This window comes from Neoaquamicrobium sediminum (assembly GCF_013240295.1).
GTDB classification, from domain to species: domain Bacteria; phylum Pseudomonadota; class Alphaproteobacteria; order Rhizobiales; family Rhizobiaceae; genus Aerobium; species Aerobium sediminum.
Map to the genome: position 1 here is coordinate 1,600,357 of NZ_JABETK010000001.1, position 227,977 is coordinate 1,828,333.

205 protein-coding genes, 2 tRNA genes and 29 pseudogenes (2 of these 236 running past the window's edge) are annotated in these 227,977 nt (G+C 63.7%); 112 read left to right on the forward strand and 124 right to left on the reverse strand.

The annotated features are described in order from the left end of the window. The 7 genes and pseudogenes from pheT to infC all read right to left on the reverse strand — a co-directional run. Positions 1–756, reverse strand: the beginning of a protein-coding gene (gene pheT, locus HK436_RS07760) for a phenylalanine--tRNA ligase subunit beta (RefSeq protein WP_173188593.1). The gene continues 1,725 nt to the left of window position 1, outside the view; only the first 756 of its 2,481 coding nucleotides appear in the window; the start codon lies at positions 754–756; the stop codon falls past the left edge of the window. Between the two features lie 3 nt (positions 757–759). Then, on the reverse strand, positions 760–1,179 hold the full coding sequence (locus HK436_RS07765) for a GFA family protein (RefSeq protein WP_312860521.1): 420 nt from the start codon (positions 1,177–1,179) through the stop codon (positions 760–762). Next, positions 1,176–2,273: a phenylalanine--tRNA ligase subunit alpha gene (gene pheS / locus HK436_RS07770; RefSeq protein WP_173188595.1), complete on the reverse strand. Its 1,098-nt coding sequence runs from the start codon at positions 2,271–2,273 to the stop codon at positions 1,176–1,178. The genes HK436_RS07765 and pheS overlap by 4 nt, the downstream gene beginning before the upstream one ends. A 127-nt stretch (positions 2,274–2,400) precedes the next feature. Continuing rightward, on the reverse strand, positions 2,401–2,802 hold the full coding sequence (gene rplT / locus HK436_RS07775) for a 50S ribosomal protein L20 (RefSeq protein ID WP_173188597.1): 402 nt from the start codon (positions 2,800–2,802) through the stop codon (positions 2,401–2,403). Between the two features lie 34 nt (positions 2,803–2,836). Next, the gene (rpmI, locus tag HK436_RS07780; protein WP_173188599.1) at positions 2,837–3,046 is read right to left on the reverse strand and encodes a 50S ribosomal protein L35; all 210 of its coding nucleotides are present in this window, start codon (positions 3,044–3,046) and stop codon (positions 2,837–2,839) included. Between the two features lie 175 nt (positions 3,047–3,221). Then, the gene (locus HK436_RS07785; protein ID WP_173188601.1) at positions 3,222–3,875 is read right to left on the reverse strand and encodes a methyltransferase family protein; all 654 of its coding nucleotides are present in this window, start codon (positions 3,873–3,875) and stop codon (positions 3,222–3,224) included. Between the two features lie 121 nt (positions 3,876–3,996). Beyond that, positions 3,997–4,532, reverse strand: a pseudogene (gene infC, locus HK436_RS07790) (translation initiation factor IF-3). Positions 4,533–4,747: 215 nt separating this feature from the next. Between infC and HK436_RS07795 the strand changes: the two are divergent. The 4 genes and pseudogenes from HK436_RS07795 to HK436_RS07810 all read left to right on the forward strand — a co-directional run bounded on the left by HK436_RS07795 (position 4,748) and on the right by HK436_RS07810 (position 8,111). After that, entirely contained in the window at positions 4,748–5,530 is a 783-nt protein-coding gene (locus tag HK436_RS07795; protein ID WP_376769136.1) for an alpha/beta hydrolase, read from the forward strand. Beyond that, the gene (locus tag HK436_RS07800; RefSeq protein ID WP_173188603.1) at positions 5,530–6,684 is read left to right on the forward strand and encodes a benzoate/H(+) symporter BenE family transporter; all 1,155 of its coding nucleotides are present in this window, start codon (positions 5,530–5,532) and stop codon (positions 6,682–6,684) included. Before HK436_RS07795 ends, HK436_RS07800 begins: the two co-directional genes overlap by 1 nt. Before the next feature lie 106 nt (positions 6,685–6,790). Continuing rightward, positions 6,791–7,234 (forward strand): annotated as a pseudogene (locus HK436_RS07805) (DUF2852 domain-containing protein); the annotation flags it as partial. Positions 7,235–7,346: 112 nt separating this feature from the next. After that, positions 7,347–8,111: a M48 family metallopeptidase gene (locus tag HK436_RS07810; protein ID WP_173188605.1), complete on the forward strand. Its 765-nt coding sequence runs from the start codon at positions 7,347–7,349 to the stop codon at positions 8,109–8,111. On the opposite strand, the gene HK436_RS07815 is transcribed toward HK436_RS07810, so the two are convergent. Then, on the reverse strand, positions 8,112–8,330 hold the full coding sequence (locus HK436_RS07815) for a hypothetical protein (RefSeq protein WP_173188607.1): 219 nt from the start codon (positions 8,328–8,330) through the stop codon (positions 8,112–8,114). A 134-nt stretch (positions 8,331–8,464) separates the two neighbouring features. Between HK436_RS07815 and HK436_RS07820 the strand changes: the two genes are divergently transcribed. From HK436_RS07820 to HK436_RS07850, 7 genes are read left to right on the forward strand one after another with little or no spacing between them, the layout of a single operon-like run. Continuing rightward, the gene (locus HK436_RS07820) at positions 8,465–9,124 is read left to right on the forward strand and encodes a hypothetical protein (RefSeq protein ID WP_173188609.1); all 660 of its coding nucleotides are present in this window, start codon (positions 8,465–8,467) and stop codon (positions 9,122–9,124) included. Between the two features lie 32 nt (positions 9,125–9,156). Continuing rightward, positions 9,157–9,816, forward strand: coding sequence for a phosphoribosylanthranilate isomerase (locus tag HK436_RS07825; RefSeq protein ID WP_173188611.1), 660 nt, complete (start codon positions 9,157–9,159; stop codon positions 9,814–9,816). A gap of 26 nt (positions 9,817–9,842) precedes the next feature. Then, positions 9,843–11,063 carry a tryptophan synthase subunit beta gene (gene trpB, locus HK436_RS07830; protein WP_173188613.1) on the forward strand — a complete coding sequence of 407 codons (1,221 nt, stop codon included), beginning with the start codon at positions 9,843–9,845 and terminating at the stop codon, positions 11,061–11,063. Between the two features lies 1 nt (position 11,064). Next, positions 11,065–11,394 carry a divalent-cation tolerance protein CutA gene (gene cutA / locus HK436_RS07835; RefSeq protein WP_173188615.1) on the forward strand — a complete coding sequence of 110 codons (330 nt, stop codon included), beginning with the start codon at positions 11,065–11,067 and terminating at the stop codon, positions 11,392–11,394. 3 nt (positions 11,395–11,397) lie between these two features. Beyond that, entirely contained in the window at positions 11,398–12,237 is an 840-nt protein-coding gene (trpA, locus tag HK436_RS07840) for a tryptophan synthase subunit alpha (protein WP_173188617.1), read from the forward strand. Positions 12,238–12,282: 45 nt separating this feature from the next. Continuing rightward, positions 12,283–13,206: an acetyl-CoA carboxylase, carboxyltransferase subunit beta gene (accD, locus tag HK436_RS07845; protein WP_173188619.1), complete on the forward strand. Its 924-nt coding sequence runs from the start codon at positions 12,283–12,285 to the stop codon at positions 13,204–13,206. A 43-nt stretch (positions 13,207–13,249) separates the two neighbouring features. After that, a complete protein-coding gene (locus HK436_RS07850) occupies positions 13,250–14,587 on the forward strand; it encodes a bifunctional folylpolyglutamate synthase/dihydrofolate synthase (RefSeq protein ID WP_173188621.1) in 1,338 nt (445 codons plus the stop codon). Positions 14,588–14,642: 55 nt separating this feature from the next. Here HK436_RS07850 and trxA (HK436_RS07855) read toward each other — a convergent pair whose 3' ends face one another. The 14 genes and pseudogenes from trxA (HK436_RS07855) to HK436_RS07910 form a co-directional block, all read right to left on the reverse strand. Beyond that, positions 14,643–14,966 (reverse strand): thioredoxin, encoded by a 324-nt coding sequence (gene trxA / locus HK436_RS07855; RefSeq protein WP_173188623.1) that lies wholly within the window; start codon positions 14,964–14,966, stop codon positions 14,643–14,645. Positions 14,967–15,038: 72 nt separating this feature from the next. Beyond that, positions 15,039–18,564: pseudogene (gene addA, locus HK436_RS33985) on the reverse strand (double-strand break repair helicase AddA). After that, positions 18,561–19,763 (reverse strand): annotated as a pseudogene (gene addB, locus HK436_RS31230) (double-strand break repair protein AddB); the annotation flags it as partial. The pseudogenes addA and addB (HK436_RS31230), both read right to left, overlap by 4 nt. A 16-nt stretch (positions 19,764–19,779) precedes the next feature. Then, positions 19,780–20,106 (reverse strand): hypothetical protein, encoded by a 327-nt coding sequence (locus HK436_RS31235; protein WP_244648602.1) that lies wholly within the window; start codon positions 20,104–20,106, stop codon positions 19,780–19,782. Between the two features lie 38 nt (positions 20,107–20,144). Further along, a complete protein-coding gene (gene addB / locus HK436_RS31240) occupies positions 20,145–21,674 on the reverse strand; it encodes a double-strand break repair protein AddB (RefSeq protein ID WP_244648603.1) in 1,530 nt (509 codons plus the stop codon). Next, a complete protein-coding gene (locus tag HK436_RS07870) occupies positions 21,671–22,381 on the reverse strand; it encodes a nucleotidyltransferase family protein (RefSeq protein ID WP_244648604.1) in 711 nt (236 codons plus the stop codon). The genes addB (HK436_RS31240) and HK436_RS07870 overlap by 4 nt, the downstream gene beginning before the upstream one ends. Beyond that, entirely contained in the window at positions 22,378–23,874 is a 1,497-nt protein-coding gene (gene tsaE, locus HK436_RS07875) for a tRNA (adenosine(37)-N6)-threonylcarbamoyltransferase complex ATPase subunit type 1 TsaE (RefSeq protein WP_173188625.1), read from the reverse strand. Before tsaE ends, HK436_RS07870 begins: the two co-directional genes overlap by 4 nt. Before the next feature lie 5 nt (positions 23,875–23,879). Then, complete coding sequence (locus HK436_RS07880; protein ID WP_173190031.1) at positions 23,880–26,420, reverse strand: sensor histidine kinase; 2,541 nt, start codon at positions 26,418–26,420, stop codon at positions 23,880–23,882. Positions 26,421–26,629: 209 nt separating this feature from the next. Beyond that, positions 26,630–28,027, reverse strand: coding sequence for an adenosylhomocysteinase (gene ahcY, locus HK436_RS07885; protein ID WP_173188627.1), 1,398 nt, complete (start codon positions 28,025–28,027; stop codon positions 26,630–26,632). 143 nt (positions 28,028–28,170) lie between these two features. Then, positions 28,171–28,449: an HPr family phosphocarrier protein gene (locus tag HK436_RS07890; RefSeq protein ID WP_173188629.1), complete on the reverse strand. Its 279-nt coding sequence runs from the start codon at positions 28,447–28,449 to the stop codon at positions 28,171–28,173. Further along, the gene (locus HK436_RS07895; protein WP_173188631.1) at positions 28,446–28,847 is read right to left on the reverse strand and encodes a PTS sugar transporter subunit IIA; all 402 of its coding nucleotides are present in this window, start codon (positions 28,845–28,847) and stop codon (positions 28,446–28,448) included. Before HK436_RS07895 ends, HK436_RS07890 begins: the two co-directional genes overlap by 4 nt. Positions 28,848–29,167: 320 nt before the next feature. Then, the gene (locus HK436_RS07900; protein ID WP_173188633.1) at positions 29,168–29,611 is read right to left on the reverse strand and encodes an HPr kinase/phosphorylase; all 444 of its coding nucleotides are present in this window, start codon (positions 29,609–29,611) and stop codon (positions 29,168–29,170) included. Continuing rightward, positions 29,611–31,391 (reverse strand): annotated as a pseudogene (locus HK436_RS07905) (sensor histidine kinase). Before HK436_RS07905 ends, HK436_RS07900 begins: the two are co-directional and overlap by 1 nt. Before the next feature lie 29 nt (positions 31,392–31,420). Beyond that, positions 31,421–32,121, reverse strand: a pseudogene (locus HK436_RS07910) (response regulator transcription factor). 357 nt (positions 32,122–32,478) lie between these two features. Here HK436_RS07910 and HK436_RS07915 point away from each other — a divergent pair. The 8 genes from HK436_RS07915 (at position 32,479) to HK436_RS07950 (ending at position 40,273) form a co-directional block, all read left to right on the forward strand. Then, a complete protein-coding gene (locus tag HK436_RS07915; RefSeq protein ID WP_173188635.1) occupies positions 32,479–34,089 on the forward strand; it encodes a phosphoenolpyruvate carboxykinase in 1,611 nt (536 codons plus the stop codon). Between the two features lie 100 nt (positions 34,090–34,189). Further along, positions 34,190–34,855 (forward strand): nitroreductase family protein, encoded by a 666-nt coding sequence (locus HK436_RS07920; RefSeq protein WP_173188637.1) that lies wholly within the window; start codon positions 34,190–34,192, stop codon positions 34,853–34,855. 165 nt (positions 34,856–35,020) lie between these two features. Beyond that, on the forward strand, positions 35,021–37,306 hold the full coding sequence (locus HK436_RS32315; RefSeq protein WP_280515585.1) for a methyl-accepting chemotaxis protein: 2,286 nt from the start codon (positions 35,021–35,023) through the stop codon (positions 37,304–37,306). A 75-nt stretch (positions 37,307–37,381) separates the two neighbouring features. Next, a complete protein-coding gene (gene arfB / locus HK436_RS07930; RefSeq protein WP_173188639.1) occupies positions 37,382–37,819 on the forward strand; it encodes an alternative ribosome rescue aminoacyl-tRNA hydrolase ArfB in 438 nt (145 codons plus the stop codon). Positions 37,820–37,929: 110 nt separating this feature from the next. Then, positions 37,930–38,388 carry a peptidoglycan-binding protein LysM gene (gene lysM / locus HK436_RS07935; RefSeq protein WP_173188641.1) on the forward strand — a complete coding sequence of 153 codons (459 nt, stop codon included), beginning with the start codon at positions 37,930–37,932 and terminating at the stop codon, positions 38,386–38,388. Positions 38,389–38,465: 77 nt separating this feature from the next. Continuing rightward, positions 38,466–39,086, forward strand: coding sequence for an alpha-ketoglutarate-dependent dioxygenase AlkB family protein (locus HK436_RS07940; RefSeq protein ID WP_173188643.1), 621 nt, complete (start codon positions 38,466–38,468; stop codon positions 39,084–39,086). Between the two features lie 60 nt (positions 39,087–39,146). After that, positions 39,147–40,016 (forward strand): phosphatase PAP2 family protein, encoded by an 870-nt coding sequence (locus HK436_RS07945; RefSeq protein ID WP_173188645.1) that lies wholly within the window; start codon positions 39,147–39,149, stop codon positions 40,014–40,016. Further along, positions 39,974–40,273 carry a phosphatase PAP2 family protein gene (locus HK436_RS07950; protein WP_312860576.1) on the forward strand — a complete coding sequence of 100 codons (300 nt, stop codon included), beginning with the start codon at positions 39,974–39,976 and terminating at the stop codon, positions 40,271–40,273. The genes HK436_RS07945 and HK436_RS07950 overlap by 43 nt, the downstream gene beginning before the upstream one ends. Here HK436_RS07950 and coaA read toward each other — a convergent pair. The 8 genes from coaA to hisB form a co-directional block, all read right to left on the reverse strand. Continuing rightward, positions 40,260–41,219, reverse strand: a complete 960-nt coding sequence (coaA, locus tag HK436_RS07955) for a type I pantothenate kinase (protein WP_173188647.1) — start codon at positions 41,217–41,219, stop codon at positions 40,260–40,262. The two genes, HK436_RS07950 and coaA, sit on opposite strands and share 14 nt — an antisense overlap. Positions 41,220–41,245: 26 nt before the next feature. Further along, a complete protein-coding gene (locus HK436_RS07960; protein ID WP_173188649.1) occupies positions 41,246–41,569 on the reverse strand; it encodes a phosphoribosyl-ATP diphosphatase in 324 nt (107 codons plus the stop codon). Positions 41,570–41,590: 21 nt separating this feature from the next. After that, positions 41,591–42,373, reverse strand: a complete 783-nt coding sequence (hisF, locus tag HK436_RS07965) for an imidazole glycerol phosphate synthase subunit HisF (RefSeq protein ID WP_173188651.1) — start codon at positions 42,371–42,373, stop codon at positions 41,591–41,593. Positions 42,374–42,476: 103 nt separating this feature from the next. Next, entirely contained in the window at positions 42,477–43,220 is a 744-nt protein-coding gene (hisA, locus tag HK436_RS07970) for a 1-(5-phosphoribosyl)-5-[(5-phosphoribosylamino)methylideneamino]imidazole-4-carboxamide isomerase (protein WP_173188653.1), read from the reverse strand. 4 nt (positions 43,221–43,224) lie between these two features. Continuing rightward, complete coding sequence (locus HK436_RS07975; protein ID WP_173188656.1) at positions 43,225–43,515, reverse strand: DUF1330 domain-containing protein; 291 nt, start codon at positions 43,513–43,515, stop codon at positions 43,225–43,227. Positions 43,516–43,525: 10 nt separating this feature from the next. After that, a complete protein-coding gene (gene hisH, locus HK436_RS07980) occupies positions 43,526–44,176 on the reverse strand; it encodes an imidazole glycerol phosphate synthase subunit HisH (protein ID WP_173188658.1) in 651 nt (216 codons plus the stop codon). Position 44,177: 1 nt separating this feature from the next. Further along, complete coding sequence (locus HK436_RS07985; RefSeq protein ID WP_173188660.1) at positions 44,178–44,663, reverse strand: DUF2628 domain-containing protein; 486 nt, start codon at positions 44,661–44,663, stop codon at positions 44,178–44,180. A gap of 9 nt (positions 44,664–44,672) precedes the next feature. Then, on the reverse strand, positions 44,673–45,278 hold the full coding sequence (hisB, locus tag HK436_RS07990; RefSeq protein ID WP_173188662.1) for an imidazoleglycerol-phosphate dehydratase HisB: 606 nt from the start codon (positions 45,276–45,278) through the stop codon (positions 44,673–44,675). Between the two features lie 164 nt (positions 45,279–45,442). Between hisB and hslV the strand changes: the two are divergent. The 5 genes and pseudogenes from hslV (at position 45,443) to HK436_RS08015 (ending at position 50,125) form a co-directional block, all read left to right on the forward strand. Beyond that, positions 45,443–45,990: pseudogene (gene hslV / locus HK436_RS07995) on the forward strand (ATP-dependent protease subunit HslV). After that, entirely contained in the window at positions 45,980–46,513 is a 534-nt protein-coding gene (locus HK436_RS08000; protein WP_173188664.1) for a GNAT family N-acetyltransferase, read from the forward strand. Before hslV ends, HK436_RS08000 begins: the two are co-directional and overlap by 11 nt. Positions 46,514–46,586: 73 nt before the next feature. Continuing rightward, entirely contained in the window at positions 46,587–47,738 is a 1,152-nt protein-coding gene (locus HK436_RS08005; RefSeq protein ID WP_173188666.1) for a hypothetical protein, read from the forward strand. After that, positions 47,739–49,049 (forward strand): ATP-dependent protease ATPase subunit HslU, encoded by a 1,311-nt coding sequence (hslU, locus tag HK436_RS08010; RefSeq protein ID WP_173188669.1) that lies wholly within the window; start codon positions 47,739–47,741, stop codon positions 49,047–49,049. It begins immediately after the preceding gene. Positions 49,050–49,165: 116 nt separating this feature from the next. Then, a complete protein-coding gene (locus HK436_RS08015; RefSeq protein ID WP_173188671.1) occupies positions 49,166–50,125 on the forward strand; it encodes a DUF1402 family protein in 960 nt (319 codons plus the stop codon). Positions 50,126–50,128: 3 nt separating this feature from the next. Here the strand turns inward: HK436_RS08015 and HK436_RS08020 are convergent, their stop codons facing one another. From HK436_RS08020 to HK436_RS08035, 4 genes are read right to left on the reverse strand one after another with little or no spacing between them, the layout of a single operon-like run. Next, positions 50,129–50,503, reverse strand: coding sequence for a helix-turn-helix domain-containing protein (locus tag HK436_RS08020; protein WP_173188673.1), 375 nt, complete (start codon positions 50,501–50,503; stop codon positions 50,129–50,131). Beyond that, a complete protein-coding gene (locus HK436_RS08025; RefSeq protein WP_173188675.1) occupies positions 50,500–51,054 on the reverse strand; it encodes a Smr/MutS family protein in 555 nt (184 codons plus the stop codon). Before HK436_RS08025 ends, HK436_RS08020 begins: the two co-directional genes overlap by 4 nt. Continuing rightward, on the reverse strand, positions 51,051–52,157 hold the full coding sequence (gene mltA, locus HK436_RS08030) for a murein transglycosylase A (protein WP_173188677.1): 1,107 nt from the start codon (positions 52,155–52,157) through the stop codon (positions 51,051–51,053). The genes HK436_RS08025 and mltA overlap by 4 nt, the downstream gene beginning before the upstream one ends. A gap of 35 nt (positions 52,158–52,192) precedes the next feature. Beyond that, entirely contained in the window at positions 52,193–52,897 is a 705-nt protein-coding gene (locus tag HK436_RS08035; RefSeq protein WP_173188679.1) for a Tim44/TimA family putative adaptor protein, read from the reverse strand. A gap of 151 nt (positions 52,898–53,048) precedes the next feature. On the opposite strand from HK436_RS08035, the gene HK436_RS08040 reads away from it, so the two are divergent. Then, positions 53,049–53,537: an FxsA family protein gene (locus HK436_RS08040; protein ID WP_173188681.1), complete on the forward strand. Its 489-nt coding sequence runs from the start codon at positions 53,049–53,051 to the stop codon at positions 53,535–53,537. 111 nt (positions 53,538–53,648) lie between these two features. Continuing rightward, positions 53,649–54,170, forward strand: coding sequence for a protein-export chaperone SecB (gene secB, locus HK436_RS08045; RefSeq protein WP_173188683.1), 522 nt, complete (start codon positions 53,649–53,651; stop codon positions 54,168–54,170). Positions 54,171–54,269: 99 nt separating this feature from the next. Here the strand turns inward: secB and dnaQ are convergent, their stop codons facing one another. Genes dnaQ through HK436_RS08070 form a run of 5 tightly spaced genes read right to left on the reverse strand, consistent with a single transcriptional unit; the run spans position 54,270 to position 57,931 of the window. Then, positions 54,270–54,995 (reverse strand): DNA polymerase III subunit epsilon, encoded by a 726-nt coding sequence (gene dnaQ / locus HK436_RS08050; RefSeq protein WP_173188685.1) that lies wholly within the window; start codon positions 54,993–54,995, stop codon positions 54,270–54,272. A gap of 52 nt (positions 54,996–55,047) precedes the next feature. Then, complete coding sequence (coaE, locus tag HK436_RS08055) at positions 55,048–55,653, reverse strand: dephospho-CoA kinase (protein WP_173188687.1); 606 nt, start codon at positions 55,651–55,653, stop codon at positions 55,048–55,050. Then, positions 55,650–56,492 carry a shikimate dehydrogenase gene (locus HK436_RS08060; protein WP_173188689.1) on the reverse strand — a complete coding sequence of 281 codons (843 nt, stop codon included), beginning with the start codon at positions 56,490–56,492 and terminating at the stop codon, positions 55,650–55,652. Before HK436_RS08060 ends, coaE begins: the two co-directional genes overlap by 4 nt. Further along, the gene (locus HK436_RS08065) at positions 56,485–57,084 is read right to left on the reverse strand and encodes a Maf-like protein (protein ID WP_173188691.1); all 600 of its coding nucleotides are present in this window, start codon (positions 57,082–57,084) and stop codon (positions 56,485–56,487) included. Before HK436_RS08065 ends, HK436_RS08060 begins: the two co-directional genes overlap by 8 nt. A gap of 25 nt (positions 57,085–57,109) precedes the next feature. Next, positions 57,110–57,931, reverse strand: coding sequence for a pyruvate, water dikinase regulatory protein (locus HK436_RS08070; RefSeq protein ID WP_173188692.1), 822 nt, complete (start codon positions 57,929–57,931; stop codon positions 57,110–57,112). Positions 57,932–58,331: 400 nt separating this feature from the next. On the opposite strand from HK436_RS08070, the gene hemE reads away from it, so the two are divergent. From hemE to rho, 3 genes are all read left to right on the forward strand, one after another. Beyond that, complete coding sequence (gene hemE, locus HK436_RS08075; RefSeq protein ID WP_173188693.1) at positions 58,332–59,360, forward strand: uroporphyrinogen decarboxylase; 1,029 nt, start codon at positions 58,332–58,334, stop codon at positions 59,358–59,360. Positions 59,361–59,374: 14 nt separating this feature from the next. Continuing rightward, a complete protein-coding gene (hemJ, locus tag HK436_RS08080; RefSeq protein ID WP_376769154.1) occupies positions 59,375–59,893 on the forward strand; it encodes a protoporphyrinogen oxidase HemJ in 519 nt (172 codons plus the stop codon). Between the two features lie 158 nt (positions 59,894–60,051). Then, positions 60,052–61,317 (forward strand): transcription termination factor Rho, encoded by a 1,266-nt coding sequence (rho, locus tag HK436_RS08085; protein WP_173188697.1) that lies wholly within the window; start codon positions 60,052–60,054, stop codon positions 61,315–61,317. Positions 61,318–61,319: 2 nt separating this feature from the next. Here rho and HK436_RS08090 read toward each other — a convergent pair whose 3' ends face one another. Both HK436_RS08090 and HK436_RS32940 read right to left on the reverse strand, forming a co-directional pair. After that, entirely contained in the window at positions 61,320–62,810 is a 1,491-nt protein-coding gene (locus HK436_RS08090) for a thioredoxin domain-containing protein (protein ID WP_312860586.1), read from the reverse strand. A 99-nt stretch (positions 62,811–62,909) separates the two neighbouring features. Then, a pseudogene (locus HK436_RS32940) lies at positions 62,910–63,347 on the reverse strand (thioredoxin domain-containing protein); the annotation flags it as partial. A 38-nt stretch (positions 63,348–63,385) separates the two neighbouring features. On the opposite strand from HK436_RS32940, the pseudogene mnmE reads away from it, so the two are divergent. The 5 genes and pseudogenes from mnmE (at position 63,386) to HK436_RS08115 (ending at position 69,134) form a co-directional block, all read left to right on the forward strand. After that, positions 63,386–64,719: pseudogene (gene mnmE / locus HK436_RS08095) on the forward strand (tRNA uridine-5-carboxymethylaminomethyl(34) synthesis GTPase MnmE). Between the two features lie 154 nt (positions 64,720–64,873). Then, a complete protein-coding gene (mnmG, locus tag HK436_RS08100; RefSeq protein ID WP_173188701.1) occupies positions 64,874–66,745 on the forward strand; it encodes a tRNA uridine-5-carboxymethylaminomethyl(34) synthesis enzyme MnmG in 1,872 nt (623 codons plus the stop codon). Further along, positions 66,742–67,411: pseudogene (rsmG, locus tag HK436_RS08105) on the forward strand (16S rRNA (guanine(527)-N(7))-methyltransferase RsmG). Before mnmG ends, rsmG begins: the two are co-directional and overlap by 4 nt. Positions 67,412–67,420: 9 nt before the next feature. Continuing rightward, on the forward strand, positions 67,421–68,218 hold the full coding sequence (locus tag HK436_RS08110) for a ParA family protein (RefSeq protein WP_173188703.1): 798 nt from the start codon (positions 67,421–67,423) through the stop codon (positions 68,216–68,218). 41 nt (positions 68,219–68,259) lie between these two features. After that, a pseudogene (locus HK436_RS08115) lies at positions 68,260–69,134 on the forward strand (ParB/RepB/Spo0J family partition protein). A 4-nt stretch (positions 69,135–69,138) separates the two neighbouring features. On the opposite strand, the pseudogene holA reads toward HK436_RS08115, so the two are convergent. After that, positions 69,139–70,181, reverse strand: a pseudogene (gene holA / locus HK436_RS08120) (DNA polymerase III subunit delta). A gap of 108 nt (positions 70,182–70,289) precedes the next feature. Between holA and HK436_RS30410 the strand changes: the two are divergent. Then, positions 70,290–70,679 (forward strand): hypothetical protein, encoded by a 390-nt coding sequence (locus tag HK436_RS30410; RefSeq protein WP_194248448.1) that lies wholly within the window; start codon positions 70,290–70,292, stop codon positions 70,677–70,679. Positions 70,680–70,760: 81 nt separating this feature from the next. Here the strand turns inward: HK436_RS30410 and lpdA are convergent, their stop codons facing one another. From lpdA to mdh, 7 genes are all read right to left on the reverse strand, one after another. Further along, the gene (gene lpdA / locus HK436_RS08130; RefSeq protein ID WP_173188705.1) at positions 70,761–72,167 is read right to left on the reverse strand and encodes a dihydrolipoyl dehydrogenase; all 1,407 of its coding nucleotides are present in this window, start codon (positions 72,165–72,167) and stop codon (positions 70,761–70,763) included. Positions 72,168–72,197: 30 nt separating this feature from the next. Continuing rightward, positions 72,198–72,947 carry an SDR family oxidoreductase gene (locus HK436_RS08135; RefSeq protein ID WP_173188707.1) on the reverse strand — a complete coding sequence of 250 codons (750 nt, stop codon included), beginning with the start codon at positions 72,945–72,947 and terminating at the stop codon, positions 72,198–72,200. 35 nt (positions 72,948–72,982) lie between these two features. Then, on the reverse strand, positions 72,983–74,218 hold the full coding sequence (odhB, locus tag HK436_RS08140) for a 2-oxoglutarate dehydrogenase complex dihydrolipoyllysine-residue succinyltransferase (protein WP_173188709.1): 1,236 nt from the start codon (positions 74,216–74,218) through the stop codon (positions 72,983–72,985). 50 nt (positions 74,219–74,268) lie between these two features. Continuing rightward, on the reverse strand, positions 74,269–77,256 hold the full coding sequence (locus tag HK436_RS08145; RefSeq protein WP_173188711.1) for a 2-oxoglutarate dehydrogenase E1 component: 2,988 nt from the start codon (positions 77,254–77,256) through the stop codon (positions 74,269–74,271). 108 nt (positions 77,257–77,364) lie between these two features. Next, positions 77,365–78,267, reverse strand: a complete 903-nt coding sequence (gene sucD / locus HK436_RS08150; RefSeq protein ID WP_173188713.1) for a succinate--CoA ligase subunit alpha — start codon at positions 78,265–78,267, stop codon at positions 77,365–77,367. Between the two features lie 6 nt (positions 78,268–78,273). Next, positions 78,274–79,470, reverse strand: a complete 1,197-nt coding sequence (gene sucC / locus HK436_RS08155; protein ID WP_173188715.1) for an ADP-forming succinate--CoA ligase subunit beta — start codon at positions 79,468–79,470, stop codon at positions 78,274–78,276. A 12-nt stretch (positions 79,471–79,482) separates the two neighbouring features. Further along, positions 79,483–80,448: a malate dehydrogenase gene (gene mdh, locus HK436_RS08160; protein ID WP_173188717.1), complete on the reverse strand. Its 966-nt coding sequence runs from the start codon at positions 80,446–80,448 to the stop codon at positions 79,483–79,485. A gap of 359 nt (positions 80,449–80,807) precedes the next feature. Here mdh and HK436_RS08165 point away from each other — a divergent pair, with 359 nt between their 5' ends. Further along, the gene (locus HK436_RS08165) at positions 80,808–81,251 is read left to right on the forward strand and encodes a YqfO family protein (protein ID WP_173188719.1); all 444 of its coding nucleotides are present in this window, start codon (positions 80,808–80,810) and stop codon (positions 81,249–81,251) included. Here HK436_RS08165 and zapE read toward each other — a convergent pair. Both zapE and HK436_RS08175 read right to left on the reverse strand, forming a co-directional pair. Continuing rightward, positions 81,248–82,417, reverse strand: a complete 1,170-nt coding sequence (gene zapE / locus HK436_RS08170; protein ID WP_173188720.1) for a cell division protein ZapE — start codon at positions 82,415–82,417, stop codon at positions 81,248–81,250. The genes HK436_RS08165 and zapE overlap by 4 nt on opposite strands. 38 nt (positions 82,418–82,455) lie before the next feature. After that, positions 82,456–83,016, reverse strand: coding sequence for an AprI/Inh family metalloprotease inhibitor (locus HK436_RS08175; protein WP_173188722.1), 561 nt, complete (start codon positions 83,014–83,016; stop codon positions 82,456–82,458). A 207-nt stretch (positions 83,017–83,223) separates the two neighbouring features. On the opposite strand from HK436_RS08175, the gene HK436_RS08180 reads away from it, so the two are divergent. From HK436_RS08180 to HK436_RS08240, 13 genes and pseudogenes are all read left to right on the forward strand, one after another. Then, a complete protein-coding gene (locus HK436_RS08180; protein WP_244648606.1) occupies positions 83,224–84,285 on the forward strand; it encodes an MBL fold metallo-hydrolase in 1,062 nt (353 codons plus the stop codon). Between the two features lie 68 nt (positions 84,286–84,353). Further along, positions 84,354–84,515: a DUF1328 domain-containing protein gene (locus HK436_RS08185; RefSeq protein ID WP_173188724.1), complete on the forward strand. Its 162-nt coding sequence runs from the start codon at positions 84,354–84,356 to the stop codon at positions 84,513–84,515. A 54-nt stretch (positions 84,516–84,569) separates the two neighbouring features. Further along, a complete protein-coding gene (dapF, locus tag HK436_RS08190) occupies positions 84,570–85,454 on the forward strand; it encodes a diaminopimelate epimerase (RefSeq protein ID WP_173188726.1) in 885 nt (294 codons plus the stop codon). Then, positions 85,451–86,758: a tRNA (N(6)-L-threonylcarbamoyladenosine(37)-C(2))-methylthiotransferase MtaB gene (gene mtaB, locus HK436_RS08195; RefSeq protein WP_194248449.1), complete on the forward strand. Its 1,308-nt coding sequence runs from the start codon at positions 85,451–85,453 to the stop codon at positions 86,756–86,758. Before dapF ends, mtaB begins: the two co-directional genes overlap by 4 nt. A 16-nt stretch (positions 86,759–86,774) precedes the next feature. Beyond that, positions 86,775–88,526, forward strand: a complete 1,752-nt coding sequence (gene ftsY, locus HK436_RS08200) for a signal recognition particle-docking protein FtsY (RefSeq protein WP_173188729.1) — start codon at positions 86,775–86,777, stop codon at positions 88,524–88,526. Next, the gene (locus HK436_RS08205; protein ID WP_173188731.1) at positions 88,526–89,173 is read left to right on the forward strand and encodes a septation protein A; all 648 of its coding nucleotides are present in this window, start codon (positions 88,526–88,528) and stop codon (positions 89,171–89,173) included. The genes ftsY and HK436_RS08205 overlap by 1 nt, the downstream gene beginning before the upstream one ends. An 11-nt stretch (positions 89,174–89,184) precedes the next feature. After that, a pseudogene (locus HK436_RS33465) lies at positions 89,185–89,803 on the forward strand (pyridoxamine 5'-phosphate oxidase family protein). Between the two features lie 201 nt (positions 89,804–90,004). Next, positions 90,005–90,244 (forward strand): hypothetical protein, encoded by a 240-nt coding sequence (locus HK436_RS08215; protein WP_173188733.1) that lies wholly within the window; start codon positions 90,005–90,007, stop codon positions 90,242–90,244. A 207-nt stretch (positions 90,245–90,451) separates the two neighbouring features. Continuing rightward, complete coding sequence (gene sdhC / locus HK436_RS08220) at positions 90,452–90,856, forward strand: succinate dehydrogenase, cytochrome b556 subunit (protein WP_173188735.1); 405 nt, start codon at positions 90,452–90,454, stop codon at positions 90,854–90,856. A 1-nt stretch (position 90,857) separates the two neighbouring features. After that, complete coding sequence (gene sdhD / locus HK436_RS08225) at positions 90,858–91,241, forward strand: succinate dehydrogenase, hydrophobic membrane anchor protein (RefSeq protein ID WP_173188737.1); 384 nt, start codon at positions 90,858–90,860, stop codon at positions 91,239–91,241. Positions 91,242–91,280: 39 nt separating this feature from the next. Continuing rightward, a pseudogene (gene sdhA / locus HK436_RS08230) lies at positions 91,281–93,091 on the forward strand (succinate dehydrogenase flavoprotein subunit). A 15-nt stretch (positions 93,092–93,106) separates the two neighbouring features. Then, positions 93,107–93,886 (forward strand): succinate dehydrogenase iron-sulfur subunit, encoded by a 780-nt coding sequence (locus HK436_RS08235; protein ID WP_173188739.1) that lies wholly within the window; start codon positions 93,107–93,109, stop codon positions 93,884–93,886. A gap of 10 nt (positions 93,887–93,896) precedes the next feature. Further along, positions 93,897–94,940 carry a DUF2332 domain-containing protein gene (locus tag HK436_RS08240; RefSeq protein WP_173188741.1) on the forward strand — a complete coding sequence of 348 codons (1,044 nt, stop codon included), beginning with the start codon at positions 93,897–93,899 and terminating at the stop codon, positions 94,938–94,940. Between the two features lie 12 nt (positions 94,941–94,952). On the opposite strand, the gene HK436_RS08245 is transcribed toward HK436_RS08240, so the two are convergent. Further along, entirely contained in the window at positions 94,953–95,414 is a 462-nt protein-coding gene (locus HK436_RS08245; protein ID WP_173188743.1) for a GNAT family N-acetyltransferase, read from the reverse strand. A gap of 222 nt (positions 95,415–95,636) precedes the next feature. On the opposite strand from HK436_RS08245, the gene HK436_RS08250 reads away from it, so the two are divergent. From HK436_RS08250 to HK436_RS08260, 3 genes are all read left to right on the forward strand, one after another. Further along, entirely contained in the window at positions 95,637–95,993 is a 357-nt protein-coding gene (locus HK436_RS08250; protein WP_173188745.1) for a hypothetical protein, read from the forward strand. A gap of 66 nt (positions 95,994–96,059) precedes the next feature. After that, entirely contained in the window at positions 96,060–97,547 is a 1,488-nt protein-coding gene (locus HK436_RS08255) for a hypothetical protein (protein ID WP_244648608.1), read from the forward strand. Then, entirely contained in the window at positions 97,438–98,217 is a 780-nt protein-coding gene (locus tag HK436_RS08260) for a COG3904 family protein (RefSeq protein WP_244648610.1), read from the forward strand. The genes HK436_RS08255 and HK436_RS08260 overlap by 110 nt, the downstream gene beginning before the upstream one ends. Here the strand turns inward: HK436_RS08260 and HK436_RS08265 are convergent, their stop codons facing one another. The 12 genes and pseudogenes from HK436_RS08265 to rimM all read right to left on the reverse strand — a co-directional run bounded on the left by HK436_RS08265 (position 98,218) and on the right by rimM (position 109,235). Next, positions 98,218–99,411, reverse strand: a complete 1,194-nt coding sequence (locus HK436_RS08265; RefSeq protein WP_173188749.1) for a GGDEF domain-containing protein — start codon at positions 99,409–99,411, stop codon at positions 98,218–98,220. A 60-nt stretch (positions 99,412–99,471) separates the two neighbouring features. Continuing rightward, positions 99,472–100,410, reverse strand: a complete 939-nt coding sequence (locus HK436_RS08270) for a GGDEF domain-containing protein (protein WP_173188751.1) — start codon at positions 100,408–100,410, stop codon at positions 99,472–99,474. 349 nt (positions 100,411–100,759) lie between these two features. Beyond that, on the reverse strand, positions 100,760–102,169 hold the full coding sequence (gene leuC, locus HK436_RS08275; protein WP_173188753.1) for a 3-isopropylmalate dehydratase large subunit: 1,410 nt from the start codon (positions 102,167–102,169) through the stop codon (positions 100,760–100,762). Positions 102,170–102,405: 236 nt separating this feature from the next. Continuing rightward, positions 102,406–102,918, reverse strand: coding sequence for an MgtC/SapB family protein (locus tag HK436_RS08280; RefSeq protein WP_173188755.1), 513 nt, complete (start codon positions 102,916–102,918; stop codon positions 102,406–102,408). 68 nt (positions 102,919–102,986) lie between these two features. Beyond that, a pseudogene (locus HK436_RS08285) lies at positions 102,987–103,614 on the reverse strand (class I SAM-dependent DNA methyltransferase). After that, on the reverse strand, positions 103,611–104,426 hold the full coding sequence (locus HK436_RS08290) for an amino acid ABC transporter permease (protein ID WP_173188757.1): 816 nt from the start codon (positions 104,424–104,426) through the stop codon (positions 103,611–103,613). The pseudogene HK436_RS08285 and the gene HK436_RS08290 overlap by 4 nt, the downstream one beginning before the upstream one ends. Further along, positions 104,423–105,220, reverse strand: coding sequence for a transporter substrate-binding domain-containing protein (locus tag HK436_RS08295; RefSeq protein ID WP_173188759.1), 798 nt, complete (start codon positions 105,218–105,220; stop codon positions 104,423–104,425). Before HK436_RS08295 ends, HK436_RS08290 begins: the two co-directional genes overlap by 4 nt. A 113-nt stretch (positions 105,221–105,333) precedes the next feature. Further along, positions 105,334–106,698 carry a dicarboxylate/amino acid:cation symporter gene (locus tag HK436_RS08300; RefSeq protein ID WP_173188761.1) on the reverse strand — a complete coding sequence of 455 codons (1,365 nt, stop codon included), beginning with the start codon at positions 106,696–106,698 and terminating at the stop codon, positions 105,334–105,336. A 217-nt stretch (positions 106,699–106,915) separates the two neighbouring features. Then, positions 106,916–107,449: a 50S ribosomal protein L19 gene (gene rplS, locus HK436_RS08305; protein WP_173188763.1), complete on the reverse strand. Its 534-nt coding sequence runs from the start codon at positions 107,447–107,449 to the stop codon at positions 106,916–106,918. A 176-nt stretch (positions 107,450–107,625) separates the two neighbouring features. Further along, positions 107,626–108,000 (reverse strand): DUF4260 family protein, encoded by a 375-nt coding sequence (locus tag HK436_RS08310; RefSeq protein ID WP_173188766.1) that lies wholly within the window; start codon positions 107,998–108,000, stop codon positions 107,626–107,628. Then, positions 107,997–108,706: pseudogene (trmD, locus tag HK436_RS08315) on the reverse strand (tRNA (guanosine(37)-N1)-methyltransferase TrmD). Before trmD ends, HK436_RS08310 begins: the two are co-directional and overlap by 4 nt. Continuing rightward, a pseudogene (gene rimM / locus HK436_RS08320) lies at positions 108,703–109,235 on the reverse strand (ribosome maturation factor RimM). The pseudogenes trmD and rimM overlap by 4 nt, the downstream one beginning before the upstream one ends. A gap of 133 nt (positions 109,236–109,368) precedes the next feature. Between rimM and HK436_RS08325 the strand changes: the two are divergent. The 3 genes from HK436_RS08325 (at position 109,369) to HK436_RS08335 (ending at position 111,744) form a co-directional block, all read left to right on the forward strand. Then, on the forward strand, positions 109,369–110,307 hold the full coding sequence (locus HK436_RS08325) for a tyrosine recombinase XerC (RefSeq protein ID WP_173188768.1): 939 nt from the start codon (positions 109,369–109,371) through the stop codon (positions 110,305–110,307). A gap of 110 nt (positions 110,308–110,417) precedes the next feature. Further along, the gene (locus HK436_RS08330; protein WP_173188770.1) at positions 110,418–111,491 is read left to right on the forward strand and encodes a TraB/GumN family protein; all 1,074 of its coding nucleotides are present in this window, start codon (positions 110,418–110,420) and stop codon (positions 111,489–111,491) included. Between the two features lie 76 nt (positions 111,492–111,567). Continuing rightward, entirely contained in the window at positions 111,568–111,744 is a 177-nt protein-coding gene (locus tag HK436_RS08335; RefSeq protein WP_173188772.1) for a hypothetical protein, read from the forward strand. A gap of 79 nt (positions 111,745–111,823) precedes the next feature. Here HK436_RS08335 and HK436_RS08340 read toward each other — a convergent pair whose 3' ends face one another. From HK436_RS08340 to HK436_RS32320, 3 genes are all read right to left on the reverse strand, one after another. Continuing rightward, entirely contained in the window at positions 111,824–112,186 is a 363-nt protein-coding gene (locus tag HK436_RS08340) for a GNAT family N-acetyltransferase (RefSeq protein WP_244648612.1), read from the reverse strand. A 93-nt stretch (positions 112,187–112,279) separates the two neighbouring features. Beyond that, a complete protein-coding gene (locus tag HK436_RS08345) occupies positions 112,280–113,314 on the reverse strand; it encodes an aspartate-semialdehyde dehydrogenase (protein ID WP_173188774.1) in 1,035 nt (344 codons plus the stop codon). 157 nt (positions 113,315–113,471) lie between these two features. Beyond that, entirely contained in the window at positions 113,472–113,603 is a 132-nt protein-coding gene (locus HK436_RS32320; RefSeq protein ID WP_280515586.1) for a hypothetical protein, read from the reverse strand. 147 nt (positions 113,604–113,750) lie between these two features. On the opposite strand from HK436_RS32320, the gene HK436_RS08350 reads away from it, so the two are divergent. Continuing rightward, the gene (locus tag HK436_RS08350) at positions 113,751–113,915 is read left to right on the forward strand and encodes a peptide ABC transporter permease (protein WP_173188776.1); all 165 of its coding nucleotides are present in this window, start codon (positions 113,751–113,753) and stop codon (positions 113,913–113,915) included. Positions 113,916–113,955: 40 nt separating this feature from the next. Here the strand turns inward: HK436_RS08350 and leuB are convergent, their stop codons facing one another. The 11 genes from leuB to HK436_RS08405 all read right to left on the reverse strand — a co-directional run bounded on the left by leuB (position 113,956) and on the right by HK436_RS08405 (position 120,825). Continuing rightward, entirely contained in the window at positions 113,956–115,062 is a 1,107-nt protein-coding gene (gene leuB, locus HK436_RS08355; RefSeq protein ID WP_173188778.1) for a 3-isopropylmalate dehydrogenase, read from the reverse strand. 73 nt (positions 115,063–115,135) lie between these two features. Further along, complete coding sequence (locus tag HK436_RS08360) at positions 115,136–116,437, reverse strand: NAD(P)H-dependent oxidoreductase (protein ID WP_173188780.1); 1,302 nt, start codon at positions 116,435–116,437, stop codon at positions 115,136–115,138. A 19-nt stretch (positions 116,438–116,456) separates the two neighbouring features. Next, a complete protein-coding gene (locus tag HK436_RS08365; RefSeq protein ID WP_173188782.1) occupies positions 116,457–116,846 on the reverse strand; it encodes a RidA family protein in 390 nt (129 codons plus the stop codon). 7 nt (positions 116,847–116,853) lie between these two features. Beyond that, positions 116,854–117,669 carry an Ivy family c-type lysozyme inhibitor gene (locus tag HK436_RS08370; RefSeq protein ID WP_173188784.1) on the reverse strand — a complete coding sequence of 272 codons (816 nt, stop codon included), beginning with the start codon at positions 117,667–117,669 and terminating at the stop codon, positions 116,854–116,856. 70 nt (positions 117,670–117,739) lie between these two features. Next, on the reverse strand, positions 117,740–117,976 hold the full coding sequence (locus HK436_RS08375) for a DUF2798 domain-containing protein (RefSeq protein ID WP_173188786.1): 237 nt from the start codon (positions 117,974–117,976) through the stop codon (positions 117,740–117,742). An 8-nt stretch (positions 117,977–117,984) separates the two neighbouring features. Continuing rightward, positions 117,985–118,590: a 3-isopropylmalate dehydratase small subunit gene (leuD, locus tag HK436_RS08380; protein WP_173188788.1), complete on the reverse strand. Its 606-nt coding sequence runs from the start codon at positions 118,588–118,590 to the stop codon at positions 117,985–117,987. 318 nt (positions 118,591–118,908) lie between these two features. Beyond that, entirely contained in the window at positions 118,909–119,139 is a 231-nt protein-coding gene (locus tag HK436_RS08385; protein WP_173188790.1) for a hypothetical protein, read from the reverse strand. Between the two features lie 11 nt (positions 119,140–119,150). Beyond that, positions 119,151–119,564 (reverse strand): DUF1801 domain-containing protein, encoded by a 414-nt coding sequence (locus HK436_RS08390; protein WP_173188792.1) that lies wholly within the window; start codon positions 119,562–119,564, stop codon positions 119,151–119,153. Positions 119,565–119,601: 37 nt separating this feature from the next. After that, the gene (locus HK436_RS08395; protein ID WP_173188793.1) at positions 119,602–120,066 is read right to left on the reverse strand and encodes a DUF1801 domain-containing protein; all 465 of its coding nucleotides are present in this window, start codon (positions 120,064–120,066) and stop codon (positions 119,602–119,604) included. Positions 120,067–120,091: 25 nt separating this feature from the next. After that, the gene (locus HK436_RS08400) at positions 120,092–120,502 is read right to left on the reverse strand and encodes an SRPBCC family protein (protein ID WP_173188794.1); all 411 of its coding nucleotides are present in this window, start codon (positions 120,500–120,502) and stop codon (positions 120,092–120,094) included. Next, positions 120,499–120,825 carry an ArsR/SmtB family transcription factor gene (locus HK436_RS08405; protein WP_173188795.1) on the reverse strand — a complete coding sequence of 109 codons (327 nt, stop codon included), beginning with the start codon at positions 120,823–120,825 and terminating at the stop codon, positions 120,499–120,501. Before HK436_RS08405 ends, HK436_RS08400 begins: the two co-directional genes overlap by 4 nt. 163 nt (positions 120,826–120,988) lie before the next feature. Between HK436_RS08405 and HK436_RS08410 the strand changes: the two genes are divergently transcribed. Next, positions 120,989–122,125 (forward strand): aminotransferase, encoded by a 1,137-nt coding sequence (locus HK436_RS08410; RefSeq protein ID WP_173188796.1) that lies wholly within the window; start codon positions 120,989–120,991, stop codon positions 122,123–122,125. A gap of 21 nt (positions 122,126–122,146) precedes the next feature. On the opposite strand, the gene HK436_RS08415 is transcribed toward HK436_RS08410, so the two are convergent. Next, the gene (locus tag HK436_RS08415; protein WP_173188797.1) at positions 122,147–122,584 is read right to left on the reverse strand and encodes a glyoxalase superfamily protein; all 438 of its coding nucleotides are present in this window, start codon (positions 122,582–122,584) and stop codon (positions 122,147–122,149) included. A 235-nt stretch (positions 122,585–122,819) separates the two neighbouring features. Further along, a pseudogene (locus tag HK436_RS08420) lies at positions 122,820–123,988 on the reverse strand (NAD(P)/FAD-dependent oxidoreductase). A gap of 121 nt (positions 123,989–124,109) precedes the next feature. Here HK436_RS08420 and HK436_RS08425 point away from each other — a divergent pair. Together HK436_RS08425 and HK436_RS08430 are read left to right on the forward strand one after the other, a co-directional pair. Beyond that, a complete protein-coding gene (locus HK436_RS08425) occupies positions 124,110–125,000 on the forward strand; it encodes an HpcH/HpaI aldolase/citrate lyase family protein (RefSeq protein WP_173188798.1) in 891 nt (296 codons plus the stop codon). Then, positions 124,997–125,203 carry a DUF1737 domain-containing protein gene (locus HK436_RS08430; protein ID WP_173188799.1) on the forward strand — a complete coding sequence of 69 codons (207 nt, stop codon included), beginning with the start codon at positions 124,997–124,999 and terminating at the stop codon, positions 125,201–125,203. The genes HK436_RS08425 and HK436_RS08430 overlap by 4 nt, the downstream gene beginning before the upstream one ends. 30 nt (positions 125,204–125,233) lie before the next feature. Here the strand turns inward: HK436_RS08430 and HK436_RS08435 are convergent, their stop codons facing one another. Both HK436_RS08435 and HK436_RS08440 read right to left on the reverse strand, forming a co-directional pair. Next, positions 125,234–125,938 carry a VIT1/CCC1 transporter family protein gene (locus HK436_RS08435; protein ID WP_173188800.1) on the reverse strand — a complete coding sequence of 235 codons (705 nt, stop codon included), beginning with the start codon at positions 125,936–125,938 and terminating at the stop codon, positions 125,234–125,236. Between the two features lie 91 nt (positions 125,939–126,029). Then, the gene (locus HK436_RS08440) at positions 126,030–126,461 is read right to left on the reverse strand and encodes a metallopeptidase family protein (protein WP_173188802.1); all 432 of its coding nucleotides are present in this window, start codon (positions 126,459–126,461) and stop codon (positions 126,030–126,032) included. Between the two features lie 205 nt (positions 126,462–126,666). On the opposite strand from HK436_RS08440, the gene HK436_RS08445 reads away from it, so the two are divergent. The 3 genes and pseudogenes from HK436_RS08445 to HK436_RS08455 all read left to right on the forward strand — a co-directional run bounded on the left by HK436_RS08445 (position 126,667) and on the right by HK436_RS08455 (position 132,446). Further along, entirely contained in the window at positions 126,667–127,605 is a 939-nt protein-coding gene (locus HK436_RS08445) for a hypothetical protein (RefSeq protein ID WP_244648614.1), read from the forward strand. After that, a complete protein-coding gene (locus tag HK436_RS08450) occupies positions 127,520–129,070 on the forward strand; it encodes a DUF6504 family protein (protein WP_244648616.1) in 1,551 nt (516 codons plus the stop codon). Before HK436_RS08445 ends, HK436_RS08450 begins: the two co-directional genes overlap by 86 nt. Continuing rightward, positions 129,067–132,446 (forward strand): annotated as a pseudogene (locus HK436_RS08455) (error-prone DNA polymerase). The gene HK436_RS08450 and the pseudogene HK436_RS08455 overlap by 4 nt, the downstream one beginning before the upstream one ends. A gap of 460 nt (positions 132,447–132,906) precedes the next feature. Here HK436_RS08455 and HK436_RS08460 read toward each other — a convergent pair. The 5 genes from HK436_RS08460 to HK436_RS08480 form a co-directional block, all read right to left on the reverse strand. Next, positions 132,907–133,536, reverse strand: a complete 630-nt coding sequence (locus tag HK436_RS08460; protein WP_173188807.1) for a TetR/AcrR family transcriptional regulator — start codon at positions 133,534–133,536, stop codon at positions 132,907–132,909. Beyond that, positions 133,533–133,772, reverse strand: coding sequence for a Trm112 family protein (locus HK436_RS08465; protein ID WP_244648618.1), 240 nt, complete (start codon positions 133,770–133,772; stop codon positions 133,533–133,535). The genes HK436_RS08460 and HK436_RS08465 overlap by 4 nt, the downstream gene beginning before the upstream one ends. Next, a complete protein-coding gene (locus HK436_RS08470; protein ID WP_173188809.1) occupies positions 133,769–134,440 on the reverse strand; it encodes an LON peptidase substrate-binding domain-containing protein in 672 nt (223 codons plus the stop codon). Before HK436_RS08470 ends, HK436_RS08465 begins: the two co-directional genes overlap by 4 nt. Before the next feature lie 54 nt (positions 134,441–134,494). After that, entirely contained in the window at positions 134,495–135,454 is a 960-nt protein-coding gene (trxA, locus tag HK436_RS08475; protein WP_173188811.1) for a thioredoxin, read from the reverse strand. 87 nt (positions 135,455–135,541) lie between these two features. Next, positions 135,542–136,039 carry a prolyl-tRNA synthetase associated domain-containing protein gene (locus HK436_RS08480; protein WP_173188813.1) on the reverse strand — a complete coding sequence of 166 codons (498 nt, stop codon included), beginning with the start codon at positions 136,037–136,039 and terminating at the stop codon, positions 135,542–135,544. A 184-nt stretch (positions 136,040–136,223) separates the two neighbouring features. On the opposite strand from HK436_RS08480, the gene HK436_RS08485 reads away from it, so the two are divergent. The 4 genes from HK436_RS08485 (at position 136,224) to HK436_RS08500 (ending at position 138,899) form a co-directional block, all read left to right on the forward strand. Beyond that, positions 136,224–136,298, forward strand: a tRNA-Gly gene (locus tag HK436_RS08485). 204 nt (positions 136,299–136,502) lie between these two features. After that, positions 136,503–138,113, forward strand: coding sequence for a GMC family oxidoreductase (locus tag HK436_RS08490; RefSeq protein WP_173188815.1), 1,611 nt, complete (start codon positions 136,503–136,505; stop codon positions 138,111–138,113). Between the two features lie 249 nt (positions 138,114–138,362). Further along, on the forward strand, positions 138,363–138,572 hold the full coding sequence (locus tag HK436_RS08495) for a cold-shock protein (protein ID WP_173188817.1): 210 nt from the start codon (positions 138,363–138,365) through the stop codon (positions 138,570–138,572). Between the two features lie 108 nt (positions 138,573–138,680). Continuing rightward, positions 138,681–138,899 carry a hypothetical protein gene (locus HK436_RS08500; RefSeq protein ID WP_173188819.1) on the forward strand — a complete coding sequence of 73 codons (219 nt, stop codon included), beginning with the start codon at positions 138,681–138,683 and terminating at the stop codon, positions 138,897–138,899. A gap of 101 nt (positions 138,900–139,000) precedes the next feature. Here HK436_RS08500 and HK436_RS08505 read toward each other — a convergent pair whose 3' ends face one another. From HK436_RS08505 to HK436_RS08580, 16 genes and pseudogenes are all read right to left on the reverse strand, one after another. Continuing rightward, a complete protein-coding gene (locus tag HK436_RS08505; RefSeq protein WP_173188821.1) occupies positions 139,001–139,687 on the reverse strand; it encodes a class II aldolase/adducin family protein in 687 nt (228 codons plus the stop codon). A gap of 11 nt (positions 139,688–139,698) precedes the next feature. Continuing rightward, entirely contained in the window at positions 139,699–140,016 is a 318-nt protein-coding gene (gene rhaM / locus HK436_RS08510) for an L-rhamnose mutarotase (RefSeq protein ID WP_173188823.1), read from the reverse strand. 12 nt (positions 140,017–140,028) lie between these two features. After that, positions 140,029–141,317, reverse strand: a pseudogene (rhaI, locus tag HK436_RS08515) (L-rhamnose catabolism isomerase). A gap of 19 nt (positions 141,318–141,336) precedes the next feature. Beyond that, positions 141,337–142,182, reverse strand: coding sequence for a TIGR01459 family HAD-type hydrolase (locus HK436_RS08520; protein WP_173188825.1), 846 nt, complete (start codon positions 142,180–142,182; stop codon positions 141,337–141,339). Continuing rightward, on the reverse strand, positions 142,179–143,456 hold the full coding sequence (locus HK436_RS08525) for an FGGY-family carbohydrate kinase (protein ID WP_173188827.1): 1,278 nt from the start codon (positions 143,454–143,456) through the stop codon (positions 142,179–142,181). Before HK436_RS08525 ends, HK436_RS08520 begins: the two co-directional genes overlap by 4 nt. A 64-nt stretch (positions 143,457–143,520) precedes the next feature. Further along, entirely contained in the window at positions 143,521–144,588 is a 1,068-nt protein-coding gene (locus tag HK436_RS08530) for a class II aldolase/adducin family protein (protein ID WP_173188829.1), read from the reverse strand. Positions 144,589–144,769: 181 nt separating this feature from the next. Then, positions 144,770–145,876, reverse strand: coding sequence for an autoinducer 2 ABC transporter substrate-binding protein (locus HK436_RS08535; protein ID WP_173188831.1), 1,107 nt, complete (start codon positions 145,874–145,876; stop codon positions 144,770–144,772). 61 nt (positions 145,877–145,937) lie between these two features. Next, positions 145,938–146,882, reverse strand: coding sequence for an ABC transporter permease (locus HK436_RS08540; RefSeq protein ID WP_173188833.1), 945 nt, complete (start codon positions 146,880–146,882; stop codon positions 145,938–145,940). Between the two features lie 10 nt (positions 146,883–146,892). Next, the gene (locus tag HK436_RS08545; protein WP_173190057.1) at positions 146,893–147,888 is read right to left on the reverse strand and encodes an ABC transporter permease; all 996 of its coding nucleotides are present in this window, start codon (positions 147,886–147,888) and stop codon (positions 146,893–146,895) included. Positions 147,889–147,893: 5 nt separating this feature from the next. After that, positions 147,894–149,408: a sugar ABC transporter ATP-binding protein gene (locus HK436_RS08550; RefSeq protein ID WP_173188835.1), complete on the reverse strand. Its 1,515-nt coding sequence runs from the start codon at positions 149,406–149,408 to the stop codon at positions 147,894–147,896. Beyond that, positions 149,405–150,832 (reverse strand): FGGY-family carbohydrate kinase, encoded by a 1,428-nt coding sequence (locus HK436_RS08555; RefSeq protein WP_173188837.1) that lies wholly within the window; start codon positions 150,830–150,832, stop codon positions 149,405–149,407. Before HK436_RS08555 ends, HK436_RS08550 begins: the two co-directional genes overlap by 4 nt. Then, entirely contained in the window at positions 150,829–151,722 is an 894-nt protein-coding gene (locus HK436_RS08560; RefSeq protein ID WP_173188839.1) for a sugar phosphate isomerase/epimerase family protein, read from the reverse strand. The genes HK436_RS08555 and HK436_RS08560 overlap by 4 nt, the downstream gene beginning before the upstream one ends. Positions 151,723–151,789: 67 nt before the next feature. Further along, positions 151,790–152,728: an ABC transporter substrate-binding protein gene (locus tag HK436_RS08565; protein WP_173188841.1), complete on the reverse strand. Its 939-nt coding sequence runs from the start codon at positions 152,726–152,728 to the stop codon at positions 151,790–151,792. 78 nt (positions 152,729–152,806) lie between these two features. Further along, positions 152,807–153,796, reverse strand: coding sequence for an ABC transporter permease subunit (locus HK436_RS08570; RefSeq protein WP_173188843.1), 990 nt, complete (start codon positions 153,794–153,796; stop codon positions 152,807–152,809). Beyond that, positions 153,793–155,316: a sugar ABC transporter ATP-binding protein gene (locus HK436_RS08575; RefSeq protein ID WP_173188845.1), complete on the reverse strand. Its 1,524-nt coding sequence runs from the start codon at positions 155,314–155,316 to the stop codon at positions 153,793–153,795. The genes HK436_RS08570 and HK436_RS08575 overlap by 4 nt, the downstream gene beginning before the upstream one ends. Position 155,317: 1 nt before the next feature. Continuing rightward, positions 155,318–156,097: a DeoR/GlpR family DNA-binding transcription regulator gene (locus HK436_RS08580; RefSeq protein WP_173188847.1), complete on the reverse strand. Its 780-nt coding sequence runs from the start codon at positions 156,095–156,097 to the stop codon at positions 155,318–155,320. Between the two features lie 351 nt (positions 156,098–156,448). Between HK436_RS08580 and HK436_RS08585 the strand changes: the two are divergent. From HK436_RS08585 to iolG, 13 genes and pseudogenes are all read left to right on the forward strand, one after another. Further along, a pseudogene (locus tag HK436_RS08585) lies at positions 156,449–158,435 on the forward strand (bifunctional rhamnulose-1-phosphate aldolase/short-chain dehydrogenase). A gap of 198 nt (positions 158,436–158,633) precedes the next feature. After that, a complete protein-coding gene (glpD, locus tag HK436_RS08590; RefSeq protein WP_173188849.1) occupies positions 158,634–160,157 on the forward strand; it encodes a glycerol-3-phosphate dehydrogenase in 1,524 nt (507 codons plus the stop codon). Between the two features lie 35 nt (positions 160,158–160,192). Beyond that, positions 160,193–161,259: pseudogene (locus tag HK436_RS08595) on the forward strand (ABC transporter ATP-binding protein). A 9-nt stretch (positions 161,260–161,268) separates the two neighbouring features. Further along, positions 161,269–162,339, forward strand: coding sequence for an ABC transporter ATP-binding protein (locus HK436_RS08600; RefSeq protein ID WP_173188851.1), 1,071 nt, complete (start codon positions 161,269–161,271; stop codon positions 162,337–162,339). Between the two features lie 2 nt (positions 162,340–162,341). Next, entirely contained in the window at positions 162,342–163,211 is an 870-nt protein-coding gene (locus tag HK436_RS08605) for a carbohydrate ABC transporter permease (protein ID WP_173188853.1), read from the forward strand. Positions 163,212–163,315: 104 nt separating this feature from the next. Continuing rightward, positions 163,316–164,134: a carbohydrate ABC transporter permease gene (locus HK436_RS08610; protein ID WP_173190059.1), complete on the forward strand. Its 819-nt coding sequence runs from the start codon at positions 163,316–163,318 to the stop codon at positions 164,132–164,134. A 74-nt stretch (positions 164,135–164,208) separates the two neighbouring features. Beyond that, a pseudogene (locus HK436_RS08615) lies at positions 164,209–164,540 on the forward strand (DUF2160 domain-containing protein). A 70-nt stretch (positions 164,541–164,610) separates the two neighbouring features. Next, positions 164,611–166,332 (forward strand): ABC transporter substrate-binding protein, encoded by a 1,722-nt coding sequence (locus tag HK436_RS08620; protein ID WP_173188855.1) that lies wholly within the window; start codon positions 164,611–164,613, stop codon positions 166,330–166,332. Between the two features lie 169 nt (positions 166,333–166,501). Beyond that, entirely contained in the window at positions 166,502–167,962 is a 1,461-nt protein-coding gene (locus tag HK436_RS08625) for a cryptochrome/photolyase family protein (protein ID WP_173188857.1), read from the forward strand. Positions 167,963–168,280: 318 nt separating this feature from the next. Beyond that, positions 168,281–169,222, forward strand: a complete 942-nt coding sequence (locus HK436_RS08630; protein WP_173188859.1) for a sugar ABC transporter substrate-binding protein — start codon at positions 168,281–168,283, stop codon at positions 169,220–169,222. 130 nt (positions 169,223–169,352) lie between these two features. Beyond that, complete coding sequence (locus HK436_RS08635; protein ID WP_173188860.1) at positions 169,353–170,501, forward strand: ABC transporter permease; 1,149 nt, start codon at positions 169,353–169,355, stop codon at positions 170,499–170,501. 1 nt (position 170,502) lies between these two features. Beyond that, a complete protein-coding gene (locus HK436_RS08640) occupies positions 170,503–171,285 on the forward strand; it encodes an ATP-binding cassette domain-containing protein (RefSeq protein WP_173188862.1) in 783 nt (260 codons plus the stop codon). Between the two features lie 79 nt (positions 171,286–171,364). Then, on the forward strand, positions 171,365–172,354 hold the full coding sequence (gene iolG, locus HK436_RS08645; protein WP_173188864.1) for an inositol 2-dehydrogenase: 990 nt from the start codon (positions 171,365–171,367) through the stop codon (positions 172,352–172,354). 18 nt (positions 172,355–172,372) lie between these two features. Here iolG and HK436_RS08650 read toward each other — a convergent pair whose 3' ends face one another. Continuing rightward, a complete protein-coding gene (locus HK436_RS08650) occupies positions 172,373–173,503 on the reverse strand; it encodes a Gfo/Idh/MocA family protein (RefSeq protein WP_173188866.1) in 1,131 nt (376 codons plus the stop codon). Positions 173,504–173,630: 127 nt separating this feature from the next. Here HK436_RS08650 and HK436_RS08655 point away from each other — a divergent pair, with 127 nt between their 5' ends. The 7 genes and pseudogenes from HK436_RS08655 to iolB all read left to right on the forward strand — a co-directional run bounded on the left by HK436_RS08655 (position 173,631) and on the right by iolB (position 180,328). After that, a complete protein-coding gene (locus tag HK436_RS08655; protein WP_173188868.1) occupies positions 173,631–174,485 on the forward strand; it encodes a MurR/RpiR family transcriptional regulator in 855 nt (284 codons plus the stop codon). A 126-nt stretch (positions 174,486–174,611) separates the two neighbouring features. Beyond that, a complete protein-coding gene (locus HK436_RS08660) occupies positions 174,612–176,546 on the forward strand; it encodes a bifunctional 5-dehydro-2-deoxygluconokinase/5-dehydro-2-deoxyphosphogluconate aldolase (RefSeq protein ID WP_173188870.1) in 1,935 nt (644 codons plus the stop codon). 19 nt (positions 176,547–176,565) lie between these two features. Continuing rightward, positions 176,566–178,416 carry a 3D-(3,5/4)-trihydroxycyclohexane-1,2-dione acylhydrolase (decyclizing) gene (gene iolD, locus HK436_RS08665; protein WP_173188872.1) on the forward strand — a complete coding sequence of 617 codons (1,851 nt, stop codon included), beginning with the start codon at positions 176,566–176,568 and terminating at the stop codon, positions 178,414–178,416. A 36-nt stretch (positions 178,417–178,452) separates the two neighbouring features. Beyond that, complete coding sequence (locus HK436_RS32945) at positions 178,453–178,647, forward strand: hypothetical protein (protein ID WP_312860524.1); 195 nt, start codon at positions 178,453–178,455, stop codon at positions 178,645–178,647. After that, complete coding sequence (locus HK436_RS08670; protein WP_312860525.1) at positions 178,644–179,336, forward strand: TIM barrel protein; 693 nt, start codon at positions 178,644–178,646, stop codon at positions 179,334–179,336. Before HK436_RS32945 ends, HK436_RS08670 begins: the two co-directional genes overlap by 4 nt. After that, on the forward strand, positions 179,333–179,515 hold the full coding sequence (locus HK436_RS08675; RefSeq protein ID WP_173188874.1) for a DUF3329 domain-containing protein: 183 nt from the start codon (positions 179,333–179,335) through the stop codon (positions 179,513–179,515). The genes HK436_RS08670 and HK436_RS08675 overlap by 4 nt, the downstream gene beginning before the upstream one ends. A 4-nt stretch (positions 179,516–179,519) precedes the next feature. Then, positions 179,520–180,328: pseudogene (gene iolB / locus HK436_RS08680) on the forward strand (5-deoxy-glucuronate isomerase). Positions 180,329–180,385: 57 nt separating this feature from the next. Here iolB and HK436_RS08685 read toward each other — a convergent pair. The 4 genes from HK436_RS08685 to HK436_RS08700 form a co-directional block, all read right to left on the reverse strand. Next, complete coding sequence (locus HK436_RS08685; protein ID WP_173188876.1) at positions 180,386–181,450, reverse strand: TRAP transporter substrate-binding protein; 1,065 nt, start codon at positions 181,448–181,450, stop codon at positions 180,386–180,388. Positions 181,451–181,476: 26 nt separating this feature from the next. Beyond that, positions 181,477–183,021, reverse strand: coding sequence for a TRAP transporter large permease (locus HK436_RS08690; protein WP_173188878.1), 1,545 nt, complete (start codon positions 183,019–183,021; stop codon positions 181,477–181,479). Then, complete coding sequence (locus HK436_RS08695) at positions 183,018–183,521, reverse strand: TRAP transporter small permease subunit (protein WP_173188880.1); 504 nt, start codon at positions 183,519–183,521, stop codon at positions 183,018–183,020. Before HK436_RS08695 ends, HK436_RS08690 begins: the two co-directional genes overlap by 4 nt. 84 nt (positions 183,522–183,605) lie before the next feature. After that, a complete protein-coding gene (locus tag HK436_RS08700) occupies positions 183,606–184,421 on the reverse strand; it encodes an IclR family transcriptional regulator (RefSeq protein WP_173188882.1) in 816 nt (271 codons plus the stop codon). A gap of 127 nt (positions 184,422–184,548) precedes the next feature. On the opposite strand from HK436_RS08700, the gene HK436_RS08705 reads away from it, so the two are divergent. The 7 genes and pseudogenes from HK436_RS08705 (at position 184,549) to HK436_RS08735 (ending at position 193,744) form a co-directional block, all read left to right on the forward strand. Further along, a complete protein-coding gene (locus tag HK436_RS08705; RefSeq protein WP_173188884.1) occupies positions 184,549–186,075 on the forward strand; it encodes a M81 family metallopeptidase in 1,527 nt (508 codons plus the stop codon). A 143-nt stretch (positions 186,076–186,218) separates the two neighbouring features. Beyond that, positions 186,219–187,774: pseudogene (locus tag HK436_RS08710) on the forward strand (ABC transporter substrate-binding protein). A 71-nt stretch (positions 187,775–187,845) separates the two neighbouring features. Continuing rightward, positions 187,846–188,787: an ABC transporter permease gene (locus HK436_RS08715; protein ID WP_173188886.1), complete on the forward strand. Its 942-nt coding sequence runs from the start codon at positions 187,846–187,848 to the stop codon at positions 188,785–188,787. 29 nt (positions 188,788–188,816) lie between these two features. Next, positions 188,817–189,671 (forward strand): ABC transporter permease, encoded by an 855-nt coding sequence (locus HK436_RS08720; RefSeq protein WP_244648832.1) that lies wholly within the window; start codon positions 188,817–188,819, stop codon positions 189,669–189,671. A gap of 3 nt (positions 189,672–189,674) precedes the next feature. Continuing rightward, a complete protein-coding gene (locus HK436_RS08725; RefSeq protein WP_173188890.1) occupies positions 189,675–191,336 on the forward strand; it encodes an ABC transporter ATP-binding protein in 1,662 nt (553 codons plus the stop codon). A gap of 26 nt (positions 191,337–191,362) precedes the next feature. After that, entirely contained in the window at positions 191,363–192,526 is a 1,164-nt protein-coding gene (locus tag HK436_RS08730; RefSeq protein ID WP_173188892.1) for a M20 aminoacylase family protein, read from the forward strand. An 87-nt stretch (positions 192,527–192,613) separates the two neighbouring features. After that, positions 192,614–193,744, forward strand: a complete 1,131-nt coding sequence (locus tag HK436_RS08735) for a M20/M25/M40 family metallo-hydrolase (protein ID WP_173188894.1) — start codon at positions 192,614–192,616, stop codon at positions 193,742–193,744. Between the two features lie 58 nt (positions 193,745–193,802). Here the strand turns inward: HK436_RS08735 and HK436_RS08740 are convergent, their stop codons facing one another. The 9 genes and pseudogenes from HK436_RS08740 to HK436_RS08780 all read right to left on the reverse strand — a co-directional run bounded on the left by HK436_RS08740 (position 193,803) and on the right by HK436_RS08780 (position 202,582). Next, entirely contained in the window at positions 193,803–195,275 is a 1,473-nt protein-coding gene (locus tag HK436_RS08740; RefSeq protein WP_173188896.1) for a xylulokinase, read from the reverse strand. Next, the gene (locus HK436_RS32325; protein ID WP_376769137.1) at positions 195,268–195,744 is read right to left on the reverse strand and encodes an ABC transporter permease subunit; all 477 of its coding nucleotides are present in this window, start codon (positions 195,742–195,744) and stop codon (positions 195,268–195,270) included. The genes HK436_RS08740 and HK436_RS32325 overlap by 8 nt, the downstream gene beginning before the upstream one ends. Next, a pseudogene (locus HK436_RS33470) lies at positions 195,677–196,186 on the reverse strand (ABC transporter permease); the annotation flags it as partial. The gene HK436_RS32325 and the pseudogene HK436_RS33470, both read right to left, overlap by 68 nt. Before the next feature lie 5 nt (positions 196,187–196,191). Then, entirely contained in the window at positions 196,192–197,169 is a 978-nt protein-coding gene (locus HK436_RS08755; RefSeq protein ID WP_173188900.1) for an ABC transporter permease, read from the reverse strand. Beyond that, positions 197,166–198,668 (reverse strand): sugar ABC transporter ATP-binding protein, encoded by a 1,503-nt coding sequence (locus HK436_RS08760; protein ID WP_173188902.1) that lies wholly within the window; start codon positions 198,666–198,668, stop codon positions 197,166–197,168. The genes HK436_RS08755 and HK436_RS08760 overlap by 4 nt, the downstream gene beginning before the upstream one ends. 86 nt (positions 198,669–198,754) lie before the next feature. Beyond that, a complete protein-coding gene (locus HK436_RS08765; RefSeq protein WP_173188904.1) occupies positions 198,755–199,831 on the reverse strand; it encodes an ABC transporter substrate-binding protein in 1,077 nt (358 codons plus the stop codon). A gap of 167 nt (positions 199,832–199,998) precedes the next feature. Then, positions 199,999–200,859: a MurR/RpiR family transcriptional regulator gene (locus tag HK436_RS08770; RefSeq protein WP_173188906.1), complete on the reverse strand. Its 861-nt coding sequence runs from the start codon at positions 200,857–200,859 to the stop codon at positions 199,999–200,001. 45 nt (positions 200,860–200,904) lie between these two features. Further along, entirely contained in the window at positions 200,905–201,633 is a 729-nt protein-coding gene (locus HK436_RS08775; RefSeq protein WP_173188908.1) for a creatininase family protein, read from the reverse strand. A gap of 34 nt (positions 201,634–201,667) precedes the next feature. Further along, positions 201,668–202,582 (reverse strand): phosphotriesterase family protein, encoded by a 915-nt coding sequence (locus HK436_RS08780; RefSeq protein ID WP_173188910.1) that lies wholly within the window; start codon positions 202,580–202,582, stop codon positions 201,668–201,670. A gap of 158 nt (positions 202,583–202,740) precedes the next feature. On the opposite strand from HK436_RS08780, the gene HK436_RS08785 reads away from it, so the two are divergent. Next, a complete protein-coding gene (locus HK436_RS08785; RefSeq protein WP_173188912.1) occupies positions 202,741–203,715 on the forward strand; it encodes a phosphotriesterase family protein in 975 nt (324 codons plus the stop codon). Positions 203,716–203,731: 16 nt separating this feature from the next. Here HK436_RS08785 and HK436_RS08790 read toward each other — a convergent pair whose 3' ends face one another. Further along, the gene (locus HK436_RS08790; RefSeq protein ID WP_173188915.1) at positions 203,732–205,201 is read right to left on the reverse strand and encodes a M81 family metallopeptidase; all 1,470 of its coding nucleotides are present in this window, start codon (positions 205,199–205,201) and stop codon (positions 203,732–203,734) included. 222 nt (positions 205,202–205,423) lie between these two features. Here HK436_RS08790 and HK436_RS08795 point away from each other — a divergent pair. Then, positions 205,424–206,456, forward strand: a pseudogene (locus HK436_RS08795) (DmpA family aminopeptidase). Beyond that, positions 206,453–207,250, forward strand: coding sequence for a M55 family metallopeptidase (locus HK436_RS08800; protein WP_173188916.1), 798 nt, complete (start codon positions 206,453–206,455; stop codon positions 207,248–207,250). The pseudogene HK436_RS08795 and the gene HK436_RS08800 overlap by 4 nt, the downstream one beginning before the upstream one ends. Here the strand turns inward: HK436_RS08800 and HK436_RS08805 are convergent. Continuing rightward, positions 207,240–208,178 (reverse strand): LysR family transcriptional regulator, encoded by a 939-nt coding sequence (locus HK436_RS08805; protein ID WP_173188918.1) that lies wholly within the window; start codon positions 208,176–208,178, stop codon positions 207,240–207,242. The two genes, HK436_RS08800 and HK436_RS08805, sit on opposite strands and share 11 nt — an antisense overlap. 352 nt (positions 208,179–208,530) lie before the next feature. Between HK436_RS08805 and HK436_RS08810 the strand changes: the two genes are divergently transcribed. The 6 genes and pseudogenes from HK436_RS08810 (at position 208,531) to HK436_RS32335 (ending at position 215,586) form a co-directional block, all read left to right on the forward strand. Next, positions 208,531–210,156 carry an amidohydrolase gene (locus tag HK436_RS08810; protein WP_173188920.1) on the forward strand — a complete coding sequence of 542 codons (1,626 nt, stop codon included), beginning with the start codon at positions 208,531–208,533 and terminating at the stop codon, positions 210,154–210,156. 110 nt (positions 210,157–210,266) lie between these two features. Further along, on the forward strand, positions 210,267–211,862 hold the full coding sequence (locus tag HK436_RS08815) for an ABC transporter substrate-binding protein (protein WP_173188922.1): 1,596 nt from the start codon (positions 210,267–210,269) through the stop codon (positions 211,860–211,862). Positions 211,863–211,963: 101 nt separating this feature from the next. After that, positions 211,964–212,899 (forward strand): ABC transporter permease, encoded by a 936-nt coding sequence (locus HK436_RS08820; protein ID WP_173188924.1) that lies wholly within the window; start codon positions 211,964–211,966, stop codon positions 212,897–212,899. A 6-nt stretch (positions 212,900–212,905) separates the two neighbouring features. Next, the gene (locus HK436_RS08825; protein ID WP_173188926.1) at positions 212,906–213,727 is read left to right on the forward strand and encodes an ABC transporter permease; all 822 of its coding nucleotides are present in this window, start codon (positions 212,906–212,908) and stop codon (positions 213,725–213,727) included. Then, positions 213,724–214,632, forward strand: coding sequence for an ABC transporter ATP-binding protein (locus tag HK436_RS08830; RefSeq protein ID WP_173188927.1), 909 nt, complete (start codon positions 213,724–213,726; stop codon positions 214,630–214,632). Before HK436_RS08825 ends, HK436_RS08830 begins: the two co-directional genes overlap by 4 nt. Beyond that, positions 214,629–215,586, forward strand: a pseudogene (locus HK436_RS32335) (ABC transporter ATP-binding protein). The gene HK436_RS08830 and the pseudogene HK436_RS32335 overlap by 4 nt, the downstream one beginning before the upstream one ends. A 121-nt stretch (positions 215,587–215,707) precedes the next feature. Here the strand turns inward: HK436_RS32335 and HK436_RS08840 are convergent. Further along, positions 215,708–216,193, reverse strand: a complete 486-nt coding sequence (locus HK436_RS08840) for an Lrp/AsnC family transcriptional regulator (RefSeq protein WP_173188929.1) — start codon at positions 216,191–216,193, stop codon at positions 215,708–215,710. 150 nt (positions 216,194–216,343) lie between these two features. Between HK436_RS08840 and HK436_RS08845 the strand changes: the two genes are divergently transcribed. Next, positions 216,344–217,303: a Glu/Leu/Phe/Val dehydrogenase family protein gene (locus HK436_RS08845; protein WP_173188931.1), complete on the forward strand. Its 960-nt coding sequence runs from the start codon at positions 216,344–216,346 to the stop codon at positions 217,301–217,303. Next, the gene (locus HK436_RS08850; RefSeq protein ID WP_173188933.1) at positions 217,300–217,563 is read left to right on the forward strand and encodes an ACT-like domain-containing protein; all 264 of its coding nucleotides are present in this window, start codon (positions 217,300–217,302) and stop codon (positions 217,561–217,563) included. Before HK436_RS08845 ends, HK436_RS08850 begins: the two co-directional genes overlap by 4 nt. 13 nt (positions 217,564–217,576) lie before the next feature. On the opposite strand, the gene HK436_RS08855 is transcribed toward HK436_RS08850, so the two are convergent. Next, a complete protein-coding gene (locus tag HK436_RS08855; RefSeq protein WP_173188935.1) occupies positions 217,577–218,473 on the reverse strand; it encodes a LysR substrate-binding domain-containing protein in 897 nt (298 codons plus the stop codon). A 103-nt stretch (positions 218,474–218,576) separates the two neighbouring features. Between HK436_RS08855 and HK436_RS08860 the strand changes: the two genes are divergently transcribed. The 5 genes from HK436_RS08860 (at position 218,577) to HK436_RS08880 (ending at position 225,136) form a co-directional block, all read left to right on the forward strand. Continuing rightward, positions 218,577–219,989, forward strand: a complete 1,413-nt coding sequence (locus HK436_RS08860; RefSeq protein WP_173188937.1) for a M20 family metallopeptidase — start codon at positions 218,577–218,579, stop codon at positions 219,987–219,989. A 153-nt stretch (positions 219,990–220,142) separates the two neighbouring features. Beyond that, positions 220,143–221,681, forward strand: coding sequence for an ABC transporter substrate-binding protein (locus tag HK436_RS08865; protein ID WP_173188939.1), 1,539 nt, complete (start codon positions 220,143–220,145; stop codon positions 221,679–221,681). Positions 221,682–221,706: 25 nt separating this feature from the next. Continuing rightward, positions 221,707–222,651, forward strand: a complete 945-nt coding sequence (locus tag HK436_RS08870) for an ABC transporter permease (protein ID WP_173188941.1) — start codon at positions 221,707–221,709, stop codon at positions 222,649–222,651. Continuing rightward, positions 222,648–223,460: an ABC transporter permease gene (locus HK436_RS08875; RefSeq protein WP_173188943.1), complete on the forward strand. Its 813-nt coding sequence runs from the start codon at positions 222,648–222,650 to the stop codon at positions 223,458–223,460. The genes HK436_RS08870 and HK436_RS08875 overlap by 4 nt, the downstream gene beginning before the upstream one ends. A 2-nt stretch (positions 223,461–223,462) precedes the next feature. After that, positions 223,463–225,136 carry an ABC transporter ATP-binding protein gene (locus HK436_RS08880; RefSeq protein WP_244648625.1) on the forward strand — a complete coding sequence of 558 codons (1,674 nt, stop codon included), beginning with the start codon at positions 223,463–223,465 and terminating at the stop codon, positions 225,134–225,136. Positions 225,137–225,348: 212 nt separating this feature from the next. On the opposite strand, the gene HK436_RS08885 is transcribed toward HK436_RS08880, so the two are convergent. Further along, a tRNA-Ala gene (locus HK436_RS08885) sits at positions 225,349–225,424 on the reverse strand. A gap of 194 nt (positions 225,425–225,618) precedes the next feature. Between HK436_RS08885 and HK436_RS08890 the strand changes: the two genes are divergently transcribed. The 3 genes from HK436_RS08890 to HK436_RS08900 all read left to right on the forward strand — a co-directional run bounded on the left by HK436_RS08890 (position 225,619) and on the right by HK436_RS08900 (position 226,809). Further along, positions 225,619–225,915 (forward strand): YggT family protein, encoded by a 297-nt coding sequence (locus tag HK436_RS08890; protein WP_173188947.1) that lies wholly within the window; start codon positions 225,619–225,621, stop codon positions 225,913–225,915. Between the two features lie 5 nt (positions 225,916–225,920). Beyond that, positions 225,921–226,241 (forward strand): DUF167 family protein, encoded by a 321-nt coding sequence (locus tag HK436_RS08895; protein WP_173188949.1) that lies wholly within the window; start codon positions 225,921–225,923, stop codon positions 226,239–226,241. A 64-nt stretch (positions 226,242–226,305) separates the two neighbouring features. Next, positions 226,306–226,809, forward strand: a complete 504-nt coding sequence (locus tag HK436_RS08900; protein WP_312860526.1) for a hypothetical protein — start codon at positions 226,306–226,308, stop codon at positions 226,807–226,809. 125 nt (positions 226,810–226,934) lie between these two features. On the opposite strand, the gene ppa is transcribed toward HK436_RS08900, so the two are convergent. Both ppa and HK436_RS08910 read right to left on the reverse strand, forming a co-directional pair. Further along, positions 226,935–227,462 (reverse strand): inorganic diphosphatase, encoded by a 528-nt coding sequence (gene ppa / locus HK436_RS08905; RefSeq protein ID WP_173188951.1) that lies wholly within the window; start codon positions 227,460–227,462, stop codon positions 226,935–226,937. Positions 227,463–227,602: 140 nt separating this feature from the next. Further along, positions 227,603–227,977 (reverse strand): annotated as a pseudogene (locus tag HK436_RS08910) (GNAT family N-acetyltransferase); its annotated part runs 126 nt beyond the window's last position; the annotation flags it as partial.

Genomic DNA, 227,977 nt, shown 5'->3' on the forward strand with positions numbered 1-227,977 from the left:
GGTGATGTCGACCAGCGCGTTGATCGGACGCAGGCCGATGGCGATCAACCGCTGCTGCATCCATTTCGGCGACGGGCCGTTTTTCACGCCCCTGACCAGCCGCAGCGCGAAACCGGGGCAGAGCTCCGGCGCTTCGATCGTCACCTTGACAGGACAGACGCCTTCGCCAGCCACCGGTGCGACCGCACCGTTCTTAAGCGTGCCGAGTCCGGCGGCCGCAAGATCGCGCGCGATACCGTAGACGCTGGTGGCGTCCGGCCGGTTGGGCGTCAGGTTGATCTCGATCACCGGGTCGTCGAGCTTCGCCCAGGTCGCGAAAGGCATGCCGACGGGGGCGTCTTCCGGCAGATCGATGATGCCGTCATGCTCGTCGGAAAGCTGCAGCTCACGCTCGGAGCACATCATGCCGCGGCTTTCGACGCCTCGGATGTTGCCCACCGACAGGGTCACGTCGATGCCCGGAACATAGGTCCCGGGGGCCGCGAACGCACCGACGAGGCCGGCGCGCGCATTCGGCGCGCCGCAGACGACCTGCACGGGATCGCCCGAGCCGGTGTCCACGGACAGAACCCGCAGCTTGTCGGCGTCCGGGTGCTTTTCGGCCGTAAGCACCCTGGCGATGACGAACGGCTTCAGCGCAGCCTTGTCGTCGACGCTCTCGACCTCAAGACCGATCATGGTGAGCCTGTCGACGATCTCCGCCAGCGAGGCGTCGGTGTCGAGGTGATCTTTCAGCCAGGAAAGGGTGAATTTCATGGTTCAGTTCCGTTGCTCGGGCTGGCGTTCGATGGAGAAGCCGTCGAGGCGCGGCAGGCCGTCATCCATATGCACGAATGGCAACCGCCGCTTCTCGAAAGCATGCAGTGTCGGCGGATAGCGCTCCGGCTCATCCATGAAGCCGAGCGCGAAATAGAGATCGCCCGGCAACAGGTCGTCGCGATAGCCGATCTGGCTGCCGCAATGCTCGCAGAACGAGCGCTCCACGCCGCCGGAACGAAACGTCTTCGGCGTGCCGAACCAGGCAATCTCGGTCTCGCGCCAGGCGACAAAAGCCATCAACGGCGCGCCTGTCTGCTTGCGACAGTCGCGGCAATGGCAATAGGAGCGCAGAAAGGGCTCCGTCCTCATCTCCGCCGAGATGAGCCCGCAGCGGCAGGAGCCGGTGTGGACCTTGCTCACGAGCTCAGTCCCCCGAACAGCGTCGGCAGGTCGAGCGGTCGGAAGCCGTAATGCGACAGCCAGCGCACGTCGGCGTCGAAGAACGCGCGCAGGTCCGGCATGCCGTATTTCAGCATCGCGATGCGGTCGATACCCATGCCCCAGGCGAAGCCTTGATATTCGTCCGGATCGAGCCCGCCGAAACGCAGTACGTTCGGATGCACCATGCCGCAGCCGAGGATTTCCATCCAGTCATTGCCCTCGCCGAAGCGCACTTCGCCCGGCCGCGAGCGATCGCACTGGATGTCCACCTCCAGCGACGGTTCCGTGAACGGGAAGAAGGACGGCCTGAACCGCATGTTGAGCGACGGCACCTCGAAGAAGGCCTTGCAGAACTCCTCCAGCACCCACTTCATGTTGGCGACATTGGCGGTCTTGTCGATCACCAGCCCTTCGAGCTGATGGAACATCGGCGAATGGGTGGCGTCCGAATCCTGCCGGTAGGTCTTGCCCGGAATGACGATGCGGATCGGCGGCTTCTGCGTTTCCATGGTGCGGATCTGCACCGGCGAGGTGTGGGTACGCAGAAGCATGCGCTCGCCCGCCTCGTTCGGACTGAAGAAGAACGTATCGTGCATCTCGCGCGCCGGGTGGCCTTCCGGGAAATTCAGCGCGGTGAAGTTGTAGTAGTCGGTCTCGATATCCGGCCCCTCGGCGATCGCGAAACCCATGTCGCCGAAGATCGCGGCGATCTCGTCGACGATTTGACTGATCGGGTGGATGCGACCGCGCTCGGCGGGCGACTGGCGCACCGGCAGGGTCACGTCGACCTTCTCGGCGGCGAGACGGGCGTCGATCGCCGCATCGCGCAGCTCGTTCCTGCGCGCCGAAAGCGCCTCAGCCACGCGGTTTTTCAGACCGTTGATCGCCGGCCCCATCACCTGACGCTCTTCCGCGCTCATCGCGCCCAGCGTTTTCAGCTTCTCGGAAACGCTGCCCTTCTTGCCGAGGGCCGAGACGCGCACCGCCTCGATCGCCTGCTCGTCGGCCGCGCCGGCGATGTCGGAAAGCAGCGCGGCTTCAAGTTGTTCCAGTTCGGCTTGCTGTGCGCTCATGTCTTCGGGTCACTTCCTGCGGTCAGATTCACGTGAAACGCGCTCGGCGGATACGAAAAAACCCGCGCCAGCCCTGCCAGCGCGGGTTTCCCAATATCAGTTTTCGAATGCTTGGGAAGCGCTGGTCTTAAGCGACAGCGCTTTCAAAAGCGTTCGGCGTGGTGTCCTTGAGGTATTCGAGCGCGGTCTTCGACTTGGCGACCAGCGTAGCGAATGCCTGCGGCTCATGGATAGCCATGTCGGACAGAACCTTGCGGTCGATCTCGATGCCGGCCTTGTTGAGGCCGTCGATGAAGCGGCCATAGGTCAGGCCGTGCTCGCGGACGGCCGCGTTGATGCGCTGGATCCACAGGGCGCGGAAATTGCGCTTGCGGTTCTTGCGGTCGCGGTAGGCGTACTGCAGCGACTTCTCGACCGCCTGCTTGGCGATGCGGATGGTGTTCTTGCGGCGGCCGTAGAAACCCTTGGCCTGGGAAAGAACCTTTTTGTGCTTGGCGTGGGCGGTAACGCCCCTCTTCACGCGTGCCATGTCATGATCTCCTTAAATCTCGTATCCAGCCGGCTCAGAGGCCGCCGCCGTTGGGCAGGAAGTTCTTGATGACCTTCTTGGCATCCGGTTCTGCGAGAACCATCGTGCCGCGGGCATCGCGGATGAACTTGTTGGTACGCTTGATCATGCCGTGGCGCTTGCCCGCGGCAGCGGACTTCACCTTGCCGGTGGCCGTGATCTTGAACCGCTTCTTGGCGGCCGACTTGGTCTTCATCTTGGGCATTTTGCTTCCTTTCTGGAGACGCAGTGAAGCGCCGTTGTCTTGCTTCGGACCGACCAAAGTCCGAAAAGCATAAAAGACCGCCACGGCATGCCCTGCCGGGCGGCTTTCTGTTTTGAACGCGGCCTTATAGCGGCGAGCCCGAAAAAGCGCAACAGCCGATTAGAAGACTGCCCGCTCACCAGACATGCAGGATCACTGGCAGAACTCCAGCCTCCTGAAGCCCTTCCACCAACTCGAAGAACGGAAAGGCGAGCACAAAAAAGAGGCCGTCGGTGAAGGTACGGTAAAGCAGCTTGGGCTTCACGGCGAGCATTTCACTTTCCCTGAAAAGCCAGGGCTTGGGAAAGAAGCGGGGAACCTGCTCCATATAGCGCAGGTAGGGATCACCGAAATTCTGCTCCAGGAAACGCTCCTCGACCTGGATCACAGCCAGAAAAGCCAGCCATGTGAGCACAGCGAAGGCCAGCGCGATGATGATGCTGCCGGTCATGGCGCCAATACCTGCTGCGCCTATCGAGGAAAACACATAGAGAGGGTTGCGGGTCACCGAGTACGGGCCCTCGGTGACAATCTCCGCGCTTTTGCGTCCGCCAATATAAAGCGTGCACCACGTGCGACCGAGGATGGCCACCAGGATCAGCACACCGCCGATCCATTCCATGTATTCGTGCATCGCCTGCCCGGGAGCCGCCTCGGAGCGGACAAATAAAAGCGCCAGGAAAATCAGACCGATCAGCAAGGCGAGTACGTAGCGCCGGCGGCGTTGATAGCGACGCAGTTCGTCGTAAGACTTGGCCTGCCTTGTGGCGTGGCGACTGGTGTCGGTCATCAAAACCGCCTCCCCGCGAAGTTTACCTGCCCGTCACCGCGCATTGAAACGCAATCGTGGCAAAAAAGCAGAAGGCCGCCGAAGCGGCCTTCCATATTTCCGTTTTAGGAGGTCTGCGCCGTCATTTAGGCGCCAGGACCATCATCATCTGACGACCTTCGAGCTTCGGCTCGGCCTCGACCTTGGCGATTTCGCCGACCTCTTCCTTGACCCGGTTGAGGAGCTGCATGCCAAGCTCCAGATGCGCCATCTCGCGGCCGCGAAACGAAGCGTCAGCTTGACCTTGTCGCCTTCGTCGAAGAAGCGGCGAACGGCCTTCATCTTCGTCTCGTAGTCGTGGTCGTCGATGTTCGGACGCATCTTGATCTCCTTGATCTCGATGGTCTTCTGGCGCTTGCGAGCCTCAGCGGCCTTCTTCTGGCTCTGATATTTCATCTTGCCGAGGTCGGCGATCTTGCACACCGGAGGCTGGGCGTGGGGCACGATCTCGACAAGATCCATGCCGGCGTCTTCCGCGGCAAGCAGCGCATCATTGATTGAAACGACGCCGCGGTTCACACCTTCGGCATCGATAAGCTGCACCTGCGGAACGCGAATCTCGAGATTTGCGCGCGGCCCTTCCTTGACCGGGGCTGCGGCTCTGTGTGGTCTGCGAATGGTCGTAGTCTCCTCGAATCGTTGACGAGATTGGTTGTAGAATATGCCTGCGCATGCCTTGCAGCGCGCTCGGCGCGACCGTCATTAGCACATGAGCGGAAGAATCACGAGCCCCCTGAACGCTTTGCCTCGAGGGAACGAGCGTCATCGGTGATCGTCACGGGGGTAGGCGTGCCGGCAAGCTCGTCATATAGGAAGGCCCGGAGGTTTCGTCCATGCCAAACAGCACTCCCGAATACCTGTCGGTCGATGGTGACCGCATCGCCGTGCGCCACCGCAACGGCAAGACGCCAGGCATCGTGTGGCTCGGCGGCTATCGCTCCGACATGCTGGGCACGAAGGCCGAGACGCTGGATCAATGGGCGGCGGAGCATGGCCATGCGTTCACCCGCCACGACTATTCGGGTCACGGTGAATCGGGTGGCGCATTTGCGGACGGGACGATCTCCCGCTGGCTCGCGCAGAGCCTCACCGTTTTCCGCCAGCGCACGGTCGGACCGCAGATTCTCGTCGGGTCGTCGATGGGCGCCTGGATCGCGCTGCGCATTGTACAGGAGTTGCACAAGGCCGGAGAAGGGGGAGCGCGTCGCCGGCATGCTGCTTCTGGCGCCGGCGCCCGATTTCACGGTCGAGCTGATGGAGCCGCAGCTGGCCGACAGCCAGCGCCGCGATCTCGAGGAACAAGGTTTTTCGCCGAGCAGTCGGACTATTCGCCGGAGCCCAACATCTACACGCGCGCGCTTTTCGAGGACGGGCGCGCGAACCGGGTCATGGTCGGGCTCATCGATACGCACTGCCCGGTGCATATCCTGCAGGGCATGGCCGATCCCGACGTACCCTACGAGCATGCGCTGAAGCTTGTCGAGCACCTGCCGGCCGACGACGTGACACTTTCGCTGGTTCGCGACGGCGACCATCGCCTGTCGCGGCCGCAGGACCTGTCGATGATGGTCGCCGCCCTTGAAGGCCTGGTCGAACGCGCGGCGGAACGCTCCTGATGCGCACATCCGTTCCGGCTTCGGCGTTCGTCGCGGCAATCGTCGGCTTCGGCGGAACGCTCGCCCTGATCATCGCGGCGGCCAGCGCGGTCGGCGCAACCCGCGAGCAGACGACGAGCTGGGTCGCGGCGGTCTGCCTCGCAATGGCCTTCGAAACGGCCTGGCTTTCATGGCGCTACCGCATGCCGGTGGTGACGGCATGGTCGACGCCGGGCGCCGCACTGGTCGCGGCGAGTTCGGGTTTCACCATAGAGCAGGCCGTTGGCGCCTTCATCGTCGCCGCCCTGCTGCTGGTCGCAACAGGTCTGTTCAAGCCGCTGACCCGCCTGATCTCGCGGATACCGGCTTCGATCGCCTCGGGCATGCTTGCCGGCATCGTCGTCAGCTTCGTGATGGCGGCGGCAAGAACGGCGCAGGCGGATGCCAGCCTCGTGTTGCCGCTTTTGGCGGCATTCTTTCTGATCCGGCTGGTCAGCCCCGCCATGTCGGTGCTTTTCGTGCTCGTCGGAGGTGTTGTCCTGGCATGGCTGACGGGCCGGGTGCCGACATTGCCGCCCGTCGAAATCTCGACCCTGACCTGGATCACGCCAGAATTCTCGCCAACCGCGGTCATCGGGCTGGCGATCCCGCTCTATCTGGTAACGATGGCGTCGCAGAACCTGTCCGGTCTCGCCGTGCTCAGGGCGTCGGGCTACGAGCCGCCCGCCGGCCCGCTGATTGCGGTAACCGGTTTCTTCTCGCTGGTTTCCGCACCATTCGGCGCAATCACTACCAATCTGGCAGCGATCTCGGCCGCGATCTGCACCGGGCCGGATGCGCATCCCGACCGGGAGAAGCGCTGGCTGACAGGCCCATTCTACGCGCTGACCTATCTGGTCTTCGCCTTGTTCGGCGCATCGCTCGTGTCACTTTTTGCCGTGCTGCCGCCGAGCCTCATCGTGCTCGTCGCCGGACTCGGCCTCCTGGCGCCACTTGCTAACGCGCTGTCGATCGCCATCGCCGAACCGGGCGATCGCATCGCCGCGACGGTCGCGTTCGCGGTCACCGCGTCCGGCCTCACAGCGGCCGGGATCGGCTCCGCCTTCTGGGGCCTGGTCGCCGGCATAGTCGTTCTGGCGCTGGACGCAGCGAAAATCCGCTTTTCCAAACAGTAGCTTATCCGGTTTTCCACTGCCCAGTCTTGAATGGCGATTTGGCCGTTCCCATTTCGAAATCATGCAGCCGATCGGGGCTGCGCCCAACCAAAGGGAACGGATGATCATGACCAAGACCGCTCTGATCCGTCCTGCGTGGACGCCTGCCACCATCGCGCTGATGGTCGTTGGTTTCATGGTGTTCTGGCCGCTCGGCCTTGCCATGCTCGCCTACATTCTGTGGGGCGATCGCCTTGAAGATTTCAAGGGTGACTGGAGCAGGACCCGCGAAAGCTTTTTCGGCTCTTGCCGGAAAGGAGCACACATGCACGCACGGACAGGAAACGTCGCTTTCGACGACTGGCGCGCCAAGGAACTCGAGCGCCTCGCTGAAGAGCGTCGCAAGCTCGACGAAATGCGCGAGGAATTCGACGACTATGCCCGCGAACTTCGCCGGGCGAAGGACCAGCAGGAGTTTGACCGCTTCATGGCCGAACGCTCGAAGTCTACCCCTGCCCCCGCAAGGGCAAGAAGGGTGGCGAAGGCCTGCTCGACGAAGTCTGATACTGGTTTGCACGCAAGTGCATCCTCCCGGAAACGGCGCTGGAAATCTCCAGCGCCGTTTTCGTTTGAGCGTATTTGCTGTCACTCCACCACCACGGCGAATCGGATAGATTATCGACATGGTCCTTGGCTTTCTCAGACAATCCCGCACGACGAAGGCAACGCGCAGCGTTGCGCAGGAGCGCCTTCACGTGGTCGGAAGCCGCGAATTGCCGCTGCGGATCGTCGAGAACGACCGTGCCAAGCGTTTGACGCTGCGCATCGATGCGGGCGGTCGGGGGCTGCGGATCACGGTGCCGCCCGGTCTGGCGCGCGGCGAGGTCGAGCGCTTTCTCGACCGACACCAGGGCTGGCTGGAGACGAAACTCGCCAAGGTGCCGGATCAGCCGCAGGTGCGGACGGGTATCAAGATCCCGCTACGAGGCGTGCCTCATCTCATCGTCCACGAACCGGGCAAGCGCGGAACCGTCACCGTGGGCCGGCAAGACGATGTGCCTGCGCTTTTCGTGCACGGAGAGCGGCGGCATCTGCCCCGGCGTCTAGCAGACTTCCTCAAGCGCGAGGCCAGGCGCGACATCGAGGCGCTGGTGGCCAAGCACACCGCAGCCGTCGGCAGGGCGGCGAAAGCTGTGCGCTTCAAGGATACCTCTTCACGCTGGGGGTCCTGCACGGCCGATGGCAGCCTGTCCTTCTCGTGGCGCATCATGATGGCGCCCCCGACGGTGATCGACTATCTCGTTGCCCACGAGGTCGCGCATCTGCGTGAAATGAACCACGGGCCGAAGTTCTGGGCACTGTGTCGCGAACTCTGCCCACGAACGGACGAGGCCCGCGCATGGCTCAAACGCAATGGCGGCTCCTTGCAGGCGATACAGTTCGCTTAGTCAATCATCGTTCGCGGCGTTGAGGTCTTCGGGGCGGGTGCCTTCGGAGGCGGTTCGAGGCCACGGTAGGAAATCGGGCTCGAACCGATCGCTTGCGAAATAGTCGAGCGCGCGCTGGCCTTCGGAACCGGCTGCCAGACCATCGCCGAGCAGCGATGCGATTACGGAGCGGGCCTGCTCCAGCTTTGCGCGCACCTTCATCGTTTCGTTATCGCTCATCGCCACCTTCTCCCGCCTCGCTGGATCAGGTCTAAACCTAGACCATGACGCCATCGGATTGAACCGCCGGGTTTCTCGACTTGGTCGGCATTTCATGGCAAGCGTTGCCACGTTGCGCGTCCCCGGAGGCCGGATTGGACTTCTTCAATTTCGCCAAGGCAGTCGAGCAGGGCATCTACGATGTGATGATGTGGATACTTTTCTATCCACTGACACTGCTGCGCATGATCGTGCGCCCGGCTTCAACACTGCAATATGTCTACGCCGAATCGCGAGGCGATCCAGACGTGGCCTTTTCGGAGGCCATGCGCCCGGCGCTCATGATCTTCATCTCGATCACCATCGGTACGCTCCTCACTCCCTTCACCGACGAACAGCGCGCCCTGTTGCTTGGGACAACCATCGGCAGCCTGCTTACGAGCTCATGGTTCTTCCTGATCTTCTACAGGATGGTGGTGTTTTCGTTTTTTCCGCTCTGCGGCGCGCTGCTGCTCGACCTGCTGACGCCGGGCTCTATCTCTCGCGAAACGCTGCGAACGCCATTTTATCTGCAGTGCTATATCTGCGCCCCTTTCGCGCTGATCGCATCGCCGACGCTGGTCAACATCCAGCACGATTCCATGCCCGTCTATGCCGCGTTCGCGGCGGTGACCCTCTGGTTTCTGGCCGTGCAGTATATCTTCTTTCGCGACTACGCACGTCAGACCGTTGTGCGTTCGCTGCTTCTGGCTCCCGCCGTGCTGCTGCTCGGCATCATTGGCGGCATCGTGCTCGGTCTCGTGGCAGCTTCTTGAAATCTGCCGTTTTTCGTGCCGATAAGAAACGTATGACCTTCGACATCAAGATATGCGGACTGAAGACGCCGGAGACGCTGGATGCTGCCGTTGCGGGCGGCGCCTCGCATGTCGGCTTCATCTTCTTCGCCAAGAGCCCTCGCAACGTGGCACCGGAGCAGGCGGGTGCTCTACGGCTGGCCGCGAGAGGCAAGGCGCAGGCGGTGGCCGTTACCGTCGACGCGGACGACGCGTTTCTCGACGCGATCGTCCAGGCAATGGCGCCGGACATGCTGCAGCTTCATGGCAAGGAAAGCCCCGAACGCGTGGCCGAGGTCAAGGCGCGCTACGGCCTGCCGGTGATGAAGGCCTTTTCGGTCAGCGCGGCGGCTGATTTCGACCGGATCGCCCCCTGGCGTGGGGTCGCGGACCGGTTCCTGTTCGACGCCAAGCCTCCCAGGGGGTCAGAACTTCCCGGCGGCAACGGCGTTTCGTTCGACTGGCGTCTGCTGGCAGGCCTTGACCCGAGCATCGATTACATGCTTTCGGGAGGATTGAACGCCGCCAATATCGGCGACGCGCTGAGGTTAGCGAACCCGCCCGGCATAGACATCTCGTCGGGCGTGGAAAGTGCACCGGGCGTCAAGGACACGGCGTTGATCGAAGATTTCTTCAAATCCGTCAGGATTGCACGGGGCAGAAGCGCCGCCTGACGGGACCGTTCCCGAGGAGACCGGCCGTGAACCAGCCTGTGACCCCCAATTCGTTCCGTACCGGCCCCGACGAGCAGGGCATGTTCGGTATGTTCGGCGGTCGTTTCGTTGCCGAAACGCTGATGCCACTGATCCTCGATCTCGAGTCCCACTGGAACGAAGCCAAGAACGATCCTGAATTCAAGGCCGAGCTGCAGGCACTGTCGACGCATTACGCCGGCAGACCTTCGAAGCTCTATTTCGCGGAAGGGCTGAGCCGGCATCTCGGCGGCGCGAAGATCTACTTCAAGCGCGAGGACCTCAACCACACCGGCTCGCACAAGATCAACAACTGCCTCGGGCAGATCCTTCTGGCCAAGCGGATGGGCCGTAAGCGCATCATCGCGGAAACCGGCGCCGGCCAGCACGGCGTGGCCTCGGCCACCGTCGCGGCGCGGTTCGGCTTTCCTTGCGTTGTCTATATGGGCGCCACCGATGTCGAGCGTCAGAAGCCCAACGTCTTCCGCATGAAGCTGCTCGGTGCGGAGGTGAAGCCGGTTTCGGCCGGCCACGGCACGCTCAAGGACGCCATGAACGAGGCGTTGCGCGACTGGGTCACCAATGTCGAGGACACCTATTACCTGATCGGCACCGCGGCCGGCCCGCACCCCTATCCGGAACTCGTGCGCGAATTCCAGTCGGTGATCGGGACCGAGGCGCGCGGCCAGATCCTGGAGCAGGAAGGCCGGTTGCCCGATGTGGTGATCGCCGCCGTCGGCGGCGGATCCAACGCGATCGGCATCTTTCACCCCTTCCTCGACGACAAGGACGTCAAGATCATCGGCATCGAGGCCGGTGGGCACGGGCTCGACGGCGACGAACATTGCGCCTCGATGAATGCCGGAAGACCCGGCGTGCTGCACGGCAACCGAACCTATCTGCTGCAAAACGATGACGGGCAGATACTGGACGGCCATTCGATCTCGGCCGGTCTCGATTATCCGGGTGTAGGCCCTGAGCATTCGTGGCTGCGCGACAGCGGCCGTGTCGATTATGTGCCGATCATGGACGACGAGGCGATGGAGGCTTTCCAACTTACCACGCGGACCGAGGGCATCATCCCGGCACTCGAATCGTCCCACGCCATCGCGCACGCGATGAAGATCGCTCCGAAAATGGGCAAGGACGAGATCATCGTCGTCAACCTCTCCGGTCGGGGCGACAAGGACGTGCACACCGTAGCCAAGATGATGGGCATGGAGATCTGAGTTGGCCGGCGCGCAATTCGTCGACATCTGGATCAACTGTCCCGATCGCGCCATTGCCGAACGCATAGCGGAAGCGGCGGTCGGCGACAGGCTCGCCGCGTGCGCCAATGTCTTTCCGCAGATTTCCAGCGTCTATCGATGGAAGGGCGCGGTGGCGCGGGCCGACGAGATCCCACTGCTGCTGAAAGCGCGCTCCGCTCATTTCGAAGCGATTGTCGAGCTCGCAAAGTCCATCCATCCTTACGAGACGCCGTCGATCGGCGCGACCGAACTGGTTGCCATCGACGCGGGCTATGCCGACTGGCTGGCCGCCGAAACCAGGGAACCCTGATCCATGACCGATACCCGCATCGACCGCCGCATGGCGAAACTGAAGGCCGAGGGCCGGCCGGCGCTCGTGACCTATTTCATGGGCGGCGACCCCGACTATGACACCTCCCTGGCGATCATGAAGGCGCTGCCCAAGGCGGGCTCCGACGTGATCGAGCTTGGCATGCCGTTTTCCGACCCGATGGCGGACGGTCCCGCAATTCAGGCGGCAGGTCTGCGCGCACTCAAGAGCGGTCAGACGCTGGCCAAGACGCTGCGCATGGCGAGCGAGTTCCGCGAAGGGGACGACGAGACTCCGATCGTGATGATGGGCTACTATAATCCGATCTTCATCTACGGTGTGGATCGCTTCCTCAAAGACGCGAAAGAGGCGGGCATTGACGGGCTCATCATCGTCGACCTGCCGCCGGAAATGGACAACGAGCTGTGCATTCCGGCGGTGAAGGCCGGCATCAACTTCATCCGTCTCGCCACGCCCACGACGGATGACAAGCGCCTACCCAAGGTGCTCGAAAACACCTCGGGCTTCGTCTATTACGTGTCGATGACGGGCATCACCGGCTCAGCCCTGCCCGACACGAGCAAGGTCGGCTCGGCCGTCGCGCGCATCAAGGCGCATACCGAGCTGCCGGTTTGTGTGGGCTTCGGCGTCAAGACGGCGGAGCAGGCGCGCGCGATCGGGGCTTCCGCGGATGGCGTGGTGGTCGGCACCGCGATCGTCAACGCCGTCGCAAATGTCATCGGGGCGGACGGAAAGTTGGTCGCCGACCCCGCCGAGGCGGTTGCGACCCTGGTCGACGGGCTGGCGCACGGTGTTCGGCGTGCCCGCCTTGCTCCGGCCTGATAGACGCTCCATCTAGAGCCTGTACGCAGTATCGAGGACATCGCCATGAACTGGATCACCAATTTCGTCCGCCCGAAGATCAATTCCTTCCTCGGCCGCCGCGAGATGCCGGAAAATCTCTGGATCAAGGATCCGGAGACCGGCGAAATGGTGTTCCACACCGAGCTGGAGGGGAACCAGTGGGTTATCCCGTCTTCCGGCTACCACATGAAGATTTCGGCGAAGGAACGCCTCAAGGCGTTTCTCGACAACGGCGCCTACGAGCTGATCGAGAACCCCAAGGTCGCGGCCGATCCGCTGAAGTTCCGGGACGAGAAGCGCTACACCGACCGCCTCCGGGACTACCGGACCAAGACCGGCCTGGAAGACGCGGTGCTTTCGGCCACCGGCGCCATCGAGGGCCTGCCGATCGTCGTCACCGTGCAGGATTTCGCCTTCATGGGCGGTTCGCTCGGCATGGCGGCCGGCGAGGCGATTGTGAAGGCGTTCGAGACCGCCGTCGAACTGAAGCGCCCGATGGTGCTGTTCTCGGCCTCGGGCGGCGCGCGCATGCAGGAGGGTATCCTCTCGCTGATGCAGCTCGCGCGCACGACCGTTGCCGTGGATCGTCTGAAGGAAGCCGGCCTGCCCTATATCGTGGTGCTGACCAACCCCACTACGGGCGGTGTCACTGCTTCGTACGCCATGCTGGGCGACATCCATATCGCCGAGCCGGGCGCGGTGATCGGCTTTGCCGGCGCCCGCGTGATCGAGCAGACTATCCGCGAGAAGCTTCCCGAAGGCTTCCAGCGCTCCGAATATCTGATGGAGCACGGCATGGTCGACATGGTCGTGTCGCGGCTGGAGATGAAGGAAACCGTGGCGCGGCTTCTGAAGATACTGGTCAAGGAAAAGGTGGTGGCAGACCCCGAGATGGAAGTCCTGCCCCCGCCTGCCGAACCGGCCGTAGAGAACCGCCCGGAAGCATGATCTTGGGGTCGAAAGCCCTGCAACGACGCCGGGATTGGTCACGATGACCACGCAAGCACACGCCGCAGAGCGCGAGATCGAGCGCCTGATGACCCTTCATCCGAAGGGTTTCGACCTTTCGCTGGACCGCATTTCGCGACTGCTGGAGCGGTTGGGCAACCCCCAGGATCGCATGCCGCCGGTGATCCATATCGCCGGCACCAACGGCAAGGGCTCGGCCGCCGCATTTTCGCGCGCTCTGATCGAGGCATCGGGTCTGAGCTGCCACGTCCATACCTCGCCGCACCTGGTCAACTGGCACGAGCGCTATCGCATCGGCGCGCCCGGCGGCAGCCGGCTGGTCGAGGATTCGGTGCTGGCTGACGCGGTTGCCCGCGTTGCCGAGGCCAATCAGGGCGAGACGATCACCGTCTTCGAAATCCTCACCGCGACGATGTTCCTGCTGTTCTCCGAACATCCGGCAGACGTGGCAATCGTCGAGGTGGGACTGGGCGGACGCTTCGACGCCACCAACGTGATCGCCCGGCCGGCGGTCAGCCTCATCATGCCGATCTCGCTCGACCACGAAGCCTATCTCGGCGACCGGGTGGAATTGATCGCTGCCGAAAAGGCCGGGATCATGAAGCCCTCATGCCCGGTGGTCATCGGCGCGCAGGAATACGAGGACGCGCGCGATGTCCTGATCGAAACCGCCGACCGCCTCGACTGCCCGCTTTTCGTTTACGGGCAGGATTTTCTGGCCTTCGAGGAAAACGGCCGGTTGATCTATCAGGACGATGATGGGCTGTTCGACGTAACGCCGCCACGCCTGCCCGGCAGACATCAATATGCCAACGCTGCCGCAGCCATTGCCGCCGTCAAGGCGGCCGGCTTCGAGATCGGCCACCGCGTTGCCGAAGCGGCGATGGCGCGCGTCTACTGGCCGGGGCGCATGCAGAAGCTGACCGAGGGGCGGCTGGTGGATCTCGCACCACGCGGCGCCGAAATCTGGATCGATGGTGGACACAATCCCGGTGCAGGCGCGGCCGTGGCCGAGGCACTGGCCGACCAGGAGGAAAAGCGGCCCCTGCCGCTGGTGCTGATCGCCGGCATGATCAATACCAAGGACCAGACCGGCTATTTTCACAACTTCGTCGGCATGGTGCGGCACGTCTTCACGGTGCCGGTCAATGAGAGCGATGCAGGCATACCCAACGATGAGCTGGCCGCCCGTGCCATTGCGGCGGGGCTTGCTGCCGAACCGGTTGCATCAGTCGAGAACGCTCTGATGCTGCTGCGGGACGCCTGGGACGATCCGGAGCATCCCCCGCGCATCCTGATCTCGGGATCGCTCTACCTTGTCGGCGAAGTGCTGGCGAAAAACGGTACTCCGCCTGTGTGATCAAAGAAAAAGCCCGACGCAAAGGCCGGGCTTTTTGTCGGTACCTGCCTGACCGTCAGGCGACGGCGCCACCGATCCATGCCGAGAGCGCGGTCTTGGGAGCGGCGCCAACCTTCATGTCGGCGACTTCGCCGTCCTTGAAGAGCATCAGCGTCGGAATAGAGCGCACACCGTACTGTGCGGCGAGTTCCGGGTTCTCGTCGATGTTCAGCTTGGCGATCTTCACCTTGCCGCCGAGTTCCGTGGAAATTTCCTCGAGCGCGGGCGCAATCATCTTGCAGGGGCCGCACCATTCTGCCCAGAAATCGACCACCACAGGCTCGGAAGCCTGGAGCACTTCGGCCTGGAAGGTGTTCTTGTCTGTGGTGACGGTGGCCATGTGGGTCTCCTTGATAGGATTGTGTCGCCAGATATGTGGGACTCTCGGAAGCCCCATTCAAGCATTGTTCTGTCACGCATGGGTGAGTCGGGCAAGCGCGTCGTCCATCGTCTTCGCCGACACGGCAATCAACACCGGCGCCTCGGTGTAGACAAGGGCAGCCCGGATTTCACGACCCGGATAGAGCGGTGCTAGAAGCGCTCTATATAGCGCCATCTGAGCTATATGCGTTTCCGGCACTTCGCGCAGGCTGCCGGGCGGCGGACGATTGGTCTTGTAGTCGACGATCAGCACTGCATCTTCGGTGATGACAAGCCTGTCGATGCGTCCTGAGACGGCGCGTTCTCCGCTTCCGAGCGCCACGCGGCCCATGATTTCCACTTCGGCGCGCGACCCGTCATCGAAAATCGCGGCGAAACCGGGATCGTGCAGCACGGTATCGACGGAGTCCCATAATCGTTCAGCCTCACCATCCGGCCAGGCATTTCCGATGCGCGCAAGATAGCGGCTCCCGGCGGCGGCGCGTTCGGCGAAGGGTACCGCCGGCAGAACCTGCAGCAGCCTGTGCACCGCCAGCCCGCGCTCGAGCGCATAGGACTGCGCGGCGGGCGCGTCGAGTACCGGCGAGCGGGACCCGGGCACGACGTCCGCATCGCGTTCGACCGTCACACCGGCACCCGACGGCGACAGCGGGCGGGGCAACAAAGGGGCGGGCGGTAACGGTTGGTACAGGGCGGTCGGCGGCGGATTTGCCGAACCCGGCTTCTCGACGATCCCCTGCGCCGCGACGACCGCACCTGTTTTCGTCACTTGGTAACGCAGGACGGTTTCGCCTGTGGCAGGATTCCGCACTTCGCTCGTATGCGGGGACGCCATGAGCGCATCGCGCGCCATCGCGTGCCAGCTCCCTTCCGCCTGGCCGCGCTTTCCATGGTAGCCACAGATAACCAACCGGTCCTCGGCACGTGTCATGCCCACATAAAGGAGACGCCGATATTCCTGCTCGGCCTTGCGACGGGCGGATGCCGACAAGCCGAGAGCGAAGCTGTTGTTCATGTCGGCGGTGGCGCGCCACAGAAACCCGTTGCCGACCCAACCGCCGGATGGCGCGGCAAAGGGCACGAGGCGCGGAAGGTGACTGTCGGAAAAGGCCGCCGAGCCGCTGTCGACGAGAAACACGACGGGTGCCTCCAGCCCCTTAGCGGCATGAGCCGTCATGATACGCACCTCGCCGCGGGTCTGATCCATCTCGCGCTTGATTTCCGGGCCGCCGCCGTCGAGCAAAGCAATCAGCGCCTCAAGGCTGTTCACGCCGGTCCTTTCGGCGGCAAGACAGAAATTGAGGAACTCGTCGACCACGTCGCCCGCCTCCGGCCCCAGCCGGGCTATGAACTTTCGGCGCAAGCCATCTCGGGCAAGCAGGTTGGCGAAGAACTCGAATGGCGGCCTGTAGCCGGCTTCATTTCTCCAGCGAGTCAGCGTTTGCCAGGCCTGGGCTATTGCGTCGTCACTCTCGCCGGCGGCCCGCATCGCTGAAAGCAAGGAGCGGCCCTCCGGCCGCCTCGCAGCCAGCTCGAACAGCATCTCTTCGCTGAACCCGAACGCCGGGCTCTTGAGCAATGCCGCAAGCGAGAGATCGTCCTCCGGCTGCAGGGCGACACGTGCAACCGCCATCAGATCCTGCACGGCTATATGGCCGGTCAGCATCAGCCGGTCGGCGCCTGCCACGGGAATGCCGCGCGTCTTCAGTTCGCGGCCGAGCGCGTGGATGAAGCGATCGCGCTTCCTGACCAGCACCATCACGTCGCCGGGCGTCAGACGTCTGCCACGACCCGGGATCATTTCATCCGACGACAACCAGTGTGCCACGGTGTCGGCGATCTGGCGCGCGAGCCGCACGGCGGGCGCGGACGCATGATCGATCGCCTCGGTCCAGTCGTCGGGCTCCTCGACCACCATGGGGCTGAGCGATGCCCATAGTTCGACATGGCCCGGCGCGTTCTCGCGAATGGCCAGATGCTCGACCGGCTCGGGGTCGCGGGTGAGGCCGTCGCGGGCCACCTCGGAAGCAAAGACGAGATCGACCGCCGAAAGCACATCCTCCGTCGAGCGGAAAGAACGGGTGAGCTTGACCTGCTCGAACGCCCCGCGAGCCGCCAGAACGCGATCACGGAAGGTCCGCCCACTGAGCGCAAAGGATCGGGCTCCGCACCCTGAAAGGAATAGATCGACTGCTTTTCGTCGCCCACCGCAAATACGGTTCGGCTCTCGTTCTCGCGCGCGCCTTGCCCGGAAAAGAACTCGGCTGCGAGCGCGTTGACCACCGCCCACTGGTCCGGGCTCGTATCCTGCGCCTCGTCGAGCAGGATGTGGTCTATGCCCTTGTCGAGCTTGTACTGCACCCAGGCGCCGGCATCCTCGCGGGATAGCAGCGCCGCGTGCGCGCGATGAGGTCGTTGAAGTCGAGGAAGCCGCGCGCACTCTTGAGGCGTTCGTAACGTGCTATCAGCCAGTCTGCGAGAACCAGCGCCGCACGGGTAGCCTCAAGCATGGACAGGAGCGCGACGCGGTCGCAGGCCGTCTCGATCACTGAGGCAAATCGTTGGAACTCCTGCGCGAACTCCGGAAAATACTCGCCGACACCCTTGGCCATGATCCGTGTCGCGGATTTCGGCGACCAGACACCGGCCTTCCTGGTCAGGAAGATCGTTCGCAAGGTCTTCAGCCGCTCGACAGGATCGGCGAGCGCGCAGGCGCCTGAAAGATCGGTCGAGAATGTCTCCGCAATCGCCTTGCCGGCCGCCGTCGCCCGGCTGCCGATCGCGTTGGCCAGGGACGGATTGAAATAGGGGTCGGGCCAGATGGTTTCGGCCAAGGTGGCCGGCGTTTCCCCGTCGGCAAATCCAAATTCGGCAAAGAGCGGGCGAAAGCGCGTGTCGGCCTCACCCGCCTGCGCGATGAAGCGGCCTAAGGCGCCACGCTGCGCGATGATGGCACCGAGCAGGGATTCGAGCCCGCTTTCACCGCCATAGGCCAACACGCTTGCAAACGCTTCGGCAAGTTCCGGCTGGCCATCGCCGGCAGCCAGCGCGACCATTTCGCGGCGCGCCTCGGCCACCAGTGCCGCCTCCATCTGGCTGCTGTCCAGCAACTGGAAATGGCCGGCAATGTTCGCTTCCAGCGGGAACTGATGCAGCACCGCCTCGCAGAAGGCGTGGATGGTCTGGATTTTCAGTCCGCCGGGCGTCTCCAGCGCGCGCGCAAAAAGCTGGCGGGCAAAGCGCAGGCGCTTCTGATCCGGGCTTCTTCCGTCAAGTTCCGCCAGTTCTGTCGCAAGCTTGTCTTCGTCCAGGGTTGTCCAGCGCGCGAGGCTAGCAAAGACCCGGTTCGCCATATTCGCCGCAGCGGCCCGCGTATAGGTGAGGCAGAGAACGCGCGACGGCTCCGCACCGCCCAGCAACAGTCGGATGACCCGCTGCGAGAGCACGTGCGTCTTTCCCGAGCCGGCATTGGCCGATACCCAGGCAGAGACGCCTGGCATCGAGGCCGTAGCCTGCGCCGTACGCGTATCCTCCGGGACCGTGAGCCGCGCGCTCATTCGCCCTCGCTCCCATCACCCGGGCCGTCCCCACCGGCCGACCATTCCAGCACGCGTGCGAGATGGTCGTAATACCCGCTCGTATCGCCCTCGCGGAAAGGCAATGCCCGCGACAGATAGCCGGTCTTTTCGCTGCCGTAATGGGCCAGAAGAAGTTCCAGCCGCTCCCACGCCTCGGTCGATAGCTGATCGGCGGATTTGACCTGCCGGTTGTATTCGAGGATCGATTCCTCGACGACCTCGCCATTGGCCTTCATGCGCACATGGGCAAGTTCCGCGGGCGTGGCCGCGCCCGCATCGGCAAAGGCGCCGCGCATCAGGAGCGCGCCTTCCAGCGCCAGTTGGGGCGACAGGAGCGTATGCGCCTGCGCCTTGGACGGGGACGATCCGGTCTTGAAGTCGAGGATGTCGGCCATGCCGGCTGCCCTCAGATCGATGCGGTCAGCGCGGCCGGAAAGCGAGACGCCGGTCGCGCCGACGGGCGTGGCGTCTGCCTTCACTTCGGCGAGCCTGCCCTTTATGCCCGGAGGCCGGCCCCGCTCCCACACGATGAAGTGGCTCGCCATGCGCACGAAGCGCGGCCACCAGACTGCGTCGATGTCGGCCGGAAGTGCTGCGCGATCGAACAGGTCGCGGCCGATCTCGATCAGACGCGCTTCCGCCTCGGGCGCAAACGGATCGGTGCCGGACATTGCGAATGCGTGCACAATGTCGTGGAACAGCGTGCCGCGTTCCGCCGCTCCTGGATCGCGCAACAGGGGCTCCAGCGGCTCCAGCTTCAGGATGCGCCGTGCATAGACCGCATAGGCGTCCCGGCGCAGGGTCTCGATCTCGGTGACGGAGAAACGTTGGGGCCTCAGCGCAAGCGGCGGCTTGGGTGAAGGCCGCGGCGCAAAGGGGACGGGCTCGGCCTTGTCCAGCTCGCGCGCCCATTCGAGCAGGGTACGACCGCGCGCAGCCATGGATTCGACGGCTTCTTCGCCGGCAAAAGTCTTCAGCCTCTGCAGCCAGCGCGACGCGAGCGCGGGTGCGTCGCCGGCGCGCGCCGCCCGGCTCAGGACGATTTCGGGCGCACCCATTGCCATGACGAAATCATGCGCGGCCTGACCGATACGCCGTTCCGGCGGCTCCAGCTCCATGCCGGCCTTCATGAACCGCGACATGAACGGATCGGGCTCCGCCTTGCGCGGCCACGAGCCTTCATTGAGCCCCCGATCACAAGCGTATCGACCGACTGAAGCCGCGCCTCAAGCGCCCCCAGATCGCGACGCGGCTGTCGCCGGTCACCGAGGGCTTGACCGTGGCGCCGGCGATCAGTGCCTCGAACACGTCCGGCCACTGCCCTGCCTCGACATCGAGCGAGACGCCGGTGCCGGCCAGCGAGCGCAGGAAGGAAGCGAAGGCCTCGCCCGCATCGCCGCGATAAAGTTCTGTCAGCGATCCATCGGCGTCGCGGCCAAGCGCTTCGAAGCACTCGACCGACATCCGGACGAGCGCGGCAATCGGCACGCCATTGCCGCGCAAGGCAGACAGCGCCTTCATGGCCTCGGCGACCTTGACGAGCAGGAGCTGCGCCGCGTCTACCTGATCCCCTCTAAGGCGTGAGAGCCAAGGCGGCTTTCTCGGGTTCGCGCGACGTTCCTCGAACCGGCGTTCGAAATCCGCGCCCAGACTGGCGATGTCCGGCCGTCCGGTCCCCCGCGCAACGCGATCAGATCTATCGTTTCCGAGCCGTCCCGGACCCGCTCGCGACCCAGACCCGCCTGCAGCAGCGGATGCTTGAGAAGCGCCATGATCGAAACCGGATCGCCCGGCGCGAAAGCGGTCTGAAGCATCAGCCGGAACAATGATGCGGGCGGCGTCAGGACCAGCGGGGTGCCACCGGAATCGTCCGCCTCGATCCCGAAACGGCGCAGTTCGCCAGCCACCCGCCGCGCTAGTTCGCGATCGCCGGTTACCAGGGCCGCCGATCTGTTTCCGTCAGCGATGGCCAGCCGCAACGCCACCGCTATCGCCGACGCCTCTTCGCGTTCGTTGGCGGCTTCGACGAGACTGACGCCTTCGAATGCTTCCGGCCTTGCGGCATCGCGGTTGCGGATCCAGGCGTCTGTCGTCTCGGCGGGACGAAGCGCCTCGTTGACAGCCGCGATGCGGGCGGCAACGGACGGAAGCGACGTGGCGACCTCGACCACGTGATCGCGGCCGAGACCCAACACGCCGAGCAGCTTTTTCAGGCCGGCCTGTGGGTGTCCGAAGCTGGCGGGCGGGCTATCGGGCCGGCCAATCTCGCGCCAGCTTGCCTCGTCGAGCGCCAGGTCCAGCCCAGGCAGCACGACCGCGCCCTCGGGAAGCCGCGAGATCGCTGCCAGCAATTGCGCTGTCGCGGGTATCGAGCCCGTGGAGCCGGCAGCGATCACCGGGCCAACCGGCGGATTGCCGGCAAGACGCTCCGCCTCGGCGAGTATCATCCTATTGCGATGCGCTGCGGGGTTGGAGCGGTCGCGTTCTCTCAGAAGGTCGGGCCAGGCGCCCGTGACGATCTGCAGGAATTCGAGCGTCACCTGCCACCAGTTGGCGAGGTCTTCCGGCACGAGCTGCGTGAGGCGATTCCATTCCGCACCGCCGGTCTCGATCTCGTCCATCAGCGCGGCAAGATCGCGCGCCAGCCAGATCGCATCGGCCAACGAGGCCGGCACCACCACCTCTTCGTCGAACAGCGCCGCCACATGGGCAGGCAGGCGGCGCTTCCAGGCCTGAACCAGTGGGCTCAGGAGCAGAATGCGGTCCAGCGACTCGATCGGCGGCGCCAGCGTCAGTTCGTCGGCTTGTCCGCCCTCGAATATCGCAGCGTCCTCATCGAACTCGCCCAGCGGCCGGATCGTCGGCAGGATGGCGGACACGCCGCCAAGCCGGTCGACGAACGCGCTGCGAAGCGCGCGGGCGGCACGGCGTGTTGGCAGGTAGATGGTGGCTGAAGCCAGTTTGAGCGGATCGCCGTCAACGGCGAAGCCCGGCACGAGGCGACCCGACAGAAGAGCGTCAGCCAGTGTCGGCAGGAACGGCTGGCCGGGTGGAATGGTGAAAACGCGCGGCGCAGGGCGGCCGGTCATGACCCGCCCTGGCGCGCTATCGCGGCTTCCGCCGCTGCGACCGCATCCGGCGTGCCGACGGTGATCCAGTGGCCGCGCATGGACATGCCAAACAGCCGGCCAGCCGCAATGGCGCGGTCGAAATAGATGTTGAGCGAATGCGGCTCCGCAACCGCACCCTCAAAAATGCGGGGATGCACGATTGCCGCCCCGGCATAGATCAGGCCCTCCGGCGCGCCGCGGGCGCGCGCAAGCCTGCCTTCGGCGTCGAGCAGAAAATCTGTCGAGCCGCTATGTCCGGTGGCATCGTGGGGTCGGGCAAGCATGAGAAGAATATCCATGCGCGCGCCGTCCCACGCAAGGGCAAGCCGCTCGAGATCCCGGCCGTCACGGTCGATCCAGAACGTATCGGCGTTGAGAATGTAGAAGGGCTCGGTGCCCAGTTCGGGCAACGCCTTGACGATGCCGCCTGCGGAATCGAGCAGCAATCCGCTCTCGTCGGACACGACGATATGCGGTCGGCTGCGCTGGGCGACATGATCGATGATCTGTTGCGGCAGGTAGTGGACATTGACCACCGCCTTCTCGACACCCGCTCCAGCCAAGGCGTCGAGGCCTCGGTCGAGCAGGGTTTTGCCGGCTATGCTTATCATAGGCTTCGGCATAGTGTCGGTCAGCGGGCGCATCCGCTTGCCGAGCCCGGCAGCCAGAACCATCGCCGTCTTCATAGGATACCGAGCTCCGCATAGAGGTCGCGCACCGGCCGCAGCGCAGGATGCTCGATGGCGCGGGCGACATAAGAGCGGATTCGCGGCAGATGCCTCAGATAGCCGGGCTTGCCATCGCGGACATCGAGACGCACGAAAATGCCAAGGATCTTCGTGTTGCGCTGCGCGGCCGTGATGGCATAGGCCGCCTCGAAAGCCTGTCGGTCGAAGCCGCCCTGCGCCTGGCGCGCGGCGACATATGCCTCGACAATTGCGTTTTCCAGTTTCGCCGGGATCGTGACGCGTGCGTCCATGGCGAGCGATGCGACATCGTAGGCGGATGGGCCGATCATGGCATCCTGGAAGTCGATGAGCCCGATGCGATCGGACCCCGAACGATTCTCCCGCCAGATGATGTTGGGCGAATGGACATCGCGGAGAAGGATGCTTTTCTCGCAGTGTTCGAGCGTGTCGAACACTGCGCCCCACGCCTGCGAGAAGGCCGCGCGTTCCGCATCCGTTGCCGGGCGGCCGGCAATATGGGGCAGATACCAGTCGACAAGCAGTTCGCTCTCGATCGAAAGGGCGTCGCGATCGAAGGGCGGGATCGTGTGGACTGTGCCTGGCGCAGCCTCGATCTGCGGCTGCCATTCGTGGCGATGTATGCCTGCCAGAAGTTCAGCCGAAGCAAGATAGCGCTCGCCTATCGGCTCGCCGTCGGCATCGAGAACACTCTCGCTGCCGAGATTCTCGATCAGCAACAGCCCCCGCTCGAAATCCGATACGTAGACCTCCGGAGCGCAGAAGCCCTTGTCGCGCAGCGCCCGTGCGATGGCGACGAACGGGACCACCGATTCCGATATATGTGCGATCTGCGCATAGGGCTTGCCATCGCGGACGGCTGGACCCGACGGCGGACGCGGCGCGTTCATCAGGATGACCGGCGCGGCTTGCTTGAGAGATATGGTTTCGTATGCGCGCGCAGAAGCATCTCCAACCAGATAGGCACGGGCCGCACCCGCATATCCGGATCGATCGAGGAATGCGCGGATGGCCAGGGACCGGTCGAGCCGCGCCATGAAATCGGCCGGACCGGTTATATGTGCGTGTCGACCGGATCCATGTTCGGACAGGGCCACCGTTACGGCGTCGCCGGGCAATCTTTCTTCCGCGCGTTCCGGCCATTCGATCAACGCCACGCCATCGCGGACCGCCTCGTCGAAACCCAGCTCCTCGAATTCATCCGCGGCGGCCAGGCGATAGAGGTCGAAGTGATGGATCGGAAAACGCGCCTCATAGGCCTGCACGAGCGTGAAGGTCGGGCTAGGAACCTCCAGATCCGGCTCCCCGTGAAGGCCGCGGATGATTGCGCGTGCGAGCGTCGTCTTGCCCATCCCCAGATCGCCGTGAAGCGCCAGCACGTCGCCGGGGCGCAGCACCGCAGCCAGGTCTTCGCCAAGGATGGACGAGGCGGTCTCGTCTGGCAGATCCAGTTCGATCGAGCGCTCGACCATGAACGCTATTCCGCCGCCTCCCGGAATCCTTCCGGCGCCATGGGGAAGCGGCAGATGACCGTTGTGCCGCGGCCTTCACCGGTATCGATCTCGATCGAACCATCGTGCAGCTCGACAAAGCTCTTGACGATCGACAGGCCGAGTCCGGCGCCGCGCTCGCGACCGCCATTGGCATGCGGCTCGAACCGACGGAAGATTCCGTCGAGCACATCGGGCGGGATGCCCGGCCCGTCGTCATGAACCCTGAAAGCGACGCCCGCCGGATCGCGCATGCAGGTCAGCTGTATCGTCGATCCTTCCGGCGCATAATTGGCAGCGTTGCTGAGCAGATTGAACAGAATTTGCCGGAGGCGGTTTTCATCTGCGTGAAATGAGGCCGGGGCCTGCTCCAGCTCGATGTCCAGTGCAATGGAATGTTCGCGCAGCCGCTCGGCCACGAGATCTGCTGCGGAGCGCACCGTACGCTCGATGACAACCTCGCTGATCTCCAGCTCCATGATGCCGGCATCGATGGTGGCCAGGTCGAGGATATCGTCCACGATTGTCTCCAGTTCGAAAGACGAGGAGGCAATGTGGTCGACATAGTCGCGCTGGCGCGGATTGAGCGGCCCGGCCGTCTCCTGAGCCAGCAATTCGGTGAACCCGCTGATGCTCGTCAGCGGCGAACGCAACTCGTAGGAGACGTGGCGGACGAAATCGTTCTTGAGCTGGTCGGCCCGCTCGAGCGCCTCGTTCTTGTCCTTGAGCATGCGCTCGACGTTCACACTGTCTGTCACATCGATGAACGTCGTCATCACCTGCCCGTTCGGCAGGTGGATAACCGCAAAGCGGAGTACGTTGCCATCATTGAGCTCGACCTGGCCGTGGCGGTCCTGACGGTCCTCGTCGAAGCCGGTCACTGCGGCGGCGAGTTCGCTCCAGGGGCTCGCCTTGGCGAGCGTCTGGCAAGCAGCGCGGATCACGGAGATATGCGTGCCGGCCTTCACCAGCCCCTCGGGCATGCCCCAAAGGTTCGCGAAAGCCGGATTGGAGAGCCGCACGCGCCCATCCGGGCCGAACACGGCGACGCCCTCCGCGAGATTGTCGAGCGTGACGCCCTGGACCCGCACGATCGTGTTGTAGCGGCTTTCCAGATTGATCTTCTCGGTGAGGTTCTCGAACACCCAGGTCACGCCGCCATTGGGCTGCGGGTTGGCGACGACACGCAGGGTACGGCCATCGGGCAGGTGCCACAGATGCTCCTGCGGCTCCACGGCGCGATAGGCCCCCAGCAGGTTCTCCTTCCAGCGGCGCCATTCGGGCTGTTCGGCAAGCTTGCCGTCGCTGCGCAACCTGTCGAGCAGCAACGTGTTGTCGGGCCGGCTTTCCAGGAAGGACAGATCGAGCTCCCAGAGCTTCTGGAAGGCCTGGTTGAAGAAGCGCAGCTTCTGGTCCGTATCGAATATCGCGACCGCCGTGTTGAGCTGGTCAAGCGTATCGGCATGGCTGCGGACCGTACGCTCGTGCTCCTCGCGGATCGTTTCGACATCGCTGACATCGCAAGCCAGCCCTGCGGAACCCTCGCCGTCGACCACGTCCGTAACCGTGAAGATGCGCCGATCGCCGCCGATCACGGTCGACAGGCGTTGCGCGAAGACGGGCGACGAAAGGTGATCGCGCGCGATCTGCTCGCGTGCGCTGGTTCCAAGGAATTCGCGGCTTTCGTTTATGGCTGCCGCAGCGTTTGCTGCTTCCACCGCCTGCGCATAGGCCGCATTCACCCATTGCAGCCTGCCGTCGCCACCGCGTAGCCAGGCGGGCATCGCGAGCGCATCCAGAAGCTTCAGGACCGTTTCGTGCTCGCCGCGCAGTTGCTGATGCTCGATACGCAATTCCGCATGTTCGCGCCGTGCATCGGAAAGTGTGAGAAAACGCACCGCGACATGGTTGGCGGCGATGCGTCCCTGTACCTCGAGGAAAGCCCTCTTGTTGGTCTCGACGACGAGATCGAAGGTCTGCTTTTCTTCCCGCAAGGAGGAAATTGCGCGCTCAAGACGGGCGGCGCTGCGCGGGGCAAGCCATTTGCCAAACGCCAGAAACGTGGCCCGATCCTCCGGCGCATCAGCGCGGGAGAGTGAGCCAACGAGCTCCGGTTTCCGTTCGTCGCCGAACCAGACGAGGATGCGCTGATCCTTCAGGTTCAGCAAGGCCTCTGCGCGCTGGAGCGCATTGCCGGTCTCGGCCACACGTTCGCGAAGGCTCACATTCTCGCTGGCCGTGCGGGCCCGTTCGCGTATCAGCAGGATCGCCGACAGGATGGCCGCTCCGGTAATACCCGCGAACAGCGCAAGCTGGACGACGTCCATGGTGCTGACTGGTATCTTGGTTGCGAGCTGGATCGCGTTTTCCTGCGCGAGCGCCGAGGACGACCAAACAGTGCCCAGAAGCGCCGACAGGCGAACGGCAACCAGCTTCCGTCGTTTCACACGCAATCCCGGACCGACGCTGGAATCGCTCCGGTCGCCGGTGCCGGATTTCTCCGCATCCAGTCGCTGCCCGCCTGGCATCTTCAAATGTCCTCTCCGCCGCACGAGCGCCAGATTCGCCAAGAATGGACGCACCCTTTTCGGTTTCCCCTCACCATAAACGGACGCGTCACGAATCACATCACTGTACCGTGTGACCGAATCGCCGTGAAGGCGAACGGCGCGCAAAAAAGACCGAGCGACAAAGTCAATCGCCCGGCCTCAATATATTGTGGTGAATGGTTAATAAATCAGTAGCGGTAGTGTTCGGGCTTGTACGGGCCCTGCTGCGTCACACCGATATAAGCGGCCTGTTCGCTGGACAGCTCGGTGAGCTTTGCACCGACCTTGTCCAGATGCAGCCGGGCGACCTTCTCGTCGAGGTGCTTTGGCAGCACATAGACCTCGTTCTTGTACTGCTCGCCCTTGGTCCAGAGTTCGATCTGCGCCAACACCTGGTTGGTGAAGGACGCCGACATCACGAAGCTCGGATGGCCGGTGGCGTTGCCGAGATTGAGCAGTCGGCCTTCCGACAGCAGGATGATGCGGTTGCCGCCCGGAAACTCGACCAGGTCGACCTGCGGCTTGACGTTGGTCCACTTGAGATTACGCAGCGCCTCGACCTGAATCTCGTTGTCGAAGTGGCCGATGTTGCCGACGATCGCCATGTCCTTCATCTTGCGCATATGGTCGATGGTGATGACGTCCTTGTTGCCGGTCGTCGTGATCACGATGTCGGCGCTCGCGGCGGCGTCGTCCAGCGTGACGACCTCGTAGCCGTCCATCGCAGCCTGCAGGGCGCAGATCGGATCGACCTCGGTGACCTTGACGCGTGCGCCTGCGCCGCGCAGCGAGGCGGATGAGCCCTTGCCGACATCACCGTACCCACAGACGACCGCGACCTTGCCGGCCATCATCGTGTCGGTCGCGCGGCGAATGCCGTCGACCAGCGATTCCTTGCAGCCGTACTTGTTGTCGAACTTGGACTTCGTGACCGAGTCGTTGACGTTGATGGCCGGGAACGGAAGCAGCCCCTTCTTCTGGAGCTGATAAAGGCGGTTGACGCCGGTGGTCGTCTCTTCGGTGACGCCCTTGATCGCCTGACGCTGCTTGGTGAAGAAGCCGGGCGTCGCTTCCATGCGCTTCCTGATCTGCGCGAAGAGGATTTCCTCCTCCTCGTTGCCCGGCTTGGAAAGCACATCCTCGCCTGCTTCCGCGCGGGCGCCGATCAGGATGTACATGGTGGCATCGCCGCCATCGTCGAGGATCATGTTGGAGAGGCCGCCATCGGCCCACTGGAAGATGCGGTCGGTATATTCCCAATACTGGGTCAGGGTCTCACCCTTGACCGCGAAGACCGGGGTGCCGGCGGCGGCAATGGCGGCGGCGGCGTGGTCCTGCGTCGAGAAGATGTTGCACGAGGCCCAGCGCACTTCGGCGCCGAGCGCCTGCAGCGTCTCGATCAGCACGGCGGTCTGGATGGTCATGTGGAGGGAGCCGGTGATGCGCGCGCCCTTGAGCGGCTGGCTTTCGCCGAACTCCTCCCGGCTGGCCATCAGGCCGGGCATTTCCGTTTCAGCGATCTCGATCTCCTTGCGGCCCCAGTCCGCAAGTGAAATGTCGGCGACGATATAATCCTGCGCGCTCATGGCGTTCACTCCAAATCCGGTGAAATCAGCGCGCTCGGGCGTGTATACAGGGCGCGCAAGTCTGGCCCGCCGAGTAGCAGAAAACCGCATTTGCGGCAATAGGACATAAAGAAATCTTTATCCGTGCATGTGAAGCGCTGGCGTCAGCACTCCTCGCCGAAACGGGAGGCGACCAGATCGGCAAGCGCGTCCATCAGCTCCGCGGCCTGGGGCCCGCTTGCACTGACGCTGATGGTGCAACCAGGGCTTGCGGCCAGCATCATCAACCCCATGATGGACGTGCCGCCCACCTTCACGCCATCCTTTTCGACCGCCACTGCCGCGTCGTAGCCGCTGACAAGCTGGACGAAACGGGCGGAGGCGCGCGCATGCAGCCCGCGCTTGTTGACGATCGTGAGGTCCCTGCTGATTACGCCGGTCATTTACCGCTCAAGAGCTGGCTCGCGACATTGATGTATTTACGGCCTGCCATCTGGCCTTCCTGAAGAGCTGTCGCCATATCGTCACCGGCCCGCACGCTGGTCAGCTTGATCAGCATCGGCAGGTTCACGCCGGCGATCACCTCGACCTTGCCGGAGCTCATCACGGATATGGCGAGATTGGAGGGCGTGCCGCCGAACATATCGGTCAATATGATCACACCTGTCCCGGTGTCCGCGCGCGCGACGGCATCTACAATGTCGGTGCGACGCTGCTCCATATCATCGTCAGCGCCGATCGAGACGGTCTCGAAGTTTTTCTGCGGGCCCACCACGTGTTCGACCGCGTGACGAAATTCCTCGGCCAGGCGGCCATGCGTGACGAGTACGAGACCGATCATGCCGGCAACCAGCCCCGGCAGATGCGGGAACGTTGAACAGGCGATGATCGTTTCGAGGAGTCCTCGCCGGGCCTACAATAGCCACCGGCATCGTCAGAATTGATCAACAATCACTCCCGTCACACGCGCTTGCGCTGCCATTCGTGACCCGCGCAATCCGACTTTGCCCCAAACCCCTGCTTCCGGATAACGCGGCGCGCGGAGCCAGACGGCAAGGTGCGCTATCTTGTCAGCGGTTTAACCTTTGACAAGCCCAAATTTGCACCAAACAAGGCCAAATTGCCGCAGTTTTGCGCAAAGTCTGGCAACAAACGGACCAGCTACCCCGGCTCGCCGGCTAACCAGGCGAGAATGGCCGGGACGTTCGCCTCGACATTACGTTCCGGCAGCGCGAGGCACGGCAGACAAACGCCGAGCACCGTTTCGGACATCGCTTCGCGATGGCGCGGCGCGGCGGCGGGTTCGACAAGTGCCACCATTCGGTCCATCACCGCCCGCTTCTCGGACGCAGCCCGCGCCGGCCCATACCCGCGCAACTCGATCAGGCCGGCGATCATATCGGGCGCTTCGGCAACAAGACGTACCCCCAACCTCTCCACCCAGATCTGATCGTCCGAAACCAGCACCGCGAAGTCTCCGCGGGCGTGCAGGGTCTCAACAAGACGGGCAGCCAGTAGCGATTTCCCGGCGCCCGAGCGCCCGGTAATCAGGAGTCCGCTTTCGCCGGCCACGAGTGCGGTCGCGTGAAGATTGGTCCGGCCCATCAGGCTTCGGCGGGCAAGGTGACGATGAAGCGCGCACCCTGGTACTGACCTGGCTTGGCGCCTGGAATATTCTCGGCGGTGAGGCGGCCGCCGTGCGCTTCGACGATCTGACGGCTGATTGACAGGCCCAGTCCCGAATTCTGGCCGAACGCCTCGCTCGAGGGACGATCGGTGTAGAACCTCTCGAAGATCCGCTCGATATCGTCGACGGTAATACCGGGGCCGTTGTCCTCGACAGTGACGACCACGTGCCGCGTCGTGCGCGACAGCGTGATGATGATGCGTCCATCGTCTTCCGGCACGAAGGAGCGCGCGTTTTCGATCAGGTTCGTGAGCACCTGGCCAAGCCGCAGATCGTGACCTGCGACAAAGAAATCGCGCGCCGGCTGATCCTTCTTGGCGGTGCGAACCTCGATCGCCACGTTCTTCTTCTCACGGCGTGCCTCGCGAGAGGCCTCAGCGATTTCGGTAATCAGTTTCAGCAGGTCGACACGACGACCATCCTCGCGGGCGAGCTCAGCATCGAGACGCGATGCATCCGAGATGTCGGTGATGAGCCTGTCGAGGCGGCGAACATCGTGCTGGATCACCTCAAGAAGGCGCGCCCGCGACTCCTCCGTCTTGGCCAGTGGCAGGGTTTCGACCGCGCTGCGCAGCGATGTAAGCGGGTTCTTCAGCTCATGGCTGACATCGGCGGCAAAACTCTCGATCGCCTCGATGCGCGCATAGAGCGCGTTCGTCATGTCCCTCAGCGCCACGGACAGATTGCCGATTTCATCCTGCCTGTCGGAAAAGTCGGGTATCTCCTCACGGTTCTTCACGCCGCGCCTCACCCTGACGGCGGCTGCCGCCAGGCGGCGCAGCGGATTTGCGATCGTGGAAGCCAGCAACATGGAAAGGATGGCGTTGACCAGCGCAGCCACGCCGAAAACCCTGAGGATGGCGCGCTGCTCGGCGGCCACGATCTTGTCGATGTCCCCACCCTGGGTCGACAGCATCAACACGCCGAGCACGGCCCGGAAGCGCTGGACCGGCACGGCGACGGAAACGATCTGCTCCCCTGATCGCTGCGGCGCACGATGAAGGACGGACTGCCCTGTAGGGCCTGCATGACTTCGGGATAGGCTGTGCCGCTGCCGCCAGGCTGTTCGTGGTAAAGTGGCAGGTCGGAGCGCCGGAAGAGGCTGAGCAGAAGCTTTTCGGCCCGCTCCAGCAGGCCCGGCTTTTCTTCCTCAACGGGCGGAAGGCCGTAACGCAGGATCTGGCCGCGTGAATAGAGCGCGCGGGAATCGAGCAGCAGATTGGCGTCGCGGTCGAAAATGCGCGCCCGCGTCAGCGTCGGCGAAATCAGGCGACGCAGGACCGGCGCGACCCGTTCCGGGTTGATGGGGAAGTGCAGGCTGTCCAGTTGCCCCGATCCCGGCGGCAGGCTTTCTCCCGCTTGAAGCTCTAGGAGTTTCTCGGGATCGATGGTGATCGAATCGGTCTCGACCGTCGCCGACGCGGCAATCGCGCTGGCGATGATCTCGCCCTGGATCATCAGGCTTTCGATCCGCGCCTGAACGAGCCCGTCGCGAAACTGGTTGATGTAGAGAATGCCGACAACCATGACCCCGAGCGCGGCCAGGTTCAGAACGAGGATACGGCGCGTCAGGCTCGAGAAGACATAATGGCCCAGCACCCGCCTGACCGGCACCAGAACGTGCCGGCTCAAGGGCCTGGACCCGCGCTTCACCTCGGACTTTGTCCCGGTGACGCCTTTTTCGATGTCTGCCGCCATTCAGCCCTGCAGTAGTCGCCTCGCGGGCGTCATGCCTCGCGGAAGCGGTAGCCTACCCCATAAAGCGTCTCGATCATGTCGAAATCGTCGTCGACGGCCTTGAACTTCTTGCGCAGCCGCTTGATGTGGCTGTCGATGGTGCGGTCGTCGACATAGACCTGCTCGTCGTAAGCAGAATCCATAAGCGCATCGCGGCTCTTGACCACGCCGGGGCGCTGCGCCAGCGAATGCAGGATAAGGAATTCTGTGACCGTCAGCGTAACCGGTTCGCCCCGCCACGTGCAGGTGTGACGCTCCTGGTCCATGACAAGCTGGCCGCGCTCCAGCGAGCGCGCCTGCTGGCCGGGGTCTTGACGCCTGCCTCGCGAGCGTTGGCACGGCGCAGCACGGCACGGACACGCTCGACGAGCAGCCTTTGCGAGAACGGTTTGCGGATAAAATCGTCGGCGCCCATCTTCAGCCCGAAGAGCTCGTCGATCTCGTCATCCTTGGAAGTGAGAAAGATGACCGGCATGTCGCTCTTCTGGCGCAAGCGCCGCAGCAACTCCATGCCGTCCATGCGGGGCATCTTGATATCGAAGATGGCGAGATTGGGCGGGCGCGCGGAAAGACCCTCAAGCGCGGAGGCGCCGTCGGTATAGGTCTCGACGCGATAGCCTTCGGACTCCAACGCGATCGAAACTGACGTCAGGATGTTCCGGTCGTCATCGACAAGCGCGATAGTTGCCATTTCAAGTGGCTCCCTCATGAGCGGGTGTCCCTTCCTGCATCGAGAAGGGGCTGTAGACGGACAAATTGGGTACAAATTGTGGCATGCCTTTTCCCCGCATGCACGTCCGGCGCGATAAAGGCAAGCGGCCCTTCCGCTTCGCCGGCCTGTCAGTCTTCGGCCAATATGTATCGGCCGCTGGAAGATTTAAACCGTTACAACCGATTTAAACAGAATTGAAAATCTTTAAATCGATTAATGATTTGAAATCAATGAGCTTTTCTGTTTCTGAACCTTTCACCTCCAGATCGGGCGCGTTTTTGCAGCAGCGTCGGGAGGGAAAGTATCTCGGTTCGGCTCCGGTCCTTGGTGGTAGAGATGACAGAAATCGGCCTGCGCAATCCCGACAATGGGATCGACACCTGCGGTTTGAAGACCTCGGGCACCGTTCACTACAATCTTGGTCCCGCCGAGCTGGTCGAGCACGCGCTTCGCCGTGACGAAGCGAGACTGACGGCCCACGGTGCACTTGTCGCCACAACGGGACAGCACACGGGGCGTTCCCCGAAAGACAAGTTCGTCGTGCGGGATGCGAACACCGACGCGCAGGTCTGGTGGGACAACAACAAGCCAATGTCGCCGGAGCAGTTTGCGCTCCTGCACGACGACTTCCTCGCTCATGCAGCGAAGCTCGATCTCTACGTCCAGGATCTCGTTGGCGGCGCGGACGAGGCGAACAGTCTGCCGACACGTGTCGTCACGGAATATGCCTGGCATTCGCATTTCATCCGCAATCTGCTGATCCGCCCCGCGCGCGAGGCCCTTTCCAGCTTCGCGCCCAAGATGACGATCATCGACCTGCCGTCGTTCAGGGCCGATCCTGCCCGACATGGCTGCAGGACCGAAACGGTCATCGCGATCGACTTCGCACGCATGGTGGTGCTGATCGGCGGCACGTCTTACGCCGGCGAGATGAAGAAGTCGGTCTTCACCGCGCTGAACTACCTGCTGCCGGCGCGCGGTGTGATGCCCATGCACTGCTCGGCCAATGAAGGGCCGCAAGGCGACGCGGCCGTGTTCTTCGGCCTGTCCGGCACCGGCAAGACCACGCTTTCGGCCGATCCGCGACGCACGCTCATCGGCGACGACGAACATGGCTGGGGCGAAGACGGCATCTTCAATTTCGAAGGCGGCTGCTACGCCAAGACCATCAAGCTTTCGGCCGAAGCAGAGCCCGAGATTTTCGCGACGACGCGGCGCTTTGGCACCGTACTCGAGAACGTGGTGCTGGATGACAACCGCGTGCCGGACTTCGACGACGGCTCGCTCACCGAGAACACGCGCTGCGCCTATCCGCTCGACTTCATCCCCAATGCCAGCGCCACGGGGCGGGCTGGTCATCCGAAGAACATCATCATGCTGACCGCCGACGCATTCGGCGTGATGCCGCCCATCGCCAGGCTGACGCCGGCTCAGGCGATGTATCACTTCCTTTCAGGCTACACCGCCAAGGTCGCCGGGACGGAAAAGGGCGTCACCGAGCCCGAGGCGACCTTCTCCACCTGCTTCGGCGCACCGTTCATGCCGCGTCATCCTTCCGAATATGGCAACCTGCTGCGCGATCTCATTGCGCGCCACCGCGTCGACTGCTGGCTCGTTAATACCGGCTGGACAGGCGGCGCCTACGGTATCGGCAGCCGCATGCCGATCAAGGCGACCAGGGCGCTGCTTTCGGCCGCGCTTGACGGCTCCCTGAACGAGGCGGAATTCCGCACCGACGCCAATTTCGGCTTCGAGGTGCCGGTTTCGGTACCGGGCGTGGATGCATCGATCCTCGATCCGCGCTCGACCTGGGCGGACAAGGAAGCCTACGACCGGCAGGCCAAACGGCTGGTTGGAATGTTCATCGACAATTTCGGCAAGTTCGAAGCCCATGTCGACGCAAGCACGCTGAGCGCCGCGCCCCGGCTGCAAGAAGCGGCTGAATAGAGACAATCCACTGCAACTTTCATGAAGGCCCGGTTCAAAGCCGGGCCTTTTCTTTGTGTTGCGGTCATGATTGCATGCGGAAAACGGGAGGAAACCGTCGATGCTCGCTATGCACAAACCCTTGGCCTTCGCCGGCTACTCGCCGGAAGAAATGTCGACGCGCGCAGCCGATTTTCGCGCGTTGATGGACAGGCGACGCACGGTGCGCGATTTCTCCTCGCGGCCCGTGCCCAAGAAACTGATCGAGGATTGCGTGATGACGGCTGCCACAGCCCCATCGGGCGCAAATCAGCAGCCGTGGACGTTCGTGTGCATCAATGAGCCCGGACTCAAGAGCCAGATCAGGGTGGCGGCCGAGAAGGAGGAGCGCGACTTCTATAGCGGCCGCGCATCGACCGAATGGCTGGATGCGCTCGCACCGCTTGGCACCGATGCAGACAAGCCGTTCCTCGAGACCGCGCCCTGGCTGATTGCCATCTTCGCGCAGCGCTACGGGCTGGGTCCGGATGGCAAACGCGCCAAGCACTATTACGTCCCGGAATCGGTCGGCATCGCTACCGGCCTGCTGATCGCCAGCCTGCACAATGCTGGTCTTGCGACGCTGACCCATACACCGTCGCCGATGGGCTTTCTGAACGATATTTGCGGCAGACCGGAGCATGAAAAGGCGCTGATCCTGCTCGTGGCCGGCTATCCCGCCGACGAGGCCAAGGTGCCCGATATCAAGCGCAAGCCGGTCGAGGACGTCATCGTCTGGAAAGACTAGCCTCGTAGCGGCAAAGGCCAATCTGGCGACATCTCGGCGGTTCACCGAGATTTAATCTATTGCGCGTCTTCTGGCGGCGAGGGTCCGGGCACGCATCGCCCGGCCAGACATGATGTCGAACCTCCGCCGGCGCCGGCATTCCAGACCTTATCTCACCAGATTTCCATGCCCGGGACCGCTTCGGTCGCCGGATGCCGCTCCGAAGGCTCGACCATGAACCTGTTCGCGTTTCGCATTTCCCATCGCATCGCGCTGATTGCCTTGGTGGGCGTAGTCGGCGTGCTCGCCGTTGCCGGGCTTCTTGTCTACGAGCGCAGTCTCATCAGTCAGATCGATGCGACGGCTTCTCAGGCGAACCAGGCCGCAGCGGTGACCAGCGAGCTTCAGATCGGTCTCCTCGAACTGCGTCGGAACGAAAAGGACTTCTTCCTGAGCCGCGACGAGAAATACGTCGAAATGCATGCGGCGCGCAGTGAAGAGGTCGCCAGGTCGCTCGAAACGATCGAGGCGATCATCGCTCGCAACCAGCAGCGCGACGTGCCCGGCGAAGGCGTTCTGACACAGGGTTACCAGCGCTATCTCCAGGCGTTTGGCGAAGCCGTGGAAGTGACCCGACGGCTCGGCGTGAGCGCCGAAAAGGGCCTGCAAAGCGAGCTCCGCGCGGCAACCGGCTTTCTCTCCGAGCAGCTCGCGCGCATTCCCTATCCCGCGCTGAAAGTCGATGTGGCGCAAATCTTCAACCGTGAAAAGGATTTCGTGGTCACGCCAAGCGAGCAGAACCGCGCCCGCGTGACCGAGGCAATCGAGACCCTGCGCTCCCGCCCCGGCGGTGTTTTCGGCTCCTCGAGTGGCCATACGGCGGTTATGGCGACGCTGGATGCCTATGAGGCGACCTTCAAGGATTTTGCCGACGCGTCAGCGCGCAGCCAGGAGCTTGATGCCGAGGTGTCGGAGAGCTTTTCGGCGATCGAGCCGGTCTTTGACCGCATCCGCGCGGAGATCGAGAACGTGCGCGGTGAGGTGAGTACTGCGCGCATCAACGCCACGACCTCGATCGAACGCATGGTCATGGTGGCGGTCGGCGGGGTCCTGCTTGCCGTTCTGGCGTCCGGCTTCCTCGTCTGGCGTTCCGTCGCTCTTCCCATCTCCCGCACGGCGCGTTCGATGCGCGCACTCGCCTCCGGCGAACTGGACGTGGAGATACCGGGGCTCGGCCGCCGCGACGAAATCGGCGAGATCGCCGATGCCTTTCAGCTCTTCCGCGAAAACACCATCCGCAAGGTCAACGAAGAACGCGACGCCGCGGAAGCACGCCAGCGCGAAGCGCGCGAGCGCGATGAACTCGAGCGCGATGAGAAGGAACGCCATGCGCGCGCGCTGCAGCATGCGGTGGACGTGCTTGCAGATGGCCTGAGCCGGCTGGCAGACGGCGACGTTGCCCAGCGGATCGATGAACCGTTCACGGCATCGATGGAAAGGCTGCGGGCCGACTTCAACAACTCGGTCGCAAGATTGCAGGCCGCGTTGCAGACGGTTGGCGAAAACGCCAATGCGATCCACGCCGGCTCGGACGAAATACGGAACGCTTCCGACGATCTTTCGAAGCGTACTGAACAACAGGCGGCATCCGTCGAACAGACTGCGGCTGCGCTGGAGCAGCTCGTCACGACGGTCCGCGATTCCAGCCGACGCGCCGAGGAAGCAGGCGCACTGGTTGCCCGCACGCGGACCGGGGCAGAGCGTTCAGGCGCCATCGTGCAGGACGCGGTCGCGGCGATGGATCGCATCGAGGTCTCGTCGACGCAGATCAGCACCATCAACGGCGTCATCGACGAGATCGCCTTCCAGATCAGCCTGCTCGCGCTCAATGCCGGGATCGAGGCGGCACGTGCCGGCGAGGCCGGCCGCGGCTTTGCGGTGGTTGCACAGGAAGTGCGCGACCTCGCCCAGCGGGCCGCCAATGCAGCCAAGGAAATCAATACGCTCATCACCACGTCGGGCGAACATGTCCGCGCCGGTGTCGAGCTGGTGGGCGAGGCGGGCGAGGCACTGCGCACCATCGTCTCGGAGGTGCAGGAGATCAGCACCAATGTCGTGGCGATCGTCGAGGCGTCCCGCGAACAGGCAACCGGCCTCAACGAGATCAACATTGCCGTCAACCGGATCGACCATGGCACGCAGCAGAATGCCGCGATGGTCGAGCAGTCGACGGCTGCGAGCCACAAGCTCGCTAGCGAAGCCTCGGCGCTCAACGCTTTGCTGGCACAGTTCAAACTGGGCCGCGAAGCACCCGCCAGTAGCCTGCGCGAGCCGAGATCCGTGCCGAAGAATCCGACATCGGGAATCCGCGCCGTCGGTCAGCGCCTCGCCGTTGCATTCCGGGGTGGTTCCGGCGCCGCAACAGCGCAGGCCGTCACGCCTGCGGACGAGGCTGGTTGGGAAGAATTCTGACCGGGGTTTCCGCGCCAGCAGCGCCGTTCTATGTAGTGTTTGCCCGCTTTGCGGGTTCGGACACGGAACAACGGCATGAACGCGGACAGGGGATTGCATATCGCGCCGGGCGTCGAGGTCGGCGCAGACGAGCTCGAGGAGCAGTTCATCCGTTCCTCCGGGCCCGGCGGCCAGAACGTCAACAAGGTCGCCACCGCCGTGCAGCTTCGGTTCGACGCAGCCAATGCGCCCGGCCTGCCGGAAAGGGTGCGCGAACGCGCGCTCAAGCTCGCCGGGCAGCGCGCGACCAAGGATGGCGTCATCGTCATCGAGGCTGGACGCTTCCGCACACAGGAGCAGAACCGGGCGGATGCGCGGGCGCGGCTTGCAGCACTGCTGGCGAAGGCCGCGGAGCCGCCGCCCAAACCGCGCAAAAAGACCAAACCATCAAAAGGCGCGGTCGAGCGACGGCTGAAGGAAAAGGCCGGCCGCTCCGGCATCAAGAAAATGCGCGGCAAGGTTGCTCCCGACTGACCCTGGGCGGCGGTCGCCGAAGCGAAATCCTTGCTTTTCTTTTCGGTTTCGCTGGGCCAATGTCGCCTCAGGGGCGATCATTTCTTTGCAGACAACAAGGAGACTGCGGCATGGGCCTGTTCAGTTTTGCGAAATCCATCGGAAAAAAGCTCGGCTTCGGCGACGATGAGGAACCCAAGGTTGAGGAACTCAAGAAGGAACTCGACTCACACGGGCTCGGCACCGACAAGGTGCAGGTCGAAGTTGTCGGCGGAAAGGCCGTTCTGAAGGGCTCCGTTGCCGACCAGGCGACGCTGGAAAAGGCCGTCATCGCGATCGGCAACACCGCCGGCGTCGAGGCGGTCGAAACCGAACTGGTCGTCGAGGACGCGCCCGACAAGGCCGAGAAGGAGCCAACGCTCTACACCGTGGTGAAGGGCGACAACCTCTGGAAGATCGCCGAGCGCCACTACGGCAAGGGCAAGGGCACCAAGCACACGCTCATCTTCGAGGCCAACAAGCCGATGCTCAGCGACCCGGACAAGATCTATCCTGGACAGGTGCTGCGGATCCCGCCGCTGGAAGGCTGACAGCCAGTATCATCTCTTGAAAATATTCCTATCCGGCGGCTATCATGCCGCCGGATTTGTTTTATCATGGTAATCTGATGGCTCTGGCTTTACCGCAAGGTGTGAGGCACATACCTGACTTTCTCGACCGTACCGCCCAGGAAGCGCTGCTGGAGGATATCCGCGCGGTGGTGCAGGCAGCGCCACTTTATGTGCCCACCATGCCGCGCACCGGAAAGCCGATGAGCGTTCGCATGACCAATTGCGGCTCACTCGGCTGGGTGACCGACAAGGACCAAGGCTATCGCTATCAGCCGACCCACCCGCTGACAGGCGAACCATGGCCGCCGATCCCCGAACGGCTGATGGCGCTCTGGCGAGAGGTCGCGCGGTACGAAGCACCGCCGGAGGCCTGTCTCGTCAATTTCTACGAGGCCGACGCGAAGATGGGACTGCACCAGGATCGAGACGAGCAGGATTTCGCCGCACCCGTGCTTTCGGTATCGCTGGGCGACACCTGCCGGTTCCGGGTGGGAGAAACGACACGCGGTGGCAGCACGTTATCCTTCAAACTCGCCAGCGGCGATCTGGTGGTGCTGGGCGGAGAGGGACGCCTCGCCTTCCACGGCGTCGACCGGATCTATCCGGCCACCTCGACGCTCCTGAAAAATGGCGGCCGCATCAACCTGACGCTGCGGCGGGTCACCAACCCGCGCTAGGAGAATGTTGAGGTTTGTTAGCTAGGGTCCGCCCGTCAAAGATTGGCAGGAGCCTTGGCCATGACCGGATTTCTGCGCTGGTGCAGGAACACGATTTCGGAAACTGCGCGGATGGTGCGCGCCGACGCAGCGCTCTATCTGTTCGTTCTGGCCTATACCGTGGCAGGGCTTTTCCTGCTTCAGCTCACGGACACTGAAGACAGCGCCACCTACTGGGTCTATGTCCGGCGCTGGGCGATCCTCTTCATTCTGTTCTTCCCGATGGTCGCCATCATTATCGATGCCGCGCGGGTCGTGCATCGGCTGAACGCCCGCCGCGGTCTTGCCATGCGCCGGGCATTTTCACCCGCGCGCATGGCCACGCTCGCCTCAGGCGTCGCGCTCCTGATGGTGATGGTGCTGTTCCAGGGAACCTTCACGTCGCTGAAGAACGCAATGACGTACTGGCGCGACGGCTTCCAATACGACAGAATTCAAGCGGATATCGACCGCCTGCTGCATTTCGGGGTCGACCCGTGGCGACTGCTTTACAGCTTCGGCGAGCACGATGTCATACGCACGATGGTTGAGTGGAACTACAACGTGCTGTGGTTCGTGCTCTGCTTCGGCCTGCTATTTTTCGTTGCGACCTCGCCTCGAGCCGCCGCGATCAGGGGGCGCTACATTACCTGCTTCATGCTGACATGGATCGTGTGCGGCAATGTGTTTGCCACGCTGTTCCTCTCGGCGGGGCCTGCCTTCTATGGTGAAGTGACGGGCGACGCGGCGCGTTTTGCCGAGCAGCTTGCCTTTCTCGCTCGCGGCGCGGAAAGCCCCAATTCGCGGTTGCCTACCAGGCTTATCTCTGGTCGCTGCATGAGTCCGGCGCCACGAGCTTCGGCTCCGGCATATCCGCGTTTCCGAGCGTCCATGTCGCGCTCGTCGCCATGAACGCGTTCTTCATCGCCGAATATTCGCGGCGGCTGGGCATCGCGGCTTTTGCGTATGTCGCGTTCATCATCGCCAGCTCGGTCTATCTGGCCTGGCATTATGCGATCGACGGCTATGTCTCCATAGCGATCGTCGCTGTCATCCACGTCTTGGTAAAGCGCTACGCACGGACAGGCATGGCAGACAGGCGAAGGCACATTTCCGCCCCCGAGCCTTCGGCACATCCCGAGACGGAGGCAGCCGCTACAGCTTCCTGAGGGCCACTTCCTCGATAAGGTGGTTGGCACCCTTGCGCAGGACGAGGTCGGCGCGCGGCCGCGTCGGCAGGATGTTCTCCCTGAGGTTCTTCAGGTTGATGTTGGCCCACAGCCCCTCGGCGATGGCGCGCGCGGCTTCTTCGGAGAGCTGCGAATAGCGATGGAAGAAGGATTCGGGGTTCTTGAATGCCGTTTCGCGCAATCGCATGAAACGGTCGATATACCAGTGGTGCACCATGTTCTCGTCCGCGTCGATGTAGATCGAGAAATCGAAGAAGTCGGAAACGAACGGCACGAACTTGCCGTCCTGCGGCAGGTCGCGGGTCTGGAGAACGTTGATGCCTTCGAAGATCAGGATGTCGGGCCGGTCGATGGTCACGTAGGCGCCGGGCAGCACGTCGTAGGTCATGTGCGAATAGAGCGGCGCCTGCACGTCCGGCTGGCCGGACTTGATGGCCGACAGGAACCGCAGCAGCGCGCCGACATCGTAGCTTTCCGGAAAACCCTTGCGCTCCATCAGGTTTTCGCGCCGCAGGACCTCGTTGGGCAGCAGGAAACCGTCAGTCGTCACCAGGTCGACCTTCGGGCTCGACGGCCAGCGCTGCAGCAACTCCTTCAGCACGCGCGCCGTGGTCGACTTGCCTACGGCCACGGACCCGGCGATGCCGATGATGAACGGCGTCTTGACCGCATTGTCGGAATTGAAGAACACGCGGCGCTGCCGGAAAAGAAGTTGGCTCGCCTCCACATGGGCGGAAAGCAGGCGCGACAAGGTGAGGTAAATGCGCCTGATCTCGTCGAGATCGACCGGGTCGTTCAGCGAACGCAACCGGCGCACTTCGTCTTCCGCCAGCGTCAGCGGCGTGTCGGCGCGAAACTCTGCCCAGCGTTCGGCGGAGAAGATGCGATACGGTGAGTATTTCTCGCCGGGCGTCAGTTGGTCCATCGGCATTCGTCCCTGCCCCGGCTCCCTCAGCCAGAATTGCGCGCGGCCTTTTCGGCAACGCCCGAGCGGTTCGTGCGCGCCTCGAGCTCGGCCAGCACTTCATCGAGACTCACGCCGGACAGCGCGAGCACCACGAGCCAATGATAGAGCAGATCGGCGCTTTCGGAGATCACCGCGTCGCGCTCGCCCTTGACGGCGGCAATGACGGTTTCGACCGCTTCCTCGCCCATCTTCTGGGCGGCCTTGTCGATGCCCTTGGCAAACAGCCGGGCCGTCCAGGAATCGTCTGCGCCCGAGCTGCCACGCTCGGCCACGATCGTCTCCAGATCTTTCAGCGAGAACCCTGACAAGGGTGTCTTTCCTCCCGACATTCAGGCGGCGTCGAGCCGCATCGGCAGGCCTGCTTTTGCCATGTGCGCCTTGGCCTGCGCAATGGTGAAGGTGCCGAAATGGAAGATCGAGGCCGCCAGAACGGCGGTCGCGTGGCCGTCGCGGATGCCCTCGACCAGATGGTCCAGCGTGCCGACGCCGCCGGAGGCGATGACCGGCGCGCGCACCGCATCGGCGACTGCGCGGGTCAGGGCCAGATCATAGCCCGCCTTGGTGCCGTCGCGATCCATGGAGGTCAGCAGGATCTCGCCCGCGCCGAGGTCAACGACCTTGCGGGCGAACTCGACCGCATCGATGCCGGTGGCCTGCCGCCCGCCATGGGTGAAGATCTCCCAGCGATCCGTCTCGTCGGCCTGTGAGACCTTCTTTGCATCGATGGCCACGACGATGCACTGGTTGCCGAACTTGTCGGCCGCTTCGGCGACGAAGTCGGGGTTCTTCACCGCCGCGGTGTTGATCGACACCTTGTCGGCCCCCGCCAGCAGCAGCTTGCGGATGTCGGCCACCGCGCGCACGCCGCCGCCGACGGTGAGCGGCATGAAGCAGTGATCGGCTGTGCGGGCGATCACGTCGAAGATGGTTTCGCGATTGTCCGACGACGCGGTGATGTCGAGGAAGCACAGCTCATCGGCGCCGGCTTCGTCATAGGCCCTGGCCGATTCCACCGGGTCGCCGGCATCGATCAGGTCGACAAAGCTGATGCCCTTGACGACGCGGCCGTCCTTGACGTCCAGACAGGGAATGACGCGCGCCTTAAGGGTCAAAGGACGGCCTCCATTTTCGTTTGCGCGTCCTCGCCGCTACGCCGCTGCGGGCGACGCGGGCCGTCCTTGACGTTGAGGCAGGGGATGACACGGGCCTTAAGAGTCATGCCGCTCGCTCCCGCGCTTCACGCAGGATCGCCAGCGCTTCTTCCGGGTCGATGCGGCCGTCATAGAGGGCGCGGCCGGAGATGGCGCCTGCGAGCCGGCGCGCGTCGGGCATGGTCATGCGCACGATATCGGCGATGGACGCGAGCCCGCCGGATGCGATGACGGGAATGGAGACGGCTTCGGCAAGGTCGATCGTCGCGTCCCAGTTGATGCCGGCCAACACGCCGTCGCGGTCGATGTCCGTGTAGATGATGGCGGCGACACCGGCGCCCTCGAACTTCTTCGCGAGTTCGATCGCGCCCAGCGAGGAGGCTTCGGCCCAGCCCTCGACGGCAACCTTGCCGCCGCGCGCATCGATACCGACAGCCACCTTGCCCGGAAACGCCCTGCAGGCTTCCTTGACCAGATCGGGATCACGCACCGCGACCGTGCCGAGGATCACCCGCGCCAGCCCCTTTGCCAGCCAGGCATCGATATGGGCCATCGAACGGATACCGCCGCCAAGCTGCACCGGGTTCTTCGTCGCCTTCAGGATCGCCTCGACCGCCTCGCCGTTGCGGCTTTCGCCGGCGAAGGCGCCATCGAGATCGACCACATGCAGCCACTCGAAACCCTGCTCCTCGAAGGCGCGCGCCTGAGCGGCGGGATCGGTGTTGTAGACCGTGGCGCTGTCCATCTCGCCCAGCTTGAGACGGACGCACTGGCCTTGCTTCAGATCGATGGCAGGAAAAAGTATCAACGGATCATACGCCTTCGACGATGGCAAAGTGAGCGTTCGAGAATTGCTGACGCAGCTTCAATGCGGCTTGGTATTCCGGCGAATGGTAGCAGTCGAGCGCAGTCTGATAGTCCTTGAACTCTATGACCACCAGCCGCGATGCCGCCGGGCCTTCGAAGACTTCGCACTGTCCGCCGCGCACAAGGAACTTCGCGCCGTATTTCTCGAAGGCGGCAGCGTTTGCCGCCACGTATTGCGGATAGCCATCGGGGTCGGTCACGTCGACCATGCCCATCCAGTAACCCTTCTTGCTCATGGCGTCCTCCTCACGGGTTCCAGCGCAGGAAATTGGCGATCAGAGCCAGGCCGAGCGCCTGGCTCTTTTCGGGATGGAACTGGGTTCCGGCCATGTTGCCGCGCGCGACCAAGGCCGTTACGGGACCGCCATAGTCCGTGACCGCAACGACATCCTCCGCCCGCGCCGCGTCGAGATGGTAGGAGTGGACGAAATAGGCATGCAGCCCGTCCTCGCCGGTGCGGATGCCGGCCAGAAGCGGATGGTCGTGTTTCACGTGAATCGTGTTCCAGCCGATCTGGGGGATTTTCAGCGACGGATCGGAAGGCTCGATCTCCTTGACGTCGCCAGCAATCCAGCCGAAGCCGCTGGTGATGGTCTTTTCCAGCCCGCGCGACGACATCAACTGCATGCCGACACAGATGCCGAGGAACGGCCGGCCGCGATCGGTCACGACTTCCTCGATCGCCGCCACCATGCCCGGCACGGCATCGAGCCCGGCACGGCAATCGGCATAGGCGCCGACGCCCGGCAGCACGATGCGGTCAGCACTCCTCACCCGCCCGGCGTCCGCTGTCAGATCAATCTCGGCAGCGATGCCCGCCTCGCGCGCGGCTCGCTCGAAAGCCTTGGTCGCCGAGCGCAGATTACCGGATCCGTAGTCGATGATTGCAACGCGCATCTCAGTTTCGCCCCGGATAGCCGAGCATGCCGAGCGCAGGGCCGGAACGGGTCGGGGTCGCGCGCTGGGCAGTCATGACGGGAGGCTGCGGAACAGCATCGGAGACAGTGTCCCGCGCGACGTGGCCGGGGCCAATATCTACGAGATAGCGAATCTCGGCGTCGCGCGCATCGCCAGCCTCGACCACGCCCCATTCGCGCCAGCCGCGCCGGCGCAGGGCTGCCAGCCTCAGAGCCGATCCCTCAAGGCCGACGAAAAGCGCAAGCATAAGCGATGCGAGCGAAGCCGTGCCGCTGCCCCACCAGGCACCCAACAGCCCGATCACAAAGCCCGCGAGCAAAACGGCCAGCGTCTCCAGCCACAGCCGGTGAACGAGCAGCCAGATCGCCGGCAGCAGGAAGGCGAGGATATGAAACCCGTCGCGCACGATGACGGCCCTCTCCTCGGCGGCGCGGCCGGGCGGCTCCATTACGACGAAACTAGCCATGGCGAACGCTCATCCGTTCAGGGTGCCCTTGGTGGAAGGGATCGCTCCCTCCTGGCGCGGGTCCGGTTCTATTGCGGCGCGCAGCGCGCGGGCCACCGCCTTGAAGCAGGTCTCCGCGATATGGTGATTGTTGGCGCCATAATGGTTCATCACATGCAGCGTGATGCCGGCGTTCTGCGCAAGCGCCTGGAAGAACTCGCGCACCAGCTCGGTGTCGAAGGTGCCGATCTTCGGCGCACTAAACGCCACGTTCCACACCAGGAACGGGCGGCCGGAAACGTCGACGGCAGCCTTGGTCAAGGTCTCGTCCATGGCAAGGTCTATCGATGCGTAGCGGGTGATGCCGCGACGCTCGCCCAGTGCGCGCGCCAAAGCCTGACCGATCGCGATGCCGGTATCCTCGACCGTGTGGTGGTCGTCGATATGCAGGTCGCCCTTCGCCTCGATCTTCATGTCGATCAGCGAGTGGCGGGCAAGCTGGTCGAGCATATGGTCGAAGAAGCCGACGCCGGTCGAGATTTCCGACGCGCCCTTGCCATCGAGATCGACCGAAACGGCGATCTCGGTTTCCTTGGTCTTGCGCGCGACACTCGCTTTGCGCTCGGGGCTGGCCATGCTGGGCGACCTTTCCTGCTTCTGGGCGAAAGCCTCTTATCAGCATGCCCCGCCGATTGCCAGCGGCGGCGATTTGCATTCGCGGCCCGGGCGCATACATAAGCCTTCACGCGGCCGGCGCTGCACTGACCCGAAGGCCGGCTGAAGGCAGTATCGGAGTTGATATGTCGAATGAACCGACCATGCACGCGACGACGATCGTCACCGTGCGCAAGAACGACAAGGTTGTGATCGCCGGCGACGGGCAGGTAAGCCTCGGCCAGACGGTCATGAAGGGCAACGCGCGCAAGGTGCGCCGGCTCGGCAAGGGTAACGTCATCGCCGGCTTTGCCGGTGCAACCGCCGACGCATTCACCCTGCTCGAGAGGCTCGAAGCCAAGCTCGAACAATATCCCGACCAGCTCACCCGCGCCTGCGTCGAGCTCGCGAAGGACTGGCGCACCGATCGCTACCTGCGCCGGCTGGAGGCGATGATGCTGGTGGCCGACAAGAATGTGACGCTTGCGCTCACCGGCACCGGCGACGTTCTGGAGCCGGAGCACGGCGTGATGGCCATCGGCTCGGGCGGCAACTATGCGCTGGCGGCGCGCGCGCGCTTATCGATACCGACAAGAACGCGGAAGAGATCGCCCGCAAGGCGATGGAGATCGCGGCCGACATCTGCGTTTACACCAACGGCAATGTCGTGATGGAAACGCTTGATGCAGAATAGCCAACCCGAGATCGCGTTCCGTCCCGTGGAGCGCGAAGACTACGAAACGCTGCGCGGCTGGCTCAACCAGCCGCACATGCGCGAATGGTGGGGCGACCCGGAGGAGGAGCTTGGGTTCATCCGCGACATGGTCGAAGGGCGCGACACCACGCGGCCGTTTCTCTTCATGCTCGACGGGAGGCCCATCGGCTATATCCAGTACTGGTTCATCGGCCACCACCAGAACGAGGAATGGATCAAGGACAACCCGTGGCTGACGGAGCTGCCCTCCGATGCAGTCGGCGTGGACCTGTCCATAGGCGATCCGGCCCTGCTGTCTAAGGGTTATGGATCGGCAGCGGTGACGGCTTTTGTCGCCCGGCTGATCGGAGAGGGCCACAGAACCATCATCATCGATCCTGAACCCACCAACCATCGTGCAATCCGCGCCTATGAAAAGGCCGGGTTCCGCACCATCCCGCATCTCGAGGGACGCACCGGCGATACACTCCTCATGGAGTATGTGCCGGATTTCGCAGCCTGAGTGCAGACATGCGTGACGGACCTGCTGCGCGCCTCCATAATAGCGGAACACCCGATCGCGAGGACAGCCATCATTGATCAGCACTGAAACGCTCGAAAGCGCTGTCGCAAACGGCGTGATCACTGCCGATCAGCGCGACCGGCTCCTTGCCATCGAACGCGGCTCGGCGGAGACCGACGAAGGCACCGAAGAGAACCTGCGCCTGATTGGCGGCGGCAACGACCTTTTCGTCACCGTCGGCATCGTTCTTCTCACCGCGGGGTTCTATTTTGTCCTGAATACGACGATCACAGGACAACCAATTTTGATCGCCGGGCTTCTGGCTGCGTTTTCATGGATCGTCGCGGAATTCGTCACGCGGCAGCGGCGTATGAAGCTGTCTTCAACCGTGCTGAGCCTCGCCTTCACCGTGGCTGCGGTTGTTGGATTATCGCTGCTTGCCAATGGCAGCTATCCGATCCGGCGGCCCGATTCGTTATGGCAGCTGCTGGCTTTGCGGCAGATGGTAGCCCCGGCCGGCTACATCGTGTTCGGCGGAACGATAGCGGCGGCGATCCTCTATTTCTGGCGTTTTCGCGTTCCGGTTCTCGCCGGCGTGATCGCTATCGCCGCGACGCTGCTCGCGTTCCTGCAGACCGCCTTGCTGCTTTACGACGGCGTTGCGGCTGGCACAGTCGCTGCTCCGCAAATCGAGGATATGCCGGAACTGCTGCGCGCGGCACTCTATATGCCGCTGGTCTGCGGCCTCGTCGTCTTTGGTGCAGCCGTCATGCTCGATCTGCACGATCGCGAACGGCGAACGGTCTGGTCCGACTGCGCGTTCTGGCTGCATGTCGTATCGGCGCCGATGCTCGTGCATCCGTTGTTCATCATGGCCACCGGGCAGGACGTGGTTCTGGGCAATATCGAGCCGGACGGAAACGCATCCATCATGCTGGGCGTGCTCATCCTCGGTTTCGTCTATGTGGCGCTGGCGATCGACCGTCGCTCGCTGCTGGTGCCGACGCTTGCCTATTTCGGCTCTCTCGGGATTTACTACCTGATCAATTCCACCGCCAACACCACCGGAATCCCGCCCTTCGCGCTGATTCTGCTTGTCGTTGGAACATTGATCATCATCTTTGGCGCCGGCTGGCAGCACATCCGAAACTTGATCGTGCGCCCGACTCTCCCCACATCCCTGCTCAACAAGCTCCCTCCCATTAAGGTTCAAGCGTACAAGTAGATGACCACTTTTTCTCCCCGCGAGATCGTTTCCGAACTCGACCGCTACATCATCGGCCAGAAGGACGCCAAGCGCGCCGTGGCCATTGCGCTGCGCAACCGCTGGCGCCGCCAGCAGCTCGAAGGCCAGTTGCGCGAAGAGGTGATGCCCAAGAACATCCTGATGATCGGGCCGACGGGTGTCGGCAAGACAGAAATCTCCCGCAGGCTAGCGAAGCTAGCGGGCGCGCCCTTCATCAAGGTCGAGGCGACCAAGTTCACCGAGGTCGGCTATGTCGGCCGCGACGTAGAGCAGATCATTCGCGATCTCGTCGAAGCGGCTATCGGCCTGACGCGCGAGAAGATGCGCGAAGATGTCAAGGCAAGGGCGCATCTCAACGCCGAGGAACGCGTGCTGGAGGCGCTGGTGGGCAAGAATGCCAGCCCGGCCACGCGCGACTCCTTCCGCCGCAAGCTGCGCGACAACGAGCTCGACGACAAGGAAATCGAGGTCGAGGTTGCCGACACCGGCACCGGCGGCATGCCGGGCTTCGAAGTTCCGGGAATGCCCGGCGCGAATATCGGCGTACTCAACATCAACGACATGCTGCAAAAGGCCATGGGTGGCCAGCGTACCAAGATGCGCAAGACCACCGTCAAGGAATCCTACGACCTGTTGATCAATGACGAGTCCGACAAGCTGCTCGACCAGGACGAGGTGGTGCGCCGGGCGCTCGAATCGACGGAGAACGACGGCATCGTCTTCCTCGACGAGATCGACAAGGTGGCCGCGCGTAGCGATATTTCCGGCGGTCCCTCGAGGGAAGGCGTTCAGCGCGACCTGCTGCCGCTGGTCGAAGGCACAACGGTTGCGACCAAGTACGGACCGGTGAAGACCGACCATATCCTATTCATCGCATCCGGCGCATTCCACGTCGCCAAGCCGTCGGACCTGCTGCCCGAATTGCAGGGCCGACTGCCGATCCGCGTCGAGCTGCGCGCGCTGGAGAAAGACGACTTCCGCCGCATCCTGACGGAAACCGAGGCGAGCCTCATCAAGCAATACGTAGCGCTGATGGAGACCGAGGGCGTAGCCCTCAACTTCACCGACGATGCGATTGATCGCCTAGCAGGCATCGCCGTCGACCTCAATGCGAGCGTCGAAAACATCGGCGCCCGCCGCCTGCAAACCGTGATGGAGCGGGTGCTCGACGACATCTCCTTCAACGCACCCGACAAGTCCGGGTCGGAGGTGACGATCGATGCCGGCTATGTGGACACGAATGTAGGTGACCTCGCCAAGAACACTGACCTGTCACGATTCATTTTGTAGGCTGCATTTCGCTATTCGGGAGCCCTGACGAGAGATTGAACGCAGGGCTCTCGACTCCTTCCGCCGCAGCAACTATTTTCGCCGGCCTGTCTTCCTCCATCTTCACAAGGTCGGAAATGAACCCTGCAGTGCGGCTCCTCGTATGCCTGTGCCTGGTCGCGACAAGCGCTCCGGCTGCTGCGGCAACGCTGGTACCGCCCGGAAACCGCTTCGAGGAGCAGCCGCAGGTGCCAGCAGCCTCGGCCAGCCGGACCCGCGCTGCCAAATCGACCTACGAGGCGAAATACAAGAAGGTCTATGCGCTGTTCGCGAACGACAGCGTCCTGCGCGACAAGATCAAGAAGGTGGCCGCGCAGTACAAGATCGACCCGCTTCACATGGCGGGCGCGATTGTGGGCGAACACACCTACAACGTCGACGCCTATGACCGACTGCAGACCTACTATGTGAAGGCCGTCTCCTACCTCAAGACGAGCTTCAACTTTTCGCATAACGGCGAAAGCGTCAGCGATTTCATCGAGCGCCCGCAATTTTCAGCATGCGCGAAGCTGTCGGACAGTTACGATCTGTGGTCCTGCCGGGAAACGGTATGGAACAAGGAATTCCGCGGCAAGACGGTCGAAGGAGCCAGCTTTCCCAATGATCGTTTCAGCGCCGTCTTCTTCCAGCCATTCTATGCTGGGCAGACCTTCGGCATCGGCCAGCTCAACCCGTTGACCGCGCTGCAGATGAGCGATCTTGTGGCCAGGGTGTCGGGCCTGCCGAAGCTGGATCATGAGGATCCGCAGCAGGTCTACCGTACGATCATGGACCCGGACCTGACGCTCGCCTATGTCGCCGCTACGCTGAAGAAGTCGATCGAGGCCTATCGCGATATCGCTGGCTACGACATCTCCAAGAACCCGGGCATCACGGCGACGCTTTACAACATCGGCAATCCCGAGCAGCGCGCACAAGCGCTCAAGGCGGAGAATCGCAAGCGTCGGAGCGCTGGCCAGACGGCGCGGCTGCCGGAAGAGAATTATTATGGCTGGCTTGTGAATGACAAGCTGGACGAACTGAAAAAGCTCTTCTGAGGATCAGCGGCGCTTGCCGCGTTCCTGCATCTCGGCCAGTTGACGAAGCAGGTCCCTTATGTCGTCCTCGTCGAGGCCAGCAATCTGGGATGCAAGGCGATTGGCCAGCAGCGTCGCCGAGGCTGACAGTCCGGTCGTGTCGACAACCACCCGGGGATGGGAGCTTTCCGCGACCCGCTGCAATTCCTCGGCTTCGTCCCAGATGATGTTGAAATAGCCGACGATCTTCTGCACCAGCGGCCAGCTCGGCGCGCCGCGCCTGCCGTGCTCCAGAGCCGACAGATAGGCGGGGCTGATGCCAAGCGCAGTCGCCATCTCCTTCTGGGTGACGCCCTTTTTCGCGCGCAAATCACGCATTTTCGTACCGAACGGCGTCATCCCGTGCTTCCCGAACGCCGCAGCCTCACGTAAAGAGCGCCCGAACCGCCGTGGCGCCGCGCCGCATCTTCGTGAGCGCTCACCAGCGCACGAAACGGCGGCGTCGCAAACCAGGCCGGCACCGCCCTGCGCAGGACACCATCCGAACCAAGCGACGAGCCTTTGCCCGTGACGACCAGGACATGACGGCGTCCGTCGGCATAAGCGCGATGCAGGAACGAAAGCAGCAGCGTATGCGCCTGGCTTTGCGTCAGGCCGTGAAGGTCGACCTTGCCTTCGATCGGCAGACGACCCTTCGCCAGCTTTTCGCGAACCGGCGCGTCTATCCTGTGCTGTCTTGCATGGTTGGCCGGACGGTTCGGTTCCGCAGACTGTGCCTCGGGGCGAGTCGACCCGCTCTTACGCGGTGCGTCGAGAAGACTGGCGAAGTCCTCGGCGGGTGGCGCCTCCTCGTCCACCGCCTTCCCGGGCAAAGGCGTAGCCGACCGCGCGACCCTGCCCCACAGGATACGGTCCTCCATCGAGAGCTTCTTGTCCGATGGCGCAGTCATGCTGGACCAGCCTCCAGCAAAGCGCGCGGCACCAGCGCGTAGAAATCCGCAGGATGGCGAACCACGCCGGCGATCTCGCCAGCCGCATAGCCGGACCCGGCAAACAGATCGCCGCGCGCGGCTCCGACGATTGCCGAGCCGGTATCCTGCGCGATCATCAATCTGCGGAACGGAAAGTCGTCGAATGCTCGAAGCGCCGGCGCATCGACGAAAAACGGCGTTGCAAATGTGTGCAGCAGCCGGTCGACGGCCATGGAACGACCGGCCGTCAACGGCACCTTGGCGGCAGCGATCGGCCCCATCCCCGTATCTTCGACCTCGGCGAACCGGAAGAAAATGTAGGAGCGGTTCTGATGCAGGATTTCGTCCACGCGATGCGGGTTGCGCCGGAACCACGCCCTGATCGCCTGCATGGATATTTCGGCGCCCGGTATCTCACCCATCGCCACCAACAATCCGCCCGGTCCGGTAAAGCGCTGGCCGGACTTGGCGGCGTAGGTGACGCGCTTTACCGAGCCATCGGGCATCGACAACCGCACCGCGCCTTGTACGTGCACGAAGAACGCGTCAACGGGATCGGCTAGCCAGGCGAGCGCCGAAGCCCTCTCGCCAAGCGCGCCCTTCTCGATTTCTGGCCTGTCGAAATATTCCACTATTCCGGCTGATGTCGATCGGCCGAATGCCAGATACGGATCCAGCCCGTCCGGGCGATTCGCGTCATCGACTTTCACGAGATCGTCGGGAACGCCGAGCAATGGCACAGTGAACTCGTCCGTGCGCACCGGCGAGGCCGCGACCTCAGGTTCATAAAAGCCGGTGACGAAGCCGAAACCGTCTCCTTCGGGAATTACCCTGCAAGGAAGGAACCAGCGTTCGAAGAATCCCCTGGCTGCTTCGTCATCAAGAGTTTCGGCTCTGTCGGCGGCGTGAAAGGCTTCCTCGAAAGCACCCGCGTCGATACCGAGCGAGCCTGACTTATACGGTTTCTGGAGCGCTCGGCGCGCGCTCAATCGGAAAGCCGCAAAAGCCTCGCCATGTCGATCCGCGCGCCAGCCCGGCAGATCGTCGAAACTCTTGGGTTTGAGGAGTGGCGAGAGCGTCACGGCGCAGCCCCGTCGCGCGGTTCTGGCCGGAACGTTCAGTCGTCGGCTTCTGTCGCGACCAGTTTCCAGTTCGGATCGCGCGAGCGCGTGTCGCGGGCAAAGGTCCATACATCCTTGACCTCGGCGACCGTCTCCGGATCGCCATCGATCACTTCACCGGCACTGTTGCGGGTCGCCGAAATCAACTCGCTGACGATCCTCAACGTCACATGGGCCTCGCTGCCCTTCATCTCAGCGTTGACGATATCGGCCTTGTCGATGCCAACGAAGGAGGACTGGATCTTTTCCGACCGGCTTTCGCGATCGGCTATCGCCGCGACGAAGCCATCGAAAACCTCCCGCGAAAGAAGGTTCTTCAGCGTACGGCGATCACCATCGGCGTAGGCCATGACGATCATCTCGTAGGCCATTTTCGCGCCGTCCACGAACGTCTTCGGCTCGAATGACGGATCGGCGTCGCGGATCGCACGCAGGCTCTTGTTGAGGTCAGTACCGGGCTTGGCGAATGCGTCTATGGCGACATAGGCGTCGTCCGCCTCGGACCCGCCCTTGCGACGCGGCAGCGAAACGACGTTCTCCGAGGCGGTAGAATCGGACTTCTCGCTGGTGCGTGCGGACGTATAGGGATCGAATGGCTGGCGTTCGTTACCGGTGCGGCGGCCCAGCACGTTGCGCAACTGGAAAAAGATCACAATTGCCGCGACCAGAAAGAAAATCGTGCCGAAGTCGAAAAATTCCATAGCGTCCGCCAAACCTCTTGTCCGGCAAAGGCCTCGCTTTGCCGGTTGTCCCCTTGCATATAGAACGCATCCCGCCATCATTCAAATCAAAGCGGCGGCACACTATCTAAACTGATCGACCTTAAACGCACCTCACTGGAAAGATCGCATTTTGGCCTTCCCTTTCATCCCCTTGCTGCTGCTTGCATTGCCATTGGCCGAGATCGCCGTATTCGTCATGGTCGGCAGCGAGATCGGTGCACTTGCCACTGTCGGTCTCGTCATAGCCACCACGATCCTGGGCTCGATCCTGTTGCGCGTCCAGGGTTTCGGCATCCTGACACGCATACGTGAAACCATGGATGCAGGCGGGTCTCCGGGCCGGGACCTCGTGCACGGCGTCATGGTGTTGCTGGCGGGGGTGCTGCTCTTTCTTCCCGGCTTCGTCACCGACGCCCTAGGCTTTCTCCTTTTCATTCCACCGATACGCGATCTGGGGTGGCGGCTTATCAGAAGCCGTATCACCATCGTCACCGCCGCTGCGGGTCCAGGCGGCTTTCGCCGGCCGGGACGTGGGCGAACCATCGACCTGGATGAAGACGACTTCGCCCGGGACGACAAGCCGCAGCCCCAGCGCCCCTCGATCACGGACGATCGCTGAGGCCACGCGGGCGACAGGCTCCCAAGCTTGTCACGCCGGACCTGCCATGGTAGCCAACGCCGCGTTTTCATTCCCGGCCGGGAACGGCTGAAATAGAGAGGATTCCGGCTGATGGCCAAGAAACCAGAAGAAACCACGACCCCGCCGCCCGCCGGTGCCGCCAAGGCAGGCAATGGCGCGCAGCCGTCGCTGAACGTACTTGCCCAGTACATCAAGGACCTCTCCTTCGAGAGCCCCGGCGCACCCGCCTCGCTGCGCGGTCGCGACAAGGCGCCCGGCATCAACATCAATGTCAACGTCAATGCGAATCCGATCTCGGAAACCGAATACGACGTGACATTGACGCTGAACGCGCGAGCGGGCGTCGAGAAGGACGTGCTCTTCAACGTGGAGCTGGTCTACGGCGGTGTCTTCCGTGTCGTCGGCTTCCCGCAGGAGCACATGCTGCCGCTCCTCTTCATCGAGTGCCCACGGCTTCTCTTCCCGTTTGCCCGTCAGATCATTGCTGACTGCACGCGCAATGGCGGTTTCCCGCCGCTGATGATCGATCCGATCGATTTCGCGCAGATGTTCCAGCAGCGCATGGCGGAGGAGCAGGCCAAGGCCAAGGTGCAGCCGAGCGGCACGGCCTGATCCTGATCAGCGAATCCCCTTCAAAAAGGCCCGGATCGATCCGGGCCTTTTTCGTTTGGCAGCATCTTTAACTGCCGATGGTTTCACGTGAATCGCTGGCTAGCTCGTCGCGGCCTCGTCGCGATAGCCGGGCTCAACCTCCAGCCAGATGGCGGATGAACCCAGCGTGGCGACGAGGGCCTGATGGGCTTGGCGGTCCGCCTCGCTGAGCCGCGACGCCAGCGGCCGTTCGCGAACACGGACCGTCGCTCCGACCATCTGCTCAACAGTCACCGTGGTCGTCTGAACCTGCACATCGAGGCTGAACGCAGCCTGCTTGCCACCCATGAGCTCGATATAGACTTCGGCCAGAAGCTCGGAGTCGAGCAACGCGCCGTGCTTTTCGCGGTGGCTGTTGTCGATGCCGTAGCGCCGACACAGGGCGTCGAGCGAATTCGGCCCCATCGGATGCTTCCGCCGCGCGAGCGCCAGCGTGTCGATCACCCTGCCCGGATCGACGGCCGGCATCCCAAGCCGAGCAAACTCGGCATTCAGAAAGCCGATGTCGAAATTGGCGTTGTGCGCGACGAGCATCGCCCCGTCGAGAAAAGAAACGAGATCCTCGGCGATTTGCGGGAAGGTCGGCTTGTCCGCCAGATCGGCATCGCTGATGCCATGAACGGCAAGCGCCTCGGGATTGACCGTGCGTCCCTGTGCATTGATGTACTTGTGGAATGTGCGTCCGGTCGGGAACTTGTTGACCAGCTCGATACCGCCGAACTCGATGATGCGGTCCTCGCGGGAATCGAGCCCGGTCGTTTCCGTATCGAATATGATCTCGCGCATCGATTCGCTCCTTTGTGCTCAGGATGCGTGTCGCCAGCGGGCGCGGCAAGCCTCAGCCGGCGGCTTCTCTGGACTTGCCCCCAGTCAATTCATCGACAATCTCGGCGACACGGCGGCGCGCCGCGTCCATGCCCTGCCCTGTATCGATGATATAATCCGCGCGCCGGCGCTTTTCCGCATCCGGCACCTGCCGGGACAGGATTGCCTCGAATTTCTCTTCCGTCATGCCTGGCCTGACTAGCACCCGTTCCCGCTGTACTTCGGCAGGGGCGGTCACGACGACGATTCGATCGACGCGATCCTCTCCGCCGGTCTCGAACAGCAACGGAATGTCGAGCAGGGCCAGTCTCGCGCCTTCCTGCCCGTGGCGTTCGAGGAACGCATCGGCATCAGCGCGTACCAGAGGATGCACGATCCGTTCCAGATCCTTCAGTGCATCTGGCTGGCCAAGCACCGCCTTCGCAAGCTTTTCCCGGTCGACCACACCGTCGTGAACGACGCCCGGAAAGCGCTTCTCGATCAGCCGCGCCGCCTTGCCGGCATAGAGGCGATGCACCGTCTCATCGGAATCGTGCACTGGGACGCCTGCGTCGCGGAACATACGCGCCGTCGTCGATTTGCCCATGCCGATCGACCCGGTGAGGCCAAGCACGATCATGAACGAGCTCCCTCTATGTCTGCGACGATGATCCCGCGAAGCCGGTCGGTCACCTGGGGACGGACGCCGAACCAGCGTTCGAACCCCGGAACGGCCTGATGCAGCAGCATGCCGAGACCGTCGACGGTCTTCAGTCCGCGCTTTGCAGCCGCCGCAAGAAGCGGTGTCTGCAGCGGCGTATAGACGATGTCGACGACCGTCGCGTTCGCCGGTAGTTGCGCAACGTCCAGCGGCATCTCGCCCTGCCCGTTGAGGCCGACGGAGGTCGTGTTGACTAAGAGGTCGCTCGTCGACGCCAGATCATTCGCATCCTGCCAGTGATGTGCTTGTAAGCCCGTTCCGAAACGCTCGGAGAGTTCCTCGGCGCGCGCAAAGGTGCGATTGACCAGCCGGATGTCGGCAATGCCTGCCGTCGTGAGCGCGTGAAGGATTGCTCGCGATGCTCCGCCCGCGCCCAGCACCAGCGCCGATTTGGCGGAGCGCCAGGATGAAGCGTGCACATCGAGATCGGCGGCAAAGCCTGTAGCATCCGTATTGCCCCCGCAGATCGCGCCGCCGTCAAGCCAAAGCGTGTTGACCGCGCCGATCGCGCGGGCCGCCTCGTCGAGCCGATCGACCAGCCGACACGTCTCTTCCTTGTGGGGAATCGTGACGTTGCCGCCAACAAAGCCGCTCTCCGGCAGGTTTCGTATGAAGCGTTCCAGGTCGTCGGGAGCGATGTCGATGCGTTCGTATGTGCCGGAAATTCCGTGACTTTCGAGCCAGTAGCCATGAATGAGCGGGGATCGCGAATGCGCGATGGGATGGCCGATGACGAAGGCCTTCATCGTCTCAGCCATCGATGGCCTGCATTTCGCGAAGCTTTGCGAGCAGCGGCAACAGCGGCATTCCGACGATGGTAAAGTGGTCGCCCTCGATCGTCTCGAAGAGCTGAATGCCTTCGCCCTCGATCTGGTAGGCGCCGACGCTCGAAAGCGCCTTTTCGCCGACATGCGACAGATGCCGGCCTATGAAGCCCGGATCAAGTTCGCGCATGGTCAGCCGCGCGACGCCGACATGGCGCCATAACACCTCTCCGTCCCGCATCAGGACGACGGCGCTGTTCAACTGATGCGTCCTTCCCGAAAGCGCCAGCAGACGGCGGCGGGCTTCCTCCATGTCGCGCGGCTTGTGCAGCACTTCATCGCCAAGCGACAGGGTCTGGTCGGTGCCGATGACCAGCACACCGGGGCGATCCTGGGAAACTTCGAGGGCCTTGGCCTCGGCAAGTATCAAGGCCAGGTCTTCCGGACCCACGCCCGAGTTGGCGACTGCGGCTTCAACTGCGCGCTCGTCGATCTGCGGCTTCTCGACCTCGATCTCGAGGCCGGCATCTTCAAGCATCTTCCTGCGAAACGGGCTGCCCGAGGCGAGTACGATGGCGTCCGACATGATGCGATCTCCTGTCCGGCGGGGGTTAACGTGTCTTGCCACGCAGCGCAACGATGGCCGCCGCGGTTTCCTCGATCGAGCGACGGCTGACATCGATGGTCGGCCAGCCGTGTCGCGCACAGAGCTGCCGGGCATAGGCAAGCTCCTGTGCAATGACGGTGCGGTCGACATAGCTCTGCGAGTCGTAGCCGACCGAACTGCCCAATATTCGGTTCTGGCGGACATGGGAGATGCGTTCGGCGGTTGCGATCAGCCCCACGACAAGCGGGCGCTTGGCATAGATGACACTTTCGGGAACGGGTACGCCCAGCACGATCGGGATATTGGCAGTCTTGATACCGCGATTGGCGAGATAGATGCTGGTCGGCGTTTTCGATGTCCGCGATATACCCATCAGGATGACGTCGGCCTCTTCGACATCATTGATGAGCTGACCGTCATCGTGCTCCATGGTGTAGTTGAGCGCATCGATGCGGCGGAAATATTGCGCGTCCAGAACATGCTGCGCGCCGACGCGGCGTCCCGCAGGTGCCCCTAGATAGGACTGGAACACCGCCAGCACCGGCTCGAGCACCGAGACGCAGGGCAGGCCCATCGCAGCGCATCGATTGTCTATGAGACGTCCGAGTTCCTGATCGACAACCGTGTAGAGGACGATGCCCGGCGTTTCGTCGATCTCACCGAGCACCTTGAGAAGCTGCTTTTCCGTGCGGATCAGAGGATAGATATGCTCGATCGCGCGCGCATCCTTATATTGCGCAGCAGCGGCACGGCCGGCCGCGAGCAGCGTTTCGCCAGTCGCATCCGAGATAAGGTGAAGGTGGAAGAAGCTCTGCGGTTTATTCACAGCCCGGACCGGCCCCTGTTGGCAATTGTGGATACCGGGCAGAGTTTTCCCGCCGGGCGGAGCCGGACTGTATCAGACCCCCGTTCATCCACAATTCACCCTACGCTGGAGATCGAAACGATGATGTGCGTTAGATTGGGGAAATCAGCCGGTTGTTCAGCATGCATGACCGGACATGCGAATCCGGCAGCGCTGCAACATATTGATTCCAAAAGGCGATCGGGAGCTATCCGGGTAATTCACAGGCCTGTATGAAAATCCGCTGCGTCGCTTTGCGCGTTGAGTTTTCACGGCTGCAGGTGGACAAGCCGTAATTGCCGATTCCAACAGAGTCATAGAATCAAAAGATTCTCTTAAAGATTCTTTCTTTATTTCAGGCGCCAATCCGGAGAGGACCAGTATGACCGAAAAACGGATCGTCATGGACGTGCTGCGGGGAGAAACGGTCTTCCCTCCTCCCATCTGGATGATGCGTCAGGCTGGCCGCTATCTGCCGGAGTATCGCGAGACACGGGCTCGAGCCGGAAGCTTCCTCGATCTCTGCTACAACCCCGATCTGGCGGTGGAGGTAACCCTTCAACCGATCCGCCGCTTCGGCTTCGATGCTTCGATCCTGTTCTCCGACATCCTTGTTGTCCCGCATGCGCTTGGCCGAGACCTGCGCTTCGAAGAAGGTCGCGGCCCCTTGATGACACCGATCGAGCCCGATGAAATCGAGCGCCTTGAAGGTGCTGGCTTTCATGACCACCTTGCGCCGGTCTACGAGACCGTGCGCAGACTGCGGAGCGAGCTTCCTGCCGCCACCACGTTGCTGGGCTTCTGCGGTGCGCCATGGACTGTCGCGACCTACATAATTGCCGGCCACGGGACGCCGGACCAGGCTCCAGGACGGCTGTTCGGATACAGGCACCCGGAAAGCCTGCGCAAGCTCCTGGAGACACTTGCAGACCGGTCGGCAGACTATCTCATTCGCCAGATCGATGCGGGAGCTGACGCTGTCCAGATATTCGATTCCTGGTCGGGCGTGCTCGATGAAGCCTGCTTCGAAGCCTATTGCATCGAACCGGTAGCTCGAATGGTGAAGCGTGTTCGAGCGGTACATCCGAAAACGCCCATCATCGGCTTTCCGAAAGGTGCAGGTACGCTCTACGGGTCATATCGCTCGAAGACGGGCGTTGATGCCCTCGGTCTCGACTGGAGCGTTCCCTGGAGCCAGGCGTTGTCGCTGCAGGCTGAAGGCGCCGTGCAGGGCAATCTCGATCCGTTGCGGCTGGTTGCCGGCGGCAAGGCGCTGGAAGATGGTGTTGCTGCCATCCTGCGCAGGCTTGGTGACGGTCCCCTGGTCTTCAACCTTGGGCACGGGATAACGCCCGAAGCACCGATTGCACACGTCGAAGCGATGGTCCGGATGGTGCGGGAGGCGAGATAATGACCGAACCGCAAATGAAATCCGAGGCTGGCCCGGCCATGCGGGCGGCAGGCGCTCTGGCGATAGCGGCTGCGCTGGTGGCGCTGCTGTTCTGGCTCGATCCCGTCGCGCTTTATCCGTGGGTCAAGGCCGCCCACGTGATCGCTGTCATTTCGTGGATGGCGGGGATGCTCTATCTGCCACGGCTGTTCGTCTATCACGCCGAGGCCGAGCGGGGCTCGGACAAGTCCGAGACATTCAAGGTTATGGAGCGCCGGCTTCTGCGTGCGATCATCAATCCGGCGATGGTGGCAACCTGGGTGCTTGGGCTCTGGCTGGCCTGGCGAGGCTTCGGATTCGTGGGCGGCTGGCTGCATGCAAAGATCGCCGCCGTGCTTCTGCTTTCCGGCGTGCACGGGTACCTTTCGGCCTCGGTGCGGCGCTTCGCTGAAGATCGCAATGAGAAGCCAACCCGCCATTGGCGCATCGTCAACGAGATCCCGACTGTGCTTATGATCGTAATTGTGATCCTCGTTGTGGTGAAACCCTTCTAAATCGGGAACGGAATTCCCATATTGCGCTTTGGGAGGAGGGACGCTAAGAGTCACATCCTCTCTCCCCGCATGGCGTAGTGCTTTCTGTCTTTCCAGGCGCGTCCCGCGCTCACTCTCGCCCCGCACCCCCTCCTGTTGCCCATTCCAGAGTCCGCATCATGCAGGAAATGAAACTACAAGAGCTGAAAAGCAAAGGTCCTACGGACCTGATCGCGTTCGCCGAATCGCTCGAGGTCGAGAATGCCAGCGTCCTGCGCAAGCAGGAGTTGATGTTTGCAATTCTCAAGAAGCTTGCGGCGCAGGACATCGAGATTATCGGCGAGGGCGTTGTCGAGGTGCTGCAGGACGGCTTCGGCTTTCTTCGCTCCGCCAATGCCAACTATCTGCCAGGTCCGGACGACATCTACATCTCGCCGTCGCAGATCCGGCGCTTCTCACTGAAGACCGGTGACACCGTCGAAGGCCCGATCCGCAGCCCGAAGGAAGGCGAGCGCTATTTCGCGCTGCTGAAGGTCAACACGATCAACTTCGAGGATCCCGAGAAGATCCGGCACAAGATCCATTTCGACAATCTGACACCGCTCTATCCCAACGAGCGGCTGCGTATGGAAACGGAAAATCCGACGACCAAGGATCTGTCGGCCCGCGTCATCGATCTGGTTGCCCCGCTCGGCAAGGGCCAGCGTGGCCTGATCGTCGCGCCGCCGCGTACAGGTAAGACGGTACTGCTGCAGAACATTGCGCATTCGGTCGCGACCAACCATCCGGAAGCATATCTGATCGTGTTGCTTATCGACGAGCGCCCGGAAGAAGTGACCGACATGCAGCGCTCGGTGAAGGGCGAAGTCGTGTCCTCGACCTTCGACGAGCCCGCGGTCCGTCACGTTCAGGTGGCCGAGATGGTCATCGAGAAGGCCAAGCGCCTCGTGGAGCATGGTCGCGACGTTGTAATCCTGCTCGATTCGATCACGCGCCTGGGCCGCGCCTACAACACGGTTGTTCCGTCTTCCGGCAAGGTGCTGACCGGTGGTGTGGATGCCAACGCCCTGCAGCGTCCGAAGCGCTTCTTTGGTGCGGCACGCAACATCGAGGAAGGCGGATCGCTGACGATCATCGCGACCGCGCTGATCGATACTGGCAGCCGTATGGACGAGGTGATCTTCGAGGAGTTCAAGGGTACGGGTAACTCTGAAATCGTGCTCGACCGCAAGGTCGCCGACAAGCGCATCTTCCCGTCGATGGATATCCTCAAGTCCGGCACCCGCAAGGAAGACCTGCTGGTCGCGCGTCAGGATCTACAGAAGATTTTCGTGCTGCGCCGTATTCTGGCCCCGATGGGAACCACGGATGCGATCGAGTTCCTGATCGACAAGCTGAAGCAGACGAAGACAAACTCGGACTTCTTCGACTCGATGAATACGTGATGTCAGCCGGTCGGCCTGCGAAGCAGGTCGGCCAGCTCGGCGCCGGAGCGAACCGGCGGCAAACAGCTCTGGCCGATACAGAGCCAGGCGCCTGGACGGGTGCTATCCAGAACCACTCCACCAGGCAATTCGACACGATCACTGGCGCCTTCCCCGACGTCTAGAAACGTGTCGGTTCTCAGAAAATCCGGGAAGCGATTCGCCTCCGTAACAAGCTTCTTCTTGTCGTCGTCGACAATGACCAGCTTTCGAGGCTGCCGAGCTTGTTCGGCTGAGTAAATGATACCGGCCTGTCCATAACGCTGCTGGGCGATCCGCCCCAGGGCTGCCTCGGCGGCGGTCACTGTGCGACCGTAGAGCAAGTCGTCCCCCGTCAGCATCGAGAGCCTTAGCATAGCCCGGATGGTCTGGGCCGTGGCGCTCGGCACTGCCTCGTCGACGTCCCCACGTATGCGCATCGGCACATCCACGGCGTCGCTCGCTGTCAGATAGTGCCCTTTGCCATCCTCGTCGGCGTGCCAGCGATCGAGCATCTCAAGCCAATCTCGCGCCTTGGCCGTATATTCTCTGCTGCCTGTCGCTTCGGACAAGGAGATGGCCGCATTGATCATCGCCGCATAGTCCGTCGACATACAGGGAAAGAGCCGGTCCTCACCGAGGATGGAGTGAGGAAGCCGGCCGTCAACGGTCGATTCGGCTACGCAATGAAATGCATCCTGCGCAAGTTCCAGCCAGTCGCTGCGCCCGAACACCCGAGCTGCGTTCGCGATGGCGGCGATTGCCTGACCGTTCCAGTCGACAAGCAGCTTGTCGTCGCGACCGGGACGGATCCGGTGCCCGCGTCGGGCTATAAGTCTCTGTTTCGCCTCAATAAAAAACGGGTCGGCGTCGGCTTCGCCAAGCGCGGGCGATGACAGCCGGTGCAATATCGGGTCGCCTTCCCAGCCTTCTGGTGCCGTCAGTTCATAGATGGAAAGAAAGCGCGCAGCGTCATCTTGGCCGAGCACCGCGTTCAGTTCCTCGCGGGTCCAGAGATAGAACTTGCCTTCTTCCCCTTCGCTATCGGCATCGAGGCTCGAAGCGAAGCCTCCTCCTGGCAATATCATTTCGCGTCGAAGCCAGCTAATCGTCTCTTCGATTCGGACACGAAACAGATCGCTGCCTGTTGCGCCGTAAGCCGCGGTGGCAAGTTCGATAAGCTGCGCATTATCATAGAGCATCTTTTCGAAGTGCGGCACCAACCAGCGGTCATCGACCGCGTAGCGGCATAGTCCGCCACCGATGTGGTCGTATATGCCGCCGCTGAGCATCATTTGAAGGCTGGAAAGGACGGAATCGCGGTGAGCCGGTACGCCGTGTTGCAGCCAGCTCGTCCATAAGGTGTACATAAAGGGCGCATTCGGGAACTTTGGCGCGCCGCGCAGGCCACCTTTTACCTGATCGATCGACGACTGGATCGATTCCGCTAGGGCAGGCAAAAGGCCTGCATCCATGGCGACGATGTCGGTGTTGGGCGCCAGCCTGGAGCGCACATGGTCTGCCAGGGCGCCTGCGCTTCGTGCGAGTTCGTCCCGCTTGTCGTCCCAGGTTCGCGCGACCGCTTCCAGAACCTGTATGAAGCCTGGCCGGCCGTAACGTGGTTCCTTCGGAAAGTAGGTGCCTCCCCAGAATGGCTGTCCGTCGGGAGTGAGGAAGATGGTCAGCGGCCACCCACCTTGTTCGCCCATGGCCGTCAAGGCCGCCATGTAGATCTGGTCTATATCTGGCCGCTCCTCGCGATCGACCTTGATGTTCACGAAAAGGCGGTTCATGACAGCTGCGACTTCGTTGTCTTCAAAGCTCTCATGGGCCATGACATGGCACCAGTGACAGGCGGCGTAACCGACTGAAAGCAGGATCGGCTTGCCGGCGCTGGCAGCTTCGTCGAGTGCTGCTCGCGACCAGGGCCGCCAATGTACGGGATTATCCTTGTGCTGCCGCAGATAGGGGCTGCTTTCGTGAGCGAGCAGATTCTGAGATAGATTCGTCATGATACACCGTTGCTGGCAGCGAAAGTAGGGCGCAGGCAGTGAGCCATCAATCCTTATTCCGCGATACGATCTTCGCCCTGTCGTCCGGCGGGCTCCCCTCAGGCGTCGCGGTGATCCGGCTTTCAGGGCCCCAAACGGTTGCGGTTCTCGCCAGCATAACTAAGGGCCGCGTCCCACCGCCACGCAAGGCCGCGCTCAGGGAGCTCGTCGACGATGACGGAGAACCGCTGGATCGTGCCATTGTGCTCAGTTTCCCGGGTCCGGCGAGCTTTACGGGAGAGGACTGCGCGGAACTTCATGTCCATGGAGGCAAGGCGGTCGTTGCGGCCGTACTGGAGCATCTGGGCGGGAAAGACGGCCTGCGCGCGGCCGAAGCGGGGGAGTTTACCCGCCGCGCGTTTCTGAATGGAAAGCTCGACCTGACCAGCGCCGAAGGCCTGGCCGATCTGGTCGCCGCAGAAACGGAGCTCCAGCGCAGAATGGCGCTGATCAATGCAGAAGGCGGCCAGCGTGACATCTACGACGGGTGGCGCAAGCGCCTGTTGCATGCTCGAGCAATGATCGAGGCGGAACTGGACTTTGCAGATGAAGGCGACGTACCGGGCTCTGTCGCCGCAGATGTCTGGACTGATATGTTCGCGATGCAGCAAGAAATTGCTAACCATATCAATGGTTACCATGCCGCCGAGATCATAAGAGATGGGTACCGGGTGGTGCTGTTGGGTGCGCCTAATGCGGGCAAATCCAGCCTGCTCAACGCCTTGGCCCGCCGTGACGTTGCGATCGTGACTGAAATTGCAGGTACGACGCGTGACCTTGTTGAAGTATCGCTCGACCTGGATGGGCTGAAGGTCATTGTCACGGATACGGCCGGGCTGCGCGATTCTTCCGACACGGTTGAGCGGATCGGTATTGAGCGAGCTCTCAGGGCTGCCGAGGAGGCGGACCTCGTCCTCAAGCTTAAGGATGGCTCACCAGATATGCCTGGCTTTGATCTGGCTGACCTTGAGAGCAAAGCGCTGTCGGTGGGGACGAAGGCCGATATTGCCCCACATCGTACTGGTGAGTTTCACCATATCGTTTCGGTGATCGACGGCGCCGGCCTGTCTGCTTTGGTTGAAGACATCGGACGGCATGCCAAGGGTGCTGTCTCCGCGGCGTCCGGCGTGCTTCCGTCAAGGTTGCGTCAGTTGGAGCTGCTTCGGTCATGCGGGCATCATCTCTCTCTCGCTGCCGGGGTGCAACAGGATCTTGAGAGCTGCGCGCGGAGGAGCTGCGTTTGGCAGGCGACGCGTTGGGGCGGATCACAGGTGCGATAGACGTCGAAGATTTGCTCGGCGTCATCTTCTCGGAGTTTTGCATAGGCAAATGACTCACGTGAAACACTGACTGGTAAGGCGAAACACTGACTCACGTGAAACATCGAGCCACTGCTCCCATAGAAATCGTTTCACGTGAAACCGCGTTGCGGCTTGACTTCGCCGGCGGTCGGGAACATCTGTTCGATCGACTAAAGAGACTGGATCATGACCGAAAACTTCGACGTCATTGTTATCGGCGGAGGCCATGCCGGCTGCGAGGCAGCTTCAGCCTCGGCACGGGTAGGTGCGCAAACCGCGCTCGTGACGATGAAACGCGATACAATTGGGGTGATGTCTTGCAATCCTGCCATTGGCGGCTTGGGAAAGGGCCATCTGGTTCGGGAAATCGACGCGCTGGACGGGCTTATGGGCCGTGTCGCCGATCGTGCCGGCATTCAGTTTCGCTTGCTTAACCGGCGGAAGGGACCGGCGGTCCGCGGCCCGAGAACACAGGCAGATCGCAAGCTCTATCGGCAGGCGATGCAGGAAGCCATTGCAAATCAACTAAACCTCGAAGTCGTCGAAGGCGAAGTTTTCGATCTGCAATTCCAGAACAATCGGGTCGCAGCCGTGGTTTTGGCCGACGGCCGACGGTTAAGCTGTGCGGCAGTTGTTCTGACTACCGGCACCTTCCTCCGCGGACTGATCCATATTGGTGACGAGCGCTTTCCGGCCGGCCGCATGGGCGAGGAAGCCTCTCTGGCGCTTTCTGCTACAATGAGCCGCCTTGGTTTCAAGCTGGGCCGCCTGAAAACGGGTACGCCGCCGCGCATCGACGGACGTACCATTGACTGGCAATCGCTGGACAAGCAACTGGCGGACGAGTATCCCGAACCCTTCTCATTGCTGACGGATTCGATCGACAACCCGCAAATTGCCTGCGGTGTAACGCGAACGACATCCGAAACGCACGACATCATCCGCGCTAACCTGTCTCGCTCTGCCATGTATTCGGGCTCTATCGAAGGCATCGGTCCGCGCTATTGCCCATCCATCGAGGACAAGATTGTCAAGTTTGGCGATCGCGATGGCCATCAGATATTTCTGGAGCCTGAGGGTCTGGACGACGACACCGTCTACCCCAATGGCATCTCCACATCTCTTCCCCGGGATGCGCAAGAGGCGCTCGTTGCGTCGATCCCTGGCTTGGAACGGGCTTCAATCACGCAGCCGGGTTACGCGATCGAATACGACCATGTCGATCCACGCGAACTCGAAACGACGCTCGAAACCCGCCGCGCACCGGGCCTCTATCTGGCCGGGCAAATAAACGGCACGACGGGCTATGAAGAAGCCGCGGCGCAAGGTCTCGTGGCCGGAATGAACGCTGCGCGCGCGGCGGGTGGCCTCGACCCGGTCGTTTTCGGAAGGGGCGATGCCTATATCGGCGTCCTTGTCGACGATTTGACCCGCCGCGGAGTAACAGAGCCCTATCGAATGTTCACGTCTCGGGCGGAGTTCAGGCTGTCGCTCCGCGCCGACAACGCCGATGAGCGACTGACGCCATTGGCCATCGATCTTGGCATTGCGAGTGAAGCGCGTAGCAAGCGATTCGGTCAGGCCCGCCACGAGTTGGAACGGGCACGGGAACTAGCGAAATCGTTGTCGATAACGCCGAATGAAGCAACGGGCTTTGGCCTCAATCTTAACAAGGATGGGCAGCGTCGAACTGCCTACGATCTTCTATCCTATCCCGATATGAGCTTGCAGCGACTGAGCGCAATCTGGCCGGAGCTTGGCACCATAACGGGCAAGACGGGCGAGCGGCTCGAAACTGAGGCCCGTTACGCAGTCTATCTGGACCGTCAACAGGCGGATGTCGCCGTACTGAAGCGGGAGGAAGCGCGAGCCATTCCGGATGGCTTGGATTTTACGATGCTACCCGGGCTCTCAAACGAGTTGAAGCAGAAGCTGGCGAACCACCGGCCGCGATCCCTGGCGGAAGCACAGCGGATCGACGGAATGACACCAGCCGCGCTCGCCATTATCATCTCTGCCCTACACCAGAACGATCATCGTGAGCGGGGCGCCGCGTGACGGGTAATCGCCTCGAAGAAATTCGTGAAGTTGCCGGAACAGTTTCACGTGAAACACTGGAGCGACTTGAGTCGTTTGAAGCAGAGTTTCGTAAGTGGTCTACGCGCATAAATCTCGCTGCCCCTTCAACGCTGGACGCACTTTGGAGCCGGCATATCCTGGACAGCGCACAACTCGCCGCGCTGAAACCGGGCGCGCTGAAATGGCTGGATCTTGGCTCTGGGGGCGGGTTTCCGGGTGCGGTGATAGCAATTCTTCTCCGAGAGCGCAGTGGGGCGAGTATCGAGCTCGTCGAAAGCAACCATAAGAAGGCAGCGTTTCTGCGAAGCGTGCTGGGCTCCCTCGGGGCCCCGGCAAAGGGTGAACATATGCAGGATCGAGCAAGCATCCGGCATTGGCGAAGGCGTGGAAATCGTCACCGCGCGGGCGCTGGCCCCACTTCCCAAGCTACTCGACCTGTCGGCGCATTGGTTGACAGGCGGGGCGACGGCTCTCTTTCACAAAGGGCGGGATTACGCGACAGAAATCGCCGAAAGCCGTGACGCCTGGCAATTCGATCTGATAGAACATCGGAGCAAGATCGATCCGACAAGCCGAATCCTCGAACTTTCGAAGGTTGAACTGGGTCGATCACGACCAGATATCGCCAACAAGCCTGTCCGGTGACTGTCCGCCATGACCGTGCATCCTCGCATCATCACCGTCGCCAACCAGAAGGGCGGCGTCGGGAAAACGACCACCGCGATCAATCTCGCCACTGCCCTGGCCGCCATCGGCGAGAAGGTGCTGATCGTCGATCTGGACCCGCAGGGCAATGCCAGCACGGGCCTCGGAATCGACCGGCAGGATCGTGCGGTATCCTCCTATGATCTGCTGGCCGGTGACGCCACGGTTGCAGAGGCGGCGATGCCCACGGCGGTGCCGGGGCTGAGCGTCATTCCTTCAACGCTCGATCTTCTCGGTATCGAGATGGAGATCGCATCGGCGCCGGACAGGGTTCTGCGCCTGCGCAACGCGCTGCGGCGTTCCCGCGAAACCGGCGTCGATTTCTCTTATGTGCTGATCGACTGCCCGCCATCGCTGAACCTGTTGACCCTCAATTCGATGGCAGCCGCCGATTCCGTCCTCGTTCCGCTACAATGCGAATTCTTCGCGCTCGAGGGTCTCAGCCAGCTCCTACAGACGGTCGAGCAGATCCGCAACTCGATCAATCCGGATCTGACGATACAGGGTATCGTGCTGACCATGTTCGACGGTCGCAACAATCTCGCCAATCAGGTTGTCGAGGACGTCAGGGCGCATATGGGCGACAAGGTCTATGACACGGTGATTCCGCGCAACGTTCGCGTCTCCGAAGCCCCGTCCTATGGGAAGCCGGCGATCCTCTACGATCTTAAATGCACCGGCAGTCAGGCCTACCTGCAGCTTGCCTCGGAAGTGATACGGCGTGAGCGGCGGCTTCGGGCCGCTTAAAAACAAGACTCGATTCGATGTCGAAATGATGCGGAATGAACATGAGTGACGATCCCTCCAGAAAACGGCTCGGCCGCGGTCTCGCCGCGCTGATTGGCGAGATGGACAAACCGGCGCAGCCGCAGGCCACGCCCAAGATAGGGGCGGATAGCCGCGTTCCCATTGAATTTGTTACTCAAAATCCGCGCAACCCAAGGCGTAACTTCGCCGAGGCGGAGCTTGCGGATCTTACGCAGTCGATCCGTGAACATGGAATCGTGCAGCCGGTAGTGGTGCGAACCGGCGCCAATGGTCGCTATGAGATCATAGCTGGCGAGCGCCGCTGGCGCGCGGCCCAGCGGGCGGGGTTGACCGAGCTCCCGGTAATCATCCGGGAAGTGGATGATGGGTCGCGCTTGAGCTGGCGATCATCGAAAATGTCCAGCGCGCCGACCTGAACCCGGTCGAAGAAGCTCAAGGCTATCAACAACTTATCGACGAGCACCACTATACGCAGGCCGATCTCGGTCAGGTGATCGGCAAGAGCCGTAGTCATGTCGCAAACACGCTCCGGCTGCTTAAATTGCCAGACGTCATTCGCGATATGCTCGTTGATGGCTCGCTGTCAGCCGGACACGCGCGTACGTTGGTGACAGCAGAGGATCCTGCTTCGCTGGCTAAGCAAATCATCGAAGAGGGGCTTTCCGTGCGCCAGGCCGAGGCACTGGCGCAGCAGCCCGCCCGGCCGCCGCAGCCCCCGACGCGCTCTAGCGCACCCGTCGAGAAGGACGCGGATACGCTCGCGCTGGAAAAGGCGCTATCCGACGTAACGGGGCTCAGGGTGACGATTTCCCATGGCCAGAAGGGCGGGGAACTGAAAATCTCGTACAAGACGCTCGAGCAACTCGACGAATTGTGCCGCAGGTTGCAGCGCTGACTTGTCAGCGCCGGGCGGCGCGCGCGGATTCGACCAGAAGCGCAATAAGCGCCTGCCGCGCCGTTGCCGTCGCAAGATCCGGTCGGCGGCGCGTTAGGAGTACTGCCGCCTGAAGTCTCTCGAGCGCCCGTGACAGAGCGGGCGCGGTCCAGCGCTGCAGCGCCGTTTCCACCAGCTTCCGCCTTGTGAAGAAGACCGGGGGCGAGCTGAGGCGACGACCGCGCCGGGCGCCTTGCCTGCGGAATCCATCTCGTTGCGCATCAGGCTGAGAGCCTGAAACTGCCGCATGGCGCCGGCCAGCACGAGAAACGGGTTCGTACCGGAGGAGATCAGGCGCGCGAATGCCGTGTCGAAGACAGCGGCGTGCCCGGACAGCACGGCGTCAATCGCGTTGTCGAGGCTCAACACTGACACGTCGCCCGTCATCAGGTTGATGTCATCGACGGTGACTTCGCGCGCGCCGTGGCAATAGAGCGCCAGCTTTTCGATTTCGCTTCGGGTCGCCAGGCGGTCGCCGCCGAGATTGGCGCGCAAGGCCTGGCGGCCCTCCATGCCGATGGTAAGCCCGTCGCGCGCCAGGACTTCGTCAATCACGGCGTCTATCGAACGCCCCTCATCGGCATAGCACGGCAGCGCCATCGCGGCCGAAGCACTTTCCACAGCGCTGCGGAGGGCAACGCCCTTCTTGAGATCGCCAGCCTCGATGAGAATGATCGAGTCGCGCGGTGGCGACGCGGCGAGGAACTTCACCTCATCTGCAAGTTGTTTTTGCGCGCCCGCACCCTTGATCCATATCAGGCGCTGGTCGGAGAACATGGGAACCGTGCCTGCCTCGTCCGACAACCTGCCTGGCGCGGCTTCGACCTCGCCTGCATCCAGCCTGACCGAAGAGAAGGGATCGTCGGTGTTAAGCCCGGTGGATGCCACAAAAGCCTTGGCGCGCTCGGATACGAGGCCGCGGTCAGGACCATAGATGAGCACGATCCGAATGTTGGGATCGGGACGCCTTAGCCACGAATCGACTTCATGCGCTTTCTTCTGAGCCATGCCGCTTGGCTACCACAGGTTTTGACGAAGAAAAGCCCAAACGGAACCCTCAGCCGTCTCGCGGCGTTATTGGTCACGATAAAGTCAGGAATATCACGGAGAACGACAATGTCAGACCAGAACAATATTGATCCGCGTCGCGTCGATCCCGGCCATCCGGACGGGCCGCGTGTCGCTCCGCGCTCGCCTTATACCGATCCCGCAGCTGATCCGCGCGTGGTCAACGAGACCGTCGTACACAACAGCAACGGTCGCGGCGGGCTGATCGCGGCAGGCGTTATTGCCGTGCTGCTCGTTATCGCCCTCATCGCCTTCAGCAGTGGGCCCGGGACGGATGCCGGCACGACCGCCGTTATTCCGGAGCAGCAGAATGAGCAGACTGCGCCTGCCCCGGCTCCTGAGGCAGCGCCGGCGCCGGCTGAGGAAGCAGCGCCAGCAGCCCCTGTGGAGGAAGAGGCTCCGGCTGCGCCGGCTGAAGAGCCTGCACCGAACCAGTAAGCGTACCGTGTAACCTTGCGTAAAATGAAATGGGCCGGATCAAGCAGATCCGGCCCATTTCATTATCGAATGCGCAGAAGTCTACATATGGATAGGCTTGGCAAAAGTCGCCAGCGCCGCCTCCTTGACCGATTCGGACATCGTCGGGTGGGCGTGGCACGTTCGTGCCAGATCCTCGGAGGATCCCCCGAATTCCATTAGAACCGCCGCTTCGTGGATCATCTCCCCGGCGCCGAAGCCGACGATATGAACACCCAGCACCCTGTCCGTCGCCTTGTCGGCGAGAACCTTGACGAAACCGTCGGTCTGCAACATGGCGCGGGCCCGCCCGTTGGCCGTGAACGGGAACTTGCCGGCCTTGTAGTCGACGCCCGCCTTCTTCAACTCTTCCTCGGTCTTGCCGACTGAAGCGACTTCCGGGCTGGTGTAGACGACGCCTGGAATGACGTCGTAATTCACGTGGCCCGCCTGGCCGGCGATGATTTCGGCTATCGCCACACCTTCGTCCTCGGCCTTGTGCGCAAGCATTGGCCCCGCGATGACGTCGCCGATCGCATATACGCCCGGCACCGAGGTCTGGAAGTGATTATCGGTCTGAATGCGGCCGCGCTCATCGAGCACCACTCCGGCCTTCTCCAGACCAAGTCCATCAGTGAACGGCTTGCGGCCGGTCGCGACCAGCACGGCATCGGCCTCGATCGTTTCCGCGTCGCCGCCCTTGACCGGCTCGAACGTGACCGATGCGCCTTTCTTGGACTTTGCGACCCCGGTCACCTTCGCGCCAAGCTTGAACTCCATGCCTTGCTTGGCCAGCAGGCGCTGGAACTGCTTGGCGACCTCGCCGTCCATGCCGCCGAGGATCGTGTCGAGATATTCGACCACAGTCACCTTCGCGCCGAGCCGTGCCCAGACGGAACCGAGTTCGAGCCCGATGACGCCGCCGCCGACCACGACGAGATGATCCGGCACCTTGTCGAACGCCAGCGCGCCGGTGGAGGAGACGATCACCTTTTCATCGAAATCGACATCGACACCGGGAATGCCGGCGACGTCCGAGCCGGTGGCGATGACGATGTTCTTCGTTTCGATCTCCTGGACCTTACCGTCTTCTCCCGTCACGGAGAGCTTGCCCTGTCCGAGCACTTGCCCGGTGCCCTGGAACGTGTCGATCTTGTTCTTCTTCATCAGGAAGACGAGGCCCTTGGTGTTCTGGTCCACCGTCTGGGTCTTGTGCACCATCATCTTCTTGAGATTGACCTTCGGCTTGCTGATCTCGATGCCGAGCGCGTCGAAGGAATGTTCCGCCTCGAGCAGCATTTCGGTCGCATGCAGCAGGGCCTTGGAGGGAATGCAGCCGATATTGACGCAGGTGCCGCCATAGGTGTCGCGCTTCTCCACCAGAGCCGTCTTCAGCCCCAGTTGCGCAGCCTTGATGGCGCAGACATAGCCGCCGGGGCCGGCTCCGATAACGACGACGTCATAGCTCATGGCTTATTCCTTCCTTGCCGCAATGGCGGGTCAGCGCCCGCCGCTGGTAGTCAAAATCGCGCCCGTCGAATACGACGCCTCGTCAGACAGTAGCCACAGTGCCGCGCGCGCGACTTCCTCGGCCGTGCCTTCGCGCTTCATCGGCACGAGGCCACGCATGGCGGCAACCCGATCCGGCTGGCCGCCGGACGCATGAATTTCTGTGTCGATGATGCCTGGCCTGACCGCATTGACGCGAATGCCCTCGGCTGCGACCTCGCGGGCAAGCCCGACGGTCAGGGTGTCGACCGCGCCCTTTGAGGCCGCGTAGTCGATGTATTCACCCGGCGCGCCCAGTACGGCGGCGATCGACGAGATGTTGACGATCGCTCCGCCTGCGCCGCCATGGCTGGTCGACATGCGCCTCACGGCTTCGCGCGCGCAAAGTGCGGTGCCGATCACGTTTATGCGCATCATCCGGGTCAGGCGTTCTACGCTCATTTCATCGAGACGTGCCTTGCGATCCACAACGCCGGCATTGTTGACAAGCCCGTGGAGTTTCCCGAAGCGTGCATCGACCGCCTCGAACATGGCGATTACGTCCGCTTCCTCGCCGACATCGCCACGGATGGCGAATGCTTCGCCGCCGGCGGAGACGATCTCGTCCACCACGCGAGCGGCAGCTTTTTCATTGGACGCGTAGTTGACGGCGACACGCCAGCCGGCGGCCGCACCGAGCCTGGCGATCGCGGCGCCAATGCCGCGCGAACCGCCTGTCACGAGCATCGTTTTCGCCGACATCGTTCCTCCGTAGCCTGGATCGGGCGTCTCGAAGCCTACAGGTCCAGAACCAGACGCTCGGGATCCTCAAGCGTTTCCTTGACGCGAACCAGGAAGGTCACGGCTTCCTTGCCGTCGACGATCCGGTGGTCATAGGAGAGCGCGAGATACATCATCGGACGGATGACGATCTGGCCACCGACGACCATCGGCCGTTCCTGGATCTTGTGCATGCCGAGGATGCCCGACTGCGGCGCATTCAGGATCGGCGTCGACATCAGCGAGCCGTAGACGCCGCCATTCGAGATGGTGAAAGTGCCGCCCTGCATGTCGGCGACCGAGAGCTTTCCGTCGCGCGCGGCGACACCCAGCCGGCCGATCTCCTTCTCGATCTCGGCGATGGTCATCGCGTCGGCGTCGCGCACGACGGGGACCACAAGGCCCTTTTCGGTCCCGACCGCCACGCCGATATGCGCGTAGTTCTTGTAGATGATGTCGGTACCGTCGATCTCGGCATTCACAGCCGGGATCTCCTTCAATGCGTGCGTCACCGCCTTGGTGAAGAAGCCCATGAAGCCAAGCTTAACGCCGTGCTTCTTCTCGAACAGTTCCTTGTACTTGGCGCGCATGTCCATCACCGGCTTCATGTCCACCTCATTGAAGGTGGTCAGCATGGCGGCCGTGTTTTGCGCATCCTTCAGGCGGCGCGCGATGGTCTGGCGCAGCTTGGTCATGCGCACGCGTTCCTCGCGGGCGCCGTCGTCTTCCGAGGAAGGCGCGCGGGCTGCAGCAGGAGCGGCGGTTGCAGAGGCTGAAACACCCTTGGCGATGGCGTCGAGCGCATCTCCCTTGAGGACTTGACCGCGCTTGCCGCTGCCGGACACCTGGTCTGCGGAAATGCCGGCCTCGGCGAGCGCCTTGGACGCTGCCGGAGAAGCGGGCATGTCGGTTTTGCCTGCCGGGCCCTTGTCGGCTGCGGGCTCGGGCTTGGCCGCTTCCTCTTTCGGCGCCTCGGCCTTCTTCGGCTCTTCCTTCTTGGCGGATGCAGCGCCCGCGCCTGCGTCGATCATGCCGAGCAGCGCGCCGGGCTCGACCGTGTCGCCTTCATTGACCGTGATTTCGGCAAGCGTGCCGGCGGCGGGGGCGGGCACCTCGATGGTCACCTTGTCGGTTTCCAGCTCGACAACCGGCTCGTCGGCGGCGATGGCCTCGCCGGCCTTCTTGAACCACTTTCCGATTGTGGCCTCGGTGACGGATTCTCCGAGGGTGGGAACGCGAATTTCGGTAGCCATTGTTCTTTTCCGTTGCCTGATTTCGCTTCGCTTAGGTCAGTGGTGCTGGTTCATTCACCCAGCGCATCCTCGAGGAAGGCCTCGAGCTGTGCCAGGTGCTTGGACATGAGGCCCGTCGCCGGGGATGCGGCGGCCGGCCGGCCGGTGTAGCGCACGCGCTGGTGCTTTGCGTCGATGTGGGCGAGCACCCACTCCAGATACGGATCGATGAACGACCACGCGCCCATGTTCTTAGGCTCTTCCTGGCACCAAACCATCTCCGCATTGCGGAAACGCGACAGTTCGTTGATCAACGCCTTGGCCGGGAACGGGTAGAGCTGTTCGACGCGCAGCAGGTAGACGTCGTCGACACCGCGCTTCTCGCGCTCCTCGTAAAGGTCGTAATAGACCTTGCCCGAGCACAGAACGACACGGCGGATCTTGGAGTCCTTGACCAGCTTGATCTTCTGGTCCGGCAGCATCTGCGCGTCGTCCCAGAGCAGGCGGTGGAACGAGCTTTCGCCCGACATTTCCGACAGTGTGGAGACTGCACGCTTGTGGCGCAGGAGCGACTTCGGCGTCATCAGCACGAGCGGCTTGCGGAAGTCGCGCTTGAGCTGACGGCGAAGGATGTGGAAGTAGTTAGCCGGCGTCGTAACGTTGGCCACCTGCATGTTGTCTTCCGCGCACATCTGCAGGAAGCGCTCGAGACGGGCGGAGGAATGCTCCGGGCCCTGCCCTTCATAGCCATGCGGCAGCAGGCAGACGAGGCCCGACATGCGAAGCCATTTGCGCTCGCCCGATGAGATGAACTGGTCGAAGACGACCTGCGCACCGTTGGCGAAGTCGCCGAACTGGGCTTCCCACAGCGTCAGAGCGCGGGGTTCGGCAAGGCTGTAGCCATATTCGAAGCCAAGCACGGCTTCTTCAGAGAGCATCGAGTTGATGACCTCGTAATTGGCCTGGGCCGGCCCAAGATTGTTGAGCGGAATGTAGCGGTCCTCGGACTTCTGATCGTAGAGCACCGAGTGGCGCTGCGAGAAGGTACCGCGCTCCGAATCCTGCCCCGAAAGGCGGATCGGGTTGCCGTCCATGAGGATCGAGCCGAAAGCCAGCGCTTCGCCGGTCGCCCAGTCCAGGCCTTCGCCCGATTCGATCGCCTTGCGCCGGCTGTCGAGGAAGCGCCCGATGGTGCGATGGACCTCGAAGTCCTTCGGCATGTCGGTCAGCTTCTTTCCGATCTCCTTCAGCGTCTTGAGCGGAACGGAGGTCTTGCCGCGGCGCTGCTCGTCCTGATTGTCGGCCGTGCGCAGTCCCGACCAGGCGCCGTCGAGCCAGTCGGCCTTGTTGGGCTTGTAGGCCTGGCCCGCCTCGAATTCCGCTTCGAGGTTGGCCCGCCAGTCGGCGCGCATCTTCTCGACCTCGTCCTGCGTGATGAGGCCCTCGGCAATGAGCTTGTCGCTGTAGAGCTGGACCGTCGTGCGGTGCGAGCGGATCGCCTTGTACATGACCGGCTGGGTGAATGCCGGCTCGTCGCCCTCATTATGGCCGAAGCGGCGATAGCAGAACATGTCGATGACCACCGGCTTGTGGAAGGTCATCCGGTATTCGGTCGCTACCTTGGCCGCATAGACGACCGCTTCCGGGTCGTCGCCGTTGACGTGGAAGATCGGCGCCTCGATCATCTTGGCAACGTCGGACGGATAGGGCGACGAGCGCGAGAAGCGCGGGTTGGTCGTGAACCCGATCTGGTTGTTGATAATGAAATGGATCGTGCCGGCAACGCGGTGGCCGCGCAGGCCCGACAGGCCGAGGCATTCGGCAACGACGCCCTGACCTGCGAAAGCCGCATCGCCGTGCAGCAGCAGCGGCAGCACCTTCACGCGCTCTTCGATCGGCACAGCCTCTTCGCGGGTGCGACCGAAAACCTGGTCCTGCTTGGCGCGCGCCTTGCCCATGACGACAGGGTTGACGATCTCCAGATGCGAGGGGTTGGCCGTCAGCGACAGATGCACCTTGTTACCGTCGAACTCGCGGTCGGAGGAAGCACCGAGGTGGTACTTCACGTCGCCCGAACCTTCGACGTCATCCGGCGTGTAGGAGCCGCCCTTGAATTCGTGGAACACCGCGCGATGCGGCTTGGCCATAACGTTGGTCAGCACGTTGAGGCGGCCGCGATGGGCCATGCCGAGCACGGCTTCCTTCAGCCCCATGGCGCCGCCGCGCTTGATGATCTGCTCGAGCGCCGGAATCAGCGATTCGCCGCCGTCGAGGCCGAAGCGCTTGGTCCCCTTGTACTTGACGTCGATGAACTGTTCGAAGCCTTCGGCCTCGATCAGCTTCGACAGGATCGCCTTCTTGCCTTCGGAGGTGAATTCGATGCCCTTGTCGGGACCCTCGATGCGCTCCTGGATCCATGCCTTCTCGGCCGGATTGGAAATGTGCATGAACTCGACGCCAAGGGTCGAGCAATAGGTGCGCTTCAGGATGTCCAGCATCTGCCGGACGGTGGCGTATTCCAGTCCCAGCACATGGTCGATGAAGATCGGGCGGTCGTAATCGGCCTCGGTGAAACCGTAGGCCTCCGGCGACAGTTCGTTGTAGTCCTCCTTGGCCTCGGCGAGACCGAGCGGATCGAGATCGGCATGAAGATGGCCGCGCATGCGGTATGCGCGGATCATCATGATGGCGCGAACCGAATCGCGCGTGGCCGTCAGGATGTCGGCGTCGGAAAGTGCGGCACCCTTCTCGCTGGCCTTTTCGCGAACCTTCTTCTCGAAGTGCTTTTCGGCCGCGCCCCAGTCGCCATCCAGCGCCGAGACGAGTTCGCCATTGGCCGCGATCGGCCAGTTGGCCTTCGTCCAGGAGGCGCCCTGCGCGCTCTTGCGCACATCCCCGGCATCGTCCTTCAGCGCGGCGAAGAAGTCGCGCCACTCCGGATCAACCGAAGACGGATCGTCCTGCCAGGCGGCGTGAAGGGTCTCGATATAGTCGGCATTGCCGCCATACAGAAACGAGGTGAGTGAAAACTGGTCGTTGGCCTGATCCTGCCGCGCCATCTTGATCCTTCGGAGCCCCGTGCTCCGTCTCCTGTGTGAGAGGAGTAGGTAAGTAGGGCAGTAAGGCAAACATGTTTGGTGCGCCTACTGCCCTATTCCCTTTCTCCCTTAACCCTTGATCGCTTCGACCAGCGTCTTGCCGAGTCGGGCCGGCGAAGGCGAAACACGGATGCCCGCCTCTTCCATCGCCGCGATCTTGTCTTCAGCGCCGCCCTTGCCGCCGGAAATCACGGCGCCGGCATGGCCCATGGTGCGTCCGGGCGGTGCGGTGCGGCCCGCGATGAAGCCGGCCATCGGCTTGCGGCGGCCTTTCTTGGCTTCGTCTTTCAGAAACTGCGCTGCTTCTTCCTCGGCCGAGCCGCCGATCTCGCCGATCATGATGATCGACTGCGTCGCGTCGTCGGCCAGGAACATCTCCAGCACGTCGATGAATTCGGTGCCCTTCACCGGATCGCCGCCGATGCCGACGGCCGTCGTCTGGCCAAGGCCTTCGTTCGTCGTCTGAAACACTGCTTCATAGGTAAGCGTTCCGGAGCGGGAAACAACGCCCACCGAACCCTTGCGGAAGATGTTGCCCGGCATGATGCCGATCTTGCATTCGTCGGGGGTGACGATGCCGGGGCAATTCGGGCCGATCAGGCGCGATTTCGATTTGTCGAGCTTCGCCTTGACCTTGACCATGTCCATGACCGGGATGCCCTCGGTGATGCAGACGATCAGCGGCATCTCGGCCTCGATGGCCTCGATGATCGCAGCGGCAGCACCTGCCGGCGGCACGTAAACCACAGAGGCGGTTGCGCCGGTCTTGTCGCGGCCCTCGGCGACTGAGGCGAAGATCGGCAGGTTTTCACCGCTGGCGCCGGTCCAGGTTTCTCCGCCCTTCTTCGGGTGGATGCCGCCGACCATCTGCGTGCCGTGATAGGCGAGCGCCTGTTCGGTGTGGAACGTTCCGGTCTTGCCGGTGAGGCCCTGAACGAGAACCTTGGTGTTCTTGTCGATAAGAATGGACATCTAGGCTCAGGCCCCCTTCACGGCATTCACGATCTTCTGGGCGGCATCGTCGAGATCGTCGGCGGAAATCACGTTCAGCCCGCTCTCGTTGATGATCTTCTTGCCCAGTTCGACATTGGTGCCTTCCAGGCGCACCACGAGCGGAACCTTGAGGCCGACTTCCTTGACGGCTGCGATCACACCCTCGGCGATGACGTCGCACTTCATGATGCCGCCGAAGATGTTGACGAGAATGCCCTTCACGTTCGGATCGGCAGTGATGATCTTGAACGCGGCCGTGACCTTTTCCTTGGAAGCGCCGCCCCCGACGTCGAGGAAGTTGGCGGGCTCGGCGCCGTAGAGCTTGATGATGTCCATCGTCGCCATGGCAAGGCCGGCGCCGTTGACCATGCAGCCGATGTTGCCGTCGAGCGCGACATAGGCGAGGTCGTATTTCGAGGCCTCGATTTCCTTGTCGTCTTCCTCGGTCACGTCGCGCAGCTCGACCACGTCCGGGTGACGGAACAGCGCATTGTTGTCGAACGAGACCTTCGCGTCGAGGACGCGCAGCCGGCCGTTTTCCATGACGATCAGCGGATTGACCTCGAGCAGGCTCATGTCCTTCTCGGTGAAGGCCTTGTAGAGGAGCGGGAACAGCGTCTTGCCGTCGTTCGCCGCATCGCCTTCTAGCTTCAGTGCTTCGTTGAGCCTGGCAACATCCGCATCGGTCACGCCCGTTTCGGGGTCGATCGCGACGGTGACGATCTTCTCCGGCGTCTCTTCGGCGACGGCCTCGATGTCCATGCCGCCCTCGGTCGAAACCACGAAGGCGACGCGTCCGACGGTGCGGTCGACGAGGATCGACAGGTAGAGCTCACGGGCGATATCGGCGCCGTCTTCGATGTAGAGACGGTTGACCTGCTTGCCGGCCTCGCCGGTCTGCTTGGTCACCAGCGTGTTGCCGAGCATCTCGTTGACGTTGGCGACCACGTCCTCGACGGACTTCGCCAGCCGAACGCCGCCCTTGGCGTCGGGACCAAGTTCCTTGAACTTGCCCTTGCCGCGGCCGCCGGCATGGATCTGGCTCTTGACCACATAAAGCGGGCCCGGCAGCGATTTGGCGGCAGCTTCGGCTTCGCCGGCCTTGAGGATCGCGACACCGTCGGCGACCGGTGCGCCGAAACCCTTGAGAAGCTGCTTGGCCTGGTATTCGTGGATGTTCATCCGCCGTCCCCCTTACTTGCCCAAGGCCGGCGCGATGCCGATGCAGGCCTCGCAGAGACCCTGCACTGCCGCGACCGACTTGTCGAACATCTTCTGCTCGGACTTGTTGAAGTCGATCTCGATGATGCGTTCCACGCCGCCAGCGCCGATCACCACCGGCACGCCGACATACATGTCCTTGAGGCCATACTGGCCGGACAGATGCGCCGCGCAAGGCAGAACGCGCTTCTTGTCCTTGAGGTAGCTCTCGGCCATGGCAATCGCCGATGCGGCAGGCGCGTAGTAGGCGGACCCGGTCTTGAGCAGGCCGACAATCTCGCCGCCGCCCTTGCGGGTGCGCTCGACGATGGCGTCCAGCTTCTCCTTGCTGGTCCAGCCCATCTTGACGAGATCTGGCAGCGGGATGCCAGCAACGGTGGAATAGCGGACCATCGGCACCATGTCGTCGCCATGGCCACCGAGCGTCATCGCGCTCACGTCCTCGACGGACACGTTGAATTCTTCGGCGAGGAAGTAGCGGAAGCGGGACGAGTCGAGCACACCGGCCATGCCGACGACGTGGCTCTTGGGCAGGCCCGAGAACTTCTGCAGTGCCCAGACCATCGCGTCGAGCGGGTTGGTGATGCAGATGACAAATGCGTTAGGCGCGTACTTCTTGATGCCGGCGCCGACCTGCTCCATCACCTTGAGATTGATGCCGAGGAGATCGTCGCGGCTCATGCCGGGCTTGCGCGGCACACCGGCCGTCACGATGCAGACGTCAGCGCCTTCGATGGCCGCATATTCGTTCGCGCCGACATAGCGGGTGTCGAAACCGTCGACCGGCGAGGATTCCGCGATGTCCAGGCCCTTGCCCTGCGGAATGCCTTCCGCGATGTCGAACATGACGACGTCGCCGAGTTCCTTGAGGCCGACCAGATGGGCGAGCGTGCCGCCGATCATGCCGGATCCGATGAGGGCAATCTTGTTGCGAGCCATGGTGATTGGTTTCCCTTTTGTGCGCCGGTCTGCTGCCGCGCCGGCCTGAAAACTGCGTTGCCGAGTATTGTTATCCGGACACGGGAGGCCGTCCGAATTCGGGCTCGGGCATAGACGCATCGCCCAAAAAACTCAACCGATTCTTACCACGCGAACATTTTCAATCGTTTAGATCATTATTATCTTACGTAAACGTAAGAATCCGTAGGGCTGGATTTGCCTCGATCGCCAGTTTGAACCGAAATGGAACAGTAGCTGCAAACCACGAAGCAACGGGATTGTCGCCAATCTGCTGACTCCGCGATGTCAGCACGTCTGCGTTTAGACTGCCGCTTTGCCATATCGAAGGGAGGCAGTGGATGTTTGAGCGATCGTTTGAAACGACATCTTTGCGGATGGAGCAGTTGGTGCTCCTGAGTTTTCAGGCGCCCACCGAGGATGTCGATCGCATCATGAAGGCGGTGGTGGCGATAACCCCGCTTGCCATGGGCAACTACGACGGCAACGCCTATCAGAGCGGGACCGGCATTGAGCGATATCGCCCTCTGGACGGCGCCGCGGCCGGACCGGAGAGCGAGGTTAGGGCCCGCCCCGGGGTGGTCGAGGTGTCCTTCGAGCTTCCTGCCGACCGGCCGATTATCGACCGGGTGATCGAGGCGATCTTTCAGGTCCACAGCTACCAGGAACCGGTCATTCGTATTCAGACCATACTCGGCAGCCGCTCCAAGGGGCTCGACGACAGCAGCAATCCCAACCGATGGTGGAACACCACGGGAGACTGGAAGCAGGCAGAGAACGGCTAGCGTGGCGTTTCACGCTGCCGCACCGTCTCCAGCCAGTCGCGGGTCTGCATTTCCGTCAGGCGGGACGCCGTGCGGGCGAACTCAAAGGCTTCCGTGCCGCTGGTGCCGGCATAGAGCTGTTCCGGCGGCGCTTCGGCACTTGCGACAAGCCGCATGCGGTTGTCGTAAAGCGTGTCGATCAGCAAGATGAAGCGCTTGGCCTCGTTGCGCTTTTCCTGACCCATCACCGGAATGCAGTCGATGAACAGCGTGTCGAAACGAGAGGCGATTGCCAGATAGTCGCGCGCGCCCAGCGGCTTTTCGCAAAGTTCGCCGAAGGTAAAGCGCGCCGCCGTGCCGTTGGCGCGTAGAATAACCAGTTCCCGGCCTTTCACCGCGAGTCGCGTCTCCTGCGTCGTGTGGCCGGCGGTAGCTGCGTGCCATGCTTCGTCCATCTGGCTGGCGGTCTCGGCATCGCAAGGCGTCATATAGACCCGCATCCGGTCGAGTTTTTCGCGCCTGTAGTCGGTCGGTCCGTCGAGCGCGATCACTTCCGCGTGGCGTTCCAGGATACCGATGAATGGTTCGAAGAGCGCCCGGTTCAAGCCATCGCGGTAAAGATCGCGCGGCGCCACGTTCGACGTCGCGACGAGCACGACGCCTTCCGCGAACAGGCTGGAAAACAGCCGCGACAGGACCATGGCGTCGGCGATGTCCGTCACCGCGAATTCGTCGAAGCATAGAATCCACGCTTCTTCGGCCAGTGCCTTGGCAACCGGCGGGATCGGATCCGTCTCCTTCGTCTCGCCGCGTTTCAGCGCCTCGCGATGGCTCTGTATGCGATCGTGGACGTCGGCCATGAAATCATTGAAGTGGGCGCGCCGCTTGCGCTTCACCGGAACCCGTTCGAAGAACAGATCCATGAGCATTGTTTTACCGCGCCCGACGCCCCCATAGACGTACAGACCCTTCACGGTCTCGCGCGGCTGCTTTCGTTTGGCGAAAAGCCAGCCCAGTGCGCTGGATTTGGATGCCAGACGCTTGGTCGAGACGTCGGCGATCAAACGGTCCAGCGCATCCACGATCCGTAGCTGCGCCGGGTCAGAGATGATGGTGCCGGCCTGCTCAAGATGCTCGTAATGCTGCCGCAACGTACGGAATGTCGACAGGTCGTCGAGCGAAGACATCGGCGGGGCCTGTATGCTGTCGCGCTATATGATGTGGCTCAGCGGGACAGTGAAACCGGTACGCCCGTGCTCGTCTGGCCGTCGAAACGCTCACCACCCGAGGAATAGAGGCGTGCAAGCACTTCGCCGTTGTCGTTGTAGAGCGCGAGCTGGCTGCCCGATACGTTCCACGACTTGACGCCGTCGAGCGGTGCCGGGCACCGCAGCGGCCCGGCGCGATAGCCCTGGCCGAAGCGCGTTTGCGGTGTCGCGATGCGGCAGCTCTGTCCGGAGACGCTGGCATTCCATACGCCTGCGACGCTACCCGTGGTGATCTCAGGCGCATTGGCACCTGGATCGACGGCTGCGACCTGGGTCCCGTCAGAGGGAAGCTGTCCCGGTTGCGCGCCCGGGGCTGCGGGGAACTGGCTGGGATCCGTCACGCCCGGCTGACCGGGTGGCGGAAGCTGGCCGGACGTCACCGTACCGGCCGGTGCGGGCGACAGTGGCGCCGGCGCAGGACCGCTCGAATCCAGCCGCGAGAAGCGTTCGCTCTGGCAACCGGCCAATGCGAGCGCGATAAATGTCGTGGCCAATACGCCGGTAGTTCTGAAACCCATCGATTCCCTCCGTCGAAACGGTAACCCGTTTCGTACGTCCAATTTGAATCCCTTCAATCGCCAGAATAGTGGCAATCCCAAGGATAATCCAACGCATATGGTTAAATTAGGGTTCCCGGCAACCCCAAGGCAGCTGACGCGAGGTCCGAGCCGCTTGCCGGAATGCCGGCAGGCGTTATCCTGAGGGCCATGAACAGGCGCGGGTTGATGAAGTGGATCGGGCTCGGCGGCGTCGCGGCTGCCGGAGGCGGAGCAGCGATGGCGAAGAGTGGATCTGGCAGTCGGTATTACTCTGGGCCGAAAAGCGATCATTTCGACGGCACCGTCTTTTTCAATCCTCAGGGTAAACCGCCCGCGGGCTTCACCGACCTTTTGCGCTGGCAGTTCGGCGGCGGACGCGCCCGCTGGCCGGACGAATGGCCGAGCTCGTTTCCCGAAGCGAAGCCGGAGCCGCGTGTGGCAGGACAGCGGCTGGTGGTCACGATGGTCGGTCATGCCACGCTGCTGATCCAGACCGGGGGCATGAACATCCTCACCGACCCTGTATGGTCCGACCGCGTTTCGCCGCTTTCGTTCGCGGGGCCGCGCCGTATAAACGCGCCGGGCGTCGCCTTCGAGGACCTGCCGCCAATCGATCTCGTGCTGCTCAGCCACAATCACTATGACCACATGGACGTTGCGACCCTCGCGCGGCTGAAGCAGGCGCATGACCCGCTGGTCATCACACCGCTGGGAAACGACACGATCGTTCGTCAAAGCGTGCCGGATATGCGGATCGCAGCGCACGACTGGGGCGACATGGCGATCTGCGGTTCCATGCCGGTTCACATCGAGCCGGTGCACCACTGGTCGGCACGCGGAACCGGCGACCGCCGCATGGCCCTGTGGGCCGGTTTTGTCGTCGATGCGCCGGGTGGTGGCATTTACGTCGTCGGCGATACCGGCTTCCACGGCGGCATCAACTACCGCGAAGCCGCGCGCAAGCATGGCGGCTTCCGGCTGGCGATCCTGCCGATCGGCGCCTATGAGCCGCGCTGGTTCATGGAAGCCCAGCACCAGAACCCGTCGGAGGCGGTCGAAGGTATGGTGCTGGCCGGCGCAGCATTCGCTGCAGGTCACCACTGGGGCACGTTCCAACTCACCAACGAGCCGATCGAGGAGCCGCGTGACCTGCTGCATGCCGCGCTCGACCACAAGGCGATTTCACGCGACCGTTTCCGCCCAATGCAGCCCGGTGAGGTCTGGGACGTGCCGCCAGTAATCGGCTGAGCGGAACTTCGATTAGGACGCGGCGTTCCTGGGGCATCCAGAATTCGCGCTTCAATGGAGGTTCCGCAATGCTCAAATGGATTCTCATTCTCCTGATCGTCGCGGCCGTTGCCGGCCTGCTGGGTCTCAACACGATCTCCGGCGCAGCCATGACGGGTGCGAAGATCCTCATCGGTATCGTGCTGGTTCTCTTCCTGCTCGCCGTGCTCGGGATTGTCGCCATCGCCTGATCGCGAAAGGCCGCGCACTGGTAATCAGCGCCCTTTTCCGCCATATACCGGCGCATGAGCGAACGCGCACCCTTTGCGAAGATGAATGGCATCGGCAACGAGATCATCGTTGTCGATATGCGTGGCCGCGCCGACCGGGTTGCGGCGGCGGCCGCCATTGCGCTCAATGCCGACCCGTCGACGCGCTTCGACCAGATCATGGCGGTGCACGATCCCCGCACGCCCGGCACCGATGCCTTCGTTGAAATCCTCAATTCGGACGGCTCGCCGGCGCAGGCCTGCGGCAACGGCACGCGCTGCGTCGTCCAGGCGCTGTCAGCTGAAACCGGCCGGTCCGTCTTTACCCTTGAAACCGTTGCCGGCCTCCTGAACGCGCGCGAGCATGAAGACGGCACGATCTCGGTCGATCTGGGCATGCCGCGCTTCGGCTGGCAGGATATTCCGCTGGCGGAGGAGTTTCGCGATACGCGAATGATCGAGCTGCAGATCGGCCCGATCGACGCCCCGGTGCTGCATTCGCCCTCGGTGGCCTCAATGGGCAATCCGCATGCGATCTTCTGGGTGGACGAGGACGTCTGGTCCTATGACCTCGACCGGTTCGGGCCACTGCTCGAAAATCACCCGATCTTTCCCGAGCGCGCCAATATCACCATTGCTCAGGTGACTGCACCGGATGCGATGACCATCCGCACCTGGGAGCGCGGCGCGGGCCTCACCAAGGCATGCGGGTCCGCGGCATGTGCGGCGGCCGTGTCGGCTGCCCGCACCGGGCGCACCGGGCGCACCGTCACGGTCACCGCGCCCAGCGGCGGCAAGCTCCTGATCGAATGGCGCGACGACGATCATGTGATCATGACCGGGCCGGCGGAGTGGGAGTTCTCGGGTCTGCTCGACCCGGCCACCGGTTCGTGGGAACGCGAGGTCGAGGGCGCGGCATGAGCGGGGGCAAGGATACCCCCGGGGGCATCGATGTCGTCACCTTCGGCTGCCGGCTCAACACTTACGAATCCGAGGTGATGAGGCGCGAAGCGAATGCCGCCGGGCTCGGCGATCTTGGCGGCGGTGCCGTGATATTCAACACCTGCGCCGTCACGGGCGAGGCGGTGCGACAGGCCAGGCAGGCGATCCGCAAGGCGCGCCGCGACAACCCCGGCGCACGCATCATCGTCACGGGCTGTGCTGCCCAGACCGACCCCGACAGCTTCGTAGCGATGGACGAGGTCGATCTCGTCCTCGGCAACGAGGAGAAGCTGAAGGCGCACAATTATCGCGCGCTTCCCGATTTCGGGGTCAACGATTTCGAGAAGGCGCGCGTGAACGACATCATGTCGGTCACCGAGACGGCCTCGCATATGGTCGACGCCATCGAGGGCCGCGCGCGGGCCTTCGTGCAGGTGCAGAACGGCTGTAACCACCGCTGCACCTTCTGCATCATTCCTTACGGGCGCGGAAACTCGCGCTCGGTGCCGATGGGCGCCGCGGTCGACCAGGTCAAGCGCCTCGCCGGCAACGGTTATGCCGAAGTGGTTCTGACCGGCGTCGACATGACCGGCTACGGCGCCGATCTGCCGGGCAGCCCCAGGCTCGGCCGGCTGGTCAAGACGATCCTGAAGCAGGTGCCGGACCTCGCGCGGCTAAGGCTGTCGTCGATCGATTCGATCGAGGCGGATGACGAGCTGATGGAGGCCATCGCCACCGAGCCACGGCTGATGCCGCATCTGCATCTTTCGTTGCAGGCCGGCGACGATATGGTGCTGAAGCGTATGAAGCGCCGCCACCTTCGCGACGATTCGATCCGCTTCTGCGAAGATGTGCGGCAGCTTAGGCCCGACATCGTCTTCGGCGCCGACCTGATCGCCGGCTTCCCGACGGAAACCGAAGAAATGTTCGAGAACTCATTTAAGATCGTCGACGAGTGCGGACTTACGCACCTGCACGTCTTCCCCTTCAGCCCGCGCGAGGGTACGCCCGCGGCGCGCATGCCGCAGGTCGATCGGACCGTCGTGAAGGAGCGTGCGGCGCGGCTTCGTGCCGCCGGCGACGCGGCCTATCGCCGGCATCTCGATGTGCTGGTCGGGACGCGGCAGCGCATTCTCGTGGAACGCGAAGGTATCGGCCGCGCGGAGGGCTTTACGCTGGCTGCGGTCGATGCGGGCAAGCCTGGCGACGTTGTCGAGGTTGCCGTTTCAGGGCATGACGGGGAGCGGCTGATCGCGCGCCCCCTCGCGGCGCAGGCTGCGTAAGGGGTACGCGGAAGACATGGCATTCGGTTTTATCAAGAAAATCTTCTCCTTCGGCAACAAGGAAGTCGAGGAGCGTCCGGCGGACGATGCGCCTGCTGCGCCGACGCCGGCACAAGCTGCCGAGGCGGCGCCGACACCGCCCGCCGCGACGCCCGACCAGGCCCCGGTGGAAGGCCCGGTTCCCGAATTTCTGCGCCGGCCGGTCGAGGAGACCGCGCCGACCGCCGAGCCCGCACCTGAAACTGCCGAACCCGGCGAGCCCGAGCCGGTTCCCGCCGAGGTGCCGCCGGTTCCGCTTGAGCCGGATGTGGTGCCCGCCCCGGAATCCCGCCCCATACCCGAAATTCCGCTTGAAGTGCCGGAACCGGCACCGACAATTCCAGAGCCAGAGCCAGAGCCAGAGCCAGAGCCAGAGCCAGAGCCAGAGCCAGAGCCAGAGCCAGAGCCAGAGCCAGAGCCAGAGCCAGAGCCAGAGCCAGAGCCAGAGCCAGAGCCAGAGCCAGAGCCAGAGCCAGAGCCAGAGCCAGAGCCAGAGCCAGAGCCAGAGCCAGAGCCAGAGCCAGAGCCAGAGCCAGAGCCACTTCGGCCTCGCGCTGACACCCTCCCCGCTGAGGCGGAGAATCGCGAACCGGCTGCAAAGGAGGAGCGGTCTTCGTCCGCATTGCCGGACGAAGAGGACGATGCTGCAACGGCGTTGCCTCCCTCTCGTTCTTCATCGGACGACGGTAAGGGTGAGGAGCTCGCGCCGACGGCTGCGCCGGTTGATGCGCCACCTCCAGCCAGGGTCACGGTTTCCAGGGCGGTCGAGAAAAAGAGCGAGCCCGCGCCGGTCGAAGCCGCGCCTGCGCCGCGTCTGTCGTGGTATCAGCGTCTCAGCCAGGGTCTTTCGCGTTCCTCGCGCGAGCTGCGCGACTCGATCTCGGGCGTCTTCACCAAGCGCAAACTCGACGACGACACGCTGCAGGATCTGGAAGACGTTCTGATCCGTGCCGATCTCGGCATGGAAACCGCGATCCGCGTCACCGACACCCTCGCCTCCGGCCGTTACGGCAAGGATGTCTCCGGCGATGAAGTTCTGGCGGTGATGGCCCAGGAAATCGAAAAGGTGCTCGGCCCCGTCGCCCTGCCGCTGGAACTCGACCTCAGCCACAAGCCGCATGTCATCCTCGTGGTCGGCGTCAACGGGACCGGCAAGACAACGACTATCGGCAAGCTCGCCGCCAAGCTGACGGCGGGCGGTCTCAAGGTGACGCTCGCCGCGGGCGACACGTTCCGCGCCGCGGCGATCGAGCAGCTCAAGATCTGGGGCGAGCGCACCGGTTCGCCTGTCGTCGCATCGAGGCTCGGCGCCGATGCTGCCGGGCTGGCTTTCGACGCCTACCAGCAGGCCAAGGAGGCAGGCTCCGACGTGCTCATCATCGACACCGCCGGCCGGCTCCAGAACAAGGCCGAGCTGATGGCCGAACTCGAGAAGATCGTGCGCGTGCTCGGCAAGCACGATCCTGAGGCGCCGCATACCGTGCTTCAAACGGTCGATGCGACGACGGGCCAGAATGCCCTCAATCAGGTCGAAATCTTCCGCAATGTTGCAGGCGTCAACGGCTTGGTGATGACCAAGCTCGACGGCACGGCGCGCGGTGGCATTCTTGTCGCAATCGCTGCGAAGCATAAATTGCCGGTTTATTTCATCGGCGTCGGCGAGCAGGTCGACGACCTGGAACCCTTTTCTGCGGGCGACTTTGCCAAGGCGATCGCCGGAGTGAATTGATGAACGATCCCATTCTCGAGCGCGGTCCCGAAGACCCGAAGAAGAAAGAAATGAACCCCTTGCTCAAGCTTGCGCTGGAGCTGGGGCCTCTGCTCGTCTTCTTTTTCGCCAACGCGCGCGGTGAAAGCCTGATCGAGACCTGGCCGTCGCTGGGCTCTCTTGGTGGTCCGCTTTTTCTGGCCACCGGCCTGTTTATGGTCGCTACCGCCATCTCGCTTTCGGTGTCGTGGTTGCTGACCCGGTCGCTGCCGATCATGCCACTGGTGTCGGGCGTCGTCGTCTTCGTCTTCGGCGCACTGACCCTGTGGCTGCAGGACGAGATCTTCATCAAGATGAAGCCGACCATCGTGAACACGCTCTTCGGCACGGTGCTGCTCGGCGGGCTTTTCTTCGGCAGGTCGCTGCTTGGCTATGTGTTCGATTCGGCCTTCCGGCTCGATGCTGAAGGATGGCGCAAGCTGACATTGCGCTGGGGCCTGTTCTTCTTCTTCTTGGCCCTTGCGAACGAAGTGGTCTGGCGCAACTTCTCGACCGATTTCTGGGTTGCATTCAAGGTCTGGGGCATCATGCCGATCACCCTTGCCTTCACCTTCAGCCAGATGCCGCTGATCATGCGCCACGCGCTGGAAGACAAGCCGGCCGAGTAAGAGGACATCCGATGGAGTTCATCACCACGCGCGAAGGCCTGAGGCAGCATTACCGGCAACCGGGTGACGGGCCGCTGCGCAAGGAACTACGCCTGCTCGACCATCACGCCCGCTCCTTCATCGGCAGGAGCCCTTTCGTGCTCATCGGCTCGTCCGACAATGCGGGCAATGCGGATGTGACGCCGAAAGGCGACAGACCGGGTTTCGTTGCCGTGCTCGATGACCACACGCTCGCGATTCCCGACCGGCCGGGCAACAACCGCCTCGACACTTGGGAAAACGTCGTTGCCAACTCTGCTGTCGGCCTGCTGTTTCTCATCCCCGGCATGAACGAGACACTGCGCGTCAACGGCGAGGCACGCATCACCGCGGACGAAACGCTGCGAGACAGGCTAGCCGTGGACGGCAAGTTGCCGATCACCGTGCTGATCGTGTCCGTCCGTCAAGGCCTGCTACATGCATTGCGCCAAGGCCTTCATGCGATCGGAGCTGTGGAAGCCGGAAAGCTGGCCAGAGCGCGGCACGATGCCAACTCTGGGCGAAATCCTGCGCGATCAGCTTGCCTTGTCGGAATCGGCCGCAACGGTCGACAAGTCGCTCGACGAAGCCTACCGCAAGACCCTGTGGTAAGATCGGGTTGCGGCCACCGCTCACGCAACGACAGCCGCAACCGCGTTGATCTTTGTCGGCAATTGGCGCTAAGTCGACGCCATGATTACGAATCCCCGAGCGGGCCGTGGTGCCCATCGCGTCGTGTTGCTTTGCGGTTTCGCTTTTCTCCTTGCGGCCTGCGTTGCCGATGGACAGCAATCCGGCGGCGCGGAAGAGGTCGTGGCCACAACGCAGCCGCGTCACGCCACTTACAATTGCGGTGAGGACGGTGCGATATCGGTCGAGAATCGCAGTTCCTCGGTCAGGCTTGTTGAAGCGGAGGGCGATAGCTACGAGCTCCCGGCATCGCCGCCCACCCAGACCAGCCGCTATGGCGAGGGCGGGCTTGCCCTGGTTGTCGAAGGCCGTGAGGCGCTCTGGATGAAGGCTGGAAGCGAACCGCTTACCTGCGTTCGCTGATTCGTTTTCGTGACGTCGGTCCGGTCCGCACGACTTCAATCGATTGAAGCGAACTGCGGTCGAACGCATTGTGATCCGGCGTGGTTTTCCGGCTTTGACGCGCTGCAAAAACCGCATTAGAAAGCCGGCAGCCACAGGTCGCGTTCCGAACCGCCGATGCCGTTTTCAGCGGGCTTTGCGAGCGTAGCCGCCATCTCCCGGGGAGCCATGAGCAAATCCGCAGCCACCCGCGCCAGACCGCTTTCGCCGCATCTGTTCATCTACAAGCCAATTCCGACGATGATGATGTCGATCGTGCATCGCATCACTGGCGTCGCGCTCTATTTTGGCATTGTGCTGTTTGCGGTCTGGCTGCTGGCCGCCGCGACGTCGCAAGAGTGGTTCGACACGATCAGCGCGGTCTACGGCTCCTGGATCGGTCGGCTCATCCTGTTCGGCTTCACCTGGGCGCTCCTCCACCACATGCTGGGCGGTATCCGTCATTTCGTCATGGATGCGGGCCTCGGTCTTGAGAAACATTTCTCGACCAGGGTTGCCGTTGCGATGCCCTTCGTTTCCGTGGCTCTGACCATCATCCTGTGGGTGATCGGCTATCTCGCGCGGGGAGCCTGACATGACCGATTTTCGTACGCCGCTTTCGCGTGTCCGCGGCCTCGGGGCCGCTCGTGAAGGCACTGGCCATTTCTGGTATCAACGCGTCACCGCGGTCGCCAATCTGCCGCTGGTGTTGTTTTTCATAGGGCTCGTCATCGCGCTCAGCGATGCCTCCTATGCCGATGTGCGCGCCACCCTCGGCAATCCATTCGTGACGCTCGCGCTCGTGCTGGCTGTGATTTCGATCTGCTATCACATGAAGCTCGGCATGCAGATGGTGATCGAGGATTACGTCCATGACGAACTCCTCAAGATCATCTCGCTGCTGCTCAACATCTTTTTCGCCCTTATCGTCGGCGCGGTCTGCATCTTCGCGCTGCTCAAGATCGCATTCGGAGGCTGAGGCGTGGCCGAGACAAGAAACAACGTCGAAAAGCCGGGCGTGACTGGAAGCGCCTACACCTATGTCGATCACAAGTTCGACGTCGTTGTCGTGGGTGCCGGCGGCGCCGGGCTGCGCGCGACACTCGGCATGGCCGAGCAGGGCCTGAAGACGGCCTGCATCACCAAGGTTTTCCCGACACGCTCGCACACCGTCGCCGCACAGGGCGGCATCGCCGCCTCGCTCCAGAACATGGGGCCGGACAACTGGCAGTGGCACCTCTACGACACCGTCAAGGGCTCGGACTGGCTCGGCGATGTCGATGCCATGGAATACCTCGCGCGCGAGGCGCCAGCCGCAGTCTACGAACTCGAGCATTATGGCGTGCCCTTCTCGCGCACCGAGGATGGCCGCATCTACCAGCGTCCGTTCGGCGGCCACATGCAGAATTTCGGCGACGGCCCGCCCGTGCAGCGTACCTGTGCCGCCGCCGACCGCACCGGCCATGCGATCCTGCACACGCTCTATGGCCAGTCGGTCAAGAACAACGCCCAGTTCTTCATCGAGTATTTCGCGCTCGACCTGATCATGACCGACGGTGTGTGCACCGGTGTCGTGGCCTGGAACCTCGATGACGGCACCATCCATCGCTTCGCAGCCAAGATGGTGGTGCTGGCGACCGGCGGCTACGGCCGCTCCTATTTCTCCGCCACCTCGGCTCACACCTGCACCGGCGACGGCAATGGCATGGTCGCACGCGCCGGGTTGCCGCTGCAGGACATGGAGTTTGTCCAATTCCACCCGACCGGCATCTACGGCGCGGGCTGCCTCATCACCGAGGGCGCGCGCGGCGAGGGTGGCTATCTCGTCAATTCCGAGGGCGAACGCTTCATGGAGCGTTATGCGCCTTCGGCCAAGGACCTTGCCTCGCGCGACGTCGTTTCGCGCTGCATGACGATGGAAATCCGCGAAGGTCGCGGCGTAGGCAAGGCCAAGGACCATATCTTCCTTCACCTCGACCATCTTGACCCGGCGGTCCTTCACGAGCGCCTGCCGGGCATCTCCGAGTCGGCGAAAATCTTCGCCGGTGTCGACGTCACCCGGGAGCCGATCCCGGTGCTGCCGACGGTGCACTACAATATGGGCGGCATCCCGACCAATTACTGGGGCGAGGTGCTGAACGCCGACCACGACAATCCGGAGCGCATCCAGCCCGGCCTGATGGCGGTCGGCGAGGCGGGTTGCGCCTCGGTGCATGGCGCCAACAGGCTCGGGTCCAATTCGTTGATTGATCTGGTCGTCTTCGGCCGCGCGGCGGCGATCCGTGCCGGCCAGGTGATCGACCGCGAGGCGCCGATTCCGGCGGTCAACGTTGCCGCCTGCGACAAGATCATGGAGCGCTTCGATCGTATCCGCCACGCCGACGGCTCCCAGCCCACGGCTGAGCTGCGTGAAAAGATGCAGCGCGCCATGCAGGAAGACGCCGCCGTCTTCCGCACGCAGGAGACGCTCGAGCAGGGCTGCAAGCGCATCTCGGCGATCTGGAGCGAGCTCCCCGACATCAAGGTCCACGACCGGTCGATGATCTGGAACTCGGATCTCGTCGAGACGCTGGAGCTCGAGAACCTGATGGCCTGCGCCATCACCACCGTCTACGGCGCGGAAGCTCGCAAGGAGAGCCGCGGGCGCACGCCCGCGAGGACTTCGACAGCCGCGACGACGTCAACTGGCGCAAGCACACGCTGTCGTGGGTGGACGAGGCCGGTAACGTCAAGCTCGACTACCGGCCGGTGCACACCGAGACGATGCTGCCGGAATCGGAAGGCGGCATCAGCCTGGCCAAGATCGCGCCCAAGGCGCGGGTTTACTGATCGCGAGGCAGAAGAATGGTTGAACTCACCCTTCCCAAGAACTCGCGGGTCAATGAAGGCAAGGTCTGGCCGAAGCCGGAAGGCGCCACCAACCTGCGCGAGTACCGCATCTATCGCTGGTCGCCCGATGACGACGAGAACCCGCGCGTCGACACCTATCATGTCGACATGGACGATTGCGGCCCCATGGTGCTCGACGCGCTGTTGTGGATCAAGAACAAGGTCGACCCGACGCTGACACTGCGCCGCTCCTGCCGCGAAGGGATCTGCGGCTCCTGCGCCATGAACATCGACGGCACCAACACGCTTGCCTGCACCAAAGGCGCGGACGAGATTTCGGGTGCGGTGCGCGTTTATCCGCTGCCGCACATGCCGGTGGTGAAGGACCTCGTGCCGGACCTCACCGTGCCCTACGCGCAGCTCTCCTCGATCCAGCCCTGGCTGCAGACGGTTTCGCCGGAGCCGGCGAAGGAATGGAAGCAGAGCCACGAGGATCGCGCCAAGCTCGACGGTCTCTATGAGTGCATTCTCTGCTTCTGCTGCCAGACCTCATGCCCGTCCTACTGGTGGAACGGCGAGCGCTATCTGGGGCCGGCCGTGCTGCTCCAAGCCTATCGCTGGCTCATCGACTCCAGAGACGAGGCGACCGGCGAGCGTCTCGACAACCTGGAAGACCCCTTCCGCCTCTATCGCTGCCACACGATCATGAACTGTACGCAGGCCTGCCCGAAGGGGCTGAACCCGGCCAAGGCGATTGCGGAAATCAAGAAGATGATGGTGGAACGCCGGGTCTAGGCGGCTCGCGATGCTGCCAGCCAGAGTCACGGAACTGTTCGAACGTCAGGCCAGGGCGGGCGAGGATCTGGGCTCGCCCTTCACTGCCATGCTTTGCCGGGCCCTGGCCAGCGTCGTAGACGACGGAACGGCCACAGGTCGGCGGATTATCGGCTGGCAAGGAGATGCAAGGGCAGCACTCGTCGTGACCCGCCTGTGCGGTGGTCTCCACCGGCTCGTCCTGTCGGGCATGGACGACGACCTGCGTGCAGCCTATCCGCCCAACAGGGTTTCCGATGCCGAACTGGCGGGCGCGCTTTCACGTGCCATCGAGCGACACGACAGGCTGCTTCGCGATTGGCTGGATTCGGCGCCACAGACCAACGAGATCGCGCGCTCGGCGATGTTGCTACCCGGCTTTCTGGCGATCGCGCGCGAGAGCGGCCTGCCGCTGACGCTTTGCGAGATCGGTTCGAGCGCGGGGCTCAATCTGCTTTTCGACCGCTTTTCCTATAGCTACGGTGATGCGCACTGGGGCGACAGGGCTTCACCGGTTCACCTTGCACCGCAGATCAAGGGCAATGTGCCGCCGCTGGACGGCGTGCTTACGGTACGGTCACGTTGGGGCTGCGACATCGCTCCCGTCGACATCGCGTCGGAAGAGGGCCGGATGCGGCTGCGCTCCTATGTGTGGCCGGACCAGCCCGAGCGATTGCAGCGTCTCGACGGTGCGCTGGCGCTAGCCGAACAGCATCCTGTCGCGGTGGCAAAGGCGGACGCCGGCGAATTCGTGCGGGCAACGCTAGCGCAACGGTCGGCAGGCGAGGCCTTCGTCGTCTTCCATTCGATCATGTGGCAATACATGCCCCGCCAGACGAAGGACGAGATTCTGGCGGCGCTGTCCGAGGCCGGCCGGGAAGCGAGCACTGCCGCACCGCTCTACAGGCTTCGCATGGAGCCGCGCGATCCGCAGGACGGCTGGGCGACGCTCAGCCTGACGACATGGCCCGGCGGCGAGACGCGCAGGCTCGCCAGATGCGACTTCCATGGCCGCTGGATCGAGTGGCAGGATTAGCCGCACGCAATCTCAGGATGCGTCGTAGCGGATCACGAAGGCCGTCCAGTCGGCTGGCGCAGCGATCTGCTCGTAGAGCTTGCGGCCTTCCTCGGGCTGGCGCGGCGCATTGAGCGCCAGCCGCGACCAGCCGCGTTCCTCGGCCTGATCGGCGAGCAAGTCGATCAGCGCCTTGGCGATTCCCTTCTTGCGATGGTCGTGGTGCACGTAAAGGTGATCGACCTGACCGCAGCGCAGCCCGGTGACGGGGTCCGGCAGGTCGGTGAAGATCGCGAAGCCGACGAGATCGCCGTCGATCCGCGCGCCCATCACCTCGGCTGTGCGGTCCTGCAGGAGCGTCTCGGCGTAGAACTCGTCCGGCCGGCGCGGGGCGCCGCGCTTCAGCGCCTGGGCATAGGCGGCCAGCAACGGCGCCAAGTCGCGCGCGTCGCGCAGGCGCAGGAGGGTGATGTCGATCTGGTGATTGGCAGCCATGGAGATGTCCTCGTGTCCGGTCCCCCTTTCAGTCCTTTCGCGCCGGCCTGTCAATGCGGCCAACGGGCTATAGCGCGGTCACCACGCCGCTGGTCCGTCCGCGCGCGGTCGGTTAACCATATTGCTGCGTCACGGTGCAGCGGCGGCGCGAGGGGCCTTAACAAAGGTTAATAAGTCGTTAAAATCCCGGGTCGAGCTGGCGTCCAACCTGGGAGCAATGCCATGCGCACAATCTGTCTCGCAATCGGTGCGGGCGCCCTTGCCGTCATGGCGTCAGGCGCGGCCATGGCCGGAGACTACAGGGATCGCGTTCACGCGGACTCCTTTGGCAATCTGGTCATCTACAGCCATGCGGGCCACCAGCGAATTCTCGTCGGCATGGGCCATGTCGCCGAATCCTACAACCTGACCGGCTCCTACTACGAGCCGGAGGAGCCACAGGTCGTCTATCTGGACGAGGAGCGCGACATGCAGCAGATCCGCCACTGCTCGCGACCGCCTTATGTCTGGAAAGGGCGCGACCGCATGTACGGTCTGCCGGAGGGAGTGGTGCCGCAGGCGCCACTGGTATGCCGATAGCAGCCGTCGTGCCGGCAGCATGATCCGGTCATCTTTCCTGCGCCAATGGCAGGACAAGGAGCGTCGATGAGCAAGGCTCGCACCGCGCGCCGTCTGAAAGAGCAGGTCGCCTCGCTGGAGACGATGACGCGATTCGTGCTGGCCACGCTGGCGCTGGCGAGCGGCGTCTACACCTATCTCGGCGTGCGCAGCCTGCTCGACGGCGATGCCGTCCTCGTCTTCTTCGCGGCAATTGTCTACTCGGTCGCCGTTTCCGTCGGCATCTACGGGTTCTGGGTCTATCTGAGCCGCTTCCTGCCAGAGATGCGCGACGGCCTGTCACGACTGGCGCTGTTTGCGATCATGGCGGCCGGTTCGGTGATGATCATCGCCATGTCGTCCTGGCTCAACGCCGCGGCACTTGCCGGCTCGGCTGCCGTCGAGCAGCATCTCGCCACGACGCAGGAAGGCTACACCGCCGATCTCGACCAGGCACATTCGAACGCTTTGGGCGCACTGTCGCTGCTGCCGGACATCCAGCGCGCCGCTGAGCGCTTTGCCCGCCTTGCCGATGACGAACGCGAATCGGGCGCGCTGACCGGCACATCCGGCTCGGGCACCGTCGTGCAGCTCCTGACGCAGATGTCGGCGCAGATGGGCGAACTGGAATCGACGATCCAGGCCTCGCGCGAAACCGTCCGCACGCTGTTCGAGGAAGGGCAAGGCCATCTTGCGACGATGCGCGGGCTCGTTTCCGGCAGCGGACCGGTTCAGCCGCGCGCGGACCAGTTTGCCGAGCAGGCCGTCCAGCTCGCCGGCGTGATCTCGGCGCTGGAGCAGACCTCCATCGCTCCCTCCGTGGCGCGCGCGGCCGCGGACCTGTCGCTCGGCTTCATCGCGCCGGTGGCCGGCGGCAATACGGCCGACCTTGCCGGACGGCAGAACGCGGTGATGGACACGATCCGCACTTCGGTCGCTTCCCAGTCGGAAGCGCTGTCGGCGGCGGCCGGCGAAATCCTCAACCAGCCCAAGGTCGAGGAACGCCGCTTCGTGCCGCTCTCGTCGGCCGAGGCGGTCATTCTCTATGCCGGAAGCTTCCTGCCGAGCTGGGCTGGTGCCATCTCAATCGATCTCCTGCCGGGCGTGCTCGTCGCCATTCTGGCCGTTGCCCACGCCGTCATGCGGCGGGGCGAAGAAGAGATGGACGACGCAGAGCGCATAACGGCAGCCGACATGATGCGCTCGCTCGAAATCCAGGAGGCGATCGCCGCCCGTCGGCGCGCGCTCGCGGCGCAGGAAGACGCCAGCGACGCCAATCCCGTTGGGGTCGCGCAACACCACGATACGACCGAGCCGCCGGCAAAAGCGGAAAACGTCACCCCCTTTCGGTGGCCGAGAGGAAACGGCACGACCCATGAGCGAACATCAGGCAACGATCGGCGGCCAGCCCCGCCACAACATGTTCATGCGCTATATCGAACGCTTCGACGATGGCGAGATCGCCCGCTGGGCTTTTCGCGGGCTTCTGGCCGGTGCCATCGTCGTCATCGGTCTCGACCTGAAGGCGTTGTATGACGACCGGCTCATGCTCGACCCGACGGCTACGGGCACCACCGTCATCGTCGAACCGGTCCTGCCGCCCGCGGTGCGGCCCGGCAGCGAGGGGCAACCTACGCTGGATCCGCGCGAGAACGTGACGGCCGACGACGATGCGATGCGCCGGCCACTTCGCTTTGAGCTGCATTCCGGCGGGGTAATGTCGGCGGAGGGCTCCATCGACGTGGGCGCGGCACAGCGCTTCGCAGCCGAAATGGATGCGCGCGGCGAATATGTGAAAACGCTGACACTCAATTCGCCCGGCGGTTCGCTTGACGACGCCATGGCTATGGCGCGGCTGGTGCGTGAGCAAGGCATTGCGACCGAAGTGCCGGACGGGGCTCTGTGCGCGTCGTCCTGCCCGCTGGTGCTAGCCGGCGGCGCTGTCAGGAGCGTGGGCGAGAAGGCGGCTGTCGGGCTGCACCAGTTCTATGCGGCGACGAAGGGTACCAACGATCCCGCTCAGGCGATGTCGGACGCCCAGGCGACGGCTGCCCGTATCGCGCGCTATCTGAGCGAGATGGATGTCGATCCCGCTTTGTGGCTGCATGCGCTCGATACGCCGCCGCAGGCGCTCTACTACCTGTCCGCCGAGGAGATGACGCGCTACCGTCTCACCACCGGCGGCGCGACGCTCGCCAGCTGGTAGCTACTGAACGGCAAACGACCGGCCGTCATCGATGATCTGGTGCACACGGGCTACCCGTACGCAGTCGCGGCCTGCGCGCTTTGCTTCGTAAAGCGCGGCATCTGCCCTCATCATCAGCGCCAATGGTGCTTCGGTGGGACTCATCTGGGTAACGCCGAAACTGGCGGTGAAACGGTGTTCCGGCGGCAGTTCAGCAGGGTCGAGGCGTGTCAGCGTGCTCCTCACCCGCTCCGCGAACAGGCGCGCCGCCGCGACGTTGCTCCCCGGCAGCATGACCGCGAATTCCTCACCGCCGATACGGCCCAGTACGTGGTGATCCTCCGCGCAGGCGCGCAATGTTTCTGCGAACAGGACGATCAGCCGGTCGCCTACGGCGTGGCCATAGGTATCGTTGACCATCTTGAAGTGATCGAGATCGCACATGACAAGCGATACCGGCAGTCCCCTTGCCAGATGCCGGCGCGCGACTTCATCCAGCCGCTGCTCGAAACCGCGCCGGTTCAGCAAGCCCGAAAGCATGTCGGTTTCCGACTTGGCGGTGATGTCCTTGACGAGATCGGCGATCAGTACGCCCAGCAGCGTCAGTGCGGTTGCAACGGCGAGAATGGCGCCCACGGTCTGTGAGAACATGGCATAGGCGGTGCCGATATATTCCTGAGGGCTGGCCCCTGCACCGCCGAGCAACAGCACAACTGCCGCTTTTGAAAGAAAGTGCAGGGCGGTCAGCAACAGGAAGACTGCAAGCAGCCTGTCGACCAACCTGCGTCTGTGCGCCGAAAGCACTATATAGACACCGACGGCCTGCATGAGCGCGAATGGGGCTTGATAGGCAAGCATGCGCCATACGGAATCACGCTCCAACCCCAAAGAAAGAACGGTTGAGGTCAGCGCGATGACGAACGCGGCGGCGAGCAGCCTGGCAGGCGGCGTCATGTCATAGCGATAGGCAAGCCCGATATTGACCAACATCAGGGCGCCGATGAAGGCGATGCTACCCAGGAACACGCCAATCCGTGGGTCGGGCAGAACCGGCAGGATAACCTCGAGCGCGACATAAAGCCCGCCGGCGGCATAGCCGGCGGCAAACCACCATGCCGATCGGTAGCGGCTGTAGAGCGCGATCAGGATGAACGCCGCGCAAAACAGCCCGGCAACCGCCAGGTTGATGACAAGGATAAAGGTTGCGCCGCTCATGCCGATCTCGTTCCGCGCGACCATATTCCGTCAAGCGGGCGAAGAAGTGGTTAACGCGAGCTATGGTAGCAGGTCAACGACCGGCAGTCTCGGGGTGTGCTGTGAAGGGGCGAGCGGCGCGGCCGGAGACCGCAACGGATTGTCTACCCGAACGCGGTCGCGGCCTGCCTTCTTGGCTTCATAGAGCGCCCGGTCGGCGCGCATGAAAAGCTCGGCCACAGTTTCGCCGTCGCGCCACTCGGCAACGCCGAAACTCGCGCTGAAGCGCATGTCGCCAGGCAGGTGCGGTACGGGCAGGAGGCCGAAGCCCGCCCGCACGCCTTCGGCAAAAAGGCGCCCGCTATTGCGGTCGCTACCGCACAGCAGAACGGCAAACTCCTCGCCGCCGATGCGTCCCGCAATCTGGTTGGAACCGGTGAAATCGCGCATGCAGTTGGCAAATGTCATGATCACATAGTCGCCGGCCGCGTGGCCATAGGTGTCATTCACCGACTTGAAGTGGTCGAGGTCGCAGACGACCAGTGTAACCGCCATGCGCCTGCGTCGGCTGTTCCGAAGCGTTTCGGCAACCCCCTGTTCAAAGCCGCGCCTGTTGAGCAAGCCCGACAGGGGGTCGGTATGCGATTCCAGCCGAAGTTCCTCCATCACGTCGAGCGCAATGGCGGTGATAAGCGAAAGCGCGAAAATCAGCAGGAACAAAGAGGCGGAGAAGGTGAGCGTGATCCAGTAGAGCGACTGGTGAATGTTGTCGTAGCTTTCGTACGGCCCATCGATCCAGATGACGAGAACCGGGCGCACAAAGAAGCTGACGCCATAAACGAGCAACAGTCCGAGCAGGATGTTGTCGACGAAATTGCGTCGGGGCGCCCGACGCAACTCGGCGGCCATCGTCAGCGTGATCGCCCCGAAGGCGAAGTTGAGCGAATAGATTCGCCAGATGATGTCCGGCTGCACGAAGAGGAACCATATGAAGGCGCCAAAGCCTACCGCCGCAAACAAGGCGGTGGTGAGAACCGGGGTTTGCGTTCGAAGCGTGCCAGGCCGCCGATTGCAAAACCCACCCCGCCGGCCAAAAACAGGAAGTTCGCGGCGAGCTTGAGAGCGCCAGGCTGTACAACGTGAAGTAGTGCAGGAAAAAGCCGCCGCCGATCGCCAGAAAGGAGGCACCGAGCAGGGCGATGTAAGCCTGCCGCCGATGTTGCCATAGCAGAAAGAATGTCGCGGCAAAGATCAGCGACATGGCGGGATTCGTCAATGCGATGATGACGTTCGCGTCCAAACATCCCGCCCCGGTTTCCGTTGGGGCAGGATGCTAGCGTCGAAGAAACAACAAGCCGTTAAACGGCGGTCAGTTCCAGTCGCGAATGTCGACGAAATGGCCGGCGATCGCAGCCGCCGCAGCCATGGCCGGCGAGACCAGATGCGTGCGCCCCTTGAAGCCCTGCCGGCCCTCGAAATTGCGGTTCGAGGTCGATGCGCAGCGCTCATGTGGCTTCAGCCGATCGTCGTTCATGGCAAGGCACATCGAGCAGCCCGGCTCGCGCCAGTCGAAGCCCGCCTCGATGAAAATCCTGTGCAGCCCCTCGGCTTCGGCCTGTGCCTTCACCAGACCCGAACCCGGCACGATCATGGCGTCCACGGTCGGCGCGACCTTCTTGCCCTCGACAACCTTGGCGACGGCGCGCAGATCCTCGATACGGCCGTTGGTGCACGAGCCGATGAAGACGCGGTCGAGCGTGATGTCGGTCATCTTCGTGCCCGGCTTTAGGCCCATATAGTCGAGCGCGCGCTGCTTGGAGGTGCGCTTGGTCTCGTCTGCAATGGCGGCCGGGTCCGGAACCTGACCGGTGATCGCAACGACATCTTCCGGCGAGGAGCCCCAGGTGACGATCGGCGGCAGGTTGGCAGCGTCGAGTACGACCACCTTGTCGAAATGCGCGCCCTCGTCGGTCTTCAGCGTCTTCCAGTAGTCGAGCGCCATGTCCCAAGCCTTGCCCTTCGGCGCGCGGGGCTTGTCCTTGACGTAGGCGAATGTCGTTTCGTCCGGCGCGATCAGGCCGGCTCGCGCGCCGCCCTCGATCGACATGTTGCAGATCGTCATGCGGCCTTCCATCGACAGCGCACGGATCGCCTCGCCCGCATATTCGATCACGTAGCCGGTGCCACCGGCCGTGCCGATCTCGCCGATGATGGCGAGGATGATGTCCTTGGCGGTGACGCCTTCGGGCAACTGCCCGTCGACGCGGACCAACATGTTCTTGGCCTTCTTCTGGATCAGCGTCTGGGTGGCGAGCACATGCTCGACCTCAGACGTGCCGATGCCGTGGGCCAGCGCGCCGAACGCGCCGTGGGTCGAGGTATGGCTGTCGCCGCAGACGATGGTCATGCCCGGAAGGGTGAAACCCTGCTCCGGCCCGATGATGTGGACGATGCCCTGCCTGATATCGGCGGCGTCATAGTATTCCACGCCGAAATCGGCGGCGTTCCTGGCCAGAGCCTCGACCTGAATGCGGCTTTCCTCGTTCTTGATGCCGTTCTTGCGGTCGGGCGAGGTCGGCACGTTGTGGTCGACCACGGCGAGCGTCTTTTCCGGCTGACGAACCTTGCGACCGGCCATCCGCAGACCCTCGAAGGCCTGCGGGCTGGTCACCTCATGAACCAGATGGCGGTCGATGTAGAGCAGGCAGGTGCCGTCATCCTGCCGGTCGACGACGTGCTCGTCGAAAATCTTGTCGTAGAGTGTGCGCGGTGCGGTCATTTTGCGTCAATCCGTCGATATGGAGCCATGGAAGTTGGGGCGGCCCTTGTAGGGCCGAACTCGGAACGTATGCTCAGCCGAGGCGGGCGAGCGTCGCGCCGGTGATGCGGACGAAGAATCGTGCAGGCAGACGCTTTACGTCCTGCAGCACAAAGCCCTTGTAGGCCGGATGTCCGAAAAGTTCTTCCATGGCCAAGCTCATACCAGCGTTTGGGCGGCTCGGCAATCGGGACGGTCTAGTCGCCGGCTGGCGGTTTTTCCGCCTTTCTCGCGTTCTCGCCGACGACAGCCTTTTCCAAAGGGTGCATGACGCCGAGCACGACCACCGCAAGCACCGTTGCGAAGCCGGCGATCTGCCAGAACCCCAATCCGGCAGCCAGACCGATGGCGCCAGCCAGCCAGAGGCCCGCGCCTGTTGTCAGCCCCTTGATGCGACCGCGCGCGACAATGATGGTGCCTGCCGCAAGAAATGCGACGCCAGCGGTGACGGCCTCGATCAGACGCAGAGGATCCTGACGCGCTCCGTCATCCTCGAACTGCGAGGTATGAACAATCTCGATGCCGATGATCGTGAAGCACGCCGCGGCCATTGAGACCAGTATGTGGGTGCGAAGTCCCGCGGGATGATTGCGCCACTCGCGCTCGAAGCCGATGATCGCGCCCAGAACGGCAGCCAAAACCAGACGGGCCGCGATAACCGAGAACGGCAGCCATGTGGCGTGGCCGACGTCATCCAGTATGTCCTGCATCAAATACCCTCGTAAACGGCGCCCTCTGCACCGTCTGCCTCAACGCGGATTGATTGAGCGGGTTCCGGTTAAACGATTTCAAACACGAACGCCTTCACCTTCACCTCCGGCTCGGCCAGTACGAAGGCGCGGAAGGGCTCGCTTTCTTCAACTCTGCGCCAGCGTCCCGCATCTTCGAGCCGCCGGAACGTCGCTGAACCCGCCATCCTCCAGCAACAGGTCGCGCACGGTGAAGATCGCATGGCCGCCCGGGCGCGTGATGCGAACCAGCTCTTCGAAACTCGACGCGGGCGCATGGCCCGCCGTGAACACACCACTCGAGAGAAAGGCTGCGATATGGTCGTCGGGCCACGGCAGGGTCGTGCCTAACTCGGCCTGCCTGAGTTCGCGGTAGGCGTTGCGCTGCCCGGCCAGATCGAGCATCTCGCGCGAGTAGTCGAGGCCGACGAGATCGTCATAGCCCAGTGCTTTCAGAAAAGGCCCCGACAGGCCCGTTCCGCAGCCGGCATCCAGCAACGGGCCATCGCCGTGCGGCACGTGACGGGCCACCCAACCGGCAATCACGAAGGGCAGGCTGTATCCGAGCGCAATCGTGTCGCGGTCGTAATCTGCGGCCCAATCGGCATAGGCTCGCTCAAGCTCCCGGGGCGACTTGGCGGCATAAACGCGATCGAGCGCCTTTTCCTCGTGGCTCATTCGTGTGCTCCCTTTCTCAGTTTGCGTTCAAGTGCGCGCAAGGCCAGCGACAGGGTGACGGTCAGCAACAGATAGATATAAGCCACGATCGAGTAGGTTTCGAAGAAGCGGAACGAGCCGGCCGCATAGACCTTGCCCATCTGCGTGATGTCGGCGACGCCGAGGACGGAGACCAGCGAGGAATCCTTGACCATGGCGACGAAGTCGTTGCCGAGCGGCGGCAGGATGGTACGTAGCGCCTGTGGCATGACGATCAACCGGAAGCGCTGGAAGCGGGAAAGCCCAAGCGCCTTCGCGGCCTCGATCTGTCCCGCCTCGACCGACTGGATGCCCGCGCGGAACACTTCCGAGATGAACGCCGAATAGCCGATCGTCAGCGCGACGATGGCGCGCCACAGAAGCGAGATGTCGCGCACCAGCAGCGGCTCGATGATGCCGGCCTGCGCCAGCGGCGCCGTCGCCCAGTTCCAGCCTGCCACGAATGCCGGCACCCCGGCAAAGGCGATCCAGAACAGCAGTACCAAGATGGGTACGCCGCGGATGATCTCGACATAGAAACGGGCCGCCTGTCGCAGGACGCGCGACTCCGACAGGGCCATCAATGCGATGCCGAGGCCCAGCGCGGAGGCGAGTGCAAACCCGATGACCGTAACGAAGACGGTGATTCCGAGCCCACGCACGACGATGCTGAAGACCTGCGAATAAAGGTCGTTCGCCGCGACGAAAATGGCGATGACAATGGCTATCGCTATCGCGGCGGCGAGCCAGTAGGGAAACTCCTTCCGGCTCGCGGGCGGATGCGCTGCGCTCACTCGCCCATCTTGTATTCGAGGAACCACTTCTGGTTCAGCGCCTCGAGCGTCCCGTCCGCCTCCATAGCGGCGATGGCGGCATTAATCGGCGCCACCAGATCGGAGCCCTTCGGGAAGATGAAGCCGAAATCCTCCGAGCCGAGCGGGCCGCCAATGATCTTCAGCGCGCCGTCCGAGGCATCGACGTAACCTTGCGCGGCGACGCCGTCGGTCATCACGAGATCGACGTCACCGGCGCGCAGGGCCTGAACCGTCGCGCCAAAGGTCTCAAACAGCTTGATGCGCGGATTGGCCTCGTTGCCGTCGAGGATGTCATAGACGGCCACATAGAACGGCGTTGTGCCGGGCTGGGCGGCGATCAGCAGGTCGTCGTTTTCTCCAAACGCCTTTTCGTCGGCGAAGCGTTCCTCGTCGGTGCGCACGAGCATGCGCATCTCGGAATGCATGTAGGGGTCGGAGAAGTCGACCTTCTCCCTGCGGTCGTCGCGGATGGTGATACCGGTCATGCCCATGTCGTACTGGCCGTCGGAGACCGACTGGATCATCGCGTCCCAGCTCGTGTTCTGGTACTCGACGACGAAGTTGAGCCGCTGCGACATCTCCTTCAGTGCATCGTATTCCCAGCCGATGGCATCGCCCGTCTTGGGGTCGACGAACTGGAGCGGAGGGTAGGCGTTCTCGGTGACGATAACGACGGTGCGTCCGCCGAGGTCGGGCAGGTCCTGCGCCTGCGCGGTTGCAGCGACAAAAACCGTGGCGGCAAAGGCCGCGAAAGAGGCAAAGCGACGGATCATCGGGGTCTCCTGAGGTGATTTCGCCGCAAACCTAGACTCCCCAACCCCTGATTGCCAAGCGTGGCGGGATTCGATCCCGCCACGCCGGTTACCGGACAAGGCGTCGCCAGGCGTCAGGCGGGGCTCGGCTGGGCGCCCACATCGAGCACGTCGATATCGCCCGCATTGTCGTAGCGTTGCTGGTCGAGAATGCCCTGCCGCTTGGCGACGATGGTCGGCACCAGGGCCTGGCCGGCGACGTTCACCGCTGTCCGGCCCATGTCGAGAATCGGGTCGATGGCAAGCAGAAGGCCGACGCCGGCGAGCGGCAGGCCCAGCGTCGAGAGTGTCAGCGTCAGCATCACGGTGGCGCCGGTGAGGCCCGCGGTGGCGGCGGACCCGATGACCGACACGAACACGATCAGGATGTAATCCTCGATACCGAGCGGGAGATGGTAGAACTGGGCGACGAAGATCGCCGAGATCGCCGGATAGATCGCCGCGCAGCCATCCATCTTGGTGGTCGCGCCGAGCGGGACGGCGAAGGCTGCATATTCGCGTGGCACGCCGAGGGCCTTTTCTGTGACCGTCTCGGTCACCGGCATGGTGCCGACCGAGGAGCGCGATACGAAGGCGAGTTGGATCGCCGGCCAGGCACCGGCGAAGAAACGCGCCGGGTTGAGGCCGTGCAGAGCCAGCAGGATCGGATAGACCCCGAAGATGACGAGGGCCAGACCGATATAGATCGCCATCGCATACCAGCCGAGCTGGGCCAGCGTGTGCCAGCCATATTGCGCGACGGCGTTGCCGAGCAGGCCGATCGTGCCGATGGGCGTCAGGCGGATGACCCACCACAGCACCTTGCGCACGATCGCCAGCAGCGAGCGGTTGAACGCGAGGAACGGCTCGGCGGCCTCGCCGACGCGCAAAGCGGCCGCACCCACCGCGATCGAGATCACCAGGATCTGCAGGACGTTGAAGCCCAGTGCCGTAGTAGCACCGTCGTCCGCGAGCCTTGTCGAAGCCTGCAGGCCGAAGATGTTGGCCGGCACCAGCCCCTTGAGGAAGTCGAGCCAGGAGCCGGTAGTCGAGGGCTCCTTGGCGGCTTCTGCCAGCACCTGGGTGTTGAGACCGGGCTGGATGAACAGGCCCAGCGCGATGCCGATCAGCACCGCAATCAATGCGGTGATCGCGAACCAGAGGAGCGTCTGCCAGACAAGTGCGGCGGCGTTGGATAGCTGCCGCAGATTGCCTATTGAAGCCACGATCGCCGTAAAGATCAGCGGCGGCACGAGGGCCCGCAGAAGCTGCACGAAAATCGAGCCGACGGTGGAGAGCGTCGCGGCGAGCCAGTTGGGATCGCCGGCGGCGTCCGGTCCCATCGAGCGGGCGATGAAGCCGAGCACGAGGCCGAGCACCATGGCTGCCAGCACCTGAAAGCCGAACGAGGAATAGAACGGCCGGGGAGCGGCCGAAGCGGAAGAGGATGAACGAGACATCACGATTTGCCTTGAAAGGTTGGGCGGCAGCCAGATCCGGGGCATGGCAGCCGGAATTCGTTTCGATATACGCCTCGTTACGAGTGGCAGATAGAAATCGAATTCTCCGCACCAATCTCCAGTGGGAAAATCATTCTCGTTCGAATATCGGCCCCGTGCATATGAAAATGGCGGCCAGTGGCCGCCATCATCAAAATTCAGGAAATGTGGAGCGGGCTTACTCGGCCGCGCTGTTTTCCTTCTCGGCAGCCTCTGCGGCGGCCTTTTCAGCGGCATCGGCAGCAGCCTTCTCGGCAGCAAGCGCCTGTGCCGCGGCCACCTTCTCGGCCTCGATGCGCGCCTTTTCGGCGGCGAGCGCGTCGCGCTCCGCATCGTTCAGCTTGCGGGCGCGCACGCCGGTGTTCTCGACGATACGGGCCGACTTGCCGCGGCGATCGCGCAGGTAATAGAGCTTGGCGCGGCGGACCTTACCGCGACGCACGACTTCGACAGCCTCGACCAGCGGCGAGTAAACCGGGAACACGCGCTCCACGCCTTCGCCGTAGGAGATCTTGCGGACGGTGAAGCTTTCCTGGAAGCCGGAGCCGGAACGGGCGATGCAGACGCCCTCATAGGCCTGCACGCGGGTACGCGTACCTTCTGTGACGCGCACCTGTACGCGAACGGTGTCGCCGGGCTGGAATTCGGGGAGCTTGCGCTTTTCCTCGATCTTGGCGGCCTGCTCGGCCTCGAGCTGACGGATGATGTCCATTGGAATGATTCCTTAGTTCTTGTGAACCGTCAGAGCGCTCGTCTCACCGGCAGTCCGTACCGCCTCGGAAAGTGCCCATCCATCGAGAAGGGAACAGGAGCGAATTCACGTGTTCTGGTTAAATTCCCGGCCATCGGCCGTTTCGTGGGCGCACATACACCACATCCAAGGCTGAATCAACTGGCAGAGCGGTCGTCCTTCACCCGTCCGATCCGGCCCAGATGTGTATCCTGAAAGCCACTTTCGCGCTTCAGGCCGTAGCCGAGCGCCCGGTCGATCGCGATGTGAGCGGCAAGGATGATCGCGATCTGCGCGAGGAGCGGCGCGCCCGCGGCCAGTGCAATCAGCCAGAGCGCTGCAGGGGAGAGCCAAGTGTGCACTGCATTGTAGCACCAGGCACCCACCCTGGGTCCGCCGAGATAGCCGGCCATCGAAAGATCCGGAACCAGGATCAGCGCGGCGAACAACCACCAGCTCCCGCCCGAAATATGGAAGGCGACGAGCGCCGCAAACGCCAGCGCGGCATGTTCGAGGCGGAGGAACAGGGTCACTTCTTCGACCCCTTTTCCGTTTGACGGGCAACGAAAAGATCCGGCCGCCGCTCGGCCGTCAGCCGCTCGGCTTCCCGCGGCGCCAGTCGGCGATCCGTCCGTGATTGCCGGAGGTCAAAATCTCGGGAATTGAGCGGCCCTCGAAGTCCTGCGGCCGGGTGTAGTGCGGATGCTCGAGTAGCCCGCTTTCAAAGCTTTCCTCGGCCCCTGAAGCATCGTTGCCCATGACGCCTGGAAGCAGGCGCACCACCGCGTCGAGCAGCACGAGGGCAGCCGGCTCGCCGCCCGACAGAATGTAGTCGCCGATGGACATCTCCTCCAGGCCCCGCGCGTCGATCACCCGCTGGTCCACACCCTCGAAGCGACCGCAGACGATCACCGCGCCGGGGCCTGCCGCCAGCGCGCGAACGCGTGCCTGGGTCAGCGGCTTTCCGCGCGGGCTCATCAGCAGTTTGGGGCGGGGGTCGCCATCGGGCGCGGCATGATCGACGGCTTTCGCCAGAATGTCGGCCCGCAACACCATGCCGGCGCCGCCGCCCGCCGGCGTGTCGTCCACGGTGCGGTGACGGTCGGTGGCGAAGTCGCGGATATGGACCGCTTCCAGCGACCAGTCGCCGCGCTCCAGCGCACGGCCTGCCAGCGACTGGCCCAGCGCGCCGGGAAACATCTCCGGATAGAGCGTCAGTACCGTGGCCGAAAAGCTCATTCGCCGTCATCCTCGTCGACCAGCCCCGCGCTGGCGCTGTCGATGCGGATGAAGCCGTCGCGCACGGAGATTTCGGGGATCGCGGCGAGCGTGAAGGGGATCATCACGGTTCGCCTGCCGGCAAGGGCGACCTCGACGATGTCGCCGCCGCCGAAATTCTGGATCGCTGCGACCTTGCCGATCGATGAGCCGGTTTCGTCGCGCACGGCAAGGCCGATCAGGTCGGCGTGATAGAATTCATCGTCATCGAGATCGTCGGGCAGGGCGGAACGGTCGATGAAAAGTTCGGTGCCGGTCACGGCTTCCGCGGCCTCGCGGCTGGCAATCTCCTTGAAGCGGACAACGACGACGATCTTTGCCGGTCGGATCGCCGCGACGGTGAAGATCCTTCCATCCGCCGCGCGCGCAGCGGGCCGTAATCGCCCAGCGCCAACGGGTCGCCGGTGAAGGTCTTGACCCGCACCTCGCCCTTCACGCCGTGCGGCGCGCCGATCACCGCCATCTGGACGGATTTTTCATCCTGTGTCATCGCCCGTCTCTAATGGTGCGGCCGACGCAATTCAATCCGGAGCAAGCAGGGGCGGCGTTTGCCTTCCCGTCTTCTTTGAAAGCGGCGGGCGGTATTCACGCGCTGCTAACCACGATGCGGCAGGATGGTCTTCATGGAAGAATTCCTTGTCTCCGCGCGTCCCGACCTGCAGAAGGCGCGGCAGGACTGGCTTGCGTCGCTTGCCGCTGAGCGGCGGCTTTCGGCCTTGACGGTCGATGCCTATGAGCGCGATACGCGTCAGCTCCTGCAATTCCTGACCGGTCATTGCGGTGGTGCGCCCGGGATTGCCGACATCGCCGAGCTGAAACCCTTCGACCTGCGCGCTTTCCTGGCGTATCGCCGCAACGGTGGCGCGGGGGCGCGCTCACTGGGCCGGGGGCTGGCGGGCATCCGCTCCTTCCTGCGTTTCCTCGAAAGGCGCGGGCTGGCGAATGCCGCCGGCGCGGCCGCCATGCGGGCGCCGAAGCAACCGAAATCTTTGCCCAAGCCGCTGACGGCGGTCGACGCCAAGCGGGTGGTTTCAGCCGGCGAGCAACTGGCGGAGGAGCCGTGGATCGCCGCGCGCAACGCGGCGGTGCTGACCCTGCTCTATGGTTGTGGACTGCGCATCTCCGAAGCGCTCGGACTGCCGGGCGAAGCCCTTGCCGACAGCGCGGAGACGGTGCTGCGCGTCACCGGCAAGGGCGGCAAGACTCGGCTCGTGCCGGTGCTGCCGGTGGCGCACAGGGCCATTGCCGAATACAGGCGGCTATGCCCCTATCATCTCGGGGCGGACGCGCCGCTGTTTCGCGGCGCACGCGGCGGCGCGCTGCAGCCGGCGATCATCCAGCGCGAGATGCAGAAGCTGCGCTCTGCGCTGAACCTGCCGGACACGGCGACGCCACACGCACTGCGCCATTCGTTTGCGACGCATCTGCTTGCGCGCGGCGGCGACCTGCGCACCATCCAGGAGCTGCTCGGCCACGCCAGTCTGTCGACGACGCAGATCTATACCGGGGTCGACACGGCGCGGTTGCTCGACATCTACGATTCGGCCCATCCCCGGGCGTAGAGGTTGCGCGATTTTTGAGGTGCGAGCGGAGCGAGCCTCGACGGACGCACGCCAGCAATTTTTCCGATTGGCTTAACGGTTTGGCCGCACTTGTCTGCAAGATTCCGGCCATGAAACCCGCTACTGCCATAACCGAGCGCGCTGCCGATCTGTCGCTGAGACTGATCGCGGCGTTCAACCTTCTTTTCCTGATCGCATTCTTCGCGACACTGCTGTTCGCTGCCACGCAGGCGAATGCGCGAGATGACGCTACGGCATGCACCGGCCGCGACCTGATCGCAGCGATGAAGCAGGATGATCCGGCAAAACTCGAGCAGATACGGGCGGAAGCGGCCGGCGTGGCGAACGGCGATGCGGTGTTGTGGCGGATCGAGAAGGATGGCGTCGAGCCCTCCTATCTGTTCGGTACGATGCACATGTCGGACCCGCGGGTGGTTCGGTTGAGCGACGATGCGGAGGCCGCACTCGAGGCCTCCAGGACCGTGGTTATCGAAACCACCGAAATTCTCGATCAGTCGAAGATGATGGCAGCGATGGCCGCACAGCCGGAACTGATGATGTTCACCGACGACACGACGCTGTTCTCGCTGCTGTCGGAGGAGGACAGAGCGGCGGCGGAAGCCGCGCTCAACCAGCGGGGGATACCACCGGCCAGCGTGCAGAAGATGAAGCCGTGGATGATCGCCTCGATGGTGGCGCTGCCGGCATGCGAGCTGGCGCGAAAGGCATCCGGCGCGAAAGTGCTCGACATCGAGCTCGCCGAGCGCGCGCAGGCCGACGGCAAGGCGCTGGAGGGACTTGAGACGATCGTCGACCAGCTCGGCGCAATGGCCTCACTGCCGATGGAATTCCACATGCGCGGGCTGGTGGATACGCTGGCGCTGGGCGACCGGATCGACGACGTCATCGAAACGATGATCGTGCTCTATCTTGACGGCGAGACCGGCATGTTCTGGCCGTTCTTCCGGGCGGTGCTGCCTTCGGACGAACAGTCCGCCGCCGGGTTCGCGGCATTCGAGGAGGCCATGATCACCGCCCGCAACGACACGATGGCCGCACGCGCCGCGCCGTTCATCGATGCCGGCGGCGCGTTCATCGCCGTGGGCGCGCTGCACCTGCCCGGCGACGAGGGCCTCGTCTCGCTCCTGCGCGAGGCCGGCTACACGGTCAGCGCGGTGCAGTGATCACGGCAATCGTGATTTGGCGGCAACCGGGTCGCCTTGCTAGCCTGTGGGCGTATCGAAGCAGAGGATACGCACCATGAAGACAGCCTTGACGCTCGCAGCCGTTCTTGGACTTTCCGTTTCGGTCGCGGCCGCCTGCCCGATGAAGCGCGATACAACCGCTTCGACGGACACCAAGCTGACAGTCGCCAGCATCTCGTCGGGATCGATGTCGACCCCGGTGGATGCAACGACGGTCAAGAAAGAGAAGTAGGCCGGGTAGGCCTCTTTCTCGAAACCCTGTGAATGTTCCTTTTGCCCGCTCCGCAGCCTGTGGGGCGGGTTTTCACGTATCAGGTGCCGCGGCGCACATATGTGATATCGGGCAGCCCTTCCTCATTTCCGAAGCCGTCGCCGAAGGCTTCGGCCCGGAAACCGTGCCGCTCGTAGAAACGGCGCGCGCCGTCATTGGCCTGAAAGCAGTGAAGCCTGGAGACCGGCATGTTAGCCGTCGCGAGGGCAAGAAGGCGGCTGCCGATGCCGCGGCCGGTCCAGGCCGGATCGAGATAGAGCTGCTCGATCCATTCGCCTTCTACGGCGATGAAGCCGACGATACGTCCGCCGACCTCGGCGATCGTCTCACCCTCTGATTCGGGAGCAGGTGGCCGCGGACGAAGCCTCTGTCCTCCTCCGGCGTGTGCAGCATGGGCATCCATGGTAACGAGCCGAGGCTTGCCCGCATGACCCTGGCTATGTTGTCCGCGTCCGACGTGACCGCCGGGCGCAGGACAACATTGGCCGATGTCAATTCAGGCGGCCTGCTTCTTCGGCTGGATCAAGCCGCGGGCGACCAGCAGCTCGGCGATCTGCACGGTGTTGAGCGCAGCACCCTTGCGCAGATTGTCGGAGACGACCCACATGTTGAGGCCGTTCTCGACGGTCTGGTCCTCGCGGATGCGGGATATGTATGTCGCATCCTCACCGGCGGATTCGAGCGGGGTGATGTAGCCGCCGTCCTCGCGCTTGTCGATGACCAGACAGCCGGGAGCTTCGCGCAGGATCTCACGCGCCTCGTCGGCGGTGATCGGGTTTTCGAACTCGATGTTGACGGCCTCGGAATGGCCGATGAAAACCGGTACGCGCACGGCCGTGCAGGTGACCTTGATCTTCGGGTCGAGCATCTTCTTGGTCTCGGCGGTGACCTTCCACTCTTCCTTGGTCTGGCCGTCTTCCATGAAGACGTCAATGTGGGGAATGACGTTGAAGGCGATGCGTTTGGTGAACTTCTTGGCCTCGACCGGATCGGCGACGAAGACGGCGCGGGTCTGGGTGAAGAGCTCGTCCATGCCCTCCTTGCCGGCACCGGAAACCGACTGGTAGGTGGCGACCACGACGCGGCGGATCTTCGCGTGATCGTGTAGCGGCTTCAGCGCAACGACGAGCTGGGCGGTCGAGCAGTTCGGGTTGGCGATGATGTTCTTCTTCGAAAAGCCCTCGATCGCATCCGGATTCACTTCCGGCACGATCAGCGGCACCTCGGCGTCGTAGCGCCATGCGGAGGAGTTGTCGATGACGACACAACCCTGGCGGCCGATCTTCGGGGACCATTCCTTGGAGACGTTGCCGCCTGCCGACATCAGGCAGATGTCCGTGTCGGAGAAGTCATAGGTGGAGAGGTCCTTCACCTTCAGCGTGCGGTCGCCATAGGAGACTTCGGTGCCGACCGAGCGGCGCGAGGCGAGCGCGACGACCTCATCGGCTGGAAAGCCGCGCTCCTCCAGGATGTTGAGCATTTCGCGCCCGACATTGCCCGTGGCGCCGGCGACTGCAATCTTGAAACCCATTCCCGTTGCTCCTGTTCAGTGCATGGTCCTGCAAGAGAAGCGGATTTCATCCGCAGGATCGTGCTCAAGCTCTCCGCTGGTTTTGGAAAGAACCCGCCGGCTGCGGGTCGCCCCTCGGGCCGGACCCGGGGAGAGAGGGCGAGCAGGCCGAGAGACGTCAGACCGTTTTGGCGGTCGTCGATTTGGCCATAGTTTTGGTGAAACGCGCGCGTGCGGCATCGCTGCCCGCAGCGGAAAGAAGCCCGCCATGGGAGAAGAATGCAATATATGCCGTCAAAAGGCCGCGCATGGCGTTTGTCCCGGTTCGCGCCCGCCTTTTACGCGCTTCCGGTAAAGAGTCAATGACAGCTATGCCAGCATCATCGCGGCCTGTTCGCGGACATTGCGTTGGAACTTCAGAAGGACGCGCCGATTATCAAGATAAAGGAGCCGACCCATGTCAGAGCTCAAGCGCCAGAAGGAGTTTTCGGGCCGTGATGCACGTCAGGGCGAGATCGTCCTGCGTACACCGATGCGGAAGGCGATCTTCATCGCCGGACTTGCCGGCTGCGTGTTGCTGGCGGTGCTGTTAGCCGTCTCGGCCTGCGTGCCGACGCCATAAGCCGTGGCGCCGGCGTCGAGGACCATTTTCCACTGCCGGATCAGGCCGCCCGGAACTTCTCCACGATCGCGTCGCCCATGGCGACGGTGCCGACTTCGGTCATGCCGTCGGACATGATGTCCTTCGTGCGCAGGCCGTCGTCGAGCACGGCCGAGATGGCGGCTTCGAGGCGGTTGGCCTCGGCGACCATGTTAAAGGAATAGCGCAGGCACATGGCGAACGACGCGATCATGGCGATCGGGTTGGCGATGCCCTGGCCGGCGATGTCGGGCGCGGAGCCGTGCACGGGCTCGTAGAGCGCCTTGCGCGAGCCGGTCTTGGCGTCCGGCGCGCCGAGCGAGGCCGACGGCAGCATGCCCAGCGAACCCGTCAGCATGGCGGCTACGTCGGAGAGCATGTCGCCGAACAGATTGTCGGTGACGATCACGTCGAACTGCTTGGGCCAGCGCACGAGCTGCATGCCGCCGGCATCGGCCAGCATGTGTGTGAGTTCGACGTCGGAATATTTCGCCTTGTGGGTGGCCGTGACGACCTCGTTCCACAACACGCCGGACTTCATGACGTTGCGCTTTTCCATCGAGCAGACCTTGTTGCGGCGGGTCCGCGCCAGCTCGAAGGCCACGCCCGAGATGCGCTCGATCTCGAACGTGTCGTAGACCTGCGTATCGATACCGCGCTTCTGGCCATTGCCGAGGTCGATGATCTCCTTGGGCTCGCCGAAATAGACGCCGCCGGTCAGCTCACGCAGGATGAGGATGTCGAGACCCTCGACCACGTCGGGCTTGAGCGACGAGGAGGAGGCAAGAGCGGGGTAGCAGATCGCCGGGCGCAGATTGGCGAAGAGCTCCATCTCCTTGCGCAGGCGCAGAAGGCCAGCCTCGGGGCGCACTTCGTAGGGCACGCCATCCCATTTCGGCCCGCCGACGGCGCCGAACAGCACGGCATCGGCAGCCATCGCCTTGTCCATGTCGGCATCGGAGATCGAAGCGCCGTGCGTGTCATAGGCGCAGCCGCCGACGAGGCCTTCCTCGGTCTCGAAGCCGGCATTCATGTCGGCGTTCATCACCGCGATCAGTTTCCTGACCTCCGCCATCGCCTCGGGGCCGATGCCGTCGCCGGGAAGGAGGAGGAGTTTGCGCGATGTCATGGGAAGACCTTTCGAAAGAATGTTCAGCCGGCGTCTTGCTAGCGGCATGGCAGCGGGCGCGCAAGCTCAGATGTCAGGCCATCGCCTCGGTTTCGCGGCGAAGCTGGAGGGCGGGCGTGTCGGCAAGCGGCTCGACATCGTTCAGCGTAACGACCTCGCCGGTCTTTACCGGACATGTGATCCGGACGCCGTGGGCAAGGCCTATCGGCAGCGCCTTCGTGGCCACAGAGGCTCGCGCCGGCATAAGCCTGCCCCAGACAGTGTAGCCGCCTTCACCATCGAGCATGTCACCCACGGCAAGGTCGCGCTTGGCAACGGCCACGGCGTCACCACGGAAGAAGCGGCTGTGGCCGGTCGGCTCACCGCGCAGGGCGGCGGAAAGGACGGAAATGCCGAGCTCCAGCCCGATGAGGTGGAACGGCTTGTACATGGCCGCATAGCGGCCGGTGGAATCGACAGGCAGGCCGTATTGCCTGAAGCATGCGGCGGCATAATCGTTCGGCGCTTCCAGCACCACATAGACGCCCCAGCGCAGATCGCGGAAGACAGGCCGCCCGTCGCGCTCGAGCGACGAGATCACCTCGACCATGCCTTCGCCTTCGAGTTGCCCGCCTACGGCGCGCGGCCGTAGCAGATGAGCAAGGTCGTCGACGCCGCAGGGCGGAAACGAAAGCCCGGCTTCCGGAACGGCGAGGCCGCAGGCGTTGGCGATGGCCGCCATTTCGATGGCCGACTTGGTGCCGTCGAGAAAGGAATTGAACATCTGGCTGTTCATGCCGGCCGCCTTCGCGGCATCCGGCGTGAGACCGTAGTGGGTCCACACCTCGTCGGGCGTGACCTGGTGGTAGGCAGGCAGGTACTTCGTGCCCTTCCCGGCGGCTTGAACCGTAAAGCCCGCGGCACGCCCCCAATCAACCATCTCGGACACAAGAGCGGGCTGGTCGCCATAGGCCATCGAATAAACGGTGCCGGCCTTGCGGGCGCGGGCGGCAAGCGCCGGCCCGGCCAGAACGTCCGCCTCGACATTGACCATGACGATGTGCTTGCCGTTTTCGATCGCGGCAAGCGCGTGAACCACGCCGGCGCCCGGCGAACCTGTCGAATCGATGACGACATCGACAGCGTCGGAAGCGCACAGCTCGGCGCCATCCTCAACGAAACTGGTCGCAGCGATGCGCTCCTCGCTCCAGCCAACAGCCCGGCAGCTTTGCCTTGCGCGCTCGGGCGACAGGTCGGCAATAACCGTCACCTGAAGCCCCGGCGTGCTCGGCACTTGCGACAGGAACATCGAGCCGAACTTTCCGGCTCCGATCAGCCCTGCCCGCACAGGCGCATTTGCGTCCGCGCGTGCCTGCAGCAACGCATGAAGGTTCATCCTCTCCTCCCCGTTCGGTTCATTCGCGGTCGCGCCGGAGCGCCGTCACCTCGATCTCGATCTTCATCTCCGGCTCGTTGAGCTCGCAGACGACCATGGTCGCGGCCGGGCGGATGTCGCCGAAATGCTCGCCGAGGATCGGAAACACCTTCTGTACGAAGGCGCGGTCGGTGACGTAGTAGCGGGCGCGGACCACGTCGGCGAGAGTGAAGCCGCCTTCCCGAAGTGCCGCAGCGATGGTCGCCATGCAGTTGCGCGTCTGCGCCTCGACGGTTTCGGGCATGGTCATGGAGGCGTAGTCGTAGCCGGTGGTGCCGGCAACGAAACACCAGTCGCCGTCAACCACGGCGCGCGAGTAGCCGGCGGTCTTCTCGAAGGGCGAGCCGGTGGAAATGAGGTGGCGTGTCATCGGCTGCTCAGAAATCGGAGGGAATGAGGGCAGCGGCCGCCTGCGGCCACTCGGTCCGGTCCGGCCAGAAGCGCGTCTCCTCGCCCTGCTGGGCGAAATAGAGCGTCTTTTCGTTTCGGTCCACGATCATGAAGGTATCGGAGACGCCACAGGCATGCGGCACGCAACCCCGCGCGCTCAGCAGGCCATCCGCTTCCTCCGGCGCGCTGGAGGTGCCGAGGCCCGTCGCCACCTCGCTCAGCGCATCGCCGAGCAGCGATTGCGCCGTGGCGTAGATGGACGCGTTGCGGAACAGATCAAGCGGATGCGGGGCGGCGGCCAAGTCGAGACTATCCCAATCGGTGCCCGGTTCCGGCGCGTAGGCGATGACGCCTTGCAGCCGGAAGCCGTCGTCCGGGTTCCACGCGCGGACATCGGCTGTGTCGCCCGGCAGAAGGTAGGGAACGAAAAAGACGTCGTAGTCGGAGACCGCGGCGGCCGGCGTGTTGCACTCTTCGTCGAGTTTCGCGGTGGTCATCTCCGCGTCCTGCGGCTTCCAGACCATCACGGTTGCCGGCGCGCAGGCGTTGCCTCCGGGGCCGACACTGAAGAAGGCAACGGCTGTGCCGCGAACATCGACGATCCTGTCGAGCATGACGACGTAATCGCGCGCGAGCTCGCGGCCGTCGAAGGCCAGCACCTTCTCGTATTCGTCGGTTTCCGTGATCGTGAATTCGCCGCCGGCGAAGGGGACGGTTTCGGGCGCATCGTCCTGCGCGGCAACCGGCGACGCTGCGAGCGCGATCAGGGCTGCGGAAAGAATGGTCTTGAACGCGAAGGACATGACGGTTCCCGTGCTGTTGCGGCGGGCACCTTAGCCGGCTCGCGCCGATCGCGAAACAGGGATCGCCCGGTCAGCTTTCCCGCACGATGTGGCGCAGGATGCGACGCACGAATGGCGCCACCACCAAAACGGCCGGAAAGGCGAGCGCCCATGACGGCAGCCATGCCGCGAGCCAGACGGACGGCAGGCTGGCGTCGACGCCGCGCGCAATCACCGTGGACAGGCCCGAGACTAGAAACGACATCAGGCCAGACAGGAGAAGCCCGAACACGATGTGCTCGAAGCGCCTGGGAATGAACGGCTGCATTCGTCAGCTCAAGCCCAGGGGCGGCTTTCGGTGTTGCGCTTTTCGAAGACGTCGATGGAGCCGGCCTTTTCCATGGTCAGTCCGATGTCATCGAGGCCGTTGAGCAGACAGTGACGCTTGAAGTCGTCAAGGTCGAAGGTGACCACGCCGCCGTCGGGACCGCGGATTTCCTTTGCCTCGAGGTCGACGGTGAGCGTGGCGTTGGCGCCGCGGCTGGCGTCGTCCATCAGCTTGTCTAGGTCTTCCTGGCTGACGGTGATCGGCAGGATGCCGTTCTTGAAGCAGTTGTTGTAGAAGATGTCGGCAAACGAGGTGGAGATTACACAGCGAATGCCGAAATCGAGCAGTGCCCATGGCGCGTGCTCGCGCGAGGAGCCGCAGCCGAAATTATCGCCGGTGACGAGAATCTGTGCGTTCCGGTAGGCTGGCTTGTTGAGTACGAAATCGGGGTTCTCCGAACCGTCCTCGTTGAAGCGCATCTCGGCGAAGAGGCCCTTGCTGAGCCCGGTGCGCTCGATGGTCTTGAGGTAATCCTTCGGGATGATCATGTCGGTGTCGACATTGACGATCGGAAGGGGAGCGGCGACGCCTGTCAGCTTGGTGAACTTGTCCATGGTTCTGCCTGTCTTTCGGCCTTCGGATTTTCTTCCCGCCCGCTTTACACACAAAGCCCGAAAATTCAAAGCGGGTGATGCCGCGATCACGGCGGAGAATCCAGGTTAACGGACGCGCGGTCGACCCCCACTCCGACCGCTTCGCGGCCACCTCTCCCCGTTCGACGGGGTAGAGGAAGCGCTAGACGAACCGCCTGGAACCCTTCCTCTACCCCTAATTAGGGGAGAGGTGGCTTGCGAAGCAAGACGGAGTGGGGGTGATTGGCGCTGCGTCAACCCGAGCTCGCATCCCCGTGGCGTCATCGTGCCCGGTCGGCCTTACTCCGTGCCGGCTATGTGGCGTTCGGAGCGCCAGCCTGCCGTGTATGGCAGCACGAACATGTAGACGCCGGTGATCAGAAGAAAGGCCAGCGGCAGCAACGGCATCAGGTAGAGCCACTCGGCGGGCTCCTGCCCGAGGCCGAGCACAGCGAACAGGGCCGCAATGATGGCGACGAAGAAAACCGAGACCCAGCGGTGGGTCTGGCGGATCCATTTGTTCCAGTTCATGAAAATCGTCCCTAGCGCTTTTTCTTCTTCGATACGTTCAGCGCCACGGCGGCGCGGACGAGCGTCTTGAGTGCGTCGGCATCGACGGCCTGGCCTTCGCTGAAATCGATGGCGCGGCGGACATTGCCGTCGAGGCTGGAGTTGAAGAGGCCCGCCGGGTCCTCGATCGCCGCGCCGTGTGCGAATGTCAGCTTCACCTTGTCCTTGTAGGTCTCGCCGGTGCAGATGATGCCGTCGCGCTCCCAGGTCGGCACGCCGAGCGGGTTCGACGGCTTGCGCCACTTCACCGCCTCGACGATGTCGGGGTCGGCCTGCCTGATGATGTCCCGGAGACGGCCAAGCATCATGCCGCGCCAGTCGGTCATCTGTTCGATCCGGGCGTCGATCAGCCGGGAAGGGTTCGCTTCCTCGTTCATGTCGTTCATTCTTCGTCACCTTTTCTTCCGGTTGCCGGGCGCGCGGCTACATCTTTTCGCCGGGCAGCCGGCTTGCCTGCTTCACCCAGTCGGCGAACAGGACTTCATCGAATCGGCCGTCCTCGTGGATGTGGAGGTAGCGCACATCCTTCTGCTTCGAGCCGACCGGCGGGAGAGGGTCGAGCGAAGCGCCCTTGAAGAAGGCGACCTTGATGTATTTCGTCATGCAGTGGAAACCGAGGAACCAGCCCTGGTTCTCGCCGCCAGCGCCATAGAAGGGCGAGTTCCATTTGACGGCCTTGCGCACGTTTGGAACCGCTTGCACGACGAGCGCGTCTATGCGGCGGCCGACATCGCTCTTCCAGTCCGGCATGGCCGCGATGTAGGCCCGCACCGGGGCGTCGCCATAACCCTTGGCGATCTGCGGATTGCCGCCGGAGAGAAGCACGACCTCGCCGGGCTTCGCCTTCGGCAGCGGCTTGCGATCCTTGCCTATCGATGGGTTTGCCATTGTGTTTGCTCCTTTGCGGGGGCCTTCAATCCATCCGCGCCAGCACCTGTTCCAGCCCGTCGAGGAAACGCGGCCAGCCAACAGTCGCGCCGCGGTAATAGGGCTGCTGGTCCTGACGGAAGCCGGACTGCTCCATGCGCAGGAGGGTGCCGCGGCTGGTGGGCGTCAGCGTCCAGACGACGACGCTTCTCAGATCCTTGGTGTCCCAGGTGTAGGAGAGCGTGCGGTTCACCTCGACCGACTGCACCTGACAGTCGACGGTGCCCCAATCGGCGCTGAGATTGAAGCGGTGGTCCACGACAGGCTTGAACTGGTTCTTCATCAGCCACTCCTCGAGGAGGTGCGGTTGGGTGAGGGCGCGCCAGATCTTCTCCGGCGGATGGGCGATGTCGCGCTCGACGACGACGGACAGGGGTGCGGATGCGGCGTCGTTCATTGATCCATTCTTTCGAGCAGGTCTTCGAGATCGTCGAACCGGTGATGCCAGAACTGGGACATGCGGTGGGTCCAGTCGATCAGCGGGGCGAGCGCGCCGAGATGGGCGCTGTAGTGGGTCTGCCGGCCCTGATGACGATCGCGCACGAGGCCGGCCCGTTTGAGCACGCCGAGATGCTTGGATACGGCGGGCTGCGAGATGCCGGCGCGCGCGGTGAGCGCGCCGACTGTCTGTTCTCCCTCGCGACAGAGCCGCTCGAAGATGGCTCGCCGGCTCGGGTCGGCCAGCGTCCGGAAGAGGATTTCATGCGGCTGTTCGGTCACTATTCATAACCTTGTGGCTATGGTTCCAACCCATAACCGGAGGGATATGAATAAGTCAAGATCGGGAGATGAACGCGAAGCTCATGTTTCGCAGGAGATTCAACGGACGCTGGAAAGGCCTTGTTCGGACGGCTAGAAATGGTCGTAGCGAATGGAGGTGGCGATGAGGATCGAGGCGTTCGGGGTCGAGATATGGATGAACCGGCACGAGAATCATTGCCGCTACAACCTCGCCGAGACATGCGTGGAATCGCTGACCGTGGCCGAGCTGCTGTCGCTGGCCGGCAAGCCGAATTCCGTGCTCGACGATCTCCTGCCGATGAAGCTGACCTATGGCGCGATCGAGGGCTCGGCGCGGCTGCGCGACGCGATCGCCGGGCTCTATGAACACCGCAGCGCGGACGAGGTGCTCGTCGCCCATGGTGCGATCGGCGCCAATGCGCTGGTCTATACAGCGCTGGTGGAGCCGGGCGACCGTGTCGTTTCCATCGTGCCGACCTATCAGCAGCACGTCTCGATCCCCGAAAGCCTCGGCGCGGAGGTGCTGACGCTGCCATTGCGCGCGGAAGACGGCTATGCGCCCGACCTCGACGCGCTGCGGCGGCTGGCGGGTGACCGTGCAAAGCTGATCGTGTTCGCCAATCCCAACAACCCGACCGGGGCGTTGATGGACAGAGCGGCGCTGGAGGAGGTCGTGCGCATCGCGGAAGGCTGTGGCGCCTGGGTGCTGGCCGACGAGGTCTATCGCGGGCTCGACCAGCAGGGCGAAGGCAGCACCGTTTCGGTCGCCGATCTCTACGACAAAGGCATTTCCACCGGTTCCATGTCGAAGGCGTTTTCGCTTGCCGGGCTGAGGCTAGGGTGGATCGCGGCGCGGCGCGACCTGCTGGAGGCCGTTTCGATCCACCGCGACTACAACACGATCAGTGTCGGCATGATCGACGACCTGCTTGCGGCCATCGCGCTGGAGAGCCGCGACGCGGTGCTGGTGCGCAACCGCGCCATCGTGCGCGAAAACCTGGCGGTGCTCGACGCATGGGTCGCCGGCGAGCCGTCGATGTCGTGGGTGAAGCCGCGTTCAGGCACGACGGCGCTGCTGCGCTATACGTACGAGATGGATTCGGAGGCGTTCTGCACAAGGCTGCTGAAAGAGACCGGCGTCCTGTTCACGCCGGGATCGGCGCTGGGTGCGGAGGGTACGGTGCGGATCGGCTATGCGAACAATCCGCAGATCCTGCGCGAGGGGCTGGGAGCCGTGTCCGGCTTTCTGGCCGGGCTGGAAAAGCAAGGGGCGGCCTGAGCGGGCCGCCCCTTCGGGTCGTCACGCGCGGTGGAGCGCCATCACGCCGGTCTCGGTGCCGGTGAGCCGGCGCGAGCGGCCATCGGCGCCCACGACCATCTCGACACGGCGGCGTTCGGCCGCGAAGTGCCGCGAGGTCGATGCGTTGACCGGCGGGTCGAAATGCACCGTCACGCGCCACAGCGACGGCTTGATGGTCTCGGCAAGACCGATGATGCGGCCTTGGGCGGGACTGTCGTTGAAAGTGCCTTCGACGCGGTCGCCGACGTTGAAAGGCGTCGTTTGTGCGGTCGTTTCGGAACCGTTTTCCTTGGCTGCGAGCGTATTCCAGTCGCGCGCGCCGTTCTGGCGCGCGACGAGTTCCAGCGCCTTGCCGTGCGATACGGCGATGCCATCCGCGGCAAGCGCGTCGCGCAGGCGTTTTGCATGGGTCTTGTAGTCGGATGACGTATCGGTCATCGCGTTTCTCCTATCTTCAGGTCGACGGCATGCTGTTCACGGGAGCCCGCATTGCCGTTTCGGCCGTCGGATGACAGGGAAACGAAATCGTCTCGTGAGCAGCGGATTCCGCTTTTTCGGTCCGATGCTCCGGGAAGCTTCACCATGGCGTCAGCCTGCGGGCGGCAGGGGCTTCCCAACCCGGCCGCTCACATAGGGATTGCCGGACGCTGCGTCAATGGCGGCCGGGAACGCGCTAAATCACATTGAGTTCGCGGAAGGGGCGGCCATCGGCGATGCGCTGCCAGGCAAAGGGGCTGCAGTCGACGGTGCGATAGGCGCCGTGGACGATTAATTCGGCCAGCGCCTTGCCGACAGCCGGCGCCTGCTGCAGGCCGTGGCCGGAAAAGCCGTTGGCGAACACGAAGTTCTGAACTTCCGGGTGCGGGCCGATCACGGCGTTCTGATCGAGCGTGTTGTATTCATAGTGGCCGGCCCAGGCGCGGCCGGGCCTGATCGCCTCGAAGGCAGGAATGCGGGCGGCGAGCGTCGGCCAGACCACCTCCTCGAACAGCGACCAGTCCGGATCGAAATCCGCCGGATCGGCCGGGCCTTCGCCGTCCTCGTTCTCGGCACCGCCGGTGATGTAGACCGAGCCTTCCGGTCTCACCCAGACGCCGGATGGATCGACCAGCAGCGGCATGTCCTCGAAGCGCTCGCGCGCCTCGAAGACGAAGACCGATCGCTTGCGCGGCTCGACCGGCAGGACAAGGCCGGCAAAGGCGGCGACGCGGCCGGCATTGGGGCCTGCCGCGTTGATGACGAGGCCCGCATCGAGGCTTTCGCCGTCGGCAAGGGTGACGCCGGTGACGCGGTCGCCCTCGCGCCGGATTGCGCTGACCTCGCCCGTGATCATCTCCACATTGCGATGCCTGAGCGCCTTGCGGAACAGCATCAGCAGCGCATGGGCGTCGAACCAGCCTTCGCCCGAGCGGCCATAGGCGCCTGCGGAAAGACCTTCGCCGGACAGCCATGCGAAACGCTTCGCAGCGCCTCGGCGTCCTCCAGCACGATGTCGGCGCCTTCGGCCAGTTGCACGGCGTGGTTGGCTTCGAGGATCGAGCCGCCTTCGGGGCCGGCCAGAATCAGGTAGCCTTTCTCGCGAAAGCCGATATCGGCGTCGTCGCCGAAGTGCTTTTTCAGCTCACGGAAGAGGCCGAGGGTGAACCGTGACAGGCGGATGTTCTCGGCGATCGAGAATTGCTGGCGGATCGAGGCGGCCGACAGGGTGGTGGCGGAGCAGGTGAATTGCGGGTCGCGCTCGATCAGCGCGATGGAACCCGCAAAGCCCTCCTCGCGCAGGGACCAGGCGATGGAGGCGCCGACGATCGCGCCGCCGATGATGACGATGTCGGTACTGGCCATGCCCGGCTCTTCCTCTGTCGATGCGGCGCGGACAGAAACAGTTTCGTCGCCGGGCTGCAAGTGGGGCATTGCCGCGCGCTTGCGCTTGCGCGGGGAAATCCGTTGCGCCAGAAAGGACGCCATGCAGATCAGACCGCCTCGCCCGCGCCGCTCAGTGCTCTATGTTCCCGCCGCTAACGAAAAGGCGCTGGCGAAGGTGACGAGCCTTGCCTGCGACTGCGTCGTCGTCGACCTCGAGGATCCGGTGGCACCGGCGCAGAAGGTGGCAGCGCGCGAGCGCATGCGCGATTTCGTCGCCGCGCGAGGCGAGGGCGGGCCGGAAATCGTCGTGCGCGTCAATGCGCTGTCGAGCGAATGGGGCAGCGCCGACCTCCTGGCTGCGCGCGAAGCCCGCCCGGATGCGATCCTGCTGCCCAAGGTGGAGACGGCGCGCGACGTGCTGGAGGCGAACGACGTGCTGGACGAAACGGAAGCGCGGGCCTCGCTGTGGCTGTGGGCGATGATCGAGACGCCACGGGCGATGCTCAACATTGGCGCGATCGCCGCGTTGGGGCGCGATCGCGGGGCGCGGCTGGCCTGCCTGGTGGCCGGCACCAACGATCTCGTTAAGGAAACCGGCGTTCTCGCCACCCCCGACCGGCGCTATCTGGTACCGTGGCTGATGCAGATCGTGCTGGCTGCGCGCGCGGGCGGGCTCGACGCGCTGGACGGGGTCAGAAACGATTTTTCTGATCTCGAAGCCTTCACGGCCGAATGCCGGGAAGGCCGCAACATGGGCTTCGACGGCAAGACACTGATACACCCGGCGCAGATCGGCCCCGCCAATACGGCATTTTCGCCCTCCGCCGAAGCCGTCGCGGAAGCGCTGGCGATCCGCGCGGCCTTCGCGCTGCCGGAGAACGCGGCCAGCGGCGTCATCTCGCTGGATGGGAAGATGGTCGAGCGGCTGCATCTCGACCAAGCCGAGCGGCTGTTGGCGAAAGCGGATTTGGGAAAGGACCAGACGCGATGAAACTCTACCGATTCCTGACCGGACCGGACGATTCGAGCTTCTGCCACAAGGTGACGGCGGCGCTGAACAAGGGCTGGCACATCTACGGCTCGCCCACCTATGCGTTCGATGCCGAAACCAAGACCATGCGTTGCGGGCAGGCGGTTTTCAAGGAAGTCGAGGGCAAGGACTACCACCCGGACATGAAGCTGGGCGAGCAGTAGCGCGTCGGGCTTCAATAGGCGCTAAGCCGATCAGACGCTGACCCCGAACAGTCGGCCTATGCCCGCAGTGACCGCCATGGCGAACACGCCCCAGACAACGACCCGTGCGCTGGCCCTGAGGACCGGTGCCGCCCCGGCCTTGGCGCCGAGCGCGCCGAGAATGGCGAGTGTCGCCACGGTGACAATCAGCACGACCGGGATGACGGCCCCATCCGGCGCGAACCATGCCGCGGCCAGCGGGATGGCGGCTGCTACGCTGAAGGTGACAGCCGAGGTGAAGGCTGCCTGAAGGGGATTGGCGGCGAGGTGCTCCGAAAGGCCAAGCTCGTCACGGACATGGGCGCCGAGTGCGTCGCGTTCGGTGAGCTCGCGGGCGACCTGCATGGCCGTCGCCTCGCTCAGGCCACGCTCGCGGTAGATGGCGGCCAGCTCGACCAGTTCGGTTTCCGGGTCGTCGCGTAGAGCGACCTTTTCACGGGCAATATCCGCTTTTTCGGTATCCGACTGCGAGGAGACCGAAACATATTCGCCCGCAGCCATCGACATGGCGCCGGCCGTCAGCCCGGCAATTCCCGCGATGATGACGGTTTTGGGGTCGGGGCCGGCTGCCGCCACGCCGACGATGAGCGAGGAGACCGAGACAATGCCGTCATTGGCACCCAGAACGGCGGCACGAAGCCATCCACTGCGGGTGATGTAGTGCGGATCATCCGGATGCGCTGAGGGGACGGTCACGGTTTTCGCCTCATCGATTGTGGGGCTCGCCCTGGGAATAGCGTCACAGGTCTGCAAGCAACTACCGAAACGCCGGAATTGTGGGGTTTAGCTAGGGCCGGGTCTCGGCGTTTTCCTCGATCTGCGCCATGTCGTCGTCGGACAGGCCGAAATGGTGACCGATCTCGTGGATCAGCACATGGGCGACGATGTCGCCCAGCGTCTCCTCGTTTTCGGCCCAGTAATCCAGGATGGCGCGGCGATAGAGGGTGACGCGGTTCGGACCCTCTCCGGTGGAAGGGTTCCAGCGCTCGGCGATGCCGCGGCCCTCGAACAGTCCGAGCAGGTCGAACGGCGTCTCAAGCGCGAGGTCGTCCATGATCTCGTCGGTCGGGAATTCGGCAATCTGGATGACGATCTCGCCGGTGAGCTTGCGGAATTCGCCGGGCAGATGCGCATAGGTTTCCAGCGCCAGAAGCTCGAACTCCTGAAGCGAGGGCGAAAGCTGATCGGTCCAGTCGCGGGTCTGATAGATGCGGGCCATGCAGTGTCCTTTGGCCGCCATATAGACCTTTGCAGCGCGGCTTTCGACCCCTGATTCCGCAAGCGTTACCGCGCCAGACGCGCACGATGCCCGATTGGCCGCCAGAGTAGAGGAATAAATTCTTCGAGACTCCGCTTGACTCTTCGGTGCGGCTCTGGAATCCATTAGAACATAATAGGAACATTTAGCGCGAAAGAGCAGCATCATGGCGACATCCGCCGTGGCGCGAGAGGCTGTTTGTGCCTTGCGCCGGGAAATTGCGAGGATCGAGGGCACGCTGCCGGAGCGGCTGGAGCCGGCTGAGGTGGCCGGCTCGGCCAGTGCCGGGGCGGACATTGTCCTGCGCCGGCAGGGCGCTGCCGACGGCACGGCAGGACTTCTGCCGACGGGCGCAGGCGGCCTCGACGCCGCACTGGGCGGCGGGTTGCCGCTCGCGGCTCTGGTGGAGATCCATGGCAGGGAAACGCGCGATGCAGGCGCCGTGGCCGGTTTCGCGCTGGCGATGGTCGCGCTGGCGCGCAGGCAGGCCACGGTGAAGGCGCCGCTTCTGTGGGTGACTGCGGGCGAAACGTTCCCCGAGGCGGGAAGCCCTTATGCGCCCGGTATCCTGCACCGGTTCGGCCTGCCGCCGGCGGCCCTGCTGGTCGCGCAGGGCCGCCGGCTGGAGGATGCGCTGTGGGTGGCGGAGGAGGCCGCTGCGCTTGGCGCGCTTTCGGCGGTGCTGCTCGAGGTGCGGGGGCACACGCCGAAGCTCGACCTGACCGCCACGCGCCGCCTGCACCGGCGCACCCAGGCCGCGGGCCGCCCGCTCTATCTCCTGCGCCATGCCGGCGAGCCGGCGCCGACGGCAGCACCAGTGCGGCTCGTCGTCTCGGCCGCGCCCGCAGCGAAGCGGCATTCCCTTTCGGGTGCGCTTGCCGGATCGATCGGTCCGCCTGCCTTCACCGTCGCGGTTTCCCGAAGCCGCCTGGGCATGCCTGCAACCTTCACACTGGAATGGAACGACGATGAGCGCGCCTTTAACGAAAGACGATCCGACCCCGGCGGGGTGCAGGATCATGGCGCTGTGGTTTCCCCTGCTGCCGACGGAGCGCATCCTCAGGGCACGGCTGGGGCGGGCCTGGCGTTCAGAGGCGCGGCGTGAGGGCACAGGCGCCCGCCAGCCGCTCGCCGTCAGCCACCGCGAGAACAACACGCAACGCATCGCAGCCCTCGACGAGACGGCAGCGGCCCTCGGGCTGCGTCCGGGCATGGGGGTCGCCGACGCGCGCGCCATGCATCCCGGGCTGGACGTGATCGAGGCGGAGCCGGAGGCCGACCGCAGGCTTCTGGAAAGCCTTGCTGACTGGTGCGACCGTTATACGCCGCTGGTCGCGCTGTGCGGAGAGGACGGGCTCTTCCTCGACATCACCGGTTGCGTCCACCTCTTCGGCGGCGAACAGGCGATGCTCGACGAGGTGCTGGAGCGGCTTTATAGCCAGGGCTTTCGCGCCCGTGCGGGGCTCGCCTCTACGCCGGGCATGGCATGGGCGGCCGCCCGTTTCCTGCGGCCCGTGCCGATCGAGCCGGGCGCGGAGGCACCGGCGCTCGCCGGCCTGCCGCCAGCGGCGCTGCGGCTTGAGCCTCCCGCATGCAAGGGGCTCGAAAGCCTGGGCCTGCGCACCGTCGGCGCGCTGATGGAAACGCCGCGCGGGCCGCTCGTGCGCCGTTTCGGCAAGCTGCCGGTCATGCGCCTCGACCAGGCGCTCGGCCGGCTGGAGGAGGCTGTGTCGCCACGCCTGCCCGTCGCGCCGCTTTCGGTGGAGCGCCGCCTCGCAGAGCCCGTGGTGCTTGAGGAGGATATCGAACGGCTGCTGCTTCTCCTGTCGGCGACGCTGAAAGCCGATCTGGAGCGGCGTGACGAAGGTGCGCGCCTGCTGCAGCTCGCCCTTTTCCGGGTGGACGGCGCCGTGCATCGCCTGACCGTCGGCGCGTCGCGGCCGCTGCGCGAGCCGGCGCTGATCCTCAAGCTGTTCCGCGAAAAGCTCAAGGCTGTAGGCGGCGTCGATGCCGATTACGGGTTCGAAATGGTGCGGCTTTCGGCACTCGAAGCCGCACCTTTCGCGGCGGAACAGGTCGACCTGGCCGGCGAAAGCAAGGCGGATGATGCGGGGCTGGCGCTTTTTGCCGATCGTGTCCGCGCCCGGCTGGGCGACCGTTCGATCCTGCGGCCCGTCACGGTCGAAAGCCATATCCCCGAACGCGCCGTTGCGTTTGTTCCATTCGCGGGCTTTGCGGAAGGCGCCCCTTCGAAAGGGGAAGCGTATTTCCTTTCCAGAGAGCGGCCGGTCAGGCTTTTCCCGCATCCTGAACCGGTCGAGGTGATGGCCGAAATTCCCGAGGGGCCTCCGGCCCGCTTCCGCTGGCGGCGCGCATCCTATCGCGTTGCAGGCGCGGAAGGCCCCGAACGCATCGCCCCGGAATGGTGGCAGGAAAAGGAGGCGGGCGAAACGCGGGACTATTACCGGGTCGAGGACGATAGCGGTCGGCGCTACTGGCTTTATCGCGAAGGCTTCTACGACAAGGGCGAAACGCCGCCGCGCTGGTTCATGCAAGGGGTCTTTGCATGAGCGCTCCGCCTGTCTCCTATGTCGAGTTCGCCACGCAATCGAACTTTTCGTTCCTGCGCGGGGCGTCGAGGCCGGAGGAACTGGTGGTTGCCGCTTACATGCTGGGTCACGCCGCCATGGGACTTGCCGATCGCAACACGGTTGCGGGCGTGGTGCGCGCCTGGAGCCAGTCGAAGCAGATTCTTCCGGAAGAAAAGGGGGCGGCATCGAGCCTGCCCTACCATCCCGGCTGCCGCCTCGTCTTTGCCGACGGCACGCCCGATGTGCTTGCCTATCCGCGCGACCGAAAGGGCTGGGGGAACCTGTGCCGCCTGCTCACCCAGGCGAATTTTCGCGACGAGAGCCCGAAAGGCGACCCGAAGGTCTATCTCGCCGACCTGCTCGAATGGGGCGGGCACATGTCGCTGGCCGTGATCCCGGCACTTTCGACGGAGGTAACAAAGGAGCGCGATCTTCTGAGGCAGTTGCGGGAGCATTTCGGCCGGCATGCGGTGTGGCTCGCCGTTACACCCCTGTACAACGGCAATGACCGCTTTCGCATCGAGCAGGCGGCGGCGATGGCCTCGGAAGCCGGTCTGCGGCTGATGGCGATCAACGACGTGCTTTTTCATGCCGCCGAACGACGGCCATTGCAGGACGTGCTTACCGCGATCCGCCTCAACACGCCCGTCGCCAGGGCAGGCTACGCACTGCAGGCCAATGGCGAGCGCCATCTGAAACCGCCGGCGGAAATGGCGCGGCTGTTCAAGCGGTATCCCGGTGCCCTTGCCGAAACGATTCGGTTTGCGGAAACATTGAAATTCTCGCTGAGCGAGCTGGAATACAACTACCCGGACGAGCCGACGGAATCTGGGCTGGCGCCGCAGCAGGAACTGGAGCGCTTGGCATGGGAAGGCGCGACGCACCGTTACCCGGAGTGCGTGCCGGAAAGGGTGAAGGAATTCATCCGCAAGGAACTCGACATCATCGCGACGCTCAACTACGCGCGCTACTTTCTCACTGTCCACGACATCGTGAAGTTTGCCCGGTCGAGAGGCATCCTTTGTCAGGGGCGGGGTTCGGCTGCCAACTCCGTGGTTTGCTACTGCATCGGAATCACTGAGGTCGGCCCAGACATCATCGACTGCCTTTTCGAGCGGTTCATCTCCGAAAAGCGCGGCGAGCCGCCGGATATCGACGTCGATTTCGAGCACGAGCGACGCGACGAGGTCATGGCCTACATCTATGAGAAATACAGTGAAAAACATACGGCGCTGGCCGCTTCGGTCGTCACCTATCGCGGACGATCGGCAATGCGCGAGGTGGCCAAGGCGATGGGGCTTTCGGACGACGTCCAGTCGGCGCTTTCCGGGTCGATCTGGGGCTGGTCCTCGTCCGAGGTCGGCGTGAAGGAAGCCAAGGCCGGAGGCCTTGCCGAAAGCGATCCCATGACGGTGCGAGTCATGCAGCGCGCCAACGAAATCATGGGTTTTCCTCGCCACCTCTCGCAGCATGTCGGCGGGTTCGTCATCACCAGGGACCGGCTCGACGAGATGGTGCCAATCGTCAAGACGGCGATGGACGAGCGCAAGATGGTCGAATGGGACAAGGACGACCTGGATGCGGTGAAAATGCTCAAGGTCGATGTGCTGGCGCTAGGGATGCTGACCTGCCTGAAGCGCGCCTTCGTCCTGCTGGACGAGCACTATGGGCTAAATCTGACGCTCGACAGCATGAAAAAGGAAGACGAGCGGGTCTATGACATGATCTGTCGGGCCGACACGCTCGGCGTGTTCCAGATCGAGAGCCGCGCGCAGATGTCGATGCTGCCGCGGCTGAAGCCCCGCGAATTCTACGACCTCGTCATAGAGGTGGCGATCGTGCGGCCTGGTCCAATACAGGGTGATATGGTTCATCCCTATCTTCGGCGTCGCGAGAAGAAGGAAAAGCCCGACTATGTGATGCCCGAGCTTGAGACGATCCTGGGAAAGACGCTCGGTGTCCCGCTGTTCCAGGAACAGGCGATGAAAATCGCCATCGTAGCCGGCGGCTTCTCGCCAAGCGAGGCCGATGAACTGCGCCGAGCGATGGCGACCTTCAAGCGCCTTGGAACCATAAAGGATTATAAGAAGCGGATGATCTCGGGGATGACGGCGAAAGGCTATCCCGAGGAATTCGCGCTGCGTGTCTTCAAGCAGATCGAGGGGTTCGGCGATTACGGCTTTCCGGAAAGCCATGCAGCTTCGTTCGCGCTGCTGGTCTATGCGTCATGCTGGTTCAAGACTTTCTATCCGGACGTCTTCTGCGCAGCGATCCTCAATTCCCAGCCGATGGGCTTCTACGCGCCGGCGCAGCTCGTCCGCGACGCGGCCGACCACGGCGCGGAAGTCAGGCCGGTCGACATCAACCATTCTGACTGGGACTGCACGCTCGAGGAAGCGCCATTCGATCCCGCGAAGGTCGCACACCGGCACAGGGAGATGCGCAGTGTCATCCTCACCCGCCATGCGGTGCGGCTGGGATTCCGGCAGATCAAGGGCCTGTCCGAGGCGGAGATGACGACATTCGTGCAACAGCGCGGCGGCGGCTACGAATCCGTGCGCGACGTGTGGCTGCGATCGTGCCTCCATGTCGACGCGATCAGAAAGCTGGCGGAGGCCGACGCGTTCCGCTCCATCGGCCTCGATCGGCGCGCGGCGCTGTGGGCGGTACGCGCGCTTGACGGCAGGAGTGCCGCCGAGCGCCTGCCGTTGTTCGACCGTCCGGAGGTCCGCCTGCCCGACAATGAACCCGAGACGACACTTCCCGCCATGCCGCTCGGCGAGCATGTCATCCACGACTACCGCCTGCTTCGGCTTTCGCTCAAGGCGCATCCGGTCTCGTTTTTGCGCGCCGGGCTGGAGCGGGACGGTGTCACGCCCAATGCGATGCTGCCCGATATTCGCGGTGGGCGCCGAATCTCGATCGCGGGGCTGGTGCTGGTGCGCCAACGCCCCGGCAAGGGCAACGCGATCTTCCTGACGCTGGAAGACGAGAATTCGATCGCCAACGTCATCATCTGGCCGCGCGTGTTCGATCGCTATCGCCCGGTCATCCTCGGCGGGCGGCTGGTGCGGGTGACGGGGAAGCTGCAATCGGAGTCGGGCGTCATCCATATTGTCGCCGAGCGGATCGAGGATCTGAGCCATCGGCTGGAGGCGCTTTCGGAAGCGGCCCAGACCGTCGATTTCCGTTCGCCGCCGGACGAGATCAAGCGGGCTATCGACCACGACAGCCGGGTCCGCCCGAACAGGCGGGGGTCGATCGAGAAGCCCTGCGAGAGCCGGCCGGGCACATTGGCGGCGAGCCCGCCGCCAATGTGAAGAAGCTGATGCCCAAGGGGCGCAACTTTCACTGAACCGGGTATCGATGGTCAGGAGAATGCCAGCCACCAACAACCGATCAGTCGAACTGTCTGTATCCTTATGCGGCTGGGTTCGCTGCATCGCGCCCCGCGCCCAGCCGACCCACCTGCCGGCTGCAGGGATCGGCCGGACCTCGCTCGCAAACGGCTGCATCATGTGCCGATGGGAATGGCCGGACGCATGGCACTGAACTCAGATCAGCGTCGCGCGGAATGCCCCTACTCTGACTTGCTTCGCAAGCCACCCTCCCCCGAAGGAGAGGAAGACTGCCAAGCGGTACGGTCGGCAATTTCTCTCTGTCTCTCCCGCTTCCCGAAGGAGAGAGATGGCCGTGAAGCGATAGAGGTCGGCGAAACATGCGCGAGCCCGCTTTGAATGCAGTGGCATAGGCCAGCCGCCGGGTTACCGGCATCCTGCGTGGGGCATACAGATACCGTTGGTTGGCCTGAGCCGTCACTGGGCGCCAAGCAGGCGCTCCATGCGGCGGAAGCTTTCCGAGAGCACCGTCGCGTCCTTCAGCGCATGGGCGAGCATGATGCCGCCCTGCCATTCGACAAGGGCCGCGCGCGCCTGCGCCAATGCCAGAGATGGGCGCTGGCCGGTGCGGCCAAGCTCGCGCGCCATGAAGCCGATCAGCATGGTGAAGGATTCGGCCGCGCGGTCCGAGGCCACGGGCGCATCGCCGCGAAAGTCGCGCACGCACAGCGCGATCGGACAGCCATGGGCGACACGACTCGGTGCGCTTCGTGAAAGCCGCGCCACCAGTGCGCCCAACCGACGGCGCGGCTCGGTCTCATCCTCGGCGGTCGCCTGAAGCATTGCCTCGGTCTCCGCGCAGAACACGTCGGCGACAGCATGGGCGATGTCTGCCTTGCTGCGGAAGTAATAGAAGAGATTGCCGGGTGGGACATCGGCCGCGGTCGCGATGCCGGCAATGGTGCTGGCCGCATATCCCTCGCGCCAGAAGAGGCTTGCCGCCGCCGCCGCGATCGCCTCGCGGTTGGCGTCGCCCTTGCGCCGGCGCGCCCGTTCATGCCTGGCATTTCCAGCCGACCCAGCGGCTACGACGCCCCGCCTGCTCACCGGCCAGTTTCGTCGTTGCCGAGCTGACGCGCCTCCGATGGCAACATGATCGGCACGCCGTCGCGCACCGGATAGGCGAGCCTTGCTCCCGGCGAGATCAGCTCACCCTTCTCCGCATTCCATCGCAGCGGCGCCTTGGTTAGCGGGCAGGCGAGCATCTCGAGCAGCTTGGGGTCGACCGTGCGGGTCGCCATATCCCTGCCCATCGGCTTGCGCTGGTCCCCGGTTCCGCTCATTGCAGGCTCGATCCGAAATCCTCGTCGTCGCGCGCAAGCGCGATCTCGGTGATGGCGATCAGTGTTTCGGCGCGCGTCTTCAGGTCGGGCGCCTCCAGCAAGGCCTGCTTTTCGGCCGCGCCGTAGGGTGCCATCATCGACAGCGCATTGACCAGCATCGCGTTTTCCGCGCGGCTGACACTTTCCCAGTCAGCATCAAGATCGTTCGCCTTCAGATAGGCGCGAAACGCCTTGAGCAGGGCCGGCCGGTCGATCTCCGCCGCGCCGGCCTCCATGTTGAGATCGGCGATAAAGGACTTGATCCGGCATTGCCTGAACGGCGTCTTTGTGCCCACCTCGGAAACGACGCGGAAGCGGCATACGCCCTGAAGCGAAATCAGATAACGCCCGTCGCCGGTCTCGGCAAAGGACGTCAGGCGACCGAGGCATCCGACTTCGCACAGTTCGGGTTCGCCGTCGCCGCGCACCGCTCCGTCGAGCCGAGGCTGAACCATGCCGATCAGGCGCTGGTGCGACAACGCGTGATCGATCATCTCAAGATAGCGCGGCTCGAAGATGTTGAGCGGCATGCGGCCGCCGGGCAGCAGCAGCGCGGCTTCGAGCGGGAACACGGGGACCGTTTCGGGAAGATCCCTTGCCGTTCGGTATCGCGCGTTTCCGGCCTGCACTTTACGATTCTCCCTGCCTTGCCGCCCCGCACATGCGGCGCGGCCGGTCGCCGCTCAGGAAAACAGCAGCGATGAAAGCTTACGCCGCGCCGCAAGCGTCGCTTCGTCCGCCATGCCCCATGCCTCGAAGAACTTCAGCAATTGCAGGCGGGCGCCGTCGTCGTTCCAGCCGCGATCCGCCTTCATGATCGCCAGCAGCGCGTCGGCCGCCTCTTCGCGTCGATCATGCGCGTTGTGGATCAGCGCGAGGTCGAAGCGCGCCTGATGATCCTTCGGGTCGGCCGCCAGGCGCTGTTCCAGCGCCGCGGCGTCGCCAAGTGCGGCCACCTGCTCGGCGAGCGCCAGCTTTGCCCGCACGCCTGCAAGCTCCGGGGCGTCGGCCGCAGCTTCCGGTGCGCGGGCGAGAACCTCGCGGGCCATATCGGCGTCGCCACTGTCGAACAACATTTCCGCGAGACCGCCGATGGCGCCGAGGTTCTCGGGTTCCTGCTGGAGGATTGCCGCATAAATCTGGGTTGCGCCCTGAGCGTCGCCTTCCGCGCGCAGCTCGGCCGCGGCAGCCAACGCGTCTGCGGTCGCCTGGCCGGCATCGGCGCCGGCGACCTTGTCGATGAACTCGTGAATCTTGCTTTCGGGAATCGCGCCCATGAAGCCGTCGACCGGCTGGCCGTCGCGGAACGCGATCACGGCGGGGATCGACTGGATGCCGAGCTGTCCGGCGATCGACGGGTGTTCGTCGATGTTCATCTTGACGAGTTTGACGCGGCCGCCAGACTCGCGCACCGCTTTTTCGAGCGCAGGCGCAAGCTGCTTGCAGGGGCCGCACCAAGGTGCCCAGAAATCGACGAGCACGGGCTGCTGGCGCGACTCCTGGATCACATCGGCCGTGAACTGCGCCGTCGTGGTGTCCTTAACTTCGAAACCGGCCGCGCCCTGACTGTCGACGTTTTCCGCGCCGCCATTGCCGTACTGCACGGCGTAGCCGCCACCGAAGGGATTATCCTGAACGCTCATCGAAAATCCTTGCTTTGCCGCCTTTCCGTCAACGCTGTAAACCCAAGCTTGCCGCGGGTCGAGGGGCGATGACCTGAAATGTGGCGTCTAGGCCGACAGTTTCAAGACGAGTGGTTCGTGTCCGGTGGCCTTTATGAACCGCAGCAGATCGTCGCGCCCGATCGAGGTCGTGGCTTCGTTAGTGAGGGGATGCGCGTTGATCGTGTCATGGCGCATCAGTGTTTCGTCGAGCACGATCGTCACTTGGTTTTCCGTATCGTTGACGATGCCGAAAGCCGTCACGGCACCGGGGGTCACACCGAGATAGTCGAGCAGCTTCTCCGGCTTTCCGAAGGATACGCGGCCCGATCCACCGATGACCTGGTGGATGGTTTTCAGATCGACTTCAGCATCCTCCTCGACCGTGAGCAGAAAATACCGCTCCTTCTTGTCCCTGAGGAACAGGTTCTTCGTGTGGCCACCCGGTATCTCACCGCGCAGGGCCTGGGAATCGGCTACGGTGAACAGAGGCGGGTGGGTTGCCGTCTTCACGGCGATGCCGAGTTCGGAGAGAAAGGCGAGCAGTTCGTCAGGGGTCTTGGGCATGGTCGGTATAGGCCTGTAAAACGTAGCTTTCCTGCTTAACCGAGGGGGCGGGGAGCCGTCCAGCCCGTGGTTTTCCGTGCGTTTCGGCCGCACGAAAGGACGCCGCAGAAATTCGCACCTTTCCCTGTTGCAATCGCAAGCGAGTTCGGTCATATAAGCGCGGCTTGCGGCGAGAGCCGCGTGAGCGGGTGTAGCTCAGGGGTAGAGCACAACCTTGCCAAGGTTGGGGTCGAGCGTTCGAATCGCTTCACCCGCTCCAAATCATCTAACATCGAAAAGCCGCGGTTCGCCGCGGCTTTCGTGTTTTCCGGGCAGATGAAAGCTCAGGGCCGGTCCATTCGCTCCGGCCGCGGTATGCGCCGGTCACCTATTGCGACAATCGAGATTGGATCGCCGCGTGTTTCCGGCTTTACTGCGAGCCGGCGGAGGCCGTTGCCGTCGTTTGGCGAAGGTGTGGGTGAGGATGACCGTTTCGAACCGGCTGGATCTTGGTGTTTTCGACTACGTGATCGTGGGGGCGGGTTCGTCCGGGTGCGTACTTGCGAACCGGCTGAGCGCGGATCCCGGCAAGCGCGTGCTGCTGTTGGAGGCTGGCGGTTCCGACAATTACCACTGGATCCATATTCCCGTCGGCTATCTCTACTGCATGGGCAACCCGCGCACCGACTGGGGCTATTCGACGGTCAAGGAGCCGGGACTGAACGGGCGTTCGCTTGCCTATCCGCGCGGCAAGGTGATGGGCGGATGCTCGTCGATCAACGGCATGATCTACATGCGCGGCCAGGCGGCCGACTACGACCACTGGCGCCAGCTCGGCAATCCCGGCTGGGGCTGGGACGACGTGCTGCCCTTGTTTCGCAAATCGGAGAACCACCACGCGTCGGGCGCGCCGTTTCACGGACAGGACGGTGAGCTCAGGGTCGAGCGCCAGCGGCTTTCGTGGCCGATACTCGACGCCGTACGGGAGGCTGCCGAGGAGCTGGGCGTGCCGCAAGTAGACGACTTCAATGACGGCGACAATTTCGGCTCGTCCTATTTCGAGGTGAACCAGAAGGCGGGCCTCCGCTTCAACGCCGTACGCGCCTTCATCCGCCCGGTGCGGCATCGCCGGAACCTGACAGTGATGTCGCATGCGCAGGCCGAGCGCATCGTCTTCGACGGGCTGCGCGCCAAGGGCGTCGATCTGAGGCTCGGCGGCAAGCCGGCGCGGGTGCATGCTTCGGGCGAAGTCATCCTTTCTGCAGGCGCGATCGGCACGCCCCAACTGCTCCAGCTTTCCGGGCTCGGCGCGGGGTCGCTGCTGCAGGGGCATGGCATTCCAGTCGTGCGTGACACGCCGGCTGTCGGGGAGAATTTGCAGGATCATCTTCAGATCCGCACTGCATTCAGGATAGCGGGGGCGCAGACGCTCAACGAGCGGCAGTCGACGCTTGCAGGCAAGGCGCGAATCGCGCTGGAATATGCCTTCAGGCGTTCGGGGCCGATGTCCATGGCGCCGAGCCAGCTCGGCATCTTCATGAAATCGGACGCGATGTTCGACACGCCAAACATCGAGTTCCACGTGCAGCCTCTTTCGCTGGAGGCGTTCGGCCAGCCGCTCCACGATTTTCCCGCAATCACCGTCTCCGTATGCAACCTCCGGCCGCAGTCGCGCGGCACCGTGAAGATCGTCTCGCCCGAATTCGACCAACACCCGGAGATCGCGCCCAACTATCTTTCCACCGACGGGGACCGCCAGGTTGCCGCCGACTCGATCACGGCCGCCCGTCGCCTCATGGCCACGCGTCGCATGGCGCAGTACAAGCCCGAGGAGTTCAAGCCGGGAACGGCGATCCAGTCGCCCGAGGAGCTGGCGCGCGCCGCCGGCGACATCGCGACGACAATCTTCCATCCGGTCGGCACCGCGCGGATGGGGACCGACGAGCAGGCCGTTGTCGACCCGCAATTGCGCGTTCGCGGCGTCGAGGGGCTGCGGGTCGTCGACTGCTCTATCATGCCGACGATCGTATCCGGCAATACCCATGCGCCCGCCGTCATGATCGCGGAGAAGGCCGCGCAGATGATCGTCGCCTGAACGCCGGCGATCGAGAGCAGCCGCTTTGCGCCCACCGACCAAGTTGATCTGCCTCCCCGCTAACTAAAGTTGCCGGCGGCCTTGCCGTGAACACAATCGATCCCTATATCCAGTCAATCGATCTTGTTGACGAACTTTGTTTCTGCGCTACAGCGCTCCGACGATCTTCCCTCTCAATTTCGAAGACTGCGACGTTTGGCATCCGGCCAGGCGTCGATGATCTGTGCCGATTTGAAAAGGAAAATCGATATGGCTACTGGAACCGTAAAATTCTTCAACTCCACCAAGGGCTTTGGCTTCATCGAGCAGGACGGCGGACAGCCGGACGTGTTCGTGCATATTTCGGCAGTCGAGCGGGCTGGCATGTCCACGCTCGCCGAAGGCCAGAAGCTCAGCTTCGAGGTTGTCAAGGACAACCGCAACGGCAAGAGCGCAGCCGAGAATCTTCAGGCTGCATAAGGAATAGCGTTTCTGGTCTTTGACCACGGATGTACTGGCACTGGCCATCGAGACGCTCAGGAGAAGGTCGGGAATTCCCGGCCTTTTTCACTTTGAGGAGACCCAATCATGGATGACGTTTTTATCAATGCCGTTTTTCAGCCCAAGCCTTCCAAGCAGGAAACCAAGGCGGACGTCACAACCAAGACCGCGCGTGCGATAATCGACCACGAGCTGTCGGCCCGCGAGGCCAAGACCGAGCGGCTGCGGGCAGCACGGCTGGCGCGGGAAGAAGCCATGGTGACCGAGGCGCCTGCCGCGAAGAAGCCGCGCAAAAAGAAGAGCTGACCTGAAGAGCCAATTTCGCGCAACGGGTTGCGCGCGTTCGCCAGTAATCAGCATGGACAGCGACCATGCCCATAGGCGCCACAGCGGATGAAGCGGCTCATTCAGTTCTTGCCGCGCGGGCGGGCGACGTCGTTCGAGCCTTCGGCCTCGGGTCCGAAGCCGTAGCTCATGCGCTTCATCTGCGCGATGACGCGTTCCATCTCGTCGTCGGGCAGCACCGGCGGCTCGCCGAGCGCCAGCGCCTGCACATACATGCGCGACAGTGTCTCGACCTCGATCGCCAGCCAGAGCGCGGCCTCCAGCGACGTGCCGAGCGAGATCTGGCCATGCTGGCCGAGCAGGCAGGCAAGCCGCCCCTCAAGCGCTTCGAGTGCTGCGTCTGACAGTGCCTGGGTGCCAAAGGTCGCATAGCGCGCGCAACGGATGGTGGTGCCGCCGGCAACGCCGGTCATGTAGTGAAATGCCGGAATGGTCTTGTGATGGCAGGCCAGCGTCGTCGCGTAGACCGAGTGGCAGTGCAGCACGACATTGATGTCTTCGCGGGCCTTGAGAATATCGCGATGGAAGCGCCATTCAGAAGACGGGCGGCCGCCGACATAAGTGCCATCGAAGTCCATCTCCACGATGTCGTCCGGCGTCATGACGTCGTAGGGCATGCTCGACGGCGTTATCAAGAAGCCGTCGCCGGAGCGCACGGAGAGGTTGCCCGCCGTGCCCTGGTTGATGTCGCTGGTATTCATGCGGCGGCAGATGGAAACCATCTCCTCGCGCAGCTTCTGGTTCGTCATCGTCCTTATTCCTAATCCATATGAAAAACGCGTTGCAGCGGCACGACGACCGGCTCGTTGCGGTCGCCCACCTGCATGATGTCGGCCATAAAATCCCACCAGCGGCGGTTGATCTGCGTTTGCGGCAGGTCGTCCATCGTATGGTCGTCGGCGCGCACGAGAGTGGCGAAGAGATGGTTCGTTTCCGGGTCGAGCCAGATCGAATAGTCCGAGATGCCGGCCTCGCGCAGGGCTGCCAGCATCTGCGGCCATATCTCGTCGTGACGCCGCCTATATTCCTCGACCTGGCCGGGATTCAGCACCATTCGAAATGCGATCCGCTCGGGCATTGGCCGATCCTCCTAGACAATGCCGCCACCGGCTGCGGCAACCGCCGGGCGCTCCGCGGTGACCTTGGCGCGGTAGCCTGCCGCGCGATAGGCGGACACCGGGTCGATGGCTCCGCCTGCATTCAGCCGCGCCATGGCAAGGATCGGCTCGACATCCGTGCGGTAGGCTGCCTTCAGCGTCTGCGTGGCCATCAATGCGTCGTTGTCTTCCTGAAATGCGGTGAGCGCGTCACGATCGACGAGCAGCGCCTGCGCATAGGCGCGCTGCACTTCCGTGGCCGACAGCATCAGGCTCTCGATCGGGTCGGTGACGTTATGGCTCTGGTCGAGCATGTGGGCGGGGTGGAAGGCTTTGCCGGCGGACAGTTCGGCATCGACCAGCTCGTTGAAGACGAGGAACAGGCGATAGGGATCGATGGACCCTGCGTCGAGATCGTCGTCGCCATACTTGCTGTCGTTGAAGTGGAAGCCGCCCAGCTTGCCGAACTGGATCAGCCGCGACACGATCATCTCGATGTTGACGTTGGGCGCGTGATGGCCGAGGTCGACAAGGCAGAAGGCCTTTGGACCCAGCTCCTTCGCGATGATGTAATTGGTGCCCCAGTCCTGCACCACGGTCGAATAGAAGGCAGGCTCGTACATCTTGTGCTCGGTGAAGAGCCGCCAGTCGTCTGGCAGGGCTGCATAGATGTCGGCCATTGCCTCCAGATAGCGTGAAAAAGCGCGGGCGAAATTCACCTGCCCGGGAAAGTTGGAGCCGTCGCCGATCCAGACGGTCAGCGCCTTCGAGCCGAGGGTGTTGCCGATCTCGATACATTCGAGATTGTGCTCGACCGCCTGCCGGCGCACGGCCGCATCGGCATGGCTGAGCGAGCCGAACTTGTAGGAAAGCTTCTGGTCCACCGCGTCGGAAAAGGTGTTCGAGTTCATCGCGTCGAAGCCGAGGCCGAAGCGCGCGGCCGCCTGCTTCAGGCGCTTCGGGTCGGCCTTGTCCCATGGGATGTGCAGCGACACGGTCGGTGTGGCGCGGGTAAGCTGCTGGACAACCGCGCAATCCTCGATCTTGTCGAAGATGTCGCGCGGTTCGCCGCCGCCGGGAAAGCGGGCAAAGCGGGTTCCCCGGTGCCGACGCCCCATGAGGGGATCGCGACGCCGAAGGCCTCCACCTTTGCCAGAACAGCATCGATGGCGATGCCCCGGCGTGCGAGCTGCTCGCCGAGTGCGGCATAGTCGGATTTCAGCGCGGTCTGCCTGGCCTCGTTTTCCCGCGAGACGATGTCGGTTTCTATGATCGTTTCCATCTCGTCCTCCGTGCGGGGGTCACCATGCGAAAGCCGGCAGCAGAAAGTCGGGCGGCGCGCCGTGCTCGGCAAACAGCCGCTCCCGCTCCGTGGCGGTGCTGGTTTCCAGTATGCCGGTCGCGACCAGCGCCGTGTTCAGCCCGGCCGCCCGGCCGCCCGCGATGTCGTGCTCGATGCTGTCGCCGACACAGACGATATGGTCCGGCGCTGGATTGCCGAGCAGCTCGAGTGCCGCCTCGTAGATGCGTGGGAAGGGCTTGCCGATCCACTCCACCGCGCCGCCCAGTTCCGCATAGAGTTGGGCGATCCGGCCGGCACCGAAGCGCGGCCCGACGCTCGTCAGCATCACCTTGTCGGGATTGGTGCAGAGACAACGCACGCCGCCGACGGCCGCCGGCTCCAGCAGGCGGCGATAGTGGTCGAGATCGTAGCGATCTCCCTCGCTGCCCGACAGAAGCACGATGTCGGCGTCAGCACCGCTTTCCGTCACGGTCAGGGGCAGGCCTTCAATCGCCGAGCGGTCTCCGTCGCGGGCGATGAGCAGGCAGCGGGCGTTGACGGTATCACTCAGTTCTTCGGCAAGCATGCGCCATGCGACCTCGCCGGACGACAGGAAATGGTCCCAGCTTCCAGGCTCGAAGCCCAGCCGCACCAGCCGCGCCTCGTTGGGGGCGGAGCGCTTGCCGGAATTGGACAGGAGCAGGCTTCTTTTGCCTGCCGCCTTCAGCCGTGACAGCGCCTCTACAGCGCCGGGATAGGGCGCGGCGCCATCGTGCAGCACGCCGAATTGGTCGAGCACGAAATAGTCGAACTGTGCTGCGAGTTCGCTGATCCCGGAAAGCGGTTGCGGTGCGGCCGTGCTCATGCGGGCTCCCGGGAGTGTTCGAGCCCCTTCAGCGCCAGCCGTGCCGCGCCGGCGGCGGCCTGTTCGGAATGTGCCGGCAGGAAAGGAACGCCGAGCCTGCGCTGGCGGATGGCGGTCCAGGCGACATTGCCGGCGCCGCCGCCGACGCTGCGAACGGAGCGAAGCGCGGGTGCGCCAAGATCGGCTAGGCGGTCATAGCCGCGTTTCTCGATCGCCGCGATGCCTTCCAGCATGCCCTTCAGGAACGCGGCGTCCGATGCCGGCCTGGGCTCGAGGCGCGGCTGCAAGGCGGGGTCCATGACCGGGAACCGCTCGCCGGGTCCGAGTAGCGGGTAGTAGTCGAGGCCGGTTTCGTCCTCATGACCGATTTCATCCGAGAGCCGCGCGATCTCAGCGCCAGTGAAATATTGCGCAAGAACCCTGCCGCCCGTGTTCGATGCGCCGCCGGCGAGCCAGAGCCCGTTGATGCGGTGGCTGTAGATGCCGAATTCGGGGGCGAAGACGGGCTGGTCGCACAGGAGTTTCAGGGTCAGCGTCGAGCCCAGCACGGTGACGCCGTCGCCCGGCTCGCTTGCGCCCGTGGCGATGAAGGATGCGCATCCATCCGTCGTACCGGCGACGATGGCGACATTCCTCGCAAGGCCGAAGCGTTGCGCCATGGTCGGCGCTATCGTGCCGACCGGCGTGCCGGGGGCAACCACACGCGGCAACAGCTCTGGCCGCAGACCGGTTGCGGCGATCCATTCCGGCCACCGCGCGGCGACCGGGTCGTAGCCGGTCTTGAGCGCGTTGTTCTCGTCGGTCGTGTCGAAGCGGCCGGAAAGCCGTCCCGCGATCCAGTCGGCCTGATGCAGGACCTTGGCTACGCCTGGGACGCCTTGGAAGACCAGCGCCTTGGCGAGTCCGGACGTCGCGCCGTGGGCCCCGCTGTCGCGCGCGATGACCGGCGCGATACGGGCAAGCAGGCCCTCGTCCTCGACCTTGTCGCTATACATGAGTGGCCGGGCCAGCGGCGTGCCGTCGGCATCGACCGGCAGCAGCGTGCCGGAGGTGCCGTCGACGGCAATCGCGCGGACGGCCGACCGGTCGACGGCGGTCAGCACGTGCTCAAGCGCGGTCTCGACGGCGCTCCACCAGATGTTTGGATCGCGGGCGTTGGCGCCGTGGTCGGTCAGGGCTGACGACCCTTCCGCCACGATCTCGTGGTCCGGCATCATCGCGACCGCGCGCGCGCCGGACGTGCCGAGGTCGATGCCGATCGCGAGGGGAGTCAAGGATGACGCTCCGATGTGGCGACGGCGGGCGCGCAACTGTCCATGTCGGGTATCCCAAGCACCATCACGCCGACTTTCGCGCTGCCTTGCGGGCCAGTTCCTGCCGGTATTTCTCGGCGTCCCAATCGTTGAGCTGCAGGTGTTCTTCGGCGGTGAGCACACGCAGGGGCGCGCCAGGCGGGATGCGGGTCGCCACGTCGGCGAGACAGCGCGCCATGGCGTCGGCGCTCGCGGTAGCGTCCTCGCGCATCAGGATGCCGATGCCTGGAAACACGATCGAGACCGGTGCTGCACCGATGCGCGCGACGACCGCTTGCGCATCTTCCACCGGTAGCGCGATGACGGAACCTTCGCCAAGGAAGATTACATGGTCCGGATAGAGGCTGCCGCGCGCGGCGATTTCGGTGCAGGCCGGATCGGTGGCGACGGCATGGGCGGCGTCGCTTTCGGGCAGGCGAAACGCCACGTTTTTCGACGCGGCCGCAAGCGCGCGCAGTTTTTCCATGTCGGCGGGAGGAGCGGAGCGCGGTTCGGTGGCGAGCCTTCGCGTGACGTCAGTCAACAGTGCTTCGGCCGCCTCGACGGTTTCCGCGGCGACGACCAGACCGTGATTGGCCAGCACCAGAACGTCCGGGCGTTTGGAGGAATGCTCCGCTATGGCCAGCGCCAGCGGAAGGCCCGGCCTTGCATAGCGCACCAGCGCCCAGTTGAGCCCGTCGAGCCTTGTCGCCAGCTCCGCCCCGCAATCGGTGCGCACGGCAAGGGCTATGGTGTTGACGCAATGCACGTGGACGACCACGCGTTGCGTCATCAGCGCGTGGACAGTCGTCTCGATCGAGGGCCGCAGGCCGGACGCGCCGAGGCCGGCAACGACGAATTGCTCCGCCCGCTCGGCGGCGGGGTCCACGGACGAGACGGCGCCAAGCAGCGGTGCAATCTCCACCGGAACCATGATGTCGCGTTCCAGCGCATTGGCGAGCCATGTACCCGAAGCCTTGATCCAGAGGATGCCGTCAGCCTTCAGCGAAGTGTTGCCGCCCGCACCCTGGATGAGAAGGGGATCGGATCCGATCCGTGCCGAAAGCGCCCGCAGGTCGGCGAGCTCGGCCCTTGGTGAAGCCGCTTCTCGCATGGTGCCGATCCTTTCCCTTGTCTGACTGCCTGCATCGACTGCCGAGCAGTGCGGGAGGGGTAGAACCCCTCCCGAAATCCGAGCAACGGGCGTTCTGACGAACGCAGCTCCGTTGCTCCAGTTTCGTTTTCCTAGCCGCATTTGTGCGACGCCAGACGATTCCGCCTGGCTGCAAAATGCTCTAGAAGTCGAAGTCGTTGATGTTGTCCTTGGTGAACACGAACGGCGCACCCAGAAGGATCTCCGAGCCGTTGATGACCTGGAGTTCGCCCAGCTTGCCGGCTTCCACCGAGGTGGCACCCGGCTCCAGCGTTCCATCGGCAACTGCGCGCAGCACGTAGGCTGCCGCATAGCCGAGGTCGACCGGGTTCCACAGCACCACCGACTTGACGCAGTCCGAGGCGACATAGGGCTTCATGGCGTTGGGCGTGGCGAGACCGACAACGGCGACGTTGCCGCACTGGCCCGCCTGCGTCACCGCATCGGCGGCAGCCGGCGTGGCGACGCTGGTCATGCCGAATATACCCTTCATCTCATCGCCATACTTGTTGATGAGCGTGTTGGCCTGGTTGAAGGACAGGATGTTGTCTTCCTGCGCCTCGACCGTCTCCAGCCACTTCATGTTGGGGTAGCACTCGCTCTGATAGGCCTCCATCTCGGCGATCCAGCGAGCCTGGTTCGGCGTGGTGAAGGTCGAGGTGACGATGGCGAATGCGCCGTCCTCGCCGATCTCGGCGGCCATCGCGTCGACCATCGATTTGGCGATGCCGTTGAACTCGGCCTGGTTGACGAACCACTGCCGCGCATCCGGTTCGGAATTGGCGTCGTAGCCGACGACATTGATGCCGGCCGCGAGGGCCTTCTTCAACACAGGCGAGATGGCCACCGGGTCATTGGCGGCGAACAGGATGCCGTCCACGCCGCTGGTAATGTAGTTGTCGATCAGGGTGATCTGGTCGTCGATATTGGCGCGGCTGGGACCGTCGGTCTTGGCATTCATCGTGCCCATCTCGGCGGCCGCGTCGGCGATGCCCTTCGAGGTGGCGTTGAAGTAGCCGATGCCGACGAGCTTCGGCACGTCGACCACGGTCAGCGTCTTGCCCTTGCGGTCGGGGGCGTCGGTCGGCTCGCCGCCGTCATAGGGGAACGCGGCCGCCGCGGCGGCGGCACCGTCGCAGGCGAGCGGGCTCGTCGGCAGGTCGTCGCCGCCGGTCCATGTCGACTGGGCATGGCTGAGGCTGGTCGAAAACGACAAGGCCAGAATTGCAGACAGAACTATCTTACCCATGTTTTCCTCCACTGAGCGTCGAGGCACCCGCGAGCGGCGGTGCCCGGCGAAAGCGTTCCTCCTATCGGGAGCCGCTCCTCCCGAATATGTTGCTGACCAGGATGGCCAATATCAGCACGGCGCCGATCAGCATGATGGTGCCGTCACCCTTGACCCCGGCGAGCGAAAGGCCGTTCTTCAGCGCCTGAATGAGGCAGAGTCCGATGATGGTGCCGAGGATCGTGCCGCGGCCGCCGAATATCGACGTGCCGCCGAGCACCACGGCGGTGATCGCGTCGAGCTCGATGCCGGTGCCCATGTCGGAACGTGTCGTCGACACGCGCGACACGAAGATCACGGCCGCCAGCGACGCGGCGAAGCCTGAGGCGGTGTAGAGCGCGAGCTTCGTCTTCTCGACCGAAAGACCCGAAAAGCGGCTGGCGACCTCGTTGGAACCGATGGCGTAGACCGTCCGCCCCCAGCGCGTATAGGCGAGGATGATCGCGGCGATGATCGCGGCGGCGAACAGGATCCAGAGCTGTGTCGGCACGCCGAGCACCTGGCCCTGGCCGAGCACGTAGAACCAGTCGGGATAGCCGCGCACCGAGCGGGCCTGGCTGATGCCTTCGGCCAAGCCGCGATAGAGCGCGAGCGTCGCCAGCGTCGCGATCAGCGGCGGGACGCGGAAGCGGGTGATGATGAAGCCGTTCATGAAGCCGGCAAGGGTGCCGGCCGCGATGGCTGCCACGATGGCCATCGGCAGCGGGAGGCCGACATTCTGCCAGAACACGCCGAGCAGGATCGCCACAAGGCCGAGGATCGAGCCGACGGAAAGGTCGATGCCGCCGGTTGCGATAACGAAGGTCATGGCGATCGCGATCAGGCCGATCTCCGTCATCAGTCGGCCCTGGTTGAGCAGGTTCGAGACGGTGAAGAAGCGGTCGGACTGAAAGGACAGGACGATCAGCACCAGCACGAGGAGCAGCGCCAGAAACGTCTCGTGGCGGATGAGGGCGCGAAGGTTCATGGTCGCTCCCTCATGTCCGCCGGTGCCTGCGCAGCATGTCGGCGAGCACCGTCGCCAGGATCAGCAGGCCAATCACGGCCCTGAGCCAGTATGCCGAGACGTTGATGAAGATGAGCGCCGAGCCGATCGTGGCGAACAGTATGGTCGCCAGCGTCGAGCCGATGACCGTGCCGGACCCGCCGAGGATCGATACGCCACCGATGACGGTCGCAGTGATGATCGTCAGTTCGAGGTTCGGCGGCACCGTCGACTGGATGACCTGAAGCTGGGTGGCGAACAGGATCGCGGCGACGCCGGCGAATGCACCATGGATGGCGAAGACGGAGACCAACCGCCGCTCGACGGGGATGCCGGTGGCGACTGCCGCCTCCGGGTTGCCGCCGATGGCGTAGATGGAGCGGCCGAATGCCGAATAACGCATCCACAGGAAGGCCGCGATGGTCAGGACGATCATGAACAGGAACGGCACGGGCAGGCCGAGGAGCCGTTTCTGCGCGATCAGGAAATCGGGCGGCAGGTCGCTGATCCACGTGCCGCCGGTGACGCTGATGAGGCCGCCGCGCAGGATCGACAGCGCGCCCAGCGTGACGACGATGGACGGAATCTTCGCGTAGGCGACGAGCACGCCGATGACCGTGTTGACCGCCATGCCGACGAAGATCGGTGCCACCAGCGCGAACCAGATCGGATAGCCCGAGACGGCCAGCGTGCCGGCGACGGTGGCGAGCACGCCGATCAGCGCGCCGACGGAGACGTCGATGTTTCCGGTCATGATGACCATCGCCATGCCGATGGCGGCGACCGCGATATAGGCGTTGCCGGAGAAGATGGTGACGAGGTTGTTGGCGTTGATGAAGCGCGGATTGACGAGCGTCACCACCACGAACAGCAGCACGATTGCGGCCAGCACCACGCATTCCTGGCCGTATTCGGCGAAGATGCGGCGCAGCAGGCCGGGCCGCTTCTGGCCTGTCGGCGGCCGGATCGGGGGAAGGTTCACCGCCATGCTCATCAGGCCGCCTCCGCGCCGCGATGCGCCGTCATGGCGGCGCCGACGCGTTCCGGCGTCGCCTCGGCCCGATCGATCTCGGCTGTGACGCGGCCACCGCTCATCACGAGCATGCGATCGCTCATGCCAAGCACTTCGGGCAGTTCACTCGAGATCATCAGGATGGCGACGCCGCGCTTGACCAGCTCGCCCATGATCGTGTGGATTTCGGCTTTCGCGCCGACATCGACGCCGCGTGTGGGTTCATCGAGGATCAGCACTTTCGGCTCGGTCTCCAGCCATTTGGCGATCACCACCTTCTGCTGGTTGCCGCCGGACAATTCGCTGACCGGCTGGTCGATGTCGCGGCAGCGGATGCCGAACCGCCTGACCGCCTCTCTTGCCCTGTCCGCTTCCGCCCGCGCCCTGATGAAGATGCCCGAAGACAGCTTCTCGATGGTGGCCATGGAGACGTTCTTGCGGATCGCCATCGGCCGCACGAGGCCCTGCAGCCCGCGATCCTCCGGCACGTAGGCGATGCCGAGGTCGCGCGCCTGGCGAGGCGAGCCGATGTGCACCGGCACGCCTTCCATGAGGATTTCGCCCGAGGTCGCCGGCGTCATGCCGAACAGGGTCAGGGCAAGCTCGGTGCGACCGCTGCCGACGAGACCGGCAATGCCGAGGATTTCGCCGCGCCGGAGCCTGAACGAGATGTCCTGCACATGGCGGCCGTGATTGAGGCTCTTCACCTCCAGCACGGTTTCGCCGATCTCGGCCTCGGCCTTAGGGAATAGGCTGTCGATGGGGCGGCCGACCATCATCGAGACCAGTTGCTGCTCGTTTACCTCGCCGATGTCGCAGGTGGCGACATGCGCGCCGTCGCGCAGGACGGTGACGCGATCTGCTAGCGCGAAGATTTCCGACATGCGGTGGCTGACATAGACGATGCCGACGCCGCGCTCCCGCAATTGGCGGACCACCTGCATCAGCCGCTGGACGTCGGATTCCACCAGCGAGGCCGTCGGTTCGTCCATGATGAGGATGCGCGCGTTGCGGCTCAGCGCCTTGGCGATCTCCACCCGCTGGCGCTGCGCGACAGACAGCGTCAGCACCTTGGCGTCGACGTCGAGATCGTGGGTGTCGAGCTGGTCGAGCAGTTCACGAGTGCGCGCGCGCACGGCCGCCCAGTCGATCCACCCGGCGCCGGTACGTGGATAGTGGCCGAGGAAGACGTTTTCGGCGACGGTCAGCTCGGGGAAAAGCAGAAGCTCCTGATAGACGGTGGCGATGCCGGCGGCGGTGGCGTCGCCGGTGGCGGCGAACTTCATCTCCTCACCGTTCACGGTGATGGCGCCGCTGTCCGGCTTGTAGAGCCCTGCCATCATCTTGATGAGCGTCGACTTGCCGGCGCCGTTCTCGCCGAGCAGCGCGTGGACCTCGCCCTCGCGCACGTCGAAATCGACATCCTTCAGAACCCTGATGCCGACAAAGGACTTCGACATGCCGCTGAGGCTGATGAACGGCTCGTGCGAGGTCATCCGGTTGCCTCCTTGATCGCGGCAGCCGAGGCCCGCGCGGCTGCGCGCCGCGCTGCGGCCAGTTCGCGCCAGCGGTCGCGATAGGCTTCCAGGCCGGGTACATCGCTTGGCGCGACGGGTACCGTCTCGTCGCGGAAGGGCGAGAGGCCGAGCGCCTTGAAGGCGAGGGCGGCGGCACCGGTGGCCGATCCCTCGCTCATGGTCGAGCGCACCACGGTCTGCGACGGACGAAGCTGGCCGAGCATCGCGGTGAAAAGATCGATCCTTGCGAGGCCGCCATCGACGATCAGCAGGTTGTCGGACCTGATCAGGTCGAGCGACAGGTCGGTCATCATGACCACGTAGAGCACGGCGACGGCGGCGCGTTCCTCTCCCTCGACATCGCCTCCGACGATCTCGCCGGTCGTTTCCGGAAACGGGCCGCCGGCCGCCCATGACGGCATGGCGAAGATGCCGCGCGCCATCACGCGCTCGACGGCATCCCGTGTGATCGGCTTGTCCCAGCCTCCGCTGATGACGTCATATTCGCGGCCACCCATGAAGCGTAGCGACGGCGCCGGCTCGCCGTTGACGGTGACGTTGGCAATCATGTCGCGCTCGCCGTCGAGCGCATCCAGCGGGCAGTCGAGGTTGATGATGATGACCCAGGTTCCGGTGGAGACCAGCGTGAAGCCGGAGAGGCCGGTCATCCGGTAATAGGCGAGGGCGGCGTTGGAATCGTGGACGCCGTTGTGGACGTTCAATGTGCGATGGGCGCCGTCGGGAAGCGTCACCTCGGCGGTGCCGACCACTGCACCGGCTGGCGCGATCTCCGGGAAGAGATCGCGCCAGCCCAGCCGGTCTACCAGGGAGGAAAAGTCACGCTTCAAAGGAGCCCAGAGCTGGTTGTGCGCGCCGAGATAGGACCATTCGGCCAGAGGCCTGCCGGTGAAACGCCAGACCCAGTATTGCGGGAAGCAGAGGATCGACCGGGTCTTGGCGAAGCGTTCGGGCTCCTCGGTTTCGAGCCAGTGGATGTGGCGCGCGATCGAGAAGCCGAGCGGCAGGCGCGGCGTGTAGGTCTCAGAGAAATCCGGCAGGATCGGGTCGATTTTCGCGGCCACCGCATCGGGGATTTCCTGCTCGTAGTCGAGGACCGGGTGAAGCAGCTCGCCGTCGCGCACCAGCGCGAAGGCGCAGCCATGCGCGGAGATCATCAGGCCGGTGACGCCATGCTTGGCGGTCACATCGGCGAGTTCGGCGCTCATCCAGGAAAACAGCGCCTCGTCATCGAGCACGCCCCGGCCGTGGAAGTCGTTCCAGACCGGCCTGGTGCGGCGCTCGTCCAGCAGCCTGCCGTGGGGCGCGAAGACGAACAGCTTCGAGTTCGTCTTGCCGAGATCGAAGACGGCGAGCGGGCCGGCTTTCGGGGGCGGCCTCGTCACGGCCGATGCTCCGCGGCGACAAGTTCGTGTTTGCGACGCGCGGTCTCCATGCCGACATCGATGAAGCGCCGCGCGTGGCGGGCGAGCTCGACATTGTCGGACCAGAGGTTGCGCCAGATCGCCGTCTTGCGCGAGAGGTTCTCGTCGACGATCTCGGACGAGAAGGATTCGAAGGAAACGTCCTTCGAATAGCCGACAGCGACGAGCGCGTCGAAGATAGCCCGCCAGTCGATGCTGCCGGTGCCGAGGAAGCCGCGATGGCTTTCGCCGATATGGAAATAGCCGATCTTGTCGGCCGCATGCCTGATGGCGAGCGCGGCGTCCGCCTCCTCGATGTTCATGTGAAACGTGTCGAGGTGCAGAAAGATATTGTCCGACCCGGAGGTCTCGATATAGGCGAGGCCTTGGGACGCGGTGTTGAGCAGGTTGCTCTCGAAGCGGTTGACGATCTCGACATTGAGCGAGACGCCGGCGCGTTTGGCACGCTCGGCGACTTCGGCAAGCGTGTGGGCGCTGCGGTTCCAGCCGTCCTTCGTCGGCATCTGCGTCTGCAGGCCATGGCTCGTCTGCAGGATGCCAGCAAGGACATTGCCGCCAAGATCGCGGGTGAGCGCGACCATTTCATCGAGGATCTCGACGCCGCGCGCGGCGACTGCCTTGTCGGCACTGGAGATGTCGCCTTCTTCCGGCAGGCCAATGCTGATCGCGACGCCAAGCCCATGTTCGGCGATGCGTTTGGCGAGACGGTCGATGTCGACGTCGGCCGGATCAAGATAGGAGAATTCGATCAGGTCGAAACCTGCTTCCTTCGTCTGCTCCAGCGTGCGGTCGAGCGCCGACTGGTCGGATGCCGCCGACCAGACGAAGGAATGAATGCCGACATGCGCCATGGTTCTTTCCCCGTTCGAAGTGAAAGGCTTCCGGCCGCGATAGACGCGACCGGAACGTGCGCTTGGTTCAGCGGGCGGCGGTCCAGCCCTGGTATTCGCCGAGATTTTCCGCAGTGATCAACTTCGGATCGAGCAGGACCGTGGGTTCCGCAGGCTTCTCGCCCGCAAGCACGGCGGCCGCCATATCGAGGGCCTGCCCGGCCATCACATACGGGTCCTGGGAGGCCGATGCCTTGATCATGGAATTGCCGCTGGAGAGTTCCTTCTCGATGTCCGGCGCGCCGTCGACGGCGGTGATGATGAACTCATTGCGGTTGAGCTGGCGGGCAGCGAGCTGGGCGCCGATGCCGGTCGGATCGTTGATCGCGAAGACTGCGTCGATCTTGTCGAAGCGGGTCAGCAGCGCCTGGAAGACCTTCAGGCCGCCGTCGCGCGAGCCTTCGGCGTTCTGGTCGTCCGACAGGATGGTGATGTCGGGATGCTGCGAAAGCACGTTCTTGCAACCCTGAACGCGGTCGATGATGGACGACGAGGCTGGGCCGTTGAGGATGACGTAGTTGCCCTTGCCGCCCGTGTGGTCGACCAGATACTGGCAGGCGACCTCGCCGGCCTTGACGTTGTTGGTCATCACGGTGACGTCGGCGCCCGGCGCGGAGACGTCGAAGGCGGCAACCACGATGCCTGCTGCCTGCGCCTTCTTGACGGCCGGTTCGATCGCCTTGGCATCGACGGCGTTCAGCATGATGACGTCGACGCCGGCGGCGATGAAGCTGTCGACCTGCGAGACCTGCTTGTTGAGATCGTAGTCGGCCGACACCGACGTGACCTCCACGTTCGGGTTGATCTTTTTCGCGGCGTCCTCGATGCCCTTGATGGTTGCAACGAAAAACGGGTTGCCCAGCAGGCCAACCGATATGCCGACCTTTTCGAGATCCTTGGCGGATGCAGGGGCGATGGCAACCGAGGCAAGCGCGGCTGCGCAAAGCAGTTTGGTGATGCACTTCATTTGCTTCTCCTCCGATTGCGCCGCGCCTCTCGCGGCGCGATGCTTATGTCCGGCCGGCGGCCGGCGCGTTGAGGCCAATCATGTTCGTGCTCCTGCCTGGAGCCTGTAGCGGTCGAGGGCGACCGCGACGATGATGACCAAGCCCTTGATGATGTACTGCCAGATGTCCGAAACACCGGCGAGAATGAGCCCGTTGGACAGCACGGCGATGATGAGGCCACCGATCAGGGTGCCCCAGATGGACCCGACGCCGCCGACGAAGCTGGTGCCGCCGAGGATGACTGCGGCGATGGCGTCGAGCTCGTAGGATTGCCCGAGCTGGAGGCCGTTCGCAGCGTAAAGACGCGCGGCCGACAGAGCCCCGCCGAGGCCGGCGAGCAGGCCAGAGACCCCGTAGACGAACAGCAGCACCAGAGGCACCTTGATGCCAGTGAGCCTTGCCGCCTCAGCGTTGCCGCCGACGGCATAGATCCAGGTGCCCAGCACCGTGCGCCTGAGCACGAACCACGAAATCACCACGACCAGAAGTGCGATGATGACGAGCCAGGGGACGCCGAGAAAGGTGCCGTTGCCGAGGAAGGCAAAAGGCAGATCGGAATTGAAGACGGTTGTGTCGTTGCCGAGCAGGCGCGCCACGCCGCGCACCGCCGTCAGCGAGCCGAGCGTGACGATGAAGGGTGGCAGCTTCAGATAGGCGATGAGCACGCCATTCATCATGCCGAAGGCGAGACCGGCGAGAATTGCAGCCGGTACGCCGAGCATGCCGATTTCCGGCATCAGCGACACGATCACGGCGATCATCGCCGAAGCCGCCAGAATGGAGCCGACCGACAGGTCGATGCCGCCCGTGAGAATGACGAAGGTCATGCCGGCGGCAAGAACGATGTTGATCGAGGATTGCTGCAGAACGATCAGCAGGTTCGTCTCGGTCATGAAACGCGGATTGATGACCTGGAAGATCACCGCCAGCAGGATGAGGGCAGGCAGCATGCCGAGTGCGGCGAATGCAACGCGGAAGCGCGCCTGCCGGGCGCCGTCGCTCGGTGCGGTGCTTGTCTTGTCAGTCATGTGCCTGACGCTCCGGTGGCAAGTTCCATGATCTCTTCCTGGGTGAACCGTCGGTCTGCGCGGGCGGATACTTCGCCGACGATCTCACCGTCGCGCATGACAAGCACGCGGTCGGCCACACCGATGATTTCCGGCAGCTCGCTGGAGATCATCAGGATGGCGATGCCGTCCTTGGCGAGGTCGTCGATGATGCGGTAGATCTCGGACTTGGCGCCGACGTCGACGCCGCGCGTCGGCTCGTCAAGGATGACGACCTTCGGCTTCGTCTCCAGCAGGCGGGCAAGAAGCACCTTCTGCTGGTTGCCGCCCGACAGCGAACCGACATTCATGCGCGTCGAACTGGTGCGGATCGACAGATCCGACACCGCGCGCGCGGCGCGTTTGTCGGCCACCGCAAAGTCCCGGAAGCCCAGCCGGCGTGCATCGCGCGCCATGACACCCATGTTGATGTTGTCGGCGATCGACATGTCGAGGAAAAGGCCGAGTTCCCTGCGGTCCTCGGTGAGATAGGCGATGCCCGCTTCCAGCGCGGCTCCCGGCGAGGCGATCTCCACCGGGCGTCCGCCAAGCTCCATGGTTCCGACGGTCTTACGGTCCGCGCCGTAGATCAACCGGGCAAGCTCGGTGCGCCCGGAACCGATCAGCCCCGAGAGCGCCAGGATCTCGCCCTCGTGCAGATCAAGCGAGCAGTCTTTCACCAGCCGCTCGGCGGACAGGCCGCGGACCGAAAGCGCGACCGGCCGCTGCGCACCGGGCGCCTGATGCTCCTTCTTGTAGAAAGACGAGATGTCGCGCCCCACCATCATCGAGACGAGGCGTGGCGCATCGAGGTCGTCGCGGTCCAGCGTGCCGACATAGCCGCCGTCGCGCAGCACGCTGACGCGATCGGCGAGCTGATACACCTCTTCCATGCGGTGGCTGATGTAGATGATGGCGATGCCCTGCGCCTTGAGCCCGGCGATCACCTCGAACAGGCGATCGGTCTCGCGCGAGGTGAGCGATGTCGTTGGCTCATCCATGACGATAATGCGCGCATCGGTGGACAATGCACGCGCGATCTCCACGAGTTGACGCTCGCCGAGGGAAAGCTGCGAAACCCGGGTGCGGGGCGAGAAGGTCAGACCAAGCCGGTCGATGATCGGCCTTGCGCGCGCCATCATCGCGCCAACGTCGACGACGCCAAACCGGCGTGGCTCGTTGCCGAGGAAGATGTTCTGGGCAACAGTGAGGTTCGGCGCCAGCGACAGCTCCTGATAGATGACCGCGACGCCGTTCGCGCGCGCCTTGATCGGGTCGCCGGTAGTGACGGGCTGCCCGTCGATGAGAATTTCGCCGCCGGGATCGGGCCGGTAGGCGCCGGACAGCATCTTCATCAGCGTTGATTTGCCGGCCCCGTTCTCGCCCATCAGGGCATGAAGTTCGCCTGCGTGCACCGTCAGCGAGACATTCCGCAATGCCCGCACGACGCCGAACGTCTTGCTGATATCGCGCATTTCCAGGACGGGCGCGGCGCCGGCCATGTCAGCCTCCAAGCCCGTTGGCGGAGACAACGCAAAGGCTGACGCCCGCGTTCTCCAGCATCTTGGCATGCTGGTCGGCGATGCCGTCGTCGGTGATGAGGGTGGCGATCCTGGAGAGCGGCAGGGCGACGTTGCGGGCGTGGATCGAAAACTTGCGGCTGTCGGCCAGCACGACGATCTGGTCGACATTCATGCTGAGCTCCTGGATCGAGCGCACCATCAGCGGATGCGATTCCAGGAGACCGTCGGGGCTGATGCCCTGGGCGCCGACGAAATATTTGGATGCGAAGAACGAAACGGGCTGGGCAGGCGAATAGATGACACGCGGTTCGCGGTGCAGTTCGCCGCCAGCGACGGTGAGGCTGCATTTGCCGTGATCGCCCAGATAGGCGGCGAGCGGCATCGAGTTGGTGAACAGGCGGATGTTGCGCTCGGCGAGCTTGACGCCGAGGTGGAAGCAGCTTGAGCCGCCATTGACGATGACGGAGTCGCCGTCGGCCACCATGGTCGCGGCGCGATCCGCGATCTGGCGCTTTGCGTCGACCGCGAGGTCACGGTTCTCGTCATAGGGCCGGGCGAATGCGGTTGCCTGTGCGGCGCCGTCGAGGGCCGAGATGCCGCCATAGACCTTCCGCGCGGCGCCGGAGCCGTCGATCTTGTCGATGTCGCGCCGGATGGTGGCGGCCGAGACGCCGAGGCGCTCCTGCAGGTCGCGCACGGAGGCAAACGGCCTGTCACGCAGGATCTCGATGATCTGCTTGTGGCGGCTCAGGTCGCTCACGATTCCTCCTCCCGTGGCGCCGCGAAACGCGTCGTATGAGCTAAGTTACGCAAAATGGCGCTGCGCGCAAGCGGATAGTGACAATCTTTGCTCATATCGCAATGCAAACAAAGGCTATTGCGTCGCAATATGAGCGACTTCACTCTTTTTGCGATTGACAAACCGCATGTGTTGGCCTGAATTGCCGGCAGCGAAGCGGCACTCCCTTCGTGCCGCGCCGGGAGGAGTGTGGAGATGGTCGAGAACGGGGCCGCGCGGCTTGCAAACCTGTGGGATGACGCCAGGGCGGCCGCGATGAGCGAGCCGGAACGTCTCGTCTACCGCTCCAACCTGCTCGGTTCCGACAAGCGCGTGACCAACTATGGCGGCGGCAACACCTCTTCCAAGATCACACAGAAAGACCCGCTGACAGGCGAAGACGTCGAGGTGCTGTGGGTCAAGGGATCGGGCGGCGACAGCGCCTCGATCAAGCTCGACGGTTTCGCAACCCTCTACATGGACAGGCTGAACGCGCTGAGGGGGCTCTATCGCGGGCTCGCACATGAAGACGAAATGGTCGGCTACCTGCCGCATTGCACCTTCAACCTCAATCCGCGCGCGGCCTCGATCGATACACCGCTGCACGCCTTTGTGCCGCACCGATATGTCGATCACATGCACCCCGACGCAATCATCGCGATCGCGGCTGCCAAGGATTCCCGAAGCGCTGACGAAGAGGATCTTCGGCGACGCCATCGGCTGGCTGCCATGGAAGCGGCCGGGCTTCGAGCTCGGCCTGTGGCTGGAAAAATTCTGCCGCGAGAATCCGCAGGCCAAGGGCGTCGTGCTGGGAAACCACGGACTGTTTACCTGGGGCGACACGCCGAAGGACTGCTACGCGGCCACCATCGACATCATCAACCAGGCGATCGCCTGGTTCGAGAAGGAAGCGGCCGGCAAGCCGGTCTTCGGCGGACCCGCGACCCGCTCCCTGCCCGCTGCGGAGCGCCGGGCGATTGCCGCGCGGCTGATGCCGCGCATACGCGGCATGATCTCGGCGGACGGTCCGCGCAAGGTCGGGCACTTCGACGATTCCGATACAGTGCTCGAATTCGTCAACTCCAGCGAGCTGCGGCCGCTCGCGGCGCTCGGCACATCCTGTCCCGATCATTTCCTGCGTACCAAGATCCGGCCGCTCGTGATCGAGTTCGATCCCTTGCGACCGGATGTCGATGCCGTGGTCGCGGCGCTGCCCGGCGCGCTCGACGAATACCGCGCCGGCTACCGGGCCTATTACGAGCAATGCAAGCATGCGGATTCGCCCGCCATGCGCGACCCCAACGCGGTGGTGTACCTGATGCCGGGCGTCGGCATGTTCACATTCGCCGCCGACAAGGCGACGGCGCGCATTTCCGGCGAGTTCTACGTCAACGCCATCAACGTGATGCGCGGCGCTTCATCGGTTTCGAGCTATGTCGGCCTGCCGGCCCAGGAGGCGTTCGACATCGAATACTGGCTTCTCGAGGAGGCAAAGCTGCGGCGCCTGCCGAAGCCCAAGTCGCTGGCCGGACAGGTCGCGTTCGTGACCGGCGGGGCGGGTGGCATCGGCAAGGCAACCGCGACACGGCTGTTGCGCGAGGGCGCATGCGTCGTGCTCGCCGATATCGACGAGCCGGCGCTCGGCAGCGCCCGCGATGAATTCGCCAAGGCCTTCGGCGCCGACTTCGTACGCACCGTGAAACTGGACGTGACCGACGAGACGGCAGTCGCCTCGGCCTATGCTCGTGCCGCGGTCGAATATGGCGGCGTCGACATCCTCGTCTCCAATGCCGGCATCTCGTCCTCGGCGCCGATCGACGAAACGGAACTGTCGATGTGGGACCGCAACATGGACATCCTCGCCAAGGGGTATTTCCTCGTTTCGCGGGAAGCGTTCCGCACCTTCAAGCAGCAGGGCGTGGGAGGCAACATCGTCTTCATCGCCTCGAAGAACGGACTGGCCGCCTCGCCGAACGCGGCAGCCTACTGCACGGCCAAGGCCGCGGAAATCCATCTCGCGCGCTGCCTGGCGCTGGAGGGCGCGGAATACCAGATCCGCGTGAACACGGTCAATCCGGATGCGGTGCTGCGCGGTTCGAAGATATGGACCGGCGAGTGGCGCGAACAGCGTGCGGCCGCTTACGCGATGGAGCCCGACCAGCTCGAGGAGCATTACCGCAAGCGCTCCATGCTGAAGCGGTCGGTGTTTCCCGAAGACGTCGCCGAGGCCGTGTACTTCCTCGCGTCTGACATGTCGGCGAAATCGACCGGCAACATCATCAATGTCGATGCGGGCAACGCGCAGAGTTTCACCCGGTAGAAGCGGACCCGGTACAGCTTGCCCTTCATTGAGGAAAGAGTTCCGAGCTTCGGTCGATGATGCAGCCGGAGAGCGATCCCGGCTGTATGCGGTCTTCCGGACAGGTTTCGTTTGACATTCGTTATGATTTCGAAATAATTCCTCTCGGTTTTCATACTGCGGATTTATGCTGCATTGCGAAAGCAAGGGGAATCCTGCGTGGGCACTGCAAGCCACGACATTTTCATCATCGGCGGCGGCATCAACGGATGTGGCGTGGCACGCGATGCCGCGGGGCGCGGCTACTCGGTTTTCCTTGCCGAGATGAACGATCTGGGCAGCGGCACCTCGTCGGGCTCGACCAAGCTGATCCATGGCGGCCTGCGCTATCTCGAACACTACGAATTCCGGCTGGTGCGCGAGGCGCTGATGGAGCGCGAGGTGCTTTGGCGCGCCGCACCGCACATCATCTGGCCGATGCGTTTCGTGCTGCCTTATGCCGACGGCATCCGTCCCGCGTGGCTGATCCGGCTCGGACTGTTCCTCTACGACCATCTGGGCGGGCGGAAGCTCTTGCCCGCGACGCGGACGCTGGACATGCGAACGGATCCGGCCGGAAAGCCGCTCAAGCCACTTTTCCGCAAGGCGTTCGAATATTCGGACGGCTTCGTAAACGACGCCCGTCTGGTCGTGCTTAATGCGCGCGATGCCGCCGACCGCGGCGCGGTGATCCGTACCCGGACAAGGGTAACGAGCGCGCGCCGCGAGGACGGGCTGTGGATGGTGACGATCGAGGATACAGGCACCGGCAAGACCGAAGAGGTGAAGGCGCGGCTGCTCGTCAATTCGGCCGGGCCATGGGTCGACGAGGTTCTGGCGGGCACGCTGGGGCGCAACGACGTTCACAATGTGCGGCTGGTGCAGGGCAGCCACATCGTGGTCCGCAAGAAGTTTTCGGACCCGCGTGCCTATTTCTTCCAGAACCGGGACGGCCGCATCATCTTCGCGATCCCCTATGAGGAGGATTTCACCCTCATCGGCACCACCGACCACGACTATGAAGGCAACCCCGCCGACACGTCGATCACCGAAGAGGAGATCGATTATCTGTGTGCGGCGGCCAGCGAATATTTCACCGAGCCGGTCGAGCGCGCCGATATCGTGTGGACCTATTCCGGCGTGCGCCCGCTCTATGACGACGGGGCTTCGAAGGCGCAGGAGGCCACGCGGGACTATGTGCTCGCGGTCGAAAGGAGCAATGGCGAAGCGCCACTGATCAACGTCTTCGGCGGGAAGATCACCACCTATCGGCGGCTCTCGGAAGCCATGCTCGAAAAGATCGAAGGTCTTCTCGGGGCTAAGGGGAAGTCCTGGACGGCGGATGCCACCCTGCCTGGCGGCGACTTCCCGGCCACCGGCTATGATGCGGAGGTTGCGTCGCTTCGAAAGGATTATCCGTTTGTCGACCAGCGCATGGCGCAACGACTGGTACGCCTCTACGGCACGCGGGCCCGGATGATCCTGGGTTCGGCAGCGTCGCTCGTCGATCTCGGACGTAATTTCGGCGCCGATCTCTTCGAGGCCGAAGTGCGCTATCTTGTCGAGAACGAATGGGCCGTCACCGCTGACGACGTCCTGTGGCGGCGTACCAAGCGCGGGCTGCATCTGAGCGCCGAGGAGGAAGCGGTGCTCGAGAAATACATGAAGGAACTGGGAGGGCGCCGGCACACAGCCGCCGCGTAAACGACAGCACGGCATACGATCTGGGAGGAGGATCAATGCTCGAACTGCGCAACGTATCGAAGGTTGTCGGACGCGACACGCATATCGGCGACGTGTCGCTGACGCTGTCGCACGGCAGCCTCAACGTGCTGCTCGGGCCGACCCTTTCCGGCAAGACCAGCCTGATGCGCCTCATGGCAGGCCTCGACGTGCCGACCTCCGGTTCGGTGTGGCTCGACGGCAAGGACGTGACCGGCGTTGCCGTGCAGAAGCGCAATGTCGCGATGGTCTACCAGCAGTTCATCAACTATCCGGCGATGACGGTCTATGAGAACATCGCGTCACCACTGCGGGTCGCGGGCCATGACAGGGCGGCCATCGACCGCGAGGTCCGGCAGGCGGCCGAGCTCCTGCGGCTGACGCCCTATCTCGACCGCAAGCCGCTCAACCTTTCGGGCGGACAGCAGCAGCGCCAGCACTTGCCCGCGCCATCGTCAAGAATGCGGGGCTGGTGCTGCTCGACGAGCCGCTGGCCAATCTCGACTACAAGCTACGCGAGGAATTGCGCGCCGAGCTGCCGCGCATCTTCTCGCAGTCTGGCGCGATCTTCGTCTATGCGACCACCGAGCCGTCGGAGGCGCTGCTTCTGGGCGGCAACACGGCGACGCTGTCGGAAGGACGGGTGACTCAGTTCGGCCCGACCATCGAGGTTTTCCGCAAGCCCAACGACCTGCTCACCGCGATGACCTTCGCCGACCCGCCGCTCAACACGATGCTGCTGACCAAGAGAGGAAACCGCTTCGAGCTGGATGGCGGACTGAGCCTGCCGGCGCCGGCCCATCTGGCGGGCATCGCGGACGGCTCCTACACGATCGGCTTCCAGCCGCATCATCTCACACTCGCGCCAGCCGACGACCGGGCGGTCGCGGTGAAGGCGAAGGTGACCGTCACCGAGATCACTGGCTCGGAGAGTTTCGTTCACCTGGCCGTGGCCGACGAGAAATGGGTGATGTTGGCGCGTGGCATTCACAATTTCGAGGCCGACCAGATGATCGACGCCTACATCGATCCGCGGCATCTGATGGTCTTCGACAGCACTGGCCGCATGGCGCAGGCAGCCTGAGGGGAAGAGATGGCACGGATCGACCTCGACCACATCCGCCACTCCTACGGGCCGAAGCCGCAGGGCCCGGCCGACTATGCGCTGAAGGAAGTGCATCACACCTTCCGCGACGGCGGCGCCTACGCGCTGCTCGGGCCGTCGGGCTGCGGCAAGACCACGCTACTCAACATCATATCCGGGCTGGTGGAGCCGTCGGAAGGTCGCATCCTGTTCGACGGCAACGATGTCAGCCGGCTTTCCACGCAGGAGCGCAACATCGCGCAGGTGTTCCAGTTCCCGGTCATCTACGACACGATGACGGTCTACGACAATCTGGCCTTTCCGCTGCGCAATCGCGGTGTGCCGGCGGACGAGATCGACCGCAAGGTCCGCGAAATCATCGAAATGATCGACCTGCAGGAATGGGCGCAGCGCAAGGCGCGGGGGCTGACGGCCGACCAGAAGCAGAAGATCTCGCTCGGCCGCGGGCTGGTGCGCTCCGACGTCAACGCCATCCTGTTCGACGAGCCGCTGACGGTCATCGATCCGCACATGAAATGGGTGCTGCGCTCGCAGTTGAAGCAGCTTCACCGGCGCTTCTGTTACACCATGGTCTATGTCACGCACGACCAGACCGAGGCCCTGACCTTCGCCGACGATGTCGTCGTCATGTATGAGGGCGAGATCGTGCAGATCGGCACGCCGGACGAGCTGTTCTCGCGGCCGAAGCACACCTTTGTCGGCTATTTCATCGGCTCGCCGGGCATGAACGTGCTGCCGGTCGCGCTCGACGGCCAGAAGGCGCAGCTCGGCGGCCAGACGATCCAGCTTCCCGCCGCGCCTGCCGGCAAGCCGGCAGGCGCTATCGAACTCGGCATCCGGCCCGAATTCGTGCGCGTGGGGCGCAGCGGCATGCCGGTCGAGATCAGCAAGGTTGAGGATGTCGGGCGCTACCGGATCGTCCGGGTCATGCTCGAAGGCCGCGAGATCGCGGCGATCCTCGGCGAGGACGAAGACATCCCGGCCGATCCGAAGGTGAGCTTCGATCCGGCAGGCATCAATCTCTATGCCGATTCCTGGCGGATAGCGACGGAGGGCTGACCATGGAGAAGACATGGAACAATCGGGCCTGGTTCATGGTGCTGCCGGTGCTGCTGCTGGTGGCGTTCTCGGCCGTGATCCCGCTGATGACGGTCGTCAACTATTCGGTGCAGGACACGTTCGGCGGCAACCAGTTCTTCTGGGCCGGGACCGAATGGTTCGAGGAGATACTCAGCTCCGACAGGTTCTGGCTGGCGATGGGCCGCAATCTCGCCTTTTCGGCCATCATCCTGGCGATCGAGATTCCGCTCGGCATCTTCATCGCGCTCAACATGCCGCGCAAGGGCTGGGGTGTGCCGGTATGCCTCGTGCTGATGGCGCTGCCGCTGCTGATACCGTGGAACGTGGTCGGCACGATCTGGCAGGTCTTCGGCCGCATCGACATCGGCCTGCTCGGGCGCACCCTCTACACGCTCGGCATCGACTACAACTACGTCAACGATCCGATCGATGCCTGGGTGACGGTCATTGTCATGGACGTGTGGCACTGGACGAGCCTCGTCGTGCTGCTGTGCTATGCCGGCCTCGTCTCAATCCCGGAAGCGTACTACCAGGCGGCGAAGATCGACGGCGCGTCGCGCTGGGCGGTGTTCCGCTACATCCAGCTGCCGAAGATGAGCCGCGTGCTTCTGATCGCGATCCTGCTGCGGTTCATGGACTCGTTCATGATCTACACGGAGCCCTTCGTGGTGACGGGCGGCGGGCCGGGCAACTCGACGACGTTCCTGTCGATAGATCTCGTGAAGATGGCGATCGGGCAGTTCGACCTCGGCCCGGCTGCGGCGATGTCGATCATCTACTTCCTGATCATCCTGGCGATGTCGTGGGTGTTCTACACCGTCATGACCAATTACGACGCGGAGAAGAAGTGATGGCCGGCGACGAAAGGACGGCCACGATGCGCAACGGCGAGGCCGTGCCGGAGACCCGAACCACGGCCGACAAGGCGGCGGCGAACGAGCGCGTGCTGCGGCAGATGCGCCGGCGCGGCGGAGAATCCCGCTTCTGGTGGCTGGTGCCGACGCTCTACATCATCTTCCTGATGCTGCCGATCTACTGGCTCATCAATATGAGCTTCAAGACCAACCAGGAAATCCTCAACATCTTCTCGCTGTGGCCTCAAAGCCCGACGCTGCGCAACTATGCGGTGATCTTCACCGATCCGTCCTGGTATTCGGGCTACATCAACTCGATCATCTACGTCGTGCTCAACACGACCATTTCGGTGCTCGCGGCGCTGCCGGCGGCCTATGCCTTCTCGCGCTACAGGTTCCTCGGCGACAAGCATCTGTTCTTCTGGTTGCTGACGAACCGCATGGCTCCGCCGGCGGTCTTCGCGCTGCCGTTCTTCCAGCTCTATTCGGCCTTCGGCCTGATCGACACGCATATCGCGGTGGCGATCGCGCACTGCCTGTTCAACATTCCGCTGGCGGTCTGGATCCTCGAAGGCTTCATGTCCGGCGTGCCGAAGGAAATCGACGAGACCGCCTATATCGATGGCTATTCCTTCCCGCGCTTCTTCGTGAAGATATTCATGCCGCTGATCGCCAGCGGCATCGGGGTGGCTGCCTTCTTCTGCTTCATGTTCTCTTGGGTGGAACTGCTGATCGCCCGCACGCTGACAACGACCGACGCCAAGCCGATCGCCGCCACGATGACCCGCACGGTCTCCGCCTCCGGGCTCGACTGGGGCGTGCTGGCTGCAGCCGGCGTGCTGACGATCATCCCCGGCGCGCTCGTGATCTGGTTCGTGCGCAACTACATCGCCAAGGGCTTCGCCCTGGGGAGGGTATGATGACGCAAACACGCCGCTGGCAGATACCGCTGGCCGTCGTCCTGGCGATCTACGCCGCGGCGGTCTGGTTCTTCATGCAGCGCCTGCCGGTCGAGGATGGCGAGCGGGACTGGTTCGCCTCGCTGTTTCCGCGAAGCTGGATGGCATGGTCGTTTCCGACCGCGCTGTTCTTCTCGACCATCTTCCTGCTGCTCGCGCTGATGGCGGTGTGGGAATACGCCCGGCCCGGGGGCATCCTCGTGTGGGCATCCTGCGCTTCGAGACGACGCGCGGCGACCGCCTTTTCGTTTCGCTGCTCGGCAGCGCCTTCATCCATCTCGCTTGGCTTGGGCTGGTCGGGCCCGGCCTGTGGTGGGCACTCGCACTTTCGGTCGTCTACGCCATCGGCGTGTTTCGATACGTGTAGCGCGGGAAACTGCGGATACGGCACACCTGCGCCGCATCCGGATCGCATTCAAACCCTAGGGAGGAAATCAATGCGACGGCAGCTTTTGGCATCAACGACAGCAATAGCGCTCCTGGTCGGAGCGGCGCCCGCCTTCGCCGACATGGAAGCGGCGCGGGCATTCCTCGACGCAGAGATCGGCGACATGTCCGCGCTCAGCCGCGAGGAGCAGGAAGCCGAGATGGAGTGGTTCATCGACGCTGCAGAGCAATTCAAGGGCATGGACATCAAGGTGGTGTCGGAGACCATCACCACGCATGAATACGAATCCAAAGTGCTTGCGCCGGCCTTTGCGAAGATCACCGGCATCAACATCACGCACGACCTGATCGGCGAGGGCGACGTCGTCGAGAAACTGCAGACGCAGATGCAGTCGGGTGAAAACGTCTATGACGCCTATGTCAACGACTCCGACCTGATCGGCACCCACTGGCGCTACCAGCAGGCCCGGTCGCTGACCGACTGGATGGCGAACGAGGGCAAGGATGTTACCAACCCGAACCTCGATCTCGACGACTTCATCGGCCTGAAGTTCACCACCGCGCCGGACGGCGATCTCTACCAGTTGCCCGACCAACAGTTCGCGAACCTCTACTGGTTCCGCTACGACTGGTTCAACGATGAGGCGAACAAAGCCGAGTTCAAGGAGAAATACGGCTACGACCTCGGCGTGCCGGTCAACTGGTCGGCCTATGAGGACATCGCAGAGTTCTTCACCGGCCGCGAGATCGACGGCAAGAAGGTCTATGGCCATATGGACTATGGCAAGAAGGACCCGTCGCTGGGCTGGCGGTTCACCGATGCCTGGCTGTCGATGGCCGGCAACGGCGACAAGGGCCTGCCGAACGGCCTGCCGGTCGACGAATGGGGCATCAAGGTCGACGAGAACTCGCGTCCCGTGGGCTCCTGCGTGGCGCGCGGCGGCGACACCAACGGCCCGGCTTCCGTCTATGCGATCCAGAAATATCTGGACTGGATGAAGGCTTACGCGCCGGCCTCGGCCCAAGGCATGACCTTCTCGGAATCCGGACCGGTTCCCGCGCAGGGCGAGATCGCTCAGCAGATGTTCATGTACACGGCCTTCACCGCCGACATGGTCAAGGACGGGCTGCCGGTGGTCAACGAAGACGGCACGCCGAAGTGGCGTTTCGCGCCGTCGCCGCATGGCGTCTACTGGAAGGACGGCATGAAGCTCGGCTATCAGGACGTGGGTTCTTGGACGATCCTCAAGTCCACCCCCGACGATCGCGCCAAGGCCGCCTGGCTCTATGCGCAGTTCGTCGTGTCGAAGACGGTCGACGTCAAGAAGAGCCATGTCGGCCTGACGCTGATCCGGGAATCGAGCATCCAGCACGAATCCTTCACCGAGCGCGCGCCCAAGCTCGGCGGCCTGATCGAGTTCTACCGCTCGCCGGCCCGCGTGCAGTGGTCGCCGACCGGCACCAACGTGCCTGACTATCCGAAGCTCGCGCAGCTCTGGTGGCAGGCAATCGGCGATGCGTCCTCGGGCGCGAAGACCGCCCAGGAAGCCATGGACTCGCTCTGCGCCGAGCAGGAGCGGGTGATGGAGCGCCTGGAGCGCGCAGGCGTGCAGGGTGATATCGGTCCCAAGCTCGCCGAGGAACACGACCTCGAATACTGGAACAAGGATGCCGTGGAGAAGGGCAACCTCGCGCCGCAGCTGAAGATCGAAAACGAAAAGGAACAGCCTCAGACCGTCAACTACGACGAGCTGGTCAAGAGCTGGCAGTAAGATCGGCTTTTCCCGATCCGGAAGCAGGGGGCCGCGATCGCGGCCCCCTGTCGTTTTTGCCTCCAGGAAACCGATTGCGCGCCGAGGCATTTTGCAATGAACCGAAAACGGCCGGACTGCGTAGTCTGGATATGAAGATGGAATCGACGAGCAGGGGAATGCCGGCACGATGAGCCACGACAGACCGGACGGTCAGGGAACGGTGCTCGTCCTGTTCCGCCACGATCTGCGGGTTTCCGACAACGGCGCGCTGGCAGCGGCCGCGCAGACGGACAAGCCGGTGCTTGCGGCCTATGTGCTGGATGAGGAAAGCGAAGGCATGCGTGCGCCCGGCGGCGCGGCGCGCTGGTGGCTGCACCATTCGCTGGCGCGGCTGAGCGAAGACCTCGAAAAGCGCGGGGTCCGACTGGTGCTACGCAGTGGGGCGATGTCGGACGTCGTGGACGATCTGGTCAGAGAAATCGACGCCGACACGGTGTTCTGGAATCGCCGCTATCATCCGGCCGGAGCGGCGGCGGACGCGGCGATCAAGAGCGCGCTGCGCGAACGCGGCCTGCGTGCGGAAAGTTTCGACGGACAGCTTCTGCACGAGCCGTCTCGCCTGCAGACGGGTGCGGGGTCGTTCTACAAGGTGTTCACGCCGTTCTGGAAGGCGATGTCGGCCGGTCCCGATCCGCGCGACCCGATCGATCCACCGCGCAGGATCGCGGGCTATGACGGCAAGGTCACCTCGGAGGCGCTTGACGAGCTGTTTCCATTGCCGCGATCACCGGACTGGGCCAAGGCTTTCGGCGAAGTCTGGACGCCCGGTGAAGACGGCGCGCATGCGCGGCTTGAAAGCTTCATCTCGGAACGGCTGGACGATTATGCGGATGGCCGCGATTTTCCGGCCGGCGGGTCGACGTCTGGGCTGTCGCCGCATCTGGCGCATGGCGAGATTACGCCCTACCAGATATTCGCGGCGTTGCGCGCCGAGGCGAAGGAGGTCTCGAGCGCGAACCTTGCCAAGTTCCGCCAGGAAATCGGCTGGCGCGAGTTCTGCCACCATCTGCTGTTTCACAATCCGGGGCTCTGCGAGGAAAACTTCCAGCCAGCCTTCGATGCCTTCCCATGGAAGTCCGACAAGCGGGCCTTGCGCGCCTGGCAGCGCGGCAAGACCGGCTATCCGATCGTCGATGCCGGCATGCGCGAACTCTGGCAGACCGGCGTGATGCACAACCGGGTGCGCATGATCGTCGCCTCGTTCCTGACCAAGCATCTGCTAATCGACTGGCGCGAGGGCGAGCGCTGGTTCTGGGATACGCTGGTGGATGCCGACGCCGCCAGCAATCCGGCAAACTGGCAGTGGGTTGCGGGATCCGGCGCGGATGCCGCACCCTATTTCCGGATCTTCAATCCAGTGCTGCAGGGCGAAAAGTTCGATCCCGACGGCAGCTATGTCCGAAGCTTCGTGCCCGAGCTGGACAAACTTCCCGATCGATACCTGCACAAGCCATGGGACGCGCCGGACAAGGTGCTGGCAGACGCCGGCGTGGACCTTGGCTGCACCTATCCCAAGCCTGTGGTCGACCACGCGGCTGCGAGAAAAAGCGCCCTTGCGTCATACGACGCGGCCAAAGAAGCGCAGTAGGCCACTTGGGGCCGTTTTGCCGCCCCGCTCCAAATTCTTGACTCCTGCGGCAGCCGAGCCGCTTCGCCCATCGCTACAGGGGCAAAGAACCCGTCGTCTTGCGCACGGGTGAAACGCCCCTTGACGTTACGGCTCAATATGGAATAAATATTTCATACTGACCGAATATGGCGCGAACATTCTGAAATGGGCGATCCGGGGAGGAATTGCCATTCCGGCTTCGCCAGTCGAGCCACGAAAGACAGGTCTGCCGTCATGCGGCAGGCCTCCGGCAATAAAATCGGTGCAGCCGGACACCGAATGTGGAGGAGAACGACAATGAGGAAGCTTCTATTGGCGCTCGGGCTGGCCGTTGCGACGGCCGCAGGAGCCGCCGGCACGGCGCAGGCCGAAGGCGAGCGGTTCGTTTTCGTCAGCCATGCGCCGGATTCCGATTCATGGTGGAACACGATCAAGAATGCGCTGAACGTCGCCGCCGAGCAGATGGACGTGACGGTCGAATACCGCAATCCACCGACGGGCGACATCGCCGACATGGCGCGCATCATTGAGCAGGCCGCTGCCTCGAACCCGAACGGCATCGTCACCTCGATCGCTGACATCAATGCGCTGGAGGGACCGATCAGCGATGCGGTGGCGAAGGGCATTCCGGTGATCACGGTCAATTCCGGCACGGTTGAGCAGTCGAAGCAGCTCGGCGCAATGCTGCATATCGGCCAGCCGGAATATGACGCCGGCAAGGGCGCCGGCGAGCGCGCCAAGGAGGCGGGCGTCACCAAGTTCGTCTGCGTGAATCACTACATCACCAACCCGGCCTCGGTCGAGCGCTGCCAGGGCTTCGCGGACGCGCTCGGCGTCGAGCTTGGCAACCAGATGATCGATTCGGGCATCGACCCGGCCGAGGTTAAGAACAAGGTGCTCGCCCATCTGCGCGCCAATGCCGATACCAACGGCATTCTGACACTGGGACCAAACTCGGCGGAACCGACGCTTGCTGCGCTGCAGGAGAACGGCATGGCTGGCGAGGTCTTCTTTGCGACCTTCGACCTGTCGCAAGGCATCTCCGAGGGTATCAAGGCCGACGTTATCGACTTCGCCATCGACCAGCAGCCTTATCTGCAAGGTTATCTGCCGATCGTGCTCCTGACCAACTATGCCCGCTACGGCGTGATCCCGCCGAACTCGATCAATTCGGGTCCGGGCTACATCACCAAGGACAATATTGAGCAGGTCGAGGCACTAGCAGGCGAATACCGCTGAGCCGCTGAACTCGTGCCGGGGGTGGATGCGCCCCCGGCCCTGAAATCCGGATCGAAACGACTTTGAATGTGCCAGACACGCGGGTCTACGCGCCCGGTCGATGGCGCGTGGGCGATCGAGGGAGCGACACATGAGCGAGAGCGTCCAGCCAAGCGCGCAAGGCGCGTCCGGTCAGCCACCCGAGAGAGACGAGCGGGTTCGCGAGGTCTCGCGCTTCCGCAAAGCGTTGATCCGTCCCGAGCTGGGCGCCATCTGCGGGGTGATCCTCGTCTTCGTCTATTTCCTCATGGTCGCACGCGACACCGGCATGTTCAGCGCCGAGGGCGTCATGAACTGGGGCGTTGTCTCAGCGCAGTTCATGATCATCGCCGTCGGCGCCTGCCTGCTGATGATCGCTGGCGAGTTCGATCTTTCGGTGGGCTCGATGATCGGCTTTTCCGGCATCGTCATCGCGCTGCTCTCGGTGACGTATGGCTGGCCGATGTGGGCGGCGATCGTCGCCGCCTTCCTGCTGGCTATGGCGATCGGCTGGGTGAACGGATTCCTCGTCATCAGAACCGGCCTGCCGTCCTTCATCGTGACGCTGGCGTTTCTCTACATCCTGCGCGGCCTGACGATCTTCATCTCGATTTCGACGACGCGCCAGACGATCATCGGCGGCGTCAAGGAGGCAGCCCAGGGCGACTGGCTGGCGGCGCTGTTCGGCGGCAAGATCCTCGGCGGGCTGTTCGTATGGCTCGCCGACATCGGCGTGATCGGCAAGTTCGTGGCCGGAACGCGCGCCGGCCAGCCGGTGATCGACGGCATTCCCATGCTGATGGTCTGGGCGCTTGTGCTGATTATCTTTGCGCATGTGCTTCTGACCCGCACCCAGTTCGGCAACTGGATCTTCGCCGCCGGTGGTGATGCCCAGGCCGCGCGGTATGTCGGCGTGCCGGTCGACCGGGTAAAGATCCTGATGTTCGTGTTCACCGCCTTCTGCGCCACGGTCTTCGCAACCTGCCAGGTGCTGGAGTTCGGTTCGGCGGCGGCCGACCGCGGTCTCCTGAAGGAGTTCGAGGCGATCATCTCCGTGGTTATCGGCGGCGCACTGCTGACCGGCGGCTACGGTTCCGTGATCGGGGCGGCCTTCGGCGCGCTGATCTTCGGCGTCGTGCAGCAGGGCCTGTTCTTCGCCGGCGTCGAAAGCTCGCTGTTCCGGGTCTTCCTCGGCGTGATCCTTCTGCTCGCGGTGGTGCTCAACACCTATATCCGCCGCCTGATCACGGGGGAGCGCTGAGATGGCAGACACACCGCTCATCGAACTGCGCGACATCGAAAAGCATTTCGGCTCGGTGATCGCGCTGGCCGGCGTATCGGTCTCGGTCATGCCCGGCGAATGCCACTGCCTGCTGGGCGACAACGGCGCCGGCAAGTCGACCTTCATCAAGACGATGTCGGGGGTGCACAAGCCGACGCGCGGCGAAATCCTGGTCGATGGCGAACGCGTCGCTTTCACCAGCCCGCGCGACGCGATGGCGCGTGGCATCGCCACCGTCTATCAGGACCTCGCGATGATCCCGCTGATGTCGGTGACGCGCAATTTCTGGATGGGGCGGGAGCCGAAGCGGCGCGTCGGCCCGTTCCGCTTCTTCGATTTCCAGACCGCCAACAGGGTGGCAATGGAGGCGATGCGCGAGATGGGCATACGCCTGCGCGAGCCGGACCAGGCTGTCGGTACGCTTTCGGGCGGTGAGCGCCAGACGGTGGCGATCTGCCGGGCAGTCCATTTCGGGGCGCGGGTTCTGATCCTCGATGAACCAACCTCGGCGCTCGGCGTGCGGCAGACCTCCAAGGTGCTTGCCACCATCGACCAGGTGCGCAAGAAGGGCATCGGCGTCGTGTTCATCACCCACAATGTGCGCCATGCCATGGCGGTCGGCGACCGGTTCACCGTTCTCAATCGCGGCCAGACGCTCGGCACGGCGAAACGCGGCGAGATCACGACCGAAGAATTGCAGGACCTGATGGCGGGCGGTGCCGAGCTAGCGGAGCTGGAGGGCTCGCTGGGCGGGACGGTCTAGGGCTTACCCGCCTGAAAGCATGGATGAAAAACCGGATGGGGACGCGGGTCGCGTCCCCCGTTTTGCGAGCAGAAAGCAGATGACACTATCTTTCGCCCTTCTTGGCGCCGGCCGCATCGGCAAGGTCCATGCGCGTGCCGTCGCCTCCAACCACAAGGCGCGGCTCGTCGCCGTCGCCGACGCCTTTGCCGACGTCGCCCAGGAGCTCGCCGCGATCTACGGTGCGACGGTGAAAAGCATCGACGAGATCGAGCGGGCGGACGATGTCGATGCCGTCATCATATGCACGCCGACCGACACGCATGCCGACCTCATCGAGCGGTTCGCGCGCGCCGGCAAGGCCGTGTTCTGCGAAAAGCCGGTCGATCTCGACATCGGCCGCGTGGAGCAGTGCCTGTCCGTGGTGGAGCAGACCGGCGCCACGCTGATGGTCGGTTTCAACCGGCGCTTCGACCCGCATTTCAGGGCCGTTCGGCAGGCAATCGACGATGGCGCGGTCGGCACGGTGGAAATGGTGACAATCATCTCTCGCGACCCCGGCCTGCCGCCGCTGGACTACATCCCGCGTTCCGGCGGCATCTTCCGCGATATGACGATCCACGATTTCGACATGGCGCGCTTCCTGCTGGGCGAGGAGCCGGTGACGGTGAGCGCCAGCGCCTCCGTGCTGGTTGACGAAAGGGTGGGCGAACTCGGTGACTACGACAGCGTCAGCGTGATCCTCACGACGGAGTCGGGCCGCCAGTGCACGATCTCCAATTCGCGCCGCGCGACATACGGCTACGACCAGCGCATCGAGGTGCTCGGCTCGAAGGGCATGGTGGCGGCCGAAAACCAGCGTCCGGTGTCCATCGAAGTCGCAAATGCCGCGGGTTATACGCGCCCGCCGCTGCACGATTTCTTCATGACCCGATACACCGAGGCCTACGCCAACGAGATCGCGGCCTTCATTGCGGCCGTCACCGAAGGCGAGGCGCCTTCGCCGAGCGGAGCGGACGGGCTTGCGGCGCTGCGGCTCGCGGACGCGGCGCTGACCTCGGCCATGGAAGGCCGCGTGGTCCGGCTGTAGCCGTGTGGTCCCGCCGGTCTATGCGGCGGGGTGGGCGACGTCGATCCAGCGCCGTTCGGCATGCGAGCGGGCCATTGCATGCACGGTCCGCTCGATCTCCAGCCCGGCGTCGAAATCGATGATGCGGGCATCCGCGCCGGAAAGGCACGTGATCAACTCGTGGCATTCGATGGTCTTGAGGTCGTTGAACCCCAGCCCATGGCCCGGCGCGGGAATGAACTGGCCGTAGGGTTCGTGCGCGTGCGCGCTGAGAATGGTGCGGAAGCCCTGTTCGCCGGCGGGATCGGCGGTGAGATAGAGCTGCACCTCGTTGAAGCGCTCCTGATCGAACAGGATGGTGCCCTTCGAGCCGAAGATCTGGATCGCGATGCGGCCCTTGCGGCCCCATGCCGAACGGCTGACCTGCAAGGTGGCCGGGATGCCGCTTTCGAGCTGCATCAGCGCGGAGGCGATGTCGTGGGTTTCGACGTCTCGCCGCCCGCCGCCATGCATCGGCCGGTCGGGATAGGGCATCGACATATCGCAGACCACGCGCGCGACGCGGCCGAACAGTACCGAAACGATGGAGAGCGGATGCACCGCGAAATCGTCGAGCGCGCCGTAGCCGGACTTGGCTTCATGTTTCCAGAAGAACATGGCCTCCGGGTCGGCCATGAAGTCCTCGTCCATCTCGATGCGCAACTGTGCGATCGTGCCGATGGCGCCGTCGGCGAGAAGGCGATTTATGTGCCGCATCGCGGGGCTCTGGATATAGTTGTAGCCAAGCACCGCAACCTTGCCGCTCGCCCGTGCCGCCCGCGCCATGCGCTCGGCATCAGCGAAGGCGGGCGCCATCGGTTTCTCGCACCAGACATGCTTGCCGGCTTCGAGGGCCGCGATTACCATTTCGGGATGGAATTCATTGGGTGCGGCAATCGACACGACATCGACCTGTGGATCGGCGACGACGGTGCGCCAGTCGTCAGTCGACCGGGCAAATCCGAACTCGTCGGAGCGTCGCCGTGCCAGATCGGCATCGACCTCGGCGAGATGGGCAAGGGTGATTGCCGGCATGTCGGGGAAGACGGTGCCGACCGCCTTCCAGGCGAGCGTGTGGCATTTGCCCATGAAACCGGTGCCGATCAGGCCCACGCCGATATTCGCAACCATGCTCTCTCCCATCGCTTGGCAAGCCAATGCGAATGATTTAGTCTATTTCCATCAAAAATGGAACGTTTAGTTCATCTGCGCCAGCGTGGCGCTTTATCTGCCTGTGAGGCCGGGAGACGACACTGGGATGAATGACCGATCGCCGGCCGGCGAGGCTGCCTATCCAAGAGATTATGAAACGCTGCGGGAAACGATCCTGGAGCAGCGTAGCGTCTTACCGAAGCGCATTGCGCAGGTGGCTGCCTATGCGCTGGACAACCCCGACGAGATCGCCTTCGGCACGACTGCCAGCATCGCGGCCTCGGCCGGCGTGCAGCCCTCGACGCTGATCCGCTTCGCACAGCAGCTCGGCTTCGACGGGTTCACAAGCCTGCAGTCGGTGTTTCGTGAACGTCTGCGCGAGCGCAACACGACCTATGAGGAGCGGCTGGCCGCACTGCGGGACGAGGCGCAGAACGGCACGACCAACCGGGCGATGCTCGACGGGTTCCTCGCCGCATCGGTCCGCTCGCTGGACCTGATGGCGCGCAGCGTGGACGAGGCCACGCTCGACAGGGCGGTTGGCATCCTCGCACGGGCGGAGACGCTCTACATCCTCGCCAAAAGGCGGTCGTTTCCGGTCGCCAGCTATCTCGGCTATGCGCTCGGAAAGCTGCATGTGCGCAGCCAAATCATCGAATCGGCCTCCGGGCTCCAACCGGAGATGATCGGCTTCGCCACGCCGCGCGATGCGGTGATCGCGGTGAGTTTCTCGCCTTATGCGCCAGCCACGATCGACGAGGTGCGGGTGCTCCACGAGCGCGGGGTGCCAATTGTCGCCATCACCGACAGCGCCTTTTCGCCGCTGGCGCAGTTCGCTGCGGTCTGGTTCGAGGTTGCCGAATCGGATTTTTCGGGCTTCCGCTCGCTCGGCGCGACCATGGCGCTGGCGATGACGCTTGCGGTCGGTTGCGCGGAGGAACGGCGCCGTCTCGCCGGCTAGGAAACGGCATAGCCACAAAAGGAATGTCTATTCCATATTGACGTTACATTGGAATTGATATTTCGTATTGAGGATGCCGGCGGCTAGAGGCCGGCATTTCGGCCTTGCGAAAAGCTGGAGGACAACATGGCCGCCTCGGCAGGCGAACGCACCGCTGAACTCGACGTCATCACCATCGGGCGCGCCTCTGTCGACCTTTATGGTCAGCAGATCGGCGCGCGGCTGGAGGATGCGGCGTCTTTCGCCAAGTCGGTCGGCGGCTGCCCCGCCAACATCGCGATCGGCACGGCGCGGCTGGGCCTGCGCTCGGCGCTGCTGACGCGCGTCGGCGACGAGCAGTTCGGCCGTTTCATCCGGGAGCAGCTCGGACGCGAAGGTGTGAGCACGGACGGCATCGTCGCCGACCCGGAGCGGCTGACGGCGCTGGCGATCCTCTCGGTGCAGGACGACAGGTCGTTTCCGCTGCTTTTCTATCGCGAGAACTGCGCCGACATGGCGCTTGGCGAAGATGACGTCGCTGCCGATTTCATCGGCCGGGCGCGCGCCGTCGTCGTCACCGGCACGCATTTTTCGCGGCCGGGAACCGAGGCCGCTCAACGCAAGGCGATGCGGCTGATGCGCGAGGCCGGCGGCAAGGTCGTGCTCGACATCGACTACCGGCCGAACCTGTGGGGGCTTGCGGGCCATGCGGACGGAGACAACCGCTACATCGCCTCGGCCGCCGTTTCGGCAAAGATGAAATCGGTACTTGCCGAATGCGACCTGATCGTCGGCACGGAGGAGGAAGTGCTGGTCGCTTCGGGCGAGAGCGAACTGCCGGCAGCGCTGAAGACGATCCGTGTGCATTCGCAGGCCGTGATCGTGCTGAAGCGTGGCCCGATGGGCTGCATCGTCTATGACGGCGCGATCCCCGACGATCTGGAGCGGGGCATCGTCGGGCGCGGCTTCCCGATCGAGGTCTATAACGTGCTTGGTGCCGGCGACGCCTTCATGTCGGGTTTCCTGCGCGGCTGGCTGCGCGGCGAGCCGCTGGAGACGGCGGCGACATGGGCCAACGCATGCGGCGCCTTTGCCGTGTCGCGACTGCTCTGCGCGCCGGAGATCCCGACCTTCGAGGAGCTGCAGTTCTTCCTGAAGCATGGCTCGCGGCATCGCGCGCTTCGCAAGGACGAGGCGATAAACCATATCCACTGGGCGACGACGCGGCGCACCGGAATCGCCTCGATCATGGCCTTCGCAGTCGACCACCGCGCGCAGTTCGAGGAGATCGCTGCGCGCCATGGGCAGGACGCGGCGCGCATCGGCGTATTCAAGACGCTGGCCGTGAGGGCGGCGGCGAAGGTTGCCGGCGGCAGGCCGGGTTACGGCATGCTGATCGACGAACGGTTCGGGCGCGAGGCGCTGTTCGAGTTCGCGCGGCACGACTTTTCGTGGCTCGGCCGGCCGGTCGAGGTGCCGGGCTCGCGCCCGCTGCGCTTCGAGTTCAGTCAGGATATCGGCTCGCAGCTCGTGGAATGGCCAGTCGACCACTGCATCAAGTGCCTGTGCTTCTACCGGCCCGACGATCCGCCGGCGCTCAAGGCGGAGCAGCAGGAGAAGCTGCGGGCGCTGTTCGATGCCGCGCGCAAGGTCGGGCGCGAACTGCTGATCGAGATCATCTGCGGCAAGCACGGGCCGCTCGCCGACGACACGGTGGCGACCGCGCTGGAGGAGCTCTACGCGCTCGGCATCAAGCCCGACTGGTGGAAGCTCGAACCGCAGGCCTCGCCTGCGGCGTGGAATGCCATCGCATCGGTGATCGAACGCAACGACCCTTGGTGCAGGGGCGTCATGCTGCTCGGGCTGGAGGCGCCGCAGGCCGAACTCGAGGCGGCATTCGCGGCAACCGCCGATGCGCAGGTAGTGAAGGGTTTCGCCGTCGGCAGGACACTGTTCATGAGCGCGGCCGAGAGCTGGTTTGCCGGCGAAATTTCCGATGAAGCCGCGATAACCGAGATGGCGGAGCGCTTCGACAGCCTGACACGGGCCTGGCAATCGGCAAGAGCGGACAGGGCGGCGTGACCATAGAGGGAGGAAGGACATGACGAGGACCGTGCGCCTGACGATGGCGCAGGCGCTGACGCGCTTCATGGCCCGCCAGATGACCGAGATCGACGGCGCGCGCGTGCCGGTTTTTGCAGGCGTATGGGCGATCTTCGGTCATGGGAATGTCGCGGGGCTCGGCGAAGCGCTCTATCAGGTGCGTGAGACCCTGCCGACCTATCGCGCCCATAATGAGCAGGCGATGGCGCATGCGGCGATCGCCTATGCGAAGGCGAGTTTCCGCCGCCGCATGATGGCGGCAACGACGTCGATCGGCCCGGGCGCAACCAATCTGGTGACGGCGGCAGCCCTTGCGCATGTGAACAGGCTTCCGGTGCTGCTGCTGCCCGGCGACGTGTTCGCCAGCCGCATCCCCGATCCCGTTTTGCAACAGGTGGAAAGCTTTGCCGACGCGACCGTCTCGGCCAACGACTGCTTCCGGCCGGTCTCGCGCTATTTCGACCGCATCGCGCGGCCGGAGCAGATCGTGCCGGCGATGGCGCGGGCCATGCAGGTGCTGACCGACCCGGCCGACTGCGGGCCGGTGACGCTGGCGCTTTGTCAGGACGTGCAGGCGGAAGCCTACGACTATCCCGAAAGCTTCTTCGACGAGCGGCTGTGGCTGCCGCGCCGTCTGCGTCCGGATCGGGGCGAACTCGAAGGGGCTGTCGCAGCGATCAGGGCGGCGAAAAAGCCGCTCATCATCGCCGGCGGCGGCGTTCTCTATTCGGGTGCTGCCGATGCGCTGGCAGCGCTGGCGGAAGCGGGCGGCATTCCCGTCTGCGAAACGCAGGGCGGCAAATCCTCGCTGCCGGACAGTCATCCGCTCAACATGGGCGCGGTCGGCGTCACCGGCACCGAAGCCGCCAACAGGCTGGCGCGCGAGGCCGACCTCGTGATCGCGGTCGGAACCCGCCTGCAGGATTTCACCACCGGATCCTGGTCGCTGTTTGCCGATCCAGACAAGCGCATCGTCGGCCTCAATGTCCAGCCGTTCGATGCCGGCAAGCATCGCGCGCTGACGCTGGTGGCCGATGCGCGCGAGGGGCTGACGGAGTTGTCGGATGCACTCGCCGGCTGGGCCGCGCCCGCCGCCTGGACGACGGGCGCGGAGGCAGGCAAGGCCGCATGGCAGGAGGCCGCTGAGCGGGTCACGGCCGCCACCAACGCGGCGCTGCCGAGCGATGCGCAGGTGATCGGCGCGGTGCAGCGAGCGATCGGCAATGACGCGATCGTGCTGCACGCGGCAGGCGGCTTGCCGGGCGAACTGCATAAACTCTGGCAGGCCGGCGGGCCGGGTTCATATCATGCCGAATACGGCTTCTCGGCCATGGGCTACGAGATCGCAGGCGGCCTGGGCGCCAAGATGGCGCGGCCGGACAAGGAGGTGGTCGTCCTGGTCGGCGACGGGTCTTATCTGATGCTCAATTCCGAGATCGCTACATCGGTGATGCTCGGGCTCAAGCTGACGATCGTGCTACTCGACAATCGTGGCTTCGGCTGCATCAACCGGCTCCAGGTTGCCACGGGCGGTGCGAGCTTCAACAATCTGCTCAAGGATGCGCAGCACGAGGTACTGCCGGAGATCGACTTCGTCGCCCACGCGGCGAGCCTCGGCGCGCATGCGGTCAAGGCGGCCTCCATCGCAGAACTGGAGGCGGCGCTGCAGGCGGCGCGTGAATCCGACCGTACCAGCGTTGTTGTCATCGACACCGATCCGCTTGCCAGCACCGAGGAGGGCGGCCACTGGTGGGACGTGGCGGTGCCCGAAGTCAGCCAGCGCGAGGACGTGCGCAACGCCCGCGCATCCTATGAGGACGCTCGGGAAAAGCAGCGCATCGGCGACTGACGGATCCGAGACAAGGCAACTGGAGATACGACCAACATGATCCGCATCGGCGCCAACCCCATCGGCTGGTCCAACGACGACATGATCGAGATCGGCGGAGATATTCCGCTGGAGCGCTGCCTTGCCGAGGCGCAGGCGGCAGGCTTCGTCGGCATGGAACTTGGCAACAAGTTTCCGCGACGCTCGGCCGAGCGTGGCCTGTTCTCGAACGCTTCGGCCATGCGCTGGTGAGCGGCTGGTGGTCGACCGAGCTGCTGGTTCGGGATGTCGACGCCGAACTCGCGGCAGCGCAGGCTCATGCGACCCTGCTTTCCGAGATGGGTTGCAGCGTCTTCATCGCCGCCGAGACGTCCAATGCAATCCACAGCAACCGCGCCGTGCCTTTATCGGCGCGCCCGGTGCTTGCAAAGGACGACTGGGCGCGGTTCGGGGAACGCTACACAGCACTTGCCGCGGCGCTGAGGGCTGAATACGGGCTGCAACTCGTCTATCATCACCACATGGGAACCTGCGTGCAGACCGAGGCCGAGATCGACCGCTTCATGGCGGTAACGGGCGATGGCGTGCAGCTCCTGCTGGATACCGGCCACGCCACATGGGGCGGCGCGGACCCTGCGCGGCTCGCGCGCCACTATCGGGACCGCATCGGCCACGTTCATTGCAAGGATGTGCGCGAGGATGTGATGTGGCGCGCCAATCGCGAGGACTGGTCGTTCCTCGATTCGGTGCTGGAAGGCGTCTACACCGTGCCGGGCGACGGCATGATCGACTATGTGCGCGTCCTGAAGGAGCTGCCGGGCTATTCCGGCTGGGTGGTCGTGGAGGCGGAGCAGGACCCGGAAAAGGCCGAACCCGCCGCCTATGCGCGGCTCGGCCACGCAAACCTGACGCGGTTTCTTTCCGAAGCGGGGCTTTCATGAACGGCAACGATTTCTTCCGCCCGCTCTGGCTGCGCGTCGGCATCGTGCTCGCCTGTTTCGGCTGGGCGGTGCTGGAACTGGTGAACGGACAGACCGGCTGGGCGATGCTGGCGGGGGCGGTGGGGGCCTATGGCGTGTGGAGCTTCCTCATCGCCTACGAGCCGCCAAGCAAGGAGTAGAACCATGCCGCGACTGCATGTGAAACCGCAGGGACGCTCGGGCAGGGTGATCGCCGTCACCCCGGAGAACGCCGGCTGGCAGCATGTCGGTTTCGAACTCTACCGGCTGGCACCGGGCGAAACGGCGGAAGCCGAGACCGGGGGCGGGAGGCGTGCCTCGTCTTCATCTCGGGCAAGGGCGAGACCGTGGCGGGTGGCGAGCAGCTTGGCGTGCTCGGCGCGCGCATGTCGCCCTTCGAAGGCAAGCCGTGGTCGGTCTATGTGCCGCAAGGAAAGCACTGGTCGGTTACTGCAGAAAGCGATGTGGTGCTTGCAGTCTGCACCGCGCCGGGTCTCGGCGGCGGGCTGCCTGTGCGGGTCATCGCGCCGGACGCGCTGGGCCAGGAGGTGCGCGGCAAGGGCACCAATACGCGTTACGTCACCAATATCCTGCCCGAAGGCGAGCCAGCGGATTCCCTGCTCGTGGTCGAGGTCATCACGCCCGGCGGCCATACGTCGAGCTATCCGCCGCACAAGCACGACCGCGATGACCTGCCGCGCGAGTCGCTGCTGGAAGAAACCTATTACCATCGACTCAACCCGCCTCAGGGCTTCGCCTTCCAGCGGGTCTATACCGATGCCGACGAGACCGGCCGGCGCGAACTCGACGAGACGATGGCGGTCGAAGACGGCGACGTTGTGCTGGTGCCCAAGGGATACCACCCCTGCGCGGCCTGCCACGGCTACGACCTCTATTATCTCAATGTGATGGCTGGCCCGAAGCGCACGTGGAAATTTCACAACGCGCCGGAACATGAGTGGCTTCTGGGTTAGGGAATTCCGGCCAGCGGGAAGAACCCCTCCCGTTTCCGGGAGAGGGCAGGATGCGGATCAGTTCCGGCCGGCGAGCAGCGGTTCCGTCATGGCGCGGCTGTAGGCATGTGCCGTCTGGTAGTAGGCGTCGTAGCTTTCAAGGACCCGCGCGACATCCTCGCTCTGGCCCCGCAGCCCTTCGCGAACCTCGTCCCAGGCGCCGCGCATCGCGTCGATCACGTCCTTGGGAAAATCGAGGAACTCGACGCCCTCATCCTTCAGCGCCTTGAACGACTGAGCGTTGAAATAGTCGAACTGCGCGTGCATCTCGAGCGCGGCTGCGTGGGCGGCGTGCTGGCAGATGGTTTGCAGGTCGGCGGGCAGTTCGGCCCAGGCGTCCTGGTTGAAGACGACCGCGACGGCAGCGCCGGGCTCGGCATAGGCCGGCATGTAGCAGATGTTGGTGATGCGCTGCAGGCCGAAGGCCTGGTCGAGCATCGGGCCAACCCATTCGGCCGCGTCGATGGCGCCGGACTGCAGTGCCTGGAAGATTTCCGTCGGCGGCAGCAGCACGGCGTTGACGCCAAGCTTGCGAAGCATCTCGCCGCCGAGGCCGGCAATGCGCATGTTGAGGCCCTGCAGGTCGGCCACGCCTTCGATGCGTTTCTTGAACCAGCCGCCGGACTGCGTGTTGGAATTGCCGGAATAGAACGGCTTGAGGTTGCGCTGGGCGTAGATGTCGTCCCAAATTTCCTGACCGCCGCCCCATTTCAGCCATGCGACATGCTCGGTCGAAGTGAGGCCGAAAGGAACGCCAGTATACCAGTGCAGCGCGGGATTCTTGCCCGCCGCGTAATAGGTCGGGCCGTGGCCCACGGGCACGTTGCCCTGCTGGACCGCATCCTCCACGCCGAAGGGCGGGACCAGCTCGCCGGCGCCGTAGACCTCGAGCTGGATGCGGCCGTCGGACATGGTGGCGACCATCTCGGCGAAACGGGTGACGTTGGTGCCGACGCCCGGGGCGGCCTTGGGGAAGGCGGACGCGATGTTCCACTGCACACGGCCCTGCGCGATGGCGGGCGCTGCCAGGCTGGTTGCTGCGGCAAGACCGGCACCGCCGGCAAGAAAAGTCCTGCGTTTCATGGTTCCTCCCAAGGTTGATGGCAGCCCTAGCCGAAGATCAGCGAAGGCAGCCATGTCGCAAGTTCCGGTATTGCCACGAGAGTGGCAAGCGCAGCAAGCTGGAGCACCACGAATGGCGCTACGCCGCGATAGATGTCGCCGGTGGTGATCGAGCGGGGAGCCACCGAACGGAAATAGAAAAGCGCGAAGCCGAAAGGCGGCGTCAGGAATGATGTCTGCAGGTTCATCGCCAGCAGGACGCCGAACCAGACCGGCGAGATGTCGGTACCGAGGATCGCAGGCCCCATCAGCGGCACGACGATGTAGATGATCTCGACCGCTTCAAGGATGAAACCCAGCAGGAAGACCACCAGCATGATGACCAGCAGCGCGCCCATCTGGTCGCCCGGCAGGCTGCGCATCAGTTCCATGACCAGACGGTCGCCGCCGAAGCCGCGGAAGACGAGCGCGAGCAGCGAGGCGGCAATCACGATGCCGAACACCATGCCGGAAATCTTCATGGTTTCGCTAAGCGAAGGCTGCAGCAGGCCGCTGCGCCAGAGCTTAAGCGCGGCGGCAAGCGTGCCGACCGCGATCAGCGCCACGGCGACGATTGCGAACAGGCCCGCGGCGCTGTCGGTTGCGGTCCTGCCGATACCTGCCGCCCGCAGTGCAACGAGGGCGAAGGCAGCGAGCCCCGCAGCCGCGAGCAAGGTCCGGACGCCCCGGTTTTCGGTTGTGGCGAAGGCAGCCATGAGCAGTGCGCCAACGGCGCCGAGCCCGGCGGCCTCGGTCGCCGTCGCGACACCGGCAAGGATCGAGCCGAGCACGGAGAGGATCAGCAGCATGGGCGGCAGGAAGGTGAAGATTACCTCGCGCGGATGGACACGCGGCGGCGATGGCGGCTTGGCTGCCTGACGCGCGGGGCGCATCACCACGGTCAGGTAAAGCGCGTAGAGCGCGACGAGGATCAGGCCGGGGATCAATGCACCGGCGAAGAGATCGGCGACGGAGACGGGCAGCGGCGCAAAATTGCCGGCCTGCTGCTGCGCCTCCAGATAGGTGTTGCCGATCTGGTCGCCGAGCAGCACGAGGATGATGGATGGCGGAATGATCTGTCCCAGCGTGCCGGAAGCGCAGATCAGGCCGCTGGCGCGGCGCGGCGGCACGCCCGCTTCCAGCATCGGCTTGAGGCTGACGAGCACCAGCATCACGATTGTGGCGCCGATAATGCCGGTGGCGGCGGCGATCATCGCCGAAAACAGCAGAACCGAGAGGCCCATGCCGCGCGCGCTGCCGCCCATCATGCGCGCCAGAACGGTCAGCATGTTCTCCGCCAGCCGCGCCCGCTCCAGCAGCACGCCCATCAGCACGAACAGCGGCACCGCCATAAGCAGGCTGTTGGACATGATGCCCCAGACACGGGCAGGGAAGAACTTCAGGAAGGAAAGGTCGAAGACGCCGAAGAGGCTCGCGATCGCTGCGGTCACCAAAGGTGCACCTGCGATGGCGAGCATGGCCGGGATGCCGCTGAGGATGCCTGCGAACAGGCCGAGGAGAAGCAGCAGCAGGAAGAATTCCTGCGCGATCACGATGAGGCCCCCGCGCCGGGCTCGCCGCGAAGCACGGCGGCTATGCCCTGGACGATGGTAAGGCCAGCGGCGATCGGCAGCGTCGTCTTGACCAGATAGAGGCCCGGCAGCCCGCCGGTCTCGATCGACGCCTCGCGAATCTGCCACGCGTAGCGCAGCTCCGGCCAGTAGGCCCAGATCAGCAGGCCGAAGGCCGGGATCAGGAACAGGACCAGCGCGACGGCATCGGCGACCCTCAGATAGGACGGGCCCATGCGCTCCGAGATCACCTCGACGCGCACATGGCCGCCCTGGGCGAGGCAGACAGGAACCGAAAGCGCAAGCAGGATCGCGAAGGCATAATTGGCGAAGTCCTGGAGGCCGATATAGCCAACCCCGAAGCCGTAGCGCAGCACGACGATCGTCAGCACCGCCGCCACCAGCATCAACACCGCGACCATACAGGCGGCACGCGTGATGCGGTCGAGTAGAGCTGCAATATTCAGGAAAAGCCCGCGCATGGCCCTGTTTGCTCTATCCGACGCAAGATCACAAGCGCTGCGGCAAGCCTTCGCGATGGGCCAGCGGGAAGCATGGCCACTCGGTTACCTGACCCGATTGATCGCATGGGCTGCCTCCGACGCGAGCGGTGCGAACCGTTCGGCGAAGGCGCTGGGGGTCCATTCACTGAGCGAGCCCGCGATATGGATGGCGCCGAGCGGTCTTCCGTTTGGGCCAAGCACGGCGACACCGAGTGCCACCTCACCGACCAGCACCTCCTCGACCGTCAGCGCATAGCCGAGCTGGCGGGCTTCTGCGATTTTCTCGCGGACTTCCTGCGGATCGGTAATCGTCTTGTCGGTAAACGGGCGCCGGTCGGACCGCGCGATGATGTCCTCGACTTCCACGTCCGGAAGACGTGACATGACGGCCCGTCCGCCGGATGTACACAGCGTCGGCACGGAATGGCCGACCAGGGTGGCGAAGAACGTCTCGCGCTTGCTCTGCATGCGCACCGCGTAGACCATGCGCAGATCGTCGAACAGGCTGAAGTCGACGCGCTCGCGGGCGTTTCTGCGCAGATCCAACAATACCGGCGTTGCGCGTTCGATGAGCGAATTGAGCCGCAGATAGTCGTGACTGTGGTCGAGTAGCCTGATGCCCGGGATATAGCCGCGCCCGTCCTCGTCACGCTCGATGTAGCCGAGTGTCTGAAGCGTATGCACCACGCGCTGGGCCGCGCTGCGGCCGACGCCGCTCGCCTCCGCGATCGCCGTCAGGCTCAGCGGCCTCTGCGTGCGATGAAAAGCGGAAAGCACCTGCATCGCGCGTGCCACCGCCTGCACGAAGAGCGGGTCTTCGCGCACGCCGTCGTCGGGGTCGCGAATTCCGTTCTCGCCGCTGACTATGTTGCGTAGCATTCCATTCCCCGCTTGCCTGTTGACGAACTGTTTGACCCTCACTACCGTTGAGTAGCGATATAACTGTATCGCCTGTCGATACAAGCTATTCTCGCACTGGGTCAATCGGGACAAGATGGTAGGTTGGATGAGCAAACGTGTTGCCATCGGCGGCTTCCTCCACGAGACGAACACGTTTGCGCCGACACTGGCCCGCTACGATAATTTCGAACAGGGCGGTGGCTATCTCCCGCTGAGCCGTGGCGACGAGATCCTAACCCGCTGCGGTGGCGTCAATCTCGGCATCAGCGGCTTCGTCGACTACGCGAAGGAGGCGGGCTGGGAGCTGGTGCCCCTGCTGTGGACCGGCGCGATCCCGTCGGCGCATGTCGAGAAGCAGGCATATGAAGCCATAGCGGACGAACTGGTCGAACGGCTGCGCGCGGCTGGCCCGCTCGACGGACTTTTGCTCGACCTGCATGGTGCGATGGTCGCCGAGCATGTCGACGACGGAGAGGGCGAACTGCTGGCGAGGCTGCGCGCGGTTGCAGGGCCGAACCTGCCGATCGCGGCGAGCCTCGACCTGCACGGCAACGTCACCCGTCAGATGGTGGACCTTGCCGACGTGCTGGTCGCCTTTCGCACCTACCCGCATGTCGACATGGCCGAGACCGGCTATCGCGCTGCCGCACAGCTTGACCGAGTGATGGCGCGGGGCAAGCCGTTCGCGAAGGCGTTCCGGCAGTTGCCTTTCCTGATCCCCATCCCGTGGCAGTGCACGATGATCGAGCCGGCAGGGTCGCTCTACGAAGATGTCCGGGCGGCGGAGGCCGGGCCAGTTTCGAGCGCATCGATCCTTACCGGGTTTCCGGCAGCCGACTTCGAGGATTGCCTGCCGAGCGTGCTCGCCTATGCCGAAACGCAGGAAGAGGCGGATGCCGCGGCCGATCGCCTGGAGCGGGCGTTTCTCGACCGTGAGACGCGGTTTGCCGGCAAGGCCTATTCGCCTGCCGAGGCGGTGCGCGAGGCGGCGCGCCTTTCCGCTGGCGCGAGACGCCCGGTGGTAATCGCCGATACGCAGGACAATCCGGGCGCCGGCGGAGACTCCAACACGACCGGCATGTTGCGCGCCCTGATCGATGCGGGTGTGGAACGCGCGGCGACGGGCCTGATGGTTGACCCCGAGGCGGCGAGGGCCGCCCATGAGGCAGGCGAGGGCGCGGAGATCACGATCGCGCTGGGCGGACATTCCAAAATCCCCGGCGACGCGCCGCTGGAGCGCACGTTCCACGTCGAGCGCATATCGGATGGCCGATTTGCGGCGACAGGGCCGTATTATGGCGGGGCGCAGATGAATCTCGGCCCGTCCGCCTGCCTTTCCATCGGCGGGGTCAGGATCGTCGTATCGACCTTCAAGGCTCAACTCGCCGACCGGGAGATGTATCGTTTTGTCGGCATCGAGCCCGAAAAACAGGCTATTCTCGTCAACAAGAGCTCGGTGCATTTTCGCGCCGATTTCGAGCCGATCGCCGAAGCAATCCTTGTGGCAACCGCGCCCGGTCCGATGGCGCTCGATCCGGCCGACCTGCCGTTTACGCGGCTGCGGCCGGGGACGCGGCTGTCGCCCGGCGGCCGCCCCTTTCAAGGTGAGGAGGCCGTTCGCCGCGCGGTATGAGGCGGCTCCGTTATACCAACCGGCAACAAGACCGGACTGAACCACAGGCAAAAATCAAACGAAGAGGGAAACAGATGACACTGATGTCTCACGACTTTTCAAGGTCGATCCTGGCCAGGGGCCGCACGATTGCCGCTGCCGCCATGCTGGCGGCGTCCACGGCCATCATACCTGCCGGCGCCGCGCTCGCTCAGGACGGCGAAACGATCACCGCGGTGATGCATTCGGGCCTGCGCGTGCTCGACCCGATCATCACCACGGCGCATATCACCCGCAATCACGGCTACATGATCTATGACGTGCTGGTCGCGCAGGACAAGAACTTCACGCCGCAGCCGCAGATGGCGGAGTTCGCCGTCTCCGACGACGGGCTGACCTACACATTCACGCTGCGCGACGGCCTCAAGTTCCATGACGGCGAACCGGTGACGGCCGCCGATGCGGTTGCCTCGCTGCAGCGCTGGGGCAAGCGCGATTCCGGCGGTCAGCTCATCTTCGACGTGACTGCGAGCCTGGAAGCGACGGACGACAAGACCGTTACCTGGACCCTGTCGGAGCCGTTCGGCCCGCTGCTCGACATCGTCAGCAAGCAGTCGGCGGTGCCGCCTTTCATCATGCCTGCGCGTGTAGCCGAAACCTCCGCCGATGAGGCGATCACCGACTATACCGGGTCTGGGCCGTTTGTCTTCGTGGAGGAGGAATTCGAACCCGGCGTCTCGGTGACTTACGCCAAGTTCGCGGACTATGTGCCGCGCGAGGAGCCCGTCGACTGGATGGCGGGTGGCAAGGTCGTCAACGTCGACACGGTGAAATGGGTGGCGATGCCCGACGCCCAGACGGCGATCAACGCGCTGGTTTCGGGGAGATCGACTATCTCGAGCAAACGCCGATCGACCTGCTGCCGATCCTCGAGGCCAGCCCCGACGTCGTGGTGGAGGTGCGCGATCCGCTTGGCTATCAGACGATGGGCCGCATGAACTTCAAGCACCCGCCGTTCGACGACGTGAAGATCCGGCAGGCGGCCCTGATGGCGATGAGCCAGGAGCCGGTGCTGGCAACCCTGATCGGCAATCCCGAGTACTACCAGATGTGCGGTGCCGTGTTCGGGTGCGGAACGCCACTGGAGTCCGCTACGGGAACGGAGAGCCTCACGGGTGCCGGAGACGCGGCCGGCGCCAAAGCGCTGCTCGAAGAGGCCGGCTATGACGGCACGCCGATCGTGCTGATGCAGCCGACCGACGTGGTGACGCTTACCGCCCAGCCTGTGGTGGCTGCGCAGCAGTTGCGCGAAGCCGGCTTCAACGTCGACATGCAGGCGATGGACTGGCAGACGCTGGTGACGCGCCGCGCCAGCCAGTCGGCGCCTTCGGAAGGCGGCTGGAACATCTTCTTCACCAACTGGATGGTGCCAGAGATTTCCTCGCCGCTGATCAACCCGATGGTCAACGGTCGCGGCGACGCTGCCTGGTTCGGCTGGCCCGAGGATCCGGCGCTGGAAGAGCTGCGCGCGGAGTTCATCGCCGCCACCTCTGCGGACGCGCAGAAGGAGATCGCGGAACGCATCCAGGCGCATGTCATCGATGTCGTGAACTACGTGCCGCTCGGTCAGTATCTGCCGGTCCAGTCGCGGCGCACGAACATCGTCAACATGATCCCCGCCCCGGTACCGGTGTTCTGGGAGGTCGACAAAACCGAGTAAGGCCCGCTTCGTCCCCGCCTTCGCGGCGGGGGACGTCATTTCCTCCGAGTCCAGAAGGGGCCACCTCGCCGATGCTTGGCTACATCATCCGGCGCATCCTTGCCGTCATTCCCGTGATGGCGATCGTCGCGATCTTCGTCTTCCTGCTTCTGCGCCTGACGCCGGGCGATCCCGCGGCGATCATCGCGGGTGATTCCGCTACACCCGCCCAGCTCGAGCGCATCCGGGAATCGCTCGGCCTGTCCGAGCCGCTCCACGTGCAGCTCGTCACCTGGATCGGGCAGCTCTTCCAGGGCGACCTCGGTACGTCGATCATCTCCAACCAGCCGGTGACGCGGCTCATCGGCCAGCGCATCTGGCCGACGCTACAGATCGGCACGCTGACCATCATCCTGTCGGTGCTGATTGCCGTGCCGCTCGGCGTGCTCGCCGCCTGGCGCCACCGGACCTGGGTCGACTACGCGGTGATGACCTTTTCCGTGCTCGGCTTCTCGATACCGGTCTTCGTCATCGGCTACATCTTCATCAAGATCTTCGCGATCGACCTGCGCTGGCTGCCCGTGCAGGGCTACAGCGCGCCGAGCGAAAATCTTCAGGCTTTCTTCCTGCGGGCGATCCTGCCCTGCCTGACGCTGGCGACGATCTACGTCGCGCTGATCGCGCGGATGACGCGCGCGAGCATGCTGGAGGTGCTGGGCGAGGACTATGTGCGCACCGCCCGCGCCAAGGGCGTGAAGGAGCGGATTGTGCTGTTCCGTCATGCGCTGCGTAACGCGGCGGTGCCGATCATGACCATTATCGGCACCGGTTTCGCACTGCTGATCTCGGGCGTGGTGGTGACGGAGAGCGTGTTCAACATCCCCGGCATCGGCAGGCTCACCGTCGACGCGATCCTGGCGCGGGATTATCCGGTGATCCAGGCGATGATCCTGCTGACGAGCGCGATCTACGTGTTCATCAATCTCCTTATCGACATCTCCTATACCTTCTTCGATCCGAGGATCCGCTACTGATGGCCGGCCAACCGCAACCGACCTCCGCCATGCAGGTTGTGCTCGGCGCGATCCAGCTTCCGGCGTCCTTCCGCCTCGGTGTCGGCCCGATCATCGCAGCGGTCGTGCTCTTCCTGATCGTGCTGGCGACAGCCACGGCCTATCTCTACGTGCCGCACGACCCGATGAACATGAACGCACTGCAACGCCTCAAGGGGCCGAGCGAGACCTTCTGGCTCGGCACCGATCCTTACGGCCGCGACCTGTTCTCGCGCGTTATGATCGGCGGGCAGGTGTCGCTGCTGATTGGCGTCGGCGCGGCAATCGTTTCCGTCTTTATCGGTTTGGTGATCGGCCTCGTCTCCGGTTTCTTCCGTACCGCGGACGCGATCATCATGCGCATCATGGATGCCCTTATGGCGATCCCCTCGATCCTGCTGGCCATCGCGCTGGTCGCGCTTAACGGGCCGAGCATCTGGTCGGTGATCTTTGCGATCACCATTCCGGAAATCCCACGGGTGGTTCGCCTGGTGCGCTCGGTCGTGCTTTCGGCGCGCGAGGAGCCCTATGTCGAGGCGGCGATCGCGCTCGGCTCCTCGATGTCGAAGATATTGTGGCAGCACCTGATGCCGAACACGCTTGCGCCGATCATCGTGCAGGGTACCTATATCTGCGCCTCGGCGATCCTGACCGAGGCGATCCTGTCGTTCCTGGGCGCCGGCGTTTCGACCGAAATCCCCACTTGGGGCAACATCATGGCCGAGGGGCGCATGTTCTTCCAGATCAAGCCGGAACTGATCTTCTGGCCGGGACTGATGCTGTCGCTTTGCATCCTCTCCATCAATTTGCTCGGCGACACGGCGCGGGACATGCTCGATCCGCGGCTCAAGAAGCGGGAGGCCTGAGCGATGATCTTCCGCAACCGTGATTTCTCGGACCGTCCCACGGCTTTGCAGATCAAGGGCCTTTCAGTCGCCACCGTCGGCGGCAGGACGGAAACGCAGATCCTTTCTTCCATCGACGTGACGATCCGTGACGGGGAGACCGTTTGCCTCGTGGGCGAGTCGGGTTCCGGCAAGTCGGTCACCTCGCTCGCCGTCATGGGCCTGCTTCCCAAAGGCTCGCTCGAGGTCACCGGCGGACGCATCGAGCTGGAGGGTCAGAACCTTCTCGACCTTGATGCCGGCGCGATGCGGGAGATGCGGGCGCGCCGTATCTCGATGATCTTCCAGGAACCGATGACGGCGCTGAACCCGGTCATGACGGTTGGCGCGCAGATCGAGGAAGTGCTCGACAGCCACACGAGGCTGGGAGCCGCCGAGAAGAAAAAGCGCGTCATCGACATCATGGAGCAGGTGCACCTGCCCGACGTCGAGCGCATCTACGGCTCCTACCCGCATCAGCTTTCCGGAGGCCAGCGCCAGCGCATCATGATCGCAATGGCGCTGATCCTCGAACCCAAGCTGCTGATCGCCGATGAGCCGACGACGGCGCTCGACGTGACGACGCAGAACCAGGTGCTCAAGCTCATCGCCGAGCTGCAGGAGCGCCACGGCACCGCCGTGCTCTTCATCACGCACGACATGGGCGTCGTGGCCGAGATCGCCGATACCGTGTACGTCATGCGGCATGGAGAAATCGTCGAACATGCCCCAGTGGAAACGCTGCTTCGTTCGCCCCGCAAAGTCTATACGCGCGAGCTGCTCGCCGCGGTTCCAAGTCTGATCCCGCGCGCGGCACGTGCTTCCCGTGATGACGCCCCGGCGCTGGACGTCAAGGGCCTGACCAAGATCTACGATACGCGCGGCGCCTTCAAGAAAGGCCGGCAGACGCGGGCGGCCGAGAATGTCGATTTCGCGATCGGCCGTGGCCGCACACTCGGCATTGTCGGCGAAAGCGGATCGGGCAAGTCGACGGTGGCGCGCTGCATCATGCGTCTCATCGATCCGACCGACGGCGAAATCCGGGTCGGGCAGGCCGACATCGCCAAGCTCAATCGCGCCGCGCTCCAGCCGCACCGCAAGCATATCCAGATCGTCTTCCAGGACCCGTTCCGGTCGCTCAATCCGCGCTGGACGATCGGCGACAGCCTCATCGAGGGACTGCTCAATTTCGGCCAGTCGCGCGACGAGGCCCTCAAGCACGCCGGCGAACTGATGGAGCTGGTCGGCCTGCCGCGCGACGCGCTCAGGCGCTATCCGCATCAGTTCTCGGGCGGCCAGCGCCAGCGCATTGCCATAGCCCGCGCGATCGCGATGCGGCCCGACATCCTCGTCGCCGACGAAGCCGTGTCGGCGCTGGACGTTTCGGTTCAGGCGCAGGTGCTGAAACTGCTGGACGACCTGCAGGAAAAGCTCGGCATCGCCATTCTCTTCATCACGCACGACCTGCGGGTCGCCGCGCAGATCTGCGACGAGGTGGTGGTGATGCAGCATGGCCGCATCGTCGAGCACGACACGGCCGAGAACGTGCTGGGCCGCCCGGCGCACGATTATACGCGGGCGCTCATAGAAGCAGCGCCCGGTCGAAGCTGGGACTTCGCCAATTTCAGGGAACTCGCGACGAACTGAGCGTCGCACATGCCAAGGAGACGACCATGCCAAGCCTGCCCCGGATCGAGGAATATGCCGACGAGCTGACCGCCATCAGGCGCGACCTGCACGAGCATCCGGAGATCGGTTTCGAGGAGACGCGCACGGCGGGCATCGTCGCGGAGAAGCTTCGTTCCTGGGGCATCGAGGTGCATACCGGCATCGGCAAGACCGGTGTCGTCGGCGTGCTGGAGGGCAAGGGCGGCGGCGGCCGCGCGGTCGGACTGCGCGCCGACATGGACGCCCTGCCGATGGACGAGGAAACGAACCTGCCGTGGCGCTCGAAATCGGCGGGCAAGTTTCACGGCTGTGGCCATGACGGGCATACGACCATGCTGCTGGGTGCGGCACGCTACCTTTCCGAGACGCGGGACTTTTCCGGCAAGGCGGTGTTCATCTTCCAGCCCGCCGAGGAAGGCCTTGGCGGCGCGCGCGCCATGCTTGCCGATGGGCTTTTCGAGCGGTTTCCCTGCGACGAAGTCTACGGCATGCACAACAACCCGCTCGCCACCCCCAACAAGGTTGGCGTGAAGCCGGGACCGGCGATGGCGGGATCGACCTTCTTCGACATCCATGTGAAGGGCGTCGGCAGCCATGGCGCCATGCCGCACCATTCGAAGGACCCGATCGTTGCGATTACCTCACTGGTGCAGACGCTGCAGTCGATCGTCAGCCGCAACGTGCCGGCGGTGAAGCCGGCCGTGCTGTCGGTCACGCAAATCCATTCCGGATCGGCCTACAATGTCGTGCCCGACAAGGCGATGATCTGCGGCACGATCCGCTATTTCGACGACGAAGTCCGCGATCTCATCCACAAGCGGATCGAGGAGATGTGCGAGGGCTATTCGAAGCTGTTCGGCATCGAGGTGACGGCGGATCTGCGGCCGATCTTCACCGTACTGATGAACGACGCCGATCTGAGCGAAGCCTATCTTGAAGCGGCTTCCGATATCGTGGGCGCGGACAACATTACCACCGAGAACGAACTGGTGATGGGCAGCGAGGATTTTGCCGACATGCTGAAGGCCGTGCCGGGTGCCTATTGCACCATCGGCCATGGGGGCGACGTGCCGGTTCACAATCCGGGTTTCGTCTTTGACGACGCCATCCTTCCGGTGGGCGCCAGCGTCATGGCGCGCATCGTCGAAAAGCGCCTGCCGCTGAGCTGAGCTTAACATTCGAGGGCGGAACCCCGACGCATCGGCGGGGTTCGTGCGCCCGTCCGGCGATTTCAGCCGATGCCGAAAGACGCATTCATGAACCTGAACGCACTTCCCTTCGACAGCGACGCCATGCTTTCCGGGCTGAAGCCCTGGATCGAGTGCGAAAGCCCGACATTCGACGCAGCCGCCGTCGACCGGATGATGGACCTTGCGAGCTACGATCTGGCGGCCGCAGGCGCCGAGATCGAGCGGATCCCCGGCCGCATGGGGTTCGGGGGCTCCGTCCGCGCGCGGTTTCCGCACAAGGATTTCGGCAAGCCGGGCATCCTGATCTCCGGCCATCTCGACACCGTTCACCCTATCGGCACGCTTGAGAAGCTGCCTTTCCGCCGTGACGGCAACAAATGCTACGGCCCCGGCATCCAGGACATGAAGGGCGGCAACTACGCGGCGGTTGAGGCGGTCCGGCAGCTCGCGCTGGCCGGCATCGAAACGCCTCTGCCCGTGACAGTGCTGTTCACGCCGGACGAGGAGGTCGGCACGCCCTCGACCCGCGAGCTGATCGAGATGGAAGCGCGGAAGAACAGATATGTGTTGGTTCCGGAGCCCGCGCGCCCCGACGGCGGCGCGGTGACCGGCCGCTACGCTATCGCCCGGTTCAATCTGAAGACAGAGGGCCGGCCGAGCCACGCCGGCTGGGCGCTGAAGGACGGTCGCTCGGCGATCGCGCTGATGGCGCGCAAGCTGCTTGAGGTGGAAGCGATGACCACCGACGACTGCACCTTCTCCGTGGGCGTCATTCATGCCGGCCAGTGGGTCAACTGCGTTTCGTCAGTCTGCCATGCAGAAGCGCTGTCGATGGCGAAGCGCCAGGATGATCTTGACCGGGGCGTCGAGGCGATGCTGGCGTTGACGGCGGAGGAGAACGACGTCCGGTTCGAGGTGACGCGCGGGGTTACCCGTCCTGTCTGGGAGCCGGACGCGGGCACCATGGCGCTTTATGAAGTGGGCAAGGCGGTGGCCGCCGAGATCGGCTTCGACCTGACGCATGGCAGCGCCGGCGGCGGCTCGGACGGAAACTTCACCGGCGCGCTCGGCATCCCGACGCTCGATTCGATCGGCGTGCGCGGCGCGGGGCTACACACGCTTGGCGAACATATCGAGGTGGACAGCCTTGCGGAACGGGCGCGGCTGATCGCGGGTCTGCTCGCCCGCCTCGACTGAAACGAGGATGCGGGCGGTAAGCGTGGTGCTGTAACGGCAAGAAGCGCGGCGCCGCGATCTACCCGGCGCGCTCGGCCTCTTGCTGGAAGCGCTTCCATGAAAGGTCTATCCGGTCTCGCACGGCGGGGTTAGGCTTGTGGACCCGCGCGATCCGGACCGAGCGTTCGACGACCGCAGCAAGGTCCGCAGGCTCTGCGGACGCGCGCGCGAGGATCGCTGCGCCGGTGGCCGACGTGTCGCGTTCGGCGACGACACGCACCTCGCGATCCAGCACGTCGGCGATGATCTGACACCATGCAGGCGACTGGGCGCCGCCTTCGGCAAGATGGACCCGCTCAAGCCCGACGCCGGCCACCTCGAAGCTTTCCAGACAGGCACGGATGTTGAAGGCGACGCCCTCATAGACCGCGCGCACGAGATGGCCGGCTCCGTGGGTGACGTTCAGTCCCGCGAAGGCGGCAAAGCGCGATGGGTCGTTCCACGGCGTGCCGGCGCCTTCGAGGAAAGGCAGGAAAATCGCAGCGCCCGATCCTGGCTCCGTTGCCTGAACAAGGCGTTCAAGGTCGTCAAAGCCGAAGGGGCGGCCGGCAAAACCGGTGCCGAGATTGCGGAGCCAGGCGATCGAGAGGCCGCCGGCGGGGATGAGCCCAAGCCATAGTTCGCGGTCGGGCGTGACGTGCGCCATGCGCCACAGACCCGGAACCAGCGCCGGCGGCTGGTTGGGAACGGAGGCGACGATATGGCCGGCTGTGCCGAGCGTCACCGCAGCAGTGCCGGCCGCGAACGCGCCGCAGCCGACGCCGAGCGCGCCGGTGTCGCCCGATCCGGGCACGACGCCGAGGCCACGGGGCAGGCCGGTTGCTGCCGATGCCTCGGCGGTGACGCGGCCGACAATTTCGGTTGAGGCGCGGATCGAACTGAAATGGCCGGGCGCGAGGCCCGAGAGGGTCACCAGCGCCGGGTCCCATTGGCGGCTGGCGAGGTCCATCATCAGCGTCGCCGACGCCTCATTGGCATCCGTCGCGACGGCGCCAGTGAGGCGCCACAGGATGTAATCCTTGACCTGAAACACATGTCTTGCCCGCTGCATTCGCGCAGGCTCATGCCGGGCCAGCCATTGCAGTTTGGGCAGCACCGCGATCGGAGAGGTTGGGGACGAGACCTTGGCTGCAAGCGCCTCGGCATGCGAGCGCTCGAGTTCGGCGACCTCGTCGCTACAGCGCTGGTCGAGCCAGATGAGGCTCCGTCCAAGAGCCGCGCCGTCGGCATCGATCAGCACGATACCGTTCAATTGTCCCGACAGGCCGGCCGCTATAACGCTCGCGGGGTCGATTTCCGCCATGGCGGATGCGGCAGCGGTCGAAAGCGCGCGCCACCAGTCCTCGGGCTCCTGTTCGGCGCGATCCGGTGCGGGCTTGAAGGTCTCGTAGCCGCTGCTCGCGTGAGCCGCGACCGTGCCGTCCCCACGCAGCGCCACAACCTTGACCGCGGAGGTGCCGAAATCGATCCCGAGCGTCAGGCCGTCAACCACGCCGGCCCTGCTGGTAGATGATGGCCGCAACGGCGATGACCAGACCCTGCACGATCAACTTGCCTGACTGGTCCACACCGAACACCGTCAGCAGGTTGAGGACCATGACGAGAAGGGCGGCACCCAGCACGGTTCCCACTGCGCCGCCGGCTCCGCCGCCGAACACCGCTCCGCCGAGGATCACAGCGGCAATCGAGCTCAGCACGTAGTCGGCGCCGAGGTTCAGCGAGCCGACGCCGACGAGGCCGGAAAGCAGCAGACCGCCGCTCGCCGCAAACAGCCCGCTGAGGACATGAGAGACGAGTAGCGTACGATTCACCGGGATGCCGGAATAGGTGGTGGGCAGACGGGTTGTCGCCCGCGGCGAAGATGTAGCGGCCGATCGTGAGCCGGCGCATGAGCAGATAGGCGACGATGGCGAAGCCGAGCCAGATGAGGCCGGACACGGGAACGACGCCGATGCGGCCACGGCCGAGCCACTTGATCACGTCGGCCATTGAGCTGCCCGGCGCGCCGCCGGTGTAAAGGAAGCCTATGCCGGTGATGATGGCGGCCGTGCCAAGGGTGACGACGACGGCCGATGCGCGCAGCACCGTTACCAGCACGCCGTTGACGAGGCCGATGAAAAGTCCGGCGGAGAGCGCCACGGCGATGGGTACGGCTGGGGGATAGCCGTTCCACATGGCGTGCGAGACGATGAGGTTGACGAACGCGATCGTCGCACCGACCGAGAGATCGAGCGAACGATTGGCCACGACGAATGTCTGGCCGAGCGCAACGATGCCGAGCGGTGCTGCCTGACGCAGCAGGATCATCAGGAAGGGAAGCGACAGGAACTGCGGCTGGGTGAAGGCCGCAAACACGCAGACCGCTATCAACCCCCAGAAGGCAGGGGGAAGGGAAAGAAGCATCCTCTTCACAGGCCGGCCTCGCGTCTGCGGAAGAGGCTTACGGCGGCAATCAGCATCGTGCCTTTCACGACGAACTGGTAGTAGGGCGATACGCCAGCCAGATTGAGCCCGTTGTTAAGAATGCCGATGATGAGCACGCCGGCAATGGTTCCGATCGGACCGCCGACGCCTCCGGAGAGGAGCGTGCCGCCGAGAGCCGCGCCCAGGACGCTATCGAGCCCCAGTGCGCTGCCGACATTGGGGTCGCCCGACGCGAGGCGTCCGGTCAGGTAGGCACCGGCGAGCGCGGCCGCCAGAGACGAGATCACATAGGTCGATACGCGGATTTTCGGCGCTGCGATGCCGCTTATCCAGGCGGCCTGCGGGTTCTGGCCCGTCGCATAGAGCTTCACGCCGTAGCCGGTCCCGTGCATCAGCCAGATCGCGGCGACGACGCCGGCGACGATCCAGTAGAAGCCGGCGGGAAGGCCGAGGAACGAACCGGACGCCAGCCCGACAAGTGCGCGCGGTGCAACGCCGCCGGGCGTGGGGAGGAGGATCAGGGCGATGCCCTGCACGATCGAGCTGGTCGCCAGCGTCATGATGATAGGATGAACGCGCAGATAGACGCAGCCCATACCATTGGCGAGCCCGACGGTAGCGGCCGCGGCGAAAGCGAGCGGTATCTTGACCGGGTCGGCCAGATCCAGCGTCAGAATGGCCGAGGTCAGCGAAATAACCGCGCCGACGGAGAGGTCGAACCCGGCGCCCAGAAGCACGAAGGTCTGGCCCAGCGAGACGAGAAAGAGGGGTGCGAGCTGGCCCGCAAGGTTCGACAGGTTCGTGCCGGAATAGAAGCTCTGGGGCACGATGACCGACAGCGCGGCCAGCATCAACGCCAGGATCGCGAAGGACAAGGCCGCGCCGCGCTGGCGGTACCAGAACGCATCCTGCCGGAAGCGGGCAAGAAGCCTGCGCGGGGCACTTGGCGATGCGGCGCTCATGCCGCCTGGCTTTCGACGGCAGGCAAGGCCGCCCGCAGCAATTCGCTCTCGGTCGCGCCCTCGGCCGGAACCTCGGCGACGATCCTGCCGTCGCGGATGACAAGAAGACGGTCGCAGAGGCCGATAAGTTCTGGCAGTTCGCGCGACGTGACGAGTATTCCGCGCCCGCCGGCGGCGAACTGCCTGAGCTGGCGGTAGATTTCGCGCTTGGCGCCGACATCGACGCCGCGCGTCGGTTCCTCGCAGAGAAGGATACGGGCGCCCGCAAGCAGCCAGCGGCCCAGCACCACCTTCTGCTGGTTGCCGCCCGAAAGATCGACGACCGCCGTTCGTGCGTCCGGCGCCTTGACGGCAAGGTCCTTCATGATGCCGCCGACCTGCTGCCGCATGCCGGGAACCCAAGACAGAATCCCACGCCGCGCGATGGCGGCCGTGGCCATGTTGGCGCCGATGTCGAGCGACAGGAACAGCCCGTCATCCTTGCGGCTTTCCGGGACGAAGCCGATGCCCGCCGCCATGCGCCGACGCTCCGAGTGCCCCTCGATCGCATTGCCGCCGAGGACGAGCGAGCCGCCATCGGCTTTGTCGAAGCCCGCCAGAAGGCGCATAAGCTCCTGCTGGCCCTGGCCTTCCAGGCCTGCGATCCCGACGATCTCGCCCTCGCGGATTTCGAGCGACAGAGGATGCGGCGACGCCTCTCCGCGCAGATCCTTTGCGGCGAGCAACACGGGTCCGGGTTGCGCGGCGCGCGGCTCGAAGAGCTCCTCGATGGGGCGGCCCACCATGCCCTGGATGACCTCGTCGACGTCCGTTTCCGCCGCCGGCACGCAACGGACGAATGCGCCGTCTTTCATGATCGTGATGTCGTCGCAGATCGCGAAGATCTCGCTCAGCCGATGGGAGATGTAGAAGATGACCTTGCCTTCGCCGGCGAGCCTGCGGATCAACGCAAACAGGGTCTGGACTTCGTGCGAGGCAAGCGCGGCGGTCGGCTCGTCGAAGATGAAGACCGACGCGTCGGCGAGGACCCCTTTGGCGATCTCGATCATCTGCTGCTGGCCGACGCTCAGTGCGCCGACCCGCCGGTCGGGATCGATGCGAAGGTCGAGCGCGGCAAGTGCGGCGACCGTCCTCGCCTTCATCTCGCCGCGCCCGACGGCCCTGCCGTTTTCGCCGGTGCGGCCGAGAAAGAGGTTTTCCGCCACCGACAGGTTGGGCAGCAGGGAAAATTCCTGGAAAATGGTGGAAATGCCGGCGTGATGCGCATCGCTGGGATGGTTGAACTGGACCGTCTCGCCACGCAGGCGGATCGTTCCGGCATCCGGCCTGAACACGCCCGAAAGCAGCTTCATCAGCGTCGATTTGCCGGCTCCGTTCTCGCCCATGACGGCATGAACCTTGCCAGCGTGGCCGACGAGCTGCATGTCGCGCAGGGCCTTGACCGGGCCAAAGCTCTTGCTGAGGCCTTCGACCTGGATCAGGGGAGTGGCAGCCACCATCGCATCCAAACTAAATCACAGATTTGCGCAGCGTGCCGCGCATGCCATCGGCCCGGCAAGGCCGGGCCGACAGGATGATGATAGCCTCAGTTGCCGTAGAGTTCCTTCAGCTTATCGTCGGGCAGGATGGAGCCCACCCAGTAGGAATCGTTCAGATCCGGACGATAGAGCTCATCGAGGTCGGCCGAGGTATAGGGCTCGGCGACGACCTTGTATTCGCCGTAGATGTCCTGGCCATTGAGCACGCCCACGGCGGCGGCCACACCTTCGGCAACCATCCAGGTGGGGTTCTGCGGTGCGATCGAGTCGAAGCCGGCAGACTGGTTGTCCTTCCATGCGCCGAAGAAGCCGTTATTGGCCTCACCGGTCATCGGGACGAGATCGCGGCCCAGCTCGTTGAAGACCTCGATGCAAGCCTGCGTCATGGCGCCGCCCGACGACCACACGCCGTCGATCTGCGGGTGAGCCAGCGCAAGGCTCTCGCACGCCTGGCGGCCCTGGTCATAGGCCCACTGCGCGTAGACCTCGCCGACGACCTCGATGCCCGGATGCTTTTCGAAAACCTCCGCGGCGCCCGCCCAGCGGTCGGTGTCGACCGAGATGCCGGCGATGCCGCGCAGTGCGATAACCTTGCCTTCGCCGCCCATGGATTCGGCGAGGAATTCGCCGCCGTCGCGACCGAACTTGACCTGATCGGCGAGGATGCGGACGGTCGCCTTCTCCGTCTCGGCGTCGGCCGCGACGATGATTACGGCTACGCCTGCGTCATAGGCCTTCTCGAGCACGGGCACGACGGCAACCGGCGAGGTCGGGTTGATGACGATCGCGTCGACGCCCTGAGCCAGCATGTCCTCGACGTCGGCCACCTGCTTCGAGGGGTCGAAATTGGCGTCGGTGACGATATAGCGCTCGATCTCGGGAAACTGGGCGGCGCGCCATTCGGCTTCGGCAAGAAGCTGGACGACCCAGCTATTGCCGGTGAAGACGTTCGAGAAGCCGATCGTATATTTGCCGTCGCGGCGCGCTTCATAGCGCGAGACGTCGACGAGTTCGGCGCCCTCGGCGGGCCCGAGACCGGGATGAAGCTTCACCTCGGTCTGCGCGTGGGCAGCCTGGGTGAGAAGTGCGAGCGCCACGCCCGTGCAGATGCCGGAAAATCTCATTGCAGTTCCCCTTTGCGTTGACCGGCGCCCCCGCAACGATGAGCGACGCCAGCTTCCATCGAGGAAACTCTAACAGCCCAGCCAGAAATGTAAAGATTTTCCTTTTCGGCTCACGACTTTATATCACTTTGAATTTGCTATATTTTTTCATGCAAAAATTTTCATTGTTAGGACTCAGGGCTTTGGCCGCGCGCAAGGCCCGCCTTGATCTTGGCAAGAAGGCCTTCCCGGTCCAGTTCGGCCGACTGTCCGATATGGAATGCCAGCAGCCCGATGACATAGTGGTAGGCGAAATGCGAGATCGACGGGGTGTAGATGTCGATCTCCTCGAAGACGGATATTTCCAGGAGGATGTCGGCCTTGCGCGAAAGCGGCGTATGCGGTGCGGTCATGCAAAGCACCTGTGCGCCCTGGCGATGGGCCATGTCGGCTGCGTCGAGCACTTCCTGCGAATGGCCGGTGTGCGAAATGCAGATGGCGACGTCGCCAACGCCCAGCAGGCTGGAGGCGATGCGCATGAAATGCGAGTCGGCCACATAGGTGGCTTCCAGGCCAAGCCGCATGAGACGCATTGCCGTTTCCGAGGCGATGAGGCCGGACACGGCTACACCGAAGGTGCGTATGCGCCTTGCCGAGCGTATCGCGCGGATGGCGTCGACCAGCGCTTCCGGGTTGAGGCGGGTGAAGGTCGAGTTCAGCGAGGCAACGACCTGCTGGAGATAGAGATATTCCAGCCTGCCGCCGGCGATCTCGACCTCGTCGAGAGCCTGGATCGACTGGTGGTAGTAGGGGCTCTGGGCGCTCTTGGCCTGCGCGATCGACAGCTTCAGTTCACGGAAGCCTTCGACCTCGAGGAGCCTGCTGAAACGGGTGAGCGAGGAGGCCGAGACACCGGCAGCCTCGGCGACATCGGTAATCGAGCCGCGCAGGAAGAAATCCGCATCGGCGAGGATGAGGTCGGCGATCTTCTTCTCGGCCTTCTTCAGCCCGGGATAAATCTTGGAAATGCGGCTGAAGACGTCGTTCATGATCGGTCCTGGATCGACTTGGCGATGGGACCGATATGGACCACGTCAGGCTTCCGCGCAAATCTCGCGGACGGCGCGCGCCATGGAGTCCACGAAGATCGAGAGCATCGCCTCGCCCTTCTCGGCAGTGGCAAGCGTGGCGTCTCCGAAAACGCCGCTCTCGCTGAGCTCGCCCATGGGGCGACCGCCCTGGAAATAGCCGCGGTCACGGTCGGGATATTCCCGGACTGCCTTGTCCATGTCGACAAGGTGCGGAGCGACGGCGAGCATGAGCGACGTCTCGAACTCGCAGGCATGGACGATGCCGTGCCAGGTCGGGCTTTCGCAGTGCTCGGCCATCACGGTGCCCAGATCCGGATAGAACAGCCGCCAGACCTTGACGCCGGCATGGTCCCATAGGCGGCGGGAGGCGTATTTCATCGTGGCGCCGTTCGCCTCGTGCCCGTTTATCAGGAACACGTGCCGGACGCCGTGACGGGCGAGGCTTTCCGCGATCTGGACGATCACATCCTCAAGCGTGCGGGATTCAACCGTTACCGAGCCCGGTGCGTCGCGCCATACCCAGGAATAGCCGTAGGGCATCGCCGGCATCACGGTTGCGCCCGTGGCCTCGGCGACCCGGACGGCCAGCGCCTCGGCGAGGATGATGTCGACGCCGAGCGGCAGGTGATAGCCATGCTGCTCCGTCGCGCCGAGAGGCAGGATCACCGCGGGAAATTGCGCGATGCGTGCGGCAAAGGCATCGCGGGAAAGGTTCTTGGCTTCGACAGTCATGGATAGCTCGCCGCTGGTCGTTGGTTTCAAAGGCTCAGAACCGGGCGAGCCAGCGCACCGGATTCTTCTTGAAGATGGTGTCGATCACATCGTCCGAAATGCCCTCCTCGCGCATGCGGGGAATGAACTTCGTCGCGATGAAGGCAAAGCCCGGCCCGCCGCCATAGCCGGCAAGATAGGAGGCGCGCCCCATATCGCCCGAAATCATCAGGCGCGACGCATGGCCGGCCTCGACCAGGGCCTTCACGCAGGCGATGCGCACGGAATCTGGATGGTACTTGACCTTGGAAACGCCGTCGAACTGGACGGTCGCGCCGCGCCTGGCGATCGAGGCGTGATACCACGGGTCCGGATTGCGGTCGGAGTGGCCGACAACGACCGCCTCGAGGTCGACACCCTCGCTTTCGAGAATATCGAGCATCTCCAGGCCCATCGTACCGGCTTCCGTGTGAAGCCAGACAGGCGCGCCGGTTTCCTTGTGCGCACGCGCGACGGCGCGGGTCGTCTTGTCTTCCAGCGCATGGATGAAGTTGTAGGAGCCGCCGGATTTCAGGTGGCCAGCCTTGTGCGATCCGCCGTCCATGCCTTCCATAACGTCGCGCACGAGCTTGTCGGCGATGCCGTTGACCGGCGTCGTCTCGACCCAGCGCGGGAAATAGGCGGCCTTGTTGAAGCCGCTAACGGCGACGACCGGCACACCCGCCTCGGCGGACATGCGCGCCATCGCCGACGGGTCGCGGCCGTAGTCGAGCGTCGTCGCCTCGACCAGCAGCGTTCCGCCCGACTCCTTGAAAATGACCAGCTCGCGCAACGAGCATTCGTAGCTCGACAGTTCGAGATCGCGATCCTTCTGGACCGCCGGAGGATAGGTGATCAGGTGCTCGTGGGTGTAGACGAGCCCGAGCCTGTCGGTCCCGATGTCGCCCAGAACGGTGCGGATCTTGGCCATGTGCTTCTCACGGTTTGCGCTGCAAACGGCGCAGCGATGGCCAACCTACCAAAAGCGAGCGTCATTGCAATTATTTTCGTAGATGCGTGTTGTGACTTTATGATGCCGGAAAATCAGCTATAATCTTTGAGAAAACTATTTTCACAAGGATATGGATCATGGCCTTCGTTCGAACCGTGAGTGGCGACATCGACCCTTCGGAAATGGGCGTGACCTATGCGCACGACCACATCTATTGCATTCCGCAGCTCTGGAAGGAAAAGGGCGATACCGATCTCCTGCTCGACAGTCCCGAGGCCTCGCAGGCGGAACTGGAACTCTTCGCGAAGGCGGGCGGGCGCACGATCTACGACGCCACGGCGATCGACTACGGTCGCGACGTCGGCACCGTCAAGCGGATCGCGGAAGCCGCCGGCGTGCAGGTGATCGCGACGGCCGGTTTTAACAAGGCGATCATGTGGCCGGGCACGATGCCCGGCAAGGGGATGACCTTCAACGAGTGGATCGCCTCGCAGAGCCGCGACGCACTCGCGCGCCACGTGGTCGCCGAGGTCACCGAAGGCATGGACGGCACTGATGTCAGGGGCGGTGTCGTCAAGTTCGGGACCGGCTACAACACGATGAACGAGTCGGAGATCAAGATATTGCTGGCGGTGCTCGACGCCCACAAGGAGACCGGCGCGCCGATCCATTCGCACACCGAACTCGGCACGATGGCCCTCGAGCAGCTCGACCTCGTCAAGGCGGAAGGGGTCGATCCGGCGCGGCTCACCATCGCGCACCTGGACCGCAACCCGGATCCGTGGCTGCACCGCAAGGTGGCCGAAACCGGCGTGTTCTTCTCCTTCGACGGCATCACGCGGGTCAAATATTATTCCGAAGACGTGCGAACCCGCTGCATTCTGGACCTCGTGCGCTGGGGCCATGAGGACCAGATCATGGTCGGCGGCGACATCGCCCGGCGGACGATGTTCGCCAGCTATGGCGAGGGCGGGCTGGGCATGGGCTTCATCCTCGAAAAGTGGAAACCGCGCTTCATCGAGGAGGCCGGGGAAGCCGGCTTCGACGGCGAGAAGCTGGTTCACAAGTTCTTCGTCGAGAATCCCCAGCGCGCCTTCGCGTTTACGGGCTGAGACCCCGTCGGCCCGGTCAAATCTCGTCCAGCGGCCAGATGGGCCGCCGGATGTGCCTGTAGGGACGAGCGAAGAAGTTCTTGGTCGACAGCGCACCGGTGTCGACCTCGATCACCTTGCGGGCGATCGGCTCGAAGGCAGCGCGGAAATGCTGCATAGACTTGACGATAAGCGTGGATTTGCGGTGCGGGTCGACGCCGAGTGACGTGAACTGCGCCAGATCGGTCGCCTGTCCGTTATTGGTGATCACCGCGACCTCGACGCCGTCGATCCGCAGAAGCGCGCTGAGGCCGTGGTTGCGCCATGTTCCGCCGCCGATCGGCCCGTAGGCGATGAAGCGACCGCTGGAGAGCGTGACCACCTCCGCCGTCACATCCAGCGGCGCGCCGCCGATGGACGGGTCGACCTTGCCGCCCAGCTTCAGGCGAACCGTGTTGCCGACGCCCACTTCCTGCGCCTTGAGCGCTGCTTCGGGATCGCAAATGGCATGGAAACCGACATTGGTCAGCCCTGCCTCCAGGATCGAGCGAAGCAGGGTCGTCGCGTCGCCATAGGCGCCCGATCCGGGGTTGTCGGAATAGTCCGAAATCACCAGAGGCCTGTCGTCGTTCGACGGCGCGGCCGCCTCGGCAAGCGCTTCCTCGAGCGGCGTAAAGGTGATCGTCGACCAGTGCCTTTCCTGCCAGACATAGTCCATCAGTTCTTCCGCGATCTCCTGAGCCCTGTTCCTGTCCTCGGCCGTGACTAGGATCGAGGGGCCGATGTCGTGAACGTCGGCAGACGAGAAGCCTGCCTGGACGCTGACGACCAGCGCCTCTCCCGACGCTTCGAGCGCATCGGCCCGCGCGAGCAGCTCGACCATGGGTCTGGATGTGGTCCGACCGCCATCCAGTGCATAGAGGATCGGTCGACGAGCGACGGCGACCCTTGGCCGGATTTCGCCGCGCAGCGTGCGGTCGAGCAGAGCTGCCGCCTGATGCCCGCGCTCGTACTGGTCGATATGCGGATAGGTGCGGTAGGAGATCAGCGCGTCGGCGTTGTCGGCCATGGCCTGCGTTACGGTGGCATGCAGATCGAGGACGACGACGATGGGGATGGACGGCCCGACGGCGGCCCGCATGCGCGCCAGCAATTCGCCTTCGCCATCGTCATGGCTCTGCGTGGACATGGAGCCGTGGAGATGCAGGAGGATGCCGTCCACCTCTCCTGCGGCGGCGAGCAGGATCGCGGCAAACTCCTCGAAACATGCGTCCGTTACTCGTCCTGCCGGCGTTGCGCCGGCAACAAGGGGTGTGACGATCGACCAGTCGAATTTTTCGGTGGCCTCATACCCCGCACCCATGAATGTGTGGGTGCCCTTGAAGGCTGCGGATATCTCGTTGTCGAGATAGAGCGTGCCCTTCTCGAAGCTCGTACGGTCCGTCTTCTGGACGCTGAACGTATTGGTTTCGTGCATGAATTCGGCGATCAAGACGCGTGCTGGCATATTCAAGAGGCCTCGTAACTGGATATCTTCGGCGTCGGCTGCGACGGTGCAACTATAGCCGGAGCCAGCATCCACGCTCCAGATAGCGTTGCGCCAGAGCCCCTCGTCAACGGATGCCGGCTGCTTGATCCTGCGGTGAGGGGTGTCTGGACCGATGACCTCCTCTCCGCAACCGCTATAAAGGTGCGCCACGCGGAACAAGAACAATGAACTGGGGACGGGATGGCGACAGCGCGCGAACTGGGGCTGATGATCGGGGGCTGCCCACGGGACCTCTCAATGCGATCACGGATGTTACCGGCGTGGCGGTGGGGCATCGAACGATATCTGGCAACGGGATTGCCACCGGGGTTACCGCGATCCTGCCGCATAAAGGCGACCTCTTCCGGCTCAAGCCGCGTGCCCGGTCGACGTCATCAACGGTTTCGGAAAATCGGCGGGGCTGATGCAGGTTGCCGAACTTGCAACGATCGAGACGCCGATCCTGCTGACCAATACGTTTGGGGTGGCCGCCTGCACGCAGGCGCTGATCCGCAGGGCGGTCGCGGCCAACCCGGAGATCGGCCGCAGCACGTCGACCGTCAACGCGCTCGTCTGCGAATGCAATGACGGCGGGATCAGCGACATTCAGGCGATGGCGGTTATGCCCCACGATGCCGATATGGCGCTGGATGCCGCAAGGCCGGGCGGCTTCGCCCAGGGTGCGGTCGGCGCGGGGACCGGCATGACGGCGTTCGGCTTCAAGGCCGGCATAGGCACGTCATCCCGGCTGATGCAAATCGATGGCGAGGACTTCACGCTGGGGGCGATGGTTCTGGCGAATTTCGGGCCGGCTGGGCAACTGGTCCTGCCGGACGGCCGGCGACCTGTGCCCGCCCGCGATGCCGAGGCGGAAAAAGGCTCGGTGATCGTGGTTCTGGCGACCGATCTGCCGCTCGGCGACCGTCAGTTGCAGCGGGTGGCGCGTCGCGCAGGCGCGGGGCTGGCGCGGCTTGGCGCGTATTGGGGCAATGGCAGCGGGGACCTTGCCGTCTGCTTTACCACCGCCGATCCGGTCGAGCATGCGCCACAAGCCGCGTTCGCTCCACAGCGGCGTCTGGACGATGCAAAGATCGATCTCGCCTTCCGCGCCGCCGCCGAGGCGACGCAGGAAGCTGTTCTGAACGCGCTGTGTGAGACGCCTGCAACACAAGGCCGCGATGGCCGCCATTACCCCTCGCTCGCCGATTGGCTCAAGGAGAACCCGCTACGATGAAGATTTTCATTTCCGCCGATATCGAAGGCACGGCCGGCATCAACCACTGGGATGAAACGATCCACGGCCATGCCGACTGGCCCGAATATCGCGCCCTGATGACGGCCGAGGTTCTGGCCGCATGCGACGGCGCGCGGGCCGCCGGAGCGACCGAGATCGTGATCAAGGACGCGCATGACAGCGGGCGCAACCTGCTGGTCGAGCGACTGCGCGACGATGTGCGGATCGTGCGCAACTGGTCGGGCCATCCCGACGGTATGATGTTCGGCCTGGACGAGAGCTTCAGTGCCGCCATCTATACCGGCTATCATGCCAAGGCGGGGACCGAGGACAATCCGCTTGCCCACTCGTTCAATCTGAAAATCTCGCGCCTGCTTCTGAATGGCGAGGTGGCGTCGGAGTTCACCGTAAACGCGCTGTGCGCGGCGCTCTACGGTGTGCCTTCGGCGTTTCTTTCCGGAGACGCCGGCATCTGCGCCGACGCGCGCGCGATGGTACCCGGCATAGGGACGGTAGAAACGCTTTTTGGCGCCGGGCCTGCCTCCAATTCCATCGCGCCGGCGCGATCCTGCCGCCTGATTCGTGAAGGGGTCGAGGCTGCTCTGACGGGCGGCGCAGGCGGCATTCCCTCGACGGAGGGACCGTGGGAGGTGGTCGTGGAGTTCGTCAATCCGGTCAACGCGTATCAGTCGCGCTGGTACCCCGGAGCGCGCGAGCACGGTCCGCGGGCAGTGGCGCTCGAGGCGCGGGAGTTCTTCGACATCATGCGTGCCCTGCGGTTCATCAAGGGTTGATTTCGGCCTGAATCTGCTCGGCCGCACGCCACATCGTCTCGACCGGTTTCGATCGGTTGGCGTATTGGCGGTAGAGACGGATCTCGAGATCGAGATGCCAGTCGTCCATTGTGGTGGCGACGACGAGCCGTCCATCCGCCAGTTCCTCGGCGACGAGGCTTTCGGGCAGCCAGCTGAGGCCGAAGCCGGTCATGGCGACCTTCTTGAGCCCGGCACTGATCGTGTTCTCGTGCACGGTGCGACGCGCAAAGGGCGGGCGCTTGGCCAGAAGATGCCCGAGGGCTACCCCGAAGAAGGACGCATAGCCGTAGGACAGGCATGGCACGACGAGATCGCCGGAGACGGCGCGATCGAGGATGCCCGCTCCCTTGTGCGGCGTTCCGAAGATGCGGACCTCCGGTGCCGCGACCGGGACCAGCCGGTCATGTCCGATGGTCAGGTGCTCGAACTTGGCCCGGTCGAGGCGAAGCGGTACCTCGGGATGGGCGTAGGTGAGGAACAGATCCGCGTCTTCCGTGACCATCGCCTCGACATTGGCTTCGATCCCGCCCCGGTCGGGAATGAACGAGGTGCCGAGGGGGCCTGCGACGGCCTCCAACCGACCCAGCCATTCGGGGAAGAAGGTCAAGGTGAGCGTGTGAAGAGCGGCGATGCGCACGAGCCGTGCGCCCGGTGAAGGCCGCAGCGTTTCGCGAATGGCATAGAAAGTGCTGATGGTTTCCTGCGCGACGGGCAGAAAGGCGCGACCCTCCGAGGTCAACTGGGCTGGTACTGTGGCGCGGGTGATCAGGGTTGTACCCAGCCACGATTCCAGCTGCCTGATGCGGCGGCTGAATGCGGACTGGGTCACGTTTCGCAGCTCCGCGGCGCGCGAAAAGCTCGAGGTCTCGGCCAGCGCCACAAAATCTTCGAGCCATTTCATTTCCAACGCAGGCACCCCTTTCTGTCGGCGGCACTATCGGCACTCCCGGAAGCGACGACAAGGATGTAACGCACACATTATGCAGTTTTTGCATGGTCATTTGTCAAAAGCGAATTTGCCAAGCACCGGTCGGGGTCCCACTGTTGGGGCTCTGACAAGGGGCGCGCCAAGATGCCCGTCACAGGAGAATAACGGGGATGCATGGAGGGACCGGCCGGGGCTCGGTATAAATCCATTCGGCGTCGCAGTACGCGGGGGCGTGACGCCAGTCAGAATCACTTCACGATGCATCGGCGGTTCTCCGCTGTGATCCCCTGCTTTGTTTCGGCGCCGCGGGCGTCAATTTTCGGAGGCTTTTTTGTCCAGTCGTATCTTCGCTGACCTTATCCTGATCAATGGCAACATCTGGCGCGGCTATGAAGACGGCCGCTGCCAAGCGCTGGCCGTATGGCAGGGCAAGGTGCTGGCCACGGGCACCGACGGCGAAATGATGGAGCTCAAGGGGCCGGAGACGGAAATCGTCGATCTGCAGGGCCGCTTTGCAAGCCCCGGCCTGATCGACAATCACCTCCATCTCATCGCGACCGGCCTGACCATGGGCATGGTAGACGTTACCGCCACGGCAGCGCCGACGCTGAAAGCAATTGTCGATGCCATTGCCGAGCGTGCGCAACAGACGCCGAAGGGTGAATGGGTACTGGCGCGCGGCTACGACCAGGTCAAGCTCGATACCGGGGTGCACCCGACGCGCGCGGACCTCGACCGTGCCGCCCCGGACCATCCCGTGCTGGTGACGCGCGCGTGTGGCCATGTCGCAATTGCGAACTCCAAGGCTCTGGAGCTGGCCGGCGTATCCGAATCCACCCCAACGCCGGATGGCGGTGTGATCGGCATGACCGGCAACCGCCTGAACGGCCTGCTGGCCGAGAATGCCATCGGCATGGTCAGGTCGGCGATCCCGAAACTGCCGGTGGAACGCCTGGTCGACGCGATCGAAATGGGCGGCCGCTACCTGCTGTCGCTGGGCATCACCAGCACGATGGATGCAGCGGTCGGACAGGTGGGCGGTCTTTCCGAAATCCGCGCTTACGAACTGGCGAAGCTGGCGGGCCGCTTGCCCGTTCGGGTCTGGCTGGCGCTTCTGGGCGATCCGGAACGGTCGATCGTCGAGGATTGCTGGAAGATGGGCCTCGTCTCCGGCGCGGGCGACGACATGCTGCGCGTTGGCGCCGTGAAGATTTTCCTCGACGGTTCGGCCGGTGGCCGCACCGCCTGGATGACCGAGCCATACAAGGACGAGCCGGAAAATCTCGGCGTCCAGATGCTGCCCGACGAGCAGGTCTATGCGCTGGTGCAGGACTATCACGACAAGGGCTACGCGCTGGCCTGTCATGCCATCGGCGACGGCGCCATCGAGCAGCTCATCACCGCCTATGAGAAGGCGCTCGCGGCCTCTCCGGATGCCGAGCGCCGGCACAGGATCGAACATTGCGGCTATCCCAGCGACCAGCAGAACCGGCGCATGCAAGCCGCCGGCATCCTGCCCGCGCCGCAACAGGCCTTCATATACGATTTCGGCGACAGCTACGTCTCGGTGCTGGGCGAGGAGCGCGGGGCACGGTCATACCCGATCGGCACGTGGATGGAGATGGGGCTGAAGCCATCGACGGGATCCGATTCTCCGGTGTGTTCGCCCAACCCGTTCCCGAACCTTTATACGATGGTCACTCGCCGGACATGGAAGGGCACGCTCCTTTCCGAATCCGAGACGCTGAGCCGTGAGCAGGCGTTGCAGGTTTTCACAGAGTATGGAGCGTATTCGCAGAAGGCGGAAAACGTGAAGGGTCGGCTGGTGCCGGGACAGTGGGCAGACATCGCCGTCTTCAACGAAGATCTCGTGGAGACGGCACCCGAGACCTTGCGGGATGACACGCGCTGCGTGCTCACCTTGCTTGCAGGCCGCGTCGTTCATGATGCACGATAAGCGGCAAAGCGGCCTCATTGCGCGGGCCGTTGCCTGAGGAGGTTACGACAAACAACGATAATCGCGCCCGAGCGTAAGGAATGGCGCGCCACCAGAGGAGAGAAAGAACGATGTTCAAGACACTTTCATTAGCCGCGGTTCTAAGCCTCGGCACTGCGACGCTGGCCTGGTCGGCAGATGAGCCGCGACATGGCGGCACGTTCAACTTCACGGCGCCCTACGGCTCGGCATTCTCGACGCTGGATACCCATTCCAGCCCCAACATCCAGGAACAGTTCCTCACCTTTGCGATCCACCGCAGCCTGTATTCATGGGATTCCAACGCCAACAAGCCGGTGCTTGAGCTGGCGGATTCGGTCGATGTCTCCGACGACGGCACCACCTACACCTATCATCTCAAGAAGAACGCGGTCTTCCACAACGGCAAGCCGCTGACCGCCGACGACTTCATCTTCACCTATGAGCGTCTGGCTACCGCCTCCAACGCATTGTCGGGCGCGAGCTACCTCTCCATCATCAAGGGCGTCGAGGAATTCGGCTCCGGTGCTGCGACCGAGATCGCGGGCCTCAAGAAGATCGACGACAATACGCTAGAAGTCACGTTGAATGCGGCGGGCAATCCGGGCTTCAACCTCATGGAAGCCACGACGGCGATCTATCCCTCCGACGTGCCGCTCGAGCAGCAGGCGATCAACCCTGTCGGTCTCGGCGCCTTCAAGTTCAAGGAGCACATTCCCGGCTCGCAGATCGTGGTCGAGCGCTTCGATGACTATTACGAGGAGGGCAGGCCCTATCTCGACCGGGTCAACATCATCGTCATGGCCGAGGGCTCGGCGCGCGACGTGGCCTTCCGCAACAAGGAGATCGACGTCTCGATCCTCGGCCCGGTGCAGTATTCGGCCTACCAGGCCGATCCCGAGCTGAAGGACAACCTTCTCGAGGTTGCCGAAACCTTCACCCGCAATATCGGCTTCAGCCAGACCCAGGTCGAGGCGTTCAAAGACAAGCGTGTCCGCCAGGCCATTAACTACGCGATTAACTCGGATCTCATCATCGAGCGCCTGGTCAAGGGCAAGGCGGTGCGCGCCACGAGCTGGCTGCCGCTGGGATCGCCTGCCTTCGACAGCGAAGCCAAGCCCTATCCCTACGATCCGGAGAAGGCCAAGGAGCTGCTGAAGGAAGCCGGCTATGAAGACGGCTTCGAATTCGAGGTCACCGCAACACCGAACGAAAGCTGGGGCGTGCCGATCGTCGAGGCGATCCTGCCGATGCTGGCAGAGGTAGGCGTTACCGTCCGGCCGCGTCCGATCGAATCGGCAGCGCTCGGCTCGACCGTCCAGTCGGGTAATTTCCAGGCCTATATCTGGTCGAACCTTACCGGGCCGGACCCACTGACGGTGATGCGCTGCTTCTGGTCGCAGACGCCGCAGTCGGCTTGCAACTACACCGCCTATTCGAACCCCGAATACGACAAGATCTATGAGGCGGCCCGTGCCGAGCGGGACCCGGACAAGCAGTTGGAACTGCTGAAGCAGGCCAACAACTTCATCCAGGAAGAAGCGCCGATCTGGTTCTTCAACTACAACAAGGCGGTCATGGCCCATCAGCCGTGGGTGCACGGGCTGGTACCAAACGCGACCGAACTCGCGCTCCAGCCTTATGACGACATCTGGATCGACGACACGGCTCCGGAAAGCCGCAAGTAGGCGGAAAGCGCCGTCCACGGGAAGACATGCTTCTCGTGGACGGCTTCTTTGCGAGTGTGCATCACTCCGCAACCTGACGCGGCCTGAGACGGGACCCGCCCATGCTACGTTTCGCGCTTCGGCGCATTCTCCAGATCATCCCCACCGTGATCGTCGTCGCCCTGCTGATCTTCGTGATCTTCAGTGTTGTTCCAGGCAGCTTCGCGGCCAGTCTGTTCTCCGACGGACGGACCAACGCCGATCCGCAACTCATTGCCCGGATCACCGCCCAGTTCGGCTTGGACAAGCCGCTCCACGAGCGCTTCTTCACCTATATATGGGACCTGGCACGGTTCGATCTGGGTACCTCCTTCCGCACGCGTCTGCCCGTGATCCAGATGATCAATGAGCGGATGTGGGCCTCGCTGGAACTTGCCACAGCCGCGATGGTGTTCGCGATCGTCATCGGTGTGCCGCTCGGCTTCCTGGCCGCGCTGCGTCCCGGATCGGTCCTCGACACCGTCACGATGATCGGGGCTGTTTCGGGCCTTTCGCTGCCGCAGTTCTGGCTGGGCCTGCTGATGATGCTGCTCTTCGCGCTGCATCTGAACTGGCTGCCGAGCTTCGGTTACGGCGACGGGTCGTTCCGCAACCTCATCCTGCCCGCCATGGCGCTGGGGGTGACGCCGCTCGCGCTGTTGGCGCGCACGACGCGTGCGGGCGTGCTCGATGTGATGAATTCGGACTTCATTCGCACGGCACACGCCAAGGGCATGAGCGAGACGGCGGTGGTGCGCCGCCACGTCGCCCGCAACGCGCTGGTGCTGATCATCACCACCGTGGGGCTGCAGTTCGGCTCGCTGATCGGCCAGGCCGTCGTCATCGAGAAGCTGTTTGCATGGCCGGGCATCGGTTCGCTGCTGGTCGACAGCGTGGCGATCCGCGACATCCCCGTCGTCCAGGGCACGATCCTCGTCATCGTGCTGTGGTTCCTGGTCATCAACACCCTTGTCGATCTGCTCTATGCAGCCATCGACCCACGCATCAAGCAGGAGTAAGCGGCGATGCGTCTAGGTTTCAATCTCCTCTTCGGAGGGTTCCTCACCGCCGTGGTGATCCTCGCCGGCGCCCTTGCACCCTGGCTTGCTCCGTTCGACCCGGTTCTGGGTGCGAACCTGATGAATGCCGAGCTCCCGCCGGACAGCGAGTTCTGGTTCGGCACGGACAGCCAGGGTAGGGACGTCTATTCCCGCATCCTTTACGGCGCGCAGATATCGCTGACGGTCGGCATCGTCTCGCAGGTCATCAATTCGGTGATCGGCGTGACGCTTGGCATGACCGCCGGCTACTGGGGCGGCTGGTGGGACGATCTGGTCAACGGCCTGACCAACGTCATGCTGGCGATACCTTCGCTGATCTTCGCGCTGGCGGTGATGGCCGTTCTGGGACCGGGCTTGGTGTCGCTGCTGATCGCGCTCGGGCTGACGAACTGGAGCTGGACGTGCCGGATCGCGCGCTCCTCAACGCTCTCGCTCAAATCGCAGGGCTACGTGCTTGCGGCACAGTCGCTCGGCTATTCCGACCTGCGCATCATGTTCACCCAGATATTGCCCAACATGATGGGGCCGATCCTGGTTATGGCGACGCTCGGCATGGGCAGCGCGGTGCTCTCGGAGGCGGCACTGAGCTTCCTCGGCCTCGGCATCCAGCCGCCATTCCCGTCCTGGGGGTCGATGCTGACGGATGCGCGCGAGATGATCCAGCTCGCTCCATGGGTGGCCATCTTCCCCGGGCTCGCGATCTTCCTGTCGGTGCTGGGCTTCAACCTGCTCGGCGACGGCCTGCGCGACAGTCTCGACCCGCATATGAGGACGCGCAAGGCATGACCGATCCGCTTCTCGAAGTAAAAGACCTGCATGTCGGCCTGCCCGCCGGCGGCGGGCAGATGTATCCGATCCTGCAGGGCGTTTCGTTCAAGATTATGCCGGGTGAGGCTTTCGGCCTCGTCGGGGAATCGGGTTCCGGCAAGTCGGTCACTTCGCTCGCCACGATGGGACTTCTGAAGAAACCATTGCGCGCGACGGGTGGCGAAATCCTCTTCCGGGGCCGCGACCTGCTGAAGCTTTCGAAGCGCGAAATGCGTAAGCTCAGGGGCGACCGTGTCGCGATGATCTTCCAGGAACCGATGACCGCGCTCAACCCGCTGGTCACCGTGGGGCGGCAGATCGCCGAGATGTTCTATCTGCATCAGGGCAAGTCTTGGGCGGAGGGAGAGAAGCTGGCGATTGAGGCGCTCGCGAATGTGCGGGTGCCCAATCCCGACCGCCGGGCGAAGAACTATCCGCACCAGATGTCAGGCGGCCTGCGCCAGCGCGTGATGATCGCCATGGCGATGGCCTGCGATCCCGACCTGCTGATCGCCGACGAACCGACCACCGCGCTCGACGTGACGGTGCAGGCCGAGGTTCTGCGGCTGATCAAGGAACTCTGCACGGAGCGTGGTACGGCGGTGCTTTTCATCAGCCACGATCTCGGCGTTATCGCATCGACCTGCCAGCGCGTCGGCGTGATGTATGCCGGAACGCTGGTCGAGGAGAACTGGACCGAGGCTCTCTTTGCCAACCCACGCCATGAATATACGCGCGGCCTCCTGGGAGCCTTGCCGCGCCTCGGCAGCCGCTCGTCGCATGGCCGGCAGCGGCTGGTCGACATCGACAGCATCATCGACGACCGCTCCAAGCTCACTCAAACGCGCTTCATCAGCCCGCGCGAGGAAGGAGCGCCAGCGTGAGCGCACCAATTCTCGAGGTCGACAACCTGCACGTCCGCTTCCCCATCACGGGCGGCGGCATGCTGGGAACCGGCAAACGGACACTTTACGCGGTGACGGGTGTCAGCTTTTCGCTGGCCAAGGGCGAATGCCTCTCGATTGTGGGCGAATCCGGTTGCGGCAAGTCTACAACGGCACTGTCGATCATGGGCCTGCAGGAGCCCAGCGAAGGCACGATCCGCTTCAAGGGCCAGCCCATCACCGGTCCCGGAGCGCCGAGCCGGATGGCGCGCGCCAAGGCCGCGCAGATGGTCTTTCAGGATCCCTATGCCAGCCTAAATCCGCGCCAGACGGTGAACGCGTCGCTGGCGCAGCCGCTGAAACTTCACGGGATTACCGGCTCGGAAGCAACGGACCGCATCGCCGCCATGCTCGGGAGCGTCGGCCTCACGCCCGAACAGGGCACGCGCTACCCGCATGAATTCTCAGGCGGCCAGCGGCAGCGTATCGGCATAGCGCGCGCTGATCCTGGAACCGGAGATCGTCGTGCTCGACGAGCCGGTCTCGGCGCTGGACGTGTCCATCCGGGCGCAGATCATCAACCTCCTGCTCGATCTGCAGGAAGAGTTCGGCCTGTCCTATGTGATGATCTCGCACGACCTGTCGGTGGTCGAGCATATGAGCGACCGGGTGCTGGTGATGTTTTTCAGCCAGATCGTCGAGCAGGGCGGCTGGAAGGAAATTTTCGAGAACCCGCAGCACCCCTACACGCGGCGGCTGATCGACGCGATCCCCGACCCCGATGTCGCGCTGGGGCATGGCGGTCTGGCGGCAGGGGCAACGCAGCCCGCCGCGCCGGCCGGCTGGCGCTTTGGCTCCGACGGCAGCGCCGCACCGAACGTGTTCTCACCGCCCGAGCCATCGGAACTGGTCGACGTTGGCCCCGAACACAAGGTCCGCCTGTTGCGCGCTTGACCCGCGCCGCTTTGTCAGGCGTCGGAGCGTCGTCTCCGCTTCGAGGACGTGCCGAGCCATGCGCCCGTTTTGCGCGTTAAATACGGGGGCACGCAGTGGGGTCCATAGAGAGCCGTTGGCTTCAGACCAGCAGCAGCGGGTCGACCGATGTAGAGCGCTTGAGCGCGCGCAGCGCAAAGGTCGAGCGCGTGTTGCGTATGCCGGGCAGTTTGTAGAGCCTTTCCCGCAGGAACCTTTCGAAGTGCAGCGTGTCTGAGACTGCGACCTTGATCAGGTAATCGTAGTCTCCCGTTGCAAGGTGAGCCTCCACGACTTCAGGTATCCTGAGTAAGGCTTCACCAAACTCGGCCAGTACCGTGTCGTTGTGCTTGTCCAGCGTCACCTCGACGAACACCGTGTTGAATAATCCAAAAGCCGCGTGATTGAGCAGCGCGACATACCCTTCGATCGCTCCACTCGCTTCAAGCTTCTTGACCCGTGTCCAGCAGGGCGATGGCGACAGCCCCACCTTTGCGCCGAGCTCGCTGGTGGTCAGCCGCCCGTCGGTGCGCAGTGCGGACAGGATCTTGCGGTCCATCAGATCGATCTCGCCGGAAATCCCAGTCATCGTAGATCGAGAACGTTTGTTTCGTGAAGCTGCCATTTATGTGATTCCTGTTCTGCAATCCTGGCGCAATAGCATAAAGTTCGGGAGATATTCGCGGCTATTATTGGCCAACATCCTGCGCGGAAACGTCGGTGCACCGTGCGGGAGAGAATGGTGAATAAGCAACACGTCGCGGCGCCTGAGGGCGTCCATACGTTACGCGACCCTGACAGCGGCCTTGAAGGCCTGATCGTTCTTCACTCGACGGCGCTCGGGCCCGCGGCTGGCGGGTGTCGGCTGCTGCACTATCAGGACGCATCCCTGATGCGGGCAGACGCTTTCCGTCTTGCGGAGGGCATGAGCTACAAGAATGCGCTCGCCGGCCGCTATATTACGGCGGAGGATGTCGGCACCAGCGTCGAGGATATGCAGGCGGTGTCCGAGAAAACGCGCTTTGTCGCGGGGCTGCCCTCAAATTCTGACGGCCCGGGCGGCGATCCCTCTCCGTGGACGGCGCAGGGCGTCTTCGTCTCGATGGAGACGCTCGTTCGGCGTCATCTTTCCAAGGACCTTTCGGATTGCGTTGTTGCGGTCCAAGGCCTCGGCCACGTCGGCCATTCACTCGCGCGAATGCTGCATCAAGCCGGCGCGCGGATGATCGTTGCGGATGTTTCCGAGCAAAACGTCAGACGCGCAGTTGCTGAAACCGGAGCAGCGGTGGTTTCCGCCGAACAAATTCTCTCGGTGGAGGCCGACGTTCTCGCCCCTTGCGCGCTGGGCGCGATCTTCGACGAAACCAGCATCGGCACCATCCGGGCAAGAATAATATGCGGTGCTGCCAACAACCAACTCGCCACACCCGATGACGGCGCGCGGCTTGCCCGGCGTGGCATCCTGTACGCCCCGGATTACGTGGTGAATGCGGGCGGCATCATCAACGTTGCCGGCGAATATTTCGGCTGGACGGAAAAGGACACACAGCGACGCATAGCCGATACCGGCAACAGGCTCATCCGCGTGCTGGATCACGCATCCGCAACCGGGGTCGCTCCCAACCAAGCTGCAGACGAACTGGCCCGCGCCAAGATTGCGGCAGGCTCGTCACTGTTCCTCGCGGACAGCGCCTTATGAGCGCCCCTACCGCTGGCCGTCAGCCAGCATACCGCCTGCTGATTACCGTCGACAAAGGCATGCAGGCGGTGATGCGCGTTCTGGATGTACTTGCCCAACGATCGGTGATGCCCGAAACAATCCATATTGAGCAAGGGCTCGAAGCGCTGACCATCACGGTCACCGTACGGGAGTTTGCAGAAAGCGATGCCTCTTCAATCGCATGCCGGCTACAGACGCTTGTCACCACGCGCATGGTGAACGTCACGCCGATTCCATGAGCGCGCTTTCGAACTAGCGATGCGAAAGTAGCCAATTACGCACGATCGCCACGTCCGGCCGATCGAAGCTGGCGACCGGCGTCATCAGGACGTAGGGGATCCTGACGGGGAAATGTATCTGGAAAGGGTCGACCAACAGGCCTTCGGCCAGCTCTTTCTCGATCAGAAAATTAGGAATGAGCGCAAAGCCGGCGCCTGCCAGACACGCTTCGATTGCGAGCACGAGGAGGTTGACCGACGTGCTGAATTTCAGCGTGATGTTCGTGAAGCCCGCTGCGTAGAACCAGTTTTCCCAACTATCGACGTTCCAGCCCGGCTCGGAAAAATCGACCTTGATCAAGGGCTGTTTTACCAGATCTGCCGGCGTCGGCTGGGGCGGCAATCTTTCGACGAAAGCCGGCGTACACACCGCCGTGAGATGCCCCGCCAACAAGAGGTCCTGCTGCATATCCTTTTTCTCGGCGAGGCTATGGTAGATGGCGAGATCAGGGGTCGGGTCCTGCGCGTTCCACTTCTGCGACATAGCCGAAATCCGGATCGCTATGTCCGGATGGACTTCGTGGAACTTCGCCATGCGGGGCGCAAGCCACCGCATTGCCAGTGAATATTGGCACCGGATCAGCACCTCGCTGTCCAGTTCCCTGGAACGCGCGGAGAATGAGGCAACCGAGATCTGATCGAAAATCGCGCCAAGTTGCTTTGAAAAACTCACGCCCCTGGACGTCAGCGTTACGCCGTGTGCGCGACGTTCGAAAAGCGTGCCGCCGACCCATTCTTCGAGCTGCTTGACCTGGTGGCTGATCGCGCCGGGCGTGACCCCCAGCTCTGCGCCGGCTCGTACAAAATTCAGATGCCGGGCGGCTGCTTCGAATGCACGCAGCGCGGTCAGCGGAGGAAGGCGGCGAACCATTCTTTCAGACCTAACTCAGTTATGCCTCAGATACAGGATTATTGGTTTGTGTTGAAAAGTGACGTGTGGCTTAATTTTGTCAACCTGAGTGTTGAGGAAAATTATGTCTCGCGAACGAGCTATCGCCGCTGCCCGCTCCTACTGTCGCGAGGGTCGCTTTCTGCATGATCTTGCTAAACGGGTCGCGATCCCGACCGAGAGTCAGAATCCCGATCGGTTGCCGAACTGCTACCAGTATTTGAAGCTTTTCGCCGACGACCTCGCGGAACTTGGCTTTGAAGGGCGCATCATCGACAACCCGACAGCCGTTGGGGGACCGTACCTCATTGCCAGGCGCATTGAGGACGAAACGCTGCCTACCCTTCTGATCTATGGCCATGGCGATGTGGTCGCGGGGATGGAGACGCGCTGGAGCGATGGGCGCGACCCCTGGAAACTCTCTGTCGAGGGCGAAAAGATCTATGGTCGCGGAACGGCAGACAACAAGGGGCAGCATACAATTGCTGCCCTCGCGCTCGAAGCGGTTCTGACGGCGCGCGAATCTCTCGGCTACAACGTCACGTTCTTTGTCGAAACGTCCGAGGAAACCGGCTCTTCGGGGCTTCATGAGACCTGTGAAACGCATCGTGACCTGCTTTCGGCGGACTGGCTGATTGCTTCCGACGGCCCACGGCTGTTTCCTGAAACGCCTACGCTGAAAGGTGGCACGCGCGGGGTCTACACATTCGATCTAGTTTGCAATCTTCGTGAGGGCGCACATCACTCCGGCAATTGGGGCGGACTGATCGCCAATCCGGCAACGATACTGTGCAATGCGGTTTCCAGCCTGATTTCCGCTGAAGGGCACATTCGCGTTCGCGGTATCGTGCCGCAGCAGGTTCCTGCGGCAGTCACCGATGCCTTGCAGGGCATAAAGCTGAGAAAGACAGAGGAGGGGCCGGACCTTGACGCGTGGTGGGGCGAGCCCGGTCTTTCCCCGGCGGAGCGCGTCTTCGGGTGGACCGCGCTCGAGGTGCTCGCCATGACCGCCGGCACACCGGAGCTTCCTGTCAACGCAATCCCGCCGGTTGCGTGGGCGCGGATGCAGATCCGCTATACCGTGGATGTCGACCCCAGCACATTCGAATCAACCATCCGCGCGTTTCTCGACGAGAACGGATTTCAGCAGATTCAGTTCATCCCGAATGTGGAACGCGACATATCCGGCGCGACCCGCCTCGAGCCGGATCACCCCTTGATGGCGTGGGCGGCGTCATCTGTAGCCAATACTACCGGCAAGCAGCCGATCATCCTGCCGAATGCCGGCGGCTCGCTTCCCAACGATTGTTTTTCGACCCTGCTGGGCATGCCGACGATCTGGGTCCCTCATTCGTATTGGGGTTGCAATCAACACGCCCCGAACGAACACCTTCTGATGCCACTGGCCGAGGAAGGACTTGGGGTCATGGCGGGCCTCTTTTGGGACCTTCACGAGACACCGCCGCCGTCGCCTCGCGCAGGCGCAGCGAGCCTCTGACCCCACCAGAAATCCGAATGTGCAATCGGGTGCATACACATCGCCATGCAGTGCGGTGAGCGAATAGTAGATGCCGGACAATGCCTTTTTGGTTCGGAAATTAATAGAAATCCCGGACAGGAACGCCCGGGATACATAAGCGGGGAACTTGGAATGAAACGTATTGTGCTTTCAGCCATGATGCTTGGGTTGCTGTCGCCGCAGGCGATGGCGCAAACGATCACGGCTTCCATCGCCCAGGATGTTCGCAGCACGAACCCGGGCGTCAACCGCGATGACACGACCGATGGCGTCGTGCTGCATATGGTCGAGGGCCTGGTCGGCTATCGCGAAGATGGCTCTGTGGGTCCACTGCTCGCGCAGAGCGTGGACATGTCCGCGGACGGGCTGACATACACATTCAAGCTGAGGACAGGGATCACCTTTCACAACGGTGAAACCTTCAGCGCCGAAAACGTCCTGTGGAACTGGACCCGTTACATGGACCCGGCAACCGAATGGCGGTGCCTCGCGGAGTTTGACGGCCGCAACGGCCTGAAGGTCGAGAGCGTAACCGCACCCGACGCGCAAACCATCGTGATGACAATTAACCAGCCAAGCGCCGTTTTCCTCGATGCGCTTGCGCGCACCGACTGCGGCATGGCAGGCATCCTGCACTATGCGTCTGTCAACGAAGACGGGACGTGGAACCAGCCGATCGGAACCGGCCCGTACAAATTCGGAACCTGGAAGCGCGGCGAATATTTCGAGCTGGAAGCATTCTCGGACTATGTGACGCCCGCTGGCAGCGCACCGGACGGATATGTCGGTGCAAAGAAGCCGCTGGCGGAAAAGGTCCGCTTCTACGTCATCAGCGATCCGGAAACGATCAAGGCCGGCCTACTGTCCGGCACAGTGGACCTCGCCGCCGTTGCCAGCACCGATGTGCCGGAGTTCGCAGCAAATCCGGACTTCAATGTCGCGGACTCGGTCGACGCGTCAAAGCACACCTTGTCTCTGCAGGTCGCCGATCCGCTGCTCTCCAAGGTCGAAATGCGTCAGGCTATTGCCGCCGCTCTGGACCTGCCGACGCTCGTAACCCAGGTGACCAACGGCTACGGTCGACCGAACAACTCGGCCATCTTTCCACAATCGATGTATTACAGCGACGTGCAGAAGCAGGCGTTCGCGCATGATCTGGACAAGGCGCGGGAGCTACTTGCCAAGGCAGGCTACAAGGGCGATCCCATCACCATAATTGCCAACAAACGGCCAACCACGCCGAGCTTCGAGACGGCTGTGGTGGCGCAGGCCATGCTGCAAGCTGCTGGTATCAATGCCACGATCGAGGTGATGGAGTGGGGCACGCAGCTTAGCCGCTACTTCTCCGGCAATTACCAGATGATGGCGTTTTCATACTCGTCCCGCTTCGACCCAGCTCTCAGCTTCGAGCAGTTTTCAGGCCCCAAGGACACCACCTCCGGCAAGGTCTGGAACAATCCGGAAGCGCTCAAGCTGATTCACGAAGGCAAGGCCGTGTCCGATCCCGCAAGGCGCCAGGCGATCTTCGACGAATTGCACACGCTTCTCCTGCACGATGTGCCCATGATCATCTACAGCAATGGCGTCAACGACATCGTATCGAACAAGCGACTGCAAGGCGTCGTGTCATGGCAGTCGAAGCTGCGCCTCTGGGAAGTGGCAAAGCAGTAGATTTTCATCTGATCACGGTAAGACAATGCTAAAATTCGCAATAAGCCGGATTATTGCGGCCATACCGACACTGTTCATCGTGTCGGTATCCGTCTTCTTTCTTATTCGGCTAATCCCGGGCGACCCAGCCTCGCTGATGTTGGGCGATCTTGCCGACGCGGCCAGCCTTGCCGACCTACGGTCACGGCTCGGACTTGACCAGAGCATTCCAGTTCAGTTCACGATCTGGCTGGGCAACATACTCAGCGGAGATTTTGGCAGGTCGATCACCAGCCAGCAGGAAGTCCTGCCTCTCATCCTCGGGCGGCTTCGTGTCAGCGCGGAGATCGTGCTGATAGCGGTGCTTCTTGCCAGCGTCATAGCCGTGCCTGCCGGCATGATTGCCGCCTGGCGTCAGAACAGCCTCACCGACGTGGCCCTGGTGAGTATCGCGACGGTTCTGCTTTCCATTCCCGCATTCTGGATGGGCTTGTTGCTACTCCTGCTGTTCGTGCTCAAGCTCGGTTGGTTGCCGTTGGTCGGATATGTCTCGATAAGCCAGGATTTCACGCAGGGCCTTCTCTACATCATCCTGCCAGTTGCAACGCTTCTGCTCCACGAGATCGGCGTGATCATGCGGATGGCCCGCGCGTCCACGCTTGAAGTCATGCAACTGGACTACATCACCCATGCCCGTGCCAAGGGCCTGTCCGAAGCCGCGGTCATGTGGCGACATGCGTTCAAAAACGCTTTTGGTCCGACATGGACCCTCATCGGAATTGTTCTTGGAAATCTGCTCGGCGGCATTGCCGTCATTGAAACCGTGTTTGCGATACCAGGCCTCGGGCGGCTGCTTGTGGAAGCAATCTTCGCCCGCGACTACCCGGTGATCCAGGGCTGCCTGCTGATGATCGCGACCATCTACGTCCTCGTCAATCTGGTGGTGGATTTGCTGTATCCGGTGTTTGACCCGAAAGTGAACGCCCAATGACCCGGCTATCTCCAAGTGCGGTTCTGGGTGTGCTGCTTACCGGAGCACTTCTATGTGCCGCGTTGCTGGGGGCGGTATGGACCCCTTACGATCCGCTGGGGCTCAATTTCACCCTCAAGCTGGCTGGTCCAGGGGCCGCGCACTGGCTTGGCACGGACGAGTTCGGGCGGGACGTGCTCAGCCGATTGCTGACCGGCGCTGCAACGAGCTTCTGGATAAGTTTCCTCACCGTATGTCTGGCAGTAAGTGCCGGCACCGTGATCGGGATCGTCACCGGCTATTTTCGAGGCTGGGTCGATCGCATCGTGATGATGTTCAACGACGCGCTGCTGGCTTTCCCCGGCATTTTGCTGGCGCTCGGTCTGCTCGCGATCTTCGGCGCAAACAAGTACGGCATCGTGCTGGCTCTGGGGCTGGCTTATACGCCGACCGTTGTCCGCATCGTACGTGGCGCCGTCATGTCGCTTCGAGAGCGGGAGTTCATTGAAGCGTCCCGTGTCATGGGTAATTCGAATGCCTACACGATGCTGCGTCACATTCTGCCAAACTGCATCGCGCCACTGACGGTTCTGGCCACATCGATGTTTGGATGGGTGTTGCTTGCCGAAAGCGCGCTGAGCTTTCTCGGACTCGGTGTGCCCCCACCCGCGCCCACCTGGGGGAACATGCTCGCGAGTGGGCGCCCTTTCATCTCGCAGGCGGTTTGGCTGGCCATCTTCCCAGGCCTTTGCATCTCGCTCACGCTGCTCGGAATCAATCTCCTGGGCGACGCGTTACGGCACAAACTCGACCCAAGGATGAGACATTGACGATGCACGAGCCAAGGCCCATCCTCGATGTGCGCGACCTTTCCCTCGAGGTGGGGCGAACAGGGATCCAGATCCTCAAGCACATCAGCTTCAATGTGAATGCCGGCGAGATTGTCGGCATCGTGGGCGAATCCGGTTCCGGAAAGTCGATGGCGGCGCGTTCCATCGTCGCTCTCAACCCACCCGACATCCGACGCACCAGTGGCTCGATACGATTCGAAGACCGCGACATCTGCACCATGAGCAAGCGCGACCTCCGGGCGCTGCGCGGCGCCCGCGTCGGCATGGTGTTTCAGGAGCCCATGACCTCCCTCAACCCGTCGATGACCATCGGCCGGCAAATGGAAGAGGGGTTGCGCCTTCACAGTCGGCATACGAAGCGCGAACGCCACCAGTTGATCGTCGACATGCTCGCCCGTGTCGGCTTGAACGATCCGAGTACGGCGCTTTCGGCAATGCCGCATCATTTCTCAGGCGGCATGCGCCAGCGCATCATGCTCGCTGCGATGATGCTGCTGAAGCCGGCATTGCTGATCGCCGATGAACCGACGACCGCGTTGGACGCGGTGGTGCAGCGCGACGTTCTGGAACTGATGGTCGAACTGACGCGCGAGAACAACACGGCCGTGCTGATGATCAGCCACGATCTGGCGATGGTGGCGACCTACTCCGACCGCGTCGTTGTCATGTCGCAAGGCGAAATCGTCGAGCAGGGCGAAACGCAAAGCCTGCTGGAGGCGCCGCAACATGCCTATACGGGCAAGCTCCTGTCGGCTCTGCCGCAGCGCATGCCTGCTCGCGCAATCGAGACTACGCCGGTGGCGCGGATCGAGGTCGAAGGGCTCGTCGTGGATTATGCCGCGCGCCAGGGCCTGTTTCGCGAGGGAAAACCCAAGCGCGCGCTGAACGGCATCAGCCTGAATGTGATGCCGGGGGAAGTCGTTGCGGTGGTCGGAGGATCGGGTTCGGGCAAGACGACGCTCGGCCGGGCGATCGCCGGGTTGATTCCCCCGACGGAAGGCCAGGTTCTCTTCAACGGCGATCCCATATTGCCCTCGTCGACGAATTATGGGGACTATCGGGTAAACTGCCAGATGGTTTTCCAAGATCCTTATTCGTCGCTCGATCCCCGGATGAAAGTCGCTGGCCTGGTGGGGGAAGCGTTGCGCCACCGCAACGACCTGTCGGCGGGCGAAAAGCGTTTGCGAGTGACTGAGGTTCTCGACGAAGTTGGCCTGGCTGCATCCTTTGCAACCAGGTTCCCGCACCAGCTCTCGGGAGGGCAGCGCCAGCGTATCGCCATAGCCCGTGCCGTCGTGACGCGGCCGCAATTCGTCATCGCCGACGAACCTGTATCCGCGCTGGATGTCACGGTCCGGGCACAGGTCCTTAAACTTTTTGCCGATCTGCAACGCAAACACGGCTTCTCATGCCTGTTCATCAGCCATGATCTGGCCGTTGTCGAGCAGATCGCCGATCGTGTGATCGTAATGAAGAGGGGCGTCGTGGTCGAACAGGGAAGCCGCGATGCGATCTTCGACAATCCCCAGCACGAATACACAAGGGAATTGCTGCAGGCCATTCCCACCCTTGTCCGAACGGGCCACGGCGGGGTGAAACTGGGATGGCGTTTTGACAGCGATGTTGGGCAGGCGGGACCGAAAGCGGCCGAATAATCCAGGAGCGGCGCAATAGAGCCCGGCCACCTGTTCTTATTTCTGCGATGTGCGGAGGCTGGACCTCGCCGTCATCTTCGGGACCCAGGCCGAGCGCAAGTCAATCAGCGGGATGCGAACGCAGCATCTCCGAACCAGATCCGCCGCGGACTTGCAGTGCCCTGTGTGTCTCCGAAAAGCGCTTTCAGGTTGAGGTATCGCTTGGAAGCCGTTGGTGGAGCCGAGGGGGATCGAACCCCTGACCTCGTCATTGCGAACGACGCGCTCTCCCAGCTGAGCTACGGCCCCGTCCAGCGGATGGGCGGCATTTACGAGCGGCGGCGGCTTCGTGTCAAGCGTCAGATGGCCGGCCCTGCCACCCGCATCGGATCTGCGCGCGATCCGTAACGGGCGTTTACCGTGCGGGGGCCGTGCGGCAGCTCGGCACTTGCCGGTTGTGCCGGCAATGGCTACATGTCGCGGGCGTTCGAAGGGAGACCGGCATGCTCGCGCTTATCCAGACCATCGTGCTCGCGCTCGATCTTTACTGGTGGATCATCATCGCATCCGCGATCTTCTCGTGGCTCTATGCATTCAACGTCATCAATGCGCGCAACCAGTTCGTGGGCTCGATCGGCAACATGCTGTTCCGCCTCACCGAACCGGCACTGCGTCCGATCCGGCGCTTCATGCCTGATCTCGGCGGCATCGACATCTCGCCGATCATCCTGCTGCTTATTCTCTTCTTCATCCGCCAGCTCCTTCTGACGACGGTCGCGCCGATTCTGCTTTCCGCCTGATCGCGATGTCGGCGGCACCGGCTTTCCACCGCCGCCATGCGGGCGGCGTAGAGCTGTTTGTCCGGTTGACGCCGAAATCGGCGCGCGACGCCATCGAGGGTGTGGAGGCCGGCGCCGATGGCCGTGCATTCCTGAAGGCGCGGGTGCGGGCCGTGCCCGAGAAGGGCAAGGCCAACCAGGCGCTCGAAAAACTTCTCGCATCGGCGCTTGGCGTGCCTGCGAGCTCGGTCAGCGTCGTTGCCGGCGGCACCGCGCGCCTCAAGACCGTTCGCGTGGCAGGTGACCCGGAACTTATCGAAGCGCAGCTTGCACTGCTCGAAGGCTGAGCAGAGGCTGGGCGCATGGCCGCCGTTAGGTTAGGTTTGCCCGAACCAGATCATGGAGCAGCCGATGCGTATCATCCTTTCAGCCCTTCTCCTGCTTGGCGGCGCCGGTATCGCAGGCGCACAGGAGATCGTCAGCGCCTACACCAATCTGGAAGCCGATCACCACTGCTCCGTATTCGCAACGGCGGAGGAAGGCGACGGCGACTGGGTCGACATGGTCTGCTCCGGCTATCGCGGATATCCGATCGTCATCTATTACGCCGACGCACGCGAATCGATCTTCTACGGCTTTCCGCCGGACGGCGATCTCGCGCCGACCTGGGAGAGTTTCGACGGCTTCAATTCAGCGGGACCCCGCATCGAATGGCGCATCGAGCGCGACGGCGCGCGCGAGACGCCTTTGCGACCATCCATCGCTGGTTCGTCAGCGAGCCCGACGATGCGGACACGAAGACCGAGGTGCTGGTGGTGGAAAAGGTCGGCCAGATCCATGGCCGGGAAGGGTGCGCCGTCGGCTATGTGGTCGCCACGGGCAATCCCGATGCCAACGAGAAGGCGCGGCGCATAGCCGATACGCAGGCGCGCGATTTCGCCTGCGGGGACCAGCCCGTCATCGACGCCGGAAGCGTGCCGGTGCCGCCGTTCAGCCGCGCAGAGAATTGAGGCCGATCACTCAGGCCGGCCTCGTTCGTATCAGGATTTCGCGCGCTCGATGGCCTCGACGATCATCTTGCGGGCCGCCGCCGCGCCGCGCCAGTCGCCGATCTTGACCCACTTGCCGGGCTCCAGATCCTTGTAGTGCTCGAAGAAATGTTCGATCTGCTTGAGCGTGATCTCGGGCATGTCTGTATGCTCGTGCACGTTCTCGTAGCGCCGGGTCAGGTGCGGCGAGGGGACGGCGATGATCTTTTCGTCCTTGCCGGCATTGTCTTCCATCACCAGCACGCCGATCGGGCGCACATTGATGACGCAGCCGGGGATGAGCTGGCGGGTGTTGCAGACCAGAACGTCGATCGGGTCGCCGTCCTCCGAAAGCGTATGCGGCACGAAGCCGTAATTTCCCGGATAGGTCATCGGCGTGTAGAGGAAGCGATCCACCACGAGCGTGCCGGCGTTTTTGTCCATCTCGTACTTGATCGGCTGGCCGCCGACGGGCACCTCGACGATCACGTTGACGTCTTCCGGTGGGTTGCTGCCGATGGCGATGGCGTCGATGCGCATGGTCGTCCGTTCCTGATGCTGCGTTTGCCCCGGCCGCCACGATTATGAGCGTGTCGCCGCAGGCGTCAAATCCGTCGGGCCAGCGGATATACCGCGCAGCCCGATATTGCAATGCAGCAAGGAGGGTAGGGGCGCGTCACCCAGACGAAGGCGACTTTGCGCAATGCCTTCTGGTCGAAAACCTCGACGCCTTCGGCGACGTCGCGGCCGCCAGCACCGGTGTAGAAACCGATGGCATTGGCGTTTTCTTCCAGTGCCCAGACCACCAGTCCGGACAGGCCGTGCGTGGCAAGCTTCTCGCGGGCAGCGGCGAACAAACGGCCACCGAGCCCTATGCCCTGATATTCCGGTTTCAGGTAGAGCTCGTAAATCTCTCCCTGCTGCGGCAGCTCGCGGGCGCGGTTGCGGCCAAGCGTTGCATAGCCGACGACCTCGCCGCCGATCTCGATCACCAGGACACTGGCAGCGCGGCGAATCGCGTTGCCCCACCAGGATGTGCCGCGACGGTTGATCAT

What these genes read in the sequence shown, in the direction of transcription:
- pheS (WP_173188595.1), bottom strand. Translation starts at nt 2,273, where the DNA reads ATGAGCGCACAGCAAGCCGAACTGGAACAACTTGAAGCCGCGCTGCTT.
- rplT (WP_173188597.1), bottom strand. Translation starts at nt 2,802, where the DNA reads ATGGCACGCGTGAAGAGGGGCGTTACCGCCCACGCCAAGCACAAAAAG.
- rpmI (WP_173188599.1), bottom strand. Translation starts at nt 3,046, where the DNA reads ATGCCCAAGATGAAGACCAAGTCGGCCGCCAAGAAGCGGTTCAAGATC.
- HK436_RS07785 (WP_173188601.1), bottom strand. Translation starts at nt 3,875, where the DNA reads ATGACCGACACCAGTCGCCACGCCACAAGGCAGGCCAAGTCTTACGAC.
- HK436_RS07795 (WP_376769136.1), top strand. Translation starts at nt 4,748, where the DNA reads ATGCCAAACAGCACTCCCGAATACCTGTCGGTCGATGGTGACCGCATC.
- HK436_RS07800 (WP_173188603.1), top strand. Translation starts at nt 5,530, where the DNA reads ATGCGCACATCCGTTCCGGCTTCGGCGTTCGTCGCGGCAATCGTCGGC.
- HK436_RS07810 (WP_173188605.1), top strand. Translation starts at nt 7,347, where the DNA reads ATGGTCCTTGGCTTTCTCAGACAATCCCGCACGACGAAGGCAACGCGC.
- HK436_RS07815 (WP_173188607.1), bottom strand. Translation starts at nt 8,330, where the DNA reads ATGAGCGATAACGAAACGATGAAGGTGCGCGCAAAGCTGGAGCAGGCC.
- HK436_RS07825 (WP_173188611.1), top strand. Translation starts at nt 9,157, where the DNA reads ATGACCTTCGACATCAAGATATGCGGACTGAAGACGCCGGAGACGCTG.
- trpA (WP_173188617.1), top strand. Translation starts at nt 11,398, where the DNA reads ATGACCGATACCCGCATCGACCGCCGCATGGCGAAACTGAAGGCCGAG.
- accD (WP_173188619.1), top strand. Translation starts at nt 12,283, where the DNA reads ATGAACTGGATCACCAATTTCGTCCGCCCGAAGATCAATTCCTTCCTC.
- HK436_RS07850 (WP_173188621.1), top strand. Translation starts at nt 13,250, where the DNA reads ATGACCACGCAAGCACACGCCGCAGAGCGCGAGATCGAGCGCCTGATG.
- trxA (WP_173188623.1), bottom strand. Translation starts at nt 14,966, where the DNA reads ATGGCCACCGTCACCACAGACAAGAACACCTTCCAGGCCGAAGTGCTC.
- HK436_RS31235 (WP_244648602.1), bottom strand. Translation starts at nt 20,106, where the DNA reads ATGAAGGCGCTGTCTGCCTTGCGCGGCAATGGCGTGCCGATTGCCGCG.
- addB (WP_244648603.1), bottom strand. Translation starts at nt 21,674, where the DNA reads ATGACCGGCCGCCCTGCGCCGCGCGTTTTCACCATTCCACCCGGCCAG.
- HK436_RS07870 (WP_244648604.1), bottom strand. Translation starts at nt 22,381, where the DNA reads ATGAAGACGGCGATGGTTCTGGCTGCCGGGCTCGGCAAGCGGATGCGC.
- tsaE (WP_173188625.1), bottom strand. Translation starts at nt 23,874, where the DNA reads ATGGTCGAGCGCTCGATCGAACTGGATCTGCCAGACGAGACCGCCTCG.
- HK436_RS07880 (WP_173190031.1), bottom strand. Translation starts at nt 26,420, where the DNA reads ATGCCAGGCGGGCAGCGACTGGATGCGGAGAAATCCGGCACCGGCGAC.
- ahcY (WP_173188627.1), bottom strand. Translation starts at nt 28,027, where the DNA reads ATGAGCGCGCAGGATTATATCGTCGCCGACATTTCACTTGCGGACTGG.
- HK436_RS07890 (WP_173188629.1), bottom strand. Translation starts at nt 28,449, where the DNA reads ATGACCGGCGTAATCAGCAGGGACCTCACGATCGTCAACAAGCGCGGG.
- HK436_RS07895 (WP_173188631.1), bottom strand. Translation starts at nt 28,847, where the DNA reads ATGATCGGTCTCGTACTCGTCACGCATGGCCGCCTGGCCGAGGAATTT.
- HK436_RS07900 (WP_173188633.1), bottom strand. Translation starts at nt 29,611, where the DNA reads ATGGGCCGGACCAATCTTCACGCGACCGCACTCGTGGCCGGCGAAAGC.
- HK436_RS07915 (WP_173188635.1), top strand. Translation starts at nt 32,479, where the DNA reads ATGACAGAAATCGGCCTGCGCAATCCCGACAATGGGATCGACACCTGC.
- HK436_RS07920 (WP_173188637.1), top strand. Translation starts at nt 34,190, where the DNA reads ATGCTCGCTATGCACAAACCCTTGGCCTTCGCCGGCTACTCGCCGGAA.
- HK436_RS32315 (WP_280515585.1), top strand. Translation starts at nt 35,021, where the DNA reads ATGCCCGGGACCGCTTCGGTCGCCGGATGCCGCTCCGAAGGCTCGACC.
- arfB (WP_173188639.1), top strand. Translation starts at nt 37,382, where the DNA reads ATGAACGCGGACAGGGGATTGCATATCGCGCCGGGCGTCGAGGTCGGC.
- lysM (WP_173188641.1), top strand. Translation starts at nt 37,930, where the DNA reads ATGGGCCTGTTCAGTTTTGCGAAATCCATCGGAAAAAAGCTCGGCTTC.
- HK436_RS07940 (WP_173188643.1), top strand. Translation starts at nt 38,466, where the DNA reads ATGGCTCTGGCTTTACCGCAAGGTGTGAGGCACATACCTGACTTTCTC.
- HK436_RS07945 (WP_173188645.1), top strand. Translation starts at nt 39,147, where the DNA reads ATGACCGGATTTCTGCGCTGGTGCAGGAACACGATTTCGGAAACTGCG.
- coaA (WP_173188647.1), bottom strand. Translation starts at nt 41,219, where the DNA reads ATGGACCAACTGACGCCCGGCGAGAAATACTCACCGTATCGCATCTTC.
- HK436_RS07975 (WP_173188656.1), bottom strand. Translation starts at nt 43,515, where the DNA reads ATGAGCAAGAAGGGTTACTGGATGGGCATGGTCGACGTGACCGACCCC.
- hisH (WP_173188658.1), bottom strand. Translation starts at nt 44,176, where the DNA reads ATGCGCGTTGCAATCATCGACTACGGATCCGGTAATCTGCGCTCGGCG.
- HK436_RS07985 (WP_173188660.1), bottom strand. Translation starts at nt 44,663, where the DNA reads ATGGCTAGTTTCGTCGTAATGGAGCCGCCCGGCCGCGCCGCCGAGGAG.
- hisB (WP_173188662.1), bottom strand. Translation starts at nt 45,278, where the DNA reads ATGGCCAGCCCCGAGCGCAAAGCGAGTGTCGCGCGCAAGACCAAGGAA.
- HK436_RS08000 (WP_173188664.1), top strand. Translation starts at nt 45,980, where the DNA reads ATGCAGAATAGCCAACCCGAGATCGCGTTCCGTCCCGTGGAGCGCGAA.
- hslU (WP_173188669.1), top strand. Translation starts at nt 47,739, where the DNA reads ATGACCACTTTTTCTCCCCGCGAGATCGTTTCCGAACTCGACCGCTAC.
- HK436_RS08015 (WP_173188671.1), top strand. Translation starts at nt 49,166, where the DNA reads ATGAACCCTGCAGTGCGGCTCCTCGTATGCCTGTGCCTGGTCGCGACA.
- HK436_RS08020 (WP_173188673.1), bottom strand. Translation starts at nt 50,503, where the DNA reads ATGACGCCGTTCGGTACGAAAATGCGTGATTTGCGCGCGAAAAAGGGC.
- HK436_RS08025 (WP_173188675.1), bottom strand. Translation starts at nt 51,054, where the DNA reads ATGACTGCGCCATCGGACAAGAAGCTCTCGATGGAGGACCGTATCCTG.
- HK436_RS08035 (WP_173188679.1), bottom strand. Translation starts at nt 52,897, where the DNA reads ATGGAATTTTTCGACTTCGGCACGATTTTCTTTCTGGTCGCGGCAATT.
- secB (WP_173188683.1), top strand. Translation starts at nt 53,649, where the DNA reads ATGGCCAAGAAACCAGAAGAAACCACGACCCCGCCGCCCGCCGGTGCC.
- dnaQ (WP_173188685.1), bottom strand. Translation starts at nt 54,995, where the DNA reads ATGCGCGAGATCATATTCGATACGGAAACGACCGGGCTCGATTCCCGC.
- coaE (WP_173188687.1), bottom strand. Translation starts at nt 55,653, where the DNA reads ATGATCGTGCTTGGCCTCACCGGGTCGATCGGCATGGGCAAATCGACG.
- HK436_RS08060 (WP_173188689.1), bottom strand. Translation starts at nt 56,492, where the DNA reads ATGGCTGAGACGATGAAGGCCTTCGTCATCGGCCATCCCATCGCGCAT.
- HK436_RS08065 (WP_173188691.1), bottom strand. Translation starts at nt 57,084, where the DNA reads ATGTCGGACGCCATCGTACTCGCCTCGGGCAGCCCGTTTCGCAGGAAG.
- hemE (WP_173188693.1), top strand. Translation starts at nt 58,332, where the DNA reads ATGACCGAAAAACGGATCGTCATGGACGTGCTGCGGGGAGAAACGGTC.
- hemJ (WP_376769154.1), top strand. Translation starts at nt 59,375, where the DNA reads ATGAAATCCGAGGCTGGCCCGGCCATGCGGGCGGCAGGCGCTCTGGCG.
- rho (WP_173188697.1), top strand. Translation starts at nt 60,052, where the DNA reads ATGCAGGAAATGAAACTACAAGAGCTGAAAAGCAAAGGTCCTACGGAC.
- HK436_RS08090 (WP_312860586.1), bottom strand. Translation starts at nt 62,810, where the DNA reads ATGGATGCAGGCCTTTTGCCTGCCCTAGCGGAATCGATCCAGTCGTCG.
- mnmG (WP_173188701.1), top strand. Translation starts at nt 64,874, where the DNA reads ATGACCGAAAACTTCGACGTCATTGTTATCGGCGGAGGCCATGCCGGC.
- HK436_RS08110 (WP_173188703.1), top strand. Translation starts at nt 67,421, where the DNA reads ATGACCGTGCATCCTCGCATCATCACCGTCGCCAACCAGAAGGGCGGC.
- HK436_RS30410 (WP_194248448.1), top strand. Translation starts at nt 70,290, where the DNA reads ATGTCAGACCAGAACAATATTGATCCGCGTCGCGTCGATCCCGGCCAT.
- lpdA (WP_173188705.1), bottom strand. Translation starts at nt 72,167, where the DNA reads ATGAGCTATGACGTCGTCGTTATCGGAGCCGGCCCCGGCGGCTATGTC.
- HK436_RS08135 (WP_173188707.1), bottom strand. Translation starts at nt 72,947, where the DNA reads ATGTCGGCGAAAACGATGCTCGTGACAGGCGGTTCGCGCGGCATTGGC.
- odhB (WP_173188709.1), bottom strand. Translation starts at nt 74,218, where the DNA reads ATGGCTACCGAAATTCGCGTTCCCACCCTCGGAGAATCCGTCACCGAG.
- HK436_RS08145 (WP_173188711.1), bottom strand. Translation starts at nt 77,256, where the DNA reads ATGGCGCGGCAGGATCAGGCCAACGACCAGTTTTCACTCACCTCGTTT.
- sucD (WP_173188713.1), bottom strand. Translation starts at nt 78,267, where the DNA reads ATGTCCATTCTTATCGACAAGAACACCAAGGTTCTCGTTCAGGGCCTC.
- sucC (WP_173188715.1), bottom strand. Translation starts at nt 79,470, where the DNA reads ATGAACATCCACGAATACCAGGCCAAGCAGCTTCTCAAGGGTTTCGGC.
- mdh (WP_173188717.1), bottom strand. Translation starts at nt 80,448, where the DNA reads ATGGCTCGCAACAAGATTGCCCTCATCGGATCCGGCATGATCGGCGGC.
- HK436_RS08165 (WP_173188719.1), top strand. Translation starts at nt 80,808, where the DNA reads ATGTTTGAGCGATCGTTTGAAACGACATCTTTGCGGATGGAGCAGTTG.
- zapE (WP_173188720.1), bottom strand. Translation starts at nt 82,417, where the DNA reads ATGTCTTCGCTCGACGACCTGTCGACATTCCGTACGTTGCGGCAGCAT.
- HK436_RS08175 (WP_173188722.1), bottom strand. Translation starts at nt 83,016, where the DNA reads ATGGGTTTCAGAACTACCGGCGTATTGGCCACGACATTTATCGCGCTC.
- HK436_RS08180 (WP_244648606.1), top strand. Translation starts at nt 83,224, where the DNA reads ATGAAGTGGATCGGGCTCGGCGGCGTCGCGGCTGCCGGAGGCGGAGCA.
- HK436_RS08185 (WP_173188724.1), top strand. Translation starts at nt 84,354, where the DNA reads ATGCTCAAATGGATTCTCATTCTCCTGATCGTCGCGGCCGTTGCCGGC.
- dapF (WP_173188726.1), top strand. Translation starts at nt 84,570, where the DNA reads ATGAGCGAACGCGCACCCTTTGCGAAGATGAATGGCATCGGCAACGAG.
- mtaB (WP_194248449.1), top strand. Translation starts at nt 85,451, where the DNA reads ATGAGCGGGGGCAAGGATACCCCCGGGGGCATCGATGTCGTCACCTTC.
- ftsY (WP_173188729.1), top strand. Translation starts at nt 86,775, where the DNA reads ATGGCATTCGGTTTTATCAAGAAAATCTTCTCCTTCGGCAACAAGGAA.
- HK436_RS08205 (WP_173188731.1), top strand. Translation starts at nt 88,526, where the DNA reads ATGAACGATCCCATTCTCGAGCGCGGTCCCGAAGACCCGAAGAAGAAA.
- sdhC (WP_173188735.1), top strand. Translation starts at nt 90,452, where the DNA reads ATGAGCAAATCCGCAGCCACCCGCGCCAGACCGCTTTCGCCGCATCTG.
- sdhD (WP_173188737.1), top strand. Translation starts at nt 90,858, where the DNA reads ATGACCGATTTTCGTACGCCGCTTTCGCGTGTCCGCGGCCTCGGGGCC.
- HK436_RS08235 (WP_173188739.1), top strand. Translation starts at nt 93,107, where the DNA reads ATGGTTGAACTCACCCTTCCCAAGAACTCGCGGGTCAATGAAGGCAAG.
- HK436_RS08240 (WP_173188741.1), top strand. Translation starts at nt 93,897, where the DNA reads ATGCTGCCAGCCAGAGTCACGGAACTGTTCGAACGTCAGGCCAGGGCG.
- HK436_RS08245 (WP_173188743.1), bottom strand. Translation starts at nt 95,414, where the DNA reads ATGGCTGCCAATCACCAGATCGACATCACCCTCCTGCGCCTGCGCGAC.
- HK436_RS08250 (WP_173188745.1), top strand. Translation starts at nt 95,637, where the DNA reads ATGCGCACAATCTGTCTCGCAATCGGTGCGGGCGCCCTTGCCGTCATG.
- HK436_RS08255 (WP_244648608.1), top strand. Translation starts at nt 96,060, where the DNA reads ATGAGCAAGGCTCGCACCGCGCGCCGTCTGAAAGAGCAGGTCGCCTCG.
- HK436_RS08260 (WP_244648610.1), top strand. Translation starts at nt 97,438, where the DNA reads ATGCGCTATATCGAACGCTTCGACGATGGCGAGATCGCCCGCTGGGCT.
- HK436_RS08265 (WP_173188749.1), bottom strand. Translation starts at nt 99,411, where the DNA reads ATGAGCGGCGCAACCTTTATCCTTGTCATCAACCTGGCGGTTGCCGGG.
- leuC (WP_173188753.1), bottom strand. Translation starts at nt 102,169, where the DNA reads ATGACCGCACCGCGCACACTCTACGACAAGATTTTCGACGAGCACGTC.
- HK436_RS08280 (WP_173188755.1), bottom strand. Translation starts at nt 102,918, where the DNA reads ATGCAGGACATACTGGATGACGTCGGCCACGCCACATGGCTGCCGTTC.
- HK436_RS08295 (WP_173188759.1), bottom strand. Translation starts at nt 105,220, where the DNA reads ATGATCCGTCGCTTTGCCTCTTTCGCGGCCTTTGCCGCCACGGTTTTT.
- HK436_RS08300 (WP_173188761.1), bottom strand. Translation starts at nt 106,698, where the DNA reads ATGTCTCGTTCATCCTCTTCCGCTTCGGCCGCTCCCCGGCCGTTCTAT.
- rplS (WP_173188763.1), bottom strand. Translation starts at nt 107,449, where the DNA reads ATGGACATCATCCGTCAGCTCGAGGCCGAGCAGGCCGCCAAGATCGAG.
- HK436_RS08325 (WP_173188768.1), top strand. Translation starts at nt 109,369, where the DNA reads ATGGAAGAATTCCTTGTCTCCGCGCGTCCCGACCTGCAGAAGGCGCGG.
- HK436_RS08330 (WP_173188770.1), top strand. Translation starts at nt 110,418, where the DNA reads ATGAAACCCGCTACTGCCATAACCGAGCGCGCTGCCGATCTGTCGCTG.
- HK436_RS08335 (WP_173188772.1), top strand. Translation starts at nt 111,568, where the DNA reads ATGAAGACAGCCTTGACGCTCGCAGCCGTTCTTGGACTTTCCGTTTCG.
- HK436_RS08340 (WP_244648612.1), bottom strand. Translation starts at nt 112,186, where the DNA reads ATGGATGCCCATGCTGCACACGCCGGAGGAGGACAGAGGCTTCGTCCG.
- HK436_RS08345 (WP_173188774.1), bottom strand. Translation starts at nt 113,314, where the DNA reads ATGGGTTTCAAGATTGCAGTCGCCGGCGCCACGGGCAATGTCGGGCGC.
- HK436_RS32320 (WP_280515586.1), bottom strand. Translation starts at nt 113,603, where the DNA reads ATGCGCGGCCTTTTGACGGCATATATTGCATTCTTCTCCCATGGCGGG.
- HK436_RS08350 (WP_173188776.1), top strand. Translation starts at nt 113,751, where the DNA reads ATGTCAGAGCTCAAGCGCCAGAAGGAGTTTTCGGGCCGTGATGCACGT.
- leuB (WP_173188778.1), bottom strand. Translation starts at nt 115,062, where the DNA reads ATGACATCGCGCAAACTCCTCCTCCTTCCCGGCGACGGCATCGGCCCC.
- HK436_RS08360 (WP_173188780.1), bottom strand. Translation starts at nt 116,437, where the DNA reads ATGAACCTTCATGCGTTGCTGCAGGCACGCGCGGACGCAAATGCGCCT.
- HK436_RS08365 (WP_173188782.1), bottom strand. Translation starts at nt 116,846, where the DNA reads ATGACACGCCACCTCATTTCCACCGGCTCGCCCTTCGAGAAGACCGCC.
- HK436_RS08370 (WP_173188784.1), bottom strand. Translation starts at nt 117,669, where the DNA reads ATGTCCTTCGCGTTCAAGACCATTCTTTCCGCAGCCCTGATCGCGCTC.
- HK436_RS08375 (WP_173188786.1), bottom strand. Translation starts at nt 117,976, where the DNA reads ATGCAGCCGTTCATTCCCAGGCGCTTCGAGCACATCGTGTTCGGGCTT.
- leuD (WP_173188788.1), bottom strand. Translation starts at nt 118,590, where the DNA reads ATGGACAAGTTCACCAAGCTGACAGGCGTCGCCGCTCCCCTTCCGATC.
- HK436_RS08385 (WP_173188790.1), bottom strand. Translation starts at nt 119,139, where the DNA reads ATGAACTGGAACAAATGGATCCGCCAGACCCACCGCTGGGTCTCGGTT.
- HK436_RS08390 (WP_173188792.1), bottom strand. Translation starts at nt 119,564, where the DNA reads ATGAACGACATGAACGAGGAAGCGAACCCTTCCCGGCTGATCGACGCC.
- HK436_RS08395 (WP_173188793.1), bottom strand. Translation starts at nt 120,066, where the DNA reads ATGGCAAACCCATCGATAGGCAAGGATCGCAAGCCGCTGCCGAAGGCG.
- HK436_RS08400 (WP_173188794.1), bottom strand. Translation starts at nt 120,502, where the DNA reads ATGAACGACGCCGCATCCGCACCCCTGTCCGTCGTCGTCGAGCGCGAC.
- HK436_RS08410 (WP_173188796.1), top strand. Translation starts at nt 120,989, where the DNA reads ATGAGGATCGAGGCGTTCGGGGTCGAGATATGGATGAACCGGCACGAG.
- HK436_RS08415 (WP_173188797.1), bottom strand. Translation starts at nt 122,584, where the DNA reads ATGACCGATACGTCATCCGACTACAAGACCCATGCAAAACGCCTGCGC.
- HK436_RS08425 (WP_173188798.1), top strand. Translation starts at nt 124,110, where the DNA reads ATGCAGATCAGACCGCCTCGCCCGCGCCGCTCAGTGCTCTATGTTCCC.
- HK436_RS08430 (WP_173188799.1), top strand. Translation starts at nt 124,997, where the DNA reads ATGAAACTCTACCGATTCCTGACCGGACCGGACGATTCGAGCTTCTGC.
- HK436_RS08440 (WP_173188802.1), bottom strand. Translation starts at nt 126,461, where the DNA reads ATGGCCCGCATCTATCAGACCCGCGACTGGACCGATCAGCTTTCGCCC.
- HK436_RS08445 (WP_244648614.1), top strand. Translation starts at nt 126,667, where the DNA reads ATGGCGACATCCGCCGTGGCGCGAGAGGCTGTTTGTGCCTTGCGCCGG.
- HK436_RS08450 (WP_244648616.1), top strand. Translation starts at nt 127,520, where the DNA reads ATGGCGCTGTGGTTTCCCCTGCTGCCGACGGAGCGCATCCTCAGGGCA.
- HK436_RS08465 (WP_244648618.1), bottom strand. Translation starts at nt 133,772, where the DNA reads ATGAGCGGAACCGGGGACCAGCGCAAGCCGATGGGCAGGGATATGGCG.
- trxA (WP_173188811.1), bottom strand. Translation starts at nt 135,454, where the DNA reads ATGAGCGTTCAGGATAATCCCTTCGGTGGCGGCTACGCCGTGCAGTAC.
- HK436_RS08480 (WP_173188813.1), bottom strand. Translation starts at nt 136,039, where the DNA reads ATGCCCAAGACCCCTGACGAACTGCTCGCCTTTCTCTCCGAACTCGGC.
- HK436_RS08490 (WP_173188815.1), top strand. Translation starts at nt 136,503, where the DNA reads ATGACCGTTTCGAACCGGCTGGATCTTGGTGTTTTCGACTACGTGATC.
- HK436_RS08495 (WP_173188817.1), top strand. Translation starts at nt 138,363, where the DNA reads ATGGCTACTGGAACCGTAAAATTCTTCAACTCCACCAAGGGCTTTGGC.
- HK436_RS08500 (WP_173188819.1), top strand. Translation starts at nt 138,681, where the DNA reads ATGGATGACGTTTTTATCAATGCCGTTTTTCAGCCCAAGCCTTCCAAG.
- HK436_RS08505 (WP_173188821.1), bottom strand. Translation starts at nt 139,687, where the DNA reads ATGACGAACCAGAAGCTGCGCGAGGAGATGGTTTCCATCTGCCGCCGC.
- rhaM (WP_173188823.1), bottom strand. Translation starts at nt 140,016, where the DNA reads ATGCCCGAGCGGATCGCATTTCGAATGGTGCTGAATCCCGGCCAGGTC.
- HK436_RS08520 (WP_173188825.1), bottom strand. Translation starts at nt 142,182, where the DNA reads ATGAGCACGGCCGCACCGCAACCGCTTTCCGGGATCAGCGAACTCGCA.
- HK436_RS08530 (WP_173188829.1), bottom strand. Translation starts at nt 144,588, where the DNA reads ATGCGAGAAGCGGCTTCACCAAGGGCCGAGCTCGCCGACCTGCGGGCG.
- HK436_RS08535 (WP_173188831.1), bottom strand. Translation starts at nt 145,876, where the DNA reads ATGGGTAAGATAGTTCTGTCTGCAATTCTGGCCTTGTCGTTTTCGACC.
- HK436_RS08540 (WP_173188833.1), bottom strand. Translation starts at nt 146,882, where the DNA reads ATGAACCTTCGCGCCCTCATCCGCCACGAGACGTTTCTGGCGCTGCTC.
- HK436_RS08545 (WP_173190057.1), bottom strand. Translation starts at nt 147,888, where the DNA reads ATGGCGGTGAACCTTCCCCCGATCCGGCCGCCGACAGGCCAGAAGCGG.
- HK436_RS08550 (WP_173188835.1), bottom strand. Translation starts at nt 149,408, where the DNA reads ATGACCTCGCACGAGCCGTTCATCAGCCTCAGCGGCATGTCGAAGTCC.
- HK436_RS08560 (WP_173188839.1), bottom strand. Translation starts at nt 151,722, where the DNA reads ATGGCGCATGTCGGCATTCATTCCTTCGTCTGGTCGGCGGCATCCGAC.
- HK436_RS08565 (WP_173188841.1), bottom strand. Translation starts at nt 152,728, where the DNA reads ATGAAGTGCATCACCAAACTGCTTTGCGCAGCCGCGCTTGCCTCGGTT.
- HK436_RS08570 (WP_173188843.1), bottom strand. Translation starts at nt 153,796, where the DNA reads ATGACTGACAAGACAAGCACCGCACCGAGCGACGGCGCCCGGCAGGCG.
- HK436_RS08575 (WP_173188845.1), bottom strand. Translation starts at nt 155,316, where the DNA reads ATGGCCGGCGCCGCGCCCGTCCTGGAAATGCGCGATATCAGCAAGACG.
- HK436_RS08600 (WP_173188851.1), top strand. Translation starts at nt 161,269, where the DNA reads ATGGCACGGATCGACCTCGACCACATCCGCCACTCCTACGGGCCGAAG.
- HK436_RS08605 (WP_173188853.1), top strand. Translation starts at nt 162,342, where the DNA reads ATGGAGAAGACATGGAACAATCGGGCCTGGTTCATGGTGCTGCCGGTG.
- HK436_RS08610 (WP_173190059.1), top strand. Translation starts at nt 163,316, where the DNA reads ATGCGCCGGCGCGGCGGAGAATCCCGCTTCTGGTGGCTGGTGCCGACG.
- HK436_RS08620 (WP_173188855.1), top strand. Translation starts at nt 164,611, where the DNA reads ATGCGACGGCAGCTTTTGGCATCAACGACAGCAATAGCGCTCCTGGTC.
- HK436_RS08625 (WP_173188857.1), top strand. Translation starts at nt 166,502, where the DNA reads ATGAGCCACGACAGACCGGACGGTCAGGGAACGGTGCTCGTCCTGTTC.
- HK436_RS08630 (WP_173188859.1), top strand. Translation starts at nt 168,281, where the DNA reads ATGAGGAAGCTTCTATTGGCGCTCGGGCTGGCCGTTGCGACGGCCGCA.
- HK436_RS08635 (WP_173188860.1), top strand. Translation starts at nt 169,353, where the DNA reads ATGAGCGAGAGCGTCCAGCCAAGCGCGCAAGGCGCGTCCGGTCAGCCA.
- HK436_RS08640 (WP_173188862.1), top strand. Translation starts at nt 170,503, where the DNA reads ATGGCAGACACACCGCTCATCGAACTGCGCGACATCGAAAAGCATTTC.
- iolG (WP_173188864.1), top strand. Translation starts at nt 171,365, where the DNA reads ATGACACTATCTTTCGCCCTTCTTGGCGCCGGCCGCATCGGCAAGGTC.
- HK436_RS08650 (WP_173188866.1), bottom strand. Translation starts at nt 173,503, where the DNA reads ATGGTTGCGAATATCGGCGTGGGCCTGATCGGCACCGGTTTCATGGGC.
- HK436_RS08655 (WP_173188868.1), top strand. Translation starts at nt 173,631, where the DNA reads ATGAATGACCGATCGCCGGCCGGCGAGGCTGCCTATCCAAGAGATTAT.
- HK436_RS08660 (WP_173188870.1), top strand. Translation starts at nt 174,612, where the DNA reads ATGGCCGCCTCGGCAGGCGAACGCACCGCTGAACTCGACGTCATCACC.
- iolD (WP_173188872.1), top strand. Translation starts at nt 176,566, where the DNA reads ATGACGAGGACCGTGCGCCTGACGATGGCGCAGGCGCTGACGCGCTTC.
- HK436_RS32945 (WP_312860524.1), top strand. Translation starts at nt 178,453, where the DNA reads ATGATCCGCATCGGCGCCAACCCCATCGGCTGGTCCAACGACGACATG.
- HK436_RS08675 (WP_173188874.1), top strand. Translation starts at nt 179,333, where the DNA reads ATGAACGGCAACGATTTCTTCCGCCCGCTCTGGCTGCGCGTCGGCATC.
- HK436_RS08685 (WP_173188876.1), bottom strand. Translation starts at nt 181,450, where the DNA reads ATGAAACGCAGGACTTTTCTTGCCGGCGGTGCCGGTCTTGCCGCAGCA.
- HK436_RS08695 (WP_173188880.1), bottom strand. Translation starts at nt 183,521, where the DNA reads ATGCGCGGGCTTTTCCTGAATATTGCAGCTCTACTCGACCGCATCACG.
- HK436_RS08700 (WP_173188882.1), bottom strand. Translation starts at nt 184,421, where the DNA reads ATGCTACGCAACATAGTCAGCGGCGAGAACGGAATTCGCGACCCCGAC.
- HK436_RS08705 (WP_173188884.1), top strand. Translation starts at nt 184,549, where the DNA reads ATGAGCAAACGTGTTGCCATCGGCGGCTTCCTCCACGAGACGAACACG.
- HK436_RS08715 (WP_173188886.1), top strand. Translation starts at nt 187,846, where the DNA reads ATGCTTGGCTACATCATCCGGCGCATCCTTGCCGTCATTCCCGTGATG.
- HK436_RS08720 (WP_244648832.1), top strand. Translation starts at nt 188,817, where the DNA reads ATGCAGGTTGTGCTCGGCGCGATCCAGCTTCCGGCGTCCTTCCGCCTC.
- HK436_RS08725 (WP_173188890.1), top strand. Translation starts at nt 189,675, where the DNA reads ATGATCTTCCGCAACCGTGATTTCTCGGACCGTCCCACGGCTTTGCAG.
- HK436_RS08730 (WP_173188892.1), top strand. Translation starts at nt 191,363, where the DNA reads ATGCCAAGCCTGCCCCGGATCGAGGAATATGCCGACGAGCTGACCGCC.
- HK436_RS08735 (WP_173188894.1), top strand. Translation starts at nt 192,614, where the DNA reads ATGAACCTGAACGCACTTCCCTTCGACAGCGACGCCATGCTTTCCGGG.
- HK436_RS08755 (WP_173188900.1), bottom strand. Translation starts at nt 197,169, where the DNA reads ATGAGCGCCGCATCGCCAAGTGCCCCGCGCAGGCTTCTTGCCCGCTTC.
- HK436_RS08760 (WP_173188902.1), bottom strand. Translation starts at nt 198,668, where the DNA reads ATGGTGGCTGCCACTCCCCTGATCCAGGTCGAAGGCCTCAGCAAGAGC.
- HK436_RS08765 (WP_173188904.1), bottom strand. Translation starts at nt 199,831, where the DNA reads ATGAGATTTTCCGGCATCTGCACGGGCGTGGCGCTCGCACTTCTCACC.
- HK436_RS08770 (WP_173188906.1), bottom strand. Translation starts at nt 200,859, where the DNA reads ATGAACGACGTCTTCAGCCGCATTTCCAAGATTTATCCCGGGCTGAAG.
- HK436_RS08775 (WP_173188908.1), bottom strand. Translation starts at nt 201,633, where the DNA reads ATGACTGTCGAAGCCAAGAACCTTTCCCGCGATGCCTTTGCCGCACGC.
- HK436_RS08780 (WP_173188910.1), bottom strand. Translation starts at nt 202,582, where the DNA reads ATGGCCAAGATCCGCACCGTTCTGGGCGACATCGGGACCGACAGGCTC.
- HK436_RS08785 (WP_173188912.1), top strand. Translation starts at nt 202,741, where the DNA reads ATGGCCTTCGTTCGAACCGTGAGTGGCGACATCGACCCTTCGGAAATG.
- HK436_RS08790 (WP_173188915.1), bottom strand. Translation starts at nt 205,201, where the DNA reads ATGCCAGCACGCGTCTTGATCGCCGAATTCATGCACGAAACCAATACG.
- HK436_RS08800 (WP_173188916.1), top strand. Translation starts at nt 206,453, where the DNA reads ATGAAGATTTTCATTTCCGCCGATATCGAAGGCACGGCCGGCATCAAC.
- HK436_RS08815 (WP_173188922.1), top strand. Translation starts at nt 210,267, where the DNA reads ATGTTCAAGACACTTTCATTAGCCGCGGTTCTAAGCCTCGGCACTGCG.
- HK436_RS08820 (WP_173188924.1), top strand. Translation starts at nt 211,964, where the DNA reads ATGCTACGTTTCGCGCTTCGGCGCATTCTCCAGATCATCCCCACCGTG.
- HK436_RS08825 (WP_173188926.1), top strand. Translation starts at nt 212,906, where the DNA reads ATGCGTCTAGGTTTCAATCTCCTCTTCGGAGGGTTCCTCACCGCCGTG.
- HK436_RS08830 (WP_173188927.1), top strand. Translation starts at nt 213,724, where the DNA reads ATGACCGATCCGCTTCTCGAAGTAAAAGACCTGCATGTCGGCCTGCCC.
- HK436_RS08840 (WP_173188929.1), bottom strand. Translation starts at nt 216,193, where the DNA reads ATGACTGGGATTTCCGGCGAGATCGATCTGATGGACCGCAAGATCCTG.
- HK436_RS08845 (WP_173188931.1), top strand. Translation starts at nt 216,344, where the DNA reads ATGGTGAATAAGCAACACGTCGCGGCGCCTGAGGGCGTCCATACGTTA.
- HK436_RS08850 (WP_173188933.1), top strand. Translation starts at nt 217,300, where the DNA reads ATGAGCGCCCCTACCGCTGGCCGTCAGCCAGCATACCGCCTGCTGATT.
- HK436_RS08855 (WP_173188935.1), bottom strand. Translation starts at nt 218,473, where the DNA reads ATGGTTCGCCGCCTTCCTCCGCTGACCGCGCTGCGTGCATTCGAAGCA.
- HK436_RS08860 (WP_173188937.1), top strand. Translation starts at nt 218,577, where the DNA reads ATGTCTCGCGAACGAGCTATCGCCGCTGCCCGCTCCTACTGTCGCGAG.
- HK436_RS08865 (WP_173188939.1), top strand. Translation starts at nt 220,143, where the DNA reads ATGAAACGTATTGTGCTTTCAGCCATGATGCTTGGGTTGCTGTCGCCG.
- HK436_RS08870 (WP_173188941.1), top strand. Translation starts at nt 221,707, where the DNA reads ATGCTAAAATTCGCAATAAGCCGGATTATTGCGGCCATACCGACACTG.
- HK436_RS08875 (WP_173188943.1), top strand. Translation starts at nt 222,648, where the DNA reads ATGACCCGGCTATCTCCAAGTGCGGTTCTGGGTGTGCTGCTTACCGGA.
- HK436_RS08880 (WP_244648625.1), top strand. Translation starts at nt 223,463, where the DNA reads ATGCACGAGCCAAGGCCCATCCTCGATGTGCGCGACCTTTCCCTCGAG.
- HK436_RS08890 (WP_173188947.1), top strand. Translation starts at nt 225,619, where the DNA reads ATGCTCGCGCTTATCCAGACCATCGTGCTCGCGCTCGATCTTTACTGG.
- HK436_RS08895 (WP_173188949.1), top strand. Translation starts at nt 225,921, where the DNA reads ATGTCGGCGGCACCGGCTTTCCACCGCCGCCATGCGGGCGGCGTAGAG.
- HK436_RS08900 (WP_312860526.1), top strand. Translation starts at nt 226,306, where the DNA reads ATGCGTATCATCCTTTCAGCCCTTCTCCTGCTTGGCGGCGCCGGTATC.
- ppa (WP_173188951.1), bottom strand. Translation starts at nt 227,462, where the DNA reads ATGCGCATCGACGCCATCGCCATCGGCAGCAACCCACCGGAAGACGTC.